Below are 229,816 nucleotides of genomic sequence, written 5' to 3' on the forward strand. Positions count from 1 at the left end.
AGTGATCAGAATGAAGATCATGAACACGGTCGCCCAGAATGCCGACAGACCTGGAGAGAAACGTTCAACTGTTAAACACCAAACAAGCACCACGATAGGCAATAGGAAGTGCAGGCCAGACTTAATTGTTGGACTTGGATCCGGAACTTCTTTGAGATCCGCATCGATTTCCATGCCGCCTTCAGCTGCGTATTTTGCTGATACACGAACCAGAGCGACATAAGCGACTAATAGAGCCACCGTTACGATTGGTGTTGCAGCATCGCCAAAGACATCTTTCGTCCAACCGACACCGTAGTAAACTGCGGCACTGATAACACACAGACCTAAAATGGTACCCGTGAAAGACAGTAAGCTTTGTACGATAGTTGGTGTGTGGCGACGAGGTAGGCCAGTCATACCTGCTTTACATGCTTCTAGATGAACAATGTAAATCAGAGCGATGTAAGAGATCAGAGCGGGCAGTAGCGCGGCTTTGATTACTTCTACATACGAAATGCCCACATACTCAACCATCAAGAAGGCTGCTGCACCCATGATAGGTGGTGTTAATTGACCATTGGTTGAAGCCGCGACTTCTACCGCACCGGCTTTTGTGCCCGGGAAACCAACACGCTTCATTAGCGGGATAGTAAAGGTACCCGTGGTTACCACGTTCGCGATAGATGAACCTGATACCAAACCAGACAGACCTGATGCGACAACGGCTGCTTTCGCTGGGCCGCCTTTCATGTGACCAAGCAGTGAGAATGCAACTTTAATAAAGTAAGCACCGGCGCCAGCACGTTCTAGCATTGCACCAAACAGTACAAACAAGAATACGAATGACGTTGATACGCCAAGTGCCACACCGAATACACCTTCAGTTGTTAGCCACAGATGCGACATTGCCTTGTTCAGGCTCGCACCTTTGTGGGCAATAACGTCCGGCATGTGAGGGCCGCCAAAGGTATAAAGTAGGAATACTGCTGCCACAACCATAAGAGGTGGACCCAAAGCGCGTCGTGTTGCTTCAAGCAGTAAAACCATACCGAATACAGCCGCAACAATATCGAATGTTGTTGGTGCGCCCGATCGCTCAGCGAGTTCAGTATAGAAAATATAGATATAAGAAGCTGAAAAGCTACCTACAAGCGCTAATATCCAATCGACTGCGGGGATGCGATCCCTAGGCGAATTCTTCATGGCTGGATAAGCGGTAAAGGCTAGGAAAATAGCAAACGTAAGGTGAATTGCTCGAGCTTCAGTGTCGTTTAAAATTGCGAAGTTAAAAATGAACGGCAGCGGAGATGCATACCAAAGTTGGAACAGTGACCAACATAGAGGCACAAACCATAAAATACGGCCTTGGATACCACGAGGGCTACGCGCACCAGTATCTGATTGTGCCACCATTTCTTGCACATCTGGAGACGGTGATGTTGTCTGCGTCATGTACTTTATCCTTATTATTGATGGTCTGCCTTTTCTTACGAACAACCAAACGTTATTTATTTCCTATCTAGTGTAGTGAATGGATAGGGAAATGCGTTTTTTGTTCGTCTTTGTCTTAGGCTTGATACGAAGGTAAGTCCTCCAAATTGGAGAAACTTAAAGGGCTGTTCTTTTCACTTAAATTATTTTTATAAAACGTGAAAAGCCAATAAGGAGGGCTAGCCTCCTTATTGGTGTAGTAGGCTTAAAGTAGAGTTACTTTAGAAGGCCCACTTCTTTGTAGTATTTTGCTGCGCCTGGGTGAAGAGGGATAGAGATACCCGCTTTAACCATGTCTTCTTTTTTCAGGTTAGCAAATGCTGGGTGTAGGCGTTTGAAAGTGTCAAAGTTTTCAAATACTGCCTTAGCAACGTTGTATGCAACTTCTTCAGAAACGTCTGAAGTTGTTACCATAGTAGCTGCAACACCGAAGCTGTTTACGTCAGCGTCAGTACCACGGTACATACCAGCAGGAACTGTGCTGTAAGCGTAGTATGGGTTTTCAGCTACGATCTTGTCGATCTGTGGACCTGTTGCTGAAACCAGTTTTGCATCACAAGACGTTGTTGCTTCTTTGATTGATCCGTTCGGGTGACCAACCATGTAGATGAATGCATCAATCTTGTTATCACAAAGTGCTTGTGAACGCTCAGAACCTTTAAGTTCAGAAGCAAGCTTGAAGCTGTCGTTAGTCCAGCCCATAGCGTCCATTACAACACCCATCGTTGCACGGTCACCAGAACCTGGGTTACCAATGTTTACACGCTTACCTGCTAGGTCAGACACATTGTTGATGCCAGCATCAGTACGAGCGATGATGTTGAACGGTTCTGTATGTAGAGAGAACATCGCGCGAAGTTTCTTGTATTCGCCCTGATCTTTGAACTTACTTGTACCGTTGTAGCCGTGGTATTGCCAGTCCGATTGAACAACACCGAAATCTAGTTCACCAGCACGGATGGTGTTAACGTTGTAGATTGAACCACCAGTAGACTCTACAGAACAACGAATGTTGTGGTCTTTGCGGCCCTTGTTCACTAGCTTACAAATCGCACCACCAGTTGGGTAGTAAACACCCGTAACTGAACCAGTACCAATCGTGATGAACTCTTGAGCGTTAACAGCGCCAGCGCCCATTACAGCAGCTGCAATAGCACCAACTTTAATAAGTTTGGTAAATGCCATGAATTTCCCTTCCTTTATTCATTATTAACCCTGAAACAAGTGTAGTTGCTTCAGGAGTTTCCTATTTGGAAACGGCACCTTTTTCAATCCATGTGATGAAAAAGTGGCTGAATAATATCAAAAATTGGCAGAAAATTACTCGAATGTTAAAAGATATAGCTGAAAAATCTAACAAATGATGTCTGGATCTCGTGTTTGATTTACTACTGAGTTTTTTAAAATCAATAGTTTAGTGTGATTTTGGAAGGGAGGTATGGATATTCGAGGATGTGATTTGGATCACGAAGCAAATAGATACTCGTGATCCAACAGTAAGGTTGATAATTATGAAACAGAGATCAATTATCCTGCGTATTCAAACAGTTCGCACACTGAATCAAACAGTTGCTTAGTGGTAACCGATAACGTTGGGGTAATGAAGATAGTATCATCACCTGCGACTACGCCCAGTATGCCTTCCGACTTACCTAGTGAGTCTAATAAACGCGCAATCAGCTGAGCCGCACCAGGACCTGTGTGTATCACCACCAATGCATTGTTGTGGTCAATATCTAGTACTAATTCTCGTAAAGAGCTAGAAACGGTCGGAACACCTAGCTCAGCAGGAAGACAGTAAACCATCTCCATTTTTGCGTTACGAGTTCGAACGGCACCAAACTTGGTTAACATACGCGAGACTTTAGACTGGTTGATGCTTTCAAAACCTTCGTGTTTTAGAGCATCCACAATTTCGCCTTGTGAGCCAAAACGTTCTTCTTTTAGTAAGGCTTTAAATGCACGAACTAAGTTGTCTTGCTTTTCTGTATTGCGCATATGTCATTCTTATTCATTAACAAAGATGTTTGCATATTCTCGCATACATATTCAATTTTAGCCAAAACATCCCTGTAATTTGTTAGTCATATCACTGTAAATATTTAATGGAATAATGTGTTATTTGCGACGACTTATTTTGTTATTTCAGTCGATTATCGCCATAATGCGAACTTGCTGTGTAGCACGGTTTTATTGACTTGCGCGAAGTCGCAAAGCTAGCGTTAATTGATTGTAATCACTTTGTGATTAATATAGTTTTTTAACTTAGATTTAGCTCAAGAATCACCCTACAAAGAATCTATAAGAGAAAGCTCTCAAGGAGAATAACAATGAAAGTAGCTGTTATTGGTGCCGCTGGTGGCATCGGTCAAGCCCTAGCCCTACTACTTAAGAACCGCCTACCTGCTGGTTCAGACCTTGCACTTTACGACATCGCTCCGGTAACACCGGGTGTTGCTGCCGATCTTAGCCATATCCCAACGCCTGTTTCGATCAAAGGTTACGCGGGTGAAGATCCAACACCAGCACTCGAAGGTGCGGATGTTGTACTTATTTCAGCGGGTGTTGCTCGTAAGCCTGGTATGGATCGTGCGGATCTTTTCAATGTGAACGCTGGCATTGTTAAGTCTCTTGCAGAGAAAATCGCAGTTACTTGTCCGACTGCTTGTGTTGGTATCATTACTAACCCAGTAAACACAACAGTGCCAATCGCGGCTGAAGTACTGAAGAAAGCGGGCGTTTACGACAAGCGTCGTCTATTCGGTATTACGACTCTTGATGTGATTCGTTCTGAAACGTTCGTTGCTGAACTAAAAGACAAAGATCCAGGCGACATCCGTGTTCCTGTTATCGGTGGTCACTCAGGCGTAACGATTCTTCCTCTACTTTCTCAAGTTGAAGGCGTAGAGTTCACTGATGAAGAAATTGCAGCGCTAACGACTCGCATCCAAAATGCAGGTACTGAAGTAGTAGAAGCTAAAGCTGGCGGCGGCAGTGCGACACTGTCTATGGGTCAAGCGGCTTGTCGTTTCGGTCTTGCACTAGTTAAAGCACTTCAAGGTGAAGAAAACGTGATTGAATGTGCATACGTTGAAGGTGAAGGCGAGCACGCTCCATTCTTCGCACAGCCAGTTAAACTAGGCAAAGAGGGCGCTGAAGCGATCCTTAGCTACGGTGAGCTAAGTGACTTCGAACGTAACGCTTTAGATAGCATGCTTGAAACGCTAAATGGTGACATCGAGATTGGTGTTGAATTCGCTAAATAAGCGAAACGCTATTTAACTCAGACTTAAGCTAATTAATAAGGGCCGGTCATTATGATCGGCTTTTTTGATCCTGAAGTTCAAGCTACTCGTATTTAGCTTTACAATTAATGTGAAGGTAAATGTTATGGCTACTGTTCAGAAGGGTATGAATGTCGAATATTTGGGGCACTTAGGAAAAGTATTGGTAATTGATGAGCAAGAGCAGTACGCGCTAGTAGAGACTTACAACGGGCATGAGCAGTACGCGGTGCCAATGGAAGAGCTTGAAGAGATTGAAGCACAACTGCCGTTATCATTAGAAGCCAGTCGATATTGAATTTGGCTCACCTACAAATATTTGTTGAAAACCAAAAAAAAGAGCCCTGAGGCTCTTTTTGTTATTTATATAGAAGCTAGAAGCGAGTTGTCTATTAACCTGCTTACTTACTGCGTTTAACAGCTAAGTGTGCGAGCGTGGTTAGCGCTTGCTTATATTCTGAGTCAGGAAGTACAGAAAGCTCAGCGATGGCTTTATCGGCCTCTTCGTAGGCTTTATTTGTTGTGTACTCTAAAGAGCCTGTCTCTTTCATTACAGCCATAATATCGTCAAGACGTTCCATGCCGTTCGCTTTCTCAATCGCTTCACGAATCATGCTTGCTTGTTCAGGAGAGCCATTATGCATTGCGTAAAGTAGAGGCAGTGTTGGTTTGCCTTCGGCTAGATCGTCACCAACGTTTTTACCCATCTCTTTACCATCTGCAGTGTAATCCATCACATCGTCAATCAGTTGGAAAGCGGTGCCTAGGTATTTACCATAGTTCTGCATTGCTGTTTCGATCTCTGGTGATGACTCAGTAAGAATCGCACCGATTTGGGTCGCAGCTTCGAACAAACGAGCAGTCTTAGAGTAGATCACCTGCATGTAGCTTTCTTCTGTGGTGTCTGGGTTATTGCAGTTCATTAATTGTTGAACTTCACCCTCGGCAATCACGTTTACCGCTTCACTCATTAACTCAAGGATCTTTAAGGATCCTAGCGTTGTCATCATTTGGAATGAGCGTGTGTAGATAAAGTCACCCACCAAAACGCTAGCGGCATTACCAAAAGCGGCATTGGCCGTCGCTTTACCACGTCTCATGTCCGATTCGTCGACAACGTCGTCATGAAGCAGGGTTGCGGTGTGAATAAACTCGATAAAGGCTGCAGAGGTGATATGAGCTTCACCTTGGTAACCAAGTGCGCGGGCAGATAAAAGAGCAAGCAAAGGGCGTAGGCGCTTTCCACCACCGCTAACGATATAAAAACCAAGCTGGTTGATTAAACTTACGTCAGAATTAAGTTGGGCTTGAATTGTTTCATTCACTTTTGCCATATCATTGGCAGTAAGCGTTTGGATAGCTTTAAAATCCATTGTTCATCCGGCTGAAGTTAGACCCTGTAAGGCTTATACGTTGTATTCAATTGTTGAATAATACACTAAAAAACGTTGATTAATACATCGCTAAAGGGCATGATTGCCACACTTTTCTTTGGCGAACAGGTTTTCGCCAATTTTTTAAAAATATGACTTGTCATAGCGCCATGATTCCCGTAGAATCTGCGCCCTATTGATTAGTTTAGCGCACACCCGAGTTGTACAATTAACAACCATAGGCTGTGCGGAAAAAGCGGAGTAAAATATGTACGCTGTTTTCCAATCTGGTGGCAAACAACACCGAGTAAGCGAAGGTCAAACACTTCGTTTAGAGAAATTAGACGTTGAAACTGGTGCAACTGTTGAATTTGATAAAGTTCTTCTTGTTGCTAACGGCGAAGAAATCGCTGTTGGTGCACCTCTTGTTGAAGGTGGCAAGGTTACTGCAGAAGTAGTACAACACGGTCGTGGCGATAAAGTAAAAATCGTTAAGTTCCGTCGTCGTAAGCACTCGCGTAAGCAAGCTGGTCACCGTCAGTGGTTCACTGAAGTGAAAATCACTGGCATTAACGCTTAAGTATTAGGAGAGTTTAACAATGGCACATAAAAAAGCTGGCGGTTCTACTAATAACGGCCGCGATTCAGAAAGCAAACGTCTTGGTGTTAAGCGTTTTGGTGGTGAATCTGTTCTTGCAGGTAACATCATCGTTCGTCAACGTGGTACTAAGTTCCACGCTGGCACAAACGTTGGCATCGGTAAAGACCACACTCTTTTCGCTCTTACTGAAGGTAAAGTGAAATTTGCTGTTAAAGGTCCTAAAAACCGTAAGTTTGTAAGCATCGAAGCTGAGTAATTTAATCTTTAACTAGATTATTTTATTAGCTTTCAAGCTGAATTCAAAAGCCCTGCCGATTCGGCAGGGTTTTTTATTTATAGCAAGAATAAAAAAGCAGACGCTCTTGTTTTGGTTTTGAGAAGCCGTTTTATTTTTTGATAAACAGATTAGTTTTTAAGAAGCCGTTTGTTTTTAAGAAATAAGAAGCAAAGAACCTCTCCTTATTTGTTCCTTGGTTGCAGGTCGGCCTAGATCTTAGGTGATCGATCTAAACACGGATCTGCTAGAATTTATATCACTCCTTGATGAGTGGTAACGCAACGTAAGTGCGGAGTTAAAAAATGAAATTCGTTGATGAAGCGGTAGTAAAAATAGAAGCCGGTGATGGCGGTAATGGTACAGTTAGCTTTTGGCGCGAAAAATTCGTCGCTAAAGGTGGTCCTGATGGCGGCGACGGTGGTGACGGCGGTGATGTTTACATCCAAGCGGATGAGAACTTAAACACACTGATCGATTACCGTTTCCAACGTTTTTACAATGCAGAGCGTGGCGAGAATGGTCGCGGCGGTAACTGTACTGGTAAACGTGGTAAAGACATTACGCTGAAAGTACCAGTTGGTACGCGTGCAGTTGATATCCACACCAACGAAATCGTTGCTGAAGTTGCTGAACACGGCAAGAAAGTAATGGTTGGTAAAGGTGGTTGGCACGGTCTTGGTAACACACGTTTTAAATCGTCTGTTAACCGCGCTCCTCGTCAAAAGACAATGGGTACTAAAGGCGAAGTTCGTGAACTGCGTTTAGAGCTTCTTCTATTAGCTGACGTTGGTATGCTTGGCCTACCAAACGCAGGTAAATCTACTTTTATTCGTTCAGTATCTGCTGCGAAACCAAAAGTGGCTGATTACCCGTTCACTACTTTGATCCCAAGCTTGGGTGTGGTAAGTGTTGTCCCTGAAAAGAGCTTCGTTGTTGCCGATATCCCAGGACTAATCGAAGGCGCAGCTGATGGCGCTGGCCTTGGTATCCGATTCCTTAAGCACCTTGAGCGTTGTCGTGTTCTTCTGCATATGATCGACATTATGCCGATCGATCAATCTGATCCTATTCAGAATGCACTAACGATCATCGATGAGCTTGAGCAATACAGTGAAAAAGTTTCACAAAAACCTCGCTGGTTAGTGTTCAATAAAGTTGACCTAATGCCAGAAGACGAAGCAGACGAAAAGATTCAAGAAATCATCGATGCTTTGGGCTGGGAAGGCGAGTACTTCAAGATCTCTGCTGTGAATAAAATCGGCACCAAAGATCTTTGCTTCAAACTAGGTGAGTTTATGGAAAACCTACCTCGTGAAGTTGTAGAAGTTGAAGAAGAAGAAAAAGTAGACTTTATGTGGGATGACTACCATAAAGATGCGATGAGCGGTAAGAATGTCGTTACTGAAGATGACGACGATTGGGACGATTGGGATGACGAAGAGGATGACGGCCATGTTATCTATGTTCGTGACTAATCCTCTTAGTTTCTCATAACGCATCGGTCGCTTCTTACAAGTACACTGATAGTTTTATTAAACCGCAATGAAAATTGCGGTTTTTTTGTATCTAAATCATGACGTCTTACTGTTTTTTATGCAAAATTTATCTTTAGATAATTAACGCCTATGGGAAGGAAATCATGGCATCAAAGCAAAGAGCGATCTCAAGACTCGTCGCTCAATCAGGACAAATGTTATTGGCGCACGGGGCAGAGAGCACACTGGTCGGCGATATCATGCGTCGCATCGGTATTGCTTGTGGGGTGAATGAGGTTGAAGTCGCACTGTCAGCCAATGCGCTTGTTGTAACTACCGTAATGGATGATCACTGTATTACCACTACTCGAAGTTGTGCTGATCGTGGCATTAACATGCAGGTTATCACCGACATTCAACGCATTTGCATCATGATGGAGAAGGGAATTCTCGATTATGATTTGGCGTATAAAAAGATTCAAAACATCAGCCCCGAGCGCTACAACCGTTGGTTAGTGGTTGTGATGATAGGGTTGTCGTGCGCCTCTTTTAGCCACCTTGCGGGCGGAGACTGGCAAGTCTTCATGATGACTTTTATTGCTTCAGCTTGCGGTATGATCGTCAGGCAAGAGATTGGGCACCGCCATTTCAATCCGCTATTAAACTTTGCTATCACAGCATTCGTTACCACGACCATTTCAGCTCAAGCCGTACTTTACAATATTGGCGGCCAACCCACGATCGTGATGGCTTCATCTGTATTAATGTTAGTACCTGGTTTTCCTCTGATTAACTCCGTCGCTGATATGCTTAAAGGCCATATTAATATGGGGTTAGCGCGCTTTACCATGGCCAGCTTATTAACTCTGGCGACGAGCTTGGGCATTGTCGCGGCGATGAGTCTATCAGATGTTTGGGGGTGGGCAAGCTAATGAGTATTTTCGAACTGTTTTTAGGTCTGCTCAACGATATGTTTTTCGCCGCTATTCCTGCGGTTGGGTTTGCATTGGTGTTTAACGTTCCGCAACGTGCTTTAATTTATTGTGCACTCGGTGGTTCTATCGGTCATGGTAGCCGGTATCTGATGATGCACTTTGGTATTCCAATCGAATGGGCGACGTTCTTCGCCGCAACCGTGGTTGGTATGATAGGGGTTCATTGGTCACATAAACTGTTAGCACATCCGAAGGTGTTTACGGTTGCAGCTCTAATTCCTATGGTGCCAGGTGTGTTCGCCTTCAAGGCGATGATTGCGATGGTGGAGATTAACAGGGCAGGCTACACGCCTGAGTTGTTGGCAATGTTGATGGAGAACTTTTTAAAATCGATGTTCATTATCGCAGGGTTGGCGGTTGGCTTAGCTGTGCCAGGGCTGTTATTCTATCGCCGTAGACCTATCGTTTAGCGTTAATTTTCTTTTTAGGGACAGGACTTTCGATTTATGATCATCAGCATGATAGCGGCAATGGCAAACAACCGTATAATTGGTAAAGACAATCAGATGCCTTGGCATTTACCTGCGGATTTTGCATGGTTTAAACGCTCGACTATGGGTAAACCAGTCGTGATGGGACGTAAGACCTACGATTCTATTGGACGCCCTTTGCCGGGTCGGTTGAATGTCGTAATCAGCCGTGATGAGAGTTTAAAGATTGAAGGTGTAACGACGGTAACTTCTATTGAACAGGCTCTAGAGCTACTCAGTGATGTTGAAGAGGTGATGATCATTGGTGGCGGCTCTATTTATGAGAGCTGCTTACCTAAAGCGGACAAGTTGTATCTGACTTACATCGATTTCGCCGTCGATGGAGATACACAATTTCCTGACTGGGGTGAAGGTTGGAAGCAGAGCTTTAACGAGAGCTATCAAGCTGACGAGAAAAACAAACACAACATGGAGTTTGTGATTCTCGAGCGTTAACTGTGGTTATCAATAGCTAGTCTCTGAAAAATGCTTGCGTTACCCTACCAAGGTAGCGCAAGTTTCTCGTATCTTTATAGCGCTTTCTGAGTGAAAAACTGTTTATCTTCCCAGCGAAGAATTGTCAATTCACCTCCCCAGACGCATCCAGTATCAAGTCCAATTACGTCTTTTCCGTTATAGCCTTCAAGCGCAGCCCAGTGTCCAAAAACAACGGTTTTATCGAGCTTTATGCGTTGCGGAAGGTCAAACCATGGCACTAATGGTTCATCGGTAATCTCATTCGGTGGTAGCTTACATGCCATGTCGAGACGGCCATCTTCAAAACAGAAACGCATTCTTGTCAGGCTATTGATCGCATAGCGATAGCGCTCAATATCATGTAAATCCTGATGCCATAAATCAGGCGCGTTGCTGTACATGTTTTCGATTAGCCATTGCCATTTATCGGACTTTAACAAGGATACGATCTCTCGATTTTCAACACGTGCTCTTTCTAGATTCCACTGCGGTGAGATACCCGCATGGCACATCACGAACTCTGGGTGTTCTTGAAGCAAAGGCTGTTGTCTTAACCATTCGATTAGCAGTTCACGATCTTCAGCATCAAGAATCGCTTGAGTCTTATCTTTTGGTTTCGCTGGAAATAGTCCTAAGGACACCGCCAGAAGATGTAAGTCGTGGTTGCCTAATACAACCTTAGCTGCGTCACCAAGGCTACGAATAAAGCGTAGCGTCTCCAATGATTTAGGGCCTCGAGCAACTAAGTCTCCAGCGACCCATAAAGTATCTTGGTGTTTATCAAAGTTGATGGTTTCAAGCAGTAATTGAAGTTCGTCGAAGCACCCTTGGATGTCTCCGACAATATAATTCGACACAATAATTTCCTATAGATACGGATGTACGGCTAATTAAGAATATTAGGGATTGCGAGTCTGAATGGGTCAACTTCGGTAATAAAATCAATGCCCTTGTTATCGGTCATCACATAGTGACCTTGCATAACGCCAACAGGGGTTTCGATGACCGTACCACTTGTGTAGGTGTACTCGTCGTTGGCTTCAATCACGGGTTGTTGACCAACTACACCATCACCCTCAATGGTGAGCTGCTTGCCGTTAGAGTCGGTAATTAACCAGCGGCGAGACATAAGTTGCACCGTTGTTTTACTTAGATTTTTGATGGTAATAATGTAGGCGAAGACATAACGATTCTTCGTTGGCTCAGATTGTTCTTCTATGTACTTAGAGTGAACCTGGCATTTGATACAAGGCGTAGATATATCCATATTCGCACCTTTTGTTGTTGATATACTTAATGTAATTAAAGTATTACATAAAAAAGGCTCCTAACCGAAGTGTAGGAGCCTTTTTTATTTATTTGTCAGCGTTATGACTGTCGTACAACCAGTTTGCCATGTCGACAAACTGCTCGAGCGTTAAGTTCTCAGGACGCATGCTTGGGTTGATACCTAGCTCTTCAAGCACTTCCTTATCGATTAAGCTCTTGTAGCAGTTACGAACTGTTTTACGACGTTGGTTAAAGCCTTCACGACATACGCGATCTAGCCATTTCAGATCTTTTGCCGGATAAGGCAGCACTTCGTATGGCTGTAGGCGCACGACTGCTGAGTCTACTTTCGGTGGCGGAACGAAGGCCGTTGGTGGAACTTCTAACACAGGCGTTACTTTACAGTAGTATTGAGCCATTACAGTAAGACGACCGTAAGCTTTACTGCCAGGGCCAGCAGCTAGACGGTTAACCACTTCTTTTTGAAGCATAAAGTGCATGTCTTGCACGTCTTTATGGAATTCAAAAAGGTGGAACATCAATGGTGTAGAGATGTTATATGGCAAGTTACCAAAGATGCGTAGCTTATTGTTTGGCTTAACCAGTTCTTGGAAATCGAACTTCATCGCATCGCCTTCACGGATCGTTAGCTTGTCCGCAAGATCTGGATGGTTACGAAGACGTTCTGCAAGGTCTCTATCCAATTCGATAACAGTAAATTTATCGACAAGCTTACCCACAGGCTCAGTAATTGCGCCTAGACCAGGACCGATCTCTACCAAGTTTTGACCTGGTAGTGGGTTAATACTCGATACGATGCCATCAATAATGTATGGATCGTTAAGGAAGTTTTGACCAAAACGTTTACGCGCTTTGTGCCCTAAGTGGACATCATTTCTCATTGCTTTTTCTCTACTAATTCAATGGCGTGCGTGAGCGCTGTTCTAAAGCTCCCTGTATCGGCTTGGCCTTTCCCTGCCAAGTCTAAGGCGGTACCGTGGTCGACTGATGTGCGAATAAACGGTAAGCCAAGCGTGATGTTCACTGAGCGACCAAACCCTTTGTATTTCAATACCGGGAGTACTTGGTCGTGATACATACCTAAAACAGCATCTGCATCTTGCAAATATTTTTCATTAAAGATGGTGTCTGCTGGTAATGGGCCAACTAAATTGATGCCATCTTTTTGGCGAATTTTTTCTAGCGTCGGGGTGATAGTTTCAATCTCTTCACGCCCTAAACAACCATCTTCACCAGCATGTGGATTCAAGCCACACACATAGATAGTTGGTTTCTCAATAGCAAATTTTTCAACCAAGTCTTTATTTAGAATAGCAATAATTTGCTCTAATCTGTCTTCGGTCACAGCTTGAGATACATAAGCTAGTGGGATGTGCGTTGTTACTAGCGCAACACGCAGCCCTTCAGTTGCCAACATCATCACCACCAGTGGTGTATTGGACTTCTCTGCAAAGAACTCGGTATGGCCGCTAAAAGCAACGCCAGCTCGGTTAATTACACCCTTGTGAACGGGGCCGGTGACAATAGCATCAAATTCATCATTCATACAGCCAATTGCTGCGGTTTCTAAAGTATTTAATACGTAATGACCATTAGCCTCATTGAGTTGACCTGCAACTGCCGTTTCAGCAAGTGGAACGTGTTTCACTACCAGTGTGCCAGCGCGTTGCGGTTGCTTAGCTGCATTTGCATCGTAGTCCAGAAGATCGACTTCGATACCAAGAATTTTAGCTCGCTCGGATAGCAGTGTTTTATCAGCACAAACCACGAGTTGATGAGGCCAACTTTCTTGAGATAGAGCCAAAGTTAAATCTGGGCCTATCCCTGCTGGTTCACCTGCGGTTATGACAATACGTTTAGTTGTTGTCATCTTGGTCGTCCTCAACCATCTCAACAAAGGCACTTGCTCTTACTTCTTGTAGCCAAGCACCAGCTTCTTCGTTGAATTTACGGTTAAATAGAATTTGGTAAGCTTTGTTTTTCAAAGCTGAATCGGTACGGTCGACTTCGCGACGGTCTAGTACTTCAACAATGTGCCAACCGTGTACGGTTTTGAATGGCGCACTGATTTTGCCTTCTGGTAGCGTTTCTACTTGGTGTTTGAATTCTGGTACATACAAATCTGGTGTTTGGTAGCCTAGCTCACCATCTTGTACTGCAGAACCTGGATCTTGGCTGTATTGCTGTGCAAGGTCGCCAAAGCTCGCTTCACCTGTGTTTACGCGGCGCGTGATCTCTTCAAGTTGTTCTTTCGCGCCATCGTCACTCAAGATTACGGTTGGCTTAATCAAGATATGACGAGCATTCACTTCCGTTACTGCTACGGTTTCTAAGCCTTTCACATCTTCAATTTTTAGAATGTGGAAACCTACACCGCTACGGAAAGGACCGATGATGCTGCCTTTATTTTGCATTTTGATCTGGTCAGCAAAAATGGTTGGCATCTCTTCTTTACGCATCCAACCCCAATCACCACCTTGCAGCGCTTTAGGACCCTTAGAGTAAGTATATGCCATGGTGCTGAAATCTTTGCCTGAGTTCAGTTCTTCAACCAGTTCAGTAGCTTGAGCTTCTAACTCTTCTTTGGTTTGGTCATCATTAAAGCGCAGTTGAATGTGGCCAATTTTATATTGAACGGTCGCGTTAGTCTCTTGCGCTAAGATATCTGCTAGGTTATCAACTTCCGCAGGAAGAATATTGATACGGCGACGAACTAAGGCGTTACGAGCTTCACTTGCTGCAATCTCTTTTCTTACTTGCTCTCGAAATGCATTGTAGCTAAGGCCTTCTTCAGCAACCGATGCGGTAAGTTGTTCTACCGTTTGGTTGTTGTCTTTAGCGATACCTTCAATTGCTTGATCAAGTCGAGCATCATCAATACGAACACCGATACGTTCTGCTTCTTGAGTTTGAATAGTATCGATGATCAGTTTTTCTAGTACTTGCTCATTGAGCACATCTTGCGATGGCAGTGTTTGACCGCTTTTTTTTGCGTTGGCACGCAGTGTCTTCATCGAAGCATCGATGTCGCTTTGTAAGATAACGCCTTCGTTAACGATAACTTTTACGCTGTCTAGCTCAACCGGTGCTGCAAAGCTTGTTGATAAAGTACAAGTCGCTGCAATAGCAATTAATGTGCGTTTCCACAATGTCATGTGTAATCCTTTAAATTTACTGATTTCTTATCAGTAAAGAAAATTAGTTGTTTAAGAAGAATGGGCGACCGTAGCTCAATGAGTTATCAGAACTGCTATCCCCAACAGCGCCTGAATCAGAGCCTAAGTTAGTACCAAAGCCGATAATACCGAAATTCACACCAAAGTTATTTTCATATTCAGGCGTGACATTTGGATCACTAATGTTATTTGTCAGCTGGTTACTATACGTAAATCCGATATACCAACAATCGGATTTATAGTTCAAGCGAGCCAACCATTCTAGATTTTCTTGTGTGGTTAAATCATAGAAATATTGAGCACTGGCATTCCACTTCCGCGAAATCTGGTAAGCACCAAGTAAGCCTGCTTGTGAGATACCATCTCTAGTTATGGATGATACGTCAAAATCTACAGTTTCATTTATGTACTCTTCTGTTACATAGCGGTAGTTGGTTTGTATATAGCCGCCGGCAAAACGGTACTCAATGGTACTGTTAGCAAGTTGCATCGAAGATGAATCAATGTCGTATTGCACACCGCCATGGTAGAAAAGGTAATCATCGTAGTTGAAATCCATTTCAATAGCCCAAGACGAATAATTAGTTTTCTTATTAGAGTCGTCGTTGTCTAAAGTCTGTTTTGTATCTTTATCAAAATAGAAAATTTGACCAAAAGATATGTTTAAGCGCTCTCGGTACTCATCATCAAAAAAGCGAGATGATGCGCCATAGCTAATTTGATTTGCTGACGCAATGCGGTCTACACCACTGTATTTACGGCTTCTAAATAGGCCGTAGTAATCGGTCTGCAGTAGTGTCGTATCGTAAAGACCAATGTCACTTTGATCTTCTTCTGGTACGTAAAGATACTGAACTTGAGGTTCGAGTGTTTGAGTGTAATTGCCCACAATTTTTGTATCACGTTCAAGAACGATACCTGCGTGGCTTCTAAACTCTGGAATAACTCGGCTTACCGATTCTTCTAAGCCTTCATAATCAGAACCCGCACCTGTATCAACGCCATCAAGGTCTTGTTGATAGTAAGTACCAAGTAGTCGAGCTTCTGTTGTCCAAGTACCCCAAGTATTGCCTACAGGAATGGTAATGCCAGGTTCCACGTGAATACGGTTCGCAGATGGTTTACCTGCAGCGTCGGTATCAAATATTGAGACATGACTGATCATGTCGAAATCTAAATACTCCATCACTTCAGGAGCATAGTAATTGTACTCTAGCTGTGGCATTAGGCGGTAAGGTAGGTTATTGCTTGTAGTCAGAACTTGGAAATCTCGAACAAGTACCGATGCATCCCAGTTTTGGGAACGGTATGTCGCTCGGCCTTCCTGAAGTAGTTGGCCATCTTCACGGTTACCAATACCAGAACTTAGATCGGTAAAGTAATCAATATCACTGACTTTTGAATAGTCGACTTCAAACAACCACGATTGCTGGAATATCCCTGAATGTTGGAGTTGAGCACCCCAACGGTCACCTTTTTCTGAGTATTTTTTGTCATCCGGCAAATATTCAGACTCGATACTACCTGAGCCAAAATCGCTCAAGTAACGGAATTTACTATTAAGTTGAGTGCCACGTTCTTGCATGTACTTGAAGGTAGTTTCCAAATCGTAGTCTGGTGCTAAGTTCCAATAAACAGGAATTTCAGCTTCAAAACCATCGCTTGAACCATACGAAACTGTTGGGTACAAGAAACCGGTTTTACGTGTATCACCCACCGGTACTGTTAAGTAAGGTAAGTAAAAGACGGGAACACTTTGGATTTCAAAACGTGGATTATAAAAAGTGGCTTGTTCTTCGTCTTGGTCGACACTGATGCTCGATGCTCTTAGACGCCAAGCATTATCGCCGATAGGGCAAGAGGTAATGGAGCCATCTTCAATCTCATAAACCGCTTTACCTGTTTTTGCTATATAAACAGCATCTCCGCGACCGGGCTCGCAAAGGAATTCGTAATCGGTGTTCTCAAGCGTCATTTCATCTGTAGTCAGATTATTGGTCGCTCTGTCTGAGATAGATTTGATTTGACCATCACTAAAGTTTACGTTGCCTTCAGCTACAACGATATTTTCTTGTTGGTGCAGGGTTACGTTATCGGCAAGGATGGTCTTGTTCCCTTGCGTAACGACTACGTCACCTGAATATATTGCTTTGTCACCATTGATAGCTTCTAAGCGATCTGACTCAACATGAGCGGGTAGCTGTGTCTCGTTTTCTGCAGCGGGCTCGATCAAGCATTGATCTATAGAGGGCATTTCCTGCACACTACTATCGGTGATTGTTTCAGCTTGAGTTGTCGACACGTATAACGCCGTACTTATAGACGCGGCTAACAAGGTGCGGGAAAAAGATTGCATGAAGTTGAACTATCCTGTGTCACTAGATGAAGGGTTGATCTAGTATCAATCCAATTAATAAAGCATTTTCCTTATGATAAAGGAAATAATAGCATTCAGCATCATCAGACAGCATTACTCAGATAAAATTCATAGATAGAGAACACATAATGCAAATATTTGGCAAAATTTTGGGCGCGTTTTTTGGCTTTTTATTTGGAGGGCCACTCGGTTTAGTTTTTGGTCTGTTTTTAGGACACCAATTCGATAAAGCTCGCGGATTGAACCAATCAGGCTTCAATAGCTCTGGTTTTGGTTTTGGTCGAGGTCCAAGCCAAGCAGAAAGACAGAACGAGTTTTTTAAATCCGCTTTTGCGGTTATGGGGCACGTTGCTAAAGCGAAAGGGCAGGTAACGCCAGAAGAGATTCAACTCGCTTCTACCATGATGGAGCGTATGAACCTGCATGGCGAACAGCGTAAAGCAGCGCAAGATGCATTCCGTGACGGCAAAGAGAGCGACTTCCCTCTGAACGACGTACTTGAGCGAGTTAAAATCTCATCGGGTGGTCGTTTTGATCTTCTGCAGTTCTTTCTAGAGCTTCAGGTATCTGCCGCATTTGCGGATGGAAGTTTGCACCCGAGTGAACGTCAAGTTCTGCATAAAATAGCGCAAGGGCTTGGGTTTTCGGCAGCACAACTAGAACGCCGCTTGCAGATGCAAGAAGCTGCGTTCCGTTTCCAACAGCAAGGTGGAAGCTTTGGTGGCCATCAGGGGCATGGGCAATCATCAGGTTGGCAACAGGCTTCGCAACAGAACCAACTTGGCGACGCATATAAGGTTCTTGGTGTGAGTGAAAGTGCTGACGGTAAAGAGGTGAAGAAAGCCTACCGCAAGCTGATGAATGAACATCACCCAGATAAACTGATGGCGAAGGGCTTACCGCCTGAGATGATGAATGTTGCGAAAGAGAAATCGCAAGAAATTCAGAATGCTTATGACCTGATAAAGAAAGTAAAAGGTTTTAAGTAATTGAACACTAAACCGAGTAATAACAAAGTTACTCGGTTTTTTATTAAAGGGAATTATATGACGGTAACGTATCAGGATGTTCTAGAGTTTTGGTTCGATGAGTTGACGCCTAAAGATTGGTTTACTGGCGGCGCCGAGATTGACACTTTGATAGAGTCTCGATTTTCTGAATTGCATAAAGCAGCCATTCAAGGCGAGCTATTTGAGTGGCGCCAAACTGCGCAAGGACGATTGGCTGAGATTATCGTACTTGATCAGTTTTCTCGAAATATTGGTAGAAAAAGTCCGACAGCATTTTCTGCTGATCCGATGGCGTTGGCTCTAGCCCAAGAGGCGGTAGCGGGTGGTTTTGATCACCAGCTTAACGAGCAACAGAAAAGCTTCCTGTATATGCCTTATATGCACAGTGAATCTTTGTTAGTCCATGAACAAGCCGTGGAACTCTTTTCTCAAACGGGATTAGAGCATAATCTGGACTTTGAGTTTAAGCACAAGGTTATCATTGAGCGATTTGGTCGCTATCCGCACCGTAATGAGGTGTTAGGGCGAGCTTCGACTCCCGAAGAGATTGAGTTCTTGCAGCAACCGAGCTCAAGCTTTTAATTGTAGAAATACGGTCAAAGAATTGAGAAGAGGCTAGAGGTTAATAAAAACCTCTCGCCTCTTTTTTACTTTAGTGATCAACTTTAGCCTTAGAGCTAGTTTGCTTGGTTGAGCGACCAATCGTATTCATAACTGATGTTTTGAGTATTGGTTACTGCTTCAATTCGATATTGTTCTAAGTGCTGAATAAGCTGTTTCTTCGTACCAAAATCCACAGCAAACCATTCGTAAATCGATGATAGTTGAAGCTTATTGTTTGTAACCATCACGCCTTTGTCACTGCTTACAAACTCAGTTGCAGCTTGCTCTAGCAAGGCTTCAGTATTTTTAGAGGTAAAAGCGTCAGGTTGTAAGTTAGGGCAACCTAGGCTGGCACAGTTCACTGCATAATGCGTGCGAGGATCTTGCCAAATTGGTCTTAGGATTCGGTGTTCAATGTCATTGAGTGTCAGTGATTTCCCATTAACGACTACCACATCATCTCCCCACGGACCGAAACTAAACAGTCCGCCAAGTTTAGTTATGGATTTGATCGGGTAGGCATCAAGAATCAAATCGACAGTCACGGCGTTATATAGATTAACCCAGTAGGCATACTGCTCCGCTTTTGAATAGTTGAGCGGATTCACCTGTTCGAGTTGCTTGATGTATTGCTTAAGTTTGGTCTTATCGGCAGTGTTCACCGCTTTATAGCTAACTAACGTATTTTGCCCCTGTTTAACCAAGTAGCTATCGAGGAATTGCTGCCAATCTTGATGAGATACCTGTTCTAGGTTGGTTTCGTCGCTTTGCTTCCAGTATGGCCAAAGATCGGATTTAGGCGCAGACCAAGCTAAGGTTGAGAAAAGTAGGCTGACAATAAAAAGTAGTTGTTTCATGGCATTCTCCTGATGACTGACTACTAAGACCTTAAGGCTTACCATTTTCTTTCATTGCTCTTCATTTAAATAAACATATGAAGTTAAGTTAAAAGCTTAGCCAAATAAAAAAGGTTGGCACTTGGCCAACCTTTAGATTTATTCAGAAACGTCTCATTATTTTAGGAAGCTAGGAATCTTAGCTTCAAACTCTGAAATCTTATCGGCGTGTTGAAGTGTTAGGCCGATGTTATCTAGGCCATTCAGTAAGCAGTGACGACGGAACTCATCAATTTCAAACGAGTACTCTTTGCCGTTCGCGCTGACTTTCATTGCTTCTAGATCAACCGTAATTTCTGCACCTTCATTCGCTTCAACGAATTGGAATAGCTCATCCACTTCTTGCTCAGTCAATCGAACTGGCACCATTTGGTTGTTGATCGAGTTACCGTAGAAAATGTCGGCAAAGCTTGGTGCGATCATTACTTGGATACCGTAATCGGCAAGCGCCCACGGTGCGTGTTCACGAGATGAACCACAACCGAAGTTTTCACGAGCTAAAAGAATTGAAGCGCCTTGGTAGCGAGCTTCGTTCATTACAAAATCAGGGTTTGGCTGTTGGCCTGCATCGTCTAGGAAGCGCCAATCGTGGAACAAGTGCTTACCAAAACCGATGCGGTTTACTTTCTGTAGAAACTGCTTTGGAATGATCGCATCAGTATCGATGTTGGCCGTATCTAGAGGAACGACTAATCCGGTGTGTTGTTGAAAACCTGACATGTTAAATCCTCTAATTAAAGTTCACGAATATCGACAAAGTGACCAGCGATAGCCGCTGCGGCTGCCATTGCTGGGCTAACTAGGTGCGTACGACCATCACGGCCTTGGCGACCTTCAAAGTTACGGTTTGATGTAGAAGCACAGCGCTCTTGTGGACCTAGACGGTCGTTGTTCATCGCAAGACACATAGAGCAACCCGGTAAACGCCATTCAAAGCCTGCTTCTTTAAAGATTACATCTAAACCTTCAGCTTCTGCTTGTGCTTTAACTTGCTCTGAGCCCGGAACGATCAATGCTTGAACATGTTTCGCTACTTGGCGGCCTTTCGCTACCGCAGCGGCTGCGCGCATATCTTCGATACGAGAGTTAGTACAAGAACCCACGAACACTTTATCTACGTTGTAATCAGATAGAGATTTACCGGCTTCAAGACCCATGTAAGCCAGCGCTTTTTCAGCTGATGCTTTTTCTACAGGGTCTGCGAAGCTTTCTGGTGCAGGGATTGGTGTGTCTACTGAGATAACCTGACCTGGGTTGGTACCCCAAGTGACTTGTGGTTTGATGTCTGCCGCTTCTAATGTAACAACTGCATCGAATTCTGCATCAGCATCGGTTTTTAACGTATCCCAGTATTCGATTGCTGCTTCTAGGTCTTCGCCTTCTGGAGAGAACTTGCGACCTTTGATGTACTCGTATGTCGTTGCATCTGGAGCGATTAAGCCTGCTTTAGCGCCAAGCTCGATTGCCATGTTACATACTGTCATACGACCTTCCATCGTAAGGTCGGTAATTGCCTCACCACAGAATTCAACTACGTAGCCAGTACCGCCAGCAGCCGTTGTTTTACCGATGATCGCTAGCACGATGTCTTTTGCAGTGATGCCAGGAGTAACCTTGCCTTTTACTTCGATCTTCATGGTTTTAGCGCGAGCTTGTTTTAGCGTTTGCGTAGCTAGAACGTGTTCCACTTCTGAAGTACCGATACCAAATGCTAGTGAACCAAATGCACCGTGTGTAGCCGTGTGCGAGTCACCACATACGATGGTCATGCCCGGTAGCGTAATACCTAGCTCAGGACCCATTACGTGCACAATACCTTGGTATTTGTGGTTTAGATCGTAAAGCGTGACACCAAACTCTTCACAGTTCTTCGATAGCGTTTCCATTTGGATACGAGCCATCTCACCAGAAGCGTTGATGTCTTTAGTTTGTGTCGATACGTTGTGATCCATGGTCGCGAAAGTCTTGCCAACTTGGCGAACTTTGCGGCCTTTCTCACGTAGGCCATCAAAGGCTTGAGGTGACGTTACTTCGTGAACTAAGTGACGATCGATATAAAGAATTGGTGTTTCGCCCTTCGCTGCAACCGCAACGTGAGCGTCATAAACTTTTTCGTATAAGGTTTTTGCGTGCTGGTTTGTCGACATAGCTTTTCTTCCTTGGGAGCATCAGTCCCAGTGTTTGTTTCGAGCCAAGTCATGCGGTTTACGCTGACTTGGCTTGATATTATTCTTATGTACTTGCTTCTAATCGGAGCCTTTAGCTTATGAAGCTAAGATGTACTCAGCGATCTTGTCACCCATTTCAGAGGTAGTCAGCGCTTGGTTTTTTCCAGCAAGGTCTGCCGTTAGCTCGCCTGCAGAAAGTGCTTTAGAAACCGCTGCTTCGATGTCTTGTGCTGCCGCTTCTTCGCCTAGGCTGTAACGAAGCATTAGGGCTGCAGAAAGGATTTGCGCGACTGGGTTTGCGATGTTCTTACCTGCGATATCTGGTGCGCTGCCACCTGCTGGTTCGTATAGGCCGAAGTTGCTTTCATTTAAACTTGCAGAAGGAAGCATACCCATAGAGCCAGTGATCATTGCGCATTCATCAGAGATGATGTCACCAAAGATGTTTGAACATAGCATTACGTCAAACTGAGATGGGTCTTTGATTAGCTGCATGGTCGCGTTGTCGATGTACATGTGGTTTAGCGTTACATCTGGGTAATCTTTTGCGATCTCTTCAACGACTTCACGCCATAGGATAGAGCTCTGTAGAACGTTCGCTTTATCGATTGAGTAAACGTTTTTGTTACGTAGGCGTGCCGATTCAAACGCAATCTTTGCAATACGTTCGATTTCGTAGCGGTGGTAAACCTCTGTATCAAAAGCTTTTTCAGTTGCGCCTTCGCCTTCACGGCCTTTAGGTTGGCCGAAGTAGATACCGCCTGTTAGCTCACGGACTACCACGATGTCGAAACCGTTACCTGAGATGTCAGCACGTAAAGGAGAGAAAGACTCTAGACCTTTATGGATTTGAGCTGGACGTAGGTTACAGAACAGTTGGAAGTGTTTACGTAGAGGAAGTAGGGCACCACGCTCTGGTTGGTCGTTCGGTGGAAGGTGTTCCCATTTAGGACCGCCAACAGAACCAAAAAGTACTGCGTCAGATTCTTCACAGCCAGTGACTGTTGCTTCTGGAAGTGGACAGCCGTGGTTATCAATTGCAATACCACCAACATCATACTCTTCGCGAGAAAAGCTAATCGCGTGCTTCTTTTCGATCGCGTCTAGCACTTTATGCGCTTGTTGCATTACTTCTGGGCCAATGCCATCACCAGGTAGTACGGCAATTTTGTATGATTTATCAGTCATGTTAATCCTTTAATTCTTTGTTACTGAGCTATTTAGCTCGTTTTAAATTTTGTCCCTAAAGCCAATAACATCGGCTCTAGGGCTCTGTTATTGGGTGTTTAAACTGTTGCGATTCTTTGCTGTTTCATTTCAGCAATGGTGTCTGCGCGTTGAATGCTATTAATAACGTGCAGTAGCGCCTGACCAGAGGCCTCAACGATATCCGTTGAAACGCCTGTACCGTGGTACTTGCGGCCTTTGTAGTTCGCAATAATATCAGCTTGGCCTAAGCCATCTTCGCCTTCACCTTTCGCGGTAAGGTCGAATTTATCCAATGCAATTTCGTAACCCGTTAAGCGGTAGATACATTGGTATAAAGCATCAACCGGGCCGTTACCGACAGCCGCTTCGCATTTCTCTTCATCACCACATTGCAGCTTGATGCTGGTGGTAGACATAACACTACCAGATTGTACGCTTAGGTAGTTAAGTTTATAGAAGTCATCTTCGTCACGTAGATTTGCGAAGTGCATTAGTGCTTCTAGGTCGTAATCGAATACTTGGCCTTTACGGTCAGCCAGTTTCAAAAAGTCTTCGTACAATGAATCTAGGTTGTACTCATTGTCTTTGTAGCCCATTGCGTCCATGTGGCTCTTAACGGCTGCACGACCACTGCGGCTGGTTAGGTTCAATGCTTTGTTTTTCAAGCCAATAGACTCAGGAGTCATGATCTCGTAAGTGTTCTTGTTCTTAAGCATGCCGTCTTGGTGGATACCTGAAGAGTGGCTGAATGCGTTAGCACCGACGATTGCTTTGTTGTCTTGAATTGGCATGTGGCAAAGCTGGCTAACCAACTTACTGGTACGGTGAATCTCTTGATGATCCAAACCAGTATGAACACCTAGTAACTCTTGGCGAGTTTTGATGATCATTGCGATTTCTTCTAAAGAACAGTTGCCCGCACGTTCACCGATACCGTTAATAGTACCTTCAACTTGACGAGCACCGGCTTGTACCGCAGCAATTGAGTTAGCAACCGACATACCCAAGTCATCGTGACAGTGAACAGAGATGATTGCTTGGTCGATGTTTGGAACGCGATCAAATAGCGTTTTGATAATGCCACCAAACTCGTTAGGTACTGTGTAGCCCACTGTGTCTGGAATGTTGATGGTTTTCGCGCCCGCGTTGATTGCCGCTTCAACCATACGACATAGGTTATCGATAGGCGTACGACCTGCATCTTCACAAGAGAACTCAACATCGTCTGTGTAGTTGCGCGCATGCTTTACCGCTTTTACTGCCATATCGACAACATCGTCGTAGCTACGGCGTAATTTATCTTGCACGTGAACCGTTGATGTAGAAATGAAGGTGTGAATACGGAACTGCTCAGCGACTTTTAACGCTTCTGCAGCGGCATCGATATCCTTCGCTACAGCACGAGAAAGTGCACAGATTCGGCTGTCTTTAATATTTTTTGCGATGGTTTGTACTGACTCAAAGTCGCCTGGTGATGACACCGGAAAGCCCGCTTCAATAACATCTACACCCAGTCGTTCAAGTGCATAAGCGATCTGTAATTTCTCTTTTACCGTTAAGCTTGCAGCCAACGCTTGCTCGCCATCACGTAAGGTCGTGTCAAAAATTATCACTTGATCGTTCATGGGTGCTTCCTTATATCGATAATGAATCGATTGCTATCCAAATTATTATTAAGAATGATGTTCTTTTAAAAGTGCCAGTTACAAAAAAACCCGCTCAGCGCGGGTTTTAATATTTGTGTAGTTCTTGACCCACAACTTACCCGCGCGATTGGTTCACGATAAGGAGAAGTTTCAGCAGTCGAGAAGAAGAAAAAATCATTACACAAATATCCGTAAATAAACTGTTAACACCATATTTACCGCAATTTATTCTGAGCGTCAAACAAGAAAATCCAATATAAGCGTGCTTTGGCGGTGTTTTTTTTTGGTTTGTGCTGCTTGCGTGTTGTTTGCTGGTGTTATCAGCTGATTGAGTGTTTTGTACTGGGCGGTTAGTTTATCGTTTGGCTGATGTGTAGGTTAAAACTTTGTAGTAAATCTTTTTGATGGAACGATTCACCAATAAAATTAAAAGGGTGGCTAAATTAATTAATCATTTGATTAAATAGTGAGTAATTAATCTTCTACAACCATGTCGATTTATCCCTATAATTAATCGTGTGATTAATTATAGGGATAGGTCTCAGTGATGGCAGCGCGTAAAGCAGGGCGACCTCAACAGAATCTAGATGTACGGCAGTTACTCATTGAGCACGCTCGAGATCTGTTCGTGGTTCAACCGTACGACAAGGTATCGACTCGCTTAGTTGCTGAGCGAGCGGGTGTGAATATTGCGATGATTCGCTATTACTTTGGCAGTAAAGCCGGATTGTTTGAGGCGATGCTGCGTGAAACATTACGCCCTATGCAATTACAAATGCAGAGACTCGTTGATGAAAGCAGTCATGAGAACTTTCTTGATTTAATGCGGACTTACTACAAAGAGATGGTCAAAGTGCCGAAGTTTCCTCGCTTGATAGCCCAAGTGATGAATATGCCTCCCTCTGAAGTGCAAAGAGAGTTGCTCGAAAAGGTTTTCCTCGATGTTGCAAAGCCAGCCCAAGATGTCATTTTTGAAAAGTTGGTTGAACAAGGCATCTTAAAACAGAACATGGATCCAAAATTGTGCCGTATTTCGTATATAAGCTTGATGGTGTTCCCGTTCATTGCGCCCCCACCTTTGCTTGCTATTCATGGTATTGAAATTAATGAAGAATTTCTTAACCGCTTAATCGAACACAACATTCAATTGATGACTGAAGGCTTTATTAACGCACCGAGCCCTTCTTCCGTGCAGGACCAAAGATAATGAAAATAAATAAAAAACTACTCTTCTTTCCAGCACTTGCGGTTGGTGTTATTGGCCTTGTCGCCGCGATTAACTTGAAGCCGGATCTTCCAACCAAACCTGCGGGTGATAGGGCTCGCTTAGTTGATACTGTGAGCCTAGAACAACAACTGATAGCACCGTTAGCGGTCGGCTTTGGCAAAGTAGTGCCGAAAGTTGAATGGAAAGCGATTGCTGAGGTGACAGGACAGATCGTGTATCGACATCCAGATCTTGAAAAAGGCCAGGTGATCCCTGCAGGAACGGTCGTGCTCAAGGTTGATCCATTGGATTACGAATTGAAACTGATACAAGCAGAGGCGGATCTAAAATCAAGCCAAACCTCATTAGCGAAATTGAATCAAGAAGAAGACAACCTTAATCAGACTCTTAAGATCGAAAAGAATCGTTTGGTGATCAGCAATAAAGAGCTACAACGTAAACAGGATCTGCGTAAGAAAGGGCTTACCTCTCAATCGGATGTCGACCTGCAACAACAAAGCGCATTGTCTCAGCAGAAGTTGGTATTAGATATCGCGAACCAAATCGCGTTGATGCCAGATGAAAAGCGTGTTGCGGAAGCGGTGATTAAGGTCAACGTGTCTAAGGTAAAAGAGGCGCAGCGCTCTCTCGATAAGACCACGATCACTTTGCCAAGAGCGATGCGAATTGCTCAGGTTGATATCGAACAAAATCAAGTAGTTAACATTCAGCAGGAGATGTTTATTGCTCACGGGATTAATGTCATGGAAGTAGAGGCGCAACTTTCTATTCACGATATGCAAACTTTAGCCTCCAGCTTTAACCAATTTCCTCGCGATGCTGCAGGAATCCCTAATCCTTATGAAGCGCCAATCAAAGCAAGCATTCAACTTAACAGCGGCAACCTGAACCTCAGTTGGCCAGCGAAGGTGGCAAGAATCAGCGAAACAGTTGATGAAAACCAAGCGACGGCGGGGATTATTCTCGAGATCGCTCAAGATTACTCACAATTGCAACCAGACAGCGCGACGCCTTTGGTTAACGGTATGTTTGTCAAAGCTGAGATTGAGGGTGTCGCCAATCTAAGTTGGGTGGTTCCAGAGCGAGCACTGCATGGTGATAAGGTTTACCTGATGGATGACAACCAGCGTTTGCAAGTGGTCAATGTTGAAGTGCTTTATCGCAGAGACAATCAAGTGGTTGTGAGTGGAGAGCTACAAACTGGAGATAAACTGGTTCTCAATGATGTCCTGCCAGCAATAGAAGGCATGTTACTGAGAGAGTCCAACTCTGAAGAGGCTGAGCTTGAATCAGAAACTCAGGAGAGTGCGTCATGATCAAGTTCTTTTCTAGGCACCCAACAGCGGCAAACTTGTTGATGCTTGGGTTATTGATCATGGGTATAAGCTCATTATCAACCATCAAGCGTGAAACCTTCCCCGCTTATGATCCGCCTTATATTATGGCTGCCATCGTTTATCCCGGTGCATCCCCACAAGAAGTAGAAGAAAGCCTGTGTGTACGAATGGAAGATGCCGTCGATGGCCTAGCTAACATTGAAGAGACTCAGTGTGAAGCCATAGAAGGTAGTGCACGTCTAATCCTGAAGTTGAATGAGAAAGCGGATATCGGTCGAATGCTGGTGGATGTGCAAACTCAAATCAACTCGATCAATGATTTCCCAACTGAGATTGAATCGCCTGTTGTTCAAGAACTGGATTGGAATGAACCAGTTGTTGATATCGCCATCACAGCAGAAACGTCGTGGCCGGAGCTTAAGGCCTACGCTGAAGACCTCAAACGTATCATGAAGCTTGATTATGATGTTTCACTGGTCGATGTTAGCGGCTTCTCTGATCATCAATACCGCGTTGAACTGGATACTCAAGCGATTCGCCAGCTGGGTTTGAGTGTCGGTGATATCGCAGACCAGATTGGCCGTCAGAATGTAAAACTGCCAAGCGGTAACGTTGAAACACCAGACAAGAATTTTCTGATTCGTTTTGATGAAAGACGAATTACACCTGTTGAGCTGGAAAGCATCGTGGTTGGATCTGCGCCTAATGGCTCGGTGATTCGTTTGAGAGACATAGCCAAAATAACCGACCGCTTTGAGCTTGATGAGCAAAAGGTGCTATTTGATGGCAAGCCTTCAGCGCTGCTTAAGATCAGTAAGAACAAAGAAGACGATGCGCTGAGAATCAAAGAGAACGTAACACGATTCGTTGAAGATCAAAGCGCGATTGCTCCTGATGGCGTGACACTACAAATGACCAACGATCTCTCATCTGTGCTTTGGGATCGTCTAACCATGATGGTGAGCAATGGCTGGCAAGGTATTGTGCTGGTGTTCGCCACCATGTGGCTGTTCTTCAGCTTACGTTATTCATTTTGGGTGGCGGCAGGGTTGCCAGTGGCCTTCCTTGGTGGCTTGTTCTTAATGGCCAACCTTGGTTTGTCGATCAACATTATGTCGCTGGTCGGGTTGTTGATGGCAATCGGTATTATGATGGATGACGCCATCGTGATCGCCGAATCGATAGCCTCCCACTTAGATAGGGGACAAAGCGTCGATGATGCGGTGTACAACGGCGTTAAGAAAGTGCTTCCCGGAGTACTGTCTTCTTTCTTAACCACGGTGTGTATTTTCGGTAGCTTACTGTTTCTTGATGGCGAGATGGGCGCGGTGCTTAAGGCCGTTCCTCAAGTATTGATTTTGGTGCTGTCGTTGAGCTTGATTGAAGCCTTCCTGATTCTACCTAATCACTTATCTCATTCATTACATAAAGAAAAAAATGATAAGCCAGCGTTGCGCTTTAAAGTGGTGTTGCTTGAGAAGTTTGAGAACTTCCGTAATACCACTTTGATGAACATGGTTGAGAAAGTCGTGACCTTCCGCTACGCCTTTATGGGCGGAGTGATTACGCTGTTGTTGCTTTCAGTCGCCTTGATTGCTGGTGGTGTTGTTAAGTTTCAACCTTTCCCAGAGCTGGATGGTGATATTGCCGAGGCGCGTATTATTCTTCCGCCGGGCGCATCACTGTCTCAAACCGAGAAAGTGGTCGACAAAATTGTCGCGTCTGCTGAGCGTTTGAACAAGCAATGGAGCGAAGAGGTTGAAGAAGGCAATACACTGGTCGAGCACATAACTAGCCAATTCAATGCTAACGCCGATGCCAATGAATCCGGCCCGCACTTAGCCACAGTGCGCTTAGATTTACGCGGAGCAGAGAGTCGTAATACGGTTATCGATGATTTCATTGATGCGTGGCGAGAGGATATTGGCGATTTAGCGGATCCTATTTCATTGGTGTTCAAGCAACCGACTATGGGGCCGGGCGGTCGTGCTATTGAAATCCGCGCCAAACACGATGACCTGAGCGCATTGAAATCCGCTTCTTTGGATATTCAGGAGTACCTTAATCAGTTCGATGGGGTGCACGGCGTGCTTGATGATATGCGCATGGGTAAAGAAGAGATTTTGGTCCAGCTGCGCCCTGGAGCCGAAACCTACAATGTGAATGGGCAGATGATTGCGTCTCAGTTACGAGCGGCTTTCTTTGGGCAAACGGCGGATGAGATTCAAATCGGCGTTGAAAATATCTCGATTGAAGTGCGTCTTGATAAGGAACAAGCGGGCGACATACAGCAGCTAGCTAACTTCCCAATCATTACCGCAGATGGCAGTCAGATCCCGCTAGCAACGTTGGCGACATTAGATTTCCAGCGTAACTACGTACGAATTCAGCGTATTGATGGGCTGAGAACCATCAGTATTTTTGGTGATATTGATAATAAGAAAGCGAGTTCATCCGCGATTTTGGCTCAGTTCCAAAAAGATGAAGCCGCCAAACTTATTCAGAAGTACCCGGGTTTACGCTTTGATTTCGAAGGGGAGGCCAAGGATGCAGCCAAGACTGGCGCTTCGATGGGCAAAGGATTCTTGCTCGGCTTATTCGGCGTGTTTGCGATTCTTAGCTATCAGTTCAGAAGCTATTTAGAGCCTGTGGTCGTGATGTTAGCGATTCCACTCGCTTTTATTGGGGTGGTCGTTGGTCACTGGATACTTGGCCATTCTTTGAGTATGCCAAGCATGATGGGCTTTGTGTCGCTTGCCGGAATTGTGGTTAATGATTCCATCTTGTTGGTGCAGTACATTCGTCACCATGTCGATGAGGGGGGTAGCGTGCATGACTCGGTGGTGAAAGCCAGTCGCGAGCGTTTCCGAGCGGTATTCTTGACCTCAATGACGACTGCGGCAGGTTTGCTACCGCTGTTGACGGAAACCAGCTTACAGGCTCAGGTTATCCAGCCACTGGTTATTTCGATCGTATTCGGCATATTTGCCTCGACCTTATTAGTATTGTTTATGATCCCAGCGGCCTACGCGATATTGGCGGATTTCGGTTTGGTGAAAAAGCACGAGCCATTAGCCCTATAACTTTTAGTGCTATAGCCTTTAGCGCTATTATCATTAGCGAGCACTATTATCATTAGCGAACGCTATAACCATTAACACGATAGAAGTAGCGTTTGCTTGCTTATATAAAGAAGTAAAAACATAGAAGAATAAAGCGGCCTTGGGTCGCTTTATTTTTATCGACAGTTTCTAGGCCTCATCAGCTTGCTTAGCGAAAGCGGTCAATTCGCCTCAAAATTCATTTTAGTTCATTCAAAACGTCACTTAACTGTCATTTCAGGAGCATAACTTGAGCCTTAACTGAATAAGGATTGTTAAGGAGATTGTATGCGTACTATCGAACCTATTGTCCGCTGGGATGTGGCATTTTCTGTTTTCTGTTTAAACAACCGCTATGGCGGGCAACATGCAACGCTCAGTAAAGCGGTGTCTCATACTGGAGATGGACACCTTTATGTTTTGATTGCCTTGATTGCACTGCTGGTCGATAGCAACACCGGTCGAGACTTTCTTTTGGTGGGCTTAACCGCCTTCGCAATCGAACTGCCTATTTACTGGTTTGCTAAAAATACCCTCAAGCGCCGTCGACCAGCTGAATTCTCTTCACTACTTCACTCTCATATTGTGCCATCCGATAAATACAGTCTGCCTTCAGGGCATTCCGCTGCTGCTTTTGTTATGGCGACCTTAATCGGGCATTTCTATCCGAGCTTGTACCTCTTTAGCTTGGTGTGGGCAACTGCGATTGCAGGCTCTCGAATCCTGCTCGGTGTGCACTTTTTAACGGACGTACTGATTGGCGCAGCCTTGGGCATCGCTTGTACCAGCCTCGCTATCAGCTTCATCCTGTAATTATTTTGTTGGCAACCACTGCCGAGCTTAAGTGGTAAATTTAAAGGAACATGCATGAAAATTTTATATGGCGTACAAGGCACAGGAAATGGGCACATCGCTCGAGCGAGAGCAATGGCCGTCGCTTTTCGTCAGCAAAATATTGATGTCGATTTTCTGTTCTCTGGGCGAGATGAGAGCAAATACTTTTCGATGGAAGCGTTTGGCAACTATCAGACCCGCAGCGGCTTAACTTTTTACAGCGAGCAGGGGCAGGTTAAATACGGCAAAACATTCATGAAGAACAACATCTGGCGATTTCTCCGTGAGATTAACCAGATCGATCTTACGCCTTATGACTTAGTGATTAATGATTTTGAGCCTGTCACTGCATGGGCGGCTAAGAGACAAGGTGTGCCACGCATTGGGATAAGCCACCAGAATGCGTTTCGTTATGATGTACCCAAAGAAGGGGGCAACTGGATTGAACATTCAGTGATTCAACATTTCGCCCCAACCGAGCACTCTATTGGCTTGCACTGGTATCACTTTGAACAGCCGATTTTGCCGCCTATCGTTCACACGCTGGTTGGTGAGCAACAAACCAAAACAGCACAAGACTTTACGTTGGTCTATTTGCCATTTGAGGATCTTGAGTCGATCTCAGAGCTGCTGATGAAGTTCATTTCGCAAAACTTTGTCTGTTACCACCCGGATGTGATTGAGCATAGCCGAGTTGAAAATATTGAGTTCAAACCACTGAGTCATGCGGGCTTTCAATTCGACCTCAATCAGTGCTCTGGTGTGGTCGCAAATGGCGGCTTTGAATTGCCATCTGAAGCCCTAACTTTGGGGAAGAAATTGCTTCTCAAACCACTCGAAGGACAGTTCGAACAACAGAGCAATGTGGCGACGCTAGAGGCCCTTGGGTTAGCTCAAACCATGACGTTTTTAGATGCGGCTATCTTGCGTGCTTGGCTCAGTGAAAAACAGGCCGAAGTGGTCACCTATCCAGACGTGGCAAGTGCACTCGTTGAGTGGGTATTAGCAGGGAATTGGTCTAATCAAGATGATTTAAGAAAGCAACTTTGGGACAAGGTCGACTTTCCAAGTTATGCATCGCTCACCTAACTCATAAGTGCTATTTCTGAATTGACCGGTTGAACAATTCACGAGTTCAATAAATTGTAACAAATGTAACCAAACGATAGAACAGCTAAATAAGTCGAAATTAAACTCATAAGTGACGCATTTTATGTTTTTTTATAACTCTATAAATAATTGATTTTTAGATGTTGTTTAATCATTAAGGTAAAATAAAATTATTCTTTATCAATCTTGTTGGTAGCTCGAGATGCATTGGTTAATAGTAATGTCAATCCGAAAAACATCGGTCTGATAAATATAAGAATTAGTGGTTATCTATTCTCATACCATTACCAATTTAACGCTGTCGAACCGACAAGAGGCAACTTGAATGTTAGATAAGAAAGACGCAATGAGTGCTATTGCAAGCTACAGAATGGAAAGCACACTTCGTGGAGTCGACTTAAATCTTTTGACTGTATTTGATGCAGTTATGCAAGAGCAAAACATTACACGTGCAGCTCACAATCTGGGTATGTCTCAGCCTGCTGTAAGTAACGCTGTTGCTCGTCTAAAAGTGATGTTTAACGACGAACTATTCATGCGCCAAGGTCGTGGTATTCAACCGACTCAACGTGCACGTCAGTTGTTTGGTCCTATCCGCCAAGCGCTACAATTAGTACGCAACGAACTACCAAGTTCTGTGTTCTCTCCAGAGTCTTCTTCTCGCCTGTTCAAGCTTGCGATTTGCAGCCCTTGTGACATGCGTTTTGCTCCTAAGATTATGTCGACAATCAACGAGCAAGCACCTAGCGTGAAACTGCACATGGATGCTGAATTCGATCGTCAACTTTCTGAGCGTATGCGCTACCAAGAAATCGACTTCGTTATTGATTACGCTCGTTTTGATGAGCAAGGCTTCTCAAGCACTGAAATCTTCCAAGACGAATTAGTTGTGGTTGCTTCTGCTTCTCACCCACGTATCAACGGTGAAGTTTCTGCGGCAGAGCTGCTTAACGAAAAGCACGCAAAACTGTCTCGCATCCATGGTCAACGTAGCTTCTCTGAGCAAGCTTACCGTGACCTAGATTGCACGCCTTTCTACGAAGGTACGAGTTTAAGCAACGTTCTTTACGTTGTAGGCCAATCTGAACTAGTAACAATTGCTCCTCGTTGGATGGTAGAACATGCAGCAAACAAAGAGCAGCTTCAGATTCTAGATTTCCCATTCGATAATGCGGCGATTTCTGGCTTCCTAAGCTGGCACGAATCAAGTGAAAAGGATAAAGGACACATTTGGTTACGAGATCAGTTAATGATGATCTGTGGCGAAGTAGTGGCACTTAACTAGACACTAATCCCTATGATTTATAAGCCCTAAGCTAGGAGACTGGCTTAGGGCTTTTTTATGCGCGCTATTTTAGTAGGTAGAAAACTAAGCGTTAGACGTACTATTACTTATAACTTTGAGCTTCATCAGTTGCCTTTTCCATGATCAGAGGTACACTTGTGCGCTCAAAAAAGCTTACAGGTGTAAGCCTAAAGGTAAAGAGATGGCCAATTTAGATTTTCATATCGTAAAAAGACTTCGTGACCAAATTGCCCAAGGCGGCAACCGTACAGCTTTGAAGCACAAAGTAGACAATGTATGGCAAGGCATTAGCTGGGAACAGTTTGGACAACAAATCGATACGCTTTCATTAGCACTATTGGCTCAGGGACTGAGAGTTCAAGATAAGATCGGTATCTATTCAAATAATATGCCTCAATGGACCGTGGCAGATTTTGCATCTTTACAAGCTCGTCTTGTGACTGTGCCGATTTATCCAACCAACACAGCAGCACAGTCGTCTTACATCATCCAAAATGCGGATGTGAAGATCTTATTCGTTGGTGAGCAAGTTCAATTTGACGCGGCGGTGAGCCTATTCGAAGAGTGTGAACAGCTAGAAGTGGTTGTCGCGATGTCTGATGATATCGATCTTCAAGGCCATAGCTTTGCGGTATCTTGGGCTGATTTCATGGCGCGCGGTGTTGAAGCTCAGCAAGCTGAACTTGATGCTCGTCTTGCAGATGCAAGCATGGACGACCTACTAACTCTTATCTATACCTCTGGTACCACAGGTCAGCCAAAAGGCGTAATGCTTGATTACACCAACATTGGCTACCAGTTAGAAGGCCACGATGAGCGTCTAAGTTTAAGCAAAGACGATGTCTCATTGTGTTTCTTACCTCTATCTCACGTATTTGAGCGTGCGTGGACGTTCTACGTTCTCTATAAAGGCGCAACCAACTGTTACTTGCAAGATACCATGCAGGTGCGTGACGCGCTGAGCGACGTGAAGCCAACCGTAATGTGTGCGGTTCCACGTTTCTACGAGAAGATTTTCTCTGCGATTCACGAGAAGGTTTCGAAAGCGCCGTTTATCCGCAAGGTTCTATTTACTTGGGCGGTGAACATGGGAGCGAAACTCTCTGTTTGTCACCAAGAAGGTCGCACTCCTTCGCTAATGCTGAAGAAGAGCCATGCATTAGCAGATAAGCTAGTACTCTCTAAATTGCGTGCGCTGCTGGGCGGTAATATCAACTTCATGCCTTGTGGTGGCGCGAAGCTTGATGAGACGATTGGTCGTTTCTTCCATGCTATCGGCATCAACGTAAAACTTGGCTACGGCATGACAGAAACCACAGCAACAGTATCTTGTTGGGATGATCGCTGTTTTAACCCTGATTCGATTGGTATGTCGATGCCGGGCGCAGAAGTAAAAATTGGTGCTAAGGACGAGATTCTTGTTCGCGGTCCAATGGTGATGCGTGGCTACTACAAGATGCCAGAAGAGACAGCTAAGACATTCGATGAGCACGGTTTCTTGAAAACCGGTGATGCGGGTCATTTTGATGAAAATGGTAACCTGTTCATTACTGATCGTATCAAAGAGCTGATGAAAACTTCTGGTGGTAAGTATATTGCCCCGCAAGTGGTTGAAGGTGCGATTGGTAAAGATCACTTTATCGAACAGATTGCTGTTATCGCTGATACACGCAAATTCGTTTCTGCGCTGATTGTTCCTTGTTATGACTCGCTAGAAGAGTACGCCAAAGAGCTTAATATCAAGTATCACGATCGCGTTGAACTGGTTAAGCACCACCAAATCGTCGAGATGCTAGAAAAGCGTGTGAATGACCTACAGCAAGAACTGGCTAAGTTTGAGCAAGTGAAGAAATTCAAACTGCTACCAAAAGCATTTTCTATGGATGATGGTGAACTGACACCAACTCAAAAATTGCGTCGTAAAGTTATCAACGATAAGTATCAAGACGAAATCGAAGAAATGTACAACGAAAAGCCTAAAGATAAGTAGTTTTCTGCTTAGATAAATTTTCAGTTGTTTAAAAATCCCCCTACGAATGTGATTGCATTTTTAGGGGGATTTTTTGTATCTAATGACACAGCACAATGTGCGAAAGCGCACACCAGCAAGCTCGCGGTTTATCGATAAATAGCGATCTATTAAAATATTAAGTGCTTTTTTTTGTTCGATAAATAGTGTTTAAACCTGGCGTGGGGGGCTGAGTTGGGTTTTATTTAATGCTTTGAGCTAATAGTTGGTTTTTTGGCACAGTTGCCGAATAACAGGTGTTAGACCAGATGATAATAAAGCGTTAAAGTTGTTTCGTATTACTGTTTGTTGTTATCACGACAGACAGCCATAGCCGAAAAAGTGGAAGTATTTCGAATTAGGCTACGAATAAGCCCTAGACTATGAAAAACCAGCCCAACATGTTCACCAAATATGATTGGAAACTGGTGAGGAGAGCAATATGACAACAAAACCTGAAACAGCCATGTCATCCGGCGCTGAAATGTTATCCGGCGCTGAGATGGTGGTGCAGTCTCTAATTGAAGAGGGTGTAGAACAAATCTTTGGTTACCCAGGTGGTTCTGTACTTGATATCTACGATGCGCTGCATGCTAAAACTGCTGAAATTAAACACGTATTAGTACGACATGAACAAGCCGCTACCCACATGGCTGATGGCTATACTCGTTCTACCGGCAAACCGGGCGTAGTACTTGTGTGTTCTGGTCCAGGTGCGACCAATACCGTTACTGGTATTGCAACCGCCTACATGGATTCAATCCCAATGATTGTTATTTCTGGTAACGTACCAAATAACCTCATTGGTAATGACGCCTTCCAAGAGTGTGACATCGTGGGTGTATCACGCCCGATCGTTAAACACAGCTTCTTAGTTAAGAAAGCGGAAGATATCCCTGAAGTCGTTAAAAAAGCATTCTATATTTCAACGACAGGGCGTCCCGGTCCTGTGGTTATTGATCTGCCGAAAGATATCTTAAACCCACAAATCAAGCTTCCTTATGAATACCCAGAAACGCTCAAAATGCGTTCGTATAACCCAACGGTTACGGGTCATAAAGGTCAGATCAAAAAGGCGCTAAAAGCCCTTCTTGAAGCGAAGAAGCCGGTACTTTATGTCGGTGGTGGTGCGGTTATTTCTGAGGCAGATAAGCCGCTGTTAAAATTAGCAGAGGCACTGAATTTACCTGTGGTAAGCACCCTAATGGGGCTTGGCGCTTTCCCTGGCACCCATAAGAACTCTTTGGGTATGTTAGGCATGCATGGTTTATATGAAGCCAATATGGCGATGCACAATGCGGATTTGATCTTTGGTATTGGCGTACGTTTCGATGATCGAACGACTAATAACCTAGATAAGTACTGCCCTGATGCGAAGATCATGCACATTGATATCGACCCATCTTCGATCTCTAAGAACGTAAAAGTGGATCTACCGATTGTAGGTTCTGCTGAAAAGGTTCTAGAGAGCATGGTGAACTTGCTCGTTGAGCAAGGCGGCACTAACGATGCAAAAGCGATTGAAAGCTGGTGGAGTGAAATCAAGCAGTGGCAAGAGCGTGACTGCCTAGCTTACGAGAAATCGTCTGAGCGCATCAAACCTCAACAAGTAATTGAAACACTGCATAAAGTAACCAATGGCGATGCCTATGTTGCTTCTGACGTAGGTCAACACCAAATGTTTGCTGCTTTATACTACCCGTTTAACAAGCCACGTCGTTGGATTAACTCTGGTGGTCTAGGCACGATGGGCTTTGGCCTGCCTGCTGGTATGGGCGTTAAGTTTGCTAAGCCAGATGAAGAGGTGGTTGTGGTAACCGGTGACGGCAGTATTCAAATGAATATCCAAGAGCTGTCGACTGCGCTGCAATACAATATCCCGGTTAAGATTATTAACCTTAACAACCGTTTCCTAGGCATGGTAAAACAGTGGCAAGACATTGTTTATCAAGGCCGTTACTCTAACTCATATATGGACTCTGTTCCTGATTTTGCTGCTATCGCTGAGGCTTATGGCCACGTTGGTATGCGCATTTCATCTCCGGATGAATTGGAATCAGGTTTGGAAAAAGCACTGGCGATGAAAGACCGTTTGGTATTTGTCGATATTAGTGTGGATGACACCGAGCACGTATACCCAATGCAGATCAAAGGCGAGGGTATGGATAACATGTGGCTAAGCAAAACGGAGAGAACATAATATGAGACACATTATTTCACTACTAATGGAAAACCAACCTGGTGCGCTTTCTCGTGTGGTTGGCTTGTTTTCTCAGCGTGGCTACAACATCGAGTCTTTGAACGTATCTCCAACCGATGATCCGACGCTGTCTCGTTTGAACGTCACTACTAACTCGAGCGAAATGCAGCTTGAGCAGATTCAGAAACAACTGCATAAGCTAATCGACGTACTTAAAGTACAAGAAGTGTCTGAACTTGAACACATTGAACGTGAGCTGTTGATGGTAAAAGTACGTGCGAGCGGCTTTGCTCGTGCGGAAGTGAAGCGCACAGCGGATATCTTCCGTGGTCAGATCGTTGATGTTACGGCTTCTCAATATACGGTTCAAATGGCGGGTACTAGCGAGAAACTGGATGCCTTCATTCAGGCGCTGTCTGAAGTGACGGAAGTGCTTGAAGTAGCTCGAAGTGGTGTTGTTGGCATCGCACGAGGCGAACGTGCGTTGAAAGCCTAGACGATAAGTCTTTAAAAAATAACTTTAAAGCCGCTTTTTTAAGCGGCTTTTATTTTGTTAATTATTTAGAGTGCTATAATCCCGCGCTGCACTTCCATTCATCTGAGTTAGCAATGCGAAATAAAAAATCAATAATTACATTGCTGATTATCTCTATCATATTGTCTTCTGCAGTATGTCTGTATTATTTGCAGCGCTACAAAGAAGTAAAACAGCAGAGCTTTGACTACTCAGCTAAGCAAGCCGTTCATCAGTTAGTGTATGCCAAGCGAGATTATGATCTTCTCAAGACTCAGTTAGTCTCGGTCATGGAGCTACTCAGTCATAGCCAGAGCTTGGTTAACTTTGCTTCCTCTCCCTCAGACCAAACCAAACATCTACTTGAAGAGGTCTGGCAATCTGTTCTCGTGAACCAGAAGTGGTATACACAAATCCATCTGTTAGATGTCACTGGCAAAGAATTGGTGCGTGTTAACTATTCCTCTGATACCGGTAGAGTGACGTTTCCTCAACAGCTGCAAGATAGGTCGGATTCTAACTACTTCCAATACGCTCAAAAACTAGAAGCCGAACAGATTGGCGGTTGGGGTATTGAGCTTGAAACTGAGCATGGTGAAGTCACCTTCCCTTATTCGCCGGTAATCCGTGTCTTTACCCCAGTAGAAACCCCTGACGAAAGAGTAGGCTACCTCGTCATCAATCTTGATGTATGGGGCTTATCGTCGCGTCTGAGCTTTTCACCAGATAACGATCTTAGAGCAGAAGTTCTCAATGACGCGGGTTACTTCATCGCGAGTAACAACAGCGGTAAGTTGTTCGGAGACTCTATTCCTGAAAGAAAAGGCTATAACCTGAAAAATATCGCGCCGAAGACTTGGGATGCTATCTCCAATGATCAGGTGGGATACGTTTTTGAAGATGGTAATTTGTTTGCCTTTAACACGGTTATGCTCGCGAACAGTCAAAAGGTCCATTTACTGATTCAACTTAATCAAAAGCAACTGATGGATCGGGCTGAGCGTGATCTAGATGATTTGGCCCATGAAGAGATCATTGTTCTGATTACGGTGCTGATATTCGCTTTCCCGTTTGCTTACCTGGTGACGCACTGCCGACGCCGAAGCCTAGAGAGTAAATTGGCACGAGCCGCATTGAATGGTATGTCGGCAGTGATGATCTCTGACAAGCAGCACCGCACAATGATGATCAACAACGAATTTGAGAACATGACTGGGTACTGCAAAAAACAAGTTATCGGTCAGAATGCCCTGCAGTTGTTGCTTGAGAATACCGACCAAGTACTCTCAAGTTCGGCTATCTGGAGTCATTTAGAGCAAGAAGAAGTATGGGAAGGGGAAGTTCAGTGTAAGAACAAACTGCGTATTCCTTTTACAGCGATCATGCGAGTGCATGTGGTCAAAAACAATTCGGGTAAAGTCAGCTATTACATCACCTCTTTGGTGGATATTTCGGTAAGGAAGGAGCTTGAGGTGCGTTTGAGGATCTTAAGTGAACGTGACTCTTTGAGTAATCTCTGGAACCGACGAAAATTCGAAGAGCAGCTGGCCTACTATTCTCGCTTAGTTGAGCGTTACCCGATCGAAGCGACCACCTGCTTAGCCTTGGTGGACATCGATAACTTCAAGCGAATCAATGATGAGCTTGGCCACGACGAAGGTGACCGTGTGATCGCTGGTGTTGCTAAACTTCTGCAAGATAGCCTTCGTGGGACGGACTTTGTTGCACGTGTCGGAGGAGAAGAGTTTGCACTGTTGATGCCACACACGTCTCTGCCAGAAGCAAAGCGCGTATTGGATCGCTTGCGAATAGAGATTGAACTGGCAGCCGGAACTAAGGTAACGGTGAGTGTTGGCTTTACTGATTTAACAAGTAACAGTACTCGCTCATACAAGTGTGCCGATGTTGCGCTTTACGAATCTAAATCGTCTGGTCGTAATACGGTCTCTATGTGTCCTAGCTACGATGATGTCGCTTAGGTTCGCTTCTATCTAGTCCTGTCTTCTATTTGCTTCACCTCTTCAAGTCGCGCCCCGACTCCTTTTTCCTTTCCCTCTTTTTATTAGGAATCTCACTTTTGAGCGACCTGTGTCACAAAATCTATACAGTTAGACTAAAGTCTAATGTTGGTGGAAATTTGAGCTAAAATTAACAGTAAGTAAACTACTTTGCTTCAGATTACATCGTGTTAAACGATGTAATAAATAGAGTGTTTACCAGATGTAAAAGGATGACACCGTTAACTTAATTCAGCTGGTTAGCTAGCCTTATCAATAACTTGAAAGGCAGCAGTAGAATTAGGTTAGCTGGAGCAATAGTTTGGGGATCATACAGTCTGGTTAAAAGAGGCGTGGTATGTTTGTCGATTTTTTAGTGAGGTTAACCATAGGCACATTAGCCATTCTTGGCTTTCAACTTAGTGCATTGTATTTTTTACCTATGGTTGTGCTGCTCAATACTCATCACAAAGAGTTTTTTGGGTGGTAGTTCAGTCGTGGTACTGGAAACAAAAAAACGGAGCCGCTGGGCTCCGTTTTTTATTTGGTTAGAATCTATCTTGGCATCATGCCGCTTCGATAACTTCTTCAATTCGTTTCATTGAACCTAGTAAGTGTTGATCAAGCAGTTCTGTTGCTTGTTCTACATTCTTAGAGAGTACTAGTTTCATGATCATTTCGTGCTCATCAATATTGAACAGATCATCAGATGCGCTTTCTGCAGACATAGCGAGGAAGCGGTAACGTTTCACTTGGTTAATTAGGTCATCAAAGAACTTAAACATGTTCTCTGAATCTGCACCTTCAAGCAGTGCGACATGGAATTGCTGGTGGCGCTCTTCCCATTCTACACAGTCAAACTCTTCAGATACGTACTGTACTCGCGATAGTTTATGGTAAGACGTTAGTACATCCAGTTCCCAGCTCTCATCACCTGCTGCAATCGCTTTTTTAAGCAGAACCGATGATACAACACGAAGGCTTTCGTATAGGTCATTCAGTTCTTTCTTTGATACAGGAGATACCCAGCAGCCTTTTTGTGGCTCTAGCTTTACGTATTTGCTCCAAGATAACTGTACCAAGGCTTCGCGAATAGGGGATGCGCCAACGTTGTAGCGTGCTTTTAGATCAGCAACAACAAGCTTTTGGCCTGGGGTTAACTCACCATTAAGAATATCTTGGCGAATCATCTTTGATACTTTGTCAGTGAGCGTAGGACTAGACATTACAAACCTCATCTATATATGATTTCTAGTCTGCTAATCCGTCTCTTAGAAAGAGTCAGTTGGAGGTTAACAGTACGTAGTTCTATTGTGATTGATAATACAGCGTACTGAAAAGTTAGGCAAGATTTTGTTTCATAAAAAAAGAGGGCCGAAGCCCTCTTTTATATTTTATGCGAATCGGTTCATTCTTATAGAACGTGAACAGATGCCGTGTTTGTAGTACCAGAAGCTACTAGAGCACCAGAAACCATAACTACGATGTCGCCTTTGTTACCTAGGCCAGATTGTAGAGCGATTTCTTTACCGTTGATGTAGAACGCGTCTGTGTTCTCGATAGAGTCAACAAGAACTGGCTTAACACCTTTAGTAAGAACTAGCTGTGCAGCTGTCTTTTCGTTAGTTGTTAGAGCTAGGATGTTTGCAGTTGGGAAGTACTTACGTACTGAACGTGCAGATTTACCGCCTTCAGTTGCAACAACGATTAGAGGAGCAGCTAGCTTCTCTGCTGTGTCTACAGCGCCTTTACATACTGCTTCAGTGATGCGTAGACGTGGGCTGTCTAGACGAGAACCTAGCTCAGCTTTAAGAGCTGAATCAGTACGGTTCGCGATTTGAGCCATGATAGTAACAGCTTCAACTGGGTACTTACCTTTAGCAGTTTCACCAGAAAGCATTACTGCATCAGTACCATCCATGATTGCGTTCGCAACGTCACCCGCTTCAGCACGAGTTGGACGTGGGTTGCTGATCATAGAGTCAAGCATTTGAGTTGCAGTGATAACCATCTTACGTGCACGGTTACACTTCTCGATCATCATCTTCTGAGCGAAGATTACTTCTTCAGCTGGGATTTCAACACCTAGGTCACCACGAGCAACCATGATGCCGTCAGAAGCTTCAAGGATTGAATCGAAGTTATCTACACCTTCTTGGTTTTCAATCTTAGAAATGATGTGGATGTTCTCGCCGCCGTTAGCGTTTAGAAGCTCACGGATTTCTTTAACGTCTTCTTCTTTACGGATGAAAGAAGCAGCAACGAAATCTACGCCTTGCTCACAACCAAACTTAAGGTCAGCTTTGTCTTTCTCAGAAAGAGCAGGAAGTTGAACAGAAACGCCAGGAAGGTTAACACCTTTGTTTTCGCCTAGAGCACCGTTGTTAAGAACTTTACACTTAACTTCAGTTTCTGTTGTTGCGATAACTTCCATTTCGATTAGGCCGTCATCAACAAGGATAGTGTTACCTGCTGTTAGGTCTTTAGCGAAACCTAGGTAAGTTACTGCTACTACGTCTTTGTTACCAACAACTGTTGCGTCAGTTGTGAAAGTGAACTCTTGACCAGCTACTAGATCTACGTCGTTACCATCTTCAAGTTTGATAGTACGGATTTCTGGACCTTTAGTATCTAGAAGGATAGCAAGTTGCTCACCTTTGTTTTCCATTACTTTACGGAAGTTCGCGATACGAGTGCCGTGCTCTGCGAAATCACCGTGAGAGAAGTTAAGACGCATAACGTTCATGCCAGCATCTACTAGTTCAGTTAGCTTCTCTACAGATTCAGTTTTAGGGCCAATCGTACATACGATTTTGGTCTTTTTCATGGAAGGTACTCTCCGGTAAGTATTGTTACAATTTGAAATTTATTTAAGTTCTGAAGATTGGTCCGCTACATCAACATTTTGTGCCTGTTGTGTAAAAGCGCGGGACTTCCAATATGTCCTTCAGAGTTGTAAGTCTTTCATCAATTTTAGTCATTTTATGACTAAAAGATTTTGATTCAATATCGGTTTTCTGTGACTTACCCCACTATATAGGGGGTAAGTTGCAAAAAAATAACAGTCAGTTTTGTAATTTTTTTTCTTTTCGGGTGCGGATTCTACCACCTAATGAGTTCAATATCACTGCTTAACAATTGTCTTAGGACAAGGTTTTATCGCTATTTATTAATTTTTTGGATCAAAATAAATGGACTAAATAGTTTCGTTGTAACTATAATATGTTTCACATCGAAACTTAGTGGCCTTTTTTAAATGTCGAAACGAAACACCCAACTCAGAAGACATGCAATTTCTAACCTAGTGAATGAAAAAGGGGAGGTTAGTGTTGATGAATTATCCGCTAAGTTCGAAACCTCAGAAGTCACTATTAGAAAGGACTTGGCGTCTTTAGAGAAAAACGGTCAGCTTTTACGCCGTTATGGTGGTGCGATTTCGTTACCGAAAGAGGTTGTCAACGAAGAGCTGGGTCAACAAGTTTCGACTCGAAAGATTTCATTGGCAAAAGCCGCTGCAGATTTAATTCGCGACCATAACCGCATCGTGATCGATAGTGGCAGTACGACCGGTGCTCTAATTCAGCAGCTTAATGCTAAGCGTGGCTTGGTTGTTATGACCAACTCATTGCACGTTGCTAATGCGCTTAATGAGCTTGAAAGCGAGCCGACGTTATTAATGACTGGCGGCACTTGGGATACCCATTCGGACTCTTTCCAAGGCAAAGTTGCAGAGTCGGTACTTCGTGCTTACGATTTTGACCAACTATTTATTGGGGCTGATGGTATCGACCTCGATAGAGGCACAACCACGTTTAACGAACTGGTTGGCCTGAGCAAAGTAATGGCTGAAGTGTCACGAGAAGTGATCGTGATGGTTGAGTCGGAAAAGGTGGGACGAAAGATCCCGAACTTAGAGCTGGCATGGGAACACATTGACATCTTAATTACCGATACAGACTTAGGCGAAGAATCCAAAGCAAGTATCGAATCACATGATGTTCGAGTGATCCTGACCGATCCAGCGTAAAAACAAATTTAAGTATTATGCATTTACCTTCCTATAATTGATCTTAATGAAGATTTGGCCTTTGCTTGCTGCCAATAGGAATAAAACAAAATTGATGGAGTGAAACTATGTGTGGAATTGTTGGTGCAGTAGCACAGCGTGATGTAGCTGAAATTTTAGTAGAAGGCCTTCGTCGTCTAGAATACCGTGGCTACGATTCAGCTGGTGTCGCTGTCGTCGATACTGAATCTAACCTAACTCGTGTACGCCGCCTAGGTAAAGTACAAGAGCTAGCTGACGCAGTAGAAGAGCAACAAGTGATTGGTGGTACAGGTATCGCTCATACACGTTGGGCGACACACGGTGAGCCGTCTGAAGCGAACGCACACCCACACATGTCTGGTGATATTGCCGTTGTACACAATGGCATTATCGAAAACCACGAAGCACTGCGCGCTATGCTGCAAGAGCGTGGTTACGTATTTACTTCACAAACGGATACAGAAGTTATTGCTCACTTAGTTGAGTGGGAACTTCGCACTTCAGCTTCTTTGGTTGAAGCGCTACAGAAAACAGCAAAACAATTAGACGGTGCGTACGGCACGGTTGCGGTTGATCGTAAAGATCCTAGCCGTATCGTTGTAGCTCGTTCTGGTAGCCCGATCGTTATCGGTTTTGGTGTCGGCGAGAACTTCCTTGCTTCTGATCAACTGGCGCTACTGAGCGTAACTCGTCGCTTCATGTACCTAGAAGAAGGTGATGTTGCTGAGGTAACTCGTCGTGATGTTACGGTATTTGATGTAGCGGGTGAGCGTGTTGAGCGTGAAATCGTTGAGTCAAACGCTGAACACGACGCAGGCGACAAAGGTCAATACCGCCACTTCATGCAGAAAGAGATCTTCGAGCAGCCAACAGCGCTGATCAATACAATGGAAGGCCGTATCTCTGACACTTCGGTTATCACTAACGCGATCGGCGTTAAAGCTGAAGAGATCCTAAGCAAGGTTGAACACGTGCAGATCATCGCATGTGGTACGTCTTACAACTCAGGCATGGCAGCGCGTTACTGGTTTGAATCTCTAGCTGGCGTAAGCTGTGACGTAGAGATTGCTTCTGAATTCCGTTACCGTGATTTCGTTGTTCGTCCGAACAGCCTATTGGTGACTCTGTCTCAATCTGGTGAAACGGCGGATACGCTTGCTGCACTTCGTCTTGCAAAAGAGAAGGGTTATATGTCTGCAATGACTATCTGTAACGTTGCGGGTTCTTCACTGGTTCGTGAATCTGATTTTGCCTTCATGACTCGCGCAGGAACAGAGATCGGTGTTGCTTCTACTAAAGCTTTCACAACTCAACTAGCAGCGATGCTGATGATGGTAACGTCAATTGGTCGTCTACAAGGTCGTATCAATGAAGAAAAAGAAGCGGAAATCGTTCAAGCACTTCACCAACTGCCTGCTGATATCGAGAAAGCATTAGCGTTCGATAAAGAAATTGAAGCACTGGCACCTGATTTTGCTGATAAGCATCACACACTGTTCTTGGGTCGTGGTGAGTTCTACCCAATCGCGATGGAAGCGTCTCTTAAACTGAAAGAGATCTCTTACATCCACGCAGAAGCATACGCAGCTGGTGAGCTTAAGCACGGTCCTTTGGCTCTTATCGATGCAGATATGCCTGTAGTCGTTATTGCACCAAGCAACGACTTGCTAGAGAAGCTGAAATCGAACGTTGAAGAAGTGCGTGCTCGTGGCGGTCTACTTTACGTATTCGCTGATGAAGATGCGGGCTTTGAAAGCGATGAGAACATGAAGATCATCAAGATGCCTCACGTAAGTGAAGTAACAGCGCCTATCTACTACACAGTACCGATGCAGCTGCTGTCTTACCATGTCGCACTAATAAAAGGTACCGACGTTGACCAACCTCGTAACCTAGCGAAAGCGGTAACAGTTGAGTAATCGACAGCTTACCTAAGATATAGATAATAAGAAGCCCATCCTGTGATGGGCTTTTTTATGTCTGTTAGTTAACGATCAGTGTTAGAGCTAGCTGTAGCGTCATTAAGCGCTCAGTGCTTGCTCTAGGTCAGCCAAGATATCGTCAATGTGCTCGATACCTACTGATAGGCGAATCATCTCCGGTGATACACCGGCTTGTTTCTGTTCAGCTTCGCTTAGTTGACGGTGTGTCGTCGAAGCTGGGTGACAAGCGAGAGATTTCGCATCGCCAATGTTAACTAAGCGCTTGAAGATTTGCAGTGCATCATAGAAGCGAACACCGGCTTCATAACCGTCTTTTAAACCAAAAGATAGAATGGCCGATGGCTTACCTTGCATGTACTTTTCAGCGAGTGGATAGAATTCTGAATCAGGCAGGCCAGCGTAACTTACCCAACTGACTTTCTCGTGTTGCTTGAGGTATTCCGCTACTTTCAAGGCATTCTCTGTGTGTCGCTCCATGCGTAGCGACAACGTCTCCAAACCTTGCATCAACATGAAAGCATTCATTGGTGACAGTGCTGCACCTGTATTACGTAGGGGAACCGTTCTAGCACGACCAATAAACGCAGCCTCACCAAAGGCCTCGGTATAAACCACGCCATGATAAGAAGGCTCTGGCTGATTAAACACAGGGAAGCGGTCCTTGTGCTGTGCCCATGGGAATTTACCTGAGTCGACAATCACGCCACCTAACGTTGTACCGTGACCACCCACGTATTTAGTTAGTGAGTGCACCACGATGTCAGCACCAAAATCGATAGGTTTACACAGTACAGGCGTCGCCACCGTGTTATCAACAATCACAGGTACACCTTGTGCGTGAGCAAGTTCAGCAACACGCTCTAAGTCGATAATATTACCTGCTGGGTTACCGATACTTTCGCAGTAAACCGCCTTGGTTTTTTCGTCAATCAGTGCCGCTAAGCTTTCTGGTTTATCGTCTTTAGCAAAACGAACTTCGATCCCTTGGTTTGGCAGCATATGAGCAAATAGGGTGTAAGTACCACCGTAAAGCTGAGGTGTTGAAACAATGTTGTCACCGATTTGCGCCAACGTCTGAATCGCATAGTTGATCGCAGCACTGCCCGCACTTACCACTAAGCCTGCGATACCTCCTTCTAAGGCGGCCATGCGTTTTTCTAACACATCATTGGTTGGGTTCATTATGCGAGTGTAGATATTGCCTGGCACCGCAAGGTTGAAGAGGTCGGCGCCGTGTTGTGCGTCATCGAATTCGTACGCGACGGTTTGGTAGATTGGAGTGGCAACCGATTTGGTTGTTGGATCAGTGTCGTAACCGAAGTGAATCGAGAGTGTTTCGTCTTTCATGAGTCTTCCCTGAACTATTGAGCGATTTATGTACTCTCATATTGCCGATTTTTTTATAAAAGAAAAGTATGTTTAGTCACAGAGAGGCAATTGGAATTGTGTGCGGGACGATTCGTTTTTGGTTCGGAAGTGCAGGGTGTGATTGGTACTGAATCAGAAAAGCAAAAAGCCAGAGCAGCGTGAACTGTTCTGGCTTTTCTAATTTGGTGGCCCCTCCCAGATTTGAACTGGGGACCGAACGATTATGAGCCAAGCTTCAGCCCTGTAATCAACATAGTAACCCTGCCCCGAATCACTCTGAAATCCACCAGCAAAATCACATCACCTGATTATCCGCATGATTTCTCTGACGTCGACGACGAGGTTGATGGGGTTGATGGGGATGTCGGAGTTGGAAGGGTTAACAGGGTTACTGAGGTTGGTTCTGAAATAGATGATGAATCCGTTCGGCAACTCCCCTAACTCTATCAACCCTAGAATTGACTCAAAAGACCGGACTAGGACCGGACTAGGACCGGACCGACGACGCCGTCAACAAAACCTAGGGAGAGTAATTACTGAAGAAGTCAGGTAGAGCAAGGGCTAGAGAGAGATTACAGGGCCAGTCTAGAGAGACCGACCCAGCGACTTAGGATTTTAGGTGTGTAGTTGGGGTGATGAGGGGAGAGGCTTTATTTGATTTGCTCTATAGCTTCTAGCATTGGTGTAATCTGATATTTAGGAATTTTGATGATTTTCTTTTGTTGCCCATATACCTGAACTTCAAAGCCTTCTTTATTCTTTTTAACATAATCCAATGGCACAGAAATGCCAACCGTCTCGTATACCTGACAACCTAGAGAGCCACCACAGTTTCTAACGTCAGTGTCAATTCTAATAACTTCTCTATGTTCTCCATCATCGCTAATGGCTCTGTCGAAGTGGGCCCAGTCAAAAAGTGAAATCTCAGTATATATTTGAATTTCTGTAGGTTTTTTAGTAAGTGCACTATCACTCCAAGTTCGTAGCATCAGAGAGTCTTGATACTCCGTCGTGATTATTGCTGTTTTCGCAAATTTATCAATTTCAAACTTGGCCATGGCCTTATATGGTTTCACATTATCAAGACCATAAACAAACTTAAAATCGTTTGCTGTTACTTTTGTTTTATCTGATTTCTCAAACACACCACTATATTCTCCAGTGATCGAACTATAATTAACATGGCCACTAAACCAATAGGCGTGGCAAGAATCTGTAACAACCGCACTCTTTATATTTGACTCAAATTCGACGGGACTACCATCAACTGTCAGTACTTTTTTGTATGGGTTTTGCGAGGAAAACTCTTTTGGGGCTAGTACACCTGTGAATTTAAATTTCGCGCCGATAAGGGGAGCGTAAGCAGACTCTTTATATTTATAATTTGAAGAATCAGATGCCACGCTAAAATAAAGCTTGATGTATTTATCTTCCCCTGTATATGAAAATTCAGGGCCTTCAATTCTCGCATAAGCTTCTGCATTACAATTGCTTTCATCTATTTTTGTGAATGAGTTTGATGAACTAGATTGGGGGCTCGAATCAAAACTTAATTGTTCGTTTTCATTCTGCATTACGGTCCCAGTCGTCTGGCAAGCAGAGAGCAAGATTGTAGGTATTAAAATAAATAGGTTATTTTTCATTTACTTCCTCGTCTAAGTATTAAACTATATTCAACTACAAGCTTATCATAACCGTCATTCGTATGGATTAATTAATATTATCAAGGCACAAGAATGCAGACAACCAGACCTCTTCTGGTTGTCTCTAATGTTTAATTCTGACTCACATCTCCCACCAACTCTGCCACATTAGCACTAACCTCTCTCAACCTTGAGCTAGCCAAATGAGCATACCTAGTCGAAGTTTGAGGGCTCTGATGCCCCAATAAATGCTGAACATCATAGAGCGTAGCGTTACCGCTGTTTATGAGAATCGAAGCGAAAGAGTGTCTGAGGTCGTGTATGCGGAAATCATCGTAGATGCCAGCTGCTTTCTTAATTCGAGCGAATGCCTTCTTTGGATGTGCGATAGGTCTACCGGGTGCATCTCCGGCAAAGATATAGGGGTTCTTACGTATCTGAAATCGTCGTTGGTCATTTATCACCTCCTTAGCTAAATTATTTAGCAGAACTGTTCTCGATAAGCCCGATTTTGTGTGGGGTAGGAATAGGCTCCAATTGCCGTCGTCGTCGACGGTAAGACAGTCCCACTTAGAGTTAGTAATTTCACCAATTCTCATTCCGGTAAGCAGGGCGAATTTTAAGGCGTTGCCTTGAGTACGATTGGGTTCCTCGTTGCATGCCTTGATGAAAGATGAAACTTCTTTGCGGTTCAGGAATCTGTTTCTTAAATTATTCTCCTTAAGCTTCCTTATGTACTGCCCCGGATTCTTGTCCACGAATCCCCACTCCATCGCTAATCTGAACATTCTAAGGGCTAAGGAACGTAATCTATTCACTGTTGATGGTTTCCTTGTTTCTAGGACCCCATCGAGTAGCTTTTGAATGTCTTGTTGGCTGATATCGGTGATACTTTTCTTGCCCCATTTGGGGTAGAAATGAAGCTTTAAGTTACCAATATCATTCTTAGCAGTGAGTTTGTTCATTCGGGCATAGGGTAAGTAGTGTTCTTCCGCAAACTCGAAGAAGGTTAGTACATTGGATTTTTCATCCCTCATAGCCTTAGGGTCATTACCCAGAGCTATCTCTCGCTTGTGGTCATTAGCTATCTGCCTAGCGGTATTGATATCTAGCGCTGGATATTCGCCAATTTGTAACGATTTTTTTTTGCCAAAATAGGTGTACCTGAATAGGAATCTGCGTCTCCCTTGTCTGTTGATAATTATTTTCAGGCCGCTACAGAGCTCATCCGTATACTCTGTTTCTTTGCTTCGACTTGTCGACGGCGTCGGCGGTAATGAATCAAGTTGGCGTTTATTGAATTTGAATTTACGAGATTGCATCAGTCCCCCTTACTCATCAGAGATTGAGAAATGCTGGTGTAATTCAGTACGGAGTGTCTTAGGCATCAATAGGTAAATACCCTTGCCGTTATCCTCGACAATGCTTAGGGATATAGAAGCTCCGTAATCTAGTTCATCTTCGAATTCGATATAGGTTAGAGCTCGTTTCAGCAGTTCAATATCGTCGACAACGACAGCGCTTAGGTCAGTAATTGAAGTAAGGAACCAAAGTTCACATTGCAGTTCGTCCCATGCCTGCTGGGTTTCAGTTTCATCGTGGAATGGTTCGGTGAGTATGGCTTTGACTTGTTCTTGTAGGGTAGTAGTGATTGGAAGGGTTGAGAGGGTTTCTAAAGTTGCAACCTTGATCATATTAAACTCCATGATTATTGGTATCATGAAATTAATATGCTCTTGATTAATCGGTAGATACGGTAAATGGATATCATACGACCCTTTTTGATTTTTATACTTGCAGCTGTGATTAATGGGTGTAGCTCTAGTTCATTGATAACAGTGCCGTTGGATTCTTCCTTATTGAAAGAGGATGAAGCTACTATCATTATCTTCCATGAACAGGGAATGGTTGATGATTTCTCACTCTACATAGATCGCCAACCCGTTGGTCTTGTTACTTCAGAAAAGCCATTAAAGCTATCAGTGAAACCTGGCATTCATGAAGTGTACGGTGAAATACCACTACTCATACGCAGAGCTACTACCCAAGAATATAAATCAAACGAAATATACTACATGCGATTATGGGTTGATTTTGGAATGTGGGTTAGTTCTGTTAGGGTCGAGCCAACTTTCAAAAGAGAGGAGTATGAAGTGGAAAGTTATCACTAACTTATTTTTCAATGCCAATTAATTTAAGGGTGCCATATGTAGCATCCTTACTTTTTTTTACTAATCAATATCGTGATCATCTAGTACTTCTACTAATAATTGATAGCCCTTCAGTGATAAAGATTTATTATTGTAGAACGCGCTATCTATAAAAAATCTCACAGAACCTTTCCCTGTATATCCGAGTTCTATTAATTTATTACTTAATAAATCAGGATAACTTTGTTTGATTTGTTCAGCAATTTCTAAAGGGGCAAGAAGGTTATGATTTTTGATTATATTTCTTACTTGGAGATACAATCCAAGCATCGATCCAAATCTCATTGCCATGTGTAATTTGCGTTAATTTAATTGTCGCTGCGTAATGCTTACCTAACATAGCTGCGGTTGAAAAGGAGAAGCACAGTTGAGGTTCTTCGAGAGAAGCTTCTAAATGGATCTCTTGCGAAGAGTAATCATTTTCATCGAAAATGACTTTCTCATGCGTGATTGATGGGCTTTTTTGGGATACTCCTTCCCCCCAACCTTTGGGGATATTTCCGTCGACTAAAAAGCTATATCCATTTTCAGCTAAATAATCAGAATCACTTCCATCGCTCATCGAACATCCCCATACTATTCATCAATACTGTAAACCTATACATTACTCCTCTTCATATGCATTTCAACACCCAAAGTCACATATCTACCATCACCCCCACTAACCATCCTAAAATCCTAAGTCGCTGGGTCGGTCTCTCTAGACTGGCCCTGTAATCTCTCTCTAGCCCTTTCTCTACCTGACTTCTTCAGTAATTACTTTCCCTAGGTTTTGTTGACGGCGTCGTCGGTCCGGTCCTAGTCCGGTCTTTCGATTCAATTCTAGGGTAATTTAGTTTCTGATTTTGCCGTGACGGTGGCGGCGGTCAGATTCATTTCTCTAAGTTTTATCTTTTTCGTGACGGTGCTGACGGTGACGACATCGCTGACTGTAGCGACGGTGGTGACAACCTCGACGATGCTGACGGTAGATGTGATTCTAATTAGGTTTCTCTCTGGTTCTAGCCGTGGGGTTCTGGTGCTCTATTGGTATCGGATTCGCTCTGTAGTTGATTCTCGCGTTGGCATCCCCGATTCCAGTATGAATACCAGTCCTTGCTCTTTCGTCTGATTCTAGTGGCTAGAGTGCTGAGGCCATTACGTTGGTGTTCTTAGCTTACGATGGAAGCGACCAATTACCGTCCATGGCAATTGGTCTTGATTCAATCCTATCTGTTCCCGTAGTGGCTTCTCTGTTGTTCTGGAATCACTGGTGGGTACTTCTCTGGCTCTTAGGTCTCTAACTCATCTATATATTATTAACTTGAGCTAAAGGGAACGGATGTTGGTTATATTATTGTTAGGGTAGTCGGTGAGTTTTTCTGGGGTGTTGAGTGGTATGTCATTGCTCAGGGTGTTGGGCGTACAGACTAGAGTGGGTGTTGTTCGCGAGTAACGAATGGGATTGGTAAATGTAAGTGTGGGGGAACAACGTGGAATCTTTCAGTGGAGCTAATGGAATCGTGCTTACAGGAAGTAATTGAAGACCGGATATGGAAAGGACTAGAAAAGATAAAGGCCCATGAATTTCTTCATGAGCCTTATCGGAATTTGGTGGCCCCTCCCAGATTTGAACTGGGGACCGAACGATTATGAGTCGTGCGCTCTAACCACTGAGCTAAGGGGCCGTAGGGCATAGATTATAGGGGAAGCATTCAGTGGTGTCTAGACACTATAAGGGGCAATTCCGCTTACATCTTAGCCACTTAAATCACACGGATAAAAAAAAGGTGAGCCAACGCTCACCTTTTCTTATTTATGCTTAAAAGCTAACCGCACTAAAGTGTGTGATTACTCGTCTAGGAAGCTACGCAGAGTTTCTGAGCGGCTTGGGTGACGAAGTTTACGCAGTGCTTTTGCTTCGATCTGACGGATACGTTCACGAGTTACGTCGAACTGCTTGCCCACTTCTTCAAGAGTGTGGTCAGTGTTCATGTCGATACCGAAACGCATACGCAGTACTTTAGCTTCACGAGGAGTTAGGCCAGCAAGAACGTCTTTAGTTGCACCGCGTAGGCTTGTTGCCGTTGCAGAGTCTAAAGGTAGTTCTAGCGTTGTATCCTCGATGAAATCACCTAGGTGCGAATCTTCGTCGTCACCGATTGGTGTCTCCATTGAGATTGGCTCTTTAGCGATTTTCAGTACTTTACGGATCTTGTCTTCAGGCATTTGCATGCGTTCAGCTAGCTCTTCCGGAAGTGGTTCACGACCCATCTCTTGTAGCATTTGACGAGAGATACGGTTTAGTTTGTTGATCGTTTCGATCATGTGAACCGGAATACGGATAGTACGAGCTTGGTCGGCAATCGAACGAGTGATTGCTTGACGGATCCACCAAGTAGCGTAAGTAGAGAACTTATAACCACGACGGTATTCAAACTTATCTACCGCTTTCATCAGACCGATGTTACCTTCTTGGATTAGATCCAGGAATTGTAGACCACGGTTTGTGTACTTCTTAGCAATCGAGATTACTAGACGTAAGTTCGCTTCAACCATCTCTTTCTTCGCACGACGAGCTTTCGCTTCACCGATAGACATACGACGGCTGATATCTTTGATGCTTTGAACAGTAAGAGACGTTTCACGTTCGATCATATCCAGTTTTTGGATAGAGCGACGGATGTCGTGCTCGTTACGTTTGATCTTTTCTGCGTATGGCTTGTCTGAAGCAAGAACTTCATCCAACCATGCTTCGCTAGATTCGTTACCAGTAAATAGAGCAATGAAAGATTTCTTCGGCATTTTGCCGTACTCAACCGTTTGACGCATGATTAGGCGTTCTTGAGTACGTACGCGATCCATAGAGTTACGCAGTTCGTTTACTAGGTAATCAAACTGTTTTGGTGTTAGACGGAACTCTTTGAATACGTCTTGCATCATTGTCGTTGCAAGCGTTGCTTTCGGGCTTTCATGGCCGTACTCGTTGATCGCTAGCTGACGGTTCTGGTAGCTAGTACGAAGCGCTGTGAACTTCTCAAGAGCAAGCTCAGGATCGATACCTGTATCTTCTTCTTCCTCTTCCTCGTCGTCTTCAGCGTCTTCTTTGTCTTCGTCTTCCAGATCAGTTTCAGCAAGTTCTGAACCGATGTGAGTCGCCGTTGGCGCAGCTGTGCCATCGTCGTCTGGGTCAACAAAGCCATTGATTAGGTCTGTTAAGCGAATCTCTTCTGCTTGTACGCGGTCAAACTGTTCCAAGATGTATGGAATAGTGCCTGGGTACTCAGCAACCGATAGTTGAACTGTATTGATACCATCTTCAATACGTTTCGCAATGTCGATTTCGCCTTCACGAGTCAGTAGTTCAACCGTACCCATTTCACGCATGTACATACGAACTGGGTCAGTAGTACGGCCAATCTCGCTTTCTACGCTTGAAAGCGCAGCAGCTGCAGCTTCGGCTGCATCTTCATCTATATTGGCATCGTCATCATTAAGTGCTAGATCATCAGCATCAGGTGCAGTTTCAACTACCTTGATACCCATGTCGTTGATCATTTGAATGATGTCTTCTACCTGTTCAGAATCCACGATTTCTGCAGGTAGGTGGTCGTTTACTTCGGCGTAGGTCAGATAGCCTTGTTCCTTGCCTTTAATAACAAGTAATTTAAGCTGTGACTGCGGATTTTGATCCATAGATGATATCCAACTTCAGGTCTGGTGAAGGACGTTGCATTCTCAAATGCAAACCAATTATGTTAACAAATTTATTAAATGCTGACTAATCAAACAGGGTTACGCTTTTAGATCTAGCATTAAAGCTAGTAGCTCCCTTTTTTCTTCGGCTGATAAACCGACGCTTCTTGCTTTGGCCTGCAGGTTTTCAATTTGTTTTTCAACGCACTGGGCAAGTATGTTGTCCAATGAGTCTAAAAATATGTCTTCTTGATTGTCTTCGTCGAGGGGGATTTCCCAGCTCGCGAGACGAGACAGAAGAGCCTCATGTTTATTGTGTCGCCAATGCTCTAATAATTGGCCTGTGTTGATATGGGGATGCGCGTGGCATTTATCAAGTACTTCGACGAATAAACTTAGCCCAGGCAATTGTAAGCCTTTGACACTTGATAAATCCGGTACCATATCAGCATAGCTCGGATTTTGGATAAGCAAAGCGATAACTTCACGCATTGGAGTGCGTTTCAGCTCTTTATGCGGTTGAGGTGTCGGGTTCTGTGTATGAACACGCGCACGTCGCAATTGATTATCAAATCCAGTTCGCTCATCGAGCAGTTTTTCGAGTAATTCTTGGAAGTAACTGTCTGGAATTTTGTTAATCAAGGCGCTGGCGTGTGCACGCAGTGCCGATTTTCCTTCGGTTGTTCCCAAGTTTAACTTGTGTATTTCAATCAGGTTATCGAACAAATAGGTCGAAAGCGGCGTCGCATTGTGGACCAGTTGTTCAAAAGCGGCTTTGCCATGCTCTCTAATATAGCTGTCTGGGTCTTCACCGTCGGGCAAGAACAGAAACTTAAGCGTGTTACCGGTTTTCAGGTACTCAAGTGCGTTTTCTAGTGCGCGCCATGCGGCCTCTTTACCTGCTCGGTCACCATCGTAACAACAAACCACAGTGCTGGTTTGACGGAACAACATTTGAACATGGTCGCCGGTTGTCGAGGTGCCCAGTGATGCTACTGAGTAATCGACACCATATTGCGCGAGTGCCACGACATCCATGTAACCTTCAACCACAAGTATTTGCGGCGGTTCACGGTAGGCTTGCAGCACTTCATAAAGGCCGTAAAGCTCTTTACCTTTATGGAAGATAGGCGTTTCTGGTGAGTTGAGGTATTTTGGTGTGCCGTCTTCTAATACACGACCACCAAAACCAATCACACGGCCACGACGATCGCGAATCGGGAACATTACGCGTCCACGGAATCGGTCGTATCGGTTACCTTTATCGTTCTCAATTAGCATGCCGCCAGTCACGAGCATGTCTTGGGCTTCTTTCTGTTGGCCAAAGTTCTTACGAACTAAGTCCCACTCATCGGCTACATAACCAATACCAAACTTCTGGACAATCTCGCCAGAAAGGCCACGATTCTTTAGGTAATCAATCGCAGGTTTGTTGGCTGAAATTTTCAGTTGAGAGCGGTAAAAATTACTGATGCCGCCCATCAAATCGTAGAGGTTACGTTTTTGTTCGCTGTTGGCTCTTGGTGCTGTTGATATCTCGCCGCTGCGCTGTTCTCTGGGAACATCGAGCCCTAAGAAAGAGGCTAGCTCTTCAATAGCTTCAACAAAATCGAGACGTTCGAACTCCATAATGAAGTCGATAGCATTACCGTGTACGCCACAACCAAAGCAGTGATAAAACTGTTTTTCTTGGCTTACGCTAAAAGAAGGGGTCTTTTCGTTGTGGAATGGGCAACAAGCACCATAGTTTTTGCCTTTTTTCTTAAGTTTCACGCGTGCGTCCACAATGTCGACAATGTCGAGACGCGCTAGGAGATCATCGATGAAACTACGCGGGATGTGTCCTGCCATAAAACCTTAGAAAAATGCACTAACTGAGAGTGTGGATAATAATAGTTTGAATAGGTTACAGATACAAACAAGCCGTGCGTTCCGAAGGATTGCACGGCTTGTTGCAATTTGATTTGGGATTAAGCGAGTTTAGAACGAACTAAACCACTAACTTTCCCCATATCTGCACGCCCTTGAATTTGTGGTTTCAAGATAGCCATTACTTTACCCATGTCTTGCATGCCCGCTGGTTGAGCTTCGGCGATTGCGCTATCAAGTAGTGCAATAACTTCTTCATCAGTTAGCGGTTGAGGCATAAAGCCTTCAAGTACCGTAATTTCTGCTTTTTCCACGTCAGCAAGATCTTGACGATTTGCTGATTCATATTGAGCAACAGAATCGCGACGTTGCTTAACCATTTTAACTAATACAGCAAGAATGTCGTCGTCGTTCAGAGTGATCCGTTCGTCAACTTCACGTTGCTTAATTGCTGAAAGAGCTAAGCGGATAGTGCCAAGGCGCGGTTTGTCCTTGGCTTTCATCGCTAATTTTTGCTCTTCTTTGAGTTGTTCAATAAGAGCCATAACTCAGTCCTTATGGATTAAGTTATTAGTACAGGCGAACGCGACGTGCGTTTTCGCGAGCTAGCTTCTTAGCGTGACGCTTTTGAGCTGCTGCTTTAGCGCGTTTGCGAACTGTAGTTGGCTTTTCGTAGTGCTCGCGACGGCGAACTTCAGAAAGGATACCTGCTTTTTCACAAGAGCGCTTGAAACGACGTAGTGCAACGTCGAACGGTTCGTTTTCACGTACTTTAACTATTGGCATATGCCTTTCACCTCAGGGGTTATTCATTATCGCTGGCTACTCAGTACCAAATCAGAGAAGTTACCCATCGAGCTAACTCTCTATTCGCGTTTGGCCATTAACCAGCTTGATCAAAAATGGTGCGGAATTTTAATCCGATCACAGTGGCTTTGTAAAGCACTTTGTCGATTATAGTCTGTACAATATTTGTTTGAAGAGCTTAGGCAGGGTAATATTGCGCTAATTTCCCATTTTAGACGAAAGCGTGCCGAGAAAATTATGCGCATTATTGGTATTGAAACCTCTTGTGATGAAACAGGAATCGCGATTTATGATGATGAGCAAGGGCTGCTTTCTCATCAATTATATAGCCAAGTAAAGCTGCACGCCGATTACGGTGGTGTGGTACCTGAGCTAGCTTCACGTGACCACGTGAAAAAAACAATTCCTCTTATTAAAGCGGCATTAGCTGAAGCGAACCTAACGTCGAAAGACATTGATGGTGTGGCTTACACGGCTGGCCCTGGTTTAGTGGGTGCACTGCTGGTTGGTGCAACGATTGGTCGCAGTATTGCTTATGCGTGGGGAGTGCCTGCAGTGCCTGTTCACCATATGGAAGGTCACCTTCTTGCGCCAATGCTAGAAGATAACCCACCACCATTCCCATTTGTGGCTCTGCTGGTTTCTGGCGGCCATACCATGATGGTAGAAGTGAAAGGTATTGGTGAATACCGAATCCTTGGTGAATCGATTGATGATGCGGCGGGTGAAGCGTTTGATAAAACCGCGAAACTGATGGGCTTAGATTACCCTGGTGGTCCACTGCTATCTCGTTTGGCGGAAAAAGGCACTCCGGGTCGTTTTAAGTTCCCGCGTCCAATGACCGATCGTCCGGGTTTAGATATGAGCTTTTCTGGTCTGAAGACGTTCGCAGCGAATACCATTCGTGATAACGATAATGATGACCAAACTCGTGCTGATATTTCTTACGCGTTTCAAGAAGCCGTTTGTGCAACCTTAGTAATCAAGTGCAAGCGTGCCTTGGTTGAAACGGGCATGAAACGTATAGTTATTGCTGGCGGTGTAAGTGCCAACAAACAACTGCGCGTTGAGCTTGAGGCGCTTGCTAAGAAAGTCGGTGGTGAGGTGTACTACCCACGCACTGAGTTCTGTACAGATAACGGTGCGATGATCGCTTATGCGGGCATGCAGCGCCTAAAGAATGGCGAAACGGCTGATTTGTCTGTTCATGCCACACCGCGTTGGCCTATTGACCAGCTAGAGCCAATTGCGTAATTGACTATAGTGTTTCGATAAACGGTCGCCTTGTGCGGCCGTTTTTATATCCTAGCTTACCGACTGTATGTCGATAAATAATTGCTGATAGAGATTAGGGAAGAAAATGAACAAGTTCACAGTAGACAATCAATCGATGGCGTACCTAGATGAAGGTCAAGGCCCTGTTGTTGTACTCGGCCACAGTTATCTTTGGGATAGTGCAATGTGGAAGCCACAGATCGAAGCGTTAAAAACTCAGTATCGCTGTATTGTTCCAGAGCTTTGGTCTCATGGTGAATCTCAAGCAGCACCCACTTCGATGCGTAACTTGAAAGATTACGCTCAGCACGTTTTGGCTCTGCTTGATCATTTAGAGATCGAAGAATTCTCAGTGGTTGGCTTATCGGTTGGCGGTATGTGGGGGACTGAGTTAGCGGAACTTGCACCTGCACGTATTAAGTCTTTGGTTCTAATGGATACTTTTGTGGGTTTAGAACCAGAAGTTGCTCACGCAAAGTACTTCAGCATATTAGATACCATCACTCAAACCAAGACGGTTCCTCAGCCAATTGTTGAAGCGGTTGTTCCACTGTTCTTCGCTAATGATACGCAAACCAACACGCCAGCTTTAGTTGAAGGTTTTACTCAGCAGTTATCAGCTCTTGAGGGCGACAACGCTGAAGAAGTGGCACGAATTGGTCGAATGGTGTTTGGACGTCGCGATATGATTGAATCGGTAGAGAACTTTGCTCTGCCTGTTTTGATTGCTGTAGGACAAGAAGATAAACCACGTCCGGTACTTGAGTCATACCTAATGCACGATTGCATTACGGGCAGTGAATTAGTGGTGATTCCTGGCGCAGGTCATATTAGCTCGTTAGAGCAACCAGAGTTTGTGAACACAATGCTGAAGACGTTTTTAGATAAACATCTGCTATAAGCTTTAAATACTGAATATTATGGTTCGGCTTAGACGTGACAGTTTAAGCCGATTTTTTTTGTCCGAGTTTTGGTTCGCTGCCATCGAGTAGGCGGCGGATATTCTGGTGGTGACGTAACACGATCAAACAGCACAGCATGGCTACTGGCAATGTGTATTGAGGTTTGACTAACCAAGCGTAGAAAGGGGCAAGTAGCACAGTAACCAGTGCCGCTAAAGAAGAGTAACGAAACAAAAACGCGACCACTAACCAAGTCGCCATGATCATTCCGGTTAGATCGAATCCTATTGGGGCGATAGCGCCAAGTGCGGTTGCCACGCCTTTACCACCTTTGAAGTGGAAGAAGATCGGATACATATGGCCAAGACACGCCGCAATTGCCACAACCCCAAGAATGATTGGGTCGATCTTGAGGTAGTAGCCAAGCCAGACAGGGATAGTGCCTTTCAGCATGTCACACAAAAGGACGGCAGCTGCTGCGCCTTTACCGCCAACACGCAGGACATTGGTTGCTCCTGGGTTGTTAGAACCTACTGTTCGAGGATCTGGGAGCCTCAAAACTCGGCATATCAAGACCGCACTAGAGATTGAACCTAGTAAGTAGGCAGCAATGATCATGATAAGTGCCAATGGGGTCATGTCTGTCCTTTAACGGTTATACGCCTAACGATGGGAAAATAATGCTCAATCCAAGAGTAATTGATATCATATCTCGAATTACGCAAATAATACGTTTTTTTCCCCAATTTGGGTATCCGACCTCTAAAAGGACAAGTCATGGCACTGGATAAAGTTTTCATTGAGCAGCTAGAAGTAATTACAACGATCGGTGTTTACGATTGGGAGCAAGAGATCAAACAGAAACTGGTGCTTGATATTGAAATGGCTCATGACAACCGCCCAGCAGGCAAGAGTGATGATGTGGTTGATGCTTTGGATTATTCGAAAGTGAGCACTGCAGTACTTGAGCACATTGCAAATGGCCGTTTTCTACTCGTAGAACGTGTTGCTGAAGAAGTCGCAGAGCTTATTATGACTCAGTTCTCTGTGCCGTGGATTAAAATCCGATTGGCTAAACCTGGCGCAGTGCCACAAGCAAAAGCCGTTGGTGTGATCATCGAACGAGGTCAAGCATGACAGTAGCCTATGTTGGTGTTGGCACGAACATAGACCGCGACAAGCATGCAAGGGTGGCATGGACAGAGCTTCAATCGTTAGGGACTAACCTTAAATGCTCTAAAATCTATCACTGTGAGCCCGTCGGTTTTAATAGCCATCCGTTTTATAACTTTGTGATAGAGCTCGACACGTCACTCTCATTGACTGAATTTTCACAGCAGCTGCGTAAAATTGAGTTTAAATGGGGTCGCTCTCAAGATGCGCACAAACTACAAGATCGAAAACTCGATCTTGATATTGTGCTGTTTGGAGAGGAGGTTTCTGAGTGTGAACCAGAATTACCACGCAGTGATATCTACAAATATCCTTTTGTAACACAGCCGCTTTATGATCTTTGTCCTGCGCGAGTGATCCCGCAAGACGGAAGAACCGTCAGTGAAATATGGCAGAAGATGCAGCAATTAGACTCGCTCTCTGTCGTAGATATAAAACTATAATTTTTAAGGTAAGTAATGAGTTATTTTGAAGCGTTTATATTGGCGTTGGTGCAAGGCTTTACAGAGTTTTTACCTATTTCCAGTTCTGCACACCTAATCCTTCCTTCAGCTGTTTTAGGCTGGGAAGATCAAGGTTTGGCCTTTGATGTCGCTGTCCACGTTGGTACTTTGGCAGCTGTTGTTATCTATTTCCGTAAAGAAGTGGTCTCTCTGTTGAGCGCATTCTTTGGTTCAGTGTTTAAAGGCGATCGTAGTAAAGAAGCGAAGTTAGCGTGGATGATCATTCTCGCGACGATTCCTGCGTGTATCTTTGGCTTGTTGATGAAAGATATTGTTGAGCTTTACTTACGCAGTGCGTGGGTGATCGCGACGACAACGATTATCTTTGGTCTATTGCTATGGTGGGTGGACAAGAACTCAAGCCTGCGCGATGACGAATACCAAGCGGGTTGGAAAAAGGCGCTGTTTATTGGTCTTGCTCAAGCAATGGCGATCATTCCGGGCACGTCTCGTTCTGGCGCAACCATTACCGCGGCGCTTTACCTTGGTTTCACACGTGAAGCAGCGGCTCGATTCTCTTTCTTGATGTCTATCCCAATCATCACTCTGGCTGGTGGTTATTTAGGTCTTAAGTTGGTGACTAGCGGTGACCCAATCCATGTTGGCACTTTGCTAACGGGCGTTGCGGTGTCTTTCATCAGTGCTTACATCTGTATTCACTTCTTCTTGAAGCTTATTTCACGCATGGGTATGACACCATTTGTTATCTACCGCCTAATTCTAGGTTGTGGTCTGTTTGCTTTCTTAATGATGCAATAACAGACGCTGATAACAGTCTCGTCGTATAAAGATTGAAATAAAAAGCCCGCTGACTCGCGGGCTTTTTAATGCGTGCTTACTAATGGAGTGAAGACTAAGTATCAGTGAGCTCTGATAATGCGTTTTCAATGGCTGCAGCTCTGCGTTTCTCTTGCTCTTCTCGAATCTCTTTACCTTGAAAACCATCGGCAATAATCGATTTAACCTCGACTTGAAGCGCCGCTTGGTAAGCCACTTCAAAACGCGCTTTCTGAGGATAAGGCTGATCTTCTAATCCTTTACGACCTGCGTGATCAGCTTGGCAGCAAAGTAATATGTTATCTAGCCTATCTGGTTTACGCCAAACATCGAACTTATTGAGAATTTTGAGGAAAGTGGTTGGTTTGAGCTCACTTGCTCGATGGATATTAGAGTGTTGCTCGCATACCAGCAGTGCTAAATCTCTAAACTCATTGGGCACTCGTACTCTTTGGCAAAGCCTTTTAATGATCTTTAAACCAGTGTGACAATGCATTTTATGGCTTGGCCATTCAGCTTGTGGTGTGACGCCTTTACCTAAGTCATGCACTTGAGCTGCAAACCGTACCGGTAGCGATGGACTTAATAGTGCAGCTTGCTGAGCAACCATCAGGGTGTGAATACCCGTGTCGATTTCAGGGTGCCATTTTTCAGGTTGCGGGACGCCAAATAGAGCGTCAATCTCAGGTAATACAACTGCCAATGCACCACACTCTTTCAATACAGAGAGGAACACTTCAGGGTGCGGCGTACTAAGAGACTTATGCCACTCTTGCCAAACTCGTTCTGCAGTGAGGTGTGCCAGCTCACCGGATTGGACGATCTCACTCATCATATCCATGGTTTCCGGTGCAACCGTGAAGTTAAGATGGTGAAGCTTGGCGGCGAAGCGAGCCACACGCAGTACACGAAGAGGGTCTTCAACAAAAGCGTCTGAAACGTGTCTTAAGATACGATCCGAGAGATCTTTCTGGCCATGATAAGGATCGTGAAGTTGGCCTTTATCATCTTGAGCTATAGCGTTGATGGTCAGATCTCGACGCATCAGGTCTTCTTCCAAACTCACGTCTGGCGCGAAGTAACATTCGAAGCCTGTGTAACCAGAGCCTGATTTTCTCTCAGTGCGAGCCAGTGCGTGCTCTTCTTTGGTTTTTGGGTGCAAGAATACCGGGAAATCTTTTCCCACAGCAGTAAAGCCAAGGTTTTCCATCTCTTGAGGGGTACTCCCTACCACGACCCAATCTCTATCATAACTATCAATATTGAGCAGCTTATCGCGCACTGCTCCACCGACTAGATAGCGTTGTAGCCCGTTGTCTTTTGGTAGGCTATCGTATATTTGCAACTTATCACCTCGAAATGTTTTATCACTGCTGGACTTTACTGCAAGCAATGGTACTTTCCATTAATCGTAATTATAGGGCAGCACATGTATAAGGAATATTTTGGCTTCGTTGAGATGCCATTTTCGATTGTACCAAATTCTCGCTACTTGTTTTTGAGTCAGCGCCATCAAGAAGCGATGCAGAACCTACAAGCCGGTTTAGGCGAGGGTGGGGGCTTTGCGATGCTTACTGGTGAGGTTGGTACAGGGAAAACAACGGTCGCTAAGGCGATGTTGTCTTCATTGGATAGCCATACTCAGGCTGGCCTTATACTTAACCCTACGTTTTCAAATACGGATTTACTAGAAGCTATCTGCGATGAGTTTGAGGTCGAGTACCCAGAACAAGCATCGTTGAAACAGCTCAGTCAGGCTATTCATTATTTTCTACTTGATAGCCATGCCGAAGGCATTCAAACCCTATTGGTGATCGATGAAGCCCAACACCTCGCTGCCGATGTGTTGGAGCAGTTACGCCTTCTAACAAACTTGGAAACCGACAATCGTAAGCTGTTAAAAGTACTGTTGGTCGGCCAGCCGGAATTACAACAGCACTTACAAACCACGCAGCTACGTCAGCTAGCACAGCGCATTACTGGTCGTTATCACTTACTGCCTCTTAATACCGAAGAAACGGGCAAGTACATCGCGTTTCGTTTGGAGACGGCGGGTGGCGAGCAGATGTTGTTTTCGAACCGTTCTATCAAGCTGATTGCTCAATATACGCATGGTATTCCAAGGCTCATTAACTTGGTGTGTGATAAAGCACTGCAGTTGGCTTTTCATGACGGTGAGCAGCTACCGAGCAATGAAACGGTTAACCGAGCGTGTCAGCAGGTTATGTCCTTTCAGGCCGATGTGTATCACGTCGAGAAAGCTCTAACTTCTCGTGTCGCGCCTAAGTTATTCCAATACGCAGGGATTGCGACGTTAAGCGTTGGTCTTGCAATAGCGACCTTTAACTTCGCTCCAAGCTATATCAATGCTTGGTTGCCTACGGATGCATCAAATGAAGAAAAGACGGAAGTGTTAGCACGTACTCAGCGTTCTTTGGTATCAGATGTTCCTAAGTTGGTTGCTGAGCCAAAACCTGCCAAGTTTGAATTGCCACAACACATTCAACAACATTTGATGCAGGGGACCAATCGTTCTCTCGCTATCAAAGACTTGTATACGCTGTGGGGATATCAATCTTCACTGCGTGATGGCTTGTGCTTAAGTGAGCCACAAAGTGTTTTTGTGTGTGAGCAGCAGCAGGCCAGTTTGGATACCTTGTTAGAACTTGGTGTTCCTGTGGTACTTAATCTCGACATAGACCAAAAACCAGTGTTTGCTGTGCTGTATGGCGTGTCTAAGGATTCTGTCGAGTTGCTGGTTAATGAAAAGCTGTTGGTGATGCCGAAGCAATCCTTAGAGCAAATCTGGCAAGGCGATTACGTCGCTATTTGGAAGCAGCCGCTGCGAGAGACCCTTAAAGAGGGCTATCAAGGTGAAGCGGTTGCTTTGCTTGATCTACTGCTTTCTGAAGTATTAGGAGAGGTTGTTTCCGGTAATGATGTATTTGATTATGAGTTAAAAATGAAAATCGAAGCATTTCAAACGTGGCAAGGTATGTCTGTTGATGGCATTGCAGGTAAGCGCACCTTAGCAAGATTGCAGAGATTAGCTCAACTCGATTCGCCTAAGCTGATGTCACTAGAAGGGGGCGAAAGCTAATGTCACGTATTATGCACGAACTTAAACAGCCGTCTCACAAGCCATCTTCTATTAATCAGCACTCTCTTAGCAAACCAAGCTTCAAAGGCTACCAGAATCATCATGTTCCTAATTCTGCAAAAGGGATGAGCAACAAGCGAGGTTCATCGTTAGCGATGGGGCTACTCTTAATCTTGGTTCCTTCTTTGTTGGTGGGTGGCGTCTTGGCTTATCAATCGTATATCCAACAACAAGAAGCCGTGAACCAAGCTGCCAATGTCGCTCTGCCAGAATTTAAAACTGAATCAGACATTGAGCCTGAAATTGTGGATGCTGATATAGCAAGCATGGATGCCGTGTCTGAGGAAGAAGATGCCTTGTTCACCGTTCGCCCTGCACCGGAGAGCCAACCGTTGAAAGCATTGCCACGCCAAGAGATGTATGCACAGATTGATTCTGGCGCTAATCGTGCAAACACCGCTGGTGGCTCAGCAGTGATCTTCGCGAATGCTGATAACAACACTCAAATGACAGCCAGTTCTGAATCGTCATCCGTTCAGCCAGGCGCGAGTGATGAAACGACTGCTCTGCAATCAAGCACTGATCAGCAATCAAATAGTGACTTACAATCGGACAGTGATCTGCTGCAAGGGCTAGACCTCAGTGAGTTGCCACCTGATTTGGCATTGAAGCTTGAATCCATTATGGGGGAGCAACAAAGCGCTCCTGAGCCGATGGATTCTAGACCCTCAGGGCAAAGGGGTTCTCAGGTCATTGAGTTGGAAACGCACACCAATAGCTTATCAGGCGTCCTTCCTAAGTTAGACCTACAAACCCATATGTACTCGAGCAGCGAAACCAAGCGTTGGGTAAAAGTGAACGGTCAAGAAGTGGCGCAAGGAGATTGGATTGGACAAGACATTCAATTGCTGGAGATTAAGCCACAATCGGTGATCATAGAGTTCAATCAGCAGAAGATAGAAATCCCAGCTCTGTACGAGTGGAAAGGCTAGCGAGCTCTAAAGGTATCTAGATAACAGACAAATAAAAAGGAGCACCTCGGTGCTCCTTTTTGATCTTCGATACTGAATTTACTGTACCTAATACAAGCGTTACGTCTACGCCCAACCGTTTGGTGATTTTCTGCGACGAGGCATGATGTGTGGCAGAACAAGGCCTAGAAGTAGACCAATACCCGCAACACCACCACCGTACATGAAGTACTTCAATAGTAGGTCGTCTTTTTGAGTGTCTAGCTTAGCGCGCAGTTCACGGTTCTCTGTTTGAGAACTCGTTAGCTGTTGGCTAATTTCACTGTAGTTCTGTTCTAGTTCAGCAATCTGCTTGTTACGAGAATCTAGAGAGCTTGCTAGGCCAGCTTTTTCGCTGTCAGCACTCTGACGAGCATTCGCTAGCTTGCCTTTAACTTCCGTCAGCTCTTTCTCTAGCTTAGGCATACGCAGTGCCATGCTTTCTTGAGTGCTTACAAACTTGCTTTCAACCCAACCTTTACGGCCACGGTTGTCTTGAATTTGGGTGTAACCCGTACTCTTGTTAGTTTGTAGGAATGTAATCTTTTCACCAGCATCAACACTACCGATGATACGGAATGTGTTGTTTGGGCCAGAATGCATATAAGTAAATAGTTTGTCAGCAATATAACGGTCTTGTGCAAAGGCAGCTGGAGCCGCAAGCATTGCGAACAAAACTAAGCTAATCAGTTTTTTCACAGTAAATCCCTTAACGATTCAAATTGGGTAGGCGTATGAGTCAGCCTCAATCAGCAAATAATATTTAGTTTCTTTATGCGGTGCAACAAAGAAGGGAGGCAAAGCCTCCCTTTCTGTGCGTTTGAGTCAATAATGACATGGCATTTACATATCGTTACTGAAGCTCACACTGTTCTGACGCTAGTATTCACTAACGCAGTCGCGATTACATAGTAAACGCAGCTTGAATTCCGTAGAAGAACACAACAGCAAGTAGAGCACCTGCAGGTAGTGTCACAATCCAAGAAGCCACGATATTACGTACAACGCCTAAGTTTAGTGCTGCGATACCACGAGCAAAACCAACACCTAAAACAGCACCAACGAGTGTTTGTGTAGTAGAGATTGGAAGGCCAGTACCTGAAGCTAGTACAACCGTACATGCAGTTGCAAGTTGTGCAGCAAAGCCACGGCTTGGTGTTAGTTCTGTAATACCAGTACCAACGGTTGCCATTACTTTATGACCCATTGTTGCAAGACCAACAACGATACCGAATCCACCTAGAGGAAGAATCCACCATGCGATAGTACTCTTACCTGTGATTTCACCCATGTGCTCAACGGTTGATACAACAGCAGACAGTGGACCAATCGCGTTCGCAACGTCGTTTGAACCGTGTGCAAATGCCATCGCACAAGCTGTGATAACCATGAGTACAGAGAAGATGCCTTCAACACCTGCAAAGCCGTGGTCTTCTTCGCGGTTAGCGAATTTCTTCTGGATGTATAGGTAACCGCCGATCATTACAAGCGCAGAAACGCCAGCAGCCCAAACCCATGCTTCAGTGTTGCTTAGGTGAAGACCAACGTGCTTAAGGCCTTTCTTGATGGTTACAAGTGCAATTACCATTGTTGTAATGAACATGTATACCGGTACAAAGCGTTTCGCGTTAAATAGCGGGTTCTCTGTATCAAAAATCAGTCGTTGAGCACTTACAAATATGACGTAAGCGAAGAAGCCGGAAATAACGGGTGTGATAATCCAACTACCCACAATACCTTGAACACTGTTCCAGTCTACCGCTTCAGTACCTACAGAAATACACGCAAAACCGATGATTGCACCGATGATTGAGTGAGTCGTAGAAACCGGCCAGCCCATGTAAGAAGCGAGAAGTAGCCATGTACCAGCAGCAAGAAGTGCTGACATCATGCCGTACACAAGTACATCTGGTTGATGAGCGAATAGAGACGTTTCGATAACACCTTTACGGATCGTGTCTGTTACTTCGCCGCCCGCAAGGTAAGCACCTGCGAATTCAAAGATCATTGCGATAATGATCGCTTGTTTAACGGTTAAAGCTTTAGAGCCTACTGAGGTGCCCATTGCGTTCGCAACGTCATTTGCACCAATACCAATAGCCATCAAGAAACCGAAAGCTGCTGCAACAATAATCAGGACAGTGCCGTAGTTAGCAAGGATATCCATCGTAATACCTAGTTGTTTGATAACAAGCGGAACAAATTTAGACGCAAAAAACCGCTCAGCGAGAGGAATACTCAGCGCATAAGTGGTTTGTTCAAAAAATGCTCTTTGTTATATGGTTAACGTATGATTTAAGATCGAGAAAGCATTACTTCAAGACGAGCGCCTACACGCTGTGCTTGATCTGCAATACCACCAACCCATTCAAGAATTTTGTATAAGAACATGATATCAACTGGATTCAGATCGCCTTCAATTGCCATTAGTTGTTGGCGTAGTTCGATCTGCATCGCATCCGTGTCATCTTCAATTACATCTAATTGATGAATCATTTCGGCAACGAGTGTTACTTCACGGCCTTTAAAGCCAGTCTCAAGTAATTCGTCTAATTCATTGATTACGTTTTGTGCTTGATTCGCTGCATCTAGACAACGTTTAACGTAAGCGATGAAGTTTTCTTGCATAGGAGCAGGAATGACAAGTTGACGACCATATACACGGCCAGCAATGTCTTTCGCTAGGTTTGCGAGTTTGTCTTGTTGCGTTAATAGCTCCAACATATCGGTGCGATCAACTGGCATAAACAAACCACGAGGAAGTTTAAGGCGAATTTCACGTTTTAGTACGTCAGCTTCTTTCTCAAGGTGAGAAATTTGAGCTCGAATTTCTGATGCTTTTTCCCAGTCACCTTTTGAAGAAACTTCAAAGAAATTAACTAGGTGAGAACAACATTCGTTCACGCATACTACGTGACGCTGCAAAGGTTTAATTGGGGACTTTGCAAATAACCCCATAATTGTATTTACTGGCATGGTCATCCAACCTAATAAATAATAACCTTAAAACAACATACACCATATTCATGGTGAAATGTTAAGCGATGGCTACAAAGTCGCGCATGTTAACCTAATCAATCTCTCATTAAAACTGTTTTAGATCATCATAAGGGCGATATTTCTGACTTGCCGACTTTTCAAATTGGCAATATCCTGTCCCTATCTTCACAGAAAGGTATAACTATGGAAACCGAGATAGAACTGAAGTTTTTTGTTTCTCCTGAATTTTCAGAGACTTTACGCAATAAAATTGCTGAAACTAAAGTACTTCAGCACAGTTGTCGTGAGCTAGGTAACATCTACTTTGACACCGCTGACAACTGGCTACGTAAGCACGATACAGGCTTACGCATTCGACGCTTTGATGACGTATTTGTACAAACCGTAAAGACTGCTGGTCGTGTGGTTGCTGGCCTGCATCAAAGGCCTGAATACAATGCAGAACACGACAGCAACGAACCTAAGTTAGCCCTGCACCCAGAGGATATCTGGCCAGCAGGTAAAGACATCGAAACGTTGCAAGCTGAGCTGACTCCTCTGTTCTCTACCAACTTCACGCGTGAGCAGTGGTTGATTGGTATGCCTGATGGTAGCCAAGTCGAGGTCGCATTCGATCAAGGCTTTGTTGAATCAGGCGACCTGCAAGAACCGATTTGCGAAGTCGAATTGGAACTTAAATCCGGTCAAACGGATGCGCTATTTACATTGTCTCGCCAATTCTGCGAACAAGGTGGCATGCGCTTGGGTAACCTAAGTAAAGCAGCTAAGGGTTACCGCCTTGCTCAAGGTTATCAAGGAGATGAAGTCACTCCTTTGACCTTAGTTGATACTGACAAAAGTGATACCGTTGAATCGTGTTTCATTCAATCTTTAGAGCATGCTCTCGCTCATTGGCACTATCACGAGCAGATTTTCACTGAGCGTCAATCGATTGAAGCGCTACATGAGATCAGTCATTCACTGAGCTTTATCCGCCAGACTTTCACCATTTATGGTGGCATTGTCCCTAGACGAGCAAGTGCTATTTTACGTCAAGAGTTGAAGTGGCTTGAGCAAGAGCTCGACTGGCTGAAAAGCTATGATCACTTCGAAGACTTGCTGGAAGATAAAGGCCATGTACTACGTAAACTCGATGCGCGTAAGTTCTTAGTCGCTGAGCTTAAAGAGATGCAAGAGCAACTGCCAGATCGTGAAGATCTGCTTACCTTGCTGAGCTCTGCTCGTTACACCGGTTTATTGTTAGATTTGAGCCGTTGGATCTTGTCTCGTGGCTGGCAGCCTTTCTTAGATGAGAAAGCGCGTGAGCAAATGGGTCGTGGTATCGAATGGTTTTCCGTGCAGCAACTCGATCGCACATGGGCCGATTTGATGGAAGCTTTCCCGCCAGAGCGAGTGATGACCAGCCAAGCGTATATTGAGCAGCAATACCGTTTGATGCGAAACCTATATTCTGGTGTTGGTTTCGCGAGTTTGTATGATGACGCTGAGCGAAACAGTTTCCGTTTACCTTGGGCCGATATGGTGCAAGGCATTGATGACTTGCTGGCACTTAAAACATTAGAGCCTTTGACTGAGAAGCTGGAAGGCGATGAGAAGCTTCAGCTAGAGCGTTGGTTAGCTCGTCAAGAAGTGTCCATTCTGCATGCGATGGAACAGACACGCCAAATCAGTGTTGAGGTTGAGCCATACTGGCAAGACTAAACTCGATACCTGTATCAATAGAAGTATGAATTTGAAAATAGGGCTCCGGCCCTATTTTTTTGTTTGTTGCTCAAGTTTTTCGAGTCGCTCTAAGATTTTCTGTTGCTGCTCGATGATCTTCTCAAGGTGTTTCTCTTTGTTTTCCGCTCGTTGATTCTCATGATGAGTTGGGGAGGTGATCAAAGAAGTAATCAAGCCTGAAATCATACCAAACACACCGACACCACAGATGATCACCATTGAAGCCACTAACTGACCGGAAGTTGTCACTGGGTAATGGTCGCCATAACCCACAGTACTGATGGTCACAAACGCCCACCATAAAGCATCATGACCTGTAGTGATGTTGGCGTTCGGATCTTTGTGTTCCAATAGCAGGATCGTGCCAGCACCGATAGTCAGTAAGATCACCAAAAGCAGAATGATGGAAGCGAAAGTGGTCTCTTTCCTATTACGAAATAACTCTCTGAAAATACGTTTACTTGAACGCAGAACTAAGATGACTCGCAGAATTTGAAAAATACGGGCGAAACGAAGAGGCTCGATCATTGGGATACTTGCTAAGAAATCGATCCAGTGTACTTTTAGAAATTCTTTTTTGTTTTGTGATCTAAATAGATCAATTGTGAGCTGAAAAAGAAAAACACTACAGATTATAAAATCGAGGCCGATAAGGACTTGTTTCGATTCTTTATCGATCGGTACGAACAATAAGCCTGAGATCACAAATAACGCTAAGAAAGAGAGAATCAGTGACAATAAGCTCATCGGCTTGGTGGCGTCTTTGGTATTATTCAACATTCATACGAGGCTCAAAATAAATCGCGAACTTTGACTGACATAGCCACCTCGCGGATATAGAAGCCATCAATATATAAGAATTAATGGAGAACTGACAATGACTAAACTGTCATTCAAGCCGTGGGAAAGGGTAATCTCTGACGTTCGTCTCGTTCCAAAAATGGTCATGTTGATGATATTCAGCACTATCTTGATCATTTCGAAGCAGCTATGGGACGCAAGTACGTTTTACGATTCATTGCTTGCTGTAACGAACAATGCGCAAGTCGCACAACAGCATTACGAGACTTACCTAGTTCAAGTGGCTTGGCAAACAGCCTTGATGATCATTGTGTTTGTGGTTCTTCTGTTAGCAGCGGCGCGCGTTATGCTGCGCCAGACTCAATACCTTAATGACGCCATTAAAACCATGGCAGATAAGAACTTATCAGTGCCGATTCAAATGGACTGTAAAGATGAATACGGCGATGTGGCACGCGAACTTGAAAAAACTCGTGTCCAACTGAACGACATGATCAAAACTCAGGTGGCCTCTTCTGATGAGCTGTTTGCTCTGACGGAAGTGATGACCATCAGCATGTCTGAAACCAAAGAGTCAGCTCAAGAAGAGTTCAACGAGATCGATCAACTGGCAACAGCAATGAGTGAGATGACGTCGACGGTGCAAACTGTCGCTGAGCATGCACAAAGCGCTTCGTCATTGACTGAACAGGCATCAGGCCAAGCTCTTACTGGTCAGAAGTTCGTTCAAGGATCAGTGTCTAAGATGAGTGAGCTATCTTCAGATATCGCAGCATCTGCAGCAGCGGTAAACCAAGTAGAAGAACGCGTTGACTCAATTGGCAGTGTGGTTGGTACTATCCAAGGCATTTCAGAACAGACAAACCTACTAGCATTGAACGCTGCAATTGAAGCGGCACGTGCCGGTGAAGCGGGTCGTGGTTTTGCGGTTGTTGCTGATGAGGTTCGTAACCTTGCACAGCGCACTCAGCAAGCGACGGTAGAGATTCAAGACATGATCAGTCATCTACAAAGCAGCGCTAACTCTGCGGTAGAACTGATGGAGAAGAGTGTTGTTGAAGCGGCTGAAGGTGTTGATCTGGTGACTAACGCGGGAAGTGAGCTTGACGGCATTGTAAGCCAAGTCAATCAAATCAATGATATGAACTTCCAGATCGCGACCGCTGCAGGCCAACAGAGCAGTGTTGCTGAAGAGATGAGCGTCAACCTGACCAATGTACGCGAGCTTGTTGAAGCTTCAGTTGTGGTGGTTGGTGAACTGCTCGAGACCTCTCAGCTTATGGAAAGTAACGCGCAAGAACTCGACGGTAAGATTAAGCAATTTAAGGTTTAGTCCTCAGCACCCAATCTTCATCCGTCAAAGGCTAATTCCCAGAGACTGTTTCTCGGTTGTAAGCTCAACCAGATAAGTTAATCGATAAAACGCCCACATTGCTAATGTGGGCGTTTTTTATTGGCGTAACTTTGGTATAACTTATCTTTAGTTATGAAAACTCGTTATTGAAGAACTGAATCGATAAACCGATTGTTCGGCGCACAGCTTATACAAGGAAGAAACATGCCATTGCCTTCTCAACTCATCACTCACTCCCAGTCTGCTTTTGAGCAATTATTAGAGCATCAAAGTGAAGCCATCAATACTTGGTCTGAGCCACTGACTGAAGATCTTAAACGTGTACTCGGTTTAAGCTGTTTTGTTGGTGATTGCCTGCAGCGTGATACGGTTTTATGTGGTGACTTACCTAATATGTTGGCATGCGAAGAACGTGCTGAAGGATACCGAGAACGCTTGGCTGAATTACTTTCTAGTTGCACCGATGAAATGAGCGGTCAGCGCGTGCTGCGTCAATTCCGAAATCGAGAAATGACCTACATTGCTTGGCGTGATTTTATGGGTTCGTGGGAGCTAGAGCAGAGCCTAAATCATCTATCGATGTTGGCTGAGGCGATGATCTTCGAAACCTACCAATGGCAGTACGATATTTGTTGTAAAGAGTGGGGCACACCTTGTAATGAACAAGGCGAAGCACAGCCGATGTTGATCATTGGTATGGGCAAGCTAGGGGGCGGTGAGCTTAACTTCTCTTCCGATATCGATCTGATCTTCACCTACCCAGAGAATGGCGAAACCCAAGGTGCAAGACGCAGCATTGCCAATGCGCAGTTCTTTACCCGTCTAGGGCAACGTATTATTAAGGCGCTTGATCAGCAAACCTTCGATGGATTCTGTTATCGAGTCGACATGCGCCTACGCCCGTTTGGTGAGAGTGGCCCACTTGTGATGAGCTATGCTGCACTTGAAGACTATTACCAAGAGCAAGGGCGTGATTGGGAACGCTACGCTATGGTTAAAGCGCGCGTGATGGGCAGTGAGATGTATCCTGAGTATCAAGAGCTTCGCCAAATGCTACGCCCGTTTGTGTTCCGCCGTTATATTGATTTTAGTGCGATTCAATCTCTGCGCAGAATGAAGTCGATGATCAGCAGCGAAGTACGTCGTCGTGGTCTCTCGAACAACATCAAGCTTGGCTCTGGTGGTATTCGTGAAGTTGAGTTTATCGCACAAGTCTTCCAATTGATTCGTGGTGGACGCGAGCCTAGCTTACGCGGTCGAGGGTTACTCGAAACCTTAAGTGCGATTGAATCCCTTCATCTGCTAGAGTCTGAAGAGGTGGGGCACCTACGTGAAGCTTATCTGTTTTTGCGTCGCCTTGAGAACCTGTTACAAGCCATGGCTGATAAGCAAACTCAAACCTTACCTGACGGCGAATTCGAACAACTGCAGCTTGCGGTTGCCATGCAATTTTCCGATTGGGATAGCTTGATTGTGGCAACTCGCGCCCATATGGCGAATGTACATACCGTGTTCGAAGACCTAATTGGCGTTGATGAAGATGACGCTAATCCGATCGCGAGCCACTTTAGCGAGTTGTGGGATATGGCCCATAAACCCGATGTAATTGAGCACGTGTTGGAACACGACATTGCGGTCGCGAGCCCGCCTGATGCGGCGAAAACGATCATTCAGTTTAAAGCCGATTTGGCTAAAAAGACTCTTGGCCCTCGTGGGCGGGAAGTCCTCAATCGACTGATGCCGAAAGTGTTTCAAGCGCTGTACACCGCTAAGGATGCCGAGTTTGGTTTGTCGCGAGTACTGCATCTGCTGCATAAAATCGTTACGCGTACCACTTACCTTGAACTACTAGATGAACACCCTGCCGCGTTGACTCAGCTAGTTCGCCTGTGTACGGCAAGCCCGATGATTTCGGAGCAGTTGGGTCGTTATCCAATTCTGTTAGATGAACTTATCGACCCTCAGCAACTCTACAATCCCGTGCCTTTAGAGTCTTACAAGACCGAGTTGCGTGATTATCTAGCCCGTATCCCTGAAGATGATATGGAGCAACAGATGGAAGGTCTGCGTCAGTTTAAGCAGACCTGTATATTGAGAATTGCAGCCGCGGATATTGCGGGTGCTCTACCTGTCATGAAGGTCAGTGATCACCTGACCTACTTAGCAGAAGCCATTGTGGAGGCGGGGGTCAATCAAGCTTGGTTACAAGTATCCGCTAAGTTTGGTGAACCGACCCATGTTAAAGATCGCGAAGGTCGCGGTTTTGCTGTCGTTGGTTATGGCAAAGTCGGTGGTTGGGAGCTTGGTTATAACTCCGATCTCGATATCGTGTTCATGCACGACTGCCCGGTACACATCTATACTGATGGAAAGAAAGAGATCGATGGACGCCAATTCTACTTAAGATTAGCGCAGCGTATTATTCATATTTTCTCGACCAGAACTGCTTCTGGCATTTTGTACGAAGTCGATACTCGCCTACGCCCTTCTGGTGCATCTGGTCTATTGGTGAGTCCAACCGATGCCTTTGACGAGTATCAGCACAATGACGCGTGGACATGGGAGCACCAGGCCCTCACTCGTGCTCGTATGATTTACGGTGATGACTTATTGGTATCTGCGTTTAACAAAACTAGGCATGAGGTTTTGTGCTTGCCACGAGATGAGGCAACACTCAAAAAGTCAGTTGTGGATATGCGTGAAAAAATGCGTGGCCATTTAGGCGGTAAAAAAGCCGATCGATTCATGCTTAAACAAGATGCGGGCGGTATTACTGATATTGAGTTCTTGGCGCAATACTTAGTGCTGAGATACAGCAACGAGAAACCTAAGCTTACTCGTTGGTGTGACAATGTGAGAATCTTTGAAAGCTTGTTGTCGCAAGGGATAATGGACGAGCAACAAGGTATGGCATTGACCAATGCGTACACCACATTAAGGGATGAAATCCACCACCGTAATCTACTTAACCTTGATGCGGATGTGGCGATTGAAAAGTTCGAAATGGAAAGAGAACATGTTGTTCAGGCATGGAAGCAGTGGATGGAAGCATAATTCAGTCATAGCGTAGCGAGTGCTATGTTTATCTTGATAGGCTTTTACTCATTTATCTGTAGTTTAGCCACTGTAATCAGTGTGCTAGACTCTAGCCAGATTCGATTTTTGGAGCTCAACAATGAAACCAATTCTACCTGACTACAGCCAATCAGGTGTTCTTATTGTCGGTGACGTAATGCTTGACCGTTACTGGTATGGCCCAACTGGCCGTATTTCACCAGAAGCACCAGTCCCCGTTGTGAAAGTAGAAAATAACGAAGAGCGTCCTGGTGGTGCTGCCAACGTAGCAATGAACATTGCCTCTCTTGGTGGGCATGCTCATGTTGTTGGTTTGACTGGTAAAGATGAGCCTGCTGAGGTGTTGAAAAGCACTTTAGGTGCTCTGAAGGTTAAGTGTGATTTCGTTGAGTTAGAAGACTATCCAACCATCACCAAACTACGAGTGATGAGCCGTGGTCAGCAGTTGATTCGCTTGGATTTTGAAGACAAATTCGAAAACACCAACCCAGAGCTTATTCTGTCTCGTATGGAGCAAGCCCTACCAAATGTACGTTCGGTTATCTTGTCAGATTACGCGAAAGGTGCATTAGAGCATGTACAGAGCTTCATTCAAAAAGCACGCGCAGCCAATGTTCCTGTATTCATCGATCCCAAAGGCGCGGATTTAGAGCGCTACCGTGGTGCGACATTACTTACACCAAACATGGCAGAGTTTGAGCTGGTTGCAGGTAAAGTGAAATCAGAAGAAGATCTTATCGAGAAGGGTATTGCCTTGATCGAGAAGTATGACTTTGAAGCTCTATTGGTGACTCGCAGTGAAAATGGTATGACTTTATTACGTAAAGGTCAGGCACCATTCCACTTGCCAACCCAAGCGAAAGAAGTGTACGACGTAACTGGTGCTGGTGATACGGTTATCTCAGTACTGGCTGCGTCTGTTGCAGCTGGTAAGCCATTGGATGAGGCGTGTGCATTAGCGAACGCTGCAGCTGGTGTCGTTGTTGGTAAGCTAGGTACGTCAACGTTATCCACGATAGAGCTAGCTGAAGCGATTCACGGCAGTCAAGACACAGACTACGGTGTGATCTCAGAAGCGGCACTGGTTGAAGCGGTGAAGCGTGCTCGTGCGAAAGGCGAGAAGGTAGTTATGACCAATGGCTGCTTTGATATTCTACATGCTGGTCATGTTTCTTACATGAATCACGCGGCTGAGCTGGGCGATCGTTTGATCGTTGCGGTAAATACCGATGAATCAGTGAAACGCTTGAAAGGCCCTGGTCGCCCTGTGAACCCAACTGATCGTCGTATGGCGGTATTGGCTGGCTTAGGTGCAGTTGATTGGGTTGTGCCATTCTCTGAAGATACCCCTCAACGTTTAATCTCTGAGGTACTGCCAAGCATTCTTGTGAAAGGTGGTGATTACAAGCCTGAAGAGATTGCTGGTGGTGCGGAAGTGATTGCTGCTGGTGGTGAAGTGAAAGTACTTAACTTTGAAGATGGTTGCTCTACCACTGAAATCATTAAAGCGATTAAAGGTGGTCGAGGCTAGTTTTTAGTTTCTAGTTTTTGGCGTTAAGCTTTTAGTTAGGCAGTAAATCTCGCTTTAATCGATAATAAAAATGCCGCTCAATGAGCGGCATTTTTGTAACGGTAACTTGAGTAATTAAGAGTTACTTACTTGCTACTTTTAGACCTGCGTTTACATCAACAATGTCTTGTTCGCTTAGCGTACCAACTGCTTGACGAAGCTGAAGTACACTTAGGATGTAGTTGTAACGAGCATCTGAAAGATTTTTGTTCGCATCGTATAGACGACGAGTCGAGTCTAGTACGTCAACGATAGTACGAGTACCTACATCAAAACCAGCTTCTGTTGCTTCTAAAGCAGACTGAGCAGAAACTACAGACTGTTCGTAAGCGCGTAGAGCACCGATCGAAGCGCTGATGTTGTTGTTGAATGCACGTACGTCTTTTACAACGCTACGGTAAGTTGCTTCTAGATCTTCACTTGCTGCAACGTAGTTGTATTCAGCCTGTTTAGTCAATGAAGTTGTGTTACCACCCGTGTATAGAGGTACAACTAAGTTCAAACCAATGTTTAGGTTGTCTTGGTCGTAATCTTGGGTGCTGTTTGATTGATCTGAAACAGCGTAGCTACCATCTAGGGTTAAGCTTGGTAGGTGACCAGAGCTTGCTAGAGAGATGTTGTCTTTTGCTACGTCTTGAGAGATACGTGCAGCCAATAAGCTAAGGTTCTTTTGTTCTGCTTGTTCAACAAGTGCAACTGCAGACTCAGAAGATTTGCTTGCTGAGAAACGATCAGTATCTAGGATGCTTAGGTTAGAGTGTTCCTGACCTGTAATCTCACGAAGACCTTCGTAGCTATTCGTTAGGTCGTTCTCTGCAAGAACTTCATCAGCCAAAACACCATCGTACTGAGCTTGCGCATCATGTACATCGGTGATTGCTGAAAGACCTACTTCAAAACGTTGCTTAGTTTGTTCTAGTTGACGAGCAACCGCTGCTTTCTCTGCACGAACAAATTCTAGGTTATCTTGAGCGCGAAGCACTTCGAAGTATGCTGTCGCAACACGAAGGATCAAGGCTTGTTGTTCTGCCGCGTAAGCTGAATCAGATTGACGAGCGGTTTTCTCTGCCGTATCTAGTGTGATCCATGAAGAACGCTGGTAAAGCTCTTGGCTGAAGCCGATAGCAGCTCCCCAAGTGTTGTTATCAATGCTTGAATTACCAACACCTGATGTATCTCGATCACCACGATTAATGTCGTAGTTTGCTGTTAGGTTGATTTGCGGTAACAAAGAGCTACGACTTGACGTTACTGCTTCAAAAGCGGCATCGCGCTGCGCTGCTGAACGAAGAAGTTGTGGATCGTTCTGTTTTGCTTGGTCGTAAACTTCAGCTAGCGTATCAGCAAAAGCTGACGAACTCAGGCTGCCAATTGCTGCACTGATAAATAGTGGAAGCAGTTTTTTCATTTTCCTATTCCTGCCTTTTATGGAATTTTCTTTAGAAGAGTTTAACCCAGTTTGGTGGTGATTTACTCGAAACTTTGCACTTTTTTACAGTTAACTGTCCACTTGTACAATATTTATTTTTTAAAGCTTAACTTTAATTATAAATTTTATATAAAAAGTTGAACCTTATCCTTGGTAGTTAACTCGGACAATGAGTAAACTATAAAGATCACTTAGTGAGGTACCAAATGCAACAGTATGACAATCAACGACATGAATTTACTCCGCAAGATGTGGAAATAGTCTCAAAAGAGACGCTGTTTCGTGGTTTTTTCAAAATGGTTAAATACACATTTAAACATAAGCTGTTTGAGGGGGGCTGGAGCCAACCTATAGAACGCGAGATGTTTGAACGTGGTCATGCTGCCGCTTTGTTACCTTATGATCCTATTCGTGACGAAGTGGTGATCGTCGAACAGATCCGTGTCGGCGCTCTAGAGCATGAGAACCCTTGGCAATATGAAATTGTGGCCGGGATCATTGATACGAACGAATCATCACAAGATGTTGCTCGTCGTGAAGCGATGGAAGAAGCGGGCGTTGAAGTCGGATCTGTATTGCCTATCACTTCGTATTATCCTTCATCTGGTGGTTGCTCTGAAAAGCTCGACGTCTTTGTTGGCTGTGTTGATGCAACGACAGCCAAAGGGGTACACGGATTGGACTACGAAGGTGAAGACATTCGTGTACAAGTGATGAGTCGCGAAGCTGCTTATCAGTTGGTAAAAGATGGTGTATTTGAAAATGGAGCCACGATCATTGCGCTACAGTGGCTACAATTGAACTACCAAGAATTACAGTCAGAGTGGGTAGATTAACGTCATGCCAAATATCGCGGTCAAAAAACCGTATCATGTTGATCTTGCTGAATTGATGCGAGTTTACGAGACTAACTATGCCAAACTGAACGCTTTGTTACCGGTTGGGCATGAGGTTGGTGACGTTCGCTGTTACCAAGCTGTTGATATGGTGTATCAATTGACAGTGAATGAGGTCACAAAATACACCACATTAATAGATATATGTCAGAGTGATGCGATGCCAGTGTTTCCTTTGCCAAAAATGTCTGTCAGGCTATATCACGACGCTCGAGTTGCAGAAGTGTGCGCTAGCGGGGATTTTTCGCGAGTCAAAGCGAAATATGACTACCCCAACACTAAGCTTCTGCAAAAGGACGAGAAATTTCAATTGAATAAATTTCTTGGGGAATGGTTAACGTTTTGTTTAAAAACGGGTATCAGCCGAACCCCAATTGCCTTTTAATTGAGCCTATTTATCAACACTTTTAAAGTCTAAACAGTAACGTATCTGGATTTGTTATTTTGGAATTATCACACACTTCAAAATTTGATGAGAGCACTATTAAGCTTGTGCAGCTAACGGACACGCATTTATTTGCGCCGAGCAATGGCAGCTTATTAAGCATCAACACTCAAGATAGCTTTCGTGCTGTAGTCGATGGCATTGTTAGTCAGGGCTTTGACTATCAAGCGATTTTAGCAACCGGTGATATATCTCAAGATCACAGTGCTGAGTCGTACCAGAAATTTGAGTCAGGGATTCAGCCTTTGGAAAAGCCATGCTATTGGCTGCCAGGGAACCATGACTTTAAGCCTAATATGGGCAGTGTTTTACCATCACCACAAATACAGTGTGTTGAGCATGTCTTGCTAGGCGATAACTGGCAGATGGTGATGCTAGACTCGCAGGTGGTTGGTGTGCCTCATGGTCGCCTCAGCGATCAACAGCTTGACCTATTAGAACAGAAGCTGACGGAGTTCCCTGAACGTAATACCTTGGTTCTATTGCACCACCATCCATTGTTGGTTGGCAGCGCATGGTTAGATCAACATAACCTAAAAGACGCCGATCAATTTTGGGATGTGGTTCAACAGCACACCAATGTTAAAGCCGTACTGTGTGGTCACGTTCATCAAGACATGAACCGAGATCATCATGGTGTACAAGTCATGGCAACACCGTCGACTTGTGTGCAATTCAAACCTAACTCAGATGACTTCGCGGTTGATACTTTGTCTCCGGGCTGGAGAGAGATTGAATTACATCAAGACGGTACCGTTAGCACGCAAGTTCGTCGTCTGCCTCATGGGCAGTTCTTGCCTGATTTTAAGGCTGCTGGTTACTAATGAAGGCGGTTATTGATGCCAGGCTCTAATCAACAAGCTAATAAGCCATCGCTGCTTCTCTATATTCACGGATTTAACAGCTCATCACGTTCTCATAAAGCGAATGTGATGGCAGATTACTGTGCGGAGCATCGCGCTGATATTAAAGTCGTAACCCCTCAACTGCCGAGTTTCCCTCAACAAGCGGCACTTCATTTACAGCAGCTGGTGGAGCAATACAAAGAGCAATATCAAATAGCGTTGGTCGGTAGCTCGCTGGGTGGCTATCTTTCAACATGGCTGAATAGCCACTATGGTTTTAAAGCGGTGGTTGTAAACCCAGCAGTGAAGCCGTATGAGCTTCTTGCTGACTATTTAGGTGAACAAGTAAACCCATACACAGATGAACGATATGTACTGGAAACAAAACATATTGATGAACTGAAGGCGTTAGAGGTTTCGGCTATCGCTAAGCCGAGCGACTTCTGGTTACTTCAGCAAACGGAAGACGAAGTTCTGAATTACCGACAAGCGGTAGAGAAGTACCAAGGTGCAACACAGACAGTAGAAGAGGGCGGGGATCATAGCTTTGTTGATTTTGAACGCTACCCACAACAAATCATCACCTTTCTAAATCTTTAATCTGTTCCACCAACCAAGTGATTTTCTCTTGTTTGCCTGTTATTTCATCTATCAATGGTGAAATATCATAGTTTGATGTCTTAGTTTTTGAACTAGCTTGACATCATTACTCAGCTTCCAGACTATATTCCCCAATACTTCGCTCGTTCGCTCTACTATGACGGTTCATAGTAATGATTCTGCTTTAGTGAAACTGGAGCCAGCGAACTGACGCAAACTTTTTGAGTAAACTCCGTATTATGACTGAACAATATAATGCAAAAGACCTCGAGGTACTTGAAGGTCTCGACCCTGTGCGACACCGCCCGGGAATGTATACCGAGACAGAAAGACCTAACCACCTTGCCCAAGAAGTCATTGATAACTCGGTCGATGAAGCACTAGCGGGACACGCTAAGAAGATCAAAGTGGTACTTCATGCAGACCAATCGTTAGAAGTTACCGATGACGGCCGTGGTATGCCTGTCGATATCCACCCTGAAAAAGGGATCTCAGGTGTTGAGCTGATTTTAACTAAGCTCCACTCTGGCGGTAAATTCTCGAATAACAACTATAAGTTCTCTGGTGGTCTGCACGGTGTAGGTATCTCGGTTGTAAACGCGCTGTCAAAACGTGTTGAAGTGACCGTACGCCGAGAAGGTCAGGTTCACGAGATCGCACTTGAAGGCGGTCATGCAGTAACAGAGCTTACTGTGACGGGCACTTGTGGTCATCGTAACAGTGGTACATCAGTACATTTCTGGCCTGATCCTAAGTACTTCGATAGCCCTAAATTCTCGACACTTCGTCTGATTAACAACCTACGTGCAAAAGCAGTGCTTTGCCCAGGTTTAGAAATTACCTTTATCGACAAAGTCGGTGGTGAAGAGCATAAATGGTTCTATGAAGATGGTCTAAAAGACTACCTTGCCGAAGGCGTGAAAGGTTACACCTTGCTGCCTGAAGAACCGTATGTTGGCGAATTCGTTGCTGAAACAGAAATGGCAAACTGGGCGATCATCTGGCAGCCAGAAGGCGGCGACATGATCACCGAAAGTTACGTGAACTTAGTACCGACTAAACAAGGTGGTACACACGTAAACGGTCTTCGCCAAGGTCTTCTTGATGCAATGCGTGAGTTCTGTGAATTCCGTAATTTGCTGCCGCGTGGCGTTAAGCTAACGGGCGACGATATCTTCGATCGCTGTTCGTACGTACTGTCGGTGAAGATGCAAGATCCGCAGTTTGCTGGTCAAACAAAAGAGCGCTTGTCTTCACGTCAAACTGCTGCGTTTGTGTCTGGTGTGGTAAAAGATGCGTTTAGCCTGTGGTTGAACGAAAAGCCACAACTGGCAGAACAGCTAGCAGAAGCTTGTATTGCGAATGCCCACCGCCGTATGCGCGCAAGCAAAAAGGTTGTGCGTAAGAAAATCGCTTCAGGCCCAGCACTGCCGGGTAAGCTAACTGACTGTTCAGTTCAAGACTTAAGCCGTACCGAAATCTTCTTCGTGGAAGGGGACTCGGCGGGTGGTTCTGCTAAACAAGCACGTGATCGTGAGTTCCAAGCAGTTATGCCACTTCGCGGTAAGATCCTAAATACATGGGAAGTGTCAGCAGACCAAGTATTGGCTTCGCAAGAAGTGCACGACATCTCGGTGGCTCTAGGCATCGACCCGGACAACGATGATTTATCCGGCCTGCGTTACGGTAAGATCTGTATCCTTGCCGATGCGGACTCGGATGGTCTTCATATCGCGACACTGCTGTGTGCTTTGTTTACTCGCCATTTCCATGCATTAGTTGAAGCGGGTCATATCTATGTGGCAATGCCTCCTCTGTATCGTATCGATTGCGGTAAAGAAGTGTTCTACGCACTCGATGACGCAGAGAAAGACGGTGTGCTTGAGCGACTATCGCAGAAGAAAGCCAAGATCAACGTGCAACGATTCAAAGGTCTGGGTGAAATGAACCCACTTCAGTTGCGTGAAACCACCATGGATCCAAACACTCGTCGCCTTGTGCAGTTAACGATTGATGACAGCGAAGCAACCAACGAGATGATGGACATGCTGCTTGGTAAGAAACGTGCAGATGATCGCCGTACATGGCTACAGACTAACGGTGATATGGCCGAGGTATAATGGATGTCTAACGAAATTACATATGATGGCGTTGAACAGCTGCCAATGCGCAAGTTCACCGAAGATGCCTACTTAAATTACTCAATGTACGTGATCATGGATCGTGCATTGCCGTATATCGGTGATGGCTTGAAGCCAGTACAGCGTCGTATTATCTACGCGATGTCTGAGCTAGGCTTATCGGCTGCATCGAAATACAAAAAATCAGCACGTACCGTTGGTGACGTATTGGGTAAGTATCACCCACACGGTGACTCTGCTTGTTACGAAGCGATGGTATTGATGGCGCAGCCTTTCTCTTACCGCTACCCATTGGTAGATGGTCAAGGTAACTGGGGTGCACCTGATGATCCGAAATCGTTCGCTGCGATGCGTTATACCGAAGCGAAATTATCTAAGTTTGCTGAGGTTCTTCTAGGTGAACTAGGTCAAGGCACTGTTGACTGGCAACCAAACTTTGATGGCACCATGAAAGAGCCTCAAATGTTGCCAGCTCGTTTGCCTCATATCCTGCTTAACGGTATCACTGGTATCGCGGTAGGTATGGCGACCGATATTCCACCACACAACGTGCGTGAGATTGCTGATGCGACGATTAAGCTAATCGATAGCCCGAAAGCTGAGCTATCAGACATCATGGAAAGCGTCCAAGGCCCTGACTATCCAACAGAAGCTGAGATTATTTCTCCGAAGTCGGATATCGAAAAGATCTACAAAACGGGTCGTGGTAGCATCAAGATGCGTGCAGTTTGGCATAAAGAAGGCTCTGATATTGTTATCACAGCTCTGCCTCACCAAGTATCGGGCGCTAAGCTACTTGAGCAAATCGCTAACCAGATGCGCGCTAAGAAGCTACCAATGGTTGATGATTTGCGTGATGAATCGGATCACGAGAACCCAACACGTATCGTAGTGGTGCCTCGTTCGAATCGTATCGATTGTGATCAACTGATGAGTCACCTGTTCGCGTCGACGGATCTAGAGAAAAACTTCCGCGTTAACTTGAACATGATTGGTTTAGATAATCGTCCTCAAGTTAAAGGCTTAGTTCAAATCCTGAAAGAGTGGATCGAGTTCCGTCGCACAACGGTTCGCCGTCGTTTGCAGTACCGTTTAGATAAAGTACTGGCACGCTTGCACATCTTAGAAGGTTTGCTTGCTGCTTATCTTAATATCGATGAAGTGATTGAGATCATTCGTACAGAAGACGAACCATGTCCTGTCCTAATGAGCCGTTTCAACATTTCTGAAATTCAAGCCAATGCGATTCTTGATATTAAACTTCGTAACTTAGCTAAGTTAGAAGAGTTTAAAATCCGAGCGGAACAAGAAGAGCTTGAAGCTGAACGTGAGAAGCTTGAAAAGCTACTCGGTTCAGAGCGTCGCTTGAATACGCTGATCAAGAAAGAAATCCAAGCAGATGCGGATAAATACGGCGATGATCGTCGTTCACCTCTGATTGAGCGCGCTGAAGCGAAAGCGCTAACAGAGCGCGACTTAGTACCAAGCGAACCAATCACGGTTGTGTTGTCTGAGAAAGGTTGGATTCGTCATGCCAAGGGGCATGAAGTTGACGCTGAAGGTTTGAACTACAAATCGGGTGATAAATTCTTAGCGAGTGCTAAGGGTAAGAGTAACCAACAAGCGGTGTTCCTCGGCAGTGATGGTCGAAGCTACTCCCTTGAGTCACATTCATTACCGTCGGCGCGAAGCCAAGGTGAGCCAATTACAGGCCGCTTGAACGTCAGCCCAGGTACTTCTATTCGCCAAGTGGTGATGGGAGAGAATGAACAATTATGGTTAGTCGGTTCTGATGCAGGTTATGGTTTTGTTTGTAAGGGTAGCGATCTGCTGTCCAAGAACAAGAGCGGTAAAGCCTTGGTTAACTTGCCACAAGCTTCTGAAGTGATGATGCCAAGCCCTATTGCTGACTTGGACAGTAATCAGATTCTGGCGATTACTAACCAAGGTCGTATGTTGTTGTTCCCGATTAAAGATCTCCCTCAGCTGAGCAAAGGTAAAGGCAACAAGATCATCAACATCCCTTCTGCGAAAGCAAAAGAGCGTGAAGAGTTTGTCTCACATCTTATGGCTATCCCAGAGAATGCGACGCTGACTATCTACGCCGGTAAACGTAAGCTTGGTTTGAAACCTGCGGATCTTGAAAACTTCCGTGGTGAACGTGGTCGTCGTGGTGGTCTACTGCCTAGAGGACTACAGCGAGTGACTCGCATCGATATCGAAGAGCAAAGTGAATCGTAGAGATACTTGAAACAATCTTTAGATAAAAGAAAACCCAGCCTATGAGCTGGGTTTTTTGTACTTGTGTATTAGCAGCTTGAATCATTGCTTACAGAGTTTGCTCTACGGGCGAGTATCTTCGGCGATGGTCACCTTTAAGGTTTTGCTTTCACCTTGGCGCAATATACCCACATCGATAACTGTACCAGGTCGCAGGTCGGTAACGATGTCCATTACACTCTGGCGACCATTTACTTGGTTATCGTTGATACTGACAATAATGTCTTGAGCTTCAAAACCCGCATCGGCAGCCGGACCATTAGGGTCTATCCCCAACACAACGATCCCGCCGATATTCTTAGTACCCAACATGCGTGAGGTGACTGAGTTGATGTCTTGTCCATCGATACCAATATAGCCACGAATCACACGACCATCGGCGATGATCTTTTCCATGATTTTATTAGCAAGCGGATAGGGGATAGCGAATGAGATCCCATAGGTTTCCATGTCGGTAGCTTGCTGGAAAGAGGCGGTATTGATACCGACTAGCTCACCTTGTGAGTTCACCAGTGCGCCACCTGAGTTACCTTCATTGATTGCCGCATCGGTCTGGATAAAGGCTTGATGGCCATCGGCACTGATCGAAGAACGGCCGGTTGCAGAGATGATACCAAAGGTTGTTGTTTGACCTAGGTTGTATGGGTTACCGATAGCCAGTACAACATCACCGACATTGGCTTTGTAATTAGGATTGAGTGGGATCACCGGTAGATTATCACCGCTGACTCTAAGTATCGCGATATCGGTGCGTTTGTCTGAACCGACAAGTTGCGCAGCTGCTACTCGGCCATCTTGAAGTGCCACAACTATTTGGTCTGCTTGAGCCACCACATGGAAGTTGGTAATGATGTAGCCTTTCTCGCTAACAATCACCCCAGAGCCCAAACCTTGTGTGAGCAGTTTGTTTCGATCGCTTTCAGCGTATTTACGGCTATAAATGTTAACCACTGCAGGCGCCGCGCGGCGAACTGCTTGGTTAAATGAAATCTGAAGAGAGCCAATATTATCGACTTTAGGGCTAGTGACGTCAGCGACAATCGCTGGTCTTAAGCTCGGGAAGGCGAGAAGAATAAGCGCCGCTGAAACGAGTCCAAGGGAAATAGAACGAAATAGAAAGGACAGCATGTTTCCCTCTTCAACAAGTAAGGTGTGAAGCCTCCATCAATGGATGACTGATTTGATTACAAGTGAAGCATAGCATTTTGATTGATCTAAAGAAAAGGGAGACTGAGTAAGTTTAAAGCAAACTTACTGAGCCTCCCTGTAATTGCGCTGACGTAAGACTATCGAATCACAAGATAGATAGTTCGGTCGCCTCGCTGGATATTAAGCGCCAGTACACCAGGTTGTTTTTCAAGAATCTCTCTAAACTCAGCAAGGTTCTTAACGGGCTGGCGGTTTACTCCGATGATGATGTCATCTTTCAGGAGTTGATAGGCTTCGGCTGGTGAACCTTGAGCAACATTCGATACCTTGACGCCCGTTGCAGAGTCACTCTCTGTTGTGTTGGTTAACTCAGCACCAGCTAGTCCTTCATGGAGCTTCTCAGCTTGTGTTTTATTATTGGTGGATTCACCAAGCGTCACATCAAAGGTTTTGCTCTTACCGTCACGAACCACACCCAGTTCAATCTGCTTACCAGCGCCGAGTGTTGCGACCTTAGCTCTTAACTCGCTGAAGGTATCAATGCGTTTGCCATTAATAGAGACAATAATATCGCCCGCTTTCAGTCCTGCTTTATCGGCTGCGCTGTCAGGGACGATTTGGCTAACAAAGGCGCCCTTGCTTGATTCATAACCGAGTGCTTCTGCCAATTCAGAGGTCACTTCTCCGCCTTGAACGCCAAGCATGCCGCGTTTTACTTCACCGAAGTCGAGAATTTGTTCTGTCAGGTTTGTCATCATATTAGAAGGGATTGCAAAGCCGATACCGACATTACCTCCGTTAGGGCCAAGAATGGCGGTGTTGATACCAATTAGCTCACCGTTAAGGTTCACTAGCGCACCACCAGAGTTGCCGCTGTTGATTGCTGCATCGGTTTGAATGAAGTTTTCAAAGTTTTCTAGATTCAGGCCGCTACGGCCGAGTGCAGAAACAATACCGGATGTCACGGTTTGCCCAAGTCCGAATGGGTTACCGATCGCGACACTAAAATCACCAACTCTTAGTTTGTCTGAGTCTGCGACTTTTATCTGGGTCAGGTTTTTGGCTTCTTCTAATTTTAGCAGTGCGATATCAGACATCTGGTCGCCGCCGATTAGCTCAGCATCGTACTCTCGACCATCATGCAGTTTTACTTTGATATCGTCCGCACCATTAATGACATGGTAATTGGTCACGATATGACCTTTCTCGGCGTCAATGATGACACCAGAGCCTAATCCGCGGAAGGGACGCTCTCGTGTTTGTTCTGGACCAAAAAAGAATTGAAATTGTTCAGGGATTTGCTGACGTTGTACCTGTTTGCCTTCTACGGCAATACTAACCACAGCGGGGGTCACTTGTTCAAGCATAGGAGCAAGGCTCGGTAATTGTTCATTACCCACACTTAATGGCAGTGCGGCTGTTGCTTTAATGGGGGTGATGATTGAACTTAAGCTTAAAGTTAGCACTGATAAAGCAAGCAAAGGTTTTTTCATCATAAACTCCTCTCTAGTTAAGGTCTTAACCCTCTTATACGTTTAATAAGTATGATAAGTTTCAAATGACCTGAGTGAAAGTTATGACTCAAAAACCTTTGTAAAGTTCACAGAAGTGTTAAATGTTTACGATGCTTTTGCTGTAACAACATCGGGAGCATTCATGATTTCTTTCTTCTGCTCTGTAAATAAACCGGTTGCGCCATTAGCGTAATCTTTCGGTTGTTCCTCAAGTGTCGCCTCTTTTACTGAAGGCTTCTCTTGTGGCTTGTCCGAATGGGCAGCGGCTGTTTTCACAAACGGGTTATCTTGCTCTGGCAGGTTAGGAATCAGCTCTGAGCTTGTTTTTTCCATGTGTTGGTACAGTTTTGTGTAGTCTTTACCTAATGTGTCCAACATTTCTGCTGATTTCGCAAAGTGATCAGCCAGCTCTTGTCGCTGCTGCTCAAGGGCAAACTTTGCGCTATCCAATTCTTTCTGTACGTTCTTTTGTTTTTTGTATTCAGGTGTCATGAGACGAGAAATAGCGACCCCTAAAATAACTCCGACTAGTAAACCGGCAACGGCATACATCCAAGGCATAACAGCTCCTTATTATTGTTTTTTAACATGTTTGTTACTGCTTAGTTACACGTGATACGGCTCCATGGTACTATGAGAAAGCCGCAGTATAAAGAGAAATGCGTGTGCGCTAGTTAGCAGTTTGATGCTGAATTATTCACCACATCACGTTATTCCTCGTACTGTTTGGGCTCATTTTTAGTTGTTGTCTGATATTGCTTTCATTGTGGAAATGTCGTCATGAATCCCATTAAAAAATACGAACAAGATATAAAAGAACATGGATTTCAAAGAGATCCAGCACAAGAGCAAGCCGTAAAATCTTTAGATGAACTCTTTCATCAATTTCAAGATTACATGAATACGCCCATTCCTCAACTGACTCGCTTCCAGAAATTACTAGGCAAAAAGCCAGAACTGCCACAACCACCGAAAGGTCTCTATTTTTGGGGTGGCGTAGGGCGAGGAAAAACGTACCTAATGGATACGTTCTATGATGCCTTACCGACCACTAAAAAAATGCGTGTTCACTTTCACCGCTTTATGTATCGAGTTCATGATGAGCTAAAGGCGCTAGGTAATGTGAGTGATCCATTGCCTTTAGTCGCAGACAAGTTGAAGGAAGAAGCGGACATTATCTGTTTCGACGAATTCTTTGTTTCAGACATCACCGATGCGATGATCCTAGGAACCTTGTTCCAAGAGTTATTCGCTCGAAACGCTATCTTGGTTGCGACCTCTAATATTCCACCTGCGGATCTGTATCGCAACGGGTTACAGCGAGCGCGTTTCTTACCTGCCATCAAGCTCATTCAAGACAACTGTCATATCCTTAATGTCGATAGTGGTATTGACTATCGTCTACGTACCTTAGAACAGGCTGAGATTTACCATTACCCGCTAGATAGCCAAGCGAATATTAATCTCGAAAAGTATTACGCTCAGCTCGTTGGTGAAGATAAAGAGAAGCTTAAGCAGATAGAGGTTAACCACCGTCAATTAGATGTAGTCGAAGCGAGTGATGGCGTACTGCATGGTACCTTTGCTCAGCTTTGTCAGTCGGCTCGTAGCCAGAACGACTATATTGAGTTGTCTCGGGTTTATCACACAGTTCTATTGGCGGATGTATTGCAAATGGGCGCGACTTCAGATGACGCTGCGAGGCGCTTCATTGCATTAGTTGATGAGTTCTACGAGCGCAATGTGAAGCTGATTATTTCAGCGGAAGTGGAGCTAGAAAAGCTATACACCCATGGTCAGCTAGATTTTGAATTTAAACGTTGTCAGTCGCGTTTAATTGAAATGCAGAGCCATGAATATTTGGCAAAAGAACACTTAAGTTAGCTTTGATTATCTCGAATAAGAAATAGAATTAAAAAAATCGTGATTTTGTTCAAAAAGAGGTGATTTTTTCTTCGCTCTTCTCTATAATCCTGCGACCTACCGTTACTGCGGGCCTCTAGCGATGAGTAAAATCACGTTATGCCAAGAGTTTTCCAACACTCGAAGGGGTGATGAATGGTAACTCTTAGACAGTGGGAATACGCGAGTATTCCTTAAGTGTAAATTTTTTAAATAGGTAATTATTAGCATGAAAACTTTCGTTGCTAAACCAGAAACTGTAAAACGCGACTGGTATGTTGTAGACGCTGAAGGCAAAACTCTTGGCCGTCTAGCAAGTGAAATCGCTTCTCGCCTACGCGGCAAGCACAAAGCAGAATACACTCCTCACGTAGACACTGGTGATTACATCATCGTTGTTAACGCTGAGAAAGTTGCTGTAACTGGTAACAAAGCTAAGGGTAAGGTTTACTACCGTCACTCAGAGTTCCCAGGTGGTCTTAAAACTATCACTTTTGAAAAGCTAATTGCTAAGAAACCAGAAATGGTTCTAGAACTAGCAGTTAAAGGTATGCTTCCACGTGGTCCTCTAGGCCGCGCGATGTACCGTAAGCTTAAAGTGTACGCTGGTACTGAGCACAACCATGTTGCTCAACAGCCACAAGTACTAGACATCTAAGGGGATTATGAAAATGGCAGAGAATCAATACTACGGCACTGGTCGTCGCAAAAGCTCAGCAGCTCGTGTTTTCATCAAACCAGGCTCTGGTGAGATCGTAATCAACAAGCGTAGCCTTGATGTTTACTTCGGTCGTCCAACTTCTCGTATGGTTGTTAAGCAACCTCTTGAGCTAGTTGAACTAACTGAGAAACTTGACCTTTACATCACTGTTTCTGGTGGTGGTATTTCTGGTCAAGCTGGCGCAATCCGCCACGGTATCACTCGCGCTCTTATGGAGTACGATGAAACTCTACGTCCTGCTCTACGTGCAGCTGGCTACGTTACTCGTGACGCTCGTTGCGTTGAACGTAAGAAAGTTGGTCTACGTAAAGCACGTCGTAAACCTCAATTCTCTAAGCGTTAATTTTTCTTTACGAAAAAGTACACGCCCCCAGTTTTACGACTGGAATTGTGGTTCAAAGCTCGGCTATATGCCGGGCTTTTTGTTTTTATACCCCCTCTAAACGCTTTCCCTTCCTCGTTTTATTTCCAAATTCTTATATTTTGAAAGCTTTTGTAACCCAATGTGCGCTTTGCCTCATGATTGTTACAAAAAGGTAGCTTTATCTTGTCAAAAAGTAGGGTTTTATTTATCATTTGCCGTCAATAAATAGAACTAAATACATATTTTGTTAGCCATGCTCTTTAATCGGAATTATTTCAATCCACAAGGAGCAAATGGGAGAATGTTTGGATGAGCAACGCGCCTTTAAATAACGGTCGCAGGCGTTTCTTAACCGCAACAACAGCCGTTGTTGGTGGTTTAGGAGCAGCTGCTGTAGCCGTGCCTTTTATTAAATCATGGAATCCGAGTGCCAAGGCGAAAGCTGCGGGCGCGCCGGTGGAAGTGGAAGTCAGTAAGTTAGAACCGGGGCAAATGGTTCGTGTCGAGTGGCAAGGTAAACCTGTATGGGTTGTACGCCGTGCTGAGTCGGTACTAGAAAACCTAAAATCGATCGGTGGTCAACTTCGTGACCCTCAATCTGAAGCTGAACAACAACCAGAATACGCACAGAACGAGTTCCGTTCAATTAAGCCGGAATTCTTCGTTGCTGTTGGTTTCTGTACGCACTTAGGTTGTTCTCCAACTTACCTGCCGGATTCTTTTGCAGAACAAGTTCAGGGTGTTAAGTCTGGTTTCTTCTGTCCTTGTCATGGTTCAAAGTTTGATATGGCAGGTCGAGTATTCCAAGGCGTACCAGCTCCATTGAATCTTGTTGTACCAAAGCATATGTATTTGAGTGACACTAAGATCATGATCGGTGTGGACGAGGGAGACGCGTAATGCAAGGATTGCTTGATTGGGTAGAGAAACGTCTACCCGCGATGAATGCGTATAAAAAGCATTTATCTGAATACCCAATGCCTAAGAACTTTAACTTTTGGTACCTTTTCGGTTCTTTGGCAATGTTGGTATTGGTTAACCAAATCCTTACGGGTATTTGGCTAACAATGAACTACGTACCGTCAGGTGAGGGTGCATTTGCTTCTGTTGAATACATCATGCGTGATGTGGAATACGGTTGGCTACTACGTTACATGCACTCAACAGGTGCTTCGGCATTCTTCGTTGTTATCTACCTGCACATGTTCCGTGGCCTAATCTATGGTTCTTACCAAAAGCCTCGTGAGCTACTTTGGATCTTCGGTATGTTGATCTTCTTAGTGCTTATGGCTGAGGCTTTCATGGGTTACCTACTACCATGGGGTCAAATGTCTTACTGGGGTGCTCAGGTAATCATTTCTCTGTTTGGTGCGATCCCTGTTATCGGTGATGACCTAACGCTTTGGATCCGTGGTGACTACATCATCTCTGGTGCAACGCTGAACCGTTTCTTCGCACTGCACGTTATCGCTCTACCAATTGTACTTCTGCTGCTTATCGTACTTCACGTACTAGCACTGCACGAAGTGGGTTCGAACAACCCAGACGGTATTGAGACGAAACTTCCTAAAGGCACAATGGGCGACGACTACAAAACGCAGTTCCCATTCCACAAGGATTACACTAAGAAATACGACATCATTGACTCTATTCCTTTCCACCCATACGGGACCGTGAAAGATATGGTTGGTGTGGCCGGTTTCCTATTCTTCTTCTGTTATGTGCTGTTCTTTAACCCAGAGATGGGTGGATTCTTCCTTGAGCCGCCAAACTTTGAAGCTGCTAACCCACTGAAAACACCAGAGCACATCGCTCCGGTATGGTACTTCACGCCGTTTTACGCAATTCTGCGTGCTGTTCCTGATAAGTTGCTAGGTGTTGTAGCAATGGGCGCATCTATTGTTGTGCTATTCCTACTACCATGGTTCGACCGTTGTAAAGTGCGTTCTTACCGTTACCGTAGCAAACTGCATTTGATTAACATCATCCAATTCACAATAAGCTTTATTGCGCTTGGTGTACTTGGTGCGCTTCCAGCAACGCCAACATACACGCTACTGGCTCAAATCTTTAGCTTAGGTTACTTCATGTTCTTCGTTCTACTGTGGTTCTACAGTAAAAATGAAGCGACGAAACCATTACCAGAAAGGGTGACATTCAAATGAAAAAGTGGATTGTAATTTTATTTGCTATGTTGCCGTCACTGGTGATGGCAGCGGGTGCAAACGTACCATTAGACAAAGCGAACAATGATTTAACAGACAAAGCTTCATTGCAAAATGGCGCTAAGATGTTCATGAACTACTGTTTCGCTTGTCACTCAACGCAGTACCAGCGCTATGAACGTGTTGCGAATGATTTAGAGATCCCCGTTGATCTTATGAAGGAAAATCTGATTTTCGACCCTGAAGCGAAAATCGGTGACTTGATGGTTAATGCTATGCCTTCTGATCAAGCGGCAAGTTGGTTTGGTGCTCCGCCACCAGACCTAACATTGGTTGCTCGTGTTCGTGGCGCAGACTGGCTGTACACTTACCTTCGTACTTTCTATGAAGATCCGTCTCGTCCATTTGGCGTGAACAACATTGTTTTCCCAAGCGTTGGTATGCCGCACGTTCTTGAAGAACTGCAAGGTATCCCAACACCAATCTACGATACTCATATGGTAGATGGCGAGGAAGTGACGGTTGTTGTTGGCACTGAGACTGACGGCTCTGGCGAATTAAGTGCTGGTGAATACGACGAAGCAGTTCGTGACCTTGTTAACTTTTTGGTTTACTCGGGCGACCCAGTTCAACTTGAGCGTCACGCTATGGGTTGGTGGGTAATGGCCTTCTTAGTAATCTTCACTATCATCGTGATTTTGCTGAAGAAAGAGTATTGGCGTGATGTGCACTAATTGTGCTATAATACCGTGCTAATTCCCAAATTATGTTAATGTTCAATGGAGGCTTTAGGCCTCCATTGTTTTTATTTAAAGTGTACTGGAGGGCTCCATGGCTGTAGCTGCCAATAAACGTTCTGTAATGACTCTTTTCTCAAGTGCTTCTGATATGTATAGCCATCAGGTGCGCATCGTTCTTGCTGAAAAAGGCGTAAGTGTTGAAGTTGAGTTGGTTGATGAAAAAAATCTACCAGCAGAGCTTGTTGAACTGAACCCGTACAAATCAGTACCTACTCTTGTTGATCGTGAGCTTGCTCTATATGACTCGAAGATCATCATGGAATACCTAGATGAGCGTTTCCCTCACCCACCGTTGATGCCTGTATACCCGGTTGCTCGTGGTAACAGCCGTCTAATGATGTACCGCATTGAGCGTAACTGGTATTCAGTTGCAGAGAAGATCGTTAAAGGCAACGCTGAAGAATCTGAAGCAGCTCGCGTTAAACTGCGCAACGACCTACTGACTCTTGCTCCTATCTTCGCTGAGTATGAATACTTCATGAGCGAAGAGTTTAGCCTAATTGATTGTTACCTAGCTCCGCTATTATGGCGTTTACCTGAGCTTGGTATCGAACTAATTGGTCCTGGTTCTAAAGAGCTTAAGATTTACATGAACCGCGTATTCGAACGTGATTCATTCCTAGCTTCTCTAACTGAAGCTGAGCGTGAGATGCGACTCGTTCGCTAAGCGTTTATGGATATTTCTAATATGACTCCACGCCGACCATACATGCTTCGTGCATTTTATGAGTGGCTGGTTGATAACGAACTAACTCCACACCTTGTTGTTGAAGCAACATTACCGGGTGTGCGAGTTCCAGAAGAGTTTGTTCAAGATGGTCAGATCATTCTGAACATCGCGCCTCGTGCGGTTGGACAACTTGAACTGGGTAACGAAGCTGTGACGTTTAGTGCTCGCTTTAGTGGTCGTCCACACTCTGTGATCGTTCCGCTTTACGCAGTACAAGCGATTTATGCTCGTGAAAATGGTGCTGGTACCATGTTTGAACCTGAAGAGGCTTACATGGAAGCGTTTGAAGAAGGGATTGAAGAAAGTCCTTTTGAAGAACCAGAAAAAGGCCCATCTTTGAGCGTAGCAACGGCAGACGTAGATGCTGAAGAGCCAGACTCAGATCCTGAGCCACCTCGTCCAGCGAAAGGTCGCCCAAGCCTTCGTGTTATCAAATAACGTTAGTTATACCAATCACAGTAAGTAAGTGATCAGAAATAGCGCAGGAAAAAAGCTTGAGAGCAAGGCGGAATTTTTTGATAAGTAGTTATTCTACAATCAAAAATTCTAACGCAGTTATCGAAATTTTTAACAAGCTAGAATGATAGATTATTTACTACGATTGGTATTAGATAACGAACCAAATAAAAAAGCAGCGACTCGTCGCTGCTTTTTCTTTTCTGCTATATCGCATTTAGTTGACTGGCTTACGGCTAGTTAACAGCCGTCTCTTCTTCACCGTATTCAAACGCTCGAATAACCTGTTTTACGCCAGATATGTTACGCGCAACTTCTGTCGCGATATCGGCATGCTCTCTAGTCACGAGTCCAAGTAGGAATACTTCTGAATCCTCAGTAATCACTTTTACTTTGATGCCGTTAAGCTCAGCATTCGCAAGCAGAGCTGATTTCACCTTAGTGGTAATCCAGCTGTCTTTACTGATAGCACTTACAGACAAAGGTTCTTTCACTCGAACCTGATTGTGGATGCTCTCAACGCCAGCCACTTCTTTGGCTTGGTTTTCAAAAGCGCGACGTTCTGAATCTGTGGTTGCTTGTCCCATCAATACCACCGAACCTCGGTACGAGCTTGCGGTGACACGTACGTTGCCACGGAATGGTTGTTTATTGGTAATCGCTGCGACTTCAAATTCGATGTTGTTGTCGTTCCAAATCTCTTTGGTTGTTCGCGTATCCGTGACTAGGTTTGCAGTGGTTGCAGCACCAGCAATGAAAATGCCAGCACAACCAGACAGAGACAGTGTAAGTAGCGAAACACTAATCAGCTTAAACAGCCTCATAGAGGTTAATGATTTCATTGTGATGCTCCGTATATCACTCTTCGTGAGCAGGGAAGAGTACTTGATCGATTAGGTCACATAGGCAGTGTAGTGTCACCATGTGTACTTCATGAATGCGCGCTGTACGGTGTGAAGGGATACGAATCTCTACATCGTGTTCACCAAGCAAACCTGCCATCTCACCACCATCTTTACCGGTAAAGGCGATAATTGTCATGTCGCGAGTTACCGCCGCTTCCATTGCCTTGATGATGTTCTTGCTGTTACCACTAGTCGAGATAGCCAACAGAATATCGCCAGTTTGACCAAACGCACGTACCTGCTTAGAGAAGATCTCTTCATAGTGGTAGTCGTTAGCCACAGCCGTTAGCGTGGTGTTATCTGCTGTGAGTGCCATCGCTGGAAGGCTAGGGCGCTCTGTTTCAAATCGGTTGAGTAGGCACGATACAAATTGCTGAGCATTCGACGCCGAACCACCATTACCACAACAAAGAATTTTGTTTCCGTTAAGCAAGGTCGCAACCATTGCTTGAGCGGCATGCGTGATTGCGTCAGGCAGAGCTTCTGCAGCCGCAATTTGGATTTGAATACTTTCTGTGAAACTTTCTTTAATGCTGTCTAGCATGTTTATCCTTGGGTAATCGCGTTTTGAATCCAGTCGATAGTGTCATTCGGCCCTTCAATGGCAACAATATCAAACCTGAAATCTGTAGAGTGCACCGACAAGCCTTGCTGCATAAGCCAAACATTGGCTGTTTTGAGCAGTTTCTGTGACTTCTTGGCAGTCACCATTTCAGCGGCATGTCCGTAGCGGGTTTGCTTGCGGTATTTTACCTCAGCAAACACAACCGTATTGTTATGGCGCATTATAAGATCAATCTCGCCACATTTTGCTATGAAGTTTTCTTCTATTAACGATAAACCGTGGTTAATCAGATAAGATTTTGCCACGGCCTCGTATTTATCACCCACTTGTTTGTGGGTGATGGTTGGTTTGGATAGGAACTTTCGGCTAAAAAGCCCCATGCTCTGCCCAGCTGATTTCACGTTGAACCACACAGTTGTTATCGATGGTTAGCACACCCGTTTCACCTGGAATGCTGTAACCCTGTACGGCTTTCATCTGTGGCAGTGCATCCATTAGGTAGTATGCATCCATTCCCAGTGCTTGCAGACGCTTTTGGCCGTTTGAGTGTGCAGGCCATAGGTCGTTTAGCTCTTTATTAAGCTCGTTTTTGTTCTCAACCAATAGTGGGATGTCGCTGTAGAACACGCCGGTTAGGTCTTCATACTGCTTATCACCGCTGTTGCTGCGTGAGTTTGAGAAAAGAGCGGGCTGGCTAGCATCAGGGTTAATTGCAACTTCAATGAAGGGTTTGATTAGCGTTAGCTCTGAGTTCTTAGCCACAATGTAGACAGAATCGATATCACGACGGCTGCGTGGCTCTGTTTCTAGGTCTAGGTTCAGTAACCCATCCATTTGAGCGATACGTTGTTGGCTCTCTTGCAAGCCAAATACCTGATTCACATTACGTTGCAGTTGGCGTTTGTCAGAGAACAAGCTGATAGCCACATCGTTGCTGCTGTATTTTTTCCACTCTTCTTTAAACGCTTGCTCAACACGCTCACCTAAACGTCCTCTTGGCGCAAGGATAAGCGGATACTTGTAGCCTTGAGCAAATAGGTGTTTCGCTGCCTGAGCAACTTCTTGTTCAGGCGATAGAGCGAGATAGCAAATATTGGTATCAGGTTCTAGTTGCGTTGGAATGTTCAGAGCTAAAGCTGGAATCGAATTCTCGTGGTTTTTCTGCGCTTGCTGAAGCTTAGTAATGTTGCTCTTGATCAGCGGACCCACAATGAAATCAACGTTGTTCTCTTCCAGTGTCGCTTTAATCTCAGCAGCACTTTGCACGTTGGTATCCATTACTGTCAGCGTTGCATCTTCTTCGCGTTCTTTGTCGTTCATCATCGCAAAGATGAAGCCATCACGTACCAGTTGTGCTTGCTTACCGTATTTACCCGTTAGCGGCAGTAATAGTGCAGTGCTGGTTGGCTTGCTGATCTCTAGCGCCAAGATGTCAGTGATCGCCTGAGGTGTATATGTTGCTGCTGGGTGCTGAGAATTCTCTGCTAGCCAATCAGACAGGGTTTCCTGCAGGTTTGGAAGGTTTGAATTCAGCGTCTTCATGTAAATCGCCAGCTGTAACCAACCTGCTAGAACGTCTTCTGTAGGCGACGTTTTAAGCTCTAGAATCTCATATTGAGAGTAGCTATTTAGGTTCTGCCAAATACGGTCAGCAGCTTGTTGTTGGAGCTCGTCATCAGCGTCTAGATACTCTGAATAAAGAACTAACTCACGGCTTGCTTCAAAATACTCGCTTTGCATTTCAGAAATGTTCGCGCGTAGCTCGTGATAATCTTTCCACTGCTCGTTCGGAAGTTTCCACCAAGGCTGGAAGTTCAGTTGGCTATAAGCTTGTTCAGGCTGCGAGTTATTCACCAACAGTTGAGCGCGAGCTAATTGCCATTCCGCTTGTTGCGTTTCGCTCAGCTCTTGTTTTGCTAAGCGTTTGATCAACAGAGTTGCTTGATCGGTTTTTCCAGCTTGCACAGAAGCCTTAAGTGCCATGATTAACCAGTCGTTTTGTAGACTTCCTTTGCTACTATCCGCCTGCATCATGTAACTTTCAGTTGATTGCGCTGGATCTAGTGTAATATCAACGCTCGTTGGTGCTTGAGGACCTGAAGAACAAGCCGCCAATGTAATTGCTAATGCAATTGGAGTTAGTAAGCGTGGTACACTGAGTCTCTTATGGTTCATCGTTGCCATGAGTTCTTTAAATTCCGTATAAATTTGTATCTATATTAATCGTTGAAGTGATGGTAAACAAATGACAGATAACAAAACCTTGCTCACAGAGAGCCCAACTCTCTACATTGTGCCAACCCCAATCGGAAATTTGGGAGATATCACTCAAAGAGCAATTGAAATTTTATCAAGTGTCGATGTTATTGCAGCCGAAGACACACGCCACACGGGTAAGCTGCTTGCTCACTTCAATATATCAACCAGAACGTTCGCTTTACATGATCATAATGAACAAACTAAAGCGCAAGTTCTAGTCGAAAGGTTATTAGAAGGTCAGTCTATCGCATTAGTCTCTGATGCGGGTACTCCTTTAATTAGTGACCCAGGTTACCATCTTGTCTCACAATGTCGTCAAGCGGGTGTGAGAGTTGTGCCACTTCCTGGTGCTTGTGCAGTGATTACGGCATTGAGTGCGTCTGGTTTACCGTCTGATCGTTTCAGCTTTGAAGGCTTTTTGCCGCCAAAGAGCAAAGGTCGTAAAGATAAGTTCCTAGAGATCGCGAAAGCAGAGCGCACGTGTATCTTCTACGAATCACCACATCGAATCTCAGATTCTCTACAAGATATGCTTGAGATCTTAGGCCCAGACCGTGAAGTTGTCTTGGCACGTGAGCTGACTAAGACATTCGAAACAATTCAAGGATTGCCACTGGGTGAGTTGATTGAGTGGATTGAAGAAGATTCGAACCGTAAGCGCGGTGAGATGGTGTTACTGATTCATGGTCATCGTGAAGAAGCGAGCACAGAACTGCCAGACGAAGCGACTCGTACTCTGGGTATCCTAACTAAAGAGTTACCTCTTAAAAAAGCGGCGGCAATGACAGCTGAAATCTACAATCTGAAAAAGAACGCGTTATACAAATGGGGCCTAGAGCATCTAGACCACTAGAAACCTCTTTATAGAGTAGCTAACCTGTATTGAAAAGCTTGTGAGGAGTGATGGTATTGCCGTTATTCCTCTTTTTTTGTCTGAATTGTGTAAAATTCACGCAGTTGCTTAGAGGTTTGCACCATATTTGTGATCTCGCTAGACACTGCACTCTAATCTCTATACAATCCGCCCTCGGAGTTGAACGGGTAATCGCTGCTTTGCTGATGTCCTTCGGGAGACTGACGTTGAGGTCCTTCGGGAAACTGACGTTGAAGTCCTTCGGGAGACTGGCAGAGGGGAGGAACGTCCGGGCTCCATAGAGCAGGGTGCCAGATAACGTCTGGGGGGCGCGAGCCCACGACAAGTGCAGCAGAGAGAAGACCGCCGATGGCCTCATTTCTTCGGAAGGGGCACAGGTAAGGCTGAAAGGGTGCGGTAAGAGCGCACCGTGCGACTGGCAACAGTTTGTAGCAAGGTAAACTCCACCCGGAGCAAGATCAAATAGGCCCTCACATTGCGTTGCTCGCGTATGGGGGCGGGTAGATTGCTTGAGCCTGTGAGCGATTGCAGGCCTAGACGAATGGTTACCGCCGCGCAAGCGGAACAGAACCCGGCGTATGTGTCAACTCCACCTATATAAAGAACCCATCATTACTTAACGGTAGTGATGGGTTTTTTGCTTTATATTGACGTAATTTATTTAGATTTCCTTAGAATCCTTCACCCTGATATGAGCTTGGGTCAAAAATTCCCAAAGCCTATACACAATATGGTGGAGATACGGCGTGAAATCAGTACACTAAAACGTTAATAGAACAAATTATTGCCGAACTAATGGCTCAATCCACTCACTGAGAAGACTATGACAGAAGCATTCAAACATATTTCAGTATTGCTTAACGAATCTATTGACGGACTTGCGATCAAACCTGACGGTACCTACATCGATGGTACTTTTGGCCGTGGTGGTCACAGCCGTACAATCCTGTCTAAACTGGGCGAGAATGGACGACTCTTTAGTATTGACCGTGATCCACAAGCGATTGCAGAAGCGCAAAAGATTGATGACCCTCGTTTTACGATTATTCACGGCCCGTTCTCTGGTATGGCTGAATATGCGGAGCGTTATGACTTAGTCGGTCAAGTGGATGGTGTGTTACTGGATCTAGGTGTTTCTTCACCACAGCTAGATGACGCTGAGCGTGGTTTTAGCTTCATGAAAGACGGCCCGCTTGATATGCGTATGGACCCAACAACTGGTATTCCTGTCTCTCAGTGGTTAGTTGAAGCCGATCTTGATGACATCACATGGGTTATCCGTGAGTTCGGTGAAGACAAACATGCTCGTCGTATCGCGAAAGGTATCATTGCTTATCAAGAGAATGAAGAGAACGAACCACTAACGCGCACTGGTCAACTGGCTAAGCTTATCTCGGACGTCGCTCCAAAAAGCTTCAAAGAGAAAAAGCACCCTGCAACACGTGCTTTCCAAGCCTTCCGTATCTACATCAACAGTGAACTTGAAGAGATCGATACAGCCCTGAAAGGCGCAGCAAGCATTCTTGCTCCTCAAGGCCGTTTGTCTGTTATTAGCTTTCACTCTCTTGAAGACCGCATGGTGAAGCGCTTTATCCGTAAAGAGAGCCAAGGTCCGCAAGTACCACATGGCCTGCCACTAACAGAAGAGCAGATCAAAGCGCTAGGCAGTGCTGATCTTAAGCCTGTCGGTAAAGCGATCAAACCATCGAAAGGCGAAGTGGATGAGAACACTCGTTCACGTAGCTCAGTATTACGAATCGCAGAAAAGCTATAGTCAATGAAGACCTCCAAGCCGAACTTAGCCAAGATAATATTTTTTGATTTGATCTCCGTGGGTAAGGTCCCATTGGTGCTGCTTATCTGTATCTTCGCGAGCGCGATGGGGGTCGTTCTCACGACACACATGTCACGTCAGGCAATCACGCAAAAAGACATGGCATTGAGTGAGCGTGAACAGCTTGATAATGAATGGCGAAATTTAATGCTTGAAGAGACGGCTCTGGCTGAACATAGCCGCGTTCAAGCATCGGCAAAACGAGAGCTAGACATGAAACGTCCAGACTCCGACAAAGAAGTTGTGATCACACTGAAATGACCGGAAAAAAGGAAAAAGCCCCCGCGAAAGCCGTTAAGAAACCAACGAAAGAGCGAGTGAAGAGCGAAAAGGACTCGGATCCAATTCTGATTAAATGGCGTTTCAACGTCGTTATTGCTTTTGTGTTGGTTGCCTTTTCTGTACTAGTAGGTCGTGTGGCTTACATCCAAGTCATTGAACCAGATAACTTAATTCGTCAGGGCGACCTTCGTTCTGTACGTGTTAAGGCTATTCCTTCTGCCCGCGGTATTATTTCAGACCGCAATGGCGAACCACTTGCCGTCAGTGTGCCTGTTGAGGCGGTATGGGCTGACCCGAAAACCATCTTCGATAAAAATGGCATGGCCCAAATTGATCGTTGGTATGCGCTAGCTGATGTACTTGGCTTAGATCGACAATCGATGATCAACAAGATCTCTAGCAACAAATCCCGTCGATTTATTTACCTGCAAAGACAAGTTAGCCCAGCAATGGCGAAATACATCCGCGACTTAAAGCTGGTGGGTATTGGTCTTAAAGCAGAATCACGTCGTTATTACCCAGCCGGTGAAGTCAGCGCGCATCTTATTGGTGTGACCGGAATTGATGGACACGGCCTAGAAGGTGTCGAGCGCAGCTACGATAAGTGGCTCACGGGTGAAGCAGGTAAACGTACAATCCGTAAAGACCGTTACGGGCGAGTAGTTGAAAACATTGCACTAGAAGAGCGTGAAGAAGGTAAACCACTCGAGCTAACGATCGATCAACGATTACAAGCGATCGCCTACCGAGCGATTAAACAGGCGGTAGCCGATCACAAGGCGACGTCTGGATCTGCCATCTTATTAGACGTAAAAACGGGTGCGGTTTTGGCCATGGTTAACGCACCGTCTTACAACCCAAACAATCGTGCTGATTTACAAAGCTTTAAGATGCGTAACCGCGTGATCACCGATGCTTTTGAGCCAGGTTCGACGGTTAAGCCGTTTGTTGTTCTTGCCGCTCTCGAAAATGGTACCGCGGATGCTGATACTGTAATTGATACGGGTAACGGCATCATGCAAATCGGTGGTAGCCGTGTACGTGATACTTCCAAAGTTGGTAAGGCAGACTTGGCGTTAATCCTTAAGAAGTCGAGTAACATCGGTGTGGCGAAGTTAGCACTGGATATGCCACTTGAAGCGCTACTGGGCATGTACAGTTCTGTTGGTCTTGGCGAGATGTCTGGGCTGAATCTAGTCGGTGAGACCGCGGGTATTTTCCCGAACCGTCGACGCTGGTCTAAGTTTGAAATCGCTACCTTATCCTTTGGTTATGGTCTAGCGATTACTCCGCTGCAATTGGCTCATGCCTATGCGACGTTAGCGAATCACGGTGTTTACGAACCTATCCATATCGTTAAAAGCAACGACCAAGATTTCTCAAAACAGATCATCAAGCGCGAAAATGCTGAGTTGGTTTTGAACATGCTAGAAGGCGTAACCCAAAAGGGCGGTACAGCGACAAGAGCTGCCGTGCCGGGTTACCGAGTAGCAGCAAAAACAGGTACATCTAGAAAAGCGATTTCCGGTGGTTATGGAGACGAGTACTTCGCCTATACCGCAGGTGTTGCTCCAGTGAGTGACCCAAGAGTCTCTTTGGTTGTGATGATCAATGAACCTCAAGGTGACCTCTACTATGGTGGCTCGGTCGCAGCCCCTGTTTTTTCTGAAATCATGAAGGGCGCACTGCAAATTCTGAATGTCCCTGCTGATGAAAACAAGTTTCAAGAATAGAGCCAATCAGGATTCAATATGAGTAATAGCCTCACGCTGTCATCTTTACTTTCTCTTTGGAGTGACTTTAGTTCACCTGAGCTGGATGCGATTGCCGTTGAACAGTTGGAGTTGGATAGTCGTGCCATCAAAGACGGCGATATTTTTGTTGCTGTAGTTGGGCATGCTGTTGATGGCCGTCGTTTCATTGACAAAGCGGTCTCACAGGGAGCCAATGCCGTTATCGCACAAGCTGATGCTGAAAAGGCCCATGGTCTGATTGAGTGGTTGGATGCTGTTCCGGTTGTTTACATTAAAGACCTTAACTTGGTGTTATCTGAGTTGGCCGGTCGTGTTTACTCGTCTCAGGCGACTAAGCTAATTGGTGTTACCGGCACCAATGGCAAAACCACTATCACCCAATTGATTGCTCAGTGGCTAGATTTAGTCGGCCAACGCTCTGCGGTAATGGGCACCACGGGTAACGGTTTTCTAGACAACCTTAAAACGGCGGCGAATACGACCGGTAGTGCGATTGAAATACAACGTACGCTGAGTGAGTTGGCTGAAGAAAACGCTGTTTATACCGCGATGGAAATCTCGTCTCATGGTTTGGTTCAAGGCCGAGTTAAGGCATTGGATTTTGAGGCTGGTGTATTTACTAACTTGAGCCGTGACCACTTGGATTACCACGGCACGATGCAAGAGTACGCTCTGGCTAAGAAGAGCTTGTTTACTCAGCATAAGTGTAAGCACGCTGTGATTAATGTTGATGATGAAGTCGGTAAAGCTTGGATGGCTGATCTGTCCAATGCAGTAGCTGTGTCATTGCTTCCGTTATCGGGCTACCAGCAGTCAGTATGGGCATCGGATGTTGCTTATGCAGAGACGGGTATCAAACTCGCTTTTGATGGTAGCTGGGGGCAGGGACAACTGTCTGTTCCTTTAATTGGCCAGTTCAACGCATCAAATGTATTGGTTGCTTTCGCGACCCTACTTGTACTAGGCATCGACAAGCAAACCTTGATCGACACAGCACCTCAATTGCAACCTGTTATTGGTCGCATGGAATTGTTCCAAGTACCAAACAAAGCGAAAGTGGTTGTCGACTACGCGCATACACCTGACGCATTAGAGAAAGCATTGGCAGCACTACGTGTACATTGCTCTGGAAAGCTATGGGCAATCTTTGGCTGCGGTGGTGATCGAGATACAGGCAAGCGCCCTATGATGGCGGTTACCGCAGAGCAGTTCGCCGATAACATTATTATTTCAGATGACAACCCTCGCAGTGAAGACCCGGCATTGATTGTTAAAGACATGCTGGCAGGTTTAAGTGAGCCTGAAGTCGCCTTTGTTGAACACGATCGCTTTCAGGCGGTTAAGTTTGCTCTAGAGCAGGCGGGTAATAACGACATTATTCTTCTGGCAGGTAAAGGCCATGAGGATTACCAAGTATTGAAAGACAAAACGATCCACTATTCGGATCGAGAGTCAGCACTACAACTTTTAGGTATTTCATAATGATTGATGTATCACTCGAGCAGATCTGCTCCGTGGTCAGTGGTCAGCTGATAGAGGCTGGCAAATCGAGCAATAGTTTGATCAATGCGGTTTCTACCGATACTCGCACCGTTGAAGAAGGTGCACTGTTTGTTGCTCTCGTAGGTGAACGTTTTGATGCGCATGATTTTTGTGGTCAGGCTGTTGAGGCCAATGCGAGTGCGTTATTAGTTCAACGAAAACTTGACCTAAATATTACTCAAGTTGTTGTTGAAGACACTAAACTTGCTTTAGGTCAGCTAAGTGCTTGGATCCACAAACAATGTAACGTGCCAACCATGGCGATAACAGGAAGCTGTGGCAAAACGACCGTCAAAGAGATGGTCGCGAGTATTCTACAACAACGTGGCAAAGTGCTGTTTACAGCGGGTAACTTCAATAATGATATTGGAGTACCACTAACCTTGCTGCGCAGTGAACCCAATGACGACTATGCCGTGATAGAACTGGGCGCGAACCACATTGGTGAAATTGCCTATACCACGCAGCTTGTGAAACCACAGGTGGCCTTAGTGAATAACGTTGCTGCCGCGCATCTAGAGGGCTTTGGCTCAATTGATGGTGTTAAACAAGCGAAAGGCGAAATTTTTCAGGGGCTTGCTGCTGGTGATACTGCTATTGTTAACCTAGAGAGCAATGGTGGTGACTTCTGGAAAGATGTGCTTGCAGACAAAAACGTACTGACCTTTTCTGAAAGTGATGACACGGCGGATTACTTTTCGACGAATATTCGCATCAACGAGCAGGGTGAAGCTTGCTTTGATATGCAGACCCCGCAAGGTGCTATCGATGTCGAACTTGGCATTATTGGTCAGCACAATGTAGCAAACGCATTAGCGGCAGCTGCACTGAGCATTCAATTCGGTGCCACGCTTGCAGAAATTAAAAGCGGTTTAGCGAATCTTATCTCAGTTAAAGGCCGAGTTGAGGTTCAACAATTAAGTCAGAATATCAAGCTGATAGATGACAGTTACAACGCCAGCGTACCGGCAATGAAAGCTGCAGCTAAATTGTTGTCGAGCTTCAAAGGTCAGCGTTGGTTGATTTTAGGCAATATGGCTGAATTAGGCGATGAAAGCCTTGCACTTCACCGTCAAGTCGGTGAATATGCTGCCCCATTCGCTTTTGAGCATGTACTCACTTACGGTGATGATACCAAGGTGATTAGTGAAGTGTGTAACGGCACTCACTTTGCAACGCATGAAGCGATGATCGCGCACATAGAGCAGCACTTGAGCTTGCCAGAAAACGCGCCACATACCTTGTTGGTAAAAGGCGCCAATAGTGCAGGAATGAGTAAAATAGCCGCTGCTTTAAAGGAGAACTTTTCATGATAATTTGGCTTGCAGAGCTACTACAGCCACACTTTTCTTTTTTCCGTTTGTTCGAATACTTATCGTTTCGTGCAATCGCGAGCATTTTGACGGCTTTATGTCTGTCGCTGTGGATGGGACCTCGTTTAATTGAGCGTCTGCAAATGCTGCAAATTGGCCAAGTTGTTCGTAATGACGGCCCAGAGTCTCACTTCAGTAAGCGTGGTACACCAACCATGGGTGGTGTGATGATCCTTGCTGCGATCATCATTACGGTCTTACTTTGGGCTGACTTATCAAACCCTTACGTTTGGGCCGTACTTGTCGTGCTAGGCGGTTACGGTGCAGTTGGTTTTGTTGATGATTATCGTAAAGTGGTTCGTAAGAACACTGATGGCTTGATTGCGCGTTGGAAGTACTTCTGGCAATCGGCTATTGCATTGGTTGTGGCGTTTGCTCTGTATGCTCATGGGCAAGACACTGCTGCGACACAATTAGTGGTGCCTTTCTTTAAAGATGTGATGCCACAACTTGGCCTGCTGTACATCGTGCTGACTTACTTTGTTATTGTGGGTACTAGTAACGCGGTAAACCTAACTGATGGCCTAGACGGCTTGGCGATTATGCCAACGGTTATGGTTGCAGCTGGTTTTGCTGTTATCGCTTGGGCGACAGGTAACGTTAACTTTGCAGCATACCTACACATTCCATACATCCCATACACCTCTGAACTGGTGGTGGTATGTACTGCTATCGTTGGTGCAGGCCTTGGCTTCCTATGGTTTAACACTTACCCAGCACAAGTATTCATGGGCGATGTTGGCTCTCTAGCACTGGGTGGTGCGTTAGGTGTGATTGCGGTACTCGTTCGTCAAGAGTTGGTACTAGTGATCATGGGTGGTGTGTTTGTAATGGAGACTCTGTCAGTGATTCTGCAGGTGGGCTCTTACAAATTGCGTGGTCAGCGTATTTTCCGCATGGCACCGATTCACCACCACTATGAACTTAAAGGTTGGCCAGAGCCGCGTGTTATCGTGCGTTTTTGGATAATCTCAATGGTATTAGTACTGGTTGGCCTAGCGACACTGAAAGTTCGTTAATCCTATGTGAGCCTCTGAGTAGGGGCTCTTTAAAACTATTAAGAGCATCTTGTTTAAATGGAACGTTGGCAAAATATTCAAAATGTAGTGGTTGTGGGGCTCGGTATTACCGGGCTCTCTGTCGTTAAACATCTCGTAAAATATCAGCCTCATACTCATGTGAAGGTGATTGATACGCGAGAGCTACCACCAGGAAAGGAATCTTTGCCTGAGTCGGTAGAGCTGCATTCTGGAAGCTGGAATAGCCAATGGTTAGCGGAAGCTGATTTGGTGGTAGCTAACCCAGGTATCGCCTTAGCAACCCCTGAAATTCAAGATGTGCTTCAAGCAGGTACGCCTGTTGTCGGTGACATTGAGTTGTTTGGCTGGGCGGTGAATAAACCTGTCGTGGCGATTACTGGTTCAAACGGCAAGAGTACCGTGACGGATTTGACAGGCGTACTTGCTAAAGCGGCTGGCCTTAACGTTGGTGTCGGTGGCAATATTGGTATTCCGGCTTTAGACCTTCTTGAGCTTGATGCAGATTTATATGTGCTTGAGCTTTCAAGCTTCCAGTTAGAAACCACATCGAACCTAAACCTTGTAGCAGCAGCCTTTTTGAACCTGTCAGAAGATCACATGGATCGCTATCAGGGTATGGCTGATTATCGTGAAGCCAAGTTAAGAATTTTTAATAACGCGCAGTGTGCGATTGTTAACCGCGACGACAAAGAGACGTATCCAGACCACAACATGTCATTAGTAACATTCGGACTCGACGATCAAGAGTTTGGTGTCGCGACAGTTGATGGTACCGAATGGCTAATGGACAACGGTAAACCTGTCCTTGCTACCCAAGATTTAACATTGGTTGGACGTCACAATGTGGCGAATGCGTTAGTCTCACTTGCACTATTGAAGCAAGTTGGTATCGACTACAGCAAAAGTCTTGATGCTTTGAAGGCCTATAACGGTTTGACGCATCGTTGCCAAGTCGTGGCTGACAAGCGCGAAATCAAATGGGTTAATGACTCCAAAGCAACGAATGTAGCCAGCACATTGGCAGCCCTGTCTGGGTTGGAGTATCAAGGTACGTTATATCTTTTGGTTGGCGGCGTTGGTAAAGGTGCTGACTTTAGTGAGCTTGAACCAGTATTGGCGCAACTTGAGCGTGTTCAGCTGTGTTGTTTCGGTGAAGATGCAGATCAATTCATGCCTCTGCACCCATCGGCACAAAAGTTCGATACCATGCAGCAGATAATCGAATCTATCTCGCCACAGCTGGTGGCTGGAGATATGGTGATGCTGTCTCCGGCGTGCGCAAGCTTCGATCAATTTAATAATTTCATGGCAAGAGGTGATGCGTTCACTGAGCTTGCTCATGAGTATGCTTAACGTGTTGAAGGACTAACATTCAGTGCAAAGAGTCAAAGAGATTAATCAATCCATCTGGCAGTGGCTAAACCGTGCTACTCCCGAGGCGCTTTACGATCGTCAATTGGTGTGGATTGCTCTTGGGCTAATGCTGACAGGTTTGGTGATGGTGACGTCTGCTTCGTTCCCCATCAGTGCTCGTTTAACCGATCAGCCGTTTCACTTTATGTTCCGTCATGCCATCTTCCTTGTATTGGCTTTAGGTGTCTCTAGCGTCATATTGCAAATCCCGATGCAACGCTGGTTTCAATACAGTATGTATCTACTGGGCTTGTCCTTCTTCTTGCTGATTGTGGTATTAGCCGTCGGTAAGTCGGTTAACGGCGCATCGCGTTGGATCCCATTAGGGCTATTTAACTTACAACCCGCTGAAGTCGCCAAGTTATCGCTGTTTATCTTTATGGCGGGCTACTTGGTTCGGAAGCAAGATGAAGTGAGAAAAACCTTCTTCGGTGGTTTTGGTAAACCGATCATGGTATTCGGCGCTTTTGCCGTGCTGCTGCTAGGCCAGCCCGATTTAGGTACTGTGGTCGTAATGCTAGTGACCCTGTTCGGCATGCTATTCATTGCTGGTGCCAAGCTTTCACAGTTTATCGCCTTGATGGTGGCAGGTATTGCCGCGGTCGTCGGTTTGATTGTTATAGAACCTTATCGTGTTCGACGTGTTACCTCATTCTGGGAACCTTGGAACGACCCGTTCGGCAGTGGTTACCAGTTAACTCAGTCATTGATGGCGTTTGGCCGTGGTGATTGGATGGGGCAAGGGCTTGGTAACTCGATTCAAAAACTCGAATACTTACCAGAAGCGCATACCGATTTTGTATTTGCTGTGTTGGCTGAAGAGCTTGGCTTTGTCGGTGTTACCTTAGTATTAATGTTGATCTTCAGCTTGGTGTTAAAAGCCATTCTGATAGGTAAAAAAGCCTTTGAACACGATCAAGTGTTCAGCGGCTATCTGGCTTTTGGTATTGGTATTTGGTTTGCGTTTCAGACGCTTGTTAACGTAGGTGCTGCATCTGGCATCGTTCCGACCAAAGGTCTAACCCTACCGCTAATCAGTTATGGTGGTTCGAGTTTAATTGTTATGTCTGTGGCGGTATCAATGCTGCTGCGCATTGACCACGAATGCCGAATGCAACAAAAAGAACAAGCTGATAGTCAAAACGAATTAGTAGAATAAGAATCTAACGTGATGAAACAAAACAAAAAACTTTTAGTGATGGCTGGTGGTACTGGCGGTCACGTTTTCCCAGGGTTAGCAGTAGCGAAAAAGCTTCAGCAACAAGGTTGGGAAATTCGCTGGTTAGGCACAGCAGACAGAATGGAAGCGGATTTAGTGCCAAAGCATGGCATTGAAATCGACTTCATCAAAGTGAAAGGCCTGCGTGGTCAAGGCATTAGCAAGTTAATTAAAGCGCCGTTCCAGATTATTAATGCCATACTTCAAGCAAGGCAACACATCAAAGCATGGCAGCCTGATGTGGTACTTGGTATGGGTGGCTACGTGAGTGGCCCGGGTGGTATCGCGGCATGGTTGTCTGGCATTCCAGTGGTTCTCCATGAACAAAATGCAGTGGCAGGTTTAACCAACCAATGGCTGTCTAAGATTGCTAAAAAGGTTTTCCAAGCTTTCCCTGGTGCTTTCCCTACCGCAGAAGTGGTGGGTAACCCAGTACGCGAAGATGTGGTTGCCTTAGCTGAACCCGAGCAACGCATGGCTGAGCGTGATGGTGACATCCGCATCTTGGTTATGGGCGGCAGTCAGGGCGCAAAAATCCTAAACGATACCTTGCCAGTAACGATGGCGCAGCTTGGTGAAGGCTTCACTGTGATGCACCAAGCGGGTAAGAACAATCAACAACAAGTTATTGAGCAATACAAATCACATTCTGTTGGTAATGTTCAAGTGACTGAATTTATTGATGATGTGGCGCAAGCTTATGAGTGGGCAGATCTATTAGTGTGTCGCTCAGGTGCATTAACCGTATCAGAAGTGTCTGCGGCAGGTGTCGGTTCTATCTTCGTTCCGTTTATGCACAAAGACAGACAACAAGCGTTGAATGCCGACCATTTAGTTGAATGTGGCGCAGCGTTAATGATTGAACAGCCTCAACTAACGGCTGATAAGCTAGCGAACACTATCGCGCAGCTTGATAGAAATGAATTAAAAATGATGGCAACAAAAGCTCGTCAAGCCGCCAAGCTTGATGCTGATGTGACCGTCGCTGAAGCGATTAAAGCTTTAGCAAAATAATGAGATTGAATTGATGACGATTGAACATACCCAAGACTTAGCGCAAATCCGTGCAATGGTGCCAGAGATGCGCCGTGTTAAATCTATCCACTTCATTGGTATTGGTGGTGCCGGAATGAGCGGGATTGCTGAAGTCTTGCTAAATGAAGGCTACCAGATCACGGGTTCTGATATTGCTCAAAACCCAGTGACTGATCGTTTAGTTAGCAAGGGTGCGACCGTTTATATCGGTCACCAAGCGAGTAACGTTGCCGACGCAAGTGTGGTGGTTGTTTCAACCGCTATCAACGAAGAAAACCCAGAAATTATTGCAGCTCGTGAAGCGCGCACACCGATCGTTCGTCGTGCAGAAATGCTGGCTGAGCTGATGCGTTTTCGTCACGGTATTGCTGTGGCAGGTACGCACGGTAAAACAACCACGACTGCGCTAGTGACACAGATTTACTCGGAAGCCGGCCTAGATCCAACCTTCGTAAACGGTGGTTTGGTTAAAAGTGCTGGCACTAACGCACGTTTAGGTTCAAGCCGTATTCTTATCGCTGAAGCCGATGAGAGTGATGCTTCATTTTTACATCTGCAACCTATGGTTAGTATCGTAACTAACATTGAAGCGGATCATATGGATACCTACGGCGGCGATTTTGAAACGCTAAAGCAGACGTTTATTGATTTTTTACACAACCTACCATTCTACGGTCAGGCTGTGATGTGTGTTGATGATCCAGTAGTGCGTGAGCTTATTCCTCAGGTAAGTCGCCAGGTGATTACTTACGGTTTCTCTGAAGATGCGGATATTCGTATTGAGAACTACGTACAAGAAGGCCAGCAAGGCAAATTCACAGTGGTACGTGAAGGTAAAGCTAACCTTGATATCACGTTAAACATTCCAGGTCGTCACAATGCATTGAATGCATCCGCGGCGATTGCTGTTGCAACAGAAGATGACATCAGCGATGAAGCGATTCTCAAAGCGATGGCGGGAACGGAAGGCACGGGTCGCCGTTTCGATCACCTTGGTGAATATGAAACGGGTAAGGGTGTTGCAATGCTGGTCGATGATTACGGCCATCACCCAACCGAAGTTGATGTCACCATTCAAGCTGCACGAAGTGGTTGGACTGATAAACGTCTTGTGATGATCTTCCAACCGCACCGTTATAGCCGCACTCGCGATCTGTATGATGACTTCGCGAACGTTCTTGAGCAGGTTGATGTGCTTATTCTGTTAGATGTTTATTCTGCAGGTGAGAAACCTATTGCAGGGGCTGACGGACGCTCGTTAAGTCGAACTATTCGTGGGCGTGGTAAGATTGATCCCATCTTTGTTGCTGATATCAACACGCTGCCGTCGGTTTTAGCCAACGTTATTCAAGGCGGAGACCTTGTTTTAACACAGGGTGCTGGTGATGTTGGTCGTGTAGCGAAGCAACTTGAATCGCTACAATTAGACATTAATAAGATGCAAAACGCGTAACAGAATACTGTATACAGACTGTGGTTGATCGCTCACTTCTTGCGATTGACCTAAAATTGACCAAAAATCTTATTATCAACGTTTGATAGTTTGATTTTGCTCAGTATAATTCACAGGTTAAAGTAAGTGCTTTTACCTCTATTACGAAGATAGGGAATAGAATTGCGAACCAACGACAGGGAATGCGGGCTTTGGTAGAAAGTACTTTTAGCGAAAACCGCCACCTATTCAGTTTACCATCGCTAAAGAAACACGCTGTAGGCGGGTCTTTTTTTGTCATGGTACTGCTATTCATTGGATTTCTTTTCTATACCACACTGACTTGGATGTGGGACGATCAGCGATTGCCTCTCTCCAAAATAGTACTTCAAGGCGACTTAACTTACGTAACTGCTGGTGATGTTCAACATGCCTTTGGCGAGCTAGAGCATATTGGAACGTTCATGTCGCAAGACATCGGTGTGTTGCAAGACAGTTTAGAAGCGTTACCTTGGGTTTCAGTGGTCTCCATTCGTAAGCAGTGGCCAGACACAATAAAAGTATTTTTGACTGAGTATCATGCAGCAGCAATCTGGAACGGTAACATGCTGTTGAATGATAATGGTCAGGTGTTTAATGGTGATATCGGTCTTTTGAAGGGCGATCGAGTCAAGCTTTACGGCCCAGACGGCACCAGCCAAAAAGTGATAGAAAAGTGGCGACAAATAACTCCTTTGATTAACAATCTAGGGTTAACCGTTACCTCGCTCGTTCTCAATGAGCGTCGCGCTTGGCAAATAATCCTAGATAACGGTATCCGTTTAGAACTAGGTAAAGATTCTTTAGATGAGCGTGTTGAACGCTTCATTTCGCTTTACAACGAACTTGGTAGTAAAGCGAATCAAGTGAGCTACATCGACCTCAGGTATGATACGGGAGCCGCTGTAGGCTGGTTTCCAGAGCAAGAGTTAGAAGAGAGCACAGATGACTAAGACCGCAGATGACAACATAATCGTTGGTCTTGATATAGGCACTGCGACCATATCAGCTCTAGTTGGTGAAATATTGCCTGATGGTCAAATCAATATCATTGGTTCAGGGCAAAGCCCATCCAGAGGTATGGATAAAGGTGGTGTAAACGACCTAGAGTCGGTAGTTAAGTCGGTTCAGCGAGCTATTGATCAAGCAGAGTTGATGGCGGAATGCCAAATCAGCAATGTATTTATCTCGCTATCGGGTAAACATATCGCAAGCCGAATTGAAAAAGGCATGGGCACTATCTCTGATGAAGAGGTGTCTCAAGACGATATGGATCGAGCGATCCATACCGCGAAATCAATTAAAATAGGTGATGAGCAGAGAATTCTGCACGTGATCCCACAAGAATTTACCATTGATTATCAAGAAGGGATTAAGAACCCACTTGGCTTATCTGGTGTTCGAATGGAAGTCAGTGTTCACCTAATTTCTTGCCATAGCGACATGGCGAGAAACATTATTAAAGCTGTTGAACGATGTGGTCTCACAGTAGAACAAATCGTGTTTTCAGGACTTGCCTCAAGCAATGCGGTAATTACTGAAGACGAGAGGGAGCTTGGAGTATGTGTTGTCGATATCGGTGCGGGTACAATGGATATTTCCATTTGGACTGGCGGCGCACTTCGACACACAGAAGTCTTTTCCTACGCAGGAAATGCAGTAACCAGTGATATTGCCTTCGCTTTCGGCACGCCAGTGAGCGATGCTGAAGAGATAAAAGTAAACCATGGTTGCGCTCTGAGTGAACTCGTAAGCAAGGATGACTCTGTTAACGTCCCAAGTGTTGGTGGTCGCCCATCGAGAAGTTTGCAACGACAAACTTTGTCGGAAGTGATTGAACCACGTTACACTGAACTTATGGGTCTCGTTAACCAAACTATTGATACGGTTCAATTACAGCTACGAGATGAAGGTATTAAACACCACCTTGCAGCTGGCGTCGTTCTCACTGGTGGAGCGGCACAAATTGACGGATTGGTAGAGTGTGCGGAACGTGTTTTCCGCAATCAAGTTCGAGTTGGTAAGCCGTTAGAAGTTAGTGGCTTAACTGACTATGTTAAAGAGCCGTATCATTCTACGGCGGTTGGTTTACTTCATTACGCAAGAGATTGTCAGATCAGTGATGAAGGTGATTACAGCGAACCTAAGCGTTCAGCACCTTCTATGTCTGGTTTATTTGGCAAATTGCGTAATTGGATACAAAAAGAGTTTTAACCTGAGTTGCAGGAAAAAACGGAGATAACACATGTTTGAACCGATGATGGAAATGTCTGACGATGCAGTAATTAAAGTCGTTGGAGTTGGTGGCGGTGGCGGTAACGCTGTTGAGCACATGGTACGTGAATCAATCGAAGGCGTAGAATTCATCAGTGTTAACACTGATGCACAAGCACTTCGTAAAACAAGCGTGAGCAGCGTGATCCAAATTGGTGGTGATATCACTAAAGGTTTGGGCGCTGGTGCAAACCCACAAGTAGGCCGTGATGCAGCTCTCGAAGATCGAGAAAGAATTAAAGAAGTTCTAACTGGCGCCGATATGGTATTTATCGCAGCTGGTATGGGCGGTGGGACTGGTACAGGTGCTGCTCCAGTTATTGCTGAAGTTGCGAAAGAGTTGGGTGTGCTGACGGTTGCTGTTGTAACTAAGCCATTTAGCTTTGAAGGCAAAAAGCGTTTAGCGTTTGCTGAGCAAGGTATTGAAGAGCTTTCTAAACATGTGGATTCATTAATTACGATTCCAAATGAAAAGCTACTTAAAGTACTTGGCCGCGGCGTAACTCTGCTAGAAGCTTTCGCAAGTGCAAATGATGTACTTAAAAACGCTGTACAAGGTATCGCTGAGCTAATTACTCGCCCTGGTATGATTAACGTCGATTTCGCGGATGTTCGCACCGTAATGTCTGAGATGGGTCATGCAATGATGGGTAGCGGTATCGCAAAAGGTGAAGACCGTGCTGAAGAAGCTGCTGAAACAGCAATTTCTAGCCCACTACTAGAAGACATCGACCTAGCTGGCGCGCGTGGCGTTCTTGTGAACATCACTGCAGGCCTAGATATGCGTCTAGATGAGTTCGAAACAGTAGGTAATACAGTTAAGGCATTCGCATCTGATAATGCAACAGTTGTGATTGGTACTTCTCTAGACCCTGATATGACAGATGAAATCCGCGTAACTGTTGTTGCAACAGGTATCGGCACAGAGAAAAAACCAGACATTACATTAGTTGCTGGTGGTAAAGCTAAGGTTGCACCAACTCCTCAACCACAGGTAGCGGCTCAAACTGCACCAAAAGTGGAAGAGAAAGTGGCACAACCATTGCAAGAAAAAACTGAGGTTAAACCTCAAGTTAAGCCGCAACCAACAACGTCACCTGTTTCTTCAGGTTCAGGCGCTAGCCAAAGTGCAGCACCTAAGGCTGAGAAAGAGAGTGGATACTTAGATATTCCAGCATTCTTACGACGTCAGGCTGATTAACAAATACCCAAAATTTGACTATCGTCGAATTAATGGTAAAATTCGCGGTCGGTAAATACTGACCGTGATTTGTAGCACTGATAACGAGGCAAGCAGATGATCAGACAACGTACTCTGAAAGAAATTGTGAAAACAACTGGTGTGGGTCTCCACTCTGGTCGTAAAGTCACACTTACTCTTCGCCCGGCAGCTGCAAATACAGGTATTGTTTATCGTCGTACAGATGTAAATCCACCTGTAGATTTCCCAGCTGATCCAGCGTCAGTTCGTGACACTATGCTATGTACAGCTCTTGTTAATGACGAAGGCGTACGTATCTCTACAGTGGAACACCTTAACGCAGCTTTAGCGGGTATGGGCATCGACAACATTATTGTTGAAGTAGATGCTCCTGAAATCCCAATTATGGATGGTAGCGCAAGCCCATTCGTATACTTGCTACAGCAAGCGGGTGTAGAAACACTGAATGCAGCGAAGCGTTTTATTCGTATCAAAAAGCCTATCCGTTTTGAAGATGGCGATAAGTGGGCAGAGTTTGTTCCATTTAACGGCTTCCGTATGGACTTTGAGATCGACTTTAACCACCCAGCAATTGAATCTGATGAGCAACGTTTGTTGTTTGATTTCTCTTCACAAGGTTTTGTGAAAGAAATCTCTCGCGCTCGTACTTTCGGCTTCATGCGCGACATTGAGTATCTACAATCTCAAAACCTAGTACTTGGTGGTAGCTTTGATAATGCTATCGTACTTGACGAATACCGAATTCTTAATGAAGAGGGTCTACGTTTTGACAATGAGTTCGTAACTCATAAAGTACTAGATGCGATTGGTGACTTGTACATGTGTGGACACGCTATTATTGGTGAGTTTCGTGCATACAAATCAGGTCACGGCCTAAACAACCAACTACTACGTGCAGTACTTGCTGACGCAGAAGCTTGGGAATGGGCAACATTCGAAGAAGAAGTAGGCTCTCCTGTTGCATTTGCTGAACCAGGAATGGTTCTAGCGTAATTGTTGTTTACAGCAATATAAGATTTCGAAAACCAGGTCATTGACCTGGTTTTTTTGTATCTATTTTCCAGATACAGTGTCGTCAACATCCGAAAGTTGTCTCCCAATGAGCTGCAGTCTGGCTAATCCATCAGCAATTAGAAAGAAAAGTTCCAAGCACATCAAACAAATGGGGTTATAAATGGTTGTTGGTGTGAAAATTACTTACACTAAAGGGCATTAATTTTAACTCAAGCCTTGAAAACTCTACTCTCAAGTACAATATCAAAGATACTAGATTTATCTCAGTATCCTTGGTTAGTAACTGAAGACTAGTTCATAGCTAGTAGAGACACTGACGGCATTTAAAATAGATCGCGGACGATCTGAGAACGAAGAGATTCCAAGCACATGATTACTAAGCTGCTGACAAAGGTAATTGGCAGTCGCAATGACAGAACACTGCGCCGCCTTAGAAAAATTGTAAAAGAAATTAATAACTTCGAACCAACGTTTGAAGCACTTTCAGACGAAGAACTAAAAGCAAAAACGGTTGAATTTCGTGAGCGCTTAGATAAAGGTGAATCGCTAGACCAACTTCTACCTGAAGCATTTGCTACGGTACGTGAAGCGTCTAAGCGTGTTTACGGCATGCGTCACTTTGACGTGCAAATGATTGGTGGCATGGTTCTAAATGCTGGCCAAATTGCAGAAATGCGTACTGGTGAAGGTAAGACTCTTACAGCAACCCTACCAGCTTATCTTAACGCCCTACCTAGCAAAGGTGTTCACGTAGTAACGGTGAACGACTACCTAGCGAAGCGTGATGCGGAAACAAACCGCCCATTATTTGAATTCCTTGGTATGACTGTTGGCGTAAACGTGCCAAACATGGCTCCACCAGAGAAGAAAGAAGCGTACCAAGCGGATATCCTATACGGAACAAACAACGAGTTTGGCTTCGATTACCTACGTGACAACATGGCTTTCCGTGCTGAAGATCGTGTTCAACGTGAGCGCTTCTTTGCTGTTGTCGATGAGGTTGACTCAATCTTAATCGATGAAGCTCGTACTCCACTTATTATCTCTGGCCCAGCTGAAGATAGTTCAGATCTTTACACGCGTATTAACACGTTGATCCCTAACCTTGAGCGCCAAGATAAAGAAGATTCTGAAGAGTACCGTGGTGAAGGTCACTACACCATGGACGAGAAATCGAAACAGGTTCACCTGACTGAAAACGGTCAAGAATTTGTAGAAGAGCTAATGGTCAAAAACGGCCTGATGGAAGAGGGTGACACGCTTTACTCTCCAACTAATATCAGCCTATTGCACCATGTTAATGCAGCGCTGCGTGCACACGTACTGTTTGAGAAAGACGTCGACTACATCGTTACTGAAGAAGGCGAAGTGGTTATCGTTGATGAACATACTGGTCGTACTATGCCAGGTCGTCGTTGGTCTGAAGGTTTACACCAAGCTGTTGAAGCTAAAGAAGGTGTGAAGATTCAGAATGAAAACCAGACGCTAGCATCGATTACATTCCAGAACTTCTTCCGTCTATACGAAAAACTGTCAGGTATGACAGGTACAGCCGATACAGAAGCTTTCGAATTTCAGTCTATCTACGGCCTAGAAACAGTGGTTATCCCAACCAACAAGCCTATGGTTCGTAACGATATGCCAGATGTGGTTTATCGTACCGAAGAAGACAAGTTCAATGCGATCATTGAAGACATCAAAGACCGTGTAGCTGCTGGTCAGCCATCATTGGTTGGTACGGTTTCTATCGAGAAGTCTGAACTACTGTCTAACGCACTGAAAAAAGCAAAAATTAAGCACAGCGTTCTAAATGCTAAATTCCACGAAATGGAAGCAGAGATCGTTGCACAAGCTGGTATGCCGAGTGCGGTAACTATCGCAACTAACATGGCTGGTCGTGGTACCGATATCGTATTAGGTGGTAGCTGGCAGGCACAAGTTGAGAAGCTAGAGAATCCAACCAAAGAGCAGATCGAGAAGATCAAAGCTGACTGGAGAGTAATCCACGATAAAGTGCTTGAGTCAGGTGGTCTGCACATCATTGGTACTGAGCGTCATGAATCTCGCCGTATCGACAACCAGCTACGTGGTCGTTCTGGTCGTCAAGGTGATGCGGGTTCTTCTCGTTTCTACCTATCAATGGAAGATTCTCTGCTACGTATCTTCACATCGGATCGTATGGCTGGTCTTATCCAAAGTGGTATGGACGAAGGCGAAGCGATCGAATCTAAGATGCTTTCTCGCTCAATTGAAAAAGCACAACGTAAAGTTGAAGGTCGTAACTTCGATATTCGTAAGCAGCTTCTTGAGTACGATGATGTAGCCAATGACCAACGTAAAGTGGTTTATGAGCTTCGTGATGAACTGATGAGCTCTGACGATATCAGCGAGATGATCGAACACAACCGTGAAGATGTATTGGCATCAGTGATTGATGAATACATCGCACCTCAGTCTCTTGAAGATATGTGGGATATCGCGGGTCTGCAAGATCGTCTGAAGAATGACTTCGATCTAGACTTTGATATTCAAGGTTGGTTAGACGAAGACGACAAGCTTTATGAAGAAGCATTGCGTGAGCGTATTCTTGCTATGGCGGTTGATTCGTACAAACAGAAAGAAGAAGTGGTTGGTGCTCAAGTACTGCGTAACTTCGAGAAATCTGTGATGCTACAAACGCTAGACGGCCTTTGGAAAGAGCACTTGGCTGCGATGGATCACCTTCGTCAAGGTATCCACTTACGTGGTTATGCTCAGAAGAACCCGAAACAAGAGTACAAGCGCGAGTCGTTTGAACTGTTTGAAGGCCTACTAGATGTACTGAAAACAGACGTTGTTACCATCCTTTCTAAAGTGCGCGTTCAGCAACAAGAAGAAGTTGAAAAGATGGAAGCTCAACGTCAAGCTCAAGCTGAAGAAGCGGCGCGTCGTGCACAAGCGCAACATGCAACAGCTGAAAACCAGCTAGCTGACGATGAAGCTGAAGCGGCATCTCCACAAACGGTAGTGCGTGACGAGCGTAAAGTTGGCCGTAACGAGCCATGCCCATGTGGTAGCGGTAAGAAGTACAAGCAGTGTCACGGTAAAATCGCGTAAGTTTAATGAATCGTTGCTGTAGCGCATGATAGCTGCGTTGGTGGTACTCACTTACAGTCGTAAGCTCCGTGCCACCGCCTTGCTCTCATACACTACAACTTAGCTTCATAAAACTGACAAATAGAATATAAAGAGTCGCTTAGGCGGCTCTTTTTGTATGTAAATTTCATGGCTTACTTTGTTACGCAAGGAAGTTGTCATTCCCTATAGCGAGGAGTGAGCGTAGTAGGGAATCTTGTTTAGTTAGGCTCGCGTAGTTTTAGATCCCCAACTCAGTCGTTCCTCTTTCTTGAGGATGACGTATTTAGGGACTATGTGAGTTCAGCGTTTTATTAAGGAACACCATCAATGAAAAGAATCCATATCGTAGCGGGTATTATCTTCAATCAAGATAAGTCACAGGTCTTTATCACTAAGCGTCCAGATGACAAGCACAAAGGTGGCTTCTGGGAATTTCCAGGTGGCAAGGTTGAAGAGGGCGAAACTATTGAGCAAGCGATGACTCGCGAGCTTGATGAAGAGGTCGGTATCAAGGTGACCGAGCAGTCTCTGTTTGAGCATCTTGAATTTGATTACACCGATAAGTCACTTAAGTTCGATTTCATTCTCGTGACTGATTTTGAAGAGCAGCCTTATGGTAAAGAAGGTCAGCAAGGTGAATGGGTAAGCCTAGAATCATTGAATCAATACGCCTTCCCAGAGGCAAATGTGCCAATTTTAGAGCGAGTAATAAAAGAGTTTTCGTAATTGCTAGCCTGAGTTTGAGATTGTTGTTAGTTTAAAGAGATTAATCGATTGAACGTTGCTGCAAGAGATAAGTGGCAACGGTAACCAAAACAATGGAGATATTCGCAGTGGTAAGAATTGCAATTGCAGGAGCAGCGGGCCGCATGGGCCGCAACTTGGTGAAAGCCGCTCATCATAATTCAGAAGCAAGTGTTGGAGCTGGTTCAGAGCGTCCAGAGTCATCTTTGGTCGGCGTAGATGTCGGCGAGTTATGCGGTGAAGGTCGTTTTGATGTTGCTTTAGTCGATGATTTGTCTAAAGCCATCGAAGAGTTTGATGTGATTGTCGATTTTACTGCCCCTGTTAGCACATTAGCGAATATTGAACTTTGTAAACGTCACGGTAAAAAACTGATCATCGGTACAACGGGCTTCTCTGAAGAAGAGAAGCAGGTGATTGATGCTGCTTCAAAAGAGATGGCTATCGTAATGGCACCTAACTACAGCGTTGGTGTGAACCTGGTCTTTAAGCTGCTAGAGAAGGCCGCTAAAGTGATGGGCGACTACTGTGATGTCGAGATCGTTGAGGCTCATCACCGTCATAAAGTCGATGCACCGTCAGGTACTGCGATTGGTATGGGCGAAGCTATTGCGGGTGCTATGGGCAACGAGCTGAACGATGTAGCTGTATGGTCACGCGAGGGTATTACTGGCGAGCGCACTAAAGATGAGATTGGTTTCGCGACGATTCGTGCCGGTGACATTATTGGTGAACACACCGCTATGTTTGCTGATATCGGTGAACGAGTGGAAATTACCCATAAAGCCACTGATCGAATGACCTTTGCTAATGGCGCAATCAAGGCCGCGGTTTGGTTAAATGATAAACCAGCAGGCTTTTATACCATGACGGATGTGCTTGGTTTGAATGACCTATAAATAGATATTTATGCGCTGGCAATTGCCGGCGCTTTCTTTATTTGGTGCCTTTTCCTTAGTAATCTCACTTCTCCGATCTTCCTTCTACTTTCTTCTTATCGCCTTTTTGACTCCATTTCTATGCTGTTTATGTGGTCTTTAGTATGTTTTTTGTTTTAGAACTTTAAATTGTCATGTTTTCTCTTGGTATTTATCGATTGCGTTTTGTTGCTGATATTTTTATCACTCTATGGTTGGCTAAAATGAGGGGTGAAAATTAGAAAATCGTAATATTCGAGCTAAATGCGTATGAAAGTTGAACTTTTGGAGCTTTGAGGGGGTAAATTGAATTAGTCCTTACAAATGTTTAATTTCTTTTGAGTTAAATGTTGACACGTATCACGCAGATCACTAAAATACCGCCAATTTGTCTAATTTCCATAAACACGCAGTTTTTGGTGTTGCAGGAAGGTAGATTTGCAAATTAAATCAATTTTAATGCATTTTTATTTCTGGAGGTTGTCTTGAAGAAGTCAGCACTACTCGTCCTAGAAGATGGGACAGTATTTCACGGTGAAGCCATTGGCGCTGTAGGTTCTGCAGTTGGTGAAGTCGTTTTTAATACCTCGATGACGGGGTACCAAGAAATCCTCACTGATCCTTCCTATTCTCAACAAATCGTTACCCTTACTTACCCTCACATTGGCAATACCGGAACCAATTCCGAAGACGAAGAATCTTCTTCAATCCATGCTCAAGGCCTTGTGATTCGCGATCTCCCTCTAATCGCTTCTAACTTCCGTAATGAACAATCCCTTTCTGATTACCTTAAGTCGCAAAACGTTGTTGGTATCGCTGATATTGATACTCGTAAGTTGACGCGTATTCTTCGTGAAAAAGGCGCACAGAACGGTTGTATTGTAGCTGGCTCTTCAGTAAACGACGGCAACCTAGACGAAGCTCTAGCTCTTGCTAAAGCAAAAGAATTCCCTGGCCTGAAAGGTATGGACCTTGCGAAAGAAGTTACAACAAAAGAAGCGTATCAATGGAAACAAGGTTCGTGGACGCTTACGGGTGGACTTCCTGAAGCGAAATCAGACTCAGAATTGCCATACCACGTTGTTGCTTATGACTTCGGTGCAAAACGAAACATCCTACGAATGCTTGTTGACCGCGGCTGCCGCCTAACGGTTGTTCCTGCTGAGACTTCAGCTGAAGAAGTACTTGCTCTGAACCCAGACGGTGTTTTCCTTTCAAATGGCCCTGGTGACCCAGAACCATGTACTTACGCAATTGAAGCGACAAAAGTGTTCCTAGAAAAAGGCTTACCAATCTTCGGTATCTGTCTAGGTCACCAGATTCTTGCTCTTGCGTCAGGCGCTAAGACAGTGAAGATGAAGTTTGGTCACCACGGCGCAAACCACCCGGTTAAAGATTTAGATCGTGATGTTGTGATGATTACTTCGCAAAACCACGGCTTTGCTGCTGACGAAGAAACCCTTCCAGAGACACTACGTGCAACGCACAAATCACTATTTGATGGTTCTCTACAAGGTATTCACCGTACAGACAAACCAGCATTCAGCTTCCAAGGTCACCCTGAAGCAAGCCCAGGTCCAGAAGACGCAGCGCCGTTATTCGACCACTTTATTGAACTAATCAAACAGCACACAGCGTAATTCGGAGTAGTAAACAATGCCAAAACGTACTGACATTAAAAGTATTCTTATTCTAGGTGCTGGCCCGATCGTTATCGGCCAAGCATGTGAGTTCGATTACTCTGGTGCTCAAGCTTGTAAAGCGCTTCGCGAAGAAGGTTACCGAGTTATTCTTGTAAACTCGAACCCAGCGACAATCATGACTGACCCAGACATGGCAGATGCAACTTACATCGAGCCTATCCAATGGGAAGTTGTGCGTAACATCATCGCTAAAGAGAAGCCTGATGCAGTTCTACCTACTATGGGTGGCCAAACTGCATTGAACTGTGCTCTAGACCTAGAAAAGCACGGCGTTCTTGAAGAGTTCGGTGTTGAAATGATTGGTGCAACGGCTGACGCTATCGATAAAGCAGAAGACCGTTCACGCTTCGATAAAGCAATGAAAGCAATTGGCCTTGAGTGTCCAACTGCTGATACAGCGAAAACGATGGAAGAAGCTTACAAAGTTTTAGACATGGTTGGCTTCCCTTGTATCATTCGTCCATCGTTCACGATGGGTGGTACTGGTGGCGGTATCGCTTACAACAAAGAAGAATTTGAAGAAATCTGTCGTCGTGGTTTGGATCTATCTCCAACTAATGAACTTCTTATCGATGAATCACTTATCGGTTGGAAAGAGTACGAGATGGAAGTGGTTCGTGACAAAAACGACAACTGCATCATCGTATGTGCGATTGAAAACTTCGACCCAATGGGTATTCACACAGGTGACTCAATCACTGTGGCTCCAGCTCAAACGCTGACAGATAAAGAATACCAACTAATGCGTAACGCATCTCTAGCAGTACTGCGTGAGATTGGTGTTGAAACAGGTGGTTCAAACGTACAGTTTGGTATCAACCCGAAAGATGGCCGTATGGTTATCATCGAAATGAACCCACGTGTATCTCGCTCTTCTGCACTAGCATCTAAAGCAACAGGTTTCCCAATCGCTAAGATTGCAGCGAAACTGGCTGTTGGTTTCACGCTAGACGAGCTAATGAATGACATCACTGGCGGCGCAACTCCAGCATCATTCGAACCAACAATCGACTACGTAGTAACTAAGATTCCTCGTTTTAACTTCGAGAAGTTTGCAGGTGCTAACGACCGCCTAACGACGCAAATGAAGTCGGTTGGTGAAGTTATGGCTATCGGCCGTAACCAACAAGAATCTCTACAAAAAGCACTTCGCGGCCTAGAAGTTGGCGCGACTGGTTTTGACGAAATGGTAGACCTAGACGCACCAGATGCTCTAACGACTATCCGTCACGAACTTAAAGAAGCTGGCGCAGAGCGTATTTGGTACATCGCTGACGCATTCCGTGCTGGTATGTCGGTAGATGGTGTATTCAACCTAACGCAAATCGACCGTTGGTTCCTAGTTCAAATCGAAGACATCGTTAAGCTAGAGCAAGAACTTAAAGCGAAAGGCTTTGCTGGTCTAAATAAAGACGAGCTAAACAAGCTTAAGCGTAAAGGTTTTGCTGATGCGCGCCTATCTAAGATTCTAGGTGTAGCGGAAAGCGAAATCCGTCGTCTACGTGACCAATACGATATCCACCCGGTATACAAGCGTGTAGATACGTGTGCAGCTGAGTTCTCTTCAGATACGGCTTACATGTACTCATCTTACGATGACGAGTGTGAAGCAAACCCAACAGACAAAGAAAAAATCATGATTCTAGGCGGCGGTCCAAACCGTATCGGCCAAGGCATTGAATTTGACTACTGTTGTGTACACGCATCACTAGCGCTACGTGAAGATGGCTACGAAACTATCATGGTTAACTGTAACCCTGAGACAGTTTCTACAGACTACGATACGTCTGACCGTCTGTACTTCGAACCAGTAACTCTGGAAGACGTACTAGCAATCGCTCGTGTTGAGAAGCCAAAAGGCGTTATCGTTCAGTACGGTGGTCAAACGCCACTTAAACTGGCACGTGCTCTTGAAGCTGCTGGCGTACCAATCATCGGTACTAGCCCAGACGCAATCGACCGTGCAGAAGACCGCGAGCGTTTCCAAGTTGCTGTAGACCGTCTAGGCCTACTTCAACCAGAAAACGCGACAGTAACAACAATGGAGCAAGCGGTAGAGAAATCTCGTGAAATCGGCTTCCCACTGGTTGTACGTCCTTCTTACGTACTTGGTGGTCGTGCGATGGAAATCGTATACGACGAGCAAGACCTACGTCGCTACTTCAACGAAGCAGTTAGCGTATCAAACGAATCTCCAGTACTACTTGATAGCTTCCTAGATGACGCTGTTGAAGTAGACGTAGATGCGATTTGTGACGGTGAGCGCGTTGTAATCGGCGGTATTATGGAGCACATCGAGCAAGCGGGTGTTCACTCTGGTGACTCAGCATGTTCTCTTCCTGCATACACGCTAAGCCAAGAAATCCAAGACGTAATGCGCGAGCAAGTTGAAAAGCTAGCGTTCGAGTTGGGTGTTCGTGGTCTGATGAACACGCAGTTTGCTGTTAAGAACAATGAAGTGTACCTAATCGAGGTTAACCCTCGTGCAGCACGTACGGTTCCATTCGTATCTAAAGCAACTGGTGCGCCAATCGCTAAGATTGCCGCTCGTGTAATGGCGGGTCAATCTCTAGAGTCTCAAGGCTTTACGAAAGAAATCATCCCACCTTACTACTCAGTGAAAGAAGTTGTACTTCCATTCAACAAGTTCCCTGGTGTTGACCCACTGTTAGGCCCAGAAATGCGCTCTACTGGTGAAGTTATGGGTGTTGGTGCGACGTTCGCAGAAGCATACTCTAAAGCTGAATTGGGTTGTGGTAACATCTACCCAGAAGGCGGTCGTGCACTTCTTTCTGTTCGCGAAGGCGACAAAGAGCGTGTTGTTGACCTAGCATCTAAGCTATCTAAGCTTGGTTACCAGCTAGACGCAACTCACGGTACTGCGGTTATCCTTGGCGAAGCGGGCATCAACCCACGTCTAGTAAACAAGGTACACGAAGGTCGTCCTCACATTCTTGACCGTATCAAGAACAACGAGTACACGTACATCGTGAACACTGCAGCTGGCCGTCAAGCGATTGAAGATTCTAAAGTTCTTCGTCGTGGTGCACTTGCTGAGAAAGTTAACTACACGACTACGCTAAACGCTGCATTCGCGACTTGTATGGCGCACACTGCAGACGCGAAAACGTCAGTAACTTCAGTTCAAGAGCTACACGCTCAGGTTAAAGCTTCTCAAGCTTAATCGCCTAAAGTGTATCGCTGATATGCGGATATAAATGCTCAAAGCCCACTCATCGGAGTGGGCTTTTTTATGTCTGTTATTCCGCGGTAGCTTAATGATGAATATTTGGAATAGGTTAGAATCTTGTGTTTCGTTATTGCTCGTCTGCTGTGAGTGGTAACTTGTCGCTACACAGGATTTTAAGGCGTTGGGTATATGGAAATTACTCTAGAAATATTGGCTATCTTGTTTGTTGTTGCAACGGCAGCAGGCTTTATTGATGCAATGGCTGGCGGCGGTGGGTTACTGACTCTACCTGCATTGCTAGCGGCTGGAGTTCCACCCACGCAGGCACTGGCAACCAACAAACTCCAAAGCTCATTTGGCAGCTTCTCCGCGAGTTGGTATTTCGTGCGCAACGGTATCGTCAGCATCAAAGAGATGCGCCTTGCTATCTTTTGTACCTTTATTGGCTCTGCAATTGGCGCTGAGTTAGTCCAGCACATTGATGCGAGCCTACTGACCAGTGTTATCCCACTGCTGCTTATCGCTATCTCTCTCTATTTCCTGTTGGCACCCCAAACTAGAGCGTCTGAAGGAAAAAAGAAGATCTCTGAGGCGATGTTTGCTCTGTGTATTGGTGGCGGCGTGGGTTTCTATGATGGCTTTTTTGGCCCAGGAACAGGTTCTATCTTCACCGTCTGCTTTGTTGCTATTGGTCACTTCTCGTTAGTCGATGCTACGGCGCGTACTAAAGTACTTAACTTTACCTCGAATATCGCTGCCTTAATTTTCTTTATTTTGGCTGGTTTGCCTATTTGGGAGTTGGGATTAGTGATGGCGGTCGGTGGATTTATGGGCGCTCAGCTTGGCGCTAAAGTAGTGGTGACAAAAGGGCAGAAATGGATTCGCCCCCTTGTGATCGTGATGTCGATGCTAATGGCGTCTAAACTGCTTTGGGAACAGCATCAACAATGGATTCTATCAGTGTTTTAACTCGTGGAGACTGGTAACTATTTGGTCTGACACAGATATGAATCGGCCGAATCAAGCCTGCTAATTCGGTGAAGCTATACAGATATTGAGGCTCAATATTGAGTGTTTTTACGATAGAGAGCGGGATCAACGCTGGCCCAGTCCCGCCCAATGCAAGTTGCGCCGCTGCGGTGTAGGCATCCATCTCCATCAAGGGTTTGATACCAAATTTTTCTAATACAGAAAGTTGATAAGAATTGGCTGGATTGGTCATGTCGTTAGTGATGACCATTGGAGGGAGATCCGTTAGCGGCGACTTACTCACTATGTAAAACGGTTCATCAAAAAGATGGAAGGTCATCAACCCATGATGTGGTGGCAGTAAGCCAGCACACAACCCCAAGGTCGCCTTGCCGGACTGCACCCGTTCGATAATTCTCGGCGTGTGGTTGGTGGTAATGGTGATGTACTTATCTTGCTGGATAAATTGGCCCATCATCTCACCTAAATAACCGGCTATCAGAGACTTATTGCTGTCTAGGGTGATGAGAGTGGTATCTTCCAACTCTTGCTGTTCATAAATAAGCCCACGAAGTTCATTGAATGTCGGGCCAATACTCTCGATTAATGCTATCGCATCTGGCGTGAGTTTTATCTGTCGGCCACTCGGTTCAATGAGCTTTTTACCTAGCTTCTTTTCTAAATTCGCAATCCGTTTGCTGACCGCTGATTGGCTGATATAAAGCAAACTGCCTGTGCGGCTCATGGTCTTTGCTTTACTCAATACCAGTAGAGTTTCGATTCCTTCGAGTAGCATTGGGTTATATTCATGAAATTTGGGAATGATTGTTTCAACTTACCTCAAACAACATTCATTCTCTAGTCTTGAAACTAAAGCTTTGAACCAAGTTAGGTATTTTTAGCTATGCTCGCACGTGTAGCGCGAGAGCATAATAATTGTGTTGGGGAGCTCAAATTAAGAAAGGCTCCTTTACGGAGCCTTTCACTTTGTAACGTTAGCTTATTTGATGGCGAAGGTCGGCAATGATAAATGCCAACGAATAGCGCCAAGCCTTATCAATAGTGTTGAGAACACGCCGGCCAGAAATGCAGTTTCTGAATCGTGCCCCATGCTGATCGCCATGGTATGGAAAGTACCACCAATGATACAAGCGGTCGCGTAGACTTCACTTCTTAGAATCATAGGCACTTCACGGGCAAGTACGTCGCGGATAATACCGCCACCGCAGCCGGTGATGACACCCATGATGATCGCCACTAGTGCTGAATCTTGATAGATAAGTGCTTTTTCTACACCAATGCCAACAAACACCGCTAGGCCAATCGCATCACATACCGGCAATATCCACCAAGCCAGACGTTTCGGGCGTCTTACAATAATCATGGTCAGCAAACAGGTGATGATGATGACCCAAAGGTAGGTGGTATCGGTGATCCAAAACACGGGAGTTGCACCCAATGCCATGTCACGAATTGTGCCGCCGCCAATCGCGGTTACACTGCCTAGAACGGCGACGCCAAAGGGATCCATCTTAAGACGGCCAGCGACAAATACGCCTGAGACGGCAAAGATGGCAGTGCCAAATAAATCGATAATATAAAGCAGCATGGAGTCCATGATACTGGTGCTCTTATAGTTAAAATTGTAGGGACAGGTCGGTGGCGAATTGTACGAAAAAACGCAGCAAATAGTTAGTGATTTTGCCTAGCTCTATCGAAGAAATCGCACACTTGTTGGATCGCTTTCAAAGTTCTCGTTGTCGGGCGATTAATCCAGTCTGAATTGAGGGACCAAATCTGATTTTGAGCGACTGCTGGGATTTCATCTTCCCATGTTTGCCACATGGTTCCATTCTCAATCGCGTGCTGAGAAGTGAAAATCACTTGCGGTTTTCTTAATACAACTTGTTCAATACCAACTTGCGGATATGGCGAGGCGCTGTCTTCAAAAATATTGTGTCCACCACAAAACTCAAACACCTCACTTGGCCAGTGTCCTTGAGCAACAGTGATGATCGGCTTTTCACTGAGCTGGTAGAAGTAGTTTACTGGCTCGGCATCTTTGTATTCTAGTCTCAACGCGTTGAGCTGCTCTCTGTATTGCTGAGCGTTATTTTCGCCAATGCTTGGATCGCTAGCGTATTCGCTCAGTTGTTCAATATTGGTTGCGATACTGTCTAGGCTTTTGGTCTTGGAGTAGTAAATATTAAAACCAAATTGCTCTAGTTTCGCGAGCTCTCTGGGCGGGTTTCCCGCTGGCCACGCAAGAATCAAATCAGGCTGAAGTGCGATGATCTTCTCAACCTTGATACCTTGATAGTTTGCTACTTTTTCAAGCTTATCGGCTTGTGGTGGGTAATCACTTCGTTCACTTACGGCGACAAGGTTGTTACCTAAACCTGCGCTGTACGCGAGTTCAGTGGCATGAGGAGCAAGGCTGACCACGCGTTGAGCCGGCTGTACTTGTTCTTGAGTCAGTGGTGCTTCTTCTGCAAATGATAAAGGCAGCCATAAGCTGGAAGACAAAATAGTAAGGCTTGTAACAAGTGCTGAAGGTTTCACTCTAAATCCCTTGGTGAATAAATAGTAAGGCTAGGCTTTGTAAAAAGATCCAGATAGCGATGCGACCAAAGAGTAGTTTCTGAACCTGAGATAGATGCAGAGCTGACGGTGCGATTCTTCCGCCTAATTTCGCGCGAATGGCTTTGGTGTTGTCGTAAATCGCAGGGCCACCTAATGATAACTCCAGCTTGTTGCCAACGGCCGTGATCAACCAGGCAGGGCCGGGCAGTGGCCAAGAGCGACTTTGGACTAACATCATCTTGAACGTGTGAGACGCTTTATCACCACATACAATCATCAAGGCAAACAATCGCATTGGTATAAATTCTAGAATCGCGACTATCTTGATTGCCGTTGATCCAAATGGAGAGAACTGCTTACGGCTTGGTGACCACGCTCGCGCTAATTCGACAATCAGGCGATACATTAAAGCGGCGATTCCACCACCAATGGCGTACCAGAATAAAACACAAACCACATTACGAGCGTAACCCATGATTATGGTTTCTGTGGCGGCTTTGCCGAGGCCAAGTGGCGAAAGTGATTCGGTCTGACGATTGATAATCGGAGCCAGTAACTGACGAGCGGCCGCTTTATCTTCTCGGCCAAGTACTTTGATCAGTTGGTTAGCCAGCTTTTCATTATTGCGCCAATCAATCGCGAGTAATAACAGTGCCAATTCAAACAGTTGAGATTGCCAAACCAATGGTTGCAGTGCCAATAGAATAACCAGAGTTGGCAGTACCATTAACCCCCAGGCTAATGTGCCTGAGATTAAACTTTGGGAATAGTTGTGGTTGTTATTAACCTTGCTTGCTAAAAGCTCAGCAAACTTATGCCATAAGGTCGTGGGGTGTGCGGCATGGGGGATAGGTAAAATTAAATGAAAAAGCAGTGCTCCCCACATCACAAGGAGCACGCCATTTGCAAATACCTGATCAAACAGTGTTTGCATGTCTAGTCGCTTACTTTAGTAGGGCAACCATCTTGATAACCATTTCAGAAGAGCTTTGCGCTGCTAGTGGCAGGAACTCTTCGAAGCTCATTGGTGATTCTTTGTCTGCAACATCAGAGATTGCACGAACAACCACGAATGGTACTTGGAATTGGTGACAAGCTTGAGCGATAGCCGATGCTTCCATCTCTACAGCAACAACAGATGGGAAGTGCTTGCGGATGAACTCTTGGCGTTCTGCTGTGCAAACAAATGCGTCGCCAGTACAGATAAGACCGCGAACGGCATGCTTATCTTCCATTTGTGCTAGAGCTTGTTCAGCAACAGCCATCAGTTTGTCGTCAGCTTTGAACGCTGCAGGCTGACCTGCCATTTGGCCGATTTCGTAACCGAAAGCTGTAACGTCTGCATCGTGGTGACGAACTTCAGTTGAGATAACCACATCGCCAAGGTTCAGTGTTGAATCAAAACCGCCAGCAGAGCCCGTGTTAAGAACGACATCTGGTTGGTATTCGCTTAGTAGGATTGAAGTACCAACAGCCGCTGCTACTTTACCAATGCCAGATTGAAGCAAAACAACGTCAACACCATTTAGCTGACCAGAGAAAAAGGTACAACCGCCTTTATTAACTTCAGTAATGTCTGAAATTGCTGCTTTTAGGATCGCAACTTCTTGCTCCATTGCGCCAATGATGCCGATTTTCATGTGTAGTCTCTTAATAAATAATATTTAAACAGTAGAGCGAAATTGTAGCATGGATAAGAAGTGTCGAGCGACTGCCCAGAGGCACTTCTCATCCGAATAGTAGCGATTTATCTGCGTATTCTTTTATCTATTTGATTAGGCCTTCGCTTTTCAAGCTAGCACGAAGTTGTTCAGCTCGTTTTCGGTTTACGCCAAAATCAGAATGGCCAGTACGAGACTCTGAACGCACGATCAGTTTGCCATCCGTGATTTTAAGTTCTAAGTCATCGACAAAACGCATGATGCGCGAAGTACATTCAACACGCAGATAATCTTCTGTTTTACTCGCGGTTTTTGATCCCGGTAAGGTTAGCGCAACCTGCTCAATCGCATCTAAGCTCGCTGAATCTGACAACTCAAACGCGGCCAATGCATGTTGCTCACGATCATCTTGAGTTGATACGCAGTTTGGTTTGTCTCCACAAGGTGATGAAGTTCTGTCTTTCATGTCCGTGATTCCTTGGCTGCAAGCGGTTAACGTTAAAAGTGATAACGAGAGGAGAGCTGCTTTTTTCATAATGTTTCCTATGGCGTTGTTTTAATTGTAGTTATAGGTATTGGCTTGTTTGCGATTGTTTTACGTATTTTTCGATATGCTTGTGATAAACGTATCTAATTCAAAAAAGGATCCATCATTGGATCCCTTTTTTATAGTAACGGCCTGAGTAATAAAGGAAACCTTAGATTAGTCACACTTCTAGGTAGTCCAAGATCCCTTCTGCGGCTTTACGGCCTTCATCGATAGCGGTCACCACTAAGTCAGATCCTCGAACCGCATCGCCACCTGCAAATATCTTGCTGTTGGTGGTTTGGTATTGAAACTCTTGTTTACCGGGAGCCTTGATACGACCCCACTGATCGAGTTCCACACCGAAGGGTTCTAGCCATTCCATCGCATGAGGTTGGAAACCAAATGCCATGATCACAGCATCGGCTTCAAGAACATGCTCACTACCTTCTACAGGTTCCGGGCGACGGCGACCTGCTTCATCAGGTTCACCCAAAGCGGTTTTCACGAATTTAACGCCAACCACATGACCAGCGCTGTTAAGCTCTAAGCCAATAGGTTGGAGGTTGAACTTGAACTTCACACCCTCTTCACGCGCATTCTTCACCTCACGGCGAGAGCCCGGCATATTCGCTTCATCTCGGCGATAAGCACAAACAACATTAGCTGCATGCTGACGAATCGAAGTTCGGACACAGTCCATCGCCGTATCACCACCACCGAGCACAACCACTTTTTTGCCTTTCATGTCGATGAATGGTGTTGGGTTATCCAGTTCCATGACCTTGTAGGTATTGGAAACAAGGAATGGCAGTGCATCATAAACGCCCGGTGCGTCTTCGTTATCTAACCCAGCACGCATGTTTTTATAGGTACCGACACCTAAGAAGACAGCATCGTAGTCATCGACCAGTTGTTGTAGTTGAACGTCTTTACCGACTTCGGTATTCATCTTAAATTCGACACCCATACCACTAAAGATACGGCGACGATTTTCCATGATGCCTTTCTCAAGCTTGAACGATGGAATACCAAACGTCAGTAGGCCACCGATCTCCGGATAGCGGTCAAACACAACGGCTTTTACGCCATTACGAACTAGGATGTCAGCCGCCGCTAGACCTGCTGGCCCCGCACCGATGATCGCGACCTTTTTATCAGTCCACTCAACGTGAGACATGTCAGGCTTCCAACCCATCTCAAAGGCTTTGTCGGTAATGTACTTTTCAATATTGCCAATGGTTACGGCACCGAAATCGTCATTGAGGGTACAAGAGCCCTCACACAAGCGGTCTTGAGGGCAAACTCGACCGCAAACCTCAGGCAGGCTGTTGGTTTGGTGAGACAGTTCAGCGGCTTCGATAATGCGCCCTTCATTGGCAAGCTTAAGCCACTGAGGGATGTAGTTGTGAACAGGACATTTCCATTCACAGTATGGGTTACCACAGTCTAAACAACGGTCTGCTTGCGCTTTCGCTTGCTGTTTAGTGAAAGGTTCGTAGATCTCTACAAACTCAATCTTACGTATCTTGATTGGTTTCTTCGCTGGGTCTACGCGATTCACATCAATAAATTGGTATACATTCTGGCTCATTATTGGCTCCTTCCAATTATTGCGCTTGAACACGAAGTTCAGCTGAGCTGCGGCTTTGGTGGCCGAGCAAGGTGTTCAGATCCGCCGTCTTTGGCTTCACTAGGTAGAACTTTGGAATCCATTCATCAAAGTTCGCCAGAATAGCTTCAGCGTGTACTGAGCCAGTCTCTTCTAAGTGCTCTGCAATTAAGCCACGCAGATGTTCTTGGTGGATAAATAAGTCAGACAGAGAAAGTGCCTCGACCGACTCGTTATTTACTCGACCTTGGAAGTCTTCGTTCTTATCCATGACATAAGCGAAGCCACCTGTCATACCCGCACCGAAGTTGACGCCAGTTGCGCCAAGAATGGCAACAATACCGCCGGTCATGTATTCACAGGCGTTGTCACCAGCGCCTTCAATCACAGCAACCGTACCTGAGTTACGTACGCCAAATCGTTCGCCAGCCGTACCAGCTGCAAACAGCTTGCCTCCAGTTGCGCCATACAGACAGGTGTTGCCTATGATGGTCGCTTCGTTACAAGTAAATGCGGTGCCTTGGTGAGGCTTGATAACCACTTTGCCGCCAGCCATGCCTTTGCCAACATAGTCATTGGCATCGCCTGTTAGGTAAAGCTCAACGCCGCCTGCGTTCCAAACCGCAAAAGATTGGCCTGCTGTACCGTCGAGATATAACTTGATTGGTGAACCTGCCATCCCTTGGTTGCCGTATCGCTTAGCAATTTCACCAGAGATACGAGCACCAATCGAGCGGTCTGTGTTGATCACGTTGTAGTAAAGGCTGGTGGATTGACGTTTCTCAATTGCATCGAGTGCATCATCCAGAATCTGCTGGTTGAGCTGAGCTTTATCAAATGGTGCGTTTGGCTCGGTCCAAAACAGTGGGTGACCTTCTGGAGATACCGGAGCTTCGAGTATTGAAGAGAGATCGAGCTTGTTCTGTTTCGCGGTGAGGCCTTGAACGGCTTCAAGTAAGTCAGTACGACCAATCAGGTCCGTGAGTTTTTCTACGCCGAGTTCTGCAAGGTATTGGCGAACTTCATCGGCTAGGCCTGTAAAGTAGTTCACCACCATGTCTGGCAGGCCTTTGAAGTATTCGCGGCGTAGTGTTTCATCTTGAGTCGCAACACCCGTCGCACAGTTGTTTAGGTGACAAATTCGTAAGAACTTACAACCCATTGCGACCATTGGCGCGGTACCAAAACCAAAGCTTTCTGCACCGAGAATCGCACCTTTAATCACATCAAGGCCAGTTTTTAAACCACCATCGACTTGCAGGCGGATCTTATGACGAAGCCCGTTAGCAACCAGTGCTTGTTGAGTTTCTGCTAAGCCAAGCTCCCAAGGGCAACCTGCGTATTTTACCGAGGTTAGAGGGCTTGCCGCGGTACCGCCATCGTAGCCAGAAATGGTGATCAGATCGGCATAGGCTTTCGCTACACCAGTTGCAATCGTGCCTACACCCGGTTCCGATACTAACTTTACTGAAACCAAGGCTTTAGGGTTCACTTGTTTAAGGTCGAAAATCAGCTGCGCTAGATCCTCGATAGAATAAATATCGTGATGTGGAGGAGGGGAGATCAGTGTCACCCCTTGAACTGAATATCTCAGCTTAGCGATTTCTGCGGTAACTTTATGGCCGGGCAGTTGACCACCTTCTCCAGGCTTCGCACCTTGCGCGACCTTGATCTGCAAAACATCCGCATTGGTTAAGTAATGTGGCGTCACACCAAAACGACCGGAAGCTATCTGCTTGATACGAGAGTTACGGTCAGTACCAAAGCGTCGAGGGTCTTCACCACCTTCACCAGAGTTTGAGTAACCACCCAAGCGGTTCATCGCCATTGCTAATGCTTCATGCGCTTCTGGGCTCAAAGCACCGATCGACATTGCCGCAGAGTCGAAGCGTTTAAACAGATCGCTGTTAGGCTCGACTTGCTCTAGTGGTAGAGGCTGATCGGCTTTTTTGAGGCTCATTAAGTCGCGTAACATCGCAGCTGGACGAGCATTTACTTGCTTAGCAAAAGAGAGATAATCCGATGTCTCACCTGTTTTTACTGCAGTTTGCAGAGTGCCAACCACATCAGGGTTATAGGCGTGATATTCGCCGCCGTGTACATATTTGAGTAAACCACCGTGCTCGATTGGCTTACGCTTAGTCCAGGCTTTACGAGATAAGTTATAGATATCTTGCTGGAAATCGCTAAAGCTTGCGCCTTGGATTCGAGTGGTAACTCCGCGGAAACAGAGCTCAACAACATCGGAATGAAGGCCAACGGCTTCGAAAAGCTGTGAACAGCGATAAGAGGCAATGGTTGAAATTCCCATCTTCGACATGATCTTGTACAGACCTTTGTTGATGCCGTTTTGGTAATTTTGCATTGCGGCACGATAATCTTTATCTAAAGAGCCATCATCCAACATTTTACCTAACGCTTCATAAGCGAGGTATGGGTAAACCGCGGTTGCACCGAAGCCAAGCAGCACAGCAAATTGGTGTGGGTCGCGCGCAGTTGCTGTCTCAACAACGATGTTGGCATCACAACGCAGGTTGGTATCAGCAAGCCTTGTTTGCACCGCACCAACCAACATGGCTGCAGGGATCGGTAGTTTTCCTTTCTCTAAACCTTTGTCCGACAGCACAACTAAAACCGCACCTTCGCTGACTTCTTGTTCGGCGCTATCACATACTGCTTTGATTGCTTGTTCTAGATCTTGGTTATTCGGGTCGTAGTGCATGCTGAGAATGACATGACGATAATGTTTTTGACTCAACTGCAGAAGCTGCTGCATGTCTGAGTAAAGCAGTACTGGTGAATCAAACGTGACACGATAGGCGTGACCGTCTGTTTCACAGAACACGTTCATCTCTTTACCAATACTGGTCGCCAAAGACATCACGTGTTTTTCACGCAATGGATCAATCGGTGGGTTGGTGACTTGTGCAAACTTTTGACGGAAGTAATCAGTGACCAAGCGTTCTTTTGAAGAGAGCACAGCCATTGGCGTGTCGTCGCCCATTGAGCCTACTGCTTCTTGCCCCATATCACCAAGCACACGCAGCACTTGGTCGGACTCTTCGTTGCTCATCGCAAACTGTTTTTGGTAGGTCTTGAGCGTATCATCGTCAAAGCTACGCTTACCCACTTGGTCATCTTGCAGCGCAGAAAATGGCGTTAACTTGTGGACGTTCTTTTCCATCCACTCTTTATATGGGTGGCGGCCTTTGAGGTCATTGTCGATCTCATTAGATTGCCATAGCTTGCCGCGGCGAGTATCTATTACCAACAGTTCGCCCGGGCCAACACGGCCTTTCTCTGCGACTTCATCCGGTGCGTAGTTCCAGATACCGACTTCTGATGCGAGCGTGATTAGATTGTCTTTGGTAATCACATAACGCGCAGGACGCAGGCCGTTTCTATCTAGGTTACACGCAGCGTAACGACCATCTGAAAGTACGATACCAGCAGGACCATCCCACGGTTCCATGTGCTTTGAGTTGAAGTCGTAGAATGCACGTAGATCTGGGTCCATATCTGGGTGGTTTTGCCAAGCGGGCGGCACAAGCATGCGCATCGCTCGGAACACATCCATACCACCGGCAAGGAACAGGTCGAGCATGTTATCTAGGCTTGATGAATCTGAGCCTGTCTCATTCACAAAGGGTGCGGCGGTTTGTAAGTCTGGCAGCAACGGCGAAGAGAATTTATAGGCACGAGCCTTAGCCCACTGACGGTTACCTTCAATGGTATTGATCTCACCATTGTGCGCTAAATAGCGGAATGGTTGAGCCAGTGGCCAACGTGGCTGAGTATTGGTTGAGAAACGCTGGTGGAACAGACATATCGCCGATTCCATGCGTAAGTCTGCAAGATCGAGGTAAAATCGCGGAAGATCGGCCGGCATACACAGACCTTTGTAAACCATGACTTGTGTCGAAAGGCTACAAATATAGAAATCTTTGTCTTCGGTGATCTGTTTTTCAATTCTGCGACGAGCGATATAAAGGCGTCGTTCAATATCGCGCTCACGCCAGCCTGCAGGTGCTGAGATAAACACTTGCTGAATATTGGGAACTGAATCTTTGGCAATCGGACCTAATACGTCGGTGTTGGTCGGTACTACACGCCAACCTGCAACCGTTAAGGTCTCTTGAGCGAGCTCTTTATTGACGATGTCTTGCGCGGATTGCGCTTTGATTGGATCTTGGCTGAAGAAAATCATGCCGACAGCGTATTGCTTGCCGAGCTTGAAGTTATTCTCTTCAGCAATAATTCTGAGATAAGAGTCAGGCTTCTGTAGTAATAAGCCACAGCCATCCCCGGTTTTACCATCCGCAGCGATACCACCACGGTGTGTCATGCGATCGAGGGCTGAAATAGCAGTTCTTACCAACTTATGACTAGGTTGGCCTTCCATTTGCGCTATTAAACCAAATCCACAGTTGTCTTTTTCAAGACTAGGATCATATAGAGCCATTGCAATTCTCCCTTTTGCTTCTCTGTCATCCAGACAGTAAATGACTAACTATTCATATACTTGTTGTTTTTTATAAACTGATAGTTTGCTTTAGCCAGTTAAAACGTTATTGGTTGTGTTAACAAAACCGATTGATTTTATTTTCATCAGCTTTACAACGTATAGCTAATTGTGTTTAAGGTCAAGTTCATGGTTAATTATCATGCATAAACGCGATTAGCCACTTAATAATCTAAAATAGTCGATGGATATCAATGAGATATATAAGGTGAATGTTAACGGGATTTAACATATACAACAGGATGATTTTGAAAACGCCAAAGGCCAGATAGAAAAAAGGCTAGCATCGAGTGCTAGCCAAATATAAAAGTTAGGAAGGGTATTGCTTTTCCTCTAGGCTAACGTAATTGACGTTAGCCCGAGAAATATTATGCGGAAAGCATGAGTGAATCAGCTTTCGCTTCTAAGTTTGAGTTACCCATTAAGAAGTCATCAATCGCAATTGCACATTCACGACCTTCATTAATACAACGTACAACTAGAGATTGACCAGTACGCATATCACCAGCAGCGAAAACGCCTTTCTGGTTCGTTGCAAAACCTTCAGAAGCGACGTTACCGCGCTCGTCCAGTTTAATGTCTAGTTGAGCAAGCACGCCGGTTGGCTCCGGGTGTAAGAAGCCCATTGCTAGGAATGCCATGTCACAAGGAATAACACGTTCAGAGTTCGCGACTTCATCAAAGCCTGGACGCTCACCTGGTTTCGCATCTTGCCAAACTATGTCAGCAATACGTAGACCCGTCACTTGACCTTGCTCGTTACCGATGAACTCTTTGGTTAAGATGTTCCAGTGACGTTCACAACCTTCTTCGTGAGAAGTGGTGGTTTTCATGATCATTGGGTATTGAGGCCAAGGCATGTTTGCAGGGCGCTTCTCTGGTGGGATCGGCATGATCTCAACCTGAGTAATGCTCGCTGCCTTATGACGGTTTGATGTGCCCACACAGTCAGAACCAGTATCACCACCACCGATAACCACAACGTGCTTATCTTTAGCGTGAATCTCTTCTGTTTTAAGATCTAGGTTGTTAGCACGGCGGTTGTTTTGACCAAGGAATTCCATGGCAAAGTGAACGCCTTTCAACTCACGACCAGGGATTGGCAAGTCACGTGGAACCGTAGAACCACCCGTTAGCAATACCACATCAAACTCTTGGCGTAGCTGCTGAGCGTTAACATCAACACCGATGTGTTGGTTAACTTTAAACTCAACGCCCGCTTCAGCCATTAGGTTGATCTTACGATCAATCACGTCCATACCCAGTTTGAAGTCTGGGATACCGAAGCGAAGTAGACCACCGACTTTCTCGTCACGTTCAAATACCGTTACCGAGTGACCAGCGCTGTTTAGCTGCTCAGCTGCGGCTAGGCCAGCAGGACCTGAACCGATAACTGCGACAGTTTTACCTGTGCGAGAGCGTGGTGTTTTAGGTTTTGCGTACCCTTCACGGTACGCAGTTTCGACAATCGTTTTCTCGATATTACAGATAGTGATTGGGTCTTGGTTGATACCAAGAACACAGGCACTTTCACAAGGAGCAGGACAAACACGACCGGTAAACTCAGGGAAGTTGTTGGTAGAGCTTAGGATATTCCAAGCCTCTTCCCAGCTGTCACGGTAAACCGCATCATTGAATTCTGGGATGATGTTACCAATCGGACAGCCGTTGTGACAGAAAGGTACGCCACAGTCCATACAACGAGATGCTTGAGTATTGATCTTGTCACCAAACTCTTCGTTAAGTACGAACTCTTTGTTGTCTTCAATTCGAACTGACGGGTCGAGCTTCTTTGGAAGCTCACGACCGTGTTCTAAAAATCCAGTAGGCTTACCCATTATACTGCCTCCACTTCTTCCGTTTGTGCCTGTTGTGCTTCAGCTTTACGCTTTTGAAGAACCGCTTTGTAGTCGCGTGGCATTACTTTAACTAGCGATGCAACACGTGCTTCAAAGTTGTCTAGGAAAGACTGAGCAACTTCACTTCCTGTGAATTCAACATGCTTAGTTAGCATATCTAGTAGAAGATCTTTATCTTCTTGTTCAATTGGATCTAGGTCTACAAGTTCTGCGTTGAGCTTAGTCTCGAAGTCACCTGCTTTATCCCAAACATAAGCGACACCGCCACTCATACCTGCAGCAAAGTTACGACCCGTTGAACCAAGGATAACGGCAACACCGCCAGTCATGTATTCACAACCGTGGTCACCAACACCCTCAACAACAACCTTCGCACCAGAGTTACGAACACAGAAACGTTCGCCAGCCATACCGCGAATGAAAGATTCACCAGAGGTTGCACCGTAGAAACATACGTTACCAACCACGATGTTATCTTCAGCAACGATAGTAGATCTTGCATCTGGGTACAGTACCAACGTACCGCCAGACAGACCTTTACCCCAGTAATCGTTCGCGTCGCCTTCTACTTCGAACTTAACGCCTTTCGCAAGGAACGCACCGAAAGATTGGCCAGCACTACCGTGGAACTTAACGTTCATTGGTTGTGGTAAACCTTGGTCTTTGTAAACCTTCGAGATTTCGTTCGACAGCATGGTACCAGCAGAGCGGTCCGTGTTGATGATAGGGAAGCTCGCATTCACGGCTTCGCCTTTCTCAAGAGCTGGAATCGCAGCTTGAATCAACTTGCGGTCTAGAACGTCTTCTAGGTTGTGGTTTTGTTGCGTCTGGTTGTAGATACCATCTTCTTCACGTGCCTGCTCAATGTGCAGTACAGGTGTTAGATCTAGGTTCTTGTACTTCCAGTGGCCGATGTCATCACGAACTTTAAGTTTGTGCGATTGACCAACCATCTCATCGATAGAGCGGAAGCCAAGTTCAGCCATTACTTCACGCAGACCTTCAGCCATGTATTGGAAGAAAGTGACTACGTCTTCTACGCGGCCGTCGAAACGTTCACGCAGAGTCTTGTTCTGTGTTGCGATACCAACAGGACATGTATTCTTGTGACACTTACGCATCATGATACAGCCTTCAACCACTAGAGCTGCTGTTGCTACGCCCCATTCTTCAGCGCCAAGTAACGTTGCTACTGCAAGATCACGTGGTGTTTTCATCTGACCATCAGATTGAACAACGATACGGTTACGTAGGCCGTTTTTCAGTAGTGTTTGGTGCGTTTCCGCTAGACCCAGCTCCCAAGGCAGACCGGTATGACGGATAGAAGACATCGGAGATGCACCCGTACCACCATCAAAACCTGCGATAAGTACCACGTCAGCTTTCGCTTTCGCTACACCCGATGCAATCGTACCTACGCCAGCTTCTGATACTAGCTTCACGTTGACACGACCGTTACGGTTCGCGTTTTTCAGATCGTAGATCAGCTGAGCCAAATCTTCGATTGAGTAGATATCGTGGTGTGGCGGTGGCGAGATAAGACCTACGCCCGGAGTCGAGTGACGCGTTGCGCCGATCCAGTCATCAACCTTATCACCAGGTAGTTGACCACCTTCGCCCGGTTTCGCACCTTGAGCCATCTTGATTTGTAGCTCATCAGCGTTAGATAGGTAGTAAGACGTTACACCAAAGCGACCAGAAGCCACCTGTTTGATTGCTGAACGTTCCCAGTCGCCGTTTTCTTTACGTTCGAAACGTGCTGGATCTTCACCACCTTCACCTGAGTTTGATTTCGCGCCAATGCGGTTCATCGCAACAGCCAGTGTTGAGTGAGCCTCATGCGAGATTGAACCAAAGCTCATTGCGCCGGTTGCGAAACGCTTAAGAATGTTCTCGATTGGTTCTACTTCTGCTAGAGGAATAGAGCCTGCAGGGTTCTTGATGAAGTCCAGTTGGCTACGTAGCGTTGCTGCGTTGTCGCCTTGGTCATCAACTGCTTTTGCGTACTTCTTGAACTGACCGTAATCTTTGTTACGCGTCGATTCTTGAAGTAGAGAAATCGTTTCTGGGTTGAATAAGTGTTTCTCACCACGTTGTTTCCACTGGTAAACACCACCAACATCAAGGATCTGAGCTGGAATTTCACGAGCTGGGTAACCAACACGGTGACGAACCAATACTTCTCGCGCGATATCGTCGATCGTTAGACCTTGGATACGAGAAACAGTACCTGTGAAGTATTTTTCAACCACTGATTTGCTAACACCAAGTGCTTCAAAGATTTGTGCACCGTGGTAAGACTGCAGCGTAGAGATCCCCATCTTAGAGAAGATCTTAAGTAGACCGCCGTTAACACCTTTACGGTAGTTATCGAATAACTCACGTGGGTGTACGTTTGGATCTAGCTTCTTAGTACGTTGCAGTTCAACAATCGTTTCAATAACTAGGTATGGGTTAACTGCGTTTGCACCATAACCGATAAGCGTTGCAAAGTGGTGTGTCTCACGAGCGTCGCCCGTTTCAACAACGATGTCACACTTAGCACGTAGACCTTTACGGATTAGGTGGTGGTGAACCGCGCCAACCGCCAGCATTGCTGGAATAGCGGCATGGTTAGAGTTAACCGCACGGTCTGTCAGTAGGATGATAGAGTAGCCATCAATCACTGCGTCTTCTGCGTATTGGCAGATACGCTTAAGTGCGCGCTCTAACTTACCTTGGTCGCCATTTGCTTGGAATACGATATCCAGCGTCTTCGCCTGAAGGTGCTCGTTATCGATTGCACGCAGTTTTTCTAACTCAGAGTTAGACAGTACTGGAGACTCAAGTTCTACTTTTTGACAGTGCTCAGGTGTTTCAGCAAGTAAGTTCTGGTCTTTACCTAGGTAAGTGTTCAGAGACATAACCATGCGCTCACGAATCGGGTCGATCGGCGGGTTAGTTACTTGTGCAAACAACTGTTTAAAGTAGTTTGAAAGGTGCTGCGATTGGTGAGAAAGAATCGCTAGCGGCCAGTCAGCACCCATTGCAGAAAGTGGCTCGTAGCCTGTTTTCGCAAGAGGTAGAATGATTTCGTTTACTTCTTCAGAACTCACGCCAAACGATTGTTGTTTGTGTAGTAGTTTCTCTGGAGAAGGTTGGCTAAATTCGTTGCTCGCATCCGGTAGCTTTTTCAGGCTCAGAAGGTTCTCTTCAACCCACTTTTCGTAAGGTTGTGCTTTAGCAATGCTGTCTTTCACTTCTTCATCAGAAATGATGCGGCCTTGCTCAAGGTCAGCAACGAAGATACGACCTGGTTGTAGACGACCACGGTACTCAACGTTTTCAGGTGCAATCTCAACAACACCAGACTCAGACGCCATTACTAGGAAGTCGTCTTTAGTTACTGTGTAGCGAGAAGGACGCAGACCGTTACGGTCAAGTGTTGCACCTACTTGAACACCATCGGTGAAACATACTGATGCTGGGCCATCCCATGGTTCCATTACGTTCGCGTGGTACTGGTAGAACGCACGACGAGTTGGATCCATGTTTTTGTTTTCTTGCCATGCTTCCGGGATCATCATCATCAACGCGTGTGGCAGAGTACGACCTGAAAGAACAAGTAGTTCCAGTGCCATATCGAAGTTTGATGAATCCGAACTACCTTCCTGACAGATAGGAAGCAGCATGTCGATTTCAGCTTGTGTAAACAGATCCGATTCTAGGATTGCTTCACGTGCTTTCATCCAGTTCAGGTTGCCGCGAACCGTATTGATTTCGCCATTGTGCGCGATGTAACGGAAAGGCTGAGCTAGACGCCAACGTGGGAATGTATTGGTAGAGAAGCGAGAGTGTACTAGTGCTAGAGCTGTCACCATGGTTGGGTTTTGCAGATCTAGGAAGTACTGAGGAACTTGTTCAGTTGTTAGCTGACCTTTGTACACCAATGTCTTGTAAGACATAGAGTTGATGTAGAAGTCATCACCGATATTTGAAACGCTTTCTAGGCATACACGAACCGTGTAGTTACGTAGAACATACAGTTTACGCTCAAGCTCTTCTGGTGTGATACCAGGGCCGCCAGAAATAAATACGTGTTCAAATTGAGGTTCAGTGCTTAGTGGGTCAGCACCAATCATTGAATTGTCCGTTGGAAGTTCACGGTAACCGATAACTTCTAACTCAAGGCGTTGTGCATTGCGTTCTAGAATGTCACGACACTGTGCACGTTTGTGTTCATCTTTAGGGAAAAGTACAACACCAACACCATATTTTTCAAAAGATGGCAGCTTAATTCCAAGCTTTACGGCTTCTTCTAGTAAGAATTCGTGCGGCTTCTGTAGCAGGATACCTGCACCATCACCAGAACACGGATCGCAGCCTTGGCCGCCACGGTGTTCCATACGTGCAAGCATATCGAGTGCTTGAGTTACTACATCATGAGATTTGCGATTCTTTAGATGCGCAACAAAACCGATACCACAAGCGTCATGCTCCAATTCAGGAGTATACAGACCCTGTGAGTTCTGCTCTTGATCTACCATAGATACATCCTTCCAGTTAAATCTAGGCGCAACTTATTTGTATAAAGTCAGCCTTGTCCTTTTATATTTATGGGTCTAAACCTGCCTATGCTGGCGGTTTGAATCCTTTCCGTATCTCGCAGGAAAAGTATTGCGAGAAAAACAATCCTTAGTGATACCTGTTTATTTTTAACCACAAACTAGTGGTTTATATAGGTGGGAGTTAGATATCACCGACTTATTAGCAAGTTTTCGTTGTAAGTAAATACTCAAAAATAGCCAATATGTGTAAGTATCCTACAATTTTGTCTAGGCGAATTGCAATGAAAGTTGACCCATGTAGACCATTTTTTTCGTTTTATTTTGAATTTAATGCCTAACAAATGTGCAACATTAGGCAAATAGAGCCGATTTTTTGCATGTTTATTGATATTTGTTAGGTTGCTCGCAAAAAGCCTTGAGTAAACTAATTGGTCGAATTTTGCAGGGATGTAATTTTTTTTCAAAAAAAGACTGATATTCATTCTTATTTACTTGAGTGCTTTGAAAATATGCAATTACACGAGTTGGTCAATACTATCGGCCAAGACCTTCAACGCCGTTATGGCGAGAAGGTTCACAAGCTGACGCTTCATGGTGGTTTCAGCTGCCCAAACCGAGACGGGACAATTGGCCGTGGAGGTTGCACGTTTTGTAACGTGGCTTCCTTTGCCGATGAACAAACTCAAATTCAAAGTATTGCTGACCAGCTAAAAGATCGTGCGGGTGAGATTGCTCGTGCCAAGAAGTACCTGGCTTACTTTCAGGCGTACACCAGCACTTATGCTGAGGTGCAAGTGCTCAAGAATATGTATGAAGAGGCGCTAAAAGCACCCGGTGCAGAGATCGTCGGCCTTTGTGTTGGTACGCGACCAGACTGTGTGCCTGATGCGGTGTTGGATCTGTTAGCGGGCTACGTTAAACAAGGCTATGAGATTTGGCTCGAGCTTGGCCTGCAAACCGCCAATGATAAAACCCTCAAGCGAATTAACCGCGGCCACGATTTTGCGGTGTATGAAACGATCACCCAACGCGCACGCGCTTTAGGTATCAAGGTGTGTACTCACCTGATTGTTGGTCTACCAAAAGAAACTAAAGCGGATAACCTTGAAACCTTAGACAAGGTATTAGCCGTTGGCACCGATGGTATTAAGCTGCACGGCCTTCATATAGTAGAGGGCAGTACCATGGCTAAGGCGTGGAAGGCAGGAAAGCTAGAAGCCCCAAGCCTTGAAGAGTACATCGATATCGCGAGTGAGATCATTCAACGCACGCCTGCGGACGTGGTTTATCACCGTGTTTCTTCAGCGGCGAGACGCCCAACCTTACTTTCTCCTTTATGGTGTGAGAACCGCTGGTTAGCGATGACTGAAATAGGTCGTTCGTTGGATAAAACCGGTGCTCAAGGCATCAAAACGGGCTCTACATTCGAGTACACGTTGCCTGTTTTAAACGCGGCCAATTAATAGAAATGGGTGACTGTAGGTAGCAGCAGATAAAACCAATAAATAGTGGTAACATTTCCCTAACAGATTTTATGGTATAGATTGAGAGTAAATGGAACTGGTAATGACTTGGTTGTGGGACAGGGCGTATGGCTACGGTATTTATATCGTTGTTGTATTGCTGATTGCTCTCATCTGCTGGCATCTCTATTCTCGTTATCAGTCGCATATCGAAACGCTTCTACTTGCTACCCCGTCGCCACTCTACTTTGTTGATGTTCGAAGTGGCGAAATACTCTATGCCAATCGCCAAGCCATGCAGTTGCTTGGTATCCGCCAAATCGGTGTTAATTTTCGCTTTCCTACTGTGGAAAGCGAGAACAGCTTTCGTCACTACTTAACCAACCACATCAACTCTCGAGCCTTCGAGCAGGTCTCCCTGTGGGCGCTTTCTGAATTTGAGTCGTTCAAGATCAACTTGATCGGTCGTAAGATCCATTTTAGAAATAAGCAGGCTTGGATGATTCACGCCTCACCTTATAAAAACACTAACGAAGAACTGTCCCAAGAAGTTCGAGAACTGAATGTTGCTCGTACCGCTTTGGATTCTTTGTCTGAGCTGATCTACGTGAAAGATCAGAAAGGTCAGTTAGTGACGAGTAATCGCTCGTTTAAAAAGTTTTGGCATGGTCGTGCTGAAGAGGGCACCCTGAGTGTTTCTGGTGGAGTATTAAAAGGTCGTGTAAGTGAACGCTCTTGGACTACAGATCAAGATGGAAAAAGCTGCTTGCTTGAAACCTACCAAAGTGTGCTGCTTTCCCAAGATGGAGAAACCATCGGCACGCTCTCTATTAGCCATGATGTGACCGATTGGCATGACATGCAGCAGAAACTGCGTGGCGAGATGGAGAAGCGAAAAGATACCGAAGTGGCACTTGCGCAGCGTGACACCATCTTGCAAAACCTCCTGGAGGCCAGCCCAGACTCGATTGGTATCTTTAATGAAAACATGGTTTATCAAGCGTGTAATAAACCATTTGTGGCTGCGCTGGGTATCTCTGAAGTCAGTGACTTGATCGGTAAACGTTTACAAGATGTGGTGCCACATAGCATCTATACGCGAATATCAGAAACCGATCATCAAGTGCTTCATCAAAGTAAATCACTGCGTTATATCGACAAAGTGGTCTCAAGTGATGGAACATTTACTTGGTATGATGTAGTCAAATCACCGTTTAGAGATCCAGCATCGAGCACTAATGGTGTGTTGATCATGGCGCGTGATATTACAGAGCGTTATCTAGCAGAACAAAAGCTTGAAGAAGCCAACCTTGAACTTGAACGCCTCAGCTTTATGGATAGCCTGACTAAAGTGTCTAACCGACGTCGTTTCGATGAACAGCTCTCTACACTGTGGCATTATCATGTGCGTGAGAAGCTGCCACTGACGATCATGCTATGTGATATCGACTTCTTTAAAGGCTACAACGACTTTTACGGACACCAACAAGGCGATGATGCTTTGATTCAGGTTTCTCAGGCATTTAAGCAGGTGTTGAATCGTTCATCTGATTGTGTGGCTCGTTATGGTGGTGAAGAGTTCGGTTTTATTCTGCCAAATACAACGACCGAAGGTGCTCAGCTGGTGGCGCAGCGTATTCATGATGAAGTCCTAAAATTGGAACTTGCGCATGAGAAGTCGACAGTCTCTGAATTCATCACGGTGAGTATTGGTATTATCTCTTACATTCCTACACCTGATGATGAAATGGAATCGGCTGTTGCCTTGGCTGATAGTGCGTTGTATCAAGCGAAATCAGACGGTCGCAACCGTTCAATGGTGCATCCATACTCAATTCGCTAACGCTATAAAATTGGCAATTTGATTATCCCCGGCTATTTTTGCTTAGTTAGTATTTGTATTGGTTAATTAACCTTCGAAATTACCGCTGAACACTTGCTGCGTGTGATGTAGCTAGCTTACCTCCCATCTTCAAACAGGGTAGAATGTTGCTAGTCTTATCGCATGGAGCGTTAAATGAAACCCATGAAAAATCTTGCCCAGTATTACGTGGATCTACTCGTAAAACTGGGGATTGTCCGCTTTTCTATCTTACTCGCCCTAGCGCTTGTTGCCCTCGCTGTTGTTGTGCAAGTCGGTATCACCCTTGCACTCAAAGGCAATGTTGATGACATCGACATTGTCCGTTCAGTTTTCTTCGGTTTAGTGATCACGCCTTGGGCGGTTTATTTTCTGTCAGTGGTCGTGGACCAGTTGGAAGAATCACGTCAAAGGTTAGCGAAATTGGTCTCTAAACTTGGCGACATGCGTGAGCGAGACCAAGAACTCAACAATAAAATGCAGCTCAATATCGAGAAGCTTAATCAAGAAATTGAAGAGCGTGAAAAAGCGGAAGAAGCGCGCGCAGAAGCAATGCAAGATCTCGAAAACGAGGTGTTCCAGCGCGAGCGTACTCAGCTTGAACTCGCAGAACGTACTGCACTGTTACGCTCGTTTATCGATGCCTCGCCTGACCTTATTTACTACCGTAATGAAGATGGTGTGTTTTCTGGTTGTAACCGTGCGGTTGAAGAGCTCACTGGTAAAACAGAAAAAGAGCTAGTTGGTTTAACTCCTTGGGATGTTTACAGTAAAGAGGTCGCTCAGCAAGTTGTTGAAACCGATAAGAAAGTATTTGCTGACAACCAAGCACTGACTTATGACCAATGGCTTGAATACCCAGATGGCCGCAAGAGTTACTTCGAACTGCGTAAAGTGCCTTTCTACAGCAAAGATGGTCGTCACTTGGGCTTGGTTGGTTTTGGCCGCGATATTACTGAACGTAAAGAGCATCAAGAGTCGTTAGAAAAAGCCAGCCGCGATAAGACCACCTTTATCTCAACTATTAGCCACGAGTTAAGAACGCCGCTCAACGGCATCATTGGCTTGAGCCGCATGCTGCTTGATAGCCAACTGACCACCGAACAGCGCAAGCAGATGCAAACCATCAAGGTGAGCGCGGTGACACTGGGTAATATCTTCAACGATATTATTGATATGGATAAGTTCGACCGCCGTAAGCTTGAACTCTTCCCTACGCCTATTAACTTTGAAGATTTCGTTGTCGAGATCGAAAGTATCTCTGCGTTGATGGCTGAGCAGAAAGGGTTAAGGTTCGATCTAGAAAGATTGTCTGATCTTCCAGCTGCTGTTGAGGTGGATGGTACTCGTCTTAGACAGGTACTGTGGAACCTTGTTAGTAACGCGATGAAGTTCACCAAAGATGGTGGAGTGGTGATGACAGTCAGCGCCGACATTGATGGTGACTTTGCCAACATTACGATGGAAGTGGAAGATACTGGTATTGGTATCCCTGAAAGTGAAATCGAGAAGATCTTCGCGATGTACTATCAGGTGAAATCGGGCACGGACAACTTGCACGCTGTCGGCACGGGTATTGGTCTCGCTGTCTCTCAACAGCTAATTAATATGATGGATGGCCACATTGAAGTCATCAGTGAAGAGGGCTTTGGCAGTACCTTTACGGTTTCGATTCGAGTTCCAGTGAATCACGATACTCAGGCTCTGATCAAAACGCCAAGAAAACAGTCGAATCTTAAGATCTTTATGGTCGAAGACATTGAACTCAATATCACAGTGGCTCGCTCTCTACTTGAAAGCCTTGGCCATGAAGTGACAGTCGTGATGACGGGTAAAGAGGCGCAAATTGCTTTCAATCCTGAAGACTATGATTTGGTGTTGTTGGATATCCAACTGCCAGATATGACGGGTTTCGATATTGCTCAATACTACCGCGAGAAATACAGCCAGCTACCGCCTTTGGTGGCGTTAACTGCGAACGTATTAAACAACAAGCAAGAGTACTTCCAGAAAGGCATGGACGAAGCGATCAGTAAACCTTTGTCGGTTCGAGCTATCCAAGATGTCATCAGTGAACTTATCGAAGATGCACCAGAGGTAATTGAGAAGGTAGCGGGCACCGATAAGGTTGAGAGCATTGATAAAGTCGACGCGAGTAAGTCTTTTCTTTCAGAAATTGATACCACTTTGCTTGATATTGATATGCTAGAGTCTTATGTTGATATTGTTGGATCGAAACCGGTTTTGGATAGCATCGCGATGTTCGAAGATATGATGCCGGAGTATATGGAAATATTGAACTCCAACATGGTCGCGAAAGATAAAGCCAGTATCGTTTCTGAGGCACATAAGATTAAAGGTGCTGCAGGTTCTATTGGTCTGAAACGCATCCAACAAGTTGCCCAGAAAGCTCAATCTCCAGATTTGCCTGCGTGGTGGGAGAACATTTCAGATTGGGTTGATGAGATAAATAACGAATACCAGAATGACATTGAAGTTTTAAAGAGTTGGTTAAATCAAAGGTAGAAGAATAATGAAAAAATTAGCATTCGCCGCATGTGTAGTGGCATTAGCGGGTTGTTCTACGCCACAAGTAGAATGGCAGCAAGATAATCAAGTCGAAGTATCTGCGGCAACAGTTACCATGAAAAGCAACCTTTGGCACAACAAGATGCCAACGATTGGCGAGACTCAAGATAAGACCCTGCATGGTTCTATCTACCTAGAGTCAGATTCACAACTGCCAGCAACGCTTGCGGTTGAGAGTGTTACGGTTAAACAGGGTGCAGACACCTTGTTGGTAACGGCTGACGATCTTGATTTAAGAACACACAGTGAAACTCAATGGGAAGTCGCGTTTGTATGGCAGCTAGAGATCGACAGCGACAAGCCTGTTGATGTAGCGGTTGAACTTAAAGATGGCGAAACCGTGAAGTGGTTAGTAGAGAAAGACGTTAAGGTGGATACGGTTTACTAAAACCTTATCCAATTAAGAACAATAAAAAAGGGAGAATGCGTTGGCATTCTCCCTTTTTAATAACTATTGATGACGCTTCTATTGTTAATAACACTTACTGGTGAGTAGTGCTAAATGGTAAGAAGCGCGAATCGAATTAGTCTTCTAGGTCACCACAAAAGCGGTAGCCTTCACCGTGAATCGTTGCGATGATTTCTGGCGTACCAGAAACAGATTCAAAGTGCTTACGAATACGACGGATTGTTACGTCTACAGTACGATCGTGTGGCTTAAGCTCACGGCCAGTCATCTTCTTAAGAAGGTCTGCACGTGTTTGGATCTTACCTGGGTTCTCACAGAAGTGAAGTAGAGCACGGAACTCTGAACGAGGTAGCTTGTAGCCTTCGCCATCTGGGCTAACCAGAGAACGACTGTTGATATCTAGTACCCAACCGTTGAACTCGTACTTCTCAACGCTACGCTTCTCTTCTTGAACAGAGCTTGTGCTCATAGAACGGTTCAGAAGGTTGCGTGCACGGATAGTCAGTTCACGAGGGTTGAAAGGCTTAGTGATGTAGTCATCAGCGCCGATCTCTAGGCCAAGGATCTTATCAACTTCATTATCGCGACCAGTTAAGAACATAAGCGCTACGTTTGCTTGCTCACGTAGTTCACGTGCAAGTAGTAGGCCATTCTTACCTGGAAGGTTGATGTCCATAATTACAAGGTTAACTTGGTTGTCAGATAGCACTTGGTGCATCTCTTCACCGTCGCTAGCCTCAAAAACAGCATATCCCTCTGCTTCAAAAATACTCTTTAGAGTGTTACGAGTTACTTGCTCATCTTCAACGATAAGAATCTGCGGGGTTTGCATTTGGCGGTACCTAAATTTGTGACGAAACTGTGCTAATAGAATAAATTCTAGGCAAAAACATAACATACAGGTAATGTATTTTTGATGATAACTTAAAGTTTTCAAAAAAACACTTACTTCCAGCTATCTGCCTTCCTTGAAGTATTGCCCAATAACGTAGATCCAGTACGCCTTTCAATCATTCTTTTAGTGATTGGAGTGGATTCTATAATGTTAACAGCATGCTAACAACGCGAGAATGTTAATTCCATTCACTTTGTTGATTTACATCAATTGCCGTATCGCAACAAACTTTAATAGTATGGCTACAACTTAACCAATGTTATGGTGACTATTTAGCACCAAAACAAGAATGATTATTCGAGATGCTTCGCACATCTTGCCTGCTAAAGACCGGATTATGAACCAAGGAAGCTGAAAGCTGTCTTAAGAGTCTAGTAGATAAATATGCTCAATCAACCTTTATTGAGTAATAAATTGAGCATAGAACAATGAAAACAAAGGATTAATTTTAATAACATATAAAAGCATAGAGGCTAGCCTGACATAACTGGTAACGCCTTACTCACGGAGGATATATGCACGATATAACACCCGACTTGTGTGATGAGTTTGAAAGCGAAGTCACCCTACTGAACATGCCATTGCAGAACTTCGGCCAACGTGGTGCGTTCTTTGGAAAAATTGTAACAGTTCGTTGTTATCACGATAATTCCAAGGTTCGCGAGGTTTTAGAGACCGACGGCTGTGGCAAAGTGCTTGTCGTTGACGGTAATGGCTCATGCCAGAAGGCGCTGCTTGGCGATCAACTCGCTATTCTCGCAATAGAAAATGGTTGGGAAGGCGTGATTGTGAACGGTGCGGTGCGTGATGTTGGCATGATGTCGCAAATGGACCTTGGCGTTCAAGCGTTAGGTGCATCGCCATTCAAAACAGAGAAACGCGGTGTCGGCCAAGTGAATGTGACGCTCTCTATACATAATCAACTGATTCAGCCTGGTGACTATATTTATGCCGATTGGAATGGTGTGTTAATTTCATCTGAGTTGTTAATTGAATCGTAACTGACTCAAATTGAATGCCGTTGATAGATTAGAACGGGGAATGGTTTGTGATGTACTAAAAGTTTGAATCTCAATCCGCACTAATCTGTTAATAAAGAACAAGCTAAAGAGACTAAAAGCGAAACCCTAGTCCCACTTCAACACCTTGCTGCCACTCTTCATAATCAAGGGTGGCATGCAAATCTAGGTTATCTGTTAGTTGCACTCGGCTGGAAACCTCTGCGGCTACCGATTTCTCATTGTCTTCGGTCTCGTCTTTATAGGTGTGTAGAGAACTGTTAAAAGAGACTCTTTCTGAGAACTGATAACTGACACCACTCAAGAATCCACTTTCCTGTTTCAGTGCCGCACTATGGATACGTGTACCGACGTAAAGATCCACATCTGAAAACAAGCTATAAGAGTAGCCACTGTCTATCTTCCAAGTATCGAAGCTTTCACTCGACGCGTTTTGTGTGGAGATAAAGAATTTATGAGAAGAACTATCGATCTGGCTGGGTAGTAGAGGCAAGCTATTCGCTGAACAAACAACAGGCATAGCAAAAGCCAAAAGAATAAGTAATCTCTTCATTTCCCACTCCTGATGTCATTATTATTGTTCTTCGAACGTTATCGTTCAATTAAAGCACAGAACTTGTACGTTCGCTGCACAATCGATATAGCATTTTGTTATGACTATATATGCGATTGATCACTCTTGCCTGTTCAATGAGTAAATCCAGTATCTTAAGTGAAGGTTTATACAGGGTGTTTTATCCCTTAAATGACGGTTTGCTCTGAAAAACGGTGCGAATGTAAAAAAAACGCAACTTTTCATTGACGTCCAGTGGTAAAAATTGATACACGTAGAGTAAAGCACAAGCAGAGAATTTGATATGCAGCACGTAAGCCACCTAGTAATGACCACAACCATTATTATTACCGACATTAACATTGTTGGGGCAGGCTGCTAAGTAACGGATTTTTAAAAAAAGGCCTGTATCCAACAAGATACAGGCCTTTTTTTGTACCATTTTTATGACTTATGGAGAAAGGGATGCGCGTTTTAAAGTTTGGAGGTTCATCATTAGCTGATGCAGATCGTTTTTTACGAGCGGCTGATATCATCGCTAATAATGCCCAGCAAGAAGAGCTAGCCGTTGTACTATCGGCTCCAGGAAAAACAACCAATAAGTTGGTCGCTGTAATTGAAGCTGCACTTAAAAATGGTGAAGCAGACGCACAGATTACAGAGATCGAATCTTCATTTAACACACTGTTTGCAGAGATCAAAGCGGTCGTGCCTTCTATCGATGGTGCCGCGTTTCAAGAGCAGGTGGATACCTCTCTTGCTCAGCTAAAGCAGTTCGTGAATGGCATCAACCTACTTGGTATGTGCCCGAACCACGTTAATGCTCGCATCATCAGTAAAGGTGAGCGAATCTCTATCCAGTTAATGAAAGCGGTACTGGAAGCGAAAGGCCAACCAGCAAGCCTGATTGACCCTGTCCAATACCTATACGCTAAAGGCGATCACCTTGAAGCTATGGTCGATGTGGATGTCTCTACTCAGAACTTCCAACAATCTCCACTTCCTAAAGGTCACGTTAACATCATGCCTGGCTTTACTGCGGGTAATGAAAAAGGTGAGCTAGTCACACTAGGTCGTAATGGTTCTGACTACTCAGCGGCTGTGTTAGCGGCGTGTCTACGTGCTGATTGCTGTGAAATCTGGACTGATGTCGATGGCGTTTACAACTGTGACCCACGCTTAGTTGATGATGCTCGTCTGCTCAAGTCTCTTAGCTACCAAGAGGCGATGGAGCTTTCTTACTTTGGTGCTTCGGTTCTACACCCGAAAACCATTGCTCCTATTGCGCAATTCCACATTCCTTGTCTGATCAAAAACAGCTTCAACCCACAAGGCGCAGGTACTTTGATTGGCCAAGACACTGGCGAAGACAACCTAGCAATCAAAGGCATCACTACGCTAAGTGACCTAACCATGGTTAACGTATCAGGCCCAGGCATGAAGGGCATGGTAGGTATGGCGAGTCGTGTATTCGGCGCGATGTCTTCTGCTGGCGTTTCTATTGTCCTTATTACTCAATCTTCTTCTGAGTACAGCATCAGCTTCTGTATTGAATCGGCTGATAAGGTGAAAGCGAAACAAGTGTTGTCAGACGCGTTTGAACTTGAACTTAAAGATGGCCTGTTAGAGCCGGTTGAGTTCATGGATGACGTTGCGATTGTAACGCTGGTGGGTGACGGTATGCGCACTTCACGTGGCGTAGCATCTCAGTTCTTCTCTTCTTTAGCTGAAGTGAACGTCAACATTGTTGCTATTGCTCAAGGTTCTTCAGAGCGCGCTATTTCAGCGGTTATCCCTGAAGACAAAATCTCTGAAGCAATCAAAGCGTGTCACGAGAACCTATTTAACTCTAAGCACTTCCTAGATGTATTCGTTGTGGGTGTCGGCGGTGTTGGTGGCGAGCTTGTTGACCAGATCCAACGTCAGCAAGGCAAACTGGCTGAAAAAGGCATCGTGATTCGCGTATGTGGTTTAGCAAACAGTAAAGGTTTGTTGCTAGACAGCGATGGTCTACCGTTAGAGCAGTGGCGTGACCGTATGTCGAGTGCGACTGAAGAGTTCAGCCTAGCGCGTTTAGCGGCTTTGGTTCAACGTAACCACATCATCAACCCAGTATTGGTTGATTGTACGTCTAGCGAAGGTATTGCGGCGCAGTACGCTGATTTCCTAGCGGCTGGTTTCCACGTAGTAACACCAAACAAGAAAGCAAACACAGCAAGCATGGCTTACTACCATCAGCTTCGTGAAGTTGCACGCAACTCACGTCGTAAGCTGATGTACGAGACAACAGTAGGTGCAGGTCTACCGGTCATCGAAAACCTACAGAACCTTATCTCTGCAGGTGATGAACTTGAGAAGTTCAACGGCATTCTTTCAGGTTCACTGTCTTACATCTTCGGCAAGCTTGATGAAGGTATGACACTGAGCCAGGCAACCAATATTGCAAAAGATAACGGCTTCACTGAACCGGATCCTCGAGATGATCTATCTGGTATGGATGTGGCGCGTAAGTTGCTTATTCTTGCTCGTGAAGCAGGCATGGCGCTTGAACTTGAAGATGTTGAAGTAGACCAAGCTCTGCCACCGGGTTTTGATGATTCAGGTACGGTTGAAGAGTTCATGGCTCGCCTACCAGAAGCGGATGCTTACTTCAAAGAGCAGTCAGCTATCGCAGCAGAAGAAGGTAAAGTACTTCGTTATGTGGGTGAAATCGCTGAAGGTAAGTGTAAGGTTCGTATCGCTGCTGTTGATGGCGACGACCCAATGTTCAAGATTAAAGATGGCGAGAACGCATTAGCATTCTACAGCCGTTACTACCAACCAATCCCTCTAGTACTGCGTGGCTACGGCGCGGGTACTGAAGTAACAGCTGCTGGCGTATTCTCTGATGTGATGCGTACTCTTGGTTGGAAATTAGGAGTTTAAGAATGAGTTCAAGTGATATGGATGTTGTCGTTTATGCTCCTGCATCAATCGGTAATGTCAGTGTAGGGTTTGATGTGCTGGGGGCCGCTGTGTCTCCAGTGGATGGCACGCTGCTAGGTGACCGAGTTATGGTTAAAGCCGGTGATGAACCATTCTCACTTAAAGCTGCAGGCAGCTTTGTTTCTAAGCTGCCAACTGAAGCAAAAGAAAACATCGTTTACGACTGCTGGGTGGTGTTCTCGAGAGAGCTTGATAAAAAAGGCGTTACGCTAAAGCCTTTAGAAATGACACTAGAAAAGAACATGCCTATCGGTTCAGGTTTGGGTTCTAGTGCATGTTCAATCGTCGCGGCACTGGATGCGCTAAACCGTTTTCACGGTCAGCCCCTGAATGAAACTGAACTGCTTACTCTGATGGGTGAAATGGAAGGCAAGATTTCAGGTGGTATTCACTACGATAACGTTGCGCCATGTTACCTTGGTGGTGTGCAGCTCATGCTTGAAGAGCTAGGCATCATCAGCCAAGAAGTACCGTGTTTTGACGACTGGTACTGGGTAATGGCTTATCCGGGTATTAAGGTTTCAACGGCTGAAGCGAGAGAGATCCTACCATCTCAATATCGTCGTCAGGATATTATTGCTCATGGTCGTCACTTAGCGGGCTTTATCCACGCGTGTCATTCAGGTCAACCTGAACTGGCGGCGAAGATGATCAAAGACGTGATCGCTGAACCATATCGTGAGAAACTGCTTCCAGGGTTTGCTGATGCTCGTAAATACGCGCTGTCAGCTGGGGCACTGGCTACTGGTATTTCTGGTAGTGGTCCAACTCTATTTAGCATTTGCAAAGAACAAGATGTCGCCGAGCGTGTTGCACGCTGGTTAGAACAAAATTACGTACAAAATGAAGAAGGATTCGTTCACGTTTGTCGCCTAGATAAGCAGGGTTCGATCGTTACAGGAAGTGAGTTATGAAACTGTACAACATCAAAGAAAATGATGAACAAGTCTCTTTTGGCCAAGCCGTTCGTCAAGGATTAGGCCGTAATCAAGGTCTATTTTTCCCATCTGAACTGCCAAAGTTTGATGATATCGATGCGCTGCTAGCAGAGGACTTTGTCCCTCGTAGCTCAAAGATTCTGTCAGCATTGATTGGTGATGAATTACCAAAAGAACAGATCGACCAAATGGTGGATGCAGCGTTCCAATTCCCTGCACCAATCAACCAAGTAAAAGACGGCGTTTACGCGCTTGAGCTTTTCCACGGTCCAACACTGGCGTTTAAAGATTTCGGTGGCCGCTTTATGGCTCAATCTTTAGCAGCTGTTTCTGATGGTGGTCAAATCACTATCTTAACGGCAACATCAGGTGATACTGGTGCGGCGGTTGCGCATGCTTTCTACGGCATGGAAGACATCAATGTTGTGATTCTTTACCCGAAAGGCAAGATCAGCCCACTGCAAGAGAAGCTGTTCTGTACGCTTGGCAAGAACATCCACACTGTGGCGATTGATGGTGACTTTGATGCGTGTCAGGCTCTAGTTAAAGACTCATTTGATGACGCTGAACTGCGTAAAGAGATCGGTCTTAACTCGGCAAACTCGATCAACATCAGCCGTTTAATGGCTCAGATCTGTTACTACTTTGAGGCGGCTTCTCAGCTGACTAAAGAGCAACGTGAAAACCTCGTTATCTCTGTACCAAGTGGTAACTTTGGTAACCTAACGGCTGGTCTATTGGCTAAAGCGCTAGGTCTACCTGTTAAGCGTTTTATCGCAGCAACTAACGAAAATGACACTGTTCCTCGTTACCTAGAAACAGGTCAGTGGGATCCAAAACCGACTGTTGCGACAACATCGAACGCGATGGACGTAAGCCAACCAAACAACTGGCCTCGTATCGAAGAGCTTTGCCAACTGAAAGGTTGGGGCTTAGATACACTAGGCAAAGGTAAAGTATCTGACGAGCAGAGCGCTGAGTCAGTTCGCGACCTAAAAGCACAAGGTTACCTATGTGAACCACATGGTGCGATTGCTTACCGTCTACTGGAAGAGCAACTGCAAGAGAACGAAACTGGCTTGTTCCTGTGTACAGCACACCCAGCGAAATTCAAAGAAGTGGTTGATGACATCCTAGGTTCTGATATCGAACTGCCTGGCCCGCTAGCAAAACACGCGGCGATGGAATTGTTGTCTGAAGATCTTGATAACGATTTTGAAGCGCTAAAAGCTGTGCTTCGTCGAGTTCAACCGTAACGTCCATTTGTTTTTCGAACAAATAAAAACGGCGCTCAATGAGCGCCGTTTTTGTATTCTAATTTAAGCTCTAAAAATTATAGAGACTCAGTGAACGTACGTGCGATAACGTCACGTTGCTGTTCAGTTGTTAGAGAGTTGAAACGTACAGCGTAACCCGATACACGGATAGTTAGCTGTGGGTAGTTCTCTGGGTGAGCAACTGCGTCTTCTAGCGTTTCACGCTTAAGAACGTTAACGTTTAGGTGTTGACCACCTTCGATGCGTGGTGCTGCTTCGATTGCAACTTCACGGCTTTCGTACTCGCCTAGGTCTGCAGCTGAGATAACTTGGTCAGCTTCGAAACCTGCAGTAGCAACAACACAACGAGCTTCATTCTTCTCGCTATCTAGTAGCCAGATTGAGTTTAGTAGGTCATCGTTTGCTGCTTTAGTAATTTGAATACCTTGGATCATAACTATCTCCTAGTCCACTGAATGTGGTTTGATTATGGTGTTAACTTTCGATTTTTATTGAGCTGGGTAATATATACCTAATATTAGTAAGGTTAACATTGATTCAAGTCAAAAAACAACCAAAAACCATATTTTTACAAAGGTGATTATATTGAGGTAAATCAATAAAACCTTTAAAAACAAAGTAATTACAAAATATTTTAAAGTATAAAAAATATTTAACAGTCATATTTGTTGTAAGTTTACTACATTTGTTGTGTTTTTATTGAACTACAACCGATACGACCCTTTATTTATTAAGCATTCTGAAAGTGTAAAGTGATTTAATGACAAACAATAATTCATCCTCAAAACCGGAAACAAATATTAAGTTTATTGGCGCTCATGTGTCGGCTGCTGGTGGTGTTGATCAGGCGCCTATGCGTGCACGTGAAATAGGTGCCAATGCGTTTGCACTGTTTACCAAGAACCAGAGACAGTGGGCGGCAAAACCACTAGAAGCGAAAACCATTAGTGCCTTTAAAGCCAATTGCAAAATGTTGGGCTACGGTGCTGAGCACATTCTTCCTCATGACTCCTACCTGATTAACCTAGGAGCGCCAGAAGAAGAGAAGCTAGAGAAATCACGCGCGGCTTTTATTGATGAAATGGAGCGTTGTAATCAACTTGGACTAACGCTTTTGAATTTTCATCCTGGGAGTCATTTAAAGAAAATCTCAGAAAGCGAATGTTTGGCGAAGATCGCTGAATCGATCAACCTAGCTCATCAAGCGGTACCTGACGTAATCGCAGTGATCGAGAATACGTCTGGGCAGGGCACTAATCTGGGTTGGAAGTTTGAACATCTAGCCGAGATTATCGAGCAGGTAGAAGATAAGTCACGTGTGGGTGTGTGCTTAGACACCTGCCATACGTTTACTGCTGGCTATGACTTACGTACAAAAGAGGCGTGTGAGCATACTTTTGCTGAGTTCGACCGCATCGTGGGTATGCACTATCTAAGAGCAATGCACATCAATGATTCAAAAGCTGAGTTCGCGAGCCGAGTCGATCGACACCATTCTTTAGGAAAAGGCGAAATTGGCTGGGATTGTTTTGAGTATATTGCCTCTGATTCTCGCTTTAATGGTATCCCTCTTATCTTGGAAACCATTGATTCGACGATCTGGAAAGAGGAAATTCAACAACTTAGAATGTTTCATCGCTCAGCAACGCTAGCGAGCGAACAAGCGTAATAATAGAGGGGGAAATTTATTTCCGTCTATTTCTAAAAATTGGCACCTTTCTTTCATAGTATTAAAGTGAATATGTAGTTCACGATGTCTTAGAGGAGGTGCCTTTATGTATTCAATCACCCAAACTTCAACTATTGCTGTCGCACGCCGTTTACCTACACCAAACCGTCACGTGCATAACCACGGCCACCATCGTACACAGCAGAAAAGTGGTTAATCGAGATAAGCACAACTTGAACTGATTATTATGATTCATCAACAAGTGAACCCTACACATCATGTTTATTGATAGCTGTATGAGGTATAACTAGAGCCTTATTTAGGACAGTTAGCCGATACAGCTATTTTTTTGTCTGGCGAAAGCCGCTAGAAACCTTGATGATTGGGAAGTAAAACGATGAGCGCACCAAAGACTTGGGAATCCATTATTAATGATGAACGTGATAAAGAGTACTTTCAGAGTGTCCTCGCGTTTGTTGAACAGCAACGTAATAGTGGTAAAACCGTCTACCCGCCACAAGAACAGGTGTTCAGTGCCTTTGATATGACGCCTTTCGAATCCGTGCGAGTGGTTATCTTAGGGCAAGATCCTTATCACGGTGCTAACCAAGCTCACGGCTTAGCATTCTCAGTGCTTCCTGGTGTGAAAATCCCACCTTCTCTACGCAATATGTACAAAGAGCTTGCACAAGATATAGAGGGCTTTGAGATTCCTAGTCATGGTTATCTCGATTCTTGGGCATCGCAAGGGGTGTTGATGTTGAACACAGTCCTTACAGTCGAAGAGGCAAAAGCACACTCACATGCTAAGTGTGGCTGGGAAACCTTTACCGATGCCATTATTGCTGAGCTCAATCAGCGCTCTGAACCGATCATCTTTTTGTTGTGGGGCGCACACGCCCAGAAGAAAGGTCAAGCGATTGATGACGACAAGCATCATGTGTTGGTTGCACCTCACCCATCGCCATTATCGGCACGCCGTGGATTCTTCGGTTGTCAGCATTTCTCTACAACCAACAAGCTGCTTTCTTCTATGGATCAACAACCTATTGACTGGCGTTTACCAACAGAAGTGTAGATTGGTGGTTTTCTGAGCAGGGTCAAATCATAAATCAGCATATTCGTATACACTTATAAATAGTAGGTGTAATGGAGTGCAATACTATGATGATTGAAAGGATAAGACGAGAGCATGGCTATATGGCTCGTTTACTCGCGATACTCAACAGTAAGTTAGAGTTTCTGAAACAGGAGCGAGAAATAAACTATAGCCTGATCGCAGAGGTGGTTCATTACCTTATGAACCATTCAGACAAAGTGCATCACCCTAAAGAAGACGTCATTTATCGCTACTATCTTAAGCAATATGGCAGCGAGCAAGCGATTGAAGACTTGGAGTTAGAGCATCAATTGCTTTCTGAGAAAACGGCGGACTTTTTAGGTTTGGTCGATATGATCCTTCAAGATGCGGTGGTTCCTCAGCAAGTCTTTATTGAGCAGCTTGAAGCGTTTGTTAAGGCTCAGCGAAAGCACATGGAATATGAAGAGAAGCATGTGCTACCCATGATTGTTGAGGCGTTCACGGTGAAAGATTGGCAAGAAGTGGAGTCTCAATGGCTTCAACCGGAAGATGACCCTGTTTTTGGAGAGACCATCGCCGATCAATATCGCCAACTCGCGGCTCGGGTTCGACAAAATGAACAAGAGTGTGTTTAGCCCGTTGTAATGTTGAGGTGCACCTATTTTAGGTGTCCTCTATATTAGAGGGTTGGTTTCCAAATGGCGCTTTGAGCGGATTAACTACCTCAAAAAATAAAAAAGGCACCTATATAGGTGCCTTTTGCTATCTGATTTCTTATCGTGCTGATTAAAGTTTTATATCGTCAAGGCTAAAATCAAGACCTAGGTTCATCTCTCTCAGCTCTTTCTCAAGCTGCCTACGATCGTTGATGGCTTCGATTTCACGCCACTTACGCTTGAGTGGTTTCGAGCGTGATTTTTGAGTTACACGAGGCATTTCTAGTTCTGATACTTCATCGAATTGAAAGCTATCCATAAGCCATATCTCCTTCCGTGGGATTAGTTCTTACGAACCAATAAATATCATATTTAGGTTCACAATAACTTTGATTTGTTTCTCATTTGTTTCAAATCCATGAAGCTTTTGTTCTATTTTCTCATGCATGCTCACACATTGTGAGAATTATTATGTATAAAAAACAGGCAAACAAACCTAAGTAAACGATTAAATTGGGGGTTATTGAATGTTAATTCATTGTGCGAATGGAATAGCGTTTTGACTACAATGCATTGAAGTGCACATAGTACCGTGCGGTATAGGGATCTCATTGGCCTAGAAAAAAACGAAGATCTTCACTATACCTTGTAAAACCTAGGCTGACGTCATTTTTATAGGATGGTGTTCTTGTTGGGGTAGTGCCGTGGCTGTTGTTGATATTATGTCCCGATAATGTGACTTTTATTGGGCTGCATTGTTGAAAGTTGTGTTAACAAAAGGTGTGTTATTAGTGAAATGTCATTTTAATATAAGTGTATTTGCATATTGATTTTTAGGCCGTCTCGCTGCATTATCCGCCCGTCAAAAAATACACTGATACGTAAAATGGATGCATGAAGCGACATTTACAGTCTCAATCGCCGCAAGAATATAACAAGAGTGCCGACACAACATTGACAGAGGCATAGGCGATTAAGAGGAAGGCTAGGAAGCATGATCGGTGCTTAAACTCAATTACGAGGTTCACGTGACAGACTTAATCAATTTGATGAACGATCTCCTTTGGGGATCTATCTTAGTTTACTTACTGGTTGGTGTGGGTATCTACTTCACTGTACGACTAGGCTTCATTCAATTCCGCCATTTCGGCCACATGTTCTCTGTTCTTAGAAACAGCCGTAAAGCAGACAGTGCTGGTATCTCTTCTTTCCAAGCTCTTTGTACTAGTCTCGCTGCTCGTGTAGGTACGGGTAACATGGCAGGTGTTGCTGTAGCACTAACCGCTGGTGGCCCTGGTGCTATCTTCTGGATGTGGCTAATCGCAATGCTAGGTATGGCAACATCGTTTGCAGAAAGCACACTGGCACAGCTATACAAAACGCGTGATAACGACGGTAACTACCGCGGCGGCCCTGCATACTACATGGAGAAAGGCCTAGGCATGCGTTGGATGGGGGTTCTATTCTCTATCTTCCTCATCATTGCATTTGGTCTTGTATTCAACGCGGTTCAAGCGAACGCGATTGCAAGCGCAATGAATACGGCATTCGACCTTGAGCGTAGCTACGTTGGTGTTGGTATCGTAATCATCTCTGCGTTCGTTATCTTCGGTGGTATCCGTAAGATTGCACGCACAGCAGAAATCATCGTTCCAATCATGGCATTGGCTTACCTAGCGATCGCTATGTATGTGATGTTCGCGAACATCGAGAAAGTGCCTGAAGTACTGGCTCTTATCTTCAAGAGTGCATTCGGTCTGCAAGAAGCAGCAGCGGGTGGCCTAGGTTACGCAATCGCACAAGCGATGATTAACGGCATCAAACGTGGTTTGTTCTCGAACGAAGCGGGTATGGGTTCTGCGCCAAACGCAGCAGCTTCTGCTACGCCTTACCCACCGCACCCAGCATCACAAGGTTACGTGCAAATGCTAGGCGTGTTCATGGATACCATTGTTATCTGTTCAGCAACAGTCGCAATCATCCTGATGTCTGGTGAGTATGTACCACACGGTGAAGTAACGGGTATCGAACTAACGCAACGTGCACTAACAGCACAAGTGGGCGAATGGGGCGGCATTTTTGTAGCGGTAGCGATTTTCTTCTTCGCTTTCACTTCAATCATTGCAAACTACTCGTACGCTGAAACGAACCTTATCTTCCTTGAGCACAACAACAAGAAGGGCCTAGTGCTGTTCCGTATCGTTGTTCTGGGTATGGTTATGTTCGGTTCTCTAGCGACGTTACCAACGGTATGGGCACTGGCTGACGTATCGATGGGCCTAATGGCGATTGTTAACTTGGTGGCGATTATCCTGCTATCAGGTATCGTGATTAAGCTAGCGAAAGACTACAACCGCCAACTAGACGCGGGTAAAGTACCAACATTCGATTCGAATGACTTCCCAGAGCTTAAGTCTCAGCTGGAAGACGGTATTTGGGACAACAACAAGAAGTAATCTTGTTGGAGCGATAAACGGTTCATCCTAAAGTGATTAGAAAGGCTAAGGTTTCGACCTTAGCCTTTTTGTTTGCCTGTCATTTGTCTCATTCTGTCTATCGAAGCTCATTCTCCCTATCGAAGTAATAGGAACAGTCATAAAGACAAGTTGATGTTTTTTCTATACTCTAGCAGCATCCAGTTAGATAACCGATTAGGGTAAAGTTATGTTAGTTGTCGTTTCTCCAGCCAAAACACTTGATTACGAATCACCATTAGCGACGGAACGCTTTAGTCAGCCTGAGTTTGTTGAACACTCTGCTGAGCTGATTGAAGAGTGCCGCAAACTGACGCCAGTAGATATTTCTGCACTGATGAAAGTCAGCGATAAAATCGCAGGGTTGAACGTAGCGCGCTTTGAGCAGTGGAGCGAGACCTTTACCCAAGACAACGCACGCCAAGCAATCCTAGCCTTTAAAGGCGATGTATACACTGGCCTAGACGCTGAAACGCTATCGGATGAAGATTTTGACTACGCACAAGACCACCTGCGCATGCTTTCTGGGTTATATGGCTTGCTTAAGCCGTTGGATTTGATGCAGCCATACCGCCTAGAGATGGGTACACGCTTAGCCAATGCTCGTGGTACTAACTTGTACCAGTTCTGGGGCAACATCATCACAGACAAGCTGAATGAAGCGTTGAATGCTCAAGGCGACAATGTGTTGATCAATCTAGCGTCGAACGAATACTTTAAAGCCGTGAAGCCGAAGAACTTGGATGGCCAAGTGATTACCCCTGTATTCAAAGACTGCAAGAACGGTCAGTACAAGGTGATCAGTTTCTACGCGAAGAAAGCGCGTGGCATGATGGCTCGCTACATCATCGAGAACAAGATCGACTCGGTTGAGGCGCTGACCCAGTTTGATACGGCGGGCTACTACTTCGTTGAAGAAGAGTCGAACGCGAAAGAGCTTGTCTTTAAGCGCGAAGAGCAAAACTAGTAGTCCTTGGCTAACGAGTAGCTCTCGGTTTTAGCCTGTAGTTAATATTAGAGACCGAGACAGACCAGATAGAGAAAAGCCCCATGCAGCGAACTGCATGGGGCTTTTTTATTGAATCGTTGAAGCTGGTAGATTACTTCTTCTTTGCTGCTTTCTTTTTCTTCGCGATTTTTTTCTTCTTCGCGATTTTTTGTTTCTCTACCGCTTTCTTATCTTCTTTCTTCGGCTTCTTCTTCTTAGTCACGGCCGCTTTCTTATGCGTAGGGCGCATGCCTTCGATGAAGCGTTCTTTGATTGGTTCGTCTGTGTAACGAGCCACACGCTCAATCATTAGTTGATCGTGCGCTTCAATGATAGAAACCGCGTTACCTTTTTTACCAGCACGAGCCGTACGGCCAATACGGTGTAGGTATACGTCAGCAGTACGTGGCATGTCGTAGTTGATTACGTGGCTTACGTCTGGAAGGTCGATACCACGAGCAGCAACGTCAGTCGCTAGTAGTACGTTTACAGAGCCGTCACGGAAACGAGCAATCGCGTTGTTACGACGATCTTGAGGCATTTCACCTTGGATCCACGCACATGGGATTTGCGCGCTTTCAAGTTGAGCTCGTAGATCACCTAGACGATCACGCGTCTTCAAGAATACGATGCTGCGCTCAGCTTGCTCTGTGATGACGTGCTTTAGGATGTTTAGCTTGTGCTCTGCCGTGTCTGCACGGTGGTACCACTGAGTGATCTTCTTACGCTCACGAAGTGATGATTTCGCATCGATCTCCGCTGGGTTTTTAAGTAGATCTTCAGTGAAGCCTTCAATGCCTTTACCTTCTAGTGTTGCTGAGAACAGTAAAGTTTGTTTACGCCAGCGACACTCTGCAGACAGACGGTCAACAACAGGACCAAAGCCCATGTCTAGCATGCGGTCGGCTTCATCTAGAACCAGCCATTCAATCGCACGACAGTCAAAACGCTCGCCTTCAATGTATTCCATCAAACGGCCAGGTGTTGCTACTACGATATCTTGAGTTGTACTTAAGATATCTGCGTGCTCTTGGTACATAACACCGCCCGTGATCGTGAAGATATTTAGGCTGGTGTATTTAGCAAGCTCACGTGCTTGTTCGGTGATCTGCATTGCTAGCTCACGCGTTGGCGTCAGGATAAGCATACGTGCAGGGCCAGATTTCTTACGTGGGAAATCCAGTAGGTATTGCAGTGCTGGCAATACAAATGATGCTGTTTTACCAGTACCTGTTGGCGCAGAAGCCAAAACGTCTCTTCCATCTAACGCTTGTGGGATTGCTTCAGCTTGTATCTGTGTTGGACGTTCGTAGCCCATTTCGTCAATTGCTTTAAGCAGCTCTTGGTTTAGATCGAGTTCTGCAAAGGTTCTGATCACTGTTGTTTCTCCACAAGCAATAAATGTTTCTGCCTCAAAAAGCAGACGATAAAAAAGAGTAGTCGGACATTATAGAAGCATTAGTGATTAGGATCACATGGTATTTGCTACATCTTGAGATAAAAATCTTTAGTGAGCGCAATAAATGCTTCGCTATAACCACCTTGATGGTGAATTGTAAGCGATTCGCGCTGCAAATCTTGCTCGCAAGCAGGATCTTTAGATAACTCGAATAAAATTCGGCTAGCTGGCTTTTTATCTGTTGTTTTTACATCAAGGCGTTTTGCTAGATACCAACCACATTGCTCGGCAAGCTTGATAAAACCTTCCCCCTCAGGCGTCGGTAGGATGAAACTGGCAGTCGCGGCGTCGGTTGTTATCTCGAAACAACGCTGGGCAAGCGCTAAATGATCCAAGCTGTCGGTGTGCCTGGCGGTGGCTCTTTGGCTTTGCTGCGCCTGTTCTCCAGAGTTGAAGTAGGGCGGGTTACAGATGATCGCATCAAACCTTTGTGGAAAGTCGGCTGTTAACACGCTGCCGTGATCAAGGGAGATACGATTTTGCCAAGGCGACTGCTCAATATTGACAGTGGCAGCATCAATAGCGTGTTGATCAATATCTATCGCAGAGATTGAAGCATCTTCAAAACGCTGCGCAGCCATCAAAGCCAGCAGACCTGTCCCGGTTCCAATATCGAGTACACATGATCTTTGTGGCAGGCTTACCCACGCGCCAAGTAATACGCCATCGGTACTGACTGGCATACCGCTTTTCCCGCCGTAAATTGAGAATTGCTTAAAATTGAAGCTTTTAGTTTGCACTGTTTTGTCTTTCATTAATGTTCTGAGTATCGAGATATTTTAAGTGATTAGCTCTAATGTTAACCGCTTGTATGAGTTAATGTTCTGCTTGAAAAAATATTGTTGTGCATTATGGTTAGTTTATAATTGTGGCTATTTTTCTATAGCTAGTGGAATCCACTGCTTTTTGTTCTCATATGCAAATTTATATGGTGTTTTTGTGTGGTGACTTGCAGCTAGCCAGTTGTTTCGTCATTATGCGCGACTATTTTATAGATTGATTGGCAGCTTTGAGCTGTAACATTCATGTAAGCACAACATAAATTCATAAATATAATTAAGGATTATCTGTGAAACAGAGTCTAAAACTAACAGATATAATGGCATTGGGCTTTATGCTTTTTGCGTTTTTCTTGGGTGCGGGTAACATCATCTTCCCACCTCTAGCTGGCCAATTAGCCGGTGATCACTTCCTTCCAGCGATGTCTGGTTTTCTGCTGACTGCCGTTGGTCTGCCGTTAATCACTATCGTCGCGGTCGCAGTGGCTGGTGGCTCTTGGGGTCACTTAACTAAAGATCTTCCTAAGAAAGCAGCAACCATCATGGCTGTACTGATCTTTATCATTATCGGTCCTGCATTTGCTGCACCGCGTACTGGCCTTGTTGCCTATGAGATGGCGGTGAAACCGTTCTTCATCGATGCCTCTCAAGCTCACCTAACTCTCTTTTCGATTGCATTTTTTGCAGTAGCGATGTTCTTCTCATGGTCGCAAGGTAAGCTTATTGACGTCATTGGTAAGGTACTAACACCTGCACTGTTCGTTGGTTTGGTTGTGCTGGCGATTGCTGTATTCGTTAACCCTCAAGGCGATATTCTTGCGGCTCACGGTGAGTACATCACTCAACCACTGACCAAAGGTTTCCTTGAAGGCTACAACACCATGGATACTTTTGCTTCTTTGATGTTTGGTATGCTGATTGTTGATGCGATTCGTAGCAAGGGCATTACTGACCGTGCAGCGACGACTAAGTACCTAATTAGCGCGGGTTGTATTGCCGCAGCGGGTCTGGCGTTTGTTTACATCTCTCTATTTTTCCTAGGCGCAACAAGTGCAACAGTCGCAGCTGGTGCAGACAATGGCGGTGCTATTTTAAGCTTATACGTTCAATCGTTGTTTGGTCCTTCTGGTCAGCTAGTGCTTTCTGTGATCGTACTATTAGCATGTCTAACTACGGCGATTGGCCTTGTGTCAGCATGTTCTGATTACTTCAGCTCGCTAACGCCTCTGTCTTACAAGACTTGGGTAATCATCAATGGTGTAGCTTGTGCAACCGTTGCGAACGTTGGTCTTTCTCAACTGATTTCTCTGTCTGTTCCAGTACTGTTTGCACTGTACCCAGTCGCTATCGCGTTGGTTGCTCTGACATTCTTACGTAGCCGTTTCCCTAATCCAAAAGCGGCTTACCGCGTAGTGGTATTAGTGTCACTGCTGTTTGCTCTTATTGATGGCGCTAAAGTAGCGGGTGTAGACGTGTCTGCACTTAAGATGCTGCCACTGTTTGAGATCGGTATGGGTTGGTTGCTTCCAACAACGGCTGCAATCATCTGTATGTTCTTTGTTGGCAAGTCAACAGAACAAGAGATGGCTGAAGAGACTGTTTAATCTTCCGTTGAGATTAGATTGTCCTTCGAGATGAAATAGAAAAGGCCTCATTACTTCGCAGTAATGAGGCCTTTTTGTATTCTGTGGTCTTTTTATATCCAGCTAGTTACTTGGTTAGCTACTTAGCCGGGAGTACTTCTGTTTGGTTATAGCTTTTCGCTGTACTCAACCAGTACTTGCTCAACCCAGCTTGCGATACGGTCGTCGCTTAGCTCGTATTGTGAATCTTCATCAAGCGCCAAACCAACGAATTGAGATTTGTCTTCGGTTAACGCTTTAGACGCTTCGAACTCGTAGCTGTCATCGTTTGGCCAGAAGCCAACAAACTCTGCACCCGCGGTTTTCAGTTCATCATGCAATAGACCCATCGCATCTAGGAACCATTCGCCGTAGCCTTCTTGGTCACCCAAACCAAACAGAGCCACAACCTTGCCTTTCATAGGCGTGGTTGCGATGTCTTCCCACAGTTCATTCCAATCTTCTTGGATTTCACCGAAGTCCCAAGTCGAGATGCCCAGCAATAAAAGGTCGTAGTCCGCCATCAATGAAAGAGGGCTTTCTTTCACGTTATGGATATCAACTAGGTCTTCACCAATAATGCCGCGAATTTTCTCTGCTGCCATTTCTGTGTAGCAGGTGGTTGAGCCGTAAAATAATCCAATTTTCATAGCAAACGTTCGATTTTAATTTCAGATGGCGAATTCTAACCATAAATCGACTTCGATTGCAGCGATTATCCGCTCAAGTCGTAATTTTTATGGCATTCATATTTGCTCTGGCATACTCTCAAAACAGTTTCCAATATTGTGAGTAACACTATGCAGTCGCCTCAAGGGCAGAGCGCAGACCACGGTCTCGTTGAGCAGTTTTTAGATGCTATGTGGATGGAGCGAGGATTATCGGAGAATACGCTTGTCTCGTACCGTACCGATTTGTCCAAGTTATTAGCGTGGATGGAAAAGAACAATTACCGCCTCGACTTCATTAGCCTTTCAGGTTTACAGGATTATCAAGGCTGGTTAGCCGACGCCGATTTTAAGCAGACCTCTCGTGCCCGTATGTTGTCGGCGATTCGTCGCTTGTTCCAATATTTGCACCGCGAGAAAATCAGAGGCGATGATCCAAGTGCCTTGTTGATCAGCCCGAAGCTGCCGCAACGCTTGCCGAAAGATTTGAGCGAAGAACAGGTTGATGCTTTGCTCGATGCGCCAGATCCGAACGATCCGATTGAGCTTCGCGATAAGGCGATGCTTGAGTTACTCTATGCAACCGGTTTGCGTGTGACAGAACTGGTTAGCTTGACGATGGAAAACATCAGCCTAAGACAGGGCGTGGTGCGTGTTATTGGTAAGGGTGGCAAAGAGCGCTTAGTACCAATGGGCGAAAATGCGGTGGATTGGATAGAGACTTTTATTGAACAAGGTCGTCCACATCTACTTGGCGAAAACAGTTCTGATGTGGTTTTTCCGAGTAAACGCGCCAAGCAAATGACCCGTCAGACGTTCTGGTATCGTATTAAGCACTACTCGGTCGTCGCTGGGATCGATACAGAGCTGTTGTCACCACACGTATTGAGACACGCTTTTGCGACGCATTTACTGAACTATGGCGCAGATCTCAGGGTCGTACAGATGTTACTTGGGCATAGTGACTTATCGACAACCCAAATTTATACTCACGTGGCGACTGAAAGGCTGAAGCAAATTCACGCGCAGCATCACCCACGTGCTTAAATCCATTTATTTTTAAGGTGAACTTAATGAGCGTATTACGCCGTCTTCCTCTACTAGCGCTTCCTCTTATGATTACTGCATGTAATGCATCAGAAGCGAAAGTAGAAACAACATCAACAGCCGTAGAAGCTGCTCCAGTTCAAGCTATTGATACAGCTGCGTTAACTAAGCGTTTTGAAAAAATCGGTATTAAGGTCGATAAGATTGTGCCTTCGGATATCGATGGTCTTTTAGAAGTTCAAACCAACAGCGGCATTATCTTTTCTTCTCCAGAGGGCGATCACTTTCTAGCCGGCACTCTTTACTCTTTGGATGAAAACGGAAAGTTCAGTGATGTTTTGGCTGAGCGTCAAGCTCCGCTGAATGCTGAAAAAGTGGCAGCGATGTCGGATACGGTTATTGAATACAAAGCCGATAACGAAAAGTATGTTGTGACGGTATTTACTGACATTACGTGCGGCTACTGTGTTCGTCTGCACAGCCAAATGCAAGGCTACAACGATTTGGGTATCACCGTTCGTTACATGGCTTACCCACGCCAAGGTGCGACAGGGCAAGTTGCCGATCAAATGGCAGCAATCTGGGCGTCAGATGATCCAAAAACAGCTATGCATGACGCTAAAGTAAATCGTCAAATGCCAGCGTCTGGTAAAGACCTAGCAGAGCAGAAGCAGATCATTGCTAAACAATACCAATTGGGTCGTGAGCTTGGCATCAATGGTACACCGGCTATCGTACTAGCAAGTGGTGAGTTGGTGAGTGGTTACTTGCCGCCAGCACAACTTCTTCAACGTTTAGAGCAATAATCTCGTTTTCTGTATTGCCAATTTATCCCCCATGTTTTTGATTTAAGGAGTGGCCTGATTGATATCGGGCCCATTTTTATATGATAGAGATCCAACGCCGTCCTGAGGTCGACATTTCAGTCTTACCTGCTCACTTACCTGACTTGTTAAAGCGCATTTATGTGAGTCGTGGAATCGACAGTGCCGACCAACTAGAGACAGCAGCGAAAGGCTTGCACTCTTATCAAAAACTGGGCGGCATTGATGCTGCGGTTGAGCTGTTGTTCAAAGCTATTCAGCAGCAAAAACGCATCATCATTGTTGGTGACTTTGATGCCGATGGCGCGACCAGCTCGGCGCTGTCTGTTTTAGCGTTACGTATGCTCGGCAGCTCTAACGTCGACTATCTGGTACCAAACCGTTTTGAAGATGGTTATGGCTTGAGCCCTGAGGTTGTCGAACAGGCAATCGAGCTTGGTGCTGAAGTGATCATGACGGTCGACAACGGTGTCTCTTCAATTGAAGGTGTTCGCTTCGCTAAAGAGAAAGGACTAGAGGTTCTGGTGACCGATCATCACTTGCCGGGCAATGAACTGCCAATGGTCGATGCTATGGTTAACCCAAACCTTGAGAGTTGTGCTTTTCCTTCTAAAGCCTTAGCGGGTGTTGGGGTCGCTTTCTATCTGATGATGGCACTGTGTGTTCACATGCGTAAACTGAATTGGTTTGCAGAACGCGGCATGACAGAACCTAAGTTGATGGAACTGATTGACCTTGTGGCGCTGGGTACGGTTGCCGACGTGGTTCCACTCGATGAAAACAACCGAATTTTAGTTCATCAAGGTTTGCAACGTATTCGTGCGGGTAAAGCTCGTCCGGGCATTCAAGCCTTGATCGAAATTGCTAAGCGAGACGCTAAGCGTTTGGTGGCGTCTGACTTTGGCTTTGCTCTTGGTCCTCGTATCAATGCAGCTGGTCGATTAGACGACATGTCTTTTGGTGTTGAGCTGCTAATGAGTAACAACATCCATGCGGCTCGTCGAATGGCGAGTGAGTTAGATGGCTTGAACCAAACACGTAAAGAGATCGAAGAGGGTATGAAGCAAGAAGCGATGGCTTTTTGTGAGCGCCTTGAATTTGGTAAAGACGACCTACCTTCTGGCTTGGCACTATTCCAACGTGATTGGCACCAAGGTGTGATTGGTATTTTGGCTTCGCGTATCAAAGACAAATACCACCGCCCAGTGATTGCGTTTGCAGATGGCGGCGAAGGCAGTATCAAAGGTTCATGTCGTTCAATTCCGGGTCTGCACATGCGTGATGCATTGGACCGAATTGATACTCAAAACCCTGGCTTGATTCTTAAATTTGGTGGCCACGCAATGGCGGCTGGTTTAACCATCATGGAAAAGGACTTTGAACGCTTCAGCAAGCTGTTCAATGATGTGGTGAAGAATGAACTTGGAGAAACAGCACTGAAGGGCATTATCTTGTCTGATGGTGAGCTGTTACCAGAAGAGTTCTCGATGCACACCGCTGAAACGCTGCGTTCAGGTGGCCCGTGGGGACAAGCTTTCCCTGAGCCAATCTTCGATGGTGAGTTTAAAGTGCTGCACCAAAAGCTGGTGGGTGAAAAGCACCTTAAGCTGATGCTTGAGCCGCTCTACAAAGGCCACCCAACCAATGTGATGATTGACGGTATTGCCTTTAACGTCGACCTACGTCGCTGGCCTGATGCATCAGTAAAAACCGTTCATCTTGCATTTAAGCTCGATATCAACGAATTTCGCGGCAACCAATCGTTGCAGCTGATGATTGATCATATCGAAGCCAAATAGTGATTTTGGGCTCAATAATGCTCATCATATAGTGCCAAATTCAACAAGCTCTGTTCAAAAACAGGGCTTGTTTTCCTTCCTGCCCTTACAAAATTTACGTGTTTTTTATGCCTGTCAATTTTATATCCCATTAAGTTGTTGAATCTTGGTTCACCACTCTAAAAAATTCTGTATCTCCGTCACACTTTTGAGTACAATTCTTCGGTTAAATTCTACTCATAAATGATGAGCTAAAATGTTTGAAATCAATCCTATAAAAAACCGTCTGCAGGATGTGTCTGAGCGCACAAATATCCTGAGGGGGTATCTTTGACTATGACGCTAAGAAAGAGCGTCTAGAAGAAGTAAACGCAGAATTAGAACAACCGGATGTATGGAACGAACCTGAGCGTGCTCAAGCGCTAGGTAAAGAACGTTCTGCATTGGAAGCGGTAGTAGAAACGATCGACCAACTTGACCAAGGTGTTGAGGATGTTGATGGCCTATTAGAGCTTGCGGTTGAAGAAGAAGATCAAGAAACGTTCGATGAAATTGAACCAGAACTGGCCGAGCTTGAAGCTAAGCTAGAGAAGCTGGAATTCCGTCGTATGTTCTCTGGTGATCACGATGCATCAGATTGCTACATCGATTTACAGTCAGGTTCGGGCGGTACAGAAGCTCAAGACTGGACTTCAATGATGTTGCGCATGTACTTACGTTGGGCAGATTCGAAAGGCTTCAAGACTGAAGTTATCGAAGTGTCGGATGGCGATGTTGCTGGCCTTAAAGGCGCAACGGTACGTATTTCTGGTGAGTATGCTTACGGTTGGTTACGCACAGAGACTGGTGTTCACCGTCTAGTTCGTAAGTCACCATTTGATTCAAGTGGTCGTCGTCATACTTCATTTGCATCTGCGTTTATCTATCCTGAGATTGATGACAACATTACGATCGACATTAATCCTTCTGACCTACGTATTGACGTATACCGTGCCTCTGGCGCTGGTGGTCAGCACGTAAACACCACGGAATCAGCGGTACGTATTACTCACGTTCCGACTAACACTGTGGTTCAGTGTCAGAATGACCGTTCGCAGCATAAGAACAAAGATCAAGCGATGAAGCAGCTACGTGCTAAGCTTTTTGAACTTGAGATTCAAAAACAAAATGCTGAAAAACAAGCGAGCGAAGAGACGAAATCAGACATCGGTTGGGGCAGTCAAATCCGCTCTTACGTGCTGGATGATTCTCGTATCAAAGATTTACGCACCGGCATCGAAAACCGTAATACTCAAGCGGTTCTTGACGGTGACTTAGACAAGTTTATTGAAGCTAGCCTGAAATCAGGTCTGTAAGCTTTATCAACTATTAAGCTTTACCAATAATATTGGTAAAAATGCCTATATTTGCAAAAATATAGCGGTCCAAATTTTAAAAGCAGGGTACATCTCTAATGACTGATGCTGTTCAAAACGAAAACGCACAAGAAGCTTCTTCACCTGAAGAGAACAAACTAATCGCTGAGCGCCGCAGCAAGCTGGATCACATCCGCCAAAACTGCAAAGCTAACGGTCACCCAAATGACTTCCGTCGTGAGCACCTAGCTGGCGATCTTCAAGCGGAATTCGGTGAGAAGACTAAGGAAGAGCTAGAAGAGCTTAACCACATCGTTGCGATCGCTGGTCGTGTTATGGCGAAGCGTGGTCCATTCCTTGCGATTCAAGAAACTTCTGGTCGTATCCAAGCATACGCAGCGAAAGACGTTCAAAAAGTACTGAAAGAGAAGTACCAAGGCCTAGATATCGGTGACATCATCGGTGTTAAAGGTGCGCTTCACAAATCAGGTAAAGGCGACCTTTACGTGAACATGGAAGAGTTTGAATTGCTGACTAAAGCACTTCGTCCTCTACCAGAGAAGTTCCACGGTCTAACTGACCAAGAGATGCGTTACCGTCAGCGTTACGTTGACCTAATCGTGAACGAAGATTCTCGCAATGCATTCATCGTGCGTTCTAAGCTTGTATCTTCAATCCGTAACTTCATGAGCGCGAAAGGCTACCTAGAAGTTGAAACGCCAATGATGCACGTGATCCCGGGTGGCGCAACTGCACGTCCGTTCATCACTCATCACAATGCACTAGACATCGACATGTACCTACGTGTTGCACCAGAGCTTTACCTTAAGCGTCTAGTGGTGGGTGGTTTTGACCGTGTATTCGAGATCAACCGTAACTTCCGTAACGAAGGTCTATCTCCACGTCACAACCCAGAATTCACAATGATGGAATTCTACCAAGCGTACTCTGACTACAAAGACCTTATGGATCTGACAGAAGAGATGCTAAGCACGGCAGCAATGGATGTTCTTGGTTCTACTTCTATGCCTTACGGTGACGAAACGGTTGAGTTCGGTGGCACTTACGCTCGCATGAGCATGTTCGATGCGATCAAACACTACAACCCTGAGCACGCTGAGATTCAAGCGCTAACAGAAGCAGACCTACAAGACCGTGAAAAGATGGTTGCTATCGCAAAATCTGTACACGTAGACGTAGAAACGTTCTGGACATGTGGTCAGCTTCTAGAAGAGATCTTTGGTGAAACGGCTGAGCCTCAGCTAATTCAACCAACGTTCATCACTGGCTACCCAGCGGACATCTCTCCTCTAGCTCGTCGTAGCGATGACAACCCGTTCTTCACAGACCGTTTTGAGTTCTTCATCGGTGGCCGTGAAGTTGCGAATGGTTTCTCTGAGCTTAACGATGCACAAGACCAAGACGAGCGTTTCAAAGCGCAAGTTAACGCGAAAGACGCGGGTGATGACGAAGCGATGTACTACGATGCAGACTACATTACTGCACTAGAGCACGGCCTACCGCCAACAGCGGGTCAAGGTATCGGTATCGACCGTCTAGCAATGCTATTTACAAACACGCACACAATCCGTGACGTGATCTTGTTCCCGGCAATGCGTCCACAGGCGTAATTCTCGCTTATAGGGCGTAACAGCCTATGTAATTAAAAAGCCACCTTCGGGTGGCTTTTTCTGTTTTGGGGCTTCAAAACCTAGTCTGTACCGCACTCTTGATTCGAAAAATCGTTATTTCTGACATAGTCTTACTATTGAGACATAAAATCTAAGATAGTCTCACTACTATAGGTCTCTGCGCTGAATACGCTCTCGCGGCATTTTGTCGAACGATGAAGCAGTGACTCGTATTAGTCTGATTTAAATAAAAATAGAATAAGGAAGAAGGATGGGAACTCAATTTAAGATGGATTCCTTACCAGGTTCTCTTATCGTCGTTGGTGGTGCGTACGAACCCTGGTTATCAGTGTTAGAACAAGTGGGTTGGCAGTGTACCCAGTGTGCAGATTTACGAAAAGCCGATGCCTTGATTGCTGATATTGGCCCATGTATTGGTATTGTCGATCTTAGTCATGATGAGTTCAGTCTCAACGGTATTGCTAACCTTGTGAGCAATAACAAGCAGGTGAGATGGCTCGCCTTTATCCGTGAATCTCAATTAAGCTCTGATACGATCTGCCAGTTTATCGTCAACTTCTGTATCGACTTTTTCACGGCACCTATCCCAGATGCTCAATTGCTGAGTACCATTGGTCACCAACTGGGTATGCTTAAGCTTGAGCAGAAGGTATGGCCAAACTACGGCATCAATAACAACATGGGACTGCTAGGCGATTCTGTGGCCGTGAAGCGCTTGAGAGACCAAGTAAAGCGTATTGGGCCGACTGATGTCAGTATCTTGATTTATGGCGAGAGTGGGGCTGGTAAAGAGACGATTGCACGCTCGATTCATCAAAATTCGTCGCGAGCACAGAAACCATTTTTAACGGTTAACTGTCGTGCCTTGTCTGAAATGAGAATAGAGGCCGAGGTGTTTGGCATATCAGCACAGTCAGCGACTGCGCCTTGTATGCTGGAAGAGGCCGATGGTGGCACCATCTTGCTCAATGATGTTTTGGCGATGCCACGTAATCAACAGTTGAATCTGCTGCGTTTTCTACAAGAAGGCAAGATTGAAACTGCGAATGGACCTAAATCTGTCGATGTGCGTATTCTGGCCGCGAACTCCTCTGATATCGAGAAGGCGTTGATCGAGGGCGACTTCAATGAAGAGCTTTATCACTATATCAATGTTCTGCGTATTCATGTTCCAAGCTTAAAAGAACGTGTGAGCGATATTTCAGTACTGGCGAATCATTTTCTGCGTGAGTACTCGAAAGAGTTTAATGCTCAAGCGAAGAGCTTCTCAGACGATGCTATCCGTTCGATGAATCGATACCATTGGCCTGGAAATGTGCGTGAGCTGATGAATCAGATTAAGCGTGTTGTGTTGATGTCTGATGCTGTGATCATTGAGGATCACCAACTGGATTTACCAAAACAGAATGATGAACGCCGAAGCTTGAAGAGTATTCGAGAGCGCTCAGAGCGCGATGCGTTACTGATTGTATTGGAATCTTACGGTGGTCAGGTTTCATTGGCGGCTAAGGAGCTCGGTGTATCACGAGCGACGATGTACCGCTTGCTGAATAAACACAGCCTAATCTCTGAAGGTGTTGTTTAGACTCTTCTCTACATGACTTTATTCAGTCACCGTAAATTAAAGGCCACGTATCTACGTGGCTTTTTTGTTTCTGAAGGGTAGTCCGTTGTTTTCTAGTTAGACCCTAAGAGAGATATGCTGTAATTTTATATAATTATAGTGAATATCTTATATATAAATGAATATGCAACTGATATTTTAGGTGAATGCATTGTTTTGAAAATGTTAACCAATTATCGGTTGAATAATATACTCACTTGGTTAGACTTTAACCGTGAAAGCAGCGATTTAACAAAGACTTGTCTGCCTTTACTACCCATTTCTTTTTGGATTTTTTAGTTAGTTTGGAGGCGCAAATGAAACATTTCGATTTTATACAGCATATTTGCGCTTCGTTTGATCCGTGTTCTGACATGGTGACTGTTATGTCACAAACATCAGCCATGGCCGATCGAAACACCCAAGATAAACCTAACTAATAGATCCGTATCCTTATTTGGCTGCGGAAAAATAGCAGCTAAATGAGAAGCCCTCATACTATCTAACACGCTATTTTTCCTCAGTTTATTCAACAACTGGAGAGTTATTATGCGTCACTCAGTATATTTAAAATTAGCAACAGTCCTTATCCGTGCCGATCTTCGTCGTGAAGAGCGGGAATGGCAGCGAAAAGTACGTCGTAGTTCACTAGACCTACCTTGGCACAACACTCATTTGCTAAGAGATATTGGCCTTGAAGCCGATGGTCGTCCAATTGGTTTCTCTGAGCCTGAAGTTGTCACCATTGAACGTCGCGTTCGTCATCTTCGTCGTGTTCTTAGCGCGCGAATACCGACGTAATCTTTCGGGGTTGATCGCACCTTTCAACCCCCTAAATCATTGACGGTGATAGTTAGGTGTCAAAAGTGAGCGCTTTTGAACTAGAACTGGACAAAAAAGAGAAGCATTGGCTTCTCTTTTTTGTTTTTTAATCGAGAAAAATCAACGTGCCCTAGTAAAGAAATAGAGTTCTACTAAGCTATAGAGAGCAAGGGAGGCCGGTTATGCAAAAGCATCAGTTAGACATGTGGTTACATGGAGAGCACAAAGACTCTTATCAAACACCCAAAGTGTACGTTATTGGCTGTTCTGATATTTCAGAATATCTATTGGCGGTGGAGTACAAACATAAGCTAGAACCGGTAAAGCAAGACGGCGAGCCGCTTCACTTTGGATCCTTGGATCAAGTGAAAGAGGAGTTACTCCGGCTCGGCTTTGAAAAGGCGTATCTTCGCTTACACAACGCCTATGATGAGTTTGGTAATGAGCCAAGCCAAAGCTACTGTGATATTGAACTGGCGCTCAAACCTCATTAAGAGGCGTTGGTAGCGAGATATTGATTCTAATTCCAGACTGTTTTTTAACGCACTGATAGTTTTGGCTATCGAGGCTCGATTAAACGATCTATGCGTAATGTGTTGTCAGTAATTTATGGGTGAATTGAGTTCGCAGATAGAAACCACGTGGTTTAGTTTTGATAGGTTTTCCGCTTGCACCGTAAGCTTCCGTTAACACACGACTGTTAGCAGCCTTCGGACGTAAATGCAGTGCTTCACCGTGTCTTGCTGTTATCTGTTCAACATTGCCTAAAACGATCAACTCCATCAGTTCTTCCCAATCTCGCTTCAAGAGTTCGTCTTCAGCTTGGCTAGGTGTCCATAATAATGGGGATCCTACATGCCTCTCTGCTAGCGGGATCTCTCTTTCTCCCTCGACAGGGATCCACAACACCTTAGACAGCTTGTTTCGAACGTGGCTGGTTTCCCAAGTTATGCCTTGCACACCCATCAAAGGAGCAACACACACAAAGGTGGTTTCGAGTGGCTTGCCAGAGTAGCTAATCGGAATGCTTTTTAGCTCGATACCGAGCTTGGCAAAATCTTGTTCTGGCTTACTGCCTGCAGGTGCACCCAAGTGCCATTCCAATAGCTGCCCAACCCAGCCTTTATCACGCTTAAGGTCGTTTGGCATCACCATCTCAGCTTCGTCAGCGAGCTCTTTAAAGGTCACTCCGGCGATGGCATACGCGCGCTCTAACAGCTCTTGTTGTGTTTGTGGTTCTGGTTTCATAATAAAAGGCATGATCAAAAAAATGATTTTATCAGAAGTTATCACCAAATGACGACTGGTTAAGAAATGATCTCCTTGCGAGAAAAGGGATCAAACTCAGGGTTATCCACAGGACATAAAGGTAATTAATTGAAATATTAATTTAGTGGATAAATAAACAGGGGTTTATGGTGGATAAAATGCTTGCCAAATGGGGTTCAAAATGAATCTTTCACTTAGTAGTGTGGATAAACATCGGAGTGGTTGATCTTTAACCATGTCAGGTTTCTGAAAGATCTTTTACATTTCTAATGTTTTTTAAAACTAGAATTTTATTTTAATTTACTGATTTATATAATAATAAAATTATTTTGACTGATTTGTTGTTTTTGGTGTTGATGAATCTATGGATTAAAAAAAACGATTGCGGGTAATTCTTCACATAGTTATTCACAGAAAAGGTGAATAAATGTGGTCTATGTCTCACTATTGTGTGGGTAACTAGAATTTGAGCAAAACTTATCCATATTCCTAGTTATTATTCATAAATATAGCGCTTATCACGTCACTAAGTTTGCTCCGATTGGGGATATGTGGAAAAATCAGAGTAATTAAAAATTTAGATAGAGGTTGGCCAGTGATAGATGGCGATGGTTACCGATTAAATGTTGGTATTGTAATCTGTAACAACCATGGTCAGGTCTTCTGGGCTAAACGATACGGGCAACATTCATGGCAATTCCCTCAAGGGGGAATAGATGAAGGTGAGACTCCGGAACAGGCAATGTACCGCGAGTTGTATGAAGAGGTTGGCCTTACTAAAAAGGATGTAAAGATCGTCGCGACAAGTCGTCATTGGTTACGCTACAAGCTACCCAAACGACTGGTTCGGTGGGATTCTAAACCTGTCTGTATTGGACAAAAACAGAAGTGGTTCCTTTTGCGCTTAGATTGCGATGAATCGCATATCAATATGCAGCGTGGAAGTACACCTGAGTTTGATGGTTGGCGTTGGGTGAGTTACTGGTACCCAGTTCGACAAGTTGTTTCTTTCAAGCGAGATGTTTACCGTCGAGCGATGAAAGAGTTCGCATCTTTAGCAATGCCGTTTAAAGAGCGAAAAATAAAAGGAAAGCGCAAATTGCGTAGAGGTTAAGCATGCTCAGTCAACTAAGGGAAATAGTTGAACACGTATCAAGAGTTGAAGATGTGTCGACGGCTCTTGATATTTTGGTTAAAGAGACATGCAGTGCGATGCAGACGGAATGTTGCACCGTGTATTTGGCAAATAATGATATGCAGCGCCTTGAGTTGATGGCAACTCAAGGCCTGATCTTCAAAGGCAATAGCATTCACATTGGTTTTGACGAAGGTCTGGTTGGCCTTGTTAAAAGAAGTGCTGAACCTATCAACCTTGCACAAGCGTCTGCTCACCCTGCTTATAAGTTTTTTCCAGAGCTTGGAGAAAACGTCTATCACTCTTTTCTCGGTACTCCGATTATCCACCGCAAGCAAGTGCTCGGTGTATTGGTCATTCAACAGAAGACCCCACGTTTATTTAGTGAGATGGAAGAATCCTTCCTTGTCACGCTCTCTGCACAACTTGCCGTTATTGTGGCGCACGCCCAAACTCAAGGCCATTGGCTGTTAGAGCAACAGAAGCTACCGGCTACTAAAGGTATTGCAGCTTCATCGGGCGTGGCGGTTGGTGACTTATGGTGGGACAACACTCAGCCTGAACTCACCGATGTTTATCCTGCTTCGACGCTCAATATAGAGAGAGAGCATGAGTTGTTGGCGGTAGCGGTTGAAAACGCCCTCAATGACTTTAAGCGCATGCGAAAGCGCTTAGATAGCGAAATCAATAAAGATGCGTTGGCGATCTTTGACCTGTTTACTCACTTACTCAACGATCCTATGCTGCGTAAGGATCTAAAAAGCCAAATCCAGAAAGGCGATAAAGCCGATTGGGCACTAAGACAGGTTGTAGAGAGTTATTCTAATCGCTTTGCTCGTATGTCGGACGTGTATCTTCGTGAGAGAGCACAAGACATCCGAGAGCTCGGACAAAGGCTGCTCTATTTCCTCCACAACTCTGAACATGAACTTCGCACGTTAGATAAGCCGATTATCCTAGTGGTTCGTGAGTTAACCGCTTCGGTATTAGCGTCTATTCCCAAAGAAAAGCTCTTAGCGGTGATTTCCTTGGAAGGGGCGGCGAACTCGCACGCAGCGATTTTATCTCGAGCGCTTGGCATACCTTCCGTCATGGGGGTAAACCTCAACCTAGCTCAAGCTAATGGCAAGCGAGCGATTGTTGATGGGTATAGCGGTGAGATCTTTATTGAGCCGACTAAAAGCCTGCTCAAAGAGTATCGAGGGCTGATTCTAGAAGAGAGTGAGCTCTCCTCTATGGTCAATCGCGAGCTGTACCTACCGGCAAAAACGCAAGACAACAAGCAAGTCGAGATTCTGCTTAATGCGGGTTTAAGTGCAGACACTAACATCGCTATCAACCAAGGCGTTGATGGCGTAGGGCTGTATCGAACTGAAATTTCTTTCTTGTTGCAGCAAAGATTCCCGTCAGAGGATGAACAATTCAAGCAGTATCGTTCTGTACTGGCAAGCTACCCAGAGAAACAAGTGGTGATGCGTACACTTGATATCGGTGGTGATAAGGCCTTACCGTATTTTCCTATCGAAGAGGACAATCCATTCCTTGGTTGGCGTGGTATTCGGTTTACGCTCGATCATCCTGACATCTTTATTATTCAGTTACGTGCCATGCTACGTGCGAGCTGTGAAAGCCATAACTTGAGTATTTTGCTGCCGATGATCTCTGGTGCACAGGAGTTGGATGACGCGCTACAGTTGATTGAACAAGCGTATGATGAAGTGCATGAGCTTGATAACCGAGTGCGTATGCCTCGCGTTGGTATCATGATTGAAGTGCCATCCATGCTGTACATACTGCCGCTGATTGCGCATAAGGTCGACTTTGTTTCAGTCGGTACCAACGACTTAACCCAATATTTATTAGCGGTTGATCGGAACAATTCACGAGTATCCGATGTCTATGAATCAATGCACCCTGCGGTGATCATGGCATTAAAACAAATTCATGATACTTGTAAGCAATATCAATTACCTGTTTGTATTTGTGGCGAGTTAGCCGGTGACCCGATGGGCGCGCTGCTATTGATTGGATTGGGGTATGAGACGTTAAGTATGAATACCTCGAATGTCGCAAGAACCAAATATTTGATTCGTCAATCGAACTTGGCTGAATTACAGGATTTGGCAAATAAGGCACTTTCAAAACCGTATGGTAGTGACATCTATAGTATGATGCTGAACTATTTCGAAGAGCGTGAATTTACAGGCTTCATTCGAGCAGGTAAAAAATAGGATTTAACGTGTCATATGAACTGATAGGCTTGTTAGCGGGCCTTGGTGCTATTGTTGGTGTTTTAGCAGGCTTGCTAGGCATTGGTGGTGGTTTGCTGGTTGTTCCTGCCTTACTGTTTTTGCTTCCTAAAGCGGGTATCCCCCAAGAGTTTGCGATGCAAATGGCATTGGCTACTTCGCTATCAACCATCATCGTTACGTCGGGATCGTCTGCGATTAACCATCTAAAGTTGGGTAACGTAGAGATGTTTGTCGTTAAATGGTTGATGCCAGGTGTGGTGATAGGTGGCTTCCTCGGCTCTTTCGTGGCCGATGTAATTCCAGCTCAATACTTACCAAAAGTCTTTGGTGTGATTGTTTTGGTGTTGGCGTTGCAAATGCTATTGTCGATTCGCTCCAAGAGCCAAAAATCGATGCCGGGTTCAGCTAAAACCGTGTTGTGTGGCGGCGGGATTGGTTTGGTATCAAGCTTAGCGGGCATTGGCGGTGGGTCTTTATCGGTACCTTTCCTTAACCATCACGGTGTGGAAATGCGTAAAGCCGTCGGCTCATCTTCGGTATGCGGTTGTGTTATCGCGATTTCGGGAATGCTAGGTTTCATTTGGCATGGATCTTCTGTCGATGATCTTCCTGCGTATAGCTTGGGTTATGTTTATCTACCGGCTTTGATCGCGATATCTTGTACCTCAGTTTTGACCACTCGAGTGGGTGCGAAACTGGCCACTCAATTGCCAACCCCTGTGCTGAAGAAATTCTTTGCGGTATTTTTAATGTTTATAGCAGCCACAATGCTGCTGTAGCGTCTTTTCTGTTAGTCATTGAGCTAACCGTTAATCAATTTAGATAGAGAGCCAAGTATGTCTCAGGGTTTTATCGAATTCCCAAATATCGATCCTGTTCTTATTGAACTAGGACCAATCTCAGTTCGTTGGTACGGCCTAATGTACCTTGTCGGTTTTATGTTTGCTCTTTGGTTAGCAAATCGCCGAGCTGATCAACCGGGTAGTGGTTGGACTCGAGAGCAAGTATCAGACTTACTGTTTGCTGGCTTTCTAGGTGTGGTGTTGGGTGGTCGTATTGGCTACGTACTTTTCTACAACTTTGACCTTTTCCTAGCAGACCCACTGTACCTATTTAAGGTATGGACTGGCGGTATGTCTTTCCACGGTGGCTTGCTGGGTGTTATCACCGCAATGTTCTGGTATGCGAAAAAGAATGGTCGCACCTTCTTTGGCGTGGCAGACATGATTGCACCACTCGTCCCATTTGGTTTAGGTATGGGCCGTCTAGGTAACTTCATGAACAGCGAGCTTTGGGGCCGTGTGACTGATGTGCCATGGGCGATTGTGTTCCCTAACGGTGGTCCACTTCCTCGTCATCCATCTCAACTTTACGAGATGGCGCTTGAAGGTATCGTGCTGTTCTTCATCTTGAACTGGTTTATCAAAAAGCCGCGTCCTCTTGGTTCTGTATCAGGGTTATTCCTAGCTGGATATGGTACATTCCGCTTCTTAGTAGAATACGTACGTGAACCTGATGCTCACCTAGGTTTGTTCGGTGGATTTATCTCTATGGGACAAATTTTGTCACTGCCAATGGTTATCATCGGTGTGCTGATGATGGTGTGGGCATACAAGCGTGGTCACTACAAAGACGAATTACCACAACAAACGAAGTAAGGAATTGGTGTGAAACAGTATTTAGATCTCTGTCAGCGTATCGTTGATGACGGTACTTGGATTGAAAATGAACGCACGGGCAAGCGTTGCCTAACCGTGATCAATGCTGACCTTGAATATGATGTTGGTAATAACCAATTCCCACTGGTAACAACGCGTAAGAGTTTTTGGAAAGCCGCAGTTGCTGAGCTGCTTGGCTATATCCGTGGTTACGACAATGCTGAAGATTTTCGTAAGCTAGGGACTAAAACTTGGGATGCGAATTCTAACCTGAATGAAGCATGGCTGAATAACCCTTACCGCAAGGGTGAAGATGACATGGGCCGTGTTTATGGCGTTCAAGGACGTGCATGGGCAAAACCTGACGGCGGTCATATCGACCAACTGAAGAAGATTGTTGATGATCTAACTAACGGTATTGATGACCGCGGCGAGATCTTAAACTTCTACAACCCTGGTGAGTTCCACATGGGATGTTTGCGTCCGTGTATGTACAGCCATCACTTCTCACTACTTGGTGATACTCTGTACCTAAATAGCACTCAGCGCTCTTGCGATGTACCCCTAGGCCTGAACTTCAACATGGTTCAAGTGTATGTCTTCCTAGCTATCATGGCGCAAATCACGGGTAAGAAAGCTGGCGTGGCTTACCATAAGCTAGTAAATGCTCATATTTACGAAGATCAACTTGCACCTATGCGTGATATCCAGTTAAAGCGTGAGCCGTTAGCTGGCCCAACATTCCATATCAATCCTCAGATTAAGTCTCTAGAAGATTTGGAAACATGGGTAACGATGGATGACTTCTGGGTTGAAGGTTACGAATGCCACGAAGCGATTAAGTACCCATTCTCGGTTTAATCTCACTCGCTTTGTTTGATTGAAAGGCTGCCTCTGTGCAGCCTTTTTTGTATCTAAGTTACAGTGACGAGTAATCGAGATTCGAAGAGCAGAGAAATCATATGCTGTGTGATGCTTTATGTTACTCGTATACTCTCAACGCGCATTGGCTCTTTCTCTTCGATACTCGCTTACACGAATCCCGTATCTGCTCTTAAAAAGAAAAAGCCCGCAACCTAGGAGGTAGCGGGCTTTGCTATAAGCGATGTTTATTTTGCTATTAAGCGGTAAGAGCTAACACGCTACCAGGCAGTACAAGGAATACCGCAACAAGGTAACCAGCCACTACAGCTTTGTTCTTCACAGCCATGTCTGAAATCATGTCTGCCGCTTTAACTGGAAGTTCACGTAGGAACGGGATACCGAAGATGAATACCGTTGACATGATGTTGAACACCAAGTGTACTAGAGCAATTTGTAGTGCGAATACTGCGAACTCACCAGACACTGCTGTAGCTGCAAGTAGAGCCGTAATACATGTACCGATGTTTGCACCCAGAGTGAATGGGTAAACGTCACGTACTTTAAGAACACCTGAACCTACTAGTGGAACCATCAAGCTTGTTGTCGTAGAAGAAGACTGAACAAGGATAGTCACGATAGAGCCAGAAGCGATACCGTGGATTGGACCACGACCGATTGCGTTCTTTAGAATCTCACGAGCACGACCAACCATTAGGCTCTTCATCAGCTTACCCATTACAGTAATAGCTACGAAGATAGTTGCGATACCTAGAGCGATAAGCATGATGCCGCCAACAGTGTCGCCAAACGTTGATAGTGGTTCTTTAATCGCACTTACAACAGGCTTAGTGATTGGCTTGATGAAGTTAAGACCACCCATGCTCATATCACCTGTTGCTAGCATCGGTGATACTAACCAGTGAGAAATTTTCTCTAGAATTCCAAACGCCATCTCTAGTGGTAGGAAGATAGCAACGGCTAATAGGTTAAAGAAGTCGTGGATTGTCGCACTTGCGAATGCACGTTTGAACTCTTCTTTACAACGAACGTGACCAAGGCTAACTAGCGTATTGGTTACCGTAGTACCAATGTTAGCACCCATGATCATAGGAATTGCTAGCTCAACAGGTAAACCACCTGCCACAAGGCCAACGATAATTGAAGTAACTGTACTTGATGATTGAATAAGCGCTGTTGCTACTAAACCAATCATTAAGCCTGCAACTGGGTGTGAAGCAAATTCGAAAAGAACCTTTGCTTGCTCGCCTGTTGCCCATTTGAAGCCTGTACCAACCATTGAAACTGAAAGTAATAGTAGGTAAAGCATGAATGCCAAGTTAGCCCAGCGTAGCCAACGAGTAGTGCTCGAGATAGGCGCTGCTGCAGTAGTAGCTTGGTTCATAATGTTTTCTCCATTGGACCGTTTAAGTCTGTGTTTGGTCTGTTTGTTTAATCTGAGCGTGATGTTAGAGGGGAAATATTTCAGTAATATTACATTTTGGTTTAGGTGCGACTTTTTTGTGATGATTTACTCTTTAAATATTCCAATTGCTAATGTGGTTGTTTTAAGTTGTTGTTTTAAGTTGTTTTTTAATGGAAATTCTATAGGTGATATAGATCTTAAAAGTTAGAAAAAAATTGAAAATAATCGATGAAATATTACATTATGAAATCAGACACTTCGAAAAAATAAGTGGTAAATCTATGTTTGGTTAGGTTTTTCCGAGTTTGTTGAGTGGCGGTGTCATATTTGATATAAAAGGGTATCTATTCTTTTATTACGGCACATCTATGTCGCATCTCAACTACAACCATCTGTATTACTTCTGGATGGTTTGCAAGCAAGGCTCTGTTACTAAAGCTGCAGAAGCCCTATTCCTAACACCACAAACGGTAACGGGGCAGATAAAAGCCTTAGAAGAACGCATGGATGGCAAGTTGACCAAGCGTAATGGCCGAAGTGTTGAGCCTACAGAGCTTGGGCAACTGGTCTTTAAATATGCCGATCGTATGTTTGGCCTGAGTTACGAGATGCTGGACATCGTGAATTACAGCCAGCACTCCAATATTCTGTTTGATGTTGGCGTCGCGGATGCGCTCTCTAAAAGACTCGTCAGTAAGATACTGATGTCGACCATCCCTCCAGATAACAGCATTCACTTGCGCTGTTTTGAATCGACCCATGAAATGCTACTTGAGCAACTCTCTCAACATAAGCTCGATATGATTTTGTCTGACTGTCCGGTGGACTCTAGTCAAAGCCCGGGCCTGTTCAGTAAAAAGCTGGGTGAGAGTGGAATGAGCTTTTTTAGTTCAGGTCAGGTTGAAGGGGTTAATTTCCCTGCTGTATTGGAGCAAAGAAAGCTTTTGATCCCTGGCAGCCGAACCTCAATGGGTCGTAAAGTGCTGCAATGGTTTGATAGACAAGGGCTTAAGCCAGATATTTTAGGTGAGTTTGATGATGCCGCATTGATGAAGGCTTTTGCTCGTTACCATCATGACGTAATATTTTTAGCACCGACGATTTATATGTCTGAAGTGGAAGACGACACATCACTGCAACTATTAGGCGGTATTGAAGAGTTAAAAGAGGAGTACTACGTCATATTTGCTGAGAGGATGATCCAACATCCAGCAGTAAAAAACGTATGTGACGCAGATTTTAGCAAATTGTTCGAGTGAGATAGTTTGTTAATGAATTGATATCGATTATCATAACTCCGCAATATGCCGGAAATACTGATAGCCCGTAGTTGGCGTAAAGGTTGTAGGGAGCCAAACTATGAACTTAAAAGAGATGGAGAAGAACTCAGCACAAGCTGTGATTCTACTCAAAGCCATGGCTAACGAGCGTCGCTTACAGATTTTGTGCCTATTACATGGCACTGAACTGTCGGTTGGGGAGTTGTGTGGCAAGTTGGAACTGAGTCAGTCTGCTTTATCTCAACATCTTGCTTGGTTGAGAAGAGATGGTTTGGTCGAAACTCGCAAAGAAGCTCAAACTGTGTATTACACATTGAGTAGTGAAGAAGTAAAAGCGATGATTAACCTACTGCATGGTATTTACTGCAAGTAGCTTATTGCTGGTGGGAGGGGGATTTCTTATCAGCGATAGAATGACACAAGGAAGTGTTAGCATTTCACATTGAACGTTAGTGTTTACCTATCTATCTACGTACCAATTTGCTTCTCTATTTATTTTTCTGATTGTTTGTTTTATCTATCTGCTTAAATTGTTTATCGGTCAGAAAAACGGCTGTTAGCACGTAAAATAAAAGCGTTACTCAAAATTTAGATATAAAAAAACCGGCCTAGGCCGGTTTTTTTCGTTTTGCGTTGTAATCAAATTTCTATTAAAGAGCTTTGATTGCAGCAGCGAAACGAGACTTATGACGTGCAGCTTTATTCTTATGAATAAGGCCTTTAGTCGCCATACGGTCAAGAAGTGGTGTAACTTCTACAAGAGCAGCAGTTGCAGCTTCTTTATCACCAGCTGCGATAGCTGCGATAGTCTTTTTCATGTAAGTGCGCATCATAGAACGACGGCTAGCATTGTGCTGGCGACGTTTCTCAGCTTGGATAGCGCGCTTCTTAGCAGATTTACTGTTTGCCAAGGGTCTAACTCCCAAAAACTTAGTTCGGTGACAATTTAAGGGCGAGGACTATCCCTCATTAGCGCTTAATTGTCAAATGATTTGTGCAAAAACCAATCGTAGCCAAACAAACTTTGGTATGGAAAGGTCATCGCGGTTAAGATGGCGGGGATTCTAACAGCATTTTTAGACCAATGCTAATAAATATGCTTCTTAGGACAGGATAGTATTTATCCTCGCTTGAAAGTAATCAACCAGTGTCAGAGGTTTCTGTGAGTAAACGACTATTAAAGTCAGGCCTGATTGTCAGCGCAATGACTTTTGTTTCCCGTGTATTGGGGCTAGTACGTGATGTAGTAGTAGCAAATTTGATGGGGGCAGGAGCGAGTGCCGACGTATTTTTCTTCGCTAATAAAATTCCTAATTTCTTACGTCGACTTTTTGCAGAAGGTGCGTTTTCTCAAGCGTTTGTTCCTGTATTAACGGAATATCACGCCGCAGGTGATAAAGATAAGACACGAGATTTAATTGCTAAGGTGTCGGGGACGCTCGGGGTTTTAGTTTCTATTGTCACCGTCATCGGGGTATTGGGCTCTGGCGTGATCACCGCGATGTTTGGTGCGGGTTGGTTTATCGACTGGCTAAATGATGGCCCATCAGCACCCAAATTTGAGCTAGCGAGCTTTATGCTCAAGATTACCTTTCCTTATTTATGGTTTATCACCTTCGTCGCTTTATCTGGTGCCATTCTTAATACATTAGGTAAATTTGCGGTCTCTTCTTTTACTCCTGTGTTCTTGAACGTGATGATCATAGGCGCTGCATGGTTTATCTCACCTAATTTAGAACAACCAGAAATTGGTTTGGCTATTGGTGTGTTTCTTGGTGGCTTAGTCCAATTCCTTTTCCAAATGCCTTTCTTGATCAAAGCGGGTGTGTTGGTTAAGCCGAAGTGGGGATGGAGAGACCCGGGTGTGGTTAAGATCCGCACATTAATGATCCCTGCTCTGTTCGGTGTATCGGTCAGCCAAATCAACTTATTGTTTGATACCTTTATTGCCAGCTTCCTCGCAACAGGCTCTATCAGTTGGTTGTACTACTCAGACCGACTGCTTGAATTTCCTCTCGGTTTATTCGGTATCGCGATTGCGACTGTGATTCTTCCTGCTTTGTCTCGTAAACACGTAGATGCTCAAGGGGAAGGGTTCGCGCATACCATGGATTGGGGCGTGCGCATGGTGTTGCTGCTTGGTATTCCTGCGATGTTAGGTCTTATCGTTTTAGCTAAACCCATGTTGATGGTGCTATTTATGCGTGGTGAGTTCTCTCCACACGATGTACAGCAAGCATCGATGTCATTGGTAGCTTACGCATCAGGCTTGCTTAATTTCATGCTGATTAAAGTTTTAGCTCCGGGCTATTACTCTCGCCAAGATACCAAAACACCGGTTAAGTACGGCATTATCGCTATGGTGACCAATATGGTGTTTAACGCGATCTTTGCTTGTTTTTATGGCTATGTGGGTTTGGCGATTGCGACGGCACTGTCTGCCTTTGTGAATATGGCCTTGTTATATCGAGGATTGCACCTTGCGGGTGTGTATCAATTAACTAAGACAACCTTGTTGTTCAGTGCCAAATTAATTATCTCAGGTGTGGTGATGGTAGCGGCTATTTTATGGCAGCTGGATAATATGCAACATTGGCTTGAATGGAGCTTTAGCCAGAGAGCGCTGACATTAACTGGCTTGATTGGACTTGGTGGCTTTGTTTATATTGTTTCGGTACTGATTTTAGGTATCCGAGTAAAACATTTAAAAGCAGCGACAGATTAATACTGATTAGTATATAATCCGTCGGTTTCACACAATAAATGATGCAAATAACAGGTTTTAGCTGATCATAATGGAACTGATCCGAGGTATACACAATATTAAAGCGCAGCATCATGGCTGTGTATTAACCATAGGTAACTTCGATGGTGTTCATTTAGGACATCAAGAGGTTTTGAGTCAGGTTTCTAAACAAGCTGCAGCATTAGGGCTACCTTCTGTTGTTATGACGTTTGAACCGCAGCCTATGGAGCTGTTTGCCCGAGATAGAGCGCCAGCACGTTTAACTCGTTTACGAGACAAATACGTGCAACTGAGTAAGCTAGATATCAGTCGCTTATTGTGTGTTAATTTTAATCAGTATTTTGCAAGTTTATCCGCGGAAGCATTCATTAAGGATCTTTTGGTTGATAAGCTTGGTGTGAAGTTCTTGGTGGTTGGTGACGATTTTTGCTTTGGTAAAGGTCGTACCGGTAATTTCGCTATGCTCAAAGAGGCGGGCGAGAAGTACGGTTTTGAGGTGGTCAGCACCCAAAGCTATTGCTTAAACCAATTACGAGTAAGCAGTACTGAGATACGAAATGCATTAGCGGTCGATGACTTGGCTGCAAGTGCTACCATGTTAGGACGTGATTACAGTATTAGTGGTCGAGTGTCCCATGGTCGAAAACTAGGGAGAACTATCGGTTTCCCTACCGCTAATATTCCATTAAAGCGTTGTGTTTCTCCTGTATCGGGAGTGTATGTTGTTGAAGCTTTGGATATCGACGGTGTTCCTGTCGGTGGCGTTGCTAATATTGGACAACGACCAACAGTTAATGGGGTAAGGCAGCAATTGGAAGTGCATTTTTTTGACTTTAAAGCCAATTTATATGGTAAACAGTTAGAAGTACGACTTTTGCACAAACTGCGCGACGAGATAAAATTTGAATCGTTCGACGCACTAAAGAATCAAATAGAATTGGATGCTGAAGCCGCAAGGGTGTGGCTGCTTCAGCTAAAGAATTAATCGGATGATTCCACCGATTAACATAATGTCTAACTTCGCCCAATATAACGGAATTAAGAATCGATGAGTGATTATAAAGATACCCTGAACTTACCAGAAACAGGGTTCCCAATGCGCGGCAATCTGGCAAATCGTGAGCCAGAAATGCTGAAGCGTTGGTACAAAGAAGATCTTTACGGCGAAATCCGTAAGGCAAAGAAAGGTAAAAAATCTTTCGTACTGCATGATGGCCCTCCATACGCGAACGGCGATATTCACATTGGCCACGCGCTGAATAAGATTCTTAAAGACATTATTATCAAATCTAAGACCCTTTCTGGTTTTGATGCACCGTACATCCCTGGTTGGGACTGTCACGGTCTTCCAATCGAGCTAATGGTTGAGAAGAAGAAAGGTAAGCCTGGTCAGAAGATTTCGGCGGCTGAATTCCGCGAAGAGTGTCGAAAGTACGCTGCGGGTCAAGTTGAAGGTCAGAAAGAGAGCTTCAAACGTCTTGGCATCATGGGCGAGTGGGACAAACCTTATCGCACTATGGATTTTGGCACAGAAGCGAACATCATTCGTTCTCTTGGCAAAATCGCAGACAAAGGTCACCTTCTTAAAGGTTTCAAACCCGTTCACTGGTGTACTGATTGTGGTTCTGCTCTGGCTGAAGCTGAAGTTGAATACAAAGATAAAGTTTCTCCATCTATCGATGTGAAATTTACAGCAGCTGACGAAGCGGCGCTTCTAGAGAAATTTACTCTAGCTGAAGGTCATGCGGGTCAAGGCGAAATTTCTATCGTTATCTGGACAACAACACCATGGACTCTGCCTGCTAACCGCGCAGTATGTCTACGTGATGATCTTGAATACGTGCTTATCCAAGTTGAAGCGAATGGCGACCAGCCTGCTCAACGTATCGTTGTTGCTTCTGAACTAGCAAAAGACGTAATGGATCGTGCAGGTATCGAGCACTTCCACAACCTTGGTTTTGCTACAGGTGCTGATCTTGAGCTTTCTCAGTTCAACCACCCGTTCTACGACTTTACTGTTCCTGCAGTTCTTGGCGATCACGTAACAACAGATTCAGGTACTGGTGTGGTTCACACTGCGCCTGGTCACGGTCAAGAAGATTTCGTGGTTGGTAAAAAGTACAACCTAGAAATCGCTAACCCAGTTGGTTCTAACGGCGTTTACCTGCCAGATACAGAGCTATTTGCTGGTCAGCACGTATTCAAAGCGAACGACTCTGTTTTAGAAGTTCTAAAAGAGAAAGGTGCACTTCTGCATCACCACGCTTACGAGCACAGCTACCCACACTGTTGGAGACACAAAACTCCAATCATCTTCCGCGCAACACCACAATGGTTCATCTCTATGGATCAAGCTGGCCTACGTGCTAAAGCACTAGAGTCAATCAAGAGTGTTGAGTGGTTGCCTGAATGGGGTCAAAGCCGTATCGAAGGCATGGTTGAAGGTCGTCCTGAGTGGTGTATCTCTCGTCAACGTACTTGGGGTGTGCCAATTGCTTTGTTTGTTCATAAAGAAACAGCAGAACTTCACCCAGAAAGCCCAGCGCTTATTGAAAAAGTTGCGAAGCTAGTTGAAGAGAAAGGCATTCAAGCTTGGTGGGATGTAGACGCTGCTGAACTTATGGGCGCAGAAGACGCTGATAAGTACGAAAAAGTAATGGATACGTTAGACGTATGGTTCGACTCAGGTGTTACGCACTTCTCTGTTGTTGATTCTCGTGAAGAGTACAACTTCCCGAACGAAGAGCGCACTCACAGTGCTGATCTTTACCTTGAAGGTTCAGACCAACACCGTGGTTGGTTCCAGTCTTCTCTAATTTCATCTATCGCGATGAAAGACGAAGCACCGTACAAGCAAGTACTAACGCACGGTTTCGTAGTGGATGGTAACGGCCGTAAGATGTCTAAATCTATCGGTAACGTTGTTGCTCCTAAAGACGTAACCAACAAGCTAGGTGCAGATATCCTGCGTCTATGGGTTGCTTCTACAGACTACACGGGTGAAGTTGCGGTTTCTGATGAAATCCTGAAGCGTTCAGCGGATGCTTACCGTCGTATTCGTAACACGGCTCGTTTCTTCCTAGCGAACTTGAACGGTTTCAACCCTGAAACTGACCTAGTTCCTGCTGAAGAGATGGTTGCACTTGATCGCTGGGCTGTTGGCCGTGCTCAAGCTGCACAAGAAGAGATCGTTAAAGCATACGGCGAGTACAACACTCACGGTGTAACTCAGCGTCTAATGCAGTTCTGTTCTATCGAAATGGGTTCTTTCTACCTAGACGTAATTAAAGACCGTCAGTACACAGCGAAGCAGGGCAGTCATGCTCAACGTAGCTGTCAGACTGCGCTTTACTACATCGTAGAAGCTCTAGTTCGTTGGATGGCACCTATCATGTCGTTCACTGCAGATGAAATCTGGAACGAGATGCCTGGTCAACGTGACAAGTTCGTATTCACTGGTGAGTGGTTCGAAGGTCTATTTGGTCTTGCAGAAGGCGAAGAGCTAAGCAACGAATTCTGGACTGAAATTCAGTCTGTTCGTGGCGCAGTGAACAAGCTTCTTGAAGATGCTCGTAAAGAGAAAACGATCGGTGGTGCACTGCAAGCTGAAGTTACTCTATACGCTGACGATGCACTAGCGGCTAAAATCAACAAGCTAGAAGATGAGCTACGTTTCGTACTTATCACCTCTGCAGCTGTTGTTAAGCCACTGAGCGAGAAGTCTGATGCAGCGCAAGCGACAGACGTTGCTGGTCTATTCGTTGAAGTTGCGGCTACTGAAGCTGAGAAGTGTGACCGTTGCTGGCACCACACTCCAGATGTAGGCACTATCGAAGGTCACGAGAAAGTTTGTGGTCGTTGTGTGTCGAACATCGACGGTGAAGGCGAAGTGCGTAAGTTCGCATAACGACTCAGAGAAAGACTGAACTTTTTGTAAAAATCATAGCCCCAGTATCAACTGGGGTTATTTTTAGTTATAGGAAATGTGTTTAACCAAGTTGGTAATCAAGGTCACGTAAGGTGACTAACAATGAATACCAACTTCGTAAATACTAGGAATAGAAATGAGTGAAGTTTCGTTAAAACAATCTGGTGTACGTTGGTTATGGCTGGCTCTATTGGTCTTCTTGGCTGATATCGGCATTAAACTCTTTGTCATGGACAATATGGGTTATGGTTGGGCAAACCGTATTGAGGTGCTGCCATTCTTTAACTTTTTGTACGTGCATAACTACGGTGCAGCGTTTAGCTTCTTGAGTGATCAAAGTGGTTGGCAGCGTTGGTTATTTACGGGTATCGCATTTGCGGTAACAGGTATGCTGACGTACTGGATGAGCAAACTACCAGCAACAGAGAAGTGGAATAACATTGCTTATGCGATCATCATTGGTGGTGCAGTAGGTAATGTGTTTGACCGAGTCGTACATGGCTTTGTTGTCGATTACTTAGACTTCTACTGGGGCACTTACCACTGGCCTGCATTTAACTTAGCGGATATGGGAATCTGTATCGGTGCTGCGATGATCATCTTAGATGGTTTCCGTAAGAAAGACGAAAGCAAATAGCTTGCTTCAAAGTCAGTCTATGACTCACAGAATAGAATAGCCCTAAGCGCTGTCGGTTGATTCCGACGGCGCTTTTTTTTATGCTTCAGTCAACAAGGAAGCAAAGCACAGCGCATCCTCAAATAATAAAGAAGTCTAAGGAAAGTAACGTGGCAGCAATTAAAAATGATTCAGCAGTAACTCTACATTTTACGATTAAAATGAAGGATGGTTCAGTTGCCGATAGTACGGAGAACATGGGCAAACCAGCGAAGTTCGTCATGGGTGATGGCAGCCTAAGTGAGAACTTTGAAGCGTGCTTACTTGGACTTGAAGCCGGCACTGAAAAGTCTATCGAACTGAAGGCGGAAGACGCGTTTGGTATGCCAAACCCAGATCATATTCACTATATGGATCGTGCTAAGTTTGTTGGCGACTCTGAAGTTGAAGTGGGCACTATCATGGCATTTTCAGGTCCTGACGGTATGGAAATTCCAGGTATTATTACTGAGATCGCAGGTGATTCAGTGACGGTTGATTTTAATCACCCACTCGCTGGTCAAGACGTTAGCTTTGACGTCAATATCTTAACGGTAGAATAACTCTCTTAACGTTAGAATAGCTGTCTTCACGCTAGAATAAGATAGCCTTACAGCTGTGATCTCACCCAGAGCTTCACTGTCTAGACGCTTCACTGTAGAATGCGAACCTCGCTGACGGCGAACTCTATAGAAGCAACCTTAGTACCGCGGTAAATGATGAGCAATGAAATGAAAATAATGTTAGCTAACCCTCGTGGCTTTTGTGCCGGTGTCGATCGTGCGATCAGCATCGTAGAGCGTGCACTCGAAATGTATCAGCCACCGATCTATGTTCGCCATGAAGTGGTACACAACCGCTTTGTTGTTGAGGGGCTCAAGCAGCGTGGTGCTATTTTTGTCGAAGAACTGAGTGAGGTGCCAGACGACAACATCGTGATCTTTTCGGCTCACGGTGTTTCTCAAGCGGTTCGTAAAGAAGCGAAAGAGCGTGAGTTAACGGTATTTGATGCGACGTGTCCTTTGGTGACTAAAGTTCATATGGAGGTTGCTCGTGCGAGCCGCAAACATATGGAAGTGGTACTGATTGGCCACGCAGGTCACCCTGAAGTGGAAGGCACTATGGGTCAGTACGCGAGCCAAACTGGTGGTATGTACTTGGTTGAAAGACCAGAGGACGTACAGAACCTCGTGGTGAATGATCCAAGTAACCTGCACTATGTTAGCCAAACTACGCTATCAGTAGATGAAACTGCAGATGTGATTGAAGAGCTACGTCGAGTGTTCCCTGAGATTCAAGGCCCACGTAAAGACGACATCTGTTACGCGACTCAAAACCGTCAAGACGCTGTGCGTGAGATGGCGAATGACGTTGATGTGGTGATAGTGGTTGGTTCTAAGAACTCATCGAATTCAACTCGTCTAAAAGAGCTAGCTGAGAAACTAGGCACACCAGGCTACCTAACTGACTGTCCTGAAGACATTCAAACCGAGTGGGTTGAAGGGAAAAAGAAAATCGGTGTAACAGCCGGTGCTTCTGCTCCTGAAGAGCTGGTAAACCAAATTCTAGATCGTATTCGTGAGCTAGGTGCGACTGACGTTGAAGAGATTCAAGGTCGTGAAGAGAACATGTTCTTTGAAGTACCAAAAGAGCTACAGATTAAGCAAGTCGACTAATCTCTATTGATTGGTGACAAGATCGATGCGTAACACTATCGATTTGCAAACACTATTGATTTGTAAACAGCAGGAAGCCAACGTTGATACGTTGGCTTTTTTGATCGTGCTTTGGAACAAGGCGTCTAATTCTAACGCGTTACTGGAGACCGAGTTGCTCTTTTAAAGTCTTTAAATAACGACGACTCACCGGGACTTCAAAGCCAGTCAGGGTAATGATCTCTGCTAATCCATTTTCTAGCAGTTTGATCTCTTGGATCGATTTTATGTTGATCAAATACTGTCGATGACAGCGGATCAAATCGGTCTTTTCTTCCAAGATCTTAAGCGTTAGTTGCGAGGTTGCTGTTTGTGATGAGCTACGAACATGCACGCCACTGATATCAGAATAGGCGCATTCAACCGTTTGGCTTGCCATGATCACAATGCGGTTATGACCAATACACGGAATCTGCTCTAAGTGGCAGGGAGCAATCGCAGAGATGTCTTGTGCTGGCGCTTTCTGATTCTGCTTGATGACCTTATTCAGACGGCAAACACTCTTGTTTAATCGACAAGGTTCGACGGGTTTGAGTAGGTAGTCAAAGGCATTGTCTTCAAAGGCTTGAATCGCATATTGATCGTAGGCGGTCACAAACACCACATAAGGCATGGTTTCCGGGTCAAGCATGCTCAGCAATTCAATCCCAGTAACCTGAGGCATTTGAATGTCCAAATACACCACGTCAGGCTTGAGAAGGTTGATTTGCTTTAGCCCTTCAATTGCATTACTCGCTTGGCCAATGACTTCCACTTCTCCGGTTTCGGTCAGCAGCTCAATCAGCTCTTCGCGAGCAAAAAGCTCATCATCGATAACTAGTGCCTTTAACATCCTACAATCTTCATCTTGGTTCTATCCCTGCTTGGTTCACGCTTATCTTTTAAATGTCTGCTTCTAAATGTTTCAACTCGGAGCGATCCGTCTCCGAAAATACCATTATTTGAGTATAGGTATGATAAAACTCATTCGAGTAAATTGCTGTGGTTGAGATTCTATTTTTAGTGCTGAATCTTGTCCAAAGAAATTAGTGAGTCGTTTATCAACAATTTCCATCCCTAATCCTACATGATCTTGAGATGGCTTCTGATAATTACCTGCATTGTCTTCAACGGTTAACTTGAACCCACCCTCGAAAGCCTCGCTAGAGATCTTTACTTTACCGCCTTCCAACATATTAGATATCCCATGTTTGATGGCGTTTTCTACCAGCGGTTGCAGGGTAAAGCTCGGCAATTGAGATTCATATAACTGCGGGTCGATATCCCATTCCACTTCTAGTCGATCGGTAAAGCGTGCTTTCTCTATGGTCAGGTAAGCGTTGACGTGTGCCAGTTCGTCTTTGAGCTTCACGGTGTTGATGTTCTGCTTTAGGTTGCTTCTAAAGAAGTGAGACAGGTGTTGAATCAACTCTCGAGCTTTATCTGGGTCACGACGTGTTACTGCGCTGATAGTATTAAGCGCATTGAACAAGAAGTGCGGGTTCACTTGAGCGTGCAGCAGTTTGATTTCTGCTTGTGTCAGTAGCGTTTGCTGCTGCTGGTAGTTGCTAAATAGGATCTGGCTCGATAATAGTTGAGCGATACCTTCACCCATCGACATATTGATAGTTGAGAATAGTTTCAGCTTTGGCTCATACAGTTTGATGGTGCCGACCACTTCGTTACCCGCGCGCAATGGAATAATCAACGCAGAACCCAATTTACAATCCTGCGACAAGGAGCATTGGTATGGGTTCTCTTTGCCATCAAGGTAGATGATGTCGTTCTGTTCCATCGAAGTGAGCGTGCTTTGCGATGAAATCGGGGTGTTCGGAATATGGTGTTCATCACCAATACCAACGAACGCGAGGATTTTCTCTCGGTCGGTAATCGCTACCGCCCCTACGTTGGTCTCTTCATAAACGATACGTACGATTTTTTGTGCGTTATCGGAATTGAACCCACCATGCAAAATACCCACCGAACGTTCGGCAATGGTCAGTGCGCGGCGTGAGAAGGTAGCCGAGTACTTTTCGAAGATGGTTTTTCTGTCTTGGATGATGCTCATGAACAGTGCTGCACCGACCGAGTTAGCGATGATCATTGGCGCCGCAATATCGGAGACCAGAGCATAGGATTGTTCGAAGGGTTTTGCGACCGCCAGCAGAATCAGCATCTGAATGATCTCTGCAAACAGGGTTACCGAGAAAACCACTAACGGATTAAACAGTTGGCTGGCTTTGTTCTTTCTCACGAGATAAACGTGTAACAGGCCGCCAATCAAGCCTTCTGCTGTGGTTGAAATCGCACAAGCCAAGTCTGTGAAGCCGCCTAATGAGTAACGGTGAATTCCACCAGTAAAGCCGACGGCAAAGCCAACGACAGGGCCGCCAAACAGACCTCCCATTACCGCACCCATCGCACGCGTGTTGGCGATGGCATCATTGATCTGCAGTCCGAAATAGGTACCCATAATGCAGAACAGGGAAAACAGAACGTAGCAGCTGATCTTATGGCTTAAGCGAGATGAGATGCTCAACAAAGGGAGAATCAGTGGTGTTTTACTCAGCATGTAAGCAATCACTAAGTAGACGCAGGTTTGTTGCAGCAGAGAGAGAATGAGTTCCATATTTTCACCTATTGAGACGCTTGTTAAGTGTAAAGCTCATTGCTTGGTAACGGTAGCTTTGCTTGTGTTTTCGTAGGTTATATTCGCTTCCCAGAGTCGAAAGCACTAACGCCTGAAAACACTAAAGCCCATCACAGTGGACGGGCTTTAGTCTTAGATTCCACGAATCACTGAGTGATTACGGGAGCAAGCGAAGTTGTGTTTGGCTGTTCTTTTGTCTCTTTCTCTGAAGATTGGTCTCTTGTTCCCAAGAGCCTTAAAGAACTAGGCTGTTTTGGTAACGCCTTTTGCTTCTTTCTCTTCTTCATCAGCTAGGTCGATATCGCCTTTGCCTTTTGAAATTTTAATAACGTAAGCCGCAATTCCGAATGCACTCACCACGCCGATGATGGTTGAAAGCTGCATTGGTAGACCGAAGCCCAGTTGGCTGTTGTTCAGGATGAATGTGATACACACAGACGTCATGAAGATAGCTGGAACTGTTGTTACCCAGTGCAGTTTGTTGTGGCGAAGTAGGTAAGCTGAAGCTGTCCACAGCATCATTACGGCTGTTGATTGGTTAGCAAAACCGAAGTAGCGCCAGATGATACCGAAATCAACTTGAGTCAGGATGCCACCGATAACGAACAGTGGTAACGCCATTAGTAGACGGTTACGCAGTGTTTTCTGTTCCATGTTGAAGTATTCAGCAAGGATAAGACGGCTTGAACGGAACGCTGTGTCACCAGAAGTGATTGGTAGGATAACCACGCCAAGGAAAGCAAGGATACCGCCAAATACACCCAGTAGACCAAATGAAGCGCTGTATACTACGTTACCTGGGCCGCCGTTTGCAATTGCGTCAGACAGAGACTCAACCGAACCGAAGAAAGACAGAGCAAGTGCACACCAGATTAGAGCGATGATGCCTTCACCAATCATTGCGCCGTAGAATACGAAGCGACCGTTCTTCTCGTTTTCCATACAACGCGCCATCAGAGGAGACTGAGTGGCGTGGAAGCCAGAGATAGCACCACATGCGATAGTGATGAAGAGAGCAGGCCAAAGTGGTAGGTCATTCGGGTTCATGTTGGTGAACATGTCGCTGATCTCAAAGCCCCCCATGATTTGGTGTTCGTCAGATAGACCAATCGCAGTGATTAGGCCAACAGACATAAAGATAAGCAGTGCACCGAACAGTGGGTAGAAGCGACCAATGATTTTATCGACAGGGACAATCGTTGCGATGATGTAGTAAGCAAAGATGATAACAACCATCGTAGTTGCAGACATCGCGAAATCAGTTTGGTCGTTCACTAGGTTAGTGATCATACCTGCTGGAGCAGATACGAATACCACACCAACAAGAAGCAGTAGAACAATGGCAAAGATGTTCATAAAGTGTTTTGCGCCATTGCCTAGGTAACGTCCAGTGATGGTTGGAACCGAAGCTCCGCCATTACGGATAGATAACATACCTGAGAAGTAGTCGTGTACTGCACCTGCGAAGATACAACCTAGAACGATCCAAAGCATTGCTGCTGGACCATAAAGGGCACCCATGATAGGGCCGAAGATTGGACCTACACCTGCGATGTTAAGCAGCTGAACTAGGTAAACCTTTGGTGTCGACATTGGAACGTAGTCCACGCCATCTTGCTTAGTGTGAGCAGGTGTTTGGCGTTTTTCATTGATACCGAAAATCTTCTCGATAAAGGTACCGTAAATAAAGTAGCCACCAATGAGTGCTGCGACACAGGTAAGAAACCACATCATAATTTGTTATCCCTGAATGTATTAATTAAGTCAGGGTGTATATTAAAGGAGTCGATGAGAAGAAACTTCCGCTACGAGAGTGAGTGGTCGAATAGCCAATTTAGCGGTGTTATGACTGATTTAGTGGTTTGTTCACTGTGCTGAGTGGCCGATATTTCTATCGAGAGGCCTATTAGCTCTATAGAGAGGTTGTTTGAGTTGGCTTAACGGCGACTATTGATTCTGAGTGGTCGGAATGAACCTAAAGTGGCGAACATTAGACAATAAGTGGACATCGATAGGCGTTCAGCGGAGAATCACCACAAAGGCAGCGCTTCGTCAGAAAGTGGTGAAGTAACAATATAAAGGATTGAAATGAAAAAAATAATCGTACTATTCGCCGTGGCATTTAGCCTTGCAGGATGCAGCGCCAATGTTCAAGATTTAGCAGCTGAAGGCAATTGGCAAGAGATTGGCTATCGTGATGGTATCAAAGGCCACACTCAGCGTTCGTATTCAGAGATGACTGAGCTTGGCGCAGTCGATCAAGCGAGTTACACAGAAGGTTATCACCTAGGTGTGACTGAATATTGTAATCCGAACCATGCTTATCAGATTGGTTTATCTGGTCAGGTGTATGAAGGTGTGTGTTCTGGTACGGAAGACGCTCAACGTTTCCGTATGGAATGGCAACGCGGCTGGGACGAGTTCTCAAACGACTATTAAGCCCAAGCTAGCCATAAAAAATTAAAACTAAAAAAAGACCAGTACCGCGTGTGTGCTGGTCTTTTTGTATGTCGTTGAAGTAGCTGTCTAAATGAGAAGCTACAAGCCAAATTAAGATTACTGATTATTCTCGACGGCTTTTCTCAAGAAGCCATTTTGCTTATCAAGCTGAGCCTTGGCTAACTCTAAATCTAGCCCTGTTAGAATCATCAAAATAGATAACTTCACATCGTAATCAGTCGCTTTAAGTGTCGACACCGCCAGTGCTTTATCGCACTCCGTTGCTTGGATAACGATACGAGCGGCGCGGGCAACCAACTTTTCATTGGTCGCTTTTACGTCGACCATAAGGTTTTGGTAGCTCTTACCAATGCGAATCATGCTGGCAGTGGTCAGCATATTAAGCACCAGCTTTTGTGCTGTACCTGATTTGAGTCGTGTTGAACCAGTCAATGCTTCTGGGCCAACCACCGGGCTAATTGCGATTTGAGCGATTTCAGCAATTGGAGAGTCAGGGTTACAAGATAATGCAACCGTTACTGCGCCAAGCTGATTGGCATAGTTGAGTGCACCAATCACGTAAGGTGTGCGACCGCTCGCAGCAATACCTACCACGACATCATTTTCTGAAAACTGAATCGCTTTCAGATCTTCAATGCCGAGAGTTAGCGAGTCTTCTGCACCTTCTTTGGCTTTTAAAATCGCCTCTGGTCCGCCTGCAATTAAGCCGATAACCATTTTGTCCGAAACACCGAAAGTCGGTGGGCATTCTGAGGCGTCTAACACACCTAATCGACCACTGGTGCCTGCGCCCATATAAATCAGTCGACCACCGTTTTGAAAGGCATGAGCAATTTTATCGACCGCTTTCGCGATCTGTGGCAGTTCCGCTTCAATCGCCAGTGGGACTTGTTTGTCTTGTTGGTTAATCTTTTCAACCACTTCGAGAGAGGTGAGCAGATCAATATCCATAGTGTCAGGGTTTCTCCCCTCCGAAACGAGGTGCGAGAGCGCTGATATGAGAGCGTCGTTACTCATAATGATCCTTAAATGGTGATTCTAAAATGATGGTTCTAAAGTTGTTTAGTCAGCTCGATAGAGAACGCCTAGAGAGGCCGCTCTGCTTGCGCCAGTCACTTCTGGTAAATTGCTTGGCAGTTTATGAACATGACGCTGAGCAAGCCACGCAAAGGCCATTGCTTCCATGTAATCGGCATCCACGCCTTTACTGGTGGTTGAGTCAACCTCCCAACTTGGAAGCAGTTCAGACAGCCTCTTCATCAACAATGGATTTCGTGTACCACCGCCACACACATACAGTGCAGGCTGGTCACCCAAGCGATAAGTCTCCACTTCATTGGCTATCGTCAATGCGGTGTATTCGCAAAGTGTGCGCTGAACATCTTCTGCTGCAAGATCTTTAAATTCTGTTAATTGTTGCTCTAGCCACGGTAGATTAAACAGTTCTCTACCAGTACTTTTCGGTGGTATTTGAGATAGATAAGATTCATTTAACAACTGTTCGAGAAAGGCTTGATTGAGCTGACCTTTAAGCGCAAATTGGGCATCACGGTCAAACTTATCGCCCGTGTGTTTATCAACCCAAGCGTCCATCAACATATTGCCCGGGCCAGTATCATAACCAAGTGTTGGCTGATTAGGGCGCAGCACTGAAATATTCGAGATACCACCAATATTCAACACCACAACTGAGCTGTCTTGTGGCTGGAAAATAGTATGGTGGAAGGCAGGGACTAATGGCGCACCTTGTCCGCCTAATGCCATGTCTTTACGCCTGAAATCGGCAACCGTTTGAATCTGTGTTTTAGCGGCAATGATGTTGGCATCACCCAACTGCATGGTAAATGGAGATTCGCCGCTTGGCTGGTGGAATACCGTTTGACCATGATTACCAATCGCAGTCACAGAAGATGCAGGTGTACCTGACTTTTCGAGAAGTTGCAAAACCGCATCGCCAAACAGATGGCCAAGCTGGTGGTCGAGTTCTCCAATGGCAATTAAATCGGTTTTCTGACCAATACAAACTTCAAGCAGACGCACTTTGAGGTCGTCAGGCATTGGGAACTCATCATGAGCAAGCAATGTGATGCGCGTATCTTCAATCGACACTAAGGCAGTATCAACACCGTCCATACTCGTCCCTGACATCACACCGATATACAGTTCTTTATGATCCATTTCTAAGCTCTTGCACTGCATTCTTAAAGTCTTCCACAGATTGGTTTAAAAACATTGTAAAGCAAATTTAAAGAGAATAACCTCGGGAAGTTTATGAAATTAGGTTTAATAAGGGATAAATATGGGACCGTTGTGGGTTGATGTTGCAGGCTACGAACTGACTGCGGAAGACAAAGAAATTTTAGAGCACCCAACTGTTGGTGGTCTCATCTTATTTGCTCGAAACTACCACGATAGCAAACAGTTATCGGCGTTAAACAAAGAAATTCGCAAGGTAGCGAAACGTCCTATTTTGATTGGTGTTGACCAAGAAGGTGGTCGAGTTCAGCGTTTTCGTGACGGCTTTTCAATTATTCCTGCTGCTCAGGAATTTGCGACTAAGAATAACGGTGAACATTTAGCAGAACAGGCTGGCTGGCTGATGGCGGCAGAATTGATTGCCCACGATATCGATCTGAGCTTTGCGCCAGTATTAGACAAAGGCCACGACTGTAAAGCAATTGGTAGCCGAGCGTTTGGTGAAGATATTGATACCATTGTTCGTCATAGCAGCGCTTTCATCAAAGGCATGAAGTCGGTTGGCATGGCGACGACAGGCAAGCACTTCCCTGGACATGGTGGCGTGATTGCTGACTCACACTTAGAGACGCCATATGACCCTAGAGACGACATCTTCGAAACAGATATGGCAATCTTCAAGGCGCAAATTGAAGCTGGAATATTGGATGCCATGATGCCAGCTCACGTGGTTTTCTCTCACTATGATGATCAACCTGCGAGTGGTTCACAGTATTGGCTACAGAAAGTATTGAAGCAGCAGCTTGGGTTTAAAGGCTTGGTATTCTCTGACGATTTAACGATGGAAGGCGCTGCCATTATGGGTGGACCAGCCGACAGAGCGAAAGCGGCCTTGAATGCAGGTTGTGACATGGTGTTGATGTGTAATAAACGAGATGCACAAATTGAAGCTCTGGATAACTTAGCGATTCAAGAGGTGCCTTTAGCCAACTCATTGCTTAAAAAACACAGCTTTGATTTGTCGACACTTCACTCGGATGCTAGGTGGAAAGAGACCTCAGAGACGATTAAGCGAATGCTAGGCAGTGAGTGATAAATAAACACATAATAATTTTAGATAGGGCGATATGATAAATATCGCCTTTTTTGTATGTGTGATCCATGGTTTAAACCTATTTATCTCTTAGAGTGAGCTAAATTCAATGTGTAAGATGAAATTTACAGTTAATGTTTTTTATTGTTTACACTTGCAATCGTTTTTTTAGCTGTTATTGTGTTTTTAAAGATTGTTAGCCCAAATGGAAATGTTGGGTGTAAAAATAAATATACAGGTTGAGTTATGCAGAAAAGTGAATTAAGCAATGTCAATATCATCGACGAACAGGTACTGATTACTCCTGAGGAGTTAAAAGCAAAACTGCCTTTGAGTGATAATGCTCGTCGTTTCATTCAAGAGTCTCGTCAAACTATCGCAAACATCATTCATAAGAAAGATCATCGTATGCTTGTTGTATGTGGTCCATGTTCTATCCATGACATTGAAGCTGCGAAAGAGTACGCGAAACGCCTAAAAGCCTTATCTGAGCAACTTAGCGATCAACTGTATATTGTTATGCGTGTTTACTTTGAAAAGCCTCGTACTACTGTTGGCTGGAAAGGTTTGATTAATGACCCTCATCTAGATGGCACTTTCGATATTGAGCATGGTCTGCATGTTGGTCGTGAGCTACTTGTTGAACTCGCTGAGATGGAAATCCCACTAGCGACTGAAGCATTAGACCCAATTAGCCCGCAATACCTAGCAGATACCTTCAGCTGGGCGGCTATTGGCGCTCGTACGACTGAATCTCAAACTCACCGTGAGATGGCAAGTGGTCTTTCAATGCCAATCGGTTTTAAAAACGGCACCGATGGCAACCTAGGCACTGCAATCAACGCAATGCAGGCGGCTTCTTCTAGCCACCGTTTCATGGGTATCAGCCGCGAAGGTCAGGTTGCACTACTAACAACGCAAGGTAACCCAAATGGTCACGTGATTTTACGTGGCGGTAAGCAGACGAACTACGATTCAGTATCGGTACACGAATGTGAGCAAGAGCTGGGTAAATCTGGTTTAGAGGCAGCGCTAATGGTCGACTGTAGCCACGCGAACTCTCGTAAAGATTTCCGTCGCCAACCTTTAGTTGCAGAAGATGTGATTCACCAAATTCGTGAAGGCAACAAGTCGATTATCGGCCTGATGATTGAAAGCCATATTAACGAAGGAAACCAATCTTCGGATATACCTCTCAATGAGATGAAATACGGCGTTTCTATTACCGACGCGTGTATCAATTGGGATTCAACTGAGGCACTATTAAAACATGCACATACGGAATTAGTCCCGTTCTTAGAGAACCGCTTGAAAGGTTAGTCAGAGTTTAAATTTAAGTGCCTCATCTAATGGGGCATTTTAAGATCTGTTGCTAGCGAACCTACGTGATTGTGGGATGATAGATTGGCACGGGCTTATAGATTAGTAAGGAATAAAATGGCCGTTGAACTGAACGAATTACGCGACCAAATCGATGCTGTCGATAAACAAATGTTGGATTTACTGGCTCAACGCCTTGCTCTAGTAGAGAAAGTAGGCGAAGTAAAAAGTGAACATGGTTTACCTATTTATGTACCAGAACGTGAAGCTGCGATGCTGGCATCTCGTCGTCAAGAAGCCGAGAAAATAGGGGTTCCACCACAGTTAATCGAAGATATTTTGCGTCGTACTATGCGTGAGTCTTATGCCAGTGAGAAAGATTCTGGCTTTAAGTGTCTTAACCCAGAGTTACGTTCAGTGGTGATCGTTGGTGGTAATGGTCAACTTGGTGGCTTGTTTGGTCGTATGTTCAAACTGTCTGGCTACGAAGTGAAAGTCCTTGGCAGCCAAGATTGGGATACAGCCGATGAAATCTTGGATAATGCTGGGCTTGTGGTTGTGACTGTTCCAATTCACTTAACTGAAGGTGTGATTGCGAAGCTAGGTAATCTACCAAGTGATTGTATTCTATGTGATTTGACGTCAATTAAATCTAAACCGCTGCAAGCAATGATGAACATGCACCAAGGCCCAGTGGTTGGATTGCACCCAATGTTTGGTCCTGATGTTCCAAGCCTTGCTAAGCAGGTGATTGTTTACAGTGATGGTCGTGGTTCTGAGAGCTACCAATGGCTACTGAATCAATTTGGTATTTGGGGCGCGAGCCTTTGCCAGATGGATGCAGCTGAACACGATCACGGCATGACCTTGATTCAAGCACTTCGTCACTTCACCTCTTTTGCTTACGGCTTACACCTGAGTAAAGAGAACCCGAATATTGATCAGCTTCTGAAGCTAAGCTCACCAATCTACCGACTTGAGATTGCGATGGTTGGTCGTCTGTTTGCTCAAGACCCGAACTTGTACGGTGATATCATTCTGTCTTCGGATGAGAATATAGAGATGATTCGACGCTTCCATAGCTGTTTCGGAGAAGCGTTAGAAATCCTAGATGGCAAAGATAAGGCTAAGTTTGTTGAGAGCTTCAACCAAGTGAGTGATTGGTTTGGTGACTACTCACAACAATTCTTGCAAGAGAGCCAAAGTCTTCTAAAACAAGCACATGACTCGATTCATCGTGGTTAATACTGATTTGAAATCATAAAAAAGAGCGACCATCTGGTCGCTCTTTTTGTTTGTGTTGAATGCCGATATTGCATCTGGCCTATAGTAGGCGAAATGCATTTGGATCATTATGGGCCAAACGAACAAACCTAGTTAGTCACGATAGGCTCTTTGTTATTCTCGTTCGATACTCGGTTATCATCGCTGGATACTGTGTCGATAGTTGAACTGATGTAAGGCACGTTAGTTAGGTTGATCTGCAAGCGAACCACGTTATCAATCAGCTGAACGAGTGGGCCCCATTTCACCTTTTTCTCTTTCTCAAACACGTAATTGAAGTTTTCTGGTGTCCAATCCATCAAGTATTGAGGGTTCAATGAGCGACCAAGGAAGCGTACTTCATAATGCAGATGTGGCCCAGTTGAGTTACCTGAGTTACCACAGCTCGCAATCACATCACCTTTACTGACAAACTGACCGCTACGTACCTTGAACTTCTGTAGGTGCGCATAAGAACTCATGAAACCAAACGAGTGACGCATAGTAATAAAGTTGCCGAAGCCTTTTTTACTTGGGCGTACCGTTTCAATGACTCCATCTGCGGGCGCGACAATATCTTCACCACGCTTACACGTTAGATCGATACCAGTATGTACATGGCGTTTCCCTGAAATAGGGTTAGTGCGGCTACCATAAGAAGAAGATATACGTTGATAAGCCATCGGACTGTCGTTTGGAATCAAGCGGAACATTGTGGCTCTTACTGCTGAATCGACTGCAGCCGCATCAATGCGATCTTCTAAAGAAATATCATCGGTAAGCAGATCTTCATCAGCAAGACCCAGTACTGATTCCACATCGAATACACGCTTACCAAGTAGCTGAATCGTGCCTTCTTTCTCGGTCAGTGTTTGCGATAGCGAATGGTTGGTTTCTACTTGCTCAGCATAAAGAAATTCTGTTTGTTCTTTTTCAACAATCAGTGTTTCAATCAACTGTTGGGCATCACCCGCTTGCAGTGCGAGTTCTTGTTTACTCTCGAAGTGCATGTACGCCGCTCCGCCAATCAATAGCGGTACTGAAAAAATGGCAGTAGTGCAAATGAGCACGGCTTTACGGCCGAAGTAAAACGTCTGTTCCCCCTGACTAGAGGGAATAGTAATGGACACTTTTTTAGACATGGTTCTGTATTAACTAAATGCTTCTAATAGAAAAAGGGTAATGGAGATATTATTCCTTACCTAAGTCGGTAAGGTGTTCAATCTCTCTATAAAGCAGGTCATCGTCACCAACATTAAGCTCAACAAGGCGCTTAAGGTGGCTGATACTATCAATATCTAAATGCTCTATGCGTAAACGCATTGAGGTATTGATGGTAGAGACTATCGTTGCTTCTAACTGAATATTGATATCACTGTTTTCGAGTTTAAAGCTCACTTGAACAGGGACATCATGGCTAAGTTGTTTTGATTCATTGCATTGAATGAGTAAACCATGGAGTGATAAGTCTTGCACTGAGCCTGATACCTTTACTTGTCCTTGTGAGATCTCAGTCGGGACTTGATAAATAACTCGTGAAAATTGACGTCTTTCAACCATAAGTAATCTCTCTATATCGATGCATTACACGTAAGCCAGATATATCAAAGGCCGCTATTATCGCGGCCTTTGTTCAAAATACAAGCTTATTTACTTAGCTATACGCTTGTACTTGATACGGTGCGGCTCTGCCGCTTGTGCGCCTAGAGTCTGCTTAAGCCACTCAGTGTACTCAGTATAGTTACCTTCGTAGAAGTTAACTTGACCTTCATCACGGTAGTCTAAGATATGGGTCGCAATACGGTCAAGGAACCAACGGTCATGCGAGATAACCATTGCACAGCCCGGGAATTCAAGCAGTGCTTCTTCAAGAGCACGTAGCGTTTCAACGTCAAGGTCGTTGGTAGGCTCATCGAGTAGCAGTACGTTACCGCCCGCTTTTAGCAGTTTCGCTAAGTGAACACGGTTACGTTCACCACCAGAAAGCTCACCGATGATCTTCTGTTGGTCGTTGCCTTTAAAGTTGAAACGAGAACAGTAAGCACGCGCAGGGATTTCGAAGTTGTTGATCTTAATGATATCAGCGCCTTCAGAGATCTCTTGGAATACTGTCTTAGTGTCGTCCATGCTGTCACGGAACTGATCAACAGAAGCAAGCTTAACGGTTTCGCCTAGTTCAACTGTACCTGAATCTGGCTGTTCTGCACCGCTTAGCATCTTGAATAGTGTTGATTTACCTGCACCGTTGGCACCAACGATACCGACGATTGCACCCTTAGGCATGCTGAACGATAAGTCGTCGATAAGAACGCGATCACCAAACGATTTAGTTAGGTTGTTCACTTCAAGAACTTTGTCACCTAGACGCTCACCTGGCGGGATAAACAGTTCGTTAGTTTCGTTACGCTTCTGGTATTGGCCAGTTGTCAATTCTTCAAAACGAGCCATACGAGCTTTAGACTTAGCTTGACGGCCTTTAGGGTTTTGACGAACCCATTCAAGTTCTTTCTCGATTGTCTTTTGACGTGCGCTTTCGCCCGCTTTTTCTTGCTTAAGACGCTCGTCTTTTTGCTCTAGCCAAGACGTGTAGTTACCTTCCCATGGGATACCTTCACCACGGTCAAGTTCTAGAATCCAGCCAGCTGCGTTGTCTAGGAAGTAACGGTCGTGGGTAATCGCCACAACAGTACCACTGTAATCAACAAGGAAGTGCTCAAGCCATGCTACTGATTCTGCATCCAAGTGGTTGGTTGGTTCATCAAGAAGCAGCATGTCTGGCTTTTCAAGAAGTAGACGACAGATAGCAACACGACGACGCTCACCACCTGATAGGAATTCAATTTTCGCATCCCACTCAGGAAGACGAAGTGCATCAGCAGCACGCTCTAGAGCAGTCTCTAAGTTGTGACCGTCTTTTGCTTGAATCAGAGCTTCTAGTTCGCCTTGCTCTTTTGCCAGTGCATCGAAGTCTGCATCTGGTTCTGCGTAAGCTGCGTAAACCGCATCAATACGCTTAAGTGCGTCAGCAACGTCAGAAACCGCTTCTTCTACGATTTCACGAACAGTTTTTGATTCGTCTAGCACAGGCTCTTGTGGTAGATAACCTACTTTAAGGCCTTGTTGTGCACGTGCTTCACCATCAATATCAGTATCAATACCAGCCATGATACGTAGTAGGGTAGATTTACCTGAACCATTTAGACCCAAAACACCGATTTTAGCGCCAGGAAAAAAGCTAAGAGAAATGTCTTTAAGAATTTGACGCTTAGGTGGAACAGTTTTGCTCACCCGAGACATGGTATATACGTATTCAGCCATTGCCGATCGATCCTAATTATTGTTCAAAATTGTCTGCTATTTTATACCAATATCCTCAAAGATGTTACTCCTAGGGCAGAAAAGCCACTCTTGAACTAATCCTTACCTATTATTGTCACATTGGTCATTAAAACTATATTTAATGGGCTTCTGAGGCGAAGTGTTAAATATTAATAATATTTACACTCAAATCCTTTACATTTGATGTGATGTCGGGCGTAAATAGACTTCACGTATTCATACACGCACTAAGGAAAGAGCGAATGTTTTTCCGCATTGGTAATACGAAAATTGCTGTGGCTGCATCGGCAATTTTGTCTTCGGTTTCACTGGCTCCGGTCGCTATGGCTAGCAATGCATCCGAGCTTGAAATGCAGCGTGACGTTTATGACAAAGCGCAAGAGGTTTTAGACAGCCGTGATCTAAAAGCTTACTCCGCGCTGCGTAACAAAATTCAAACATACCCTTTAACACCTTACACCGATTATCGGGCCTTTCTGATTGGCTTAGGTGATCGCACACCTGCTGAGGTCGATGCTTTCATTGAAGAGAACAAGGCATTGCCTTTCTCCAATCGAATGCGCGCACCTTATTTGGACTCATTGGCTTCTCAAAAACAGTGGAAGACGATCCTTGAGTTTCAAACCAAAGAGCCTGTCGGTGAAAAATACCAATGTATTTATTATCGAGCGCATTACGAGCAAGGTAACCAAGAGCTTGCCTTTAAAGGAGCTAAACAACTTTGGTTGAGTGGTAGTGGTGTTGATGACGCTTGTGACCCTTTATTTAAAAGCTGGGATCAAGCTGGGCTAAGAACTGATGAGCTGATTCTGGATAGAATGCTGCGCGCGTTCGAGGGCCGTAACGGTAAGTTAATGAGCTATCTGATTAAGCAATTGGATCATGATGAGTCAATTGCTCAAGCGAAGCAGATGAAGGCGTTGTACCACAAGCCTGAAAATGTACTCGCGTTTGCTAAAAAACATCCAGCGAATGAATTCTACCAAGCTCAAACCGAGTTTGCTTTCGAGAAGCTAGCAAGGAAATCATCAAGCAGTGCTCAAAAGGTGTTTGATGATGTCATCAAGGCTCAGAAGTTTTCGAAAGAGAAATCTCAAGAGCTCGCTGATTACCTAACGTTTCGTCTGATCAACACCGACTCTGAAGAGTTAATGGTGTGGCGCGACAAAATGCTCGCGAGTTCATCAAAGCAAGTTCTGCTGGAACGACGTGCTCGCTTAGCAATTCAACATGCCGATTGGACGGGTTTGAAAGAGTGGATAGCGCGCTTGGATGATAAACATCAGGCTTCGCTTCGTTGGCAATATTGGCAGGGCAGAGCTGAAATCGCGACGGGCGATACTGACAAAGGCAATAAGCGACTGTCAGATATCTTGGGTCAGCGTAATTTCTACAGTGTGGCTGCGGCTAAGCAGTTAGGTAAGCCAGTTCAATATCCAACATCGACACTTAAATACAATGCTGAAACAGTGAAGCCATTCGACACCTCTTTGGTGCGTATTGGTGAACTGATTGACCGAGACAAAATTGCGGCAGCGAAAAGTGAATGGCGCTGGTTACTGACCAATGCAGATAAAGAGCAAAAAGAGATGCTTGCCGCTTACGCTGCGACACAGCGTTGGAATCACTTTACCGTAACAGCGAGTATCTCTGCGAAGATGTGGGATAACATTGCGCTGCGCTTCCCTGTTGCTCATAAGTGGTGGTTTAACTTCTACGCTGAAAAGCACGATCTCGATCCAATCACTTTGATGTCTTTAGCAAGACAAGAGAGTGCGATGGATTCAGAAGCTCGCTCTCCAGTTGGCGCGCGTGGCATTATGCAAATTATGCCCAAGACGGCGCAATACACAGCGAACAAACATAAGATTAAGTATCAGGGCAGCGATGATCTTTATGATGTCGGCAAAAACATTGAGATTGGTAGTCACTACTTAGATGGTTTACTCGCTCAATATGATGACAACCGTATCTTTGCGTTTGCGGCTTATAATGCTGGACCTAGCCGTGTGAAACAGTGGCGTTCACGCAGCGATGAAAAGCTCGATGCCTTTGCATTTATCGAAATGATCCCATTCAAAGAGACACGTGGCTACGTTCAGAATATCTTGATGTTTGAGACCTACTATCGAGATATCTTGGGTGAGAAAGGGACGTTTTTAGCGCCCCATGAGGCAAAAACGAAATACTAAGCCTTCGGCATTTGGCCCGAAACTGAGTAAGAATAAAGGCAGTGAGTGCTAACCATTTCCACTTACTGCCTTTTTACATTGGATCGCATCAAGTGTTTCGGTATAAAGTGTTAAACGCTTTCAATCGTTAAGCGACTCTTTAAAGTCAGAATTTAAAAGTAAGTGTAGAGATATGGCATCACAACCTGAATATGATAATTGGCAACAACTGATGGACTTGGTAAAGACGGCTGTCGAAAAAGATCAGCACGAGCTGTTGTTGACTATGATGATGACACCAGACGAGCGAGATGCTCTGGTTGCTCGAATTAATATCTTCTGTGAGCTGATGAAAGGCGATATGTCTCAACGACAGGTGAGTCAAATGCTGGGCGTAGGCGTAGCGACGATAACCAGAGGCTCAAATGAGCTAAAGGCCAAATCTGAGCAAGAGAAAGTCGTGATCGCCGACCTATTGCTAAAGTAATAATGGAATTAAGCTATCACGCGATAGTATGAATACGAATTCGATAAAAAACGCTAACTGGATGTTAGCGTTTTTTGTTTCTGAAGATTGTTCTTGGAATCTTTTGAAGTTTAAGGAAGCCTCAAATACTAAATAGGAAAGTGTTCAGGATTCACAAATGGGATCAGAGCCAAAATTAAAGCTTGATGATAGACCGAACTGCGTGACAATTGGTTATGTGTCAGTAAGCCAATGGCACCACCTTTCTGTTTGATATTGTCGGTACCAAACACTTCATCCATCACATCCCCTAACTCGTTTGCATGCTCTAGTTTCTCAAGCACGGCTGGTGGCAGCATCAGACTTGCTGAACGAGACTCGCCACGTTGGCCATTCGTTTCGATCACCATCCAGGCAAAGGTGACGTTTGTTTCTATTCCCGCTTCTAGACCAACATAGAAGTCTGCATCAGGCTGAGCTTGAGTTGCGTTGTGAACTCGATTCACGGCACCTTGATAGGTTTCATCATTGCTCATCGGTTGATCGGCGACACCACTAGGGACGCTGATGCCTTTGAAATCAAATTCAGTATCAGGAAAAGCAGATAAGAACGCACTTTTAACGGCGTTTATTTTAGCTGGGTTCAGCGATGCGATGATTACAGATTTCATGTGTCGGATTCTTTTTGTTGTCGATTAGATTGAGTTGATGTTGTCGGTACCATTCACTCAACTCTTCTAATGGCATGGGTTTACCAAAGTAATAGCCTTGCAGCATATCGCACTGTGCATCCTGTAACCACTGGTGCATGCTTTCAGTTTCGATGCCCTCGGCTGTGACCTTCTTACCCTGAGCATGACATAACCCGATAACCGGTTTCACTATGTTCTGATTATCGGTCTCAATCAAGGTATCCAAAAACGCTTTATCCAATTTAATTTTCTGAGTTGGATACTGCACCAGTTGAGTGATAGAGGTGTAACCGGAACCAAAATCATCAATCGCCAGTCGATAACCCATGCATGACAGCTCATTCAGCAATGGGAAGCCTTCTGAATTTGAGTAAAAGGTTTCAGTGATTTCAAAATCGATTAGGCTTGGTGGAATTCGATTTAACTCCGCGTGTTCTTTAATGAAACCCGCAAGGTGAGTGGTTTCAATGCCAGCAGAAGATAAGTTGATCGACAATTGAATCGAGTGATCAAATTGAGTCTGAAGTCGATGGAATGAAGCAAACGCATTCTGTATTACCCAGCGGTCAACATGTTCGAACAGCCCGGTTTGTTCGGCTATTGGAATGAACTCATCCGGTGGAACCAAACCAAGTTGCTTTGAATTCCAACGTAATAACACCTCAACGCCAATAACATCAGTCCCGGTAGAATCCATGTAGGGCATGTAAACGAGCCTGAATTCATCATCAAAATTCTTACCTCTAAGCGCACGTTCAATGTCTGCTTGGCGCTGAATGGCTTTGTCTAAATCCCGTGAATAGTCAGCAAATTGGTTTTTACCGGCATGCTTGGCTTGGTACATCGCAGTATCCGCGTTGGACAGTAGCTTCTCGATTGAGTTGCCATCATTAGGGTAGGTCGCAATACCAATACTGACCGTGATCGGAAAGCTGCCTGATTCGGTGACAAAACCTTTTTGCAGTGGAGTCAGTAAATCATTCGAGAATCGATGCGCGACATTTCCTCGGTGACTAGGAGCGTTAATGTAGACAACGAACTCGTCTCCAGAAAGTCGGGCTGGCATACAATGAGCGTCGAACTCCTCTTTATAGTGACGACAAATATCTGAAATACGCTGAGCAAAAGAGACCAGAATCGAGTCGCCGATTTGATGTCCGTATTTGTCGTTCACAAACTTGAAGTTGTCCAAGTCAAAATAGAGAACCCAGGTTTCAGTATTCGAACTCGGTTTTGGCAACGATTGCTGAACGAAGGTTTGAAACTGATGCCTATTGGCTATTTGAGTTAACTGATCATTTTCGGCCAAGAGCTTGGTTTGCTGGTAGGTGTTGTCTAGCTCTTGATACATGTCATAAAAACGCTGTGATAGGCGGCCAAGCTCGTCACGAGTGCCTAAGCGTTCAATGTTCTTACGTTGTTTTTTTTCGACTTGCTGTAGCTGTCGATCGAGCCGTGTTATTGGAGTAATCACAGTGCGAGACAGAAGCATGAGTAGCAGAGCGACAGTTACAAACGCAGACAGTGCAAACGACAAACTCAGCTTGTTCCAAATTGAATCGAGCTTGTTTTCTAATAGGAATTGCGCCGGATCGACCGTGGCGTACAGTTCTGGAGCAAGCTTGACTGAGTGGGTGACATCATTTTCCAAAGAAACCGCTATGGATGTGAAGAATAAACTGGTTTGGTAGTCGAACTCTATCTGTTTTCTCAGCGCATTAAATTTGTCGAGAGAGACAGAGACAACAACAAAGAACACATCGTCGGGTTGATTGTTAACGGTTGGGAAAATCGCTTTTCTATCTACCTTGTCATAGTGAACCAACATCCCTTCGCCTTGGGAGTTTTGAATATAGTTGGTACTCGATGTTGCTAAGGTGTCTTGATAGTGCAGGTCAACATACTCCAATATCTTACTGTCAATCTGAGTGCGTGAGTCATTGCTATTATCCGCGTAATAACGCAGTTTTCGATCACCATTAAGAAGCGCTAAACCTGTATAGCTTTCATCGTCATCTTGCAGGAAATGAATGGCTTCTCGAAGATTACTGACCAGTTCAAGATCGCGAGATAGATTTTGATCAGTGAGAAAATAACGCTTCACCATATCACTCTGGGTCAAGGTGTAAGAGTAGCTATTGAGGAACGAACGAGATTGGCGAAAGTATCCGGCTAGTTTTTCCATGTTCAGTTGAAGTGCGTTGTCTTCGCGTTTGATGAAACTGCTTTTTTGCGTCGAATAAATAATATAGCTAGAAGCCGCGGTACTGATCAGTATCACAGGGGCTATTAGTAGTAAGATTTTAGTACTTAGCTTCATAGTTAATGACAACACTATTTATAAATTAAGCGCATAAGTTTATGTTACTTAATGCTTACTCGCTATTAATTATACGTAGTTCGATGATTTCCTGTGAAGGGGGTAAGGTTTTGTCTTTATTGATAAAAAAAGCCACTAATGAGTTTTTGTTAGAAAGGCTCAAGTAGTGGAGAGAGTAAGCGTGCCGAATGTGCGAAACAAGTGAATTGTGTTTCAGGCATGCTAGGGTGAGTTTTCTTAGCGAGAATAGTACTCGACTAGAGGGTGATTTAAGTATTTGGCCTGCTGTAGGCCAAATACTTATGTTAGCTAAAAGCTGATACTCACTTTCAGCTATGACAACTTAACTTGAGTCGCTTTGATGTTCTCACTTGGGTAGCAACCCAACACCTTAAGGTGGCGAGTAATGGCTGTTAGTTCCGTTATCGCTTGTTGCATATTATCTGAATCCAGATGCGCCTCTAAATCGACATAGAACATCTCTTCCCAAGGGTTACCCATGATAGGACGAGATTCTAGCTTAGTCATGTTGATGCCTAAGCGTTGCAGGATCAGTAGTGTTTCTACCAAAGAACCCGCCTCTTGAGATGTCGACATGATGAGCGTTGTTTTCGCTGGTATTTGAGTCGATACTTCAACAGGCTTACGCGCCACAACGATGAAACGAGTGTGGTTCTCTGTTTGGTTTGCAATATTGCTCTGGATTGGCTGTAGTCCATAAAGCTTACCGCTCGATGCATTACCAATAGCAGCTACGTCATTACCACCCAATTCTTTAACTTTTTTCATTGCATCAGCGGTGCTTGCGCAAGACTCAAGGTTGACACCCTTAAGGCGGCTCAAGAACTCACTGCATTGTTGATGAGGTTGTGGGTGCGAGTAGAGTGTTTTGATGTCTTCTAAACGGATATCACTTTTAGCAACAAGGCAGTGCTCAATCGGTTGAGAAAGTTCGCCAACAATGTATAGAGTCGTATGCTGTAACAGGTCGTAGACCTCGTTAATTGACCCTGAACTGGTGTTCTCAATCGGCAGGACACCGTAGTCGGCATGGCCAGACTCTACTGTTGATGCGACTTCTTTGAAGTGATTACAGTTCAGCTCAATCAATTCCATATTCTTGCGGCTGAAGTATTCGCGGCTCGCAAGGTGAGAATACGATCCCTTAGAACCTAAGAATGCAACGCGAGCCAATGGTTTACGGCTTTGCGGGTTCGCTAGGTTTTGTAAGTATGACTGTTGTAGTAAAACGGAATCTTCGATGATGGTGTGAAACAGCTTGGTAATGTACTGCGCATCAAGTTCGTATTTATCTTTGCCGTTGTTGATCAGCTTAACTAATAGTTGTTGTTCTCGTACTGCATCACGAACTGGTTTTGATGTCTCTACTTTGCTTTTAGCGACTTCGATACTTAGCTTGCGACGCTCTGAAAGTAACTTCAGGAGTTCGTCGTCTAAATCATTAAGACGAAGGCGGATATCATCCAGTGAAATTGAGCGGTCAGTCATAAATGTGTCCTTATAAAAAAGCCTCCCTAGTGTGGGAGGCTTCTTGTTCGTTTTTGACTTGTTTTTCTAAAACGACTTAGCCTCCGATTTACGGAAGAAAAAAGAAGTCAAAAATAAACAAAGATTGAGTGTGCATAAAAAGTGATTGTTTTATGAATGTTTAAACACAATAAGCAAGCGAGCTACGAGCGTCAAGCAAAAAAATAGCGCCCTGAGGCGCTATTTTTTAATCTGTTCTCTTTCCTTATTCTACTTCAGCTTCTAGCTCTTCGATTTCAGGCTTTTCAGTGCGGCGCGCTTCTGGTTTATGGCGTAGCTTGTTGAGTTGACGCTCTAGTTTTTGTTCTACTTCGTTGATCGCTACGTAGAGGTCGTCATGGATTGATGAAGCAACAAGTTGGCCTTTTGGTACGGTTAGTACCGCTTCAAATTTCTTCTTCTTGTTTGGTTCTTCGCTAAAGCTCGCTTGGCAGCCAATGATGTCTACTTGCCATTTATCTAGCTTTTTAAATTTGCTTTCTATGTGATCACGGATTGCAGAGGTAATGTCGATGTTTTTACCAGTGATGTTCATTTTCATAGAAGTTTTCCTCTGTTGTATCCCTCATGGGTTAACTTCAGATTACGACTTTTAGGAATAAAGAATGTGATCTAGATCTTGTTTTGGTTGGGTAGGATAAGCATTAAAATCAAATGTGATCTTACGCAAGTCTTAGTATCTTTTTGGCGAAAAATGCTTGTTATCCTTATGAAAAACGATAACTTGGAGGCAAGGCTTCGCTAAAAATTAAATCAGTTTTTAGGGGCGTCCTACAGCCTATGGAAAGTGCTTGATTGAAATTTACTCAATAGTGTTTTGTGATATAGGTCTTGTAATATAGGTCGCTACATAAGCTTCTTCAGAATTAGATAAACAAAAGCCGCATAAGTATTCTTATGCGGCTTTTGTGTTTTTTAGCTTTACCTAATACCTTTGGCTCCCCAGCTCTGGGATGGAGGCGATCCTAGTCGTTAGTGTTCAGTAATCTCGCTGTGCCGTCCTCTCGGATAGCATTGATAGCTTGTAATTGTTTATAGATTACGAAGTAACGATTGATGTTGGCAACATAGGTTACGGGTTCTTTACTCACGTATTTGCGAGTGATGATTTCTACGTTTTTAAACCAGATGTTTGGGTTGTAACCTTTCTGCTTGGCAATGCTCCTCATCTTTCTGATCTTAGCAGGACCAGCGTTGTAAGAAGCCAAGGTAAAGTAGATTTGATTGTCGGGTGATATTGCCGGGTCGTCAAAATATCGGTCTTTGATAAAGCGCATATACTTCACACCCGCATGGATGTTGTTATCCACCTTATGGATGTTCTTGATGTTGACGTTTTTATCTTTGGCGGTACTCGGTAATACCTGCATCACACCAATAGCCCCGCGATGAGAAATCCGGCTCTGATCCAGTCCTGATTCTTGGAAACCTTGAGCTGACATCATTAAAGGATCAAATTCATACTTGCTCGAATACTTTTCAAAGACATCTGAGAGTTTAGCTACTCGGTCTACTTTATTGGGGTTGAGTGCTCGGCCTAACCAGCGAGTATTGTCGATGTATTTCTGGTAGATGACATTCCCAAGCAGGGTGCCTGTTCGTGCGGTCTTGACGTATTTGTTTATCTCTTTCTTCAGTTGAGGGCTGTCTTTTCTTAAAGCCCAAGCAATACGACCATTTTCTCGTAAAGGTAAGTCGTTATGGACTTGAATGTTTTCCATTACATCGATCCAGAGCTTGGCTTTATGGTTATCCAGAATTGTGCCTTGTATATAACCTTGGTTAACCAGTTCTATCAGCTCGTAGTCTTGTAATGACTCCTCGATAAAGTGGACATACAGTGGTGGTAAACCTAGCTCGTTAAGCTCCTTATTAACTCTTTGTACACTCTCGAAGTAACTCGAGCTTGCTCGTATCCACACCTCTTTGCCACTCAATTGCTTGATTTCGGTGATAGGTTCGGCCTTTTTCCCTGTGATAATGAGTTCTTTACCATCTTTAATCATCGGATCCGAAAAATCGATGGTTCGTAATCGTTTATCGGTGATCGTTAGGTTAGCGACAGCGACATCACCATAGCCAGACTCTAAAGAGGGAAGTAGATCATCTCGTTGCACGGGGATGACTTGAACATTGAGGTAGGGATGTTTCTTACGAAGGCTTTTCTCAAAGTGGTAGAGCATTTCTGCCACGATGCCTTTTGGCTTGCCATCCTCGATGTAATAGAAACCAAGATCGGCAGACACTAGCACTCTAACCGTTCCTTTGGTTTTGAGCACATCCAAGTCACCCATGTAAGGCTTATTGCTTAATGGAGACAGTTCTAATGCGTAGGATAAGTGGCTAAATAGCGATATCCAGATAAATAATAACAACCTACTCACATCCACACTCCATGTTGATGTTTTGTTAAAAGTTATCTTTTGAAGATACCGTGTATTATGCGTTCCATCAAGTTTGCGATATGTAGATGAAAAAAAGCGCGCTAGTAAATTAGCGCGCTTTTAGGATTGAGATGTAAGAGGTTTGATTAAGGTAGTGGGTTTAACTCAATCAACTTTTCTGTTCTTAACACAGCGTCATCTAGGCCGAGTTGTTGATAAGCTTTTAGCTGGATATCTAAAGACTTACGCGCAGCAATGGTGTCTGGGTAAGTTTTTTGCAGCTCTTGCGTTCTGTTGATCGCAGCAATCCAAGCTTCGCGGCGTAGGTAGAAATCAGCGGTTGCTAAGTCATACTCTGCTAGGCGGTTCTTAAGTGCGAACATGCGTTTTTGTGCATCTTCAGCATAAGGGCTACTAGGGAAACGTTCGAGTAGTCGCTTGAAGTCAGCAAACGCAAGTTTCACTGGTTCAGGATCTCGGTCACTACGGTCGATATTAAAAATATCGTGCATGAAGTTTCGGTCTTGCGCCATGTGCGTTAAGCCGCGCATGTAAAGAACCCAGTCTTGTTTCTCATGCGTTGGGTTCAAACGTAGGAAACGTGAAATGGTAGCGAGGCCAAGTGCCAAGTCATCATTTTTGTAGTAAGCGTAAATCAGATCGAGCTGTACTTGCTCAGAATAGGCGCCGAATGGGTAACGTGAGTCTAGGGCTTCTAGCTTTTCTATTGCTGAAAGCCAGCTACCGCTCTGCAGTGATTCTTGAGCGTCAGAGTAGAGAACCGATGGTGGTACATCTGGCACTATCTCTTCACTACTTGAACAACCAACCAAGAGTGATACGGCTAATAGACCCGATAAAGTAAGGTGTTTCATGTCAGGCGTCGATTCCTTGAATTAAATATTTCGTAAGCTTCCGTTACTTTCTAACCAGTAACAGATACAATGATGCAATTATTCTATTTTATCCATACTAATGGGTATTAGTCTCACGGTTTTTAAAAAAGTTCGATATGGCTCAGCAGATCACATTAACAGACACAGTAAAAAGCAGCCAGTTAGGTCAACGTTTAGACCAAGCTGTCGCTGAACTATTTACCGATTTTTCTCGCTCTCGCATTAAAGAGTGGCTTCTTGACGGCAAAATCCAAGTGGATGGCGAAGTTATTACAAAGCCGCGCGTTAAGGTTTTGGGCGGTGAAGAGATCATCTTGCAAGCTGAACTTGCAGATGAAGAGCGCTGGGAAGCACAAGATATTCCTCTAAACATTGTCTACGAAGATGATGACTTATTGGTTATCAATAAGCCTCGCGATCTGGTTGTACACCCAGGCGCAGGCACACCGGATGGAACCATACTAAACGCATTGCTTTTCCATTACCCACAGATTGCAGAAGTGCCTCGTGCAGGTATTGTGCACCGTCTTGATAAAGACACAACAGGTCTTATGGTTGTGGCTAAAACGGTTCCAGCTCAAACTCGTCTTGTGCGTGCTCTTGCTAAGCGTCGTATTACTCGTGAATATGAAGCAATTGCAATTGGCAAAATGACCGCTGGTGGTGTGGTAGAGAAAGGCATTAGCCGTCATGCAACTAAGCGTACCTTGATGGATGTAAATGAATTAGGAAAGCCAGCGGTAACTCACTACCGTGTTGCTGAGCACTTCCGCGAGCATACTCGTATTCGTCTACGCCTAGAAACGGGTCGTACTCACCAAATTCGTGTTCACATGTCATACCTTCAGCATCCGCTGCTAGGTGACGTTGCATACGGTGGTCGTGCTCGTATTCCAAAAGGTGCATCTGAAGAACTAACAACAATGATTCGTTCTTTTGATCGCCAAGCACTGCACGCCGTTATGCTTAAATTTGTTCACCCAATTACAGGTGAAGAAGTTGAGTTCCACGCTCCTGTGCCAAATGACATGGTCGTGATGGCTGAAGCGTTACGTGTTGATGCGCGCGAAAACTTGGAAGACGACATTTAATCATGTCGATGATCATCCCTAACTGGAATGCACCAAAAAACGTGAAAGCATTTGCTTCGACACGTTTTGATGGTTTTTCTACTGGTGCGTATCAAGGATTAAACCTAGGTACGCATGTTGGGGATGATGCTTCGCTTGTTGAAAACAACAGAGCCTGGCTCAAGCAACACGCTAATATGCCTGCCGCTCCGGTATGGCTACATCAAACTCACTCAACAGATGTCGTTACGGTTTTACACCCTACGGCAGATATTCTTGATGCTGACGGTGCATTTACCACAGCTAAAGATGTTGTTTGTTCTGCGATGACAGCCGATTGCTTACCTGTAATCCTTACTGATACCAAAGGCACTCAAGTTGCTGCAGTTCATGCTGGTTGGCGTGGTCTTGCTGGTGGCATTCTTGAAAATGCCGTCGCAAAGTTTTCAAACTTAGGTTCAGAGAATAAGATCATTGCTTGGCTTGGTCCTGCAATAGGCAAACAAGCTTTTGAAGTAGGCGATGATGTGTTGGAAGCTTTCGTTAGTTTTGACTCTCAAGCTAAGCTCGCATTTGAAGCCAAAGCTGAACCAGGCAAATGGCTAGCGAATATGTCTCAGCTTGCAACGCAACGACTGAACAAAGTTGGTGTAACTTCTGTGACAGACTCTAATCTATGTACCTTCGCTGATGCCGATGCGTTCTATTCTTATCGTCGTGATGGTATTACTGGACGCCAAGCTACTTTTATTTGGTTAGAGTAACCTTTAACTAGTGCAACCAGTCATCCAGCTCATTTATATTTTTATAACAGCTCTATTCTTCATTCTTATCCCTTGAAAATCCGCGTTACCGTATCCATCTTCTAACCATAAGATAAACATATCTAAGAGTAGGAAGGTTGGCATGCGTCTCGATCGATTCACTAGTAAATTCCAAATTGCGATATCTGATGCTCAGTCGCTCGCATTAGGTCGTGATCACCAATATATAGAGCCTGTGCACCTAATGGTGTCTTTGCTTAATCAAGATGGTAGTGCAATTCGTCCATTGCTCACCATGCTGAATATTGATGTGGTTCAATTGCGTTCAAAGCTAAGCGAAATATTAGACCGTGTACCGAAAGTAAGTGGTATCGGTGGTGATGTTCAACTGTCGAATGCAATGGGTACTTTGTTCAACCTATGTGACAAGGTCGCACAAAAGCGTCAAGACACATACATTTCTTCGGAAGTCTTCCTACTTGCCGCAATTGAAGATAAAGGCCCTTTAGGTAACCTGCTTAAAGAACTAGGTCTTACTGAGCAAAAATTATCTCAAGCTATCGAGCAGGTTCGTGGCGGTCAAAAAGTTGATGACCCAAATGCCGAAGACCGACGCCAAGCGTTAGAGAAGTTCACCATCGATCTGACTGAAAGAGCGGAGCAAGGCAAGCTGGATCCGGTAATTGGCCGAGATGACGAAATCCGCCGTACTATCCAAGTACTTCAGCGTCGTACTAAGAACAACCCAGTCATTATCGGTGAACCTGGTGTTGGTAAGACAGCTATCGTTGAAGGTTTGGCTCAGCGCATTATTAACAATGAAGTGCCAGAAGGTTTAAGAGGCCGACGCGTACTTTCATTAGACATGGGTGCTTTGGTAGCTGGCGCTAAATATCGTGGTGAGTTTGAAGAGCGTTTGAAGTCAGTCCTCAATGAATTGTCTAAAGAAGAGGGCAATATCATTCTCTTCATCGATGAAATTCATACTATGGTCGGCGCTGGTAAAGGTGAAGGCTCTATGGATGCCGGTAACATGCTAAAACCAGCGTTGGCTCGTGGTGAACTCCACTGTGTTGGCGCAACGACTCTTGATGAATACCGTCAATACATAGAGAAAGATCCAGCGTTAGAGCGCCGCTTCCAAAAAGTGCTTGTCGATGAACCAACGGTTGAAGACACGGTGGCGATTCTTCGTGGTTTGAAAGAGCGCTATGAACTTCATCATCATGTAGAAATTACCGACCCAGCGATTGTCGCAGCGGCAACCTTATCTCATCGATACGTTTCAGACCGTCAGTTGCCAGATAAGGCGATTGATCTGATTGATGAAGCAGCTTCGAGTATTCGTATGCAGATCGACTCAAAACCTGAGTCACTAGATAAGCTCGAGCGTAAGATCATTCAGTTAAAGATCGAGCAGCAAGCTCTTACTAATGAGAATGACGAAGCCAGTGAAAAACGCCTTCGAACATTACAAGAAGAGCTTTCTGACAAAGAACGAGATTTAGCAGAGCTTGAAGAAGTGTGGAATGCAGAGAAAGCCGCGCTTTCTGGCACGCAACACATCAAGTCAGAGCTAGAACAAGCTCGTATGGATATGGATTTTGCGAGACGTGCTGGTGATCTTAACCGAATGTCTGAATTGCAATACGGTCGAATCCCAGAATTAGAGAAGCAGTTAGATCTTGCGACTCAAGCTGAAATGCAAGAAATGACGCTGCTGCGTAATAAGGTCACTGATGCAGAAATTGCAGACGTGCTATCGAAGCAAACAGGCATACCTGTTTCTAAAATGCTAGAAGCCGAGAAAGAGAAGCTTCTTAAAATGGAAGGTGTTCTACATAAGCGAGTTATTGGCCAAGCGGAAGCAGTCGAAGTGGTATCGAATGCGATTCGTCGTAGCCGTGCAGGTTTATCTGATCCAAACAAGCCGATTGGATCTTTCTTATTCCTTGGTCCAACTGGCGTTGGTAAAACGGAGTTGTGTAAAACACTCGCGAACTTCATGTTTGATAGTGACGATGCAATGGTGCGTATCGACATGTCTGAGTTTATGGAGAAACACTCTGTTGCTCGTTTGGTTGGTGCTCCTCCGGGTTACGTTGGATATGAAGAAGGTGGTTACTTAACAGAAGCAGTGCGTCGCAAGCCTTATTCAGTGATTTTGCTAGATGAAGTAGAGAAAGCGCATCCTGATGTTTTCAATATCTTATTGCAGGTGCTTGATGATGGACGCTTAACTGATGGACAAGGTCGTACAGTCGATTTTAGAAACACGGTAGTGATCATGACATCCAACCTTGGCTCTTCGAGAATTCAAGAGAACTTCAATACGCTCGACTACCAAGGAATAAAGAATGAAGTGATGGAAGTGGTAGGTAAACATTTCCGTCCTGAGTTTTTGAACCGAGTTGATGAAAGCGTGGTGTTCCATCCATTGGGTCAAGAGCACATTCAGTCGATAGCCGCTATTCAGCTTAAGCACCTTAAGAAGAGAATGGAAGACAATGGTTATGAGCTTGAAGTTTCGGATAAAGCACTCAAGTTAATTTCTCAAGTTGGCTTTGATCCAGTATATGGCGCGCGACCTTTGAAAAGAGCGATTCAACAAAGTGTCGAGAACCCGTTAGCGAAAGCGATACTGGCAGGAAAAATTAATCCAGATAAGAAAGTGCAGCTATTAGTTAATAACGACAGAATTATTGCTCACCAGTGATTGGGGCAGAAACAATAGGTACGATTCGCTAAATTTAGTCTAAATCGTACCTATTTCGAACGCTTTGTATAAATACTATTCGAACAGTCGCTAGTGGCGGCTTTTTTTCGTTTTTGGCCTTGTGCGCAAGATTATTATCTCTATAATGCGCCTCCGTTGTCAGGGATAACCAAGCGGTTTGAACTGAGTAACAAGACGGTGATAAGCATTTAAGATGCTTTGAAAAATTAGCTGGAAAAAGTGTTTGACACTGGAATCTAATCCGCTAGAATGGCCGTCCACTTCGAGAGGCTCCTTACTAAAAGGAAGGCTCAACAAGTAAAGCTCTTTAACAATTTAAACCTATCAATCTGTGTGGGCACTCGTTGATGAATA

The 229,816-nt window shown here is 44.9% G+C and carries 187 protein-coding genes, 1 tRNA gene, 1 other RNA gene, 1 pseudogene and 2 other annotated features (1 of these 192 running past the window's edge); of the genes and pseudogenes, 114 read left to right on the top strand and 76 right to left on the bottom strand.

Going from position 1 to position 229,816, the window contains the following annotated elements; genetic code table 11:
• The 3 genes from AB6E30_RS00205 to argR all read right to left on the bottom strand — a co-directional run.
• Positions 1-1,434 carry the 5' portion of a TRAP transporter permease gene (locus tag AB6E30_RS00205; RefSeq protein WP_372102358.1) on the bottom strand. Its footprint begins 1,146 nt before the window's first position, so the window shows 1,434 of its 2,580 coding nt (coding positions 1-1,434); the start codon lies at positions 1,432-1,434; its stop codon lies beyond the left edge, outside the window.
• A gap of 255 nt (positions 1,435-1,689) precedes the next feature.
• On the bottom strand, positions 1,690-2,658 hold the full coding sequence (locus AB6E30_RS00210; protein WP_017061374.1) for a TAXI family TRAP transporter solute-binding subunit: 969 nt from the start codon (positions 2,656-2,658) through the stop codon (positions 1,690-1,692).
• A gap of 342 nt (positions 2,659-3,000) precedes the next feature.
• Positions 3,001-3,471, bottom strand: a complete 471-nt coding sequence (argR, locus tag AB6E30_RS00215; RefSeq protein ID WP_004740827.1) for a transcriptional regulator ArgR — start codon at positions 3,469-3,471, stop codon at positions 3,001-3,003.
• Positions 3,472-3,803: 332 nt separating this feature from the next.
• Between argR and mdh the strand changes: the two genes are divergently transcribed.
• Both mdh and AB6E30_RS00225 read left to right on the top strand, forming a co-directional pair.
• Complete coding sequence (mdh, locus tag AB6E30_RS00220) at positions 3,804-4,739, top strand: malate dehydrogenase (protein ID WP_009847834.1); 936 nt, start codon at positions 3,804-3,806, stop codon at positions 4,737-4,739.
• Positions 4,740-4,863: 124 nt separating this feature from the next.
• Entirely contained in the window at positions 4,864-5,055 is a 192-nt protein-coding gene (locus tag AB6E30_RS00225) for a hypothetical protein (RefSeq protein WP_017061375.1), read from the top strand.
• 103 nt (positions 5,056-5,158) lie between these two features.
• Here AB6E30_RS00225 and ispB read toward each other — a convergent pair whose 3' ends face one another.
• Positions 5,159-6,130: an octaprenyl diphosphate synthase gene (gene ispB, locus AB6E30_RS00230; protein WP_017061376.1), complete on the bottom strand. Its 972-nt coding sequence runs from the start codon at positions 6,128-6,130 to the stop codon at positions 5,159-5,161.
• A gap of 268 nt (positions 6,131-6,398) precedes the next feature.
• On the opposite strand from ispB, the gene rplU reads away from it, so the two are divergent.
• From rplU to folA, 6 genes are all read left to right on the top strand, one after another.
• Positions 6,399-6,710 (top strand): 50S ribosomal protein L21, encoded by a 312-nt coding sequence (gene rplU, locus AB6E30_RS00235; protein WP_004740823.1) that lies wholly within the window; start codon positions 6,399-6,401, stop codon positions 6,708-6,710.
• Positions 6,711-6,729: 19 nt separating this feature from the next.
• Positions 6,730-6,987: a 50S ribosomal protein L27 gene (gene rpmA, locus AB6E30_RS00240; RefSeq protein ID WP_004735905.1), complete on the top strand. Its 258-nt coding sequence runs from the start codon at positions 6,730-6,732 to the stop codon at positions 6,985-6,987.
• 323 nt (positions 6,988-7,310) lie between these two features.
• Positions 7,311-8,483: an Obg family GTPase CgtA gene (gene cgtA / locus AB6E30_RS00245; RefSeq protein WP_017061377.1), complete on the top strand. Its 1,173-nt coding sequence runs from the start codon at positions 7,311-7,313 to the stop codon at positions 8,481-8,483.
• Positions 8,484-8,647: 164 nt separating this feature from the next.
• Positions 8,648-9,415, top strand: a complete 768-nt coding sequence (locus AB6E30_RS00250) for a threonine/serine exporter ThrE family protein (protein WP_017061378.1) — start codon at positions 8,648-8,650, stop codon at positions 9,413-9,415.
• Positions 9,415-9,888: a threonine/serine exporter family protein gene (locus AB6E30_RS00255; RefSeq protein ID WP_017062945.1), complete on the top strand. Its 474-nt coding sequence runs from the start codon at positions 9,415-9,417 to the stop codon at positions 9,886-9,888. Before AB6E30_RS00250 ends, AB6E30_RS00255 begins: the two co-directional genes overlap by 1 nt.
• Positions 9,889-9,924: 36 nt before the next feature.
• Positions 9,925-10,404 (top strand): type 3 dihydrofolate reductase, encoded by a 480-nt coding sequence (gene folA / locus AB6E30_RS00260; RefSeq protein ID WP_017062944.1) that lies wholly within the window; start codon positions 9,925-9,927, stop codon positions 10,402-10,404.
• A gap of 74 nt (positions 10,405-10,478) precedes the next feature.
• Here the strand turns inward: folA and AB6E30_RS00265 are convergent, their stop codons facing one another.
• The 6 genes from AB6E30_RS00265 to lptD form a co-directional block, all read right to left on the bottom strand.
• Entirely contained in the window at positions 10,479-11,282 is an 804-nt protein-coding gene (locus tag AB6E30_RS00265; protein ID WP_372102360.1) for a symmetrical bis(5'-nucleosyl)-tetraphosphatase, read from the bottom strand.
• A gap of 29 nt (positions 11,283-11,311) precedes the next feature.
• A complete protein-coding gene (gene apaG, locus AB6E30_RS00270) occupies positions 11,312-11,692 on the bottom strand; it encodes a Co2+/Mg2+ efflux protein ApaG (RefSeq protein ID WP_004735899.1) in 381 nt (126 codons plus the stop codon).
• Between the two features lie 88 nt (positions 11,693-11,780).
• A complete protein-coding gene (gene rsmA / locus AB6E30_RS00275; protein WP_017062942.1) occupies positions 11,781-12,596 on the bottom strand; it encodes a 16S rRNA (adenine(1518)-N(6)/adenine(1519)-N(6))-dimethyltransferase RsmA in 816 nt (271 codons plus the stop codon).
• On the bottom strand, positions 12,593-13,585 hold the full coding sequence (gene pdxA / locus AB6E30_RS00280) for a 4-hydroxythreonine-4-phosphate dehydrogenase PdxA (protein ID WP_017062941.1): 993 nt from the start codon (positions 13,583-13,585) through the stop codon (positions 12,593-12,595). Before pdxA ends, rsmA begins: the two co-directional genes overlap by 4 nt.
• Complete coding sequence (gene surA / locus AB6E30_RS00285; protein ID WP_065584690.1) at positions 13,572-14,870, bottom strand: peptidylprolyl isomerase SurA; 1,299 nt, start codon at positions 14,868-14,870, stop codon at positions 13,572-13,574. Before surA ends, pdxA begins: the two co-directional genes overlap by 14 nt.
• Before the next feature lie 43 nt (positions 14,871-14,913).
• Complete coding sequence (lptD, locus tag AB6E30_RS00290) at positions 14,914-17,247, bottom strand: LPS assembly protein LptD (RefSeq protein ID WP_372102362.1); 2,334 nt, start codon at positions 17,245-17,247, stop codon at positions 14,914-14,916.
• 149 nt (positions 17,248-17,396) lie between these two features.
• On the opposite strand from lptD, the gene djlA reads away from it, so the two are divergent.
• Both djlA and AB6E30_RS00300 read left to right on the top strand, forming a co-directional pair.
• A complete protein-coding gene (gene djlA, locus AB6E30_RS00295; protein ID WP_372102364.1) occupies positions 17,397-18,257 on the top strand; it encodes a co-chaperone DjlA in 861 nt (286 codons plus the stop codon).
• Positions 18,258-18,314: 57 nt separating this feature from the next.
• Entirely contained in the window at positions 18,315-18,860 is a 546-nt protein-coding gene (locus tag AB6E30_RS00300; RefSeq protein ID WP_017066942.1) for a DUF924 family protein, read from the top strand.
• A gap of 95 nt (positions 18,861-18,955) precedes the next feature.
• Here the strand turns inward: AB6E30_RS00300 and AB6E30_RS00305 are convergent, their stop codons facing one another.
• From AB6E30_RS00305 to leuA, 5 genes are all read right to left on the bottom strand, one after another.
• Complete coding sequence (locus tag AB6E30_RS00305; protein WP_017061387.1) at positions 18,956-19,738, bottom strand: DUF547 domain-containing protein; 783 nt, start codon at positions 19,736-19,738, stop codon at positions 18,956-18,958.
• Positions 19,739-19,894: 156 nt separating this feature from the next.
• A complete protein-coding gene (leuD, locus tag AB6E30_RS00310) occupies positions 19,895-20,497 on the bottom strand; it encodes a 3-isopropylmalate dehydratase small subunit (protein WP_017062937.1) in 603 nt (200 codons plus the stop codon).
• 14 nt (positions 20,498-20,511) lie between these two features.
• Positions 20,512-21,924, bottom strand: coding sequence for a 3-isopropylmalate dehydratase large subunit (gene leuC, locus AB6E30_RS00315; RefSeq protein WP_372073167.1), 1,413 nt, complete (start codon positions 21,922-21,924; stop codon positions 20,512-20,514).
• 117 nt (positions 21,925-22,041) lie between these two features.
• Positions 22,042-23,133 (bottom strand): 3-isopropylmalate dehydrogenase, encoded by a 1,092-nt coding sequence (gene leuB, locus AB6E30_RS00320; protein WP_017061390.1) that lies wholly within the window; start codon positions 23,131-23,133, stop codon positions 22,042-22,044.
• A 98-nt stretch (positions 23,134-23,231) separates the two neighbouring features.
• Complete coding sequence (leuA, locus tag AB6E30_RS00325; protein ID WP_017066940.1) at positions 23,232-24,779, bottom strand: 2-isopropylmalate synthase; 1,548 nt, start codon at positions 24,777-24,779, stop codon at positions 23,232-23,234.
• Positions 24,780-25,347: 568 nt separating this feature from the next.
• On the opposite strand from leuA, the gene AB6E30_RS00330 reads away from it, so the two are divergent.
• The 10 genes from AB6E30_RS00330 (at position 25,348) to AB6E30_RS00375 (ending at position 40,417) form a co-directional block, all read left to right on the top strand.
• Entirely contained in the window at positions 25,348-26,007 is a 660-nt protein-coding gene (locus AB6E30_RS00330) for a TetR/AcrR family transcriptional regulator (protein ID WP_372102366.1), read from the top strand.
• Entirely contained in the window at positions 26,007-27,344 is a 1,338-nt protein-coding gene (locus AB6E30_RS00335; protein ID WP_102393666.1) for an efflux RND transporter periplasmic adaptor subunit, read from the top strand. The genes AB6E30_RS00330 and AB6E30_RS00335 overlap by 1 nt, the downstream gene beginning before the upstream one ends.
• The gene (locus AB6E30_RS00340; protein WP_372102368.1) at positions 27,341-30,448 is read left to right on the top strand and encodes an efflux RND transporter permease subunit; all 3,108 of its coding nucleotides are present in this window, start codon (positions 27,341-27,343) and stop codon (positions 30,446-30,448) included. Before AB6E30_RS00335 ends, AB6E30_RS00340 begins: the two co-directional genes overlap by 4 nt.
• Before the next feature lie 306 nt (positions 30,449-30,754).
• Positions 30,755-31,279, top strand: a complete 525-nt coding sequence (locus AB6E30_RS00345; RefSeq protein ID WP_017062930.1) for a phosphatase PAP2 family protein — start codon at positions 30,755-30,757, stop codon at positions 31,277-31,279.
• A 54-nt stretch (positions 31,280-31,333) separates the two neighbouring features.
• Positions 31,334-32,389, top strand: a complete 1,056-nt coding sequence (locus AB6E30_RS00350; protein WP_372102370.1) for an MJ1255/VC2487 family glycosyltransferase — start codon at positions 31,334-31,336, stop codon at positions 32,387-32,389.
• A 346-nt stretch (positions 32,390-32,735) separates the two neighbouring features.
• A complete protein-coding gene (gene leuO, locus AB6E30_RS00355) occupies positions 32,736-33,695 on the top strand; it encodes a transcriptional regulator LeuO (protein WP_017061397.1) in 960 nt (319 codons plus the stop codon).
• Positions 33,696-33,897: 202 nt separating this feature from the next.
• Positions 33,898-35,706, top strand: a complete 1,809-nt coding sequence (locus tag AB6E30_RS00360) for a long-chain fatty acid--CoA ligase (protein ID WP_136979308.1) — start codon at positions 33,898-33,900, stop codon at positions 35,704-35,706.
• A 460-nt stretch (positions 35,707-36,166) separates the two neighbouring features.
• On the top strand, positions 36,167-37,924 hold the full coding sequence (locus AB6E30_RS00365) for an acetolactate synthase 3 large subunit (RefSeq protein WP_372102371.1): 1,758 nt from the start codon (positions 36,167-36,169) through the stop codon (positions 37,922-37,924).
• Between the two features lies 1 nt (position 37,925).
• Entirely contained in the window at positions 37,926-38,420 is a 495-nt protein-coding gene (ilvN, locus tag AB6E30_RS00370; protein WP_008219984.1) for an acetolactate synthase small subunit, read from the top strand.
• A 113-nt stretch (positions 38,421-38,533) separates the two neighbouring features.
• Positions 38,534-40,417 (top strand): diguanylate cyclase, encoded by a 1,884-nt coding sequence (locus AB6E30_RS00375; protein WP_372102373.1) that lies wholly within the window; start codon positions 38,534-38,536, stop codon positions 40,415-40,417.
• A 584-nt stretch (positions 40,418-41,001) separates the two neighbouring features.
• Here the strand turns inward: AB6E30_RS00375 and AB6E30_RS00380 are convergent.
• Positions 41,002-41,673 carry a GntR family transcriptional regulator gene (locus AB6E30_RS00380; protein ID WP_080582236.1) on the bottom strand — a complete coding sequence of 224 codons (672 nt, stop codon included), beginning with the start codon at positions 41,671-41,673 and terminating at the stop codon, positions 41,002-41,004.
• A 176-nt stretch (positions 41,674-41,849) separates the two neighbouring features.
• Positions 41,850-43,262, bottom strand: coding sequence for a pyruvate kinase PykF (pykF, locus tag AB6E30_RS00385; RefSeq protein WP_017061403.1), 1,413 nt, complete (start codon positions 43,260-43,262; stop codon positions 41,850-41,852).
• A 429-nt stretch (positions 43,263-43,691) separates the two neighbouring features.
• On the opposite strand from pykF, the gene AB6E30_RS00390 reads away from it, so the two are divergent.
• Entirely contained in the window at positions 43,692-44,462 is a 771-nt protein-coding gene (locus AB6E30_RS00390) for a DeoR/GlpR family DNA-binding transcription regulator (RefSeq protein ID WP_017061404.1), read from the top strand.
• Between the two features lie 107 nt (positions 44,463-44,569).
• A complete protein-coding gene (gene glmS, locus AB6E30_RS00395; protein ID WP_017061405.1) occupies positions 44,570-46,402 on the top strand; it encodes a glutamine--fructose-6-phosphate transaminase (isomerizing) in 1,833 nt (610 codons plus the stop codon).
• A 102-nt stretch (positions 46,403-46,504) separates the two neighbouring features.
• On the opposite strand, the gene AB6E30_RS00400 is transcribed toward glmS, so the two are convergent.
• The 4 genes from AB6E30_RS00400 to AB6E30_RS00415 all read right to left on the bottom strand — a co-directional run bounded on the left by AB6E30_RS00400 (position 46,505) and on the right by AB6E30_RS00415 (position 51,131).
• Positions 46,505-47,773, bottom strand: a complete 1,269-nt coding sequence (locus AB6E30_RS00400; RefSeq protein ID WP_017061406.1) for an O-acetylhomoserine aminocarboxypropyltransferase/cysteine synthase family protein — start codon at positions 47,771-47,773, stop codon at positions 46,505-46,507.
• 671 nt (positions 47,774-48,444) lie between these two features.
• Positions 48,445-49,437: a hypothetical protein gene (locus AB6E30_RS00405; RefSeq protein ID WP_372102375.1), complete on the bottom strand. Its 993-nt coding sequence runs from the start codon at positions 49,435-49,437 to the stop codon at positions 48,445-48,447.
• 131 nt (positions 49,438-49,568) lie between these two features.
• Positions 49,569-50,759: a tyrosine-type recombinase/integrase gene (locus tag AB6E30_RS00410; protein ID WP_372102377.1), complete on the bottom strand. Its 1,191-nt coding sequence runs from the start codon at positions 50,757-50,759 to the stop codon at positions 49,569-49,571.
• Positions 50,760-50,768: 9 nt separating this feature from the next.
• The gene (locus AB6E30_RS00415; RefSeq protein WP_372058129.1) at positions 50,769-51,131 is read right to left on the bottom strand and encodes a hypothetical protein; all 363 of its coding nucleotides are present in this window, start codon (positions 51,129-51,131) and stop codon (positions 50,769-50,771) included.
• Positions 51,132-51,197: 66 nt separating this feature from the next.
• Between AB6E30_RS00415 and AB6E30_RS00420 the strand changes: the two genes are divergently transcribed.
• Complete coding sequence (locus AB6E30_RS00420; RefSeq protein ID WP_372058130.1) at positions 51,198-51,608, top strand: hypothetical protein; 411 nt, start codon at positions 51,198-51,200, stop codon at positions 51,606-51,608.
• 262 nt (positions 51,609-51,870) lie between these two features.
• Here AB6E30_RS00420 and AB6E30_RS00425 read toward each other — a convergent pair whose 3' ends face one another.
• The 6 genes from AB6E30_RS00425 to rpsU all read right to left on the bottom strand — a co-directional run bounded on the left by AB6E30_RS00425 (position 51,871) and on the right by rpsU (position 57,977).
• Positions 51,871-52,209, bottom strand: a complete 339-nt coding sequence (locus tag AB6E30_RS00425) for a hypothetical protein (protein WP_372058888.1) — start codon at positions 52,207-52,209, stop codon at positions 51,871-51,873.
• Between the two features lie 1,029 nt (positions 52,210-53,238).
• A tRNA-Ile gene (locus AB6E30_RS00430) sits at positions 53,239-53,314 on the bottom strand.
• Positions 53,315-53,477: 163 nt separating this feature from the next.
• Positions 53,478-55,322: an RNA polymerase sigma factor RpoD gene (gene rpoD / locus AB6E30_RS00435; protein WP_017061407.1), complete on the bottom strand. Its 1,845-nt coding sequence runs from the start codon at positions 55,320-55,322 to the stop codon at positions 53,478-53,480.
• A gap of 99 nt (positions 55,323-55,421) precedes the next feature.
• A complete protein-coding gene (gene dnaG, locus AB6E30_RS00440; RefSeq protein WP_017069474.1) occupies positions 55,422-57,173 on the bottom strand; it encodes a DNA primase in 1,752 nt (583 codons plus the stop codon).
• A 119-nt stretch (positions 57,174-57,292) separates the two neighbouring features.
• A complete protein-coding gene (locus AB6E30_RS00445) occupies positions 57,293-57,736 on the bottom strand; it encodes a GatB/YqeY domain-containing protein (protein WP_017069475.1) in 444 nt (147 codons plus the stop codon).
• Between the two features lie 25 nt (positions 57,737-57,761).
• Complete coding sequence (rpsU, locus tag AB6E30_RS00450; RefSeq protein WP_004396009.1) at positions 57,762-57,977, bottom strand: 30S ribosomal protein S21; 216 nt, start codon at positions 57,975-57,977, stop codon at positions 57,762-57,764.
• A 258-nt stretch (positions 57,978-58,235) separates the two neighbouring features.
• Here rpsU and tsaD point away from each other — a divergent pair, with 258 nt between their 5' ends.
• Together tsaD and AB6E30_RS00460 are read left to right on the top strand one after the other, a co-directional pair.
• A complete protein-coding gene (gene tsaD / locus AB6E30_RS00455) occupies positions 58,236-59,252 on the top strand; it encodes a tRNA (adenosine(37)-N6)-threonylcarbamoyltransferase complex transferase subunit TsaD (RefSeq protein ID WP_372102379.1) in 1,017 nt (338 codons plus the stop codon).
• Between the two features lie 106 nt (positions 59,253-59,358).
• Positions 59,359-60,174 carry an alpha/beta fold hydrolase gene (locus tag AB6E30_RS00460; protein WP_372102381.1) on the top strand — a complete coding sequence of 272 codons (816 nt, stop codon included), beginning with the start codon at positions 59,359-59,361 and terminating at the stop codon, positions 60,172-60,174.
• Between the two features lie 43 nt (positions 60,175-60,217).
• Here AB6E30_RS00460 and plsY read toward each other — a convergent pair whose 3' ends face one another.
• Positions 60,218-60,814, bottom strand: a complete 597-nt coding sequence (plsY, locus tag AB6E30_RS00465) for a glycerol-3-phosphate 1-O-acyltransferase PlsY (protein ID WP_009847793.1) — start codon at positions 60,812-60,814, stop codon at positions 60,218-60,220.
• Between the two features lie 138 nt (positions 60,815-60,952).
• On the opposite strand from plsY, the gene folB reads away from it, so the two are divergent.
• The 3 genes from folB to AB6E30_RS00480 are packed head-to-tail and all read left to right on the top strand — an operon-like array spanning position 60,953 to position 62,610.
• The gene (gene folB, locus AB6E30_RS00470; protein ID WP_017061412.1) at positions 60,953-61,312 is read left to right on the top strand and encodes a dihydroneopterin aldolase; all 360 of its coding nucleotides are present in this window, start codon (positions 60,953-60,955) and stop codon (positions 61,310-61,312) included.
• Positions 61,309-61,791, top strand: a complete 483-nt coding sequence (gene folK, locus AB6E30_RS00475; protein WP_017062921.1) for a 2-amino-4-hydroxy-6-hydroxymethyldihydropteridine diphosphokinase — start codon at positions 61,309-61,311, stop codon at positions 61,789-61,791. Before folB ends, folK begins: the two co-directional genes overlap by 4 nt.
• Before the next feature lie 15 nt (positions 61,792-61,806).
• Positions 61,807-62,610 carry an undecaprenyl-diphosphate phosphatase gene (locus AB6E30_RS00480; RefSeq protein ID WP_010434624.1) on the top strand — a complete coding sequence of 268 codons (804 nt, stop codon included), beginning with the start codon at positions 61,807-61,809 and terminating at the stop codon, positions 62,608-62,610.
• A 94-nt stretch (positions 62,611-62,704) separates the two neighbouring features.
• On the opposite strand, the gene AB6E30_RS00485 is transcribed toward AB6E30_RS00480, so the two are convergent.
• Positions 62,705-64,021, bottom strand: coding sequence for a multifunctional CCA addition/repair protein (locus tag AB6E30_RS00485; protein WP_372102383.1), 1,317 nt, complete (start codon positions 64,019-64,021; stop codon positions 62,705-62,707).
• 36 nt (positions 64,022-64,057) lie between these two features.
• On the opposite strand from AB6E30_RS00485, the gene AB6E30_RS00490 reads away from it, so the two are divergent.
• Entirely contained in the window at positions 64,058-65,728 is a 1,671-nt protein-coding gene (locus AB6E30_RS00490) for an AAA family ATPase (protein WP_372102385.1), read from the top strand.
• On the top strand, positions 65,728-66,720 hold the full coding sequence (locus AB6E30_RS00495; RefSeq protein ID WP_372102386.1) for a general secretion pathway protein GspB: 993 nt from the start codon (positions 65,728-65,730) through the stop codon (positions 66,718-66,720). Before AB6E30_RS00490 ends, AB6E30_RS00495 begins: the two co-directional genes overlap by 1 nt.
• 105 nt (positions 66,721-66,825) lie before the next feature.
• Here the strand turns inward: AB6E30_RS00495 and AB6E30_RS00500 are convergent, their stop codons facing one another.
• The 3 genes from AB6E30_RS00500 to AB6E30_RS00510 all read right to left on the bottom strand — a co-directional run bounded on the left by AB6E30_RS00500 (position 66,826) and on the right by AB6E30_RS00510 (position 69,714).
• Positions 66,826-67,437, bottom strand: coding sequence for a TIGR04211 family SH3 domain-containing protein (locus tag AB6E30_RS00500; RefSeq protein ID WP_017062917.1), 612 nt, complete (start codon positions 67,435-67,437; stop codon positions 66,826-66,828).
• A gap of 205 nt (positions 67,438-67,642) precedes the next feature.
• The gene (locus AB6E30_RS00505) at positions 67,643-68,905 is read right to left on the bottom strand and encodes an inorganic phosphate transporter (protein ID WP_017061418.1); all 1,263 of its coding nucleotides are present in this window, start codon (positions 68,903-68,905) and stop codon (positions 67,643-67,645) included.
• A 128-nt stretch (positions 68,906-69,033) separates the two neighbouring features.
• Positions 69,034-69,714, bottom strand: a complete 681-nt coding sequence (locus AB6E30_RS00510; RefSeq protein WP_010434644.1) for a TIGR00153 family protein — start codon at positions 69,712-69,714, stop codon at positions 69,034-69,036.
• A gap of 207 nt (positions 69,715-69,921) precedes the next feature.
• Between AB6E30_RS00510 and AB6E30_RS00515 the strand changes: the two genes are divergently transcribed.
• Positions 69,922-71,439 carry a CYTH domain-containing protein gene (locus AB6E30_RS00515; RefSeq protein WP_372073187.1) on the top strand — a complete coding sequence of 506 codons (1,518 nt, stop codon included), beginning with the start codon at positions 69,922-69,924 and terminating at the stop codon, positions 71,437-71,439.
• A 51-nt stretch (positions 71,440-71,490) separates the two neighbouring features.
• On the opposite strand, the gene AB6E30_RS00520 is transcribed toward AB6E30_RS00515, so the two are convergent.
• Positions 71,491-72,240, bottom strand: a complete 750-nt coding sequence (locus tag AB6E30_RS00520; RefSeq protein ID WP_102321461.1) for a potassium channel family protein — start codon at positions 72,238-72,240, stop codon at positions 71,491-71,493.
• A gap of 97 nt (positions 72,241-72,337) precedes the next feature.
• Here AB6E30_RS00520 and AB6E30_RS00525 point away from each other — a divergent pair, with 97 nt between their 5' ends.
• The 3 genes from AB6E30_RS00525 (at position 72,338) to hldE (ending at position 78,221) form a co-directional block, all read left to right on the top strand.
• Positions 72,338-73,594 carry a methyl-accepting chemotaxis protein gene (locus AB6E30_RS00525; RefSeq protein ID WP_017061421.1) on the top strand — a complete coding sequence of 419 codons (1,257 nt, stop codon included), beginning with the start codon at positions 72,338-72,340 and terminating at the stop codon, positions 73,592-73,594.
• A gap of 225 nt (positions 73,595-73,819) precedes the next feature.
• Positions 73,820-76,669, top strand: a complete 2,850-nt coding sequence (gene glnE, locus AB6E30_RS00530; RefSeq protein WP_372102388.1) for a bifunctional [glutamate--ammonia ligase]-adenylyl-L-tyrosine phosphorylase/[glutamate--ammonia-ligase] adenylyltransferase — start codon at positions 73,820-73,822, stop codon at positions 76,667-76,669.
• Positions 76,670-76,790: 121 nt separating this feature from the next.
• Positions 76,791-78,221, top strand: coding sequence for a bifunctional D-glycero-beta-D-manno-heptose-7-phosphate kinase/D-glycero-beta-D-manno-heptose 1-phosphate adenylyltransferase HldE (gene hldE / locus AB6E30_RS00535; RefSeq protein ID WP_017069485.1), 1,431 nt, complete (start codon positions 76,791-76,793; stop codon positions 78,219-78,221).
• A gap of 121 nt (positions 78,222-78,342) precedes the next feature.
• On the opposite strand, the gene tolC is transcribed toward hldE, so the two are convergent.
• The gene (tolC, locus tag AB6E30_RS00540; protein ID WP_017061424.1) at positions 78,343-79,668 is read right to left on the bottom strand and encodes an outer membrane channel protein TolC; all 1,326 of its coding nucleotides are present in this window, start codon (positions 79,666-79,668) and stop codon (positions 78,343-78,345) included.
• A gap of 227 nt (positions 79,669-79,895) precedes the next feature.
• Between tolC and nudF the strand changes: the two genes are divergently transcribed.
• The 6 genes from nudF (at position 79,896) to parC (ending at position 86,857) form a co-directional block, all read left to right on the top strand.
• Positions 79,896-80,525 carry an ADP-ribose diphosphatase gene (gene nudF / locus AB6E30_RS00545; protein ID WP_017070840.1) on the top strand — a complete coding sequence of 210 codons (630 nt, stop codon included), beginning with the start codon at positions 79,896-79,898 and terminating at the stop codon, positions 80,523-80,525.
• 4 nt (positions 80,526-80,529) lie between these two features.
• Positions 80,530-80,970: a DUF1249 family protein gene (locus tag AB6E30_RS00550; protein WP_372102390.1), complete on the top strand. Its 441-nt coding sequence runs from the start codon at positions 80,530-80,532 to the stop codon at positions 80,968-80,970.
• Positions 80,971-81,029: 59 nt separating this feature from the next.
• The gene (gene cpdA / locus AB6E30_RS00555; protein ID WP_017061426.1) at positions 81,030-81,854 is read left to right on the top strand and encodes a 3',5'-cyclic-AMP phosphodiesterase; all 825 of its coding nucleotides are present in this window, start codon (positions 81,030-81,032) and stop codon (positions 81,852-81,854) included.
• A gap of 15 nt (positions 81,855-81,869) precedes the next feature.
• Positions 81,870-82,475, top strand: coding sequence for an esterase YqiA (yqiA, locus tag AB6E30_RS00560; protein ID WP_372102392.1), 606 nt, complete (start codon positions 81,870-81,872; stop codon positions 82,473-82,475).
• Positions 82,476-82,714: 239 nt separating this feature from the next.
• Positions 82,715-84,595 (top strand): DNA topoisomerase IV subunit B, encoded by a 1,881-nt coding sequence (parE, locus tag AB6E30_RS00565; RefSeq protein ID WP_017061428.1) that lies wholly within the window; start codon positions 82,715-82,717, stop codon positions 84,593-84,595.
• Positions 84,596-84,598: 3 nt separating this feature from the next.
• Complete coding sequence (gene parC / locus AB6E30_RS00570; RefSeq protein ID WP_017070836.1) at positions 84,599-86,857, top strand: DNA topoisomerase IV subunit A; 2,259 nt, start codon at positions 84,599-84,601, stop codon at positions 86,855-86,857.
• Between the two features lie 102 nt (positions 86,858-86,959).
• On the opposite strand, the gene degS is transcribed toward parC, so the two are convergent.
• The 3 genes from degS to zapG all read right to left on the bottom strand — a co-directional run bounded on the left by degS (position 86,960) and on the right by zapG (position 90,120).
• Positions 86,960-88,024, bottom strand: a complete 1,065-nt coding sequence (degS, locus tag AB6E30_RS00575; RefSeq protein WP_372102394.1) for an outer membrane-stress sensor serine endopeptidase DegS — start codon at positions 88,022-88,024, stop codon at positions 86,960-86,962.
• A 158-nt stretch (positions 88,025-88,182) separates the two neighbouring features.
• On the bottom strand, positions 88,183-89,538 hold the full coding sequence (locus AB6E30_RS00580; protein ID WP_017061431.1) for a Do family serine endopeptidase: 1,356 nt from the start codon (positions 89,536-89,538) through the stop codon (positions 88,183-88,185).
• A 126-nt stretch (positions 89,539-89,664) separates the two neighbouring features.
• Positions 89,665-90,120 (bottom strand): Z-ring associated protein ZapG, encoded by a 456-nt coding sequence (gene zapG / locus AB6E30_RS00585; protein ID WP_017061432.1) that lies wholly within the window; start codon positions 90,118-90,120, stop codon positions 89,665-89,667.
• 219 nt (positions 90,121-90,339) lie between these two features.
• Between zapG and zapE the strand changes: the two genes are divergently transcribed.
• From zapE to sspB, 8 genes are all read left to right on the top strand, one after another.
• Entirely contained in the window at positions 90,340-91,443 is a 1,104-nt protein-coding gene (gene zapE / locus AB6E30_RS00590; protein WP_136982229.1) for a cell division protein ZapE, read from the top strand.
• A gap of 247 nt (positions 91,444-91,690) precedes the next feature.
• The gene (rplM, locus tag AB6E30_RS00595; RefSeq protein ID WP_010434689.1) at positions 91,691-92,119 is read left to right on the top strand and encodes a 50S ribosomal protein L13; all 429 of its coding nucleotides are present in this window, start codon (positions 91,691-91,693) and stop codon (positions 92,117-92,119) included.
• Between the two features lie 13 nt (positions 92,120-92,132).
• Positions 92,133-92,525 (top strand): 30S ribosomal protein S9, encoded by a 393-nt coding sequence (gene rpsI / locus AB6E30_RS00600; protein WP_004740758.1) that lies wholly within the window; start codon positions 92,133-92,135, stop codon positions 92,523-92,525.
• 330 nt (positions 92,526-92,855) lie between these two features.
• Positions 92,856-93,446: a ubiquinol-cytochrome c reductase iron-sulfur subunit gene (petA, locus tag AB6E30_RS00605; protein ID WP_017061434.1), complete on the top strand. Its 591-nt coding sequence runs from the start codon at positions 92,856-92,858 to the stop codon at positions 93,444-93,446.
• Positions 93,446-94,711: a cytochrome bc complex cytochrome b subunit gene (locus AB6E30_RS00610; protein WP_017061435.1), complete on the top strand. Its 1,266-nt coding sequence runs from the start codon at positions 93,446-93,448 to the stop codon at positions 94,709-94,711. The genes petA and AB6E30_RS00610 overlap by 1 nt, the downstream gene beginning before the upstream one ends.
• Positions 94,708-95,445, top strand: a complete 738-nt coding sequence (locus AB6E30_RS00615; protein WP_017061436.1) for a cytochrome c1 — start codon at positions 94,708-94,710, stop codon at positions 95,443-95,445. Before AB6E30_RS00610 ends, AB6E30_RS00615 begins: the two co-directional genes overlap by 4 nt.
• A gap of 97 nt (positions 95,446-95,542) precedes the next feature.
• The gene (sspA, locus tag AB6E30_RS00620; protein ID WP_009848943.1) at positions 95,543-96,178 is read left to right on the top strand and encodes a stringent starvation protein SspA; all 636 of its coding nucleotides are present in this window, start codon (positions 95,543-95,545) and stop codon (positions 96,176-96,178) included.
• Positions 96,179-96,184: 6 nt separating this feature from the next.
• Positions 96,185-96,679, top strand: a complete 495-nt coding sequence (gene sspB, locus AB6E30_RS00625; protein ID WP_017072808.1) for a ClpXP protease specificity-enhancing factor — start codon at positions 96,185-96,187, stop codon at positions 96,677-96,679.
• Between the two features lie 254 nt (positions 96,680-96,933).
• Here sspB and AB6E30_RS00630 read toward each other — a convergent pair whose 3' ends face one another.
• Genes AB6E30_RS00630 through AB6E30_RS00645 form a run of 4 tightly spaced genes read right to left on the bottom strand, consistent with a single transcriptional unit; the run spans position 96,934 to position 100,351 of the window.
• Positions 96,934-97,539: a BON domain-containing protein gene (locus AB6E30_RS00630; RefSeq protein ID WP_017059276.1), complete on the bottom strand. Its 606-nt coding sequence runs from the start codon at positions 97,537-97,539 to the stop codon at positions 96,934-96,936.
• A gap of 16 nt (positions 97,540-97,555) precedes the next feature.
• Positions 97,556-98,146, bottom strand: a complete 591-nt coding sequence (locus AB6E30_RS00635; RefSeq protein WP_004729817.1) for a phosphoheptose isomerase — start codon at positions 98,144-98,146, stop codon at positions 97,556-97,558.
• Positions 98,147-98,148: 2 nt separating this feature from the next.
• Complete coding sequence (locus tag AB6E30_RS00640) at positions 98,149-98,547, bottom strand: YraN family protein (protein ID WP_017059277.1); 399 nt, start codon at positions 98,545-98,547, stop codon at positions 98,149-98,151.
• The gene (locus tag AB6E30_RS00645) at positions 98,534-100,351 is read right to left on the bottom strand and encodes a penicillin-binding protein activator (protein ID WP_102428614.1); all 1,818 of its coding nucleotides are present in this window, start codon (positions 100,349-100,351) and stop codon (positions 98,534-98,536) included. Before AB6E30_RS00645 ends, AB6E30_RS00640 begins: the two co-directional genes overlap by 14 nt.
• 61 nt (positions 100,352-100,412) lie before the next feature.
• Here AB6E30_RS00645 and rsmI point away from each other — a divergent pair, with 61 nt between their 5' ends.
• The 22 genes from rsmI (at position 100,413) to AB6E30_RS00755 (ending at position 129,413) form a co-directional block, all read left to right on the top strand.
• Positions 100,413-101,279 carry a 16S rRNA (cytidine(1402)-2'-O)-methyltransferase gene (gene rsmI / locus AB6E30_RS00650; RefSeq protein WP_171732329.1) on the top strand — a complete coding sequence of 289 codons (867 nt, stop codon included), beginning with the start codon at positions 100,413-100,415 and terminating at the stop codon, positions 101,277-101,279.
• Positions 101,280-101,455: 176 nt separating this feature from the next.
• An RNA gene (gene rnpB / locus AB6E30_RS00655) (RNase P RNA component class A) lies at positions 101,456-101,895 on the top strand.
• 228 nt (positions 101,896-102,123) lie between these two features.
• On the top strand, positions 102,124-103,074 hold the full coding sequence (gene rsmH, locus AB6E30_RS00660) for a 16S rRNA (cytosine(1402)-N(4))-methyltransferase RsmH (protein ID WP_372102396.1): 951 nt from the start codon (positions 102,124-102,126) through the stop codon (positions 103,072-103,074).
• Positions 103,075-103,077: 3 nt separating this feature from the next.
• Positions 103,078-103,395 (top strand): cell division protein FtsL, encoded by a 318-nt coding sequence (ftsL, locus tag AB6E30_RS00665; RefSeq protein ID WP_017062901.1) that lies wholly within the window; start codon positions 103,078-103,080, stop codon positions 103,393-103,395.
• Entirely contained in the window at positions 103,392-105,149 is a 1,758-nt protein-coding gene (locus AB6E30_RS00670) for a penicillin-binding transpeptidase domain-containing protein (RefSeq protein ID WP_372090016.1), read from the top strand. Before ftsL ends, AB6E30_RS00670 begins: the two co-directional genes overlap by 4 nt.
• A gap of 18 nt (positions 105,150-105,167) precedes the next feature.
• Complete coding sequence (gene murE / locus AB6E30_RS00675; RefSeq protein WP_372102398.1) at positions 105,168-106,652, top strand: UDP-N-acetylmuramoyl-L-alanyl-D-glutamate--2,6-diaminopimelate ligase; 1,485 nt, start codon at positions 105,168-105,170, stop codon at positions 106,650-106,652.
• The gene (gene murF, locus AB6E30_RS00680; protein ID WP_372083351.1) at positions 106,652-108,025 is read left to right on the top strand and encodes a UDP-N-acetylmuramoyl-tripeptide--D-alanyl-D-alanine ligase; all 1,374 of its coding nucleotides are present in this window, start codon (positions 106,652-106,654) and stop codon (positions 108,023-108,025) included. Before murE ends, murF begins: the two co-directional genes overlap by 1 nt.
• Complete coding sequence (gene mraY, locus AB6E30_RS00685; RefSeq protein WP_017059284.1) at positions 108,022-109,104, top strand: phospho-N-acetylmuramoyl-pentapeptide-transferase; 1,083 nt, start codon at positions 108,022-108,024, stop codon at positions 109,102-109,104. Before murF ends, mraY begins: the two co-directional genes overlap by 4 nt.
• A gap of 57 nt (positions 109,105-109,161) precedes the next feature.
• Positions 109,162-110,478 carry a UDP-N-acetylmuramoyl-L-alanine--D-glutamate ligase gene (murD, locus tag AB6E30_RS00690; protein WP_372090020.1) on the top strand — a complete coding sequence of 439 codons (1,317 nt, stop codon included), beginning with the start codon at positions 109,162-109,164 and terminating at the stop codon, positions 110,476-110,478.
• 22 nt (positions 110,479-110,500) lie between these two features.
• Positions 110,501-111,697, top strand: a complete 1,197-nt coding sequence (gene ftsW / locus AB6E30_RS00695) for a cell division protein FtsW (protein ID WP_065584711.1) — start codon at positions 110,501-110,503, stop codon at positions 111,695-111,697.
• A 12-nt stretch (positions 111,698-111,709) separates the two neighbouring features.
• Positions 111,710-112,771, top strand: coding sequence for an undecaprenyldiphospho-muramoylpentapeptide beta-N-acetylglucosaminyltransferase (murG, locus tag AB6E30_RS00700; RefSeq protein WP_017062898.1), 1,062 nt, complete (start codon positions 111,710-111,712; stop codon positions 112,769-112,771).
• Positions 112,772-112,784: 13 nt separating this feature from the next.
• Positions 112,785-114,245, top strand: a complete 1,461-nt coding sequence (gene murC, locus AB6E30_RS00705; protein ID WP_057621970.1) for a UDP-N-acetylmuramate--L-alanine ligase — start codon at positions 112,785-112,787, stop codon at positions 114,243-114,245.
• Positions 114,246-114,523: 278 nt separating this feature from the next.
• The gene (locus AB6E30_RS00710) at positions 114,524-115,216 is read left to right on the top strand and encodes a cell division protein FtsQ/DivIB (protein ID WP_004729846.1); all 693 of its coding nucleotides are present in this window, start codon (positions 114,524-114,526) and stop codon (positions 115,214-115,216) included.
• Positions 115,209-116,477, top strand: coding sequence for a cell division protein FtsA (gene ftsA, locus AB6E30_RS00715; protein ID WP_010434747.1), 1,269 nt, complete (start codon positions 115,209-115,211; stop codon positions 116,475-116,477). The genes AB6E30_RS00710 and ftsA overlap by 8 nt, the downstream gene beginning before the upstream one ends.
• A gap of 31 nt (positions 116,478-116,508) precedes the next feature.
• Positions 116,509-117,738: a cell division protein FtsZ gene (ftsZ, locus tag AB6E30_RS00720; protein ID WP_372102401.1), complete on the top strand. Its 1,230-nt coding sequence runs from the start codon at positions 116,509-116,511 to the stop codon at positions 117,736-117,738.
• A gap of 96 nt (positions 117,739-117,834) precedes the next feature.
• On the top strand, positions 117,835-118,752 hold the full coding sequence (lpxC, locus tag AB6E30_RS00725) for a UDP-3-O-acyl-N-acetylglucosamine deacetylase (RefSeq protein WP_010434751.1): 918 nt from the start codon (positions 117,835-117,837) through the stop codon (positions 118,750-118,752).
• Positions 118,753-119,142: 390 nt separating this feature from the next.
• Complete coding sequence (secA, locus tag AB6E30_RS00730; protein WP_017059292.1) at positions 119,143-121,869, top strand: preprotein translocase subunit SecA; 2,727 nt, start codon at positions 119,143-119,145, stop codon at positions 121,867-121,869.
• 348 nt (positions 121,870-122,217) lie between these two features.
• The gene (gene mutT / locus AB6E30_RS00735; protein WP_017062897.1) at positions 122,218-122,616 is read left to right on the top strand and encodes an 8-oxo-dGTP diphosphatase MutT; all 399 of its coding nucleotides are present in this window, start codon (positions 122,218-122,220) and stop codon (positions 122,614-122,616) included.
• Positions 122,617-122,708: 92 nt separating this feature from the next.
• Complete coding sequence (dapB, locus tag AB6E30_RS00740; protein WP_020628676.1) at positions 122,709-123,533, top strand: 4-hydroxy-tetrahydrodipicolinate reductase; 825 nt, start codon at positions 122,709-122,711, stop codon at positions 123,531-123,533.
• A 503-nt stretch (positions 123,534-124,036) separates the two neighbouring features.
• Positions 124,037-125,191, top strand: coding sequence for a glutamine-hydrolyzing carbamoyl-phosphate synthase small subunit (gene carA, locus AB6E30_RS00745; protein WP_102319697.1), 1,155 nt, complete (start codon positions 124,037-124,039; stop codon positions 125,189-125,191).
• 16 nt (positions 125,192-125,207) lie between these two features.
• Positions 125,208-128,438: a carbamoyl-phosphate synthase large subunit gene (carB, locus tag AB6E30_RS00750; RefSeq protein WP_017059294.1), complete on the top strand. Its 3,231-nt coding sequence runs from the start codon at positions 125,208-125,210 to the stop codon at positions 128,436-128,438.
• Between the two features lie 195 nt (positions 128,439-128,633).
• Positions 128,634-129,413, top strand: coding sequence for a TSUP family transporter (locus tag AB6E30_RS00755; protein ID WP_372102402.1), 780 nt, complete (start codon positions 128,634-128,636; stop codon positions 129,411-129,413).
• On the opposite strand, the gene AB6E30_RS00760 is transcribed toward AB6E30_RS00755, so the two are convergent.
• The 10 genes from AB6E30_RS00760 to gltB (AB6E30_RS00805) form a co-directional block, all read right to left on the bottom strand.
• Positions 129,364-130,209, bottom strand: a complete 846-nt coding sequence (locus tag AB6E30_RS00760; RefSeq protein WP_102394343.1) for a LysR family transcriptional regulator — start codon at positions 130,207-130,209, stop codon at positions 129,364-129,366. The genes AB6E30_RS00755 and AB6E30_RS00760 overlap by 50 nt on opposite strands.
• Positions 130,210-130,413: 204 nt before the next feature.
• Positions 130,414-131,031, bottom strand: a complete 618-nt coding sequence (locus AB6E30_RS00765; protein ID WP_017062893.1) for a TRIC cation channel family protein — start codon at positions 131,029-131,031, stop codon at positions 130,414-130,416.
• A 74-nt stretch (positions 131,032-131,105) separates the two neighbouring features.
• Positions 131,106-131,975, bottom strand: coding sequence for a vitamin B12 ABC transporter substrate-binding protein BtuF (gene btuF, locus AB6E30_RS00770; RefSeq protein ID WP_372102404.1), 870 nt, complete (start codon positions 131,973-131,975; stop codon positions 131,106-131,108).
• A 1-nt stretch (position 131,976) separates the two neighbouring features.
• On the bottom strand, positions 131,977-132,930 hold the full coding sequence (locus AB6E30_RS00775; protein WP_372102406.1) for a cobalamin biosynthesis family protein: 954 nt from the start codon (positions 132,928-132,930) through the stop codon (positions 131,977-131,979).
• A 10-nt stretch (positions 132,931-132,940) separates the two neighbouring features.
• On the bottom strand, positions 132,941-133,636 hold the full coding sequence (gene mtnN, locus AB6E30_RS00780) for a 5'-methylthioadenosine/S-adenosylhomocysteine nucleosidase (protein WP_012603226.1): 696 nt from the start codon (positions 133,634-133,636) through the stop codon (positions 132,941-132,943).
• A gap of 127 nt (positions 133,637-133,763) precedes the next feature.
• Positions 133,764-134,192, bottom strand: a complete 429-nt coding sequence (locus tag AB6E30_RS00785) for a DUF1499 domain-containing protein (RefSeq protein ID WP_017059301.1) — start codon at positions 134,190-134,192, stop codon at positions 133,764-133,766.
• Positions 134,193-134,364: 172 nt separating this feature from the next.
• The gene (locus AB6E30_RS00790; RefSeq protein ID WP_102398270.1) at positions 134,365-135,777 is read right to left on the bottom strand and encodes an FAD-dependent oxidoreductase; all 1,413 of its coding nucleotides are present in this window, start codon (positions 135,775-135,777) and stop codon (positions 134,365-134,367) included.
• Positions 135,778-135,793: 16 nt separating this feature from the next.
• Positions 135,794-140,257, bottom strand: a complete 4,464-nt coding sequence (gene gltB, locus AB6E30_RS00795; RefSeq protein WP_136981996.1) for a glutamate synthase large subunit — start codon at positions 140,255-140,257, stop codon at positions 135,794-135,796.
• Positions 140,258-140,685: 428 nt separating this feature from the next.
• A complete protein-coding gene (locus AB6E30_RS00800; protein ID WP_136973921.1) occupies positions 140,686-142,155 on the bottom strand; it encodes a glutamate synthase subunit beta in 1,470 nt (489 codons plus the stop codon).
• Positions 142,155-146,702 (bottom strand): glutamate synthase large subunit, encoded by a 4,548-nt coding sequence (gene gltB / locus AB6E30_RS00805; RefSeq protein ID WP_372102408.1) that lies wholly within the window; start codon positions 146,700-146,702, stop codon positions 142,155-142,157. Before gltB (AB6E30_RS00805) ends, AB6E30_RS00800 begins: the two co-directional genes overlap by 1 nt.
• 530 nt (positions 146,703-147,232) lie before the next feature.
• On the opposite strand from gltB (AB6E30_RS00805), the gene AB6E30_RS00810 reads away from it, so the two are divergent.
• From AB6E30_RS00810 to AB6E30_RS00825, 4 genes are all read left to right on the top strand, one after another.
• Entirely contained in the window at positions 147,233-148,186 is a 954-nt protein-coding gene (locus AB6E30_RS00810) for a TIGR01212 family radical SAM protein (RefSeq protein ID WP_372056415.1), read from the top strand.
• A gap of 91 nt (positions 148,187-148,277) precedes the next feature.
• The gene (locus AB6E30_RS00815; protein WP_017059307.1) at positions 148,278-150,029 is read left to right on the top strand and encodes a diguanylate cyclase domain-containing protein; all 1,752 of its coding nucleotides are present in this window, start codon (positions 148,278-148,280) and stop codon (positions 150,027-150,029) included.
• Positions 150,030-150,203: 174 nt separating this feature from the next.
• Complete coding sequence (gene arcB / locus AB6E30_RS00820) at positions 150,204-152,573, top strand: aerobic respiration two-component sensor histidine kinase ArcB (RefSeq protein ID WP_372102410.1); 2,370 nt, start codon at positions 150,204-150,206, stop codon at positions 152,571-152,573.
• Between the two features lie 7 nt (positions 152,574-152,580).
• Complete coding sequence (locus tag AB6E30_RS00825) at positions 152,581-153,024, top strand: hypothetical protein (RefSeq protein ID WP_017070077.1); 444 nt, start codon at positions 152,581-152,583, stop codon at positions 153,022-153,024.
• A gap of 136 nt (positions 153,025-153,160) precedes the next feature.
• Here the strand turns inward: AB6E30_RS00825 and arcA are convergent, their stop codons facing one another.
• Complete coding sequence (gene arcA, locus AB6E30_RS00830; protein WP_004741534.1) at positions 153,161-153,877, bottom strand: two-component system response regulator ArcA; 717 nt, start codon at positions 153,875-153,877, stop codon at positions 153,161-153,163.
• Positions 153,878-154,306: 429 nt separating this feature from the next.
• A pseudogene (locus tag AB6E30_RS00835) lies at positions 154,307-154,408 on the bottom strand (ribonuclease activity regulator protein RraA); the annotation flags it as partial.
• 47 nt (positions 154,409-154,455) lie between these two features.
• Between AB6E30_RS00835 and AB6E30_RS00840 the strand changes: the two are divergent.
• Positions 154,456-154,941 carry a putative 4-hydroxy-4-methyl-2-oxoglutarate aldolase gene (locus AB6E30_RS00840; protein ID WP_017059310.1) on the top strand — a complete coding sequence of 162 codons (486 nt, stop codon included), beginning with the start codon at positions 154,456-154,458 and terminating at the stop codon, positions 154,939-154,941.
• 112 nt (positions 154,942-155,053) lie between these two features.
• Here AB6E30_RS00840 and AB6E30_RS00845 read toward each other — a convergent pair whose 3' ends face one another.
• On the bottom strand, positions 155,054-155,512 hold the full coding sequence (locus AB6E30_RS00845; RefSeq protein ID WP_372102412.1) for a ribonuclease regulator: 459 nt from the start codon (positions 155,510-155,512) through the stop codon (positions 155,054-155,056).
• Between the two features lie 317 nt (positions 155,513-155,829).
• Positions 155,830-155,948: a sequence feature (Thr leader region), on the top strand.
• Between the two features lie 29 nt (positions 155,949-155,977).
• On the opposite strand from AB6E30_RS00845, the gene thrA reads away from it, so the two are divergent.
• From thrA to thrC, 3 genes are read left to right on the top strand one after another with little or no spacing between them, the layout of a single operon-like run.
• Positions 155,978-158,437 (top strand): bifunctional aspartate kinase/homoserine dehydrogenase I, encoded by a 2,460-nt coding sequence (thrA, locus tag AB6E30_RS00850; RefSeq protein WP_017059312.1) that lies wholly within the window; start codon positions 155,978-155,980, stop codon positions 158,435-158,437.
• 17 nt (positions 158,438-158,454) lie between these two features.
• A complete protein-coding gene (thrB, locus tag AB6E30_RS00855; protein WP_372102431.1) occupies positions 158,455-159,411 on the top strand; it encodes a homoserine kinase in 957 nt (318 codons plus the stop codon).
• On the top strand, positions 159,408-160,691 hold the full coding sequence (gene thrC, locus AB6E30_RS00860) for a threonine synthase (RefSeq protein WP_017059314.1): 1,284 nt from the start codon (positions 159,408-159,410) through the stop codon (positions 160,689-160,691). Before thrB ends, thrC begins: the two co-directional genes overlap by 4 nt.
• 77 nt (positions 160,692-160,768) lie before the next feature.
• Here the strand turns inward: thrC and grcA are convergent, their stop codons facing one another.
• A complete protein-coding gene (grcA, locus tag AB6E30_RS00865; protein ID WP_017059315.1) occupies positions 160,769-161,146 on the bottom strand; it encodes an autonomous glycyl radical cofactor GrcA in 378 nt (125 codons plus the stop codon).
• Between the two features lie 326 nt (positions 161,147-161,472).
• Between grcA and nfo the strand changes: the two genes are divergently transcribed.
• The 3 genes from nfo to AB6E30_RS00880 all read left to right on the top strand — a co-directional run bounded on the left by nfo (position 161,473) and on the right by AB6E30_RS00880 (position 164,097).
• Positions 161,473-162,381, top strand: a complete 909-nt coding sequence (nfo, locus tag AB6E30_RS00870; protein WP_102319761.1) for a deoxyribonuclease IV — start codon at positions 161,473-161,475, stop codon at positions 162,379-162,381.
• A 397-nt stretch (positions 162,382-162,778) separates the two neighbouring features.
• Complete coding sequence (ung, locus tag AB6E30_RS00875; RefSeq protein ID WP_102428207.1) at positions 162,779-163,459, top strand: uracil-DNA glycosylase; 681 nt, start codon at positions 162,779-162,781, stop codon at positions 163,457-163,459.
• Positions 163,460-163,545: 86 nt separating this feature from the next.
• Positions 163,546-164,097 carry a hemerythrin domain-containing protein gene (locus tag AB6E30_RS00880; RefSeq protein ID WP_017070073.1) on the top strand — a complete coding sequence of 184 codons (552 nt, stop codon included), beginning with the start codon at positions 163,546-163,548 and terminating at the stop codon, positions 164,095-164,097.
• 151 nt (positions 164,098-164,248) lie between these two features.
• Here the strand turns inward: AB6E30_RS00880 and AB6E30_RS00885 are convergent, their stop codons facing one another.
• Complete coding sequence (locus AB6E30_RS00885; protein ID WP_017059319.1) at positions 164,249-164,437, bottom strand: DUF3545 family protein; 189 nt, start codon at positions 164,435-164,437, stop codon at positions 164,249-164,251.
• A 709-nt stretch (positions 164,438-165,146) separates the two neighbouring features.
• Here AB6E30_RS00885 and AB6E30_RS00890 point away from each other — a divergent pair.
• Entirely contained in the window at positions 165,147-166,574 is a 1,428-nt protein-coding gene (locus AB6E30_RS00890; RefSeq protein ID WP_032545312.1) for a sodium:alanine symporter family protein, read from the top strand.
• Between the two features lie 208 nt (positions 166,575-166,782).
• On the top strand, positions 166,783-167,559 hold the full coding sequence (gene yaaA / locus AB6E30_RS00895) for a peroxide stress protein YaaA (RefSeq protein WP_017059322.1): 777 nt from the start codon (positions 166,783-166,785) through the stop codon (positions 167,557-167,559).
• A 133-nt stretch (positions 167,560-167,692) separates the two neighbouring features.
• Here yaaA and srmB read toward each other — a convergent pair whose 3' ends face one another.
• Both srmB and AB6E30_RS00905 read right to left on the bottom strand, forming a co-directional pair.
• Positions 167,693-168,958: an ATP-dependent RNA helicase SrmB gene (srmB, locus tag AB6E30_RS00900; protein ID WP_017059323.1), complete on the bottom strand. Its 1,266-nt coding sequence runs from the start codon at positions 168,956-168,958 to the stop codon at positions 167,693-167,695.
• Between the two features lie 107 nt (positions 168,959-169,065).
• Positions 169,066-169,794 (bottom strand): tRNA1(Val) (adenine(37)-N6)-methyltransferase, encoded by a 729-nt coding sequence (locus AB6E30_RS00905; RefSeq protein WP_017059324.1) that lies wholly within the window; start codon positions 169,792-169,794, stop codon positions 169,066-169,068.
• Between the two features lie 314 nt (positions 169,795-170,108).
• Between AB6E30_RS00905 and brnQ the strand changes: the two genes are divergently transcribed.
• Positions 170,109-171,422 carry a branched-chain amino acid transport system II carrier protein gene (brnQ, locus tag AB6E30_RS00910; protein WP_017059325.1) on the top strand — a complete coding sequence of 438 codons (1,314 nt, stop codon included), beginning with the start codon at positions 170,109-170,111 and terminating at the stop codon, positions 171,420-171,422.
• Between the two features lie 146 nt (positions 171,423-171,568).
• Here the strand turns inward: brnQ and fldB are convergent, their stop codons facing one another.
• The gene (gene fldB, locus AB6E30_RS00915) at positions 171,569-172,090 is read right to left on the bottom strand and encodes a flavodoxin FldB (RefSeq protein ID WP_017062875.1); all 522 of its coding nucleotides are present in this window, start codon (positions 172,088-172,090) and stop codon (positions 171,569-171,571) included.
• Positions 172,091-172,240: 150 nt separating this feature from the next.
• On the opposite strand from fldB, the gene xerD reads away from it, so the two are divergent.
• From xerD to AB6E30_RS00955, 8 genes are all read left to right on the top strand, one after another.
• Positions 172,241-173,155 (top strand): site-specific tyrosine recombinase XerD, encoded by a 915-nt coding sequence (xerD, locus tag AB6E30_RS00920; RefSeq protein ID WP_017059327.1) that lies wholly within the window; start codon positions 172,241-172,243, stop codon positions 173,153-173,155.
• A gap of 26 nt (positions 173,156-173,181) precedes the next feature.
• Positions 173,182-173,961 (top strand): thioredoxin fold domain-containing protein, encoded by a 780-nt coding sequence (locus tag AB6E30_RS00925; protein ID WP_372102414.1) that lies wholly within the window; start codon positions 173,182-173,184, stop codon positions 173,959-173,961.
• An 80-nt stretch (positions 173,962-174,041) separates the two neighbouring features.
• Positions 174,042-175,778, top strand: a complete 1,737-nt coding sequence (recJ, locus tag AB6E30_RS00930) for a single-stranded-DNA-specific exonuclease RecJ (protein WP_050635059.1) — start codon at positions 174,042-174,044, stop codon at positions 175,776-175,778.
• Positions 175,779-176,013: 235 nt separating this feature from the next.
• Positions 176,014-177,112, top strand: a protein-coding gene (prfB, locus tag AB6E30_RS00935; RefSeq protein WP_100208942.1) for a peptide chain release factor 2 whose coding sequence is annotated in 2 segments (ribosomal slippage) — positions 176,014-176,088 and positions 176,090-177,112 — 1,098 coding nt in all. Because the reading frame shifts where the segments join, the coding sequence is not laid out codon by codon here.
• Between the two features lie 98 nt (positions 177,113-177,210).
• Positions 177,211-178,743 carry a lysine--tRNA ligase gene (gene lysS, locus AB6E30_RS00940; RefSeq protein ID WP_017059330.1) on the top strand — a complete coding sequence of 511 codons (1,533 nt, stop codon included), beginning with the start codon at positions 177,211-177,213 and terminating at the stop codon, positions 178,741-178,743.
• Between the two features lie 271 nt (positions 178,744-179,014).
• Positions 179,015-180,349: a cyclic-di-GMP-binding transcriptional regulator VpsR gene (gene vpsR, locus AB6E30_RS00945; protein WP_017062873.1), complete on the top strand. Its 1,335-nt coding sequence runs from the start codon at positions 179,015-179,017 to the stop codon at positions 180,347-180,349.
• A gap of 567 nt (positions 180,350-180,916) precedes the next feature.
• A complete protein-coding gene (locus AB6E30_RS00950) occupies positions 180,917-181,168 on the top strand; it encodes a hypothetical protein (protein ID WP_008224444.1) in 252 nt (83 codons plus the stop codon).
• A gap of 203 nt (positions 181,169-181,371) precedes the next feature.
• Complete coding sequence (locus AB6E30_RS00955; RefSeq protein ID WP_004735016.1) at positions 181,372-181,683, top strand: DUF6482 family protein; 312 nt, start codon at positions 181,372-181,374, stop codon at positions 181,681-181,683.
• An 88-nt stretch (positions 181,684-181,771) separates the two neighbouring features.
• On the opposite strand, the gene mutH is transcribed toward AB6E30_RS00955, so the two are convergent.
• Complete coding sequence (gene mutH, locus AB6E30_RS00960; RefSeq protein ID WP_372102416.1) at positions 181,772-182,437, bottom strand: DNA mismatch repair endonuclease MutH; 666 nt, start codon at positions 182,435-182,437, stop codon at positions 181,772-181,774.
• A gap of 616 nt (positions 182,438-183,053) precedes the next feature.
• Between mutH and rppH the strand changes: the two genes are divergently transcribed.
• The 5 genes from rppH to AB6E30_RS00985 are packed head-to-tail and all read left to right on the top strand — an operon-like array spanning position 183,054 to position 188,364.
• Positions 183,054-183,572, top strand: a complete 519-nt coding sequence (gene rppH / locus AB6E30_RS00965) for an RNA pyrophosphohydrolase (RefSeq protein WP_017059335.1) — start codon at positions 183,054-183,056, stop codon at positions 183,570-183,572.
• Between the two features lie 2 nt (positions 183,573-183,574).
• Positions 183,575-185,824, top strand: coding sequence for a phosphoenolpyruvate--protein phosphotransferase (gene ptsP / locus AB6E30_RS00970; protein ID WP_372102417.1), 2,250 nt, complete (start codon positions 183,575-183,577; stop codon positions 185,822-185,824).
• A gap of 8 nt (positions 185,825-185,832) precedes the next feature.
• Positions 185,833-186,624: a sulfite exporter TauE/SafE family protein gene (locus tag AB6E30_RS00975; RefSeq protein ID WP_017059337.1), complete on the top strand. Its 792-nt coding sequence runs from the start codon at positions 185,833-185,835 to the stop codon at positions 186,622-186,624.
• 57 nt (positions 186,625-186,681) lie between these two features.
• Complete coding sequence (lgt, locus tag AB6E30_RS00980) at positions 186,682-187,503, top strand: prolipoprotein diacylglyceryl transferase (protein WP_017059338.1); 822 nt, start codon at positions 186,682-186,684, stop codon at positions 187,501-187,503.
• A 9-nt stretch (positions 187,504-187,512) separates the two neighbouring features.
• Positions 187,513-188,364, top strand: coding sequence for a thymidylate synthase (locus AB6E30_RS00985; RefSeq protein ID WP_017059339.1), 852 nt, complete (start codon positions 187,513-187,515; stop codon positions 188,362-188,364).
• Between the two features lie 259 nt (positions 188,365-188,623).
• Here the strand turns inward: AB6E30_RS00985 and AB6E30_RS00990 are convergent, their stop codons facing one another.
• Complete coding sequence (locus tag AB6E30_RS00990; RefSeq protein WP_017059340.1) at positions 188,624-189,769, bottom strand: Na/Pi symporter; 1,146 nt, start codon at positions 189,767-189,769, stop codon at positions 188,624-188,626.
• 389 nt (positions 189,770-190,158) lie between these two features.
• Here AB6E30_RS00990 and nhaR point away from each other — a divergent pair, with 389 nt between their 5' ends.
• Together nhaR and AB6E30_RS01000 are read left to right on the top strand one after the other, a co-directional pair.
• The gene (gene nhaR / locus AB6E30_RS00995) at positions 190,159-191,049 is read left to right on the top strand and encodes a transcriptional activator NhaR (protein WP_017059341.1); all 891 of its coding nucleotides are present in this window, start codon (positions 190,159-190,161) and stop codon (positions 191,047-191,049) included.
• Between the two features lie 100 nt (positions 191,050-191,149).
• Positions 191,150-191,443: a metalloregulator ArsR/SmtB family transcription factor gene (locus tag AB6E30_RS01000; protein WP_004735028.1), complete on the top strand. Its 294-nt coding sequence runs from the start codon at positions 191,150-191,152 to the stop codon at positions 191,441-191,443.
• Between the two features lie 277 nt (positions 191,444-191,720).
• Here AB6E30_RS01000 and rpsT read toward each other — a convergent pair whose 3' ends face one another.
• On the bottom strand, positions 191,721-191,981 hold the full coding sequence (rpsT, locus tag AB6E30_RS01005; RefSeq protein WP_004739529.1) for a 30S ribosomal protein S20: 261 nt from the start codon (positions 191,979-191,981) through the stop codon (positions 191,721-191,723).
• A 251-nt stretch (positions 191,982-192,232) separates the two neighbouring features.
• Here rpsT and murJ point away from each other — a divergent pair, with 251 nt between their 5' ends.
• The 6 genes from murJ (at position 192,233) to ispH (ending at position 200,075) form a co-directional block, all read left to right on the top strand.
• Positions 192,233-193,795, top strand: a complete 1,563-nt coding sequence (gene murJ / locus AB6E30_RS01010) for a murein biosynthesis integral membrane protein MurJ (protein WP_032547643.1) — start codon at positions 192,233-192,235, stop codon at positions 193,793-193,795.
• A 70-nt stretch (positions 193,796-193,865) separates the two neighbouring features.
• Positions 193,866-194,801, top strand: coding sequence for a bifunctional riboflavin kinase/FAD synthetase (gene ribF / locus AB6E30_RS01015; protein WP_017062867.1), 936 nt, complete (start codon positions 193,866-193,868; stop codon positions 194,799-194,801).
• 63 nt (positions 194,802-194,864) lie between these two features.
• Positions 194,865-197,723: an isoleucine--tRNA ligase gene (gene ileS / locus AB6E30_RS01020; RefSeq protein WP_102398325.1), complete on the top strand. Its 2,859-nt coding sequence runs from the start codon at positions 194,865-194,867 to the stop codon at positions 197,721-197,723.
• A 157-nt stretch (positions 197,724-197,880) separates the two neighbouring features.
• Entirely contained in the window at positions 197,881-198,381 is a 501-nt protein-coding gene (lspA, locus tag AB6E30_RS01025; RefSeq protein ID WP_004739521.1) for a signal peptidase II, read from the top strand.
• 149 nt (positions 198,382-198,530) lie between these two features.
• Positions 198,531-198,962, top strand: coding sequence for an FKBP-type peptidyl-prolyl cis-trans isomerase (gene fkpB, locus AB6E30_RS01030; RefSeq protein WP_017059345.1), 432 nt, complete (start codon positions 198,531-198,533; stop codon positions 198,960-198,962).
• A gap of 156 nt (positions 198,963-199,118) precedes the next feature.
• On the top strand, positions 199,119-200,075 hold the full coding sequence (gene ispH / locus AB6E30_RS01035; protein ID WP_029235087.1) for a 4-hydroxy-3-methylbut-2-enyl diphosphate reductase: 957 nt from the start codon (positions 199,119-199,121) through the stop codon (positions 200,073-200,075).
• Between the two features lie 139 nt (positions 200,076-200,214).
• On the opposite strand, the gene btsR is transcribed toward ispH, so the two are convergent.
• From btsR to AB6E30_RS01050, 3 genes are all read right to left on the bottom strand, one after another.
• Entirely contained in the window at positions 200,215-200,946 is a 732-nt protein-coding gene (gene btsR / locus AB6E30_RS01040) for a two-component system response regulator BtsR (protein WP_055319044.1), read from the bottom strand.
• A gap of 105 nt (positions 200,947-201,051) precedes the next feature.
• Complete coding sequence (locus AB6E30_RS01045) at positions 201,052-202,722, bottom strand: sensor histidine kinase (RefSeq protein ID WP_017080271.1); 1,671 nt, start codon at positions 202,720-202,722, stop codon at positions 201,052-201,054.
• 264 nt (positions 202,723-202,986) lie between these two features.
• On the bottom strand, positions 202,987-204,477 hold the full coding sequence (locus tag AB6E30_RS01050) for a carbon starvation protein A (protein ID WP_372102419.1): 1,491 nt from the start codon (positions 204,475-204,477) through the stop codon (positions 202,987-202,989).
• Positions 204,478-204,831: 354 nt separating this feature from the next.
• On the opposite strand from AB6E30_RS01050, the gene AB6E30_RS01055 reads away from it, so the two are divergent.
• Positions 204,832-205,182, top strand: coding sequence for a DUF2799 domain-containing protein (locus tag AB6E30_RS01055; RefSeq protein ID WP_017059350.1), 351 nt, complete (start codon positions 204,832-204,834; stop codon positions 205,180-205,182).
• Between the two features lie 117 nt (positions 205,183-205,299).
• On the opposite strand, the gene murQ is transcribed toward AB6E30_RS01055, so the two are convergent.
• Both murQ and AB6E30_RS01065 read right to left on the bottom strand, forming a co-directional pair.
• Entirely contained in the window at positions 205,300-206,220 is a 921-nt protein-coding gene (gene murQ, locus AB6E30_RS01060; RefSeq protein ID WP_050651903.1) for an N-acetylmuramic acid 6-phosphate etherase, read from the bottom strand.
• Positions 206,221-206,265: 45 nt separating this feature from the next.
• Positions 206,266-207,381 carry an anhydro-N-acetylmuramic acid kinase gene (locus AB6E30_RS01065; RefSeq protein ID WP_372102421.1) on the bottom strand — a complete coding sequence of 372 codons (1,116 nt, stop codon included), beginning with the start codon at positions 207,379-207,381 and terminating at the stop codon, positions 206,266-206,268.
• Between the two features lie 121 nt (positions 207,382-207,502).
• On the opposite strand from AB6E30_RS01065, the gene nagZ reads away from it, so the two are divergent.
• The 3 genes from nagZ to tyrA all read left to right on the top strand — a co-directional run bounded on the left by nagZ (position 207,503) and on the right by tyrA (position 211,057).
• Complete coding sequence (gene nagZ, locus AB6E30_RS01070; RefSeq protein WP_372102422.1) at positions 207,503-208,492, top strand: beta-N-acetylhexosaminidase; 990 nt, start codon at positions 207,503-207,505, stop codon at positions 208,490-208,492.
• Positions 208,493-208,738: 246 nt separating this feature from the next.
• Positions 208,739-209,812 (top strand): 3-deoxy-7-phosphoheptulonate synthase, encoded by a 1,074-nt coding sequence (locus AB6E30_RS01075; RefSeq protein ID WP_017059354.1) that lies wholly within the window; start codon positions 208,739-208,741, stop codon positions 209,810-209,812.
• Positions 209,813-209,929: 117 nt separating this feature from the next.
• Positions 209,930-211,057 (top strand): bifunctional chorismate mutase/prephenate dehydrogenase, encoded by a 1,128-nt coding sequence (gene tyrA / locus AB6E30_RS01080; protein ID WP_017062859.1) that lies wholly within the window; start codon positions 209,930-209,932, stop codon positions 211,055-211,057.
• A 128-nt stretch (positions 211,058-211,185) separates the two neighbouring features.
• Here tyrA and AB6E30_RS01085 read toward each other — a convergent pair whose 3' ends face one another.
• The 3 genes from AB6E30_RS01085 to ettA form a co-directional block, all read right to left on the bottom strand.
• Entirely contained in the window at positions 211,186-212,217 is a 1,032-nt protein-coding gene (locus AB6E30_RS01085) for a M23 family metallopeptidase (protein ID WP_372102423.1), read from the bottom strand.
• Positions 212,218-212,266: 49 nt separating this feature from the next.
• Positions 212,267-212,635, bottom strand: a complete 369-nt coding sequence (locus AB6E30_RS01090; RefSeq protein WP_017059356.1) for a PilZ domain-containing protein — start codon at positions 212,633-212,635, stop codon at positions 212,267-212,269.
• Positions 212,636-212,725: 90 nt separating this feature from the next.
• Positions 212,726-214,393, bottom strand: a complete 1,668-nt coding sequence (ettA, locus tag AB6E30_RS01095) for an energy-dependent translational throttle protein EttA (protein ID WP_017056147.1) — start codon at positions 214,391-214,393, stop codon at positions 212,726-212,728.
• A 263-nt stretch (positions 214,394-214,656) separates the two neighbouring features.
• On the opposite strand from ettA, the gene AB6E30_RS01100 reads away from it, so the two are divergent.
• Together AB6E30_RS01100 and trpR are read left to right on the top strand one after the other, a co-directional pair.
• Positions 214,657-216,606, top strand: coding sequence for a transglycosylase SLT domain-containing protein (locus AB6E30_RS01100; protein ID WP_372102425.1), 1,950 nt, complete (start codon positions 214,657-214,659; stop codon positions 216,604-216,606).
• 172 nt (positions 216,607-216,778) lie between these two features.
• Entirely contained in the window at positions 216,779-217,072 is a 294-nt protein-coding gene (trpR, locus tag AB6E30_RS01105; protein WP_017059358.1) for a trp operon repressor, read from the top strand.
• Positions 217,073-217,200: 128 nt separating this feature from the next.
• Here the strand turns inward: trpR and yjjX are convergent, their stop codons facing one another.
• The 6 genes from yjjX to AB6E30_RS01135 all read right to left on the bottom strand — a co-directional run bounded on the left by yjjX (position 217,201) and on the right by AB6E30_RS01135 (position 224,870).
• Positions 217,201-217,722, bottom strand: a complete 522-nt coding sequence (gene yjjX, locus AB6E30_RS01110; protein ID WP_017059359.1) for an inosine/xanthosine triphosphatase — start codon at positions 217,720-217,722, stop codon at positions 217,201-217,203.
• Positions 217,685-220,063: a putative bifunctional diguanylate cyclase/phosphodiesterase gene (locus AB6E30_RS01115; RefSeq protein WP_372102427.1), complete on the bottom strand. Its 2,379-nt coding sequence runs from the start codon at positions 220,061-220,063 to the stop codon at positions 217,685-217,687. The genes yjjX and AB6E30_RS01115 overlap by 38 nt, the downstream gene beginning before the upstream one ends.
• A 333-nt stretch (positions 220,064-220,396) precedes the next feature.
• Positions 220,397-221,572 carry a prephenate dehydratase gene (pheA, locus tag AB6E30_RS01120; protein ID WP_017059361.1) on the bottom strand — a complete coding sequence of 392 codons (1,176 nt, stop codon included), beginning with the start codon at positions 221,570-221,572 and terminating at the stop codon, positions 220,397-220,399.
• A gap of 12 nt (positions 221,573-221,584) precedes the next feature.
• Positions 221,585-221,706: a sequence feature (Phe leader region), on the bottom strand.
• Between the two features lie 110 nt (positions 221,707-221,816).
• Complete coding sequence (gene hpf, locus AB6E30_RS01125; protein WP_102394030.1) at positions 221,817-222,152, bottom strand: ribosome hibernation-promoting factor, HPF/YfiA family; 336 nt, start codon at positions 222,150-222,152, stop codon at positions 221,817-221,819.
• A 424-nt stretch (positions 222,153-222,576) separates the two neighbouring features.
• On the bottom strand, positions 222,577-224,001 hold the full coding sequence (locus AB6E30_RS01130) for a lytic transglycosylase F (protein ID WP_346762957.1): 1,425 nt from the start codon (positions 223,999-224,001) through the stop codon (positions 222,577-222,579).
• A gap of 140 nt (positions 224,002-224,141) precedes the next feature.
• Positions 224,142-224,870 (bottom strand): outer membrane protein assembly factor BamD, encoded by a 729-nt coding sequence (locus AB6E30_RS01135; protein WP_017059363.1) that lies wholly within the window; start codon positions 224,868-224,870, stop codon positions 224,142-224,144.
• Between the two features lie 137 nt (positions 224,871-225,007).
• Here AB6E30_RS01135 and rluD point away from each other — a divergent pair, with 137 nt between their 5' ends.
• From rluD to clpB, 3 genes are all read left to right on the top strand, one after another.
• A complete protein-coding gene (gene rluD, locus AB6E30_RS01140; RefSeq protein WP_017059364.1) occupies positions 225,008-225,982 on the top strand; it encodes a 23S rRNA pseudouridine(1911/1915/1917) synthase RluD in 975 nt (324 codons plus the stop codon).
• 2 nt (positions 225,983-225,984) lie between these two features.
• Positions 225,985-226,725: a peptidoglycan editing factor PgeF gene (pgeF, locus tag AB6E30_RS01145; RefSeq protein ID WP_065584732.1), complete on the top strand. Its 741-nt coding sequence runs from the start codon at positions 225,985-225,987 to the stop codon at positions 226,723-226,725.
• Between the two features lie 142 nt (positions 226,726-226,867).
• Positions 226,868-229,441, top strand: coding sequence for an ATP-dependent chaperone ClpB (gene clpB / locus AB6E30_RS01150; RefSeq protein WP_372102429.1), 2,574 nt, complete (start codon positions 226,868-226,870; stop codon positions 229,439-229,441).
• Positions 229,442-229,816 lie beyond the last annotated feature (375 nt).

The organism is Vibrio sp. 10N.247.311.12 (assembly GCF_041467515.1).
Lineage (GTDB): Bacteria > Pseudomonadota > Gammaproteobacteria > Enterobacterales > Vibrionaceae > Vibrio > Vibrio crassostreae_C.

Coding starts and splice junctions, on each gene's coding strand:
- ftsA (WP_010434747.1), top strand. CDS start 115,209: ATGACTAAGACCGCAGATGACAACATAATCGTTGGTCTTGATATAGGC.
- AB6E30_RS00210 (WP_017061374.1), bottom strand. CDS start 2,658: ATGGCATTTACCAAACTTATTAAAGTTGGTGCTATTGCAGCTGCTGTA.
- yjjX (WP_017059359.1), bottom strand. CDS start 217,722: ATGAAATCTGTAATCATCGCATCGCTGAACCCAGCTAAAATAAACGCC.
- thrA (WP_017059312.1), top strand. CDS start 155,978: ATGCGCGTTTTAAAGTTTGGAGGTTCATCATTAGCTGATGCAGATCGT.
- AB6E30_RS01115 (WP_372102427.1), bottom strand. CDS start 220,063: ATGAAGCTAAGTACTAAAATCTTACTACTAATAGCCCCTGTGATACTG.
- parC (WP_017070836.1), top strand. CDS start 84,599: ATGTCTAACGAAATTACATATGATGGCGTTGAACAGCTGCCAATGCGC.
- AB6E30_RS00255 (WP_017062945.1), top strand. CDS start 9,415: ATGAGTATTTTCGAACTGTTTTTAGGTCTGCTCAACGATATGTTTTTC.
- AB6E30_RS00480 (WP_010434624.1), top strand. CDS start 61,807: ATGAGTTATTTTGAAGCGTTTATATTGGCGTTGGTGCAAGGCTTTACA.
- carB (WP_017059294.1), top strand. CDS start 125,208: ATGCCAAAACGTACTGACATTAAAAGTATTCTTATTCTAGGTGCTGGC.
- recJ (WP_050635059.1), top strand. CDS start 174,042: ATGATAGAGATCCAACGCCGTCCTGAGGTCGACATTTCAGTCTTACCT.
- parE (WP_017061428.1), top strand. CDS start 82,715: ATGACTGAACAATATAATGCAAAAGACCTCGAGGTACTTGAAGGTCTC.
- sspB (WP_017072808.1), top strand. CDS start 96,185: ATGGATATTTCTAATATGACTCCACGCCGACCATACATGCTTCGTGCA.
- argR (WP_004740827.1), bottom strand. CDS start 3,471: ATGCGCAATACAGAAAAGCAAGACAACTTAGTTCGTGCATTTAAAGCC.
- AB6E30_RS00710 (WP_004729846.1), top strand. CDS start 114,524: ATGGTACTGCTATTCATTGGATTTCTTTTCTATACCACACTGACTTGG.
- lspA (WP_004739521.1), top strand. CDS start 197,881: ATGAGTGAAGTTTCGTTAAAACAATCTGGTGTACGTTGGTTATGGCTG.
- AB6E30_RS00390 (WP_017061404.1), top strand. CDS start 43,692: ATGTCGAAACGAAACACCCAACTCAGAAGACATGCAATTTCTAACCTA.
- zapE (WP_136982229.1), top strand. CDS start 90,340: ATGAATCCCATTAAAAAATACGAACAAGATATAAAAGAACATGGATTT.
- nagZ (WP_372102422.1), top strand. CDS start 207,503: ATGGGACCGTTGTGGGTTGATGTTGCAGGCTACGAACTGACTGCGGAA.
- fldB (WP_017062875.1), bottom strand. CDS start 172,090: ATGAAAATTGGATTATTTTACGGCTCAACCACCTGCTACACAGAAATG.
- AB6E30_RS00885 (WP_017059319.1), bottom strand. CDS start 164,437: ATGGATAGCTTTCAATTCGATGAAGTATCAGAACTAGAAATGCCTCGT.
- pgeF (WP_065584732.1), top strand. CDS start 225,985: ATGTCGATGATCATCCCTAACTGGAATGCACCAAAAAACGTGAAAGCA.
- AB6E30_RS00375 (WP_372102373.1), top strand. CDS start 38,534: ATGCGAAATAAAAAATCAATAATTACATTGCTGATTATCTCTATCATA.
- AB6E30_RS00880 (WP_017070073.1), top strand. CDS start 163,546: ATGATGATTGAAAGGATAAGACGAGAGCATGGCTATATGGCTCGTTTA.
- murF (WP_372083351.1), top strand. CDS start 106,652: ATGATTGATGTATCACTCGAGCAGATCTGCTCCGTGGTCAGTGGTCAG.
- xerD (WP_017059327.1), top strand. CDS start 172,241: ATGCAGTCGCCTCAAGGGCAGAGCGCAGACCACGGTCTCGTTGAGCAG.
- trpR (WP_017059358.1), top strand. CDS start 216,779: ATGGCATCACAACCTGAATATGATAATTGGCAACAACTGATGGACTTG.
- AB6E30_RS00925 (WP_372102414.1), top strand. CDS start 173,182: ATGAGCGTATTACGCCGTCTTCCTCTACTAGCGCTTCCTCTTATGATT.
- AB6E30_RS00300 (WP_017066942.1), top strand. CDS start 18,315: ATGACGGTAACGTATCAGGATGTTCTAGAGTTTTGGTTCGATGAGTTG.
- dapB (WP_020628676.1), top strand. CDS start 122,709: ATGGAGATATTCGCAGTGGTAAGAATTGCAATTGCAGGAGCAGCGGGC.
- gltB (WP_372102408.1), bottom strand. CDS start 146,702: ATGGTAGATCAAGAGCAGAACTCACAGGGTCTGTATACTCCTGAATTG.
- AB6E30_RS00615 (WP_017061436.1), top strand. CDS start 94,708: ATGAAAAAGTGGATTGTAATTTTATTTGCTATGTTGCCGTCACTGGTG.
- arcB (WP_372102410.1), top strand. CDS start 150,204: ATGAAACCCATGAAAAATCTTGCCCAGTATTACGTGGATCTACTCGTA.
- leuA (WP_017066940.1), bottom strand. CDS start 24,779: ATGAACGATCAAGTGATAATTTTTGACACGACCTTACGTGATGGCGAG.
- AB6E30_RS00905 (WP_017059324.1), bottom strand. CDS start 169,794: ATGAAAGACAAAACAGTGCAAACTAAAAGCTTCAATTTTAAGCAATTC.
- AB6E30_RS00330 (WP_372102366.1), top strand. CDS start 25,348: ATGGCAGCGCGTAAAGCAGGGCGACCTCAACAGAATCTAGATGTACGG.
- lysS (WP_017059330.1), top strand. CDS start 177,211: ATGACTGATGCTGTTCAAAACGAAAACGCACAAGAAGCTTCTTCACCT.
- glmS (WP_017061405.1), top strand. CDS start 44,570: ATGTGTGGAATTGTTGGTGCAGTAGCACAGCGTGATGTAGCTGAAATT.
- surA (WP_065584690.1), bottom strand. CDS start 14,870: ATGACATTGTGGAAACGCACATTAATTGCTATTGCAGCGACTTGTACT.
- mtnN (WP_012603226.1), bottom strand. CDS start 133,636: ATGAAAATCGGCATCATTGGCGCAATGGAGCAAGAAGTTGCGATCCTA.
- AB6E30_RS00505 (WP_017061418.1), bottom strand. CDS start 68,905: ATGGATATCCTTGCTAACTACGGCACTGTCCTGATTATTGTTGCAGCA.
- murC (WP_057621970.1), top strand. CDS start 112,785: ATGACGATTGAACATACCCAAGACTTAGCGCAAATCCGTGCAATGGTG.
- AB6E30_RS00525 (WP_017061421.1), top strand. CDS start 72,338: ATGACTAAACTGTCATTCAAGCCGTGGGAAAGGGTAATCTCTGACGTT.
- AB6E30_RS01100 (WP_372102425.1), top strand. CDS start 214,657: ATGTTTTTCCGCATTGGTAATACGAAAATTGCTGTGGCTGCATCGGCA.
- AB6E30_RS00550 (WP_372102390.1), top strand. CDS start 80,530: ATGCCAAATATCGCGGTCAAAAAACCGTATCATGTTGATCTTGCTGAA.
- AB6E30_RS00580 (WP_017061431.1), bottom strand. CDS start 89,538: ATGAAAAAACCTTTGCTTGCTTTATCAGTGCTAACTTTAAGCTTAAGT.
- mutH (WP_372102416.1), bottom strand. CDS start 182,437: ATGAAACCAGAACCACAAACACAACAAGAGCTGTTAGAGCGCGCGTAT.
- AB6E30_RS01075 (WP_017059354.1), top strand. CDS start 208,739: ATGCAGAAAAGTGAATTAAGCAATGTCAATATCATCGACGAACAGGTA.
- ung (WP_102428207.1), top strand. CDS start 162,779: ATGAGCGCACCAAAGACTTGGGAATCCATTATTAATGATGAACGTGAT.
- AB6E30_RS00510 (WP_010434644.1), bottom strand. CDS start 69,714: ATGCCAGTAAATACAATTATGGGGTTATTTGCAAAGTCCCCAATTAAA.
- glnE (WP_372102388.1), top strand. CDS start 73,820: ATGCCATTGCCTTCTCAACTCATCACTCACTCCCAGTCTGCTTTTGAG.
- AB6E30_RS01050 (WP_372102419.1), bottom strand. CDS start 204,477: ATGATGTGGTTTCTTACCTGTGTCGCAGCACTCATTGGTGGCTACTTT.
- tyrA (WP_017062859.1), top strand. CDS start 209,930: ATGGCCGTTGAACTGAACGAATTACGCGACCAAATCGATGCTGTCGAT.
- leuB (WP_017061390.1), bottom strand. CDS start 23,133: ATGACTGATAAATCATACAAAATTGCCGTACTACCTGGTGATGGCATT.
- ispH (WP_029235087.1), top strand. CDS start 199,119: ATGAGCAATGAAATGAAAATAATGTTAGCTAACCCTCGTGGCTTTTGT.
- AB6E30_RS00670 (WP_372090016.1), top strand. CDS start 103,392: ATGACCGGAAAAAAGGAAAAAGCCCCCGCGAAAGCCGTTAAGAAACCA.
- AB6E30_RS00360 (WP_136979308.1), top strand. CDS start 33,898: ATGGCCAATTTAGATTTTCATATCGTAAAAAGACTTCGTGACCAAATT.
- folA (WP_017062944.1), top strand. CDS start 9,925: ATGATCATCAGCATGATAGCGGCAATGGCAAACAACCGTATAATTGGT.
- ftsL (WP_017062901.1), top strand. CDS start 103,078: ATGAAGACCTCCAAGCCGAACTTAGCCAAGATAATATTTTTTGATTTG.
- AB6E30_RS00495 (WP_372102386.1), top strand. CDS start 65,728: ATGTCACGTATTATGCACGAACTTAAACAGCCGTCTCACAAGCCATCT.
- ptsP (WP_372102417.1), top strand. CDS start 183,575: ATGCTCAGTCAACTAAGGGAAATAGTTGAACACGTATCAAGAGTTGAA.
- AB6E30_RS00225 (WP_017061375.1), top strand. CDS start 4,864: ATGGCTACTGTTCAGAAGGGTATGAATGTCGAATATTTGGGGCACTTA.
- mutT (WP_017062897.1), top strand. CDS start 122,218: ATGAAAAGAATCCATATCGTAGCGGGTATTATCTTCAATCAAGATAAG.
- vpsR (WP_017062873.1), top strand. CDS start 179,015: ATGGGAACTCAATTTAAGATGGATTCCTTACCAGGTTCTCTTATCGTC.
- AB6E30_RS00815 (WP_017059307.1), top strand. CDS start 148,278: ATGGAACTGGTAATGACTTGGTTGTGGGACAGGGCGTATGGCTACGGT.
- mraY (WP_017059284.1), top strand. CDS start 108,022: ATGATAATTTGGCTTGCAGAGCTACTACAGCCACACTTTTCTTTTTTC.
- AB6E30_RS01065 (WP_372102421.1), bottom strand. CDS start 207,381: ATGGATCATAAAGAACTGTATATCGGTGTGATGTCAGGGACGAGTATG.
- ettA (WP_017056147.1), bottom strand. CDS start 214,393: ATGGCTGAATACGTATATACCATGTCTCGGGTGAGCAAAACTGTTCCA.
- grcA (WP_017059315.1), bottom strand. CDS start 161,146: ATGATCCAAGGTATTCAAATTACTAAAGCAGCAAACGATGACCTACTA.
- rpmA (WP_004735905.1), top strand. CDS start 6,730: ATGGCACATAAAAAAGCTGGCGGTTCTACTAATAACGGCCGCGATTCA.
- clpB (WP_372102429.1), top strand. CDS start 226,868: ATGCGTCTCGATCGATTCACTAGTAAATTCCAAATTGCGATATCTGAT.
- rsmH (WP_372102396.1), top strand. CDS start 102,124: ATGACAGAAGCATTCAAACATATTTCAGTATTGCTTAACGAATCTATT.
- AB6E30_RS00800 (WP_136973921.1), bottom strand. CDS start 142,155: ATGGGTAAGCCTACTGGATTTTTAGAACACGGTCGTGAGCTTCCAAAG.
- rluD (WP_017059364.1), top strand. CDS start 225,008: ATGGCTCAGCAGATCACATTAACAGACACAGTAAAAAGCAGCCAGTTA.
- hpf (WP_102394030.1), bottom strand. CDS start 222,152: ATGAAAATGAACATCACTGGTAAAAACATCGACATTACCTCTGCAATC.
- AB6E30_RS00405 (WP_372102375.1), bottom strand. CDS start 49,437: ATGAAAAATAACCTATTTATTTTAATACCTACAATCTTGCTCTCTGCT.
- rpsI (WP_004740758.1), top strand. CDS start 92,133: ATGGCAGAGAATCAATACTACGGCACTGGTCGTCGCAAAAGCTCAGCA.
- sspA (WP_009848943.1), top strand. CDS start 95,543: ATGGCTGTAGCTGCCAATAAACGTTCTGTAATGACTCTTTTCTCAAGT.
- pykF (WP_017061403.1), bottom strand. CDS start 43,262: ATGAAAAAGACCAAAATCGTATGTACGATTGGCCCTAAAACTGAATCT.
- AB6E30_RS00785 (WP_017059301.1), bottom strand. CDS start 134,192: ATGAAAAAAGCAGCTCTCCTCTCGTTATCACTTTTAACGTTAACCGCT.
- tolC (WP_017061424.1), bottom strand. CDS start 79,668: ATGAAAAAACTGCTTCCACTATTTATCAGTGCAGCAATTGGCAGCCTG.
- AB6E30_RS00755 (WP_372102402.1), top strand. CDS start 128,634: ATGGAAATTACTCTAGAAATATTGGCTATCTTGTTTGTTGTTGCAACG.
- ilvN (WP_008219984.1), top strand. CDS start 37,926: ATGAGACACATTATTTCACTACTAATGGAAAACCAACCTGGTGCGCTT.
- mdh (WP_009847834.1), top strand. CDS start 3,804: ATGAAAGTAGCTGTTATTGGTGCCGCTGGTGGCATCGGTCAAGCCCTA.
- AB6E30_RS00630 (WP_017059276.1), bottom strand. CDS start 97,539: ATGAAATCATTAACCTCTATGAGGCTGTTTAAGCTGATTAGTGTTTCG.
- nfo (WP_102319761.1), top strand. CDS start 161,473: ATGACAAACAATAATTCATCCTCAAAACCGGAAACAAATATTAAGTTT.
- AB6E30_RS00520 (WP_102321461.1), bottom strand. CDS start 72,240: ATGTTGAATAATACCAAAGACGCCACCAAGCCGATGAGCTTATTGTCA.
- nudF (WP_017070840.1), top strand. CDS start 79,896: ATGCAACAGTATGACAATCAACGACATGAATTTACTCCGCAAGATGTG.
- AB6E30_RS00775 (WP_372102406.1), bottom strand. CDS start 132,930: ATGCAAACACTGTTTGATCAGGTATTTGCAAATGGCGTGCTCCTTGTG.
- AB6E30_RS00640 (WP_017059277.1), bottom strand. CDS start 98,547: ATGGGGCTTTTTAGCCGAAAGTTCCTATCCAAACCAACCATCACCCAC.
- nhaR (WP_017059341.1), top strand. CDS start 190,159: ATGTCGCATCTCAACTACAACCATCTGTATTACTTCTGGATGGTTTGC.
- leuC (WP_372073167.1), bottom strand. CDS start 21,924: ATGTCGACAAACCAGCACGCAAAAACCTTATACGAAAAAGTTTATGAC.
- pheA (WP_017059361.1), bottom strand. CDS start 221,572: ATGACTGACCGCTCAATTTCACTGGATGATATCCGCCTTCGTCTTAAT.
- arcA (WP_004741534.1), bottom strand. CDS start 153,877: ATGCAAACCCCGCAGATTCTTATCGTTGAAGATGAGCAAGTAACTCGT.
- rsmI (WP_171732329.1), top strand. CDS start 100,413: ATGACAGATAACAAAACCTTGCTCACAGAGAGCCCAACTCTCTACATT.
- AB6E30_RS00760 (WP_102394343.1), bottom strand. CDS start 130,209: ATGCTACTCGAAGGAATCGAAACTCTACTGGTATTGAGTAAAGCAAAG.
- AB6E30_RS00445 (WP_017069475.1), bottom strand. CDS start 57,736: ATGGCTCTTATTGAACAACTCAAAGAAGAGCAAAAATTAGCGATGAAA.
- murD (WP_372090020.1), top strand. CDS start 109,162: ATGGAACGTTGGCAAAATATTCAAAATGTAGTGGTTGTGGGGCTCGGT.
- murG (WP_017062898.1), top strand. CDS start 111,710: ATGAAACAAAACAAAAAACTTTTAGTGATGGCTGGTGGTACTGGCGGT.
- pdxA (WP_017062941.1), bottom strand. CDS start 13,585: ATGACAACAACTAAACGTATTGTCATAACCGCAGGTGAACCAGCAGGG.
- AB6E30_RS00425 (WP_372058888.1), bottom strand. CDS start 52,209: ATGAGCGATGGAAGTGATTCTGATTATTTAGCTGAAAATGGATATAGC.
- AB6E30_RS00825 (WP_017070077.1), top strand. CDS start 152,581: ATGAAAAAATTAGCATTCGCCGCATGTGTAGTGGCATTAGCGGGTTGT.
- AB6E30_RS01085 (WP_372102423.1), bottom strand. CDS start 212,217: ATGTCTAAAAAAGTGTCCATTACTATTCCCTCTAGTCAGGGGGAACAG.
- hldE (WP_017069485.1), top strand. CDS start 76,791: ATGAAACCAATTCTACCTGACTACAGCCAATCAGGTGTTCTTATTGTC.
- djlA (WP_372102364.1), top strand. CDS start 17,397: ATGCAAATATTTGGCAAAATTTTGGGCGCGTTTTTTGGCTTTTTATTT.
- AB6E30_RS00250 (WP_017061378.1), top strand. CDS start 8,648: ATGGCATCAAAGCAAAGAGCGATCTCAAGACTCGTCGCTCAATCAGGA.
- AB6E30_RS00810 (WP_372056415.1), top strand. CDS start 147,233: ATGCAATTACACGAGTTGGTCAATACTATCGGCCAAGACCTTCAACGC.
- AB6E30_RS00345 (WP_017062930.1), top strand. CDS start 30,755: ATGCGTACTATCGAACCTATTGTCCGCTGGGATGTGGCATTTTCTGTT.
- tsaD (WP_372102379.1), top strand. CDS start 58,236: ATGCGCATTATTGGTATTGAAACCTCTTGTGATGAAACAGGAATCGCG.
- leuO (WP_017061397.1), top strand. CDS start 32,736: ATGTTAGATAAGAAAGACGCAATGAGTGCTATTGCAAGCTACAGAATG.
- ftsZ (WP_372102401.1), top strand. CDS start 116,509: ATGTTTGAACCGATGATGGAAATGTCTGACGATGCAGTAATTAAAGTC.
- AB6E30_RS00380 (WP_080582236.1), bottom strand. CDS start 41,673: ATGAGGTTTGTAATGTCTAGTCCTACGCTCACTGACAAAGTATCAAAG.
- lgt (WP_017059338.1), top strand. CDS start 186,682: ATGTCTCAGGGTTTTATCGAATTCCCAAATATCGATCCTGTTCTTATT.
- AB6E30_RS00645 (WP_102428614.1), bottom strand. CDS start 100,351: ATGGCAACGATGAACCATAAGAGACTCAGTGTACCACGCTTACTAACT.
- AB6E30_RS01135 (WP_017059363.1), bottom strand. CDS start 224,870: ATGAAACACCTTACTTTATCGGGTCTATTAGCCGTATCACTCTTGGTT.
- plsY (WP_009847793.1), bottom strand. CDS start 60,814: ATGACCCCATTGGCACTTATCATGATCATTGCTGCCTACTTACTAGGT.
- apaG (WP_004735899.1), bottom strand. CDS start 11,692: ATGGATATATCTACGCCTTGTATCAAATGCCAGGTTCACTCTAAGTAC.
- rsmA (WP_017062942.1), bottom strand. CDS start 12,596: ATGAGAAATGATGTCCACTTAGGGCACAAAGCGCGTAAACGTTTTGGT.
- AB6E30_RS00410 (WP_372102377.1), bottom strand. CDS start 50,759: ATGCAATCTCGTAAATTCAAATTCAATAAACGCCAACTTGATTCATTA.
- yaaA (WP_017059322.1), top strand. CDS start 166,783: ATGTTAGTTGTCGTTTCTCCAGCCAAAACACTTGATTACGAATCACCA.
- lpxC (WP_010434751.1), top strand. CDS start 117,835: ATGATCAGACAACGTACTCTGAAAGAAATTGTGAAAACAACTGGTGTG.
- murQ (WP_050651903.1), bottom strand. CDS start 206,220: ATGAGTAACGACGCTCTCATATCAGCGCTCTCGCACCTCGTTTCGGAG.
- AB6E30_RS01055 (WP_017059350.1), top strand. CDS start 204,832: ATGAAAAAAATAATCGTACTATTCGCCGTGGCATTTAGCCTTGCAGGA.
- AB6E30_RS00305 (WP_017061387.1), bottom strand. CDS start 19,738: ATGAAACAACTACTTTTTATTGTCAGCCTACTTTTCTCAACCTTAGCT.
- AB6E30_RS00365 (WP_372102371.1), top strand. CDS start 36,167: ATGACAACAAAACCTGAAACAGCCATGTCATCCGGCGCTGAAATGTTA.
- AB6E30_RS00400 (WP_017061406.1), bottom strand. CDS start 47,773: ATGAAAGACGAAACACTCTCGATTCACTTCGGTTACGACACTGATCCA.
- AB6E30_RS00515 (WP_372073187.1), top strand. CDS start 69,922: ATGGAAACCGAGATAGAACTGAAGTTTTTTGTTTCTCCTGAATTTTCA.
- rplM (WP_010434689.1), top strand. CDS start 91,691: ATGAAAACTTTCGTTGCTAAACCAGAAACTGTAAAACGCGACTGGTAT.
- AB6E30_RS00340 (WP_372102368.1), top strand. CDS start 27,341: ATGATCAAGTTCTTTTCTAGGCACCCAACAGCGGCAAACTTGTTGATG.
- AB6E30_RS01090 (WP_017059356.1), bottom strand. CDS start 212,635: ATGGTTGAAAGACGTCAATTTTCACGAGTTATTTATCAAGTCCCGACT.
- ribF (WP_017062867.1), top strand. CDS start 193,866: ATGGAACTGATCCGAGGTATACACAATATTAAAGCGCAGCATCATGGC.
- AB6E30_RS00955 (WP_004735016.1), top strand. CDS start 181,372: ATGCAAAAGCATCAGTTAGACATGTGGTTACATGGAGAGCACAAAGAC.
- petA (WP_017061434.1), top strand. CDS start 92,856: ATGAGCAACGCGCCTTTAAATAACGGTCGCAGGCGTTTCTTAACCGCA.
- AB6E30_RS00335 (WP_102393666.1), top strand. CDS start 26,007: ATGAAAATAAATAAAAAACTACTCTTCTTTCCAGCACTTGCGGTTGGT.
- dnaG (WP_017069474.1), bottom strand. CDS start 57,173: ATGGCAGGACACATCCCGCGTAGTTTCATCGATGATCTCCTAGCGCGT.
- AB6E30_RS00840 (WP_017059310.1), top strand. CDS start 154,456: ATGCACGATATAACACCCGACTTGTGTGATGAGTTTGAAAGCGAAGTC.
- AB6E30_RS01000 (WP_004735028.1), top strand. CDS start 191,150: ATGAACTTAAAAGAGATGGAGAAGAACTCAGCACAAGCTGTGATTCTA.
- cgtA (WP_017061377.1), top strand. CDS start 7,311: ATGAAATTCGTTGATGAAGCGGTAGTAAAAATAGAAGCCGGTGATGGC.
- gltB (WP_136981996.1), bottom strand. CDS start 140,257: ATGGCTCTATATGATCCTAGTCTTGAAAAAGACAACTGTGGATTTGGT.
- AB6E30_RS00635 (WP_004729817.1), bottom strand. CDS start 98,146: ATGCTAGACAGCATTAAAGAAAGTTTCACAGAAAGTATTCAAATCCAA.
- AB6E30_RS00420 (WP_372058130.1), top strand. CDS start 51,198: ATGGATATCATACGACCCTTTTTGATTTTTATACTTGCAGCTGTGATT.
- AB6E30_RS01045 (WP_017080271.1), bottom strand. CDS start 202,722: ATGGAACTCATTCTCTCTCTGCTGCAACAAACCTGCGTCTACTTAGTG.
- AB6E30_RS00350 (WP_372102370.1), top strand. CDS start 31,334: ATGAAAATTTTATATGGCGTACAAGGCACAGGAAATGGGCACATCGCT.
- btsR (WP_055319044.1), bottom strand. CDS start 200,946: ATGTTAAAGGCACTAGTTATCGATGATGAGCTTTTTGCTCGCGAAGAG.
- AB6E30_RS00790 (WP_102398270.1), bottom strand. CDS start 135,777: ATGAGCCAGAATGTATACCAATTTATTGATGTGAATCGCGTAGACCCA.
- AB6E30_RS00950 (WP_008224444.1), top strand. CDS start 180,917: ATGCGTCACTCAGTATATTTAAAATTAGCAACAGTCCTTATCCGTGCC.
- leuD (WP_017062937.1), bottom strand. CDS start 20,497: ATGTCAGGTTTTCAACAACACACCGGATTAGTCGTTCCTCTAGATACG.
- folB (WP_017061412.1), top strand. CDS start 60,953: ATGGCACTGGATAAAGTTTTCATTGAGCAGCTAGAAGTAATTACAACG.
- rpoD (WP_017061407.1), bottom strand. CDS start 55,322: ATGGATCAAAATCCGCAGTCACAGCTTAAATTACTTGTTATTAAAGGC.
- secA (WP_017059292.1), top strand. CDS start 119,143: ATGATTACTAAGCTGCTGACAAAGGTAATTGGCAGTCGCAATGACAGA.
- AB6E30_RS00845 (WP_372102412.1), bottom strand. CDS start 155,512: ATGAAGAGATTACTTATTCTTTTGGCTTTTGCTATGCCTGTTGTTTGT.
- zapG (WP_017061432.1), bottom strand. CDS start 90,120: ATGCCTTGGATGTATGCCGTTGCCGGTTTACTAGTCGGAGTTATTTTA.
- murE (WP_372102398.1), top strand. CDS start 105,168: ATGAGTAATAGCCTCACGCTGTCATCTTTACTTTCTCTTTGGAGTGAC.
- ileS (WP_102398325.1), top strand. CDS start 194,865: ATGAGTGATTATAAAGATACCCTGAACTTACCAGAAACAGGGTTCCCA.
- thrB (WP_372102431.1), top strand. CDS start 158,455: ATGGATGTTGTCGTTTATGCTCCTGCATCAATCGGTAATGTCAGTGTA.
- AB6E30_RS00990 (WP_017059340.1), bottom strand. CDS start 189,769: ATGAACCAAGCTACTACTGCAGCAGCGCCTATCTCGAGCACTACTCGT.
- folK (WP_017062921.1), top strand. CDS start 61,309: ATGACAGTAGCCTATGTTGGTGTTGGCACGAACATAGACCGCGACAAG.
- AB6E30_RS00490 (WP_372102385.1), top strand. CDS start 64,058: ATGTATAAGGAATATTTTGGCTTCGTTGAGATGCCATTTTCGATTGTA.
- rpsU (WP_004396009.1), bottom strand. CDS start 57,977: ATGCCAATAGTTAAAGTACGTGAAAACGAACCGTTCGACGTTGCACTA.
- degS (WP_372102394.1), bottom strand. CDS start 88,024: ATGCTGTCCTTTCTATTTCGTTCTATTTCCCTTGGACTCGTTTCAGCG.
- ispB (WP_017061376.1), bottom strand. CDS start 6,130: ATGGATTTTAAAGCTATCCAAACGCTTACTGCCAATGATATGGCAAAA.
- AB6E30_RS00460 (WP_372102381.1), top strand. CDS start 59,359: ATGAACAAGTTCACAGTAGACAATCAATCGATGGCGTACCTAGATGAA.
- AB6E30_RS00610 (WP_017061435.1), top strand. CDS start 93,446: ATGCAAGGATTGCTTGATTGGGTAGAGAAACGTCTACCCGCGATGAAT.
- rplU (WP_004740823.1), top strand. CDS start 6,399: ATGTACGCTGTTTTCCAATCTGGTGGCAAACAACACCGAGTAAGCGAA.
- lptD (WP_372102362.1), bottom strand. CDS start 17,247: ATGCAATCTTTTTCCCGCACCTTGTTAGCCGCGTCTATAAGTACGGCG.
- thrC (WP_017059314.1), top strand. CDS start 159,408: ATGAAACTGTACAACATCAAAGAAAATGATGAACAAGTCTCTTTTGGC.
- AB6E30_RS00765 (WP_017062893.1), bottom strand. CDS start 131,031: ATGGACTCCATGCTGCTTTATATTATCGATTTATTTGGCACTGCCATC.
- AB6E30_RS00415 (WP_372058129.1), bottom strand. CDS start 51,131: ATGATCAAGGTTGCAACTTTAGAAACCCTCTCAACCCTTCCAATCACT.
- yqiA (WP_372102392.1), top strand. CDS start 81,870: ATGCCAGGCTCTAATCAACAAGCTAATAAGCCATCGCTGCTTCTCTAT.